The organism is Halobacillus alkaliphilus, assembly GCF_900113125.1.
Classification (GTDB): Bacteria; Bacillota; Bacilli; order Bacillales; family Halobacillaceae; genus Halobacillus; species Halobacillus alkaliphilus.
Genome location: NZ_FOOG01000001.1, coordinates 115,344 through 281,660 on the forward strand (window position 1 = coordinate 115,344; position 166,317 = coordinate 281,660).

At 39.5% G+C, this 166,317-nt stretch carries 167 protein-coding genes, 5 tRNA genes, 4 pseudogenes and 4 riboswitches (1 of these 180 cut by a window edge); of the genes and pseudogenes, 127 read left to right on the forward strand and 49 right to left on the reverse strand.

Annotated elements, in window-relative coordinates; translation table 11 throughout:
* The 4 genes from BMZ06_RS00620 to BMZ06_RS00635 form a co-directional block, all read left to right on the forward strand.
* Nucleotides 1-494: the 3' portion of a hypothetical protein gene (locus BMZ06_RS00620; RefSeq protein ID WP_089749118.1), read on the forward strand. 49 nt of this gene lie to the left of the window's left edge; 494 of the gene's 543 nt are visible here — the last part of the coding sequence; the start codon falls outside the window, past its left edge; its stop codon occupies nt 492-494.
* Nucleotides 495-602: 108 nt separating this feature from the next.
* Nucleotides 603-974: a cytochrome c550 gene (cccA, locus tag BMZ06_RS00625; protein ID WP_089749120.1), complete on the forward strand. Its 372-nt coding sequence runs from the start codon at nt 603-605 to the stop codon at nt 972-974.
* 70 nt (nt 975-1,044) lie between these two features.
* Nucleotides 1,045-1,749: a tRNA (adenine(22)-N(1))-methyltransferase gene (locus tag BMZ06_RS00630; RefSeq protein WP_089749122.1), complete on the forward strand. Its 705-nt coding sequence runs from the start codon at nt 1,045-1,047 to the stop codon at nt 1,747-1,749.
* Nucleotides 1,749-2,864 (forward strand): Nif3-like dinuclear metal center hexameric protein, encoded by a 1,116-nt coding sequence (locus BMZ06_RS00635; protein WP_089749123.1) that lies wholly within the window; start codon nt 1,749-1,751, stop codon nt 2,862-2,864. Before BMZ06_RS00630 ends, BMZ06_RS00635 begins: the two co-directional genes overlap by 1 nt.
* 300 nt (nt 2,865-3,164) lie before the next feature.
* Here the strand turns inward: BMZ06_RS00635 and BMZ06_RS00640 are convergent, their stop codons facing one another.
* A complete protein-coding gene (locus BMZ06_RS00640; RefSeq protein ID WP_089749126.1) occupies nt 3,165-4,127 on the reverse strand; it encodes a 4-hydroxy-3-methylbut-2-enyl diphosphate reductase in 963 nt (320 codons plus the stop codon).
* Between the two features lie 184 nt (nt 4,128-4,311).
* On the opposite strand from BMZ06_RS00640, the gene BMZ06_RS00645 reads away from it, so the two are divergent.
* Both BMZ06_RS00645 and BMZ06_RS00650 read left to right on the forward strand, forming a co-directional pair.
* Entirely contained in the window at nt 4,312-5,631 is a 1,320-nt protein-coding gene (locus tag BMZ06_RS00645) for a DEAD/DEAH box helicase (RefSeq protein WP_089749128.1), read from the forward strand.
* Nucleotides 5,632-5,653: 22 nt separating this feature from the next.
* Entirely contained in the window at nt 5,654-6,544 is an 891-nt protein-coding gene (locus BMZ06_RS00650; RefSeq protein ID WP_281244424.1) for a deoxyribonuclease IV, read from the forward strand.
* Between the two features lie 156 nt (nt 6,545-6,700).
* Here BMZ06_RS00650 and BMZ06_RS00655 read toward each other — a convergent pair whose 3' ends face one another.
* Nucleotides 6,701-6,985, reverse strand: coding sequence for a DUF2624 domain-containing protein (locus tag BMZ06_RS00655; protein ID WP_089749129.1), 285 nt, complete (start codon nt 6,983-6,985; stop codon nt 6,701-6,703).
* A gap of 164 nt (nt 6,986-7,149) precedes the next feature.
* Between BMZ06_RS00655 and BMZ06_RS00660 the strand changes: the two genes are divergently transcribed.
* On the forward strand, nt 7,150-7,593 hold the full coding sequence (locus BMZ06_RS00660) for a hypothetical protein (RefSeq protein ID WP_089749132.1): 444 nt from the start codon (nt 7,150-7,152) through the stop codon (nt 7,591-7,593).
* 38 nt (nt 7,594-7,631) lie between these two features.
* Here BMZ06_RS00660 and ispG read toward each other — a convergent pair whose 3' ends face one another.
* On the reverse strand, nt 7,632-8,741 hold the full coding sequence (ispG, locus tag BMZ06_RS00665; RefSeq protein ID WP_175477757.1) for a flavodoxin-dependent (E)-4-hydroxy-3-methylbut-2-enyl-diphosphate synthase: 1,110 nt from the start codon (nt 8,739-8,741) through the stop codon (nt 7,632-7,634).
* Nucleotides 8,742-9,026: 285 nt separating this feature from the next.
* Between ispG and BMZ06_RS00670 the strand changes: the two genes are divergently transcribed.
* From BMZ06_RS00670 to BMZ06_RS00760, 19 genes are all read left to right on the forward strand, one after another.
* Complete coding sequence (locus BMZ06_RS00670) at nt 9,027-9,647, forward strand: NfeD family protein (RefSeq protein WP_089749135.1); 621 nt, start codon at nt 9,027-9,029, stop codon at nt 9,645-9,647.
* 411 nt (nt 9,648-10,058) lie between these two features.
* Entirely contained in the window at nt 10,059-11,696 is a 1,638-nt protein-coding gene (locus tag BMZ06_RS00675) for a Na/Pi cotransporter family protein (RefSeq protein ID WP_089749137.1), read from the forward strand.
* A gap of 189 nt (nt 11,697-11,885) precedes the next feature.
* A tRNA-Met gene (locus BMZ06_RS00680) sits at nt 11,886-11,962 on the forward strand.
* A 29-nt stretch (nt 11,963-11,991) separates the two neighbouring features.
* Nucleotides 11,992-12,067, forward strand: a tRNA-His gene (locus BMZ06_RS00685).
* A gap of 3 nt (nt 12,068-12,070) precedes the next feature.
* Nucleotides 12,071-12,147 (forward strand) — tRNA-Ile (locus tag BMZ06_RS00690).
* 12 nt (nt 12,148-12,159) lie between these two features.
* Nucleotides 12,160-12,252 (forward strand) — tRNA-Ser (locus tag BMZ06_RS00695).
* Between the two features lie 40 nt (nt 12,253-12,292).
* A tRNA-Phe gene (locus BMZ06_RS00700) sits at nt 12,293-12,365 on the forward strand.
* Between the two features lie 216 nt (nt 12,366-12,581).
* On the forward strand, nt 12,582-13,196 hold the full coding sequence (locus BMZ06_RS00705; protein ID WP_089749139.1) for a superoxide dismutase: 615 nt from the start codon (nt 12,582-12,584) through the stop codon (nt 13,194-13,196).
* Between the two features lie 105 nt (nt 13,197-13,301).
* Complete coding sequence (locus BMZ06_RS00710; RefSeq protein WP_089749141.1) at nt 13,302-14,537, forward strand: MFS transporter; 1,236 nt, start codon at nt 13,302-13,304, stop codon at nt 14,535-14,537.
* A 91-nt stretch (nt 14,538-14,628) separates the two neighbouring features.
* Entirely contained in the window at nt 14,629-16,743 is a 2,115-nt protein-coding gene (locus BMZ06_RS00715) for a peptidoglycan D,D-transpeptidase FtsI family protein (protein WP_089749143.1), read from the forward strand.
* Between the two features lie 204 nt (nt 16,744-16,947).
* On the forward strand, nt 16,948-17,958 hold the full coding sequence (locus BMZ06_RS00720; protein ID WP_089749145.1) for a phosphate ABC transporter substrate-binding protein PstS family protein: 1,011 nt from the start codon (nt 16,948-16,950) through the stop codon (nt 17,956-17,958).
* 78 nt (nt 17,959-18,036) lie between these two features.
* Nucleotides 18,037-18,984 carry a phosphate ABC transporter permease subunit PstC gene (pstC, locus tag BMZ06_RS00725; protein WP_089749146.1) on the forward strand — a complete coding sequence of 316 codons (948 nt, stop codon included), beginning with the start codon at nt 18,037-18,039 and terminating at the stop codon, nt 18,982-18,984.
* Entirely contained in the window at nt 18,984-19,862 is an 879-nt protein-coding gene (gene pstA / locus BMZ06_RS00730; RefSeq protein WP_089749148.1) for a phosphate ABC transporter permease PstA, read from the forward strand. The genes pstC and pstA overlap by 1 nt, the downstream gene beginning before the upstream one ends.
* Nucleotides 19,863-19,993: 131 nt before the next feature.
* On the forward strand, nt 19,994-20,737 hold the full coding sequence (gene pstB, locus BMZ06_RS00735; protein WP_224893081.1) for a phosphate ABC transporter ATP-binding protein PstB: 744 nt from the start codon (nt 19,994-19,996) through the stop codon (nt 20,735-20,737).
* 24 nt (nt 20,738-20,761) lie between these two features.
* Nucleotides 20,762-21,424 (forward strand): phosphate signaling complex protein PhoU, encoded by a 663-nt coding sequence (phoU, locus tag BMZ06_RS00740; protein WP_089749153.1) that lies wholly within the window; start codon nt 20,762-20,764, stop codon nt 21,422-21,424.
* A 212-nt stretch (nt 21,425-21,636) separates the two neighbouring features.
* Nucleotides 21,637-21,786 carry a 50S ribosomal protein L33 gene (rpmG, locus tag BMZ06_RS00745; RefSeq protein ID WP_089749155.1) on the forward strand — a complete coding sequence of 50 codons (150 nt, stop codon included), beginning with the start codon at nt 21,637-21,639 and terminating at the stop codon, nt 21,784-21,786.
* A gap of 175 nt (nt 21,787-21,961) precedes the next feature.
* A complete protein-coding gene (locus BMZ06_RS00750) occupies nt 21,962-22,531 on the forward strand; it encodes a 5-formyltetrahydrofolate cyclo-ligase (protein WP_089749156.1) in 570 nt (189 codons plus the stop codon).
* A gap of 93 nt (nt 22,532-22,624) precedes the next feature.
* Nucleotides 22,625-23,587, forward strand: coding sequence for an L-lactate dehydrogenase (locus BMZ06_RS00755; protein ID WP_089749158.1), 963 nt, complete (start codon nt 22,625-22,627; stop codon nt 23,585-23,587).
* A gap of 341 nt (nt 23,588-23,928) precedes the next feature.
* Nucleotides 23,929-25,461 carry a rhomboid family protein gene (locus BMZ06_RS00760; RefSeq protein ID WP_089749160.1) on the forward strand — a complete coding sequence of 511 codons (1,533 nt, stop codon included), beginning with the start codon at nt 23,929-23,931 and terminating at the stop codon, nt 25,459-25,461.
* Here the strand turns inward: BMZ06_RS00760 and BMZ06_RS00765 are convergent.
* Complete coding sequence (locus BMZ06_RS00765; protein ID WP_089749162.1) at nt 25,455-26,315, reverse strand: hypothetical protein; 861 nt, start codon at nt 26,313-26,315, stop codon at nt 25,455-25,457. The two genes, BMZ06_RS00760 and BMZ06_RS00765, sit on opposite strands and share 7 nt — an antisense overlap.
* A gap of 177 nt (nt 26,316-26,492) precedes the next feature.
* Here BMZ06_RS00765 and BMZ06_RS00770 point away from each other — a divergent pair, with 177 nt between their 5' ends.
* From BMZ06_RS00770 to BMZ06_RS00795, 6 genes are all read left to right on the forward strand, one after another.
* A complete protein-coding gene (locus tag BMZ06_RS00770) occupies nt 26,493-27,947 on the forward strand; it encodes a spore germination protein (RefSeq protein WP_089749164.1) in 1,455 nt (484 codons plus the stop codon).
* A 65-nt stretch (nt 27,948-28,012) separates the two neighbouring features.
* A complete protein-coding gene (locus BMZ06_RS00775) occupies nt 28,013-28,228 on the forward strand; it encodes a YqgQ family protein (protein WP_089749166.1) in 216 nt (71 codons plus the stop codon).
* A complete protein-coding gene (locus tag BMZ06_RS00780) occupies nt 28,229-29,185 on the forward strand; it encodes an ROK family glucokinase (protein ID WP_089749168.1) in 957 nt (318 codons plus the stop codon).
* Between the two features lie 277 nt (nt 29,186-29,462).
* Entirely contained in the window at nt 29,463-31,346 is a 1,884-nt protein-coding gene (locus tag BMZ06_RS00785; RefSeq protein WP_089749170.1) for an LTA synthase family protein, read from the forward strand.
* A 119-nt stretch (nt 31,347-31,465) separates the two neighbouring features.
* A complete protein-coding gene (locus tag BMZ06_RS00790; RefSeq protein ID WP_089749173.1) occupies nt 31,466-32,152 on the forward strand; it encodes an ABC transporter ATP-binding protein in 687 nt (228 codons plus the stop codon).
* A gap of 14 nt (nt 32,153-32,166) precedes the next feature.
* Nucleotides 32,167-32,934: an ABC transporter permease gene (locus BMZ06_RS00795; RefSeq protein ID WP_089749175.1), complete on the forward strand. Its 768-nt coding sequence runs from the start codon at nt 32,167-32,169 to the stop codon at nt 32,932-32,934.
* 88 nt (nt 32,935-33,022) lie between these two features.
* Here BMZ06_RS00795 and BMZ06_RS00800 read toward each other — a convergent pair whose 3' ends face one another.
* Complete coding sequence (locus BMZ06_RS00800; RefSeq protein ID WP_089749177.1) at nt 33,023-33,187, reverse strand: DUF2759 domain-containing protein; 165 nt, start codon at nt 33,185-33,187, stop codon at nt 33,023-33,025.
* A gap of 162 nt (nt 33,188-33,349) precedes the next feature.
* Between BMZ06_RS00800 and BMZ06_RS00805 the strand changes: the two genes are divergently transcribed.
* Nucleotides 33,350-33,973 (forward strand): MBL fold metallo-hydrolase, encoded by a 624-nt coding sequence (locus BMZ06_RS00805; RefSeq protein WP_089749179.1) that lies wholly within the window; start codon nt 33,350-33,352, stop codon nt 33,971-33,973.
* Between the two features lie 45 nt (nt 33,974-34,018).
* Here the strand turns inward: BMZ06_RS00805 and BMZ06_RS00810 are convergent, their stop codons facing one another.
* The gene (locus tag BMZ06_RS00810) at nt 34,019-34,264 is read right to left on the reverse strand and encodes a DUF2626 domain-containing protein (RefSeq protein WP_014643748.1); all 246 of its coding nucleotides are present in this window, start codon (nt 34,262-34,264) and stop codon (nt 34,019-34,021) included.
* 252 nt (nt 34,265-34,516) lie between these two features.
* Here BMZ06_RS00810 and BMZ06_RS00815 point away from each other — a divergent pair, with 252 nt between their 5' ends.
* Nucleotides 34,517-34,900 carry a Spx/MgsR family RNA polymerase-binding regulatory protein gene (locus BMZ06_RS00815; RefSeq protein WP_089749181.1) on the forward strand — a complete coding sequence of 128 codons (384 nt, stop codon included), beginning with the start codon at nt 34,517-34,519 and terminating at the stop codon, nt 34,898-34,900.
* Nucleotides 34,901-34,989: 89 nt separating this feature from the next.
* Here the strand turns inward: BMZ06_RS00815 and BMZ06_RS00820 are convergent, their stop codons facing one another.
* From BMZ06_RS00820 to comGA, 7 genes are read right to left on the reverse strand one after another with little or no spacing between them, the layout of a single operon-like run.
* Nucleotides 34,990-35,382 (reverse strand): hypothetical protein, encoded by a 393-nt coding sequence (locus BMZ06_RS00820; RefSeq protein ID WP_089749183.1) that lies wholly within the window; start codon nt 35,380-35,382, stop codon nt 34,990-34,992.
* On the reverse strand, nt 35,345-35,761 hold the full coding sequence (comGF, locus tag BMZ06_RS00825) for a competence type IV pilus minor pilin ComGF (RefSeq protein ID WP_089749185.1): 417 nt from the start codon (nt 35,759-35,761) through the stop codon (nt 35,345-35,347). Before comGF ends, BMZ06_RS00820 begins: the two co-directional genes overlap by 38 nt.
* Nucleotides 35,745-36,077 carry a prepilin-type N-terminal cleavage/methylation domain-containing protein gene (locus BMZ06_RS00830; RefSeq protein WP_089749187.1) on the reverse strand — a complete coding sequence of 111 codons (333 nt, stop codon included), beginning with the start codon at nt 36,075-36,077 and terminating at the stop codon, nt 35,745-35,747. Before BMZ06_RS00830 ends, comGF begins: the two co-directional genes overlap by 17 nt.
* Nucleotides 36,064-36,540 (reverse strand): competence type IV pilus minor pilin ComGD, encoded by a 477-nt coding sequence (gene comGD / locus BMZ06_RS00835; protein ID WP_245755917.1) that lies wholly within the window; start codon nt 36,538-36,540, stop codon nt 36,064-36,066. The genes BMZ06_RS00830 and comGD overlap by 14 nt, the downstream gene beginning before the upstream one ends.
* On the reverse strand, nt 36,506-36,805 hold the full coding sequence (gene comGC / locus BMZ06_RS00840; RefSeq protein ID WP_089749189.1) for a competence type IV pilus major pilin ComGC: 300 nt from the start codon (nt 36,803-36,805) through the stop codon (nt 36,506-36,508). Before comGC ends, comGD begins: the two co-directional genes overlap by 35 nt.
* Nucleotides 36,806-36,822: 17 nt before the next feature.
* Nucleotides 36,823-37,860, reverse strand: coding sequence for a type II secretion system F family protein (locus BMZ06_RS00845; protein WP_089749192.1), 1,038 nt, complete (start codon nt 37,858-37,860; stop codon nt 36,823-36,825).
* Nucleotides 37,842-38,837 (reverse strand): competence type IV pilus ATPase ComGA, encoded by a 996-nt coding sequence (gene comGA / locus BMZ06_RS00850; protein ID WP_089749193.1) that lies wholly within the window; start codon nt 38,835-38,837, stop codon nt 37,842-37,844. The genes BMZ06_RS00845 and comGA overlap by 19 nt, the downstream gene beginning before the upstream one ends.
* A 352-nt stretch (nt 38,838-39,189) precedes the next feature.
* On the opposite strand from comGA, the gene BMZ06_RS00855 reads away from it, so the two are divergent.
* A complete protein-coding gene (locus BMZ06_RS00855; protein ID WP_089749194.1) occupies nt 39,190-39,675 on the forward strand; it encodes a shikimate kinase in 486 nt (161 codons plus the stop codon).
* 46 nt (nt 39,676-39,721) lie between these two features.
* The gene (locus BMZ06_RS00860) at nt 39,722-39,907 is read left to right on the forward strand and encodes a YqzE family protein (protein WP_089749196.1); all 186 of its coding nucleotides are present in this window, start codon (nt 39,722-39,724) and stop codon (nt 39,905-39,907) included.
* 33 nt (nt 39,908-39,940) lie between these two features.
* Here the strand turns inward: BMZ06_RS00860 and BMZ06_RS00865 are convergent, their stop codons facing one another.
* Both BMZ06_RS00865 and BMZ06_RS00870 read right to left on the reverse strand, forming a co-directional pair.
* The gene (locus tag BMZ06_RS00865; protein WP_089749198.1) at nt 39,941-40,753 is read right to left on the reverse strand and encodes a YqhG family protein; all 813 of its coding nucleotides are present in this window, start codon (nt 40,751-40,753) and stop codon (nt 39,941-39,943) included.
* Nucleotides 40,750-42,393: a DEAD/DEAH box helicase gene (locus tag BMZ06_RS00870; protein WP_089749200.1), complete on the reverse strand. Its 1,644-nt coding sequence runs from the start codon at nt 42,391-42,393 to the stop codon at nt 40,750-40,752. The genes BMZ06_RS00865 and BMZ06_RS00870 overlap by 4 nt, the downstream gene beginning before the upstream one ends.
* Nucleotides 42,394-42,567: 174 nt before the next feature.
* Nucleotides 42,568-42,654: riboswitch (glycine riboswitch) on the forward strand.
* Nucleotides 42,655-42,657: 3 nt separating this feature from the next.
* A riboswitch (glycine riboswitch) is annotated at nt 42,658-42,755 on the forward strand.
* Between the two features lie 67 nt (nt 42,756-42,822).
* Here BMZ06_RS00870 and gcvT point away from each other — a divergent pair.
* Genes gcvT through gcvPB form a run of 3 tightly spaced genes read left to right on the forward strand, consistent with a single transcriptional unit; the run spans nt 42,823 to nt 46,754 of the window.
* On the forward strand, nt 42,823-43,923 hold the full coding sequence (gene gcvT / locus BMZ06_RS00875) for a glycine cleavage system aminomethyltransferase GcvT (protein ID WP_089749202.1): 1,101 nt from the start codon (nt 42,823-42,825) through the stop codon (nt 43,921-43,923).
* Nucleotides 43,924-43,945: 22 nt separating this feature from the next.
* Complete coding sequence (gene gcvPA, locus BMZ06_RS00880) at nt 43,946-45,295, forward strand: aminomethyl-transferring glycine dehydrogenase subunit GcvPA (protein WP_089749204.1); 1,350 nt, start codon at nt 43,946-43,948, stop codon at nt 45,293-45,295.
* Nucleotides 45,288-46,754 carry an aminomethyl-transferring glycine dehydrogenase subunit GcvPB gene (gene gcvPB, locus BMZ06_RS00885; protein WP_089749207.1) on the forward strand — a complete coding sequence of 489 codons (1,467 nt, stop codon included), beginning with the start codon at nt 45,288-45,290 and terminating at the stop codon, nt 46,752-46,754. The genes gcvPA and gcvPB overlap by 8 nt, the downstream gene beginning before the upstream one ends.
* Before the next feature lie 231 nt (nt 46,755-46,985).
* Here gcvPB and BMZ06_RS00890 read toward each other — a convergent pair whose 3' ends face one another.
* Entirely contained in the window at nt 46,986-47,372 is a 387-nt protein-coding gene (locus BMZ06_RS00890) for a rhodanese-like domain-containing protein (RefSeq protein ID WP_014643733.1), read from the reverse strand.
* A 368-nt stretch (nt 47,373-47,740) separates the two neighbouring features.
* Here BMZ06_RS00890 and BMZ06_RS00895 point away from each other — a divergent pair.
* From BMZ06_RS00895 to BMZ06_RS00910, 4 genes and pseudogenes are all read left to right on the forward strand, one after another.
* Nucleotides 47,741-49,186 (forward strand): annotated as a pseudogene (locus tag BMZ06_RS00895) (vitamin B12-dependent ribonucleotide reductase); the annotation flags it as partial.
* A gap of 248 nt (nt 49,187-49,434) precedes the next feature.
* Nucleotides 49,435-50,562: pseudogene (locus BMZ06_RS00900) on the forward strand (vitamin B12-dependent ribonucleotide reductase); the annotation flags it as partial.
* A gap of 152 nt (nt 50,563-50,714) precedes the next feature.
* Nucleotides 50,715-51,146 (forward strand): transcriptional regulator MntR, encoded by a 432-nt coding sequence (gene mntR / locus BMZ06_RS00905; RefSeq protein WP_014643730.1) that lies wholly within the window; start codon nt 50,715-50,717, stop codon nt 51,144-51,146.
* Between the two features lie 93 nt (nt 51,147-51,239).
* Entirely contained in the window at nt 51,240-52,127 is an 888-nt protein-coding gene (locus BMZ06_RS00910; RefSeq protein ID WP_089749213.1) for a patatin-like phospholipase family protein, read from the forward strand.
* Nucleotides 52,128-52,138: 11 nt separating this feature from the next.
* On the opposite strand, the gene BMZ06_RS00915 is transcribed toward BMZ06_RS00910, so the two are convergent.
* Nucleotides 52,139-52,537, reverse strand: a complete 399-nt coding sequence (locus BMZ06_RS00915) for an SA1362 family protein (RefSeq protein ID WP_089749215.1) — start codon at nt 52,535-52,537, stop codon at nt 52,139-52,141.
* Between the two features lie 425 nt (nt 52,538-52,962).
* On the opposite strand from BMZ06_RS00915, the gene BMZ06_RS00920 reads away from it, so the two are divergent.
* From BMZ06_RS00920 to spo0A, 27 genes are all read left to right on the forward strand, one after another.
* Nucleotides 52,963-53,454: a YqhR family membrane protein gene (locus tag BMZ06_RS00920; protein WP_089749217.1), complete on the forward strand. Its 492-nt coding sequence runs from the start codon at nt 52,963-52,965 to the stop codon at nt 53,452-53,454.
* 66 nt (nt 53,455-53,520) lie between these two features.
* Nucleotides 53,521-53,985: a type II 3-dehydroquinate dehydratase gene (gene aroQ, locus BMZ06_RS00925; RefSeq protein ID WP_089749219.1), complete on the forward strand. Its 465-nt coding sequence runs from the start codon at nt 53,521-53,523 to the stop codon at nt 53,983-53,985.
* A complete protein-coding gene (locus BMZ06_RS00930) occupies nt 53,982-55,043 on the forward strand; it encodes a M24 family metallopeptidase (protein WP_089749220.1) in 1,062 nt (353 codons plus the stop codon). Before aroQ ends, BMZ06_RS00930 begins: the two co-directional genes overlap by 4 nt.
* Nucleotides 55,044-55,066: 23 nt before the next feature.
* Nucleotides 55,067-55,624: an elongation factor P gene (efp, locus tag BMZ06_RS00935; RefSeq protein WP_089749222.1), complete on the forward strand. Its 558-nt coding sequence runs from the start codon at nt 55,067-55,069 to the stop codon at nt 55,622-55,624.
* Between the two features lie 146 nt (nt 55,625-55,770).
* Entirely contained in the window at nt 55,771-56,748 is a 978-nt protein-coding gene (spoIIIAA, locus tag BMZ06_RS00940; RefSeq protein ID WP_089749224.1) for a stage III sporulation protein AA, read from the forward strand.
* On the forward strand, nt 56,693-57,202 hold the full coding sequence (gene spoIIIAB, locus BMZ06_RS00945; RefSeq protein ID WP_089749226.1) for a stage III sporulation protein SpoIIIAB: 510 nt from the start codon (nt 56,693-56,695) through the stop codon (nt 57,200-57,202). Before spoIIIAA ends, spoIIIAB begins: the two co-directional genes overlap by 56 nt.
* Nucleotides 57,203-57,218: 16 nt before the next feature.
* Nucleotides 57,219-57,425, forward strand: coding sequence for a stage III sporulation protein AC (gene spoIIIAC, locus BMZ06_RS00950; RefSeq protein ID WP_089651759.1), 207 nt, complete (start codon nt 57,219-57,221; stop codon nt 57,423-57,425).
* 6 nt (nt 57,426-57,431) lie between these two features.
* Nucleotides 57,432-57,830 carry a stage III sporulation protein AD gene (spoIIIAD, locus tag BMZ06_RS00955; RefSeq protein WP_014643719.1) on the forward strand — a complete coding sequence of 133 codons (399 nt, stop codon included), beginning with the start codon at nt 57,432-57,434 and terminating at the stop codon, nt 57,828-57,830.
* Nucleotides 57,831-57,846: 16 nt separating this feature from the next.
* On the forward strand, nt 57,847-59,010 hold the full coding sequence (gene spoIIIAE, locus BMZ06_RS00960) for a stage III sporulation protein AE (RefSeq protein ID WP_089749228.1): 1,164 nt from the start codon (nt 57,847-57,849) through the stop codon (nt 59,008-59,010).
* 11 nt (nt 59,011-59,021) lie between these two features.
* Nucleotides 59,022-59,621, forward strand: a complete 600-nt coding sequence (gene spoIIIAF, locus BMZ06_RS00965) for a stage III sporulation protein AF (protein ID WP_089749230.1) — start codon at nt 59,022-59,024, stop codon at nt 59,619-59,621.
* Nucleotides 59,614-60,237 carry a stage III sporulation protein AG gene (gene spoIIIAG, locus BMZ06_RS00970; protein ID WP_089749232.1) on the forward strand — a complete coding sequence of 208 codons (624 nt, stop codon included), beginning with the start codon at nt 59,614-59,616 and terminating at the stop codon, nt 60,235-60,237. Before spoIIIAF ends, spoIIIAG begins: the two co-directional genes overlap by 8 nt.
* Nucleotides 60,238-60,249: 12 nt before the next feature.
* Nucleotides 60,250-60,810, forward strand: a complete 561-nt coding sequence (locus tag BMZ06_RS00975; RefSeq protein WP_089749235.1) for a SpoIIIAH-like family protein — start codon at nt 60,250-60,252, stop codon at nt 60,808-60,810.
* Between the two features lie 212 nt (nt 60,811-61,022).
* Nucleotides 61,023-61,526 carry an acetyl-CoA carboxylase biotin carboxyl carrier protein gene (gene accB, locus BMZ06_RS00980; protein WP_089749237.1) on the forward strand — a complete coding sequence of 168 codons (504 nt, stop codon included), beginning with the start codon at nt 61,023-61,025 and terminating at the stop codon, nt 61,524-61,526.
* A gap of 14 nt (nt 61,527-61,540) precedes the next feature.
* Entirely contained in the window at nt 61,541-62,899 is a 1,359-nt protein-coding gene (gene accC, locus BMZ06_RS00985; RefSeq protein WP_089749239.1) for an acetyl-CoA carboxylase biotin carboxylase subunit, read from the forward strand.
* Nucleotides 62,900-62,913: 14 nt separating this feature from the next.
* Nucleotides 62,914-63,315: an Asp23/Gls24 family envelope stress response protein gene (locus tag BMZ06_RS00990; RefSeq protein WP_014643712.1), complete on the forward strand. Its 402-nt coding sequence runs from the start codon at nt 62,914-62,916 to the stop codon at nt 63,313-63,315.
* A gap of 143 nt (nt 63,316-63,458) precedes the next feature.
* Nucleotides 63,459-63,836 carry a transcription antitermination factor NusB gene (gene nusB / locus BMZ06_RS00995; protein WP_089749240.1) on the forward strand — a complete coding sequence of 126 codons (378 nt, stop codon included), beginning with the start codon at nt 63,459-63,461 and terminating at the stop codon, nt 63,834-63,836.
* Between the two features lie 22 nt (nt 63,837-63,858).
* Nucleotides 63,859-64,713 carry a bifunctional methylenetetrahydrofolate dehydrogenase/methenyltetrahydrofolate cyclohydrolase FolD gene (gene folD, locus BMZ06_RS01000; protein WP_089749242.1) on the forward strand — a complete coding sequence of 285 codons (855 nt, stop codon included), beginning with the start codon at nt 63,859-63,861 and terminating at the stop codon, nt 64,711-64,713.
* A gap of 12 nt (nt 64,714-64,725) precedes the next feature.
* Nucleotides 64,726-66,072, forward strand: a complete 1,347-nt coding sequence (gene xseA, locus BMZ06_RS01005; protein ID WP_089749244.1) for an exodeoxyribonuclease VII large subunit — start codon at nt 64,726-64,728, stop codon at nt 66,070-66,072.
* Complete coding sequence (locus BMZ06_RS01010) at nt 66,069-66,305, forward strand: exodeoxyribonuclease VII small subunit (protein ID WP_089749246.1); 237 nt, start codon at nt 66,069-66,071, stop codon at nt 66,303-66,305. Before xseA ends, BMZ06_RS01010 begins: the two co-directional genes overlap by 4 nt.
* Nucleotides 66,302-67,186, forward strand: a complete 885-nt coding sequence (locus BMZ06_RS01015) for a polyprenyl synthetase family protein (RefSeq protein ID WP_089749248.1) — start codon at nt 66,302-66,304, stop codon at nt 67,184-67,186. The genes BMZ06_RS01010 and BMZ06_RS01015 overlap by 4 nt, the downstream gene beginning before the upstream one ends.
* A 699-nt stretch (nt 67,187-67,885) precedes the next feature.
* Nucleotides 67,886-68,485: a hypothetical protein gene (locus BMZ06_RS01020; RefSeq protein ID WP_089749250.1), complete on the forward strand. Its 600-nt coding sequence runs from the start codon at nt 67,886-67,888 to the stop codon at nt 68,483-68,485.
* A gap of 18 nt (nt 68,486-68,503) precedes the next feature.
* The gene (dxs, locus tag BMZ06_RS01025) at nt 68,504-70,396 is read left to right on the forward strand and encodes a 1-deoxy-D-xylulose-5-phosphate synthase (RefSeq protein WP_089749251.1); all 1,893 of its coding nucleotides are present in this window, start codon (nt 68,504-68,506) and stop codon (nt 70,394-70,396) included.
* 3 nt (nt 70,397-70,399) lie between these two features.
* Complete coding sequence (locus tag BMZ06_RS01030) at nt 70,400-71,212, forward strand: TlyA family RNA methyltransferase (RefSeq protein WP_089749253.1); 813 nt, start codon at nt 70,400-70,402, stop codon at nt 71,210-71,212.
* A 63-nt stretch (nt 71,213-71,275) separates the two neighbouring features.
* Nucleotides 71,276-71,725: a transcriptional regulator AhrC/ArgR gene (ahrC, locus tag BMZ06_RS01035; RefSeq protein ID WP_014643702.1), complete on the forward strand. Its 450-nt coding sequence runs from the start codon at nt 71,276-71,278 to the stop codon at nt 71,723-71,725.
* Between the two features lie 17 nt (nt 71,726-71,742).
* Nucleotides 71,743-73,470 carry a DNA repair protein RecN gene (recN, locus tag BMZ06_RS01040; RefSeq protein ID WP_089749255.1) on the forward strand — a complete coding sequence of 576 codons (1,728 nt, stop codon included), beginning with the start codon at nt 71,743-71,745 and terminating at the stop codon, nt 73,468-73,470.
* Between the two features lie 233 nt (nt 73,471-73,703).
* Nucleotides 73,704-74,948, forward strand: a complete 1,245-nt coding sequence (spoIVB, locus tag BMZ06_RS01045) for a SpoIVB peptidase (RefSeq protein ID WP_089749256.1) — start codon at nt 73,704-73,706, stop codon at nt 74,946-74,948.
* A 219-nt stretch (nt 74,949-75,167) separates the two neighbouring features.
* Nucleotides 75,168-75,947: a sporulation transcription factor Spo0A gene (gene spo0A / locus BMZ06_RS01050; protein WP_089749258.1), complete on the forward strand. Its 780-nt coding sequence runs from the start codon at nt 75,168-75,170 to the stop codon at nt 75,945-75,947.
* Between the two features lie 154 nt (nt 75,948-76,101).
* Here spo0A and BMZ06_RS01055 read toward each other — a convergent pair whose 3' ends face one another.
* Nucleotides 76,102-76,377 carry a hypothetical protein gene (locus tag BMZ06_RS01055; protein WP_139205782.1) on the reverse strand — a complete coding sequence of 92 codons (276 nt, stop codon included), beginning with the start codon at nt 76,375-76,377 and terminating at the stop codon, nt 76,102-76,104.
* A gap of 196 nt (nt 76,378-76,573) precedes the next feature.
* Here BMZ06_RS01055 and BMZ06_RS01060 point away from each other — a divergent pair, with 196 nt between their 5' ends.
* Complete coding sequence (locus BMZ06_RS01060) at nt 76,574-77,923, forward strand: aspartate kinase (protein ID WP_089749262.1); 1,350 nt, start codon at nt 76,574-76,576, stop codon at nt 77,921-77,923.
* Between the two features lie 39 nt (nt 77,924-77,962).
* Here the strand turns inward: BMZ06_RS01060 and BMZ06_RS01065 are convergent, their stop codons facing one another.
* Genes BMZ06_RS01065 through BMZ06_RS01075 form a run of 3 tightly spaced genes read right to left on the reverse strand, consistent with a single transcriptional unit; the run spans nt 77,963 to nt 80,855 of the window.
* Nucleotides 77,963-78,688 (reverse strand): 3'-5' exonuclease, encoded by a 726-nt coding sequence (locus BMZ06_RS01065; protein ID WP_089749264.1) that lies wholly within the window; start codon nt 78,686-78,688, stop codon nt 77,963-77,965.
* Complete coding sequence (locus BMZ06_RS01070; protein ID WP_089749266.1) at nt 78,688-80,595, reverse strand: DUF294 nucleotidyltransferase-like domain-containing protein; 1,908 nt, start codon at nt 80,593-80,595, stop codon at nt 78,688-78,690. The genes BMZ06_RS01065 and BMZ06_RS01070 overlap by 1 nt, the downstream gene beginning before the upstream one ends.
* 14 nt (nt 80,596-80,609) lie before the next feature.
* The gene (locus BMZ06_RS01075) at nt 80,610-80,855 is read right to left on the reverse strand and encodes a DUF2627 domain-containing protein (RefSeq protein WP_089749268.1); all 246 of its coding nucleotides are present in this window, start codon (nt 80,853-80,855) and stop codon (nt 80,610-80,612) included.
* Between the two features lie 136 nt (nt 80,856-80,991).
* Between BMZ06_RS01075 and BMZ06_RS01080 the strand changes: the two genes are divergently transcribed.
* The 11 genes from BMZ06_RS01080 (at nt 80,992) to BMZ06_RS01140 (ending at nt 94,058) form a co-directional block, all read left to right on the forward strand.
* On the forward strand, nt 80,992-83,064 hold the full coding sequence (locus BMZ06_RS01080) for a sigma 54-interacting transcriptional regulator (RefSeq protein ID WP_089749436.1): 2,073 nt from the start codon (nt 80,992-80,994) through the stop codon (nt 83,062-83,064).
* Between the two features lie 105 nt (nt 83,065-83,169).
* Nucleotides 83,170-84,072: a phosphate butyryltransferase gene (yqiS, locus tag BMZ06_RS01085; protein WP_089749270.1), complete on the forward strand. Its 903-nt coding sequence runs from the start codon at nt 83,170-83,172 to the stop codon at nt 84,070-84,072.
* A 12-nt stretch (nt 84,073-84,084) separates the two neighbouring features.
* Nucleotides 84,085-85,179 (forward strand): branched-chain amino acid dehydrogenase, encoded by a 1,095-nt coding sequence (bcd, locus tag BMZ06_RS01090; protein WP_089749272.1) that lies wholly within the window; start codon nt 84,085-84,087, stop codon nt 85,177-85,179.
* Between the two features lie 24 nt (nt 85,180-85,203).
* Nucleotides 85,204-86,289, forward strand: coding sequence for a butyrate kinase (gene buk / locus BMZ06_RS01095; RefSeq protein WP_089749274.1), 1,086 nt, complete (start codon nt 85,204-85,206; stop codon nt 86,287-86,289).
* A gap of 14 nt (nt 86,290-86,303) precedes the next feature.
* Entirely contained in the window at nt 86,304-87,725 is a 1,422-nt protein-coding gene (gene lpdA / locus BMZ06_RS01100; protein ID WP_089749276.1) for a dihydrolipoyl dehydrogenase, read from the forward strand.
* Between the two features lie 19 nt (nt 87,726-87,744).
* Nucleotides 87,745-88,737 (forward strand): thiamine pyrophosphate-dependent dehydrogenase E1 component subunit alpha, encoded by a 993-nt coding sequence (locus BMZ06_RS01105; protein ID WP_089749278.1) that lies wholly within the window; start codon nt 87,745-87,747, stop codon nt 88,735-88,737.
* Between the two features lie 16 nt (nt 88,738-88,753).
* Entirely contained in the window at nt 88,754-89,737 is a 984-nt protein-coding gene (locus BMZ06_RS01110) for an alpha-ketoacid dehydrogenase subunit beta (RefSeq protein WP_089749279.1), read from the forward strand.
* Between the two features lie 16 nt (nt 89,738-89,753).
* Nucleotides 89,754-91,073 carry a dihydrolipoamide acetyltransferase family protein gene (locus BMZ06_RS01115; RefSeq protein WP_089749280.1) on the forward strand — a complete coding sequence of 440 codons (1,320 nt, stop codon included), beginning with the start codon at nt 89,754-89,756 and terminating at the stop codon, nt 91,071-91,073.
* Between the two features lie 148 nt (nt 91,074-91,221).
* Complete coding sequence (locus BMZ06_RS01120) at nt 91,222-91,653, forward strand: BrxA/BrxB family bacilliredoxin (protein WP_089749282.1); 432 nt, start codon at nt 91,222-91,224, stop codon at nt 91,651-91,653.
* Nucleotides 91,654-92,541: 888 nt separating this feature from the next.
* On the forward strand, nt 92,542-93,480 hold the full coding sequence (locus BMZ06_RS01135; RefSeq protein ID WP_089749288.1) for an aromatic acid exporter family protein: 939 nt from the start codon (nt 92,542-92,544) through the stop codon (nt 93,478-93,480).
* 56 nt (nt 93,481-93,536) lie between these two features.
* Nucleotides 93,537-94,058, forward strand: a complete 522-nt coding sequence (locus BMZ06_RS01140) for a L,D-transpeptidase (protein ID WP_089749290.1) — start codon at nt 93,537-93,539, stop codon at nt 94,056-94,058.
* 59 nt (nt 94,059-94,117) lie between these two features.
* Here the strand turns inward: BMZ06_RS01140 and prli42 are convergent, their stop codons facing one another.
* Nucleotides 94,118-94,258, reverse strand: a complete 141-nt coding sequence (gene prli42 / locus BMZ06_RS01145) for a stressosome-associated protein Prli42 (protein WP_014643681.1) — start codon at nt 94,256-94,258, stop codon at nt 94,118-94,120.
* Nucleotides 94,259-94,436: 178 nt separating this feature from the next.
* On the opposite strand from prli42, the gene BMZ06_RS01150 reads away from it, so the two are divergent.
* From BMZ06_RS01150 to BMZ06_RS01185, 8 genes are all read left to right on the forward strand, one after another.
* Nucleotides 94,437-96,092, forward strand: a complete 1,656-nt coding sequence (locus tag BMZ06_RS01150; RefSeq protein WP_089749292.1) for an acyl-CoA mutase large subunit family protein — start codon at nt 94,437-94,439, stop codon at nt 96,090-96,092.
* Nucleotides 96,093-96,107: 15 nt separating this feature from the next.
* Entirely contained in the window at nt 96,108-96,920 is an 813-nt protein-coding gene (gene mce / locus BMZ06_RS01155; protein WP_089749438.1) for a methylmalonyl-CoA epimerase, read from the forward strand.
* A gap of 60 nt (nt 96,921-96,980) precedes the next feature.
* Entirely contained in the window at nt 96,981-98,474 is a 1,494-nt protein-coding gene (locus BMZ06_RS01160) for an acyl-CoA carboxylase subunit beta (RefSeq protein WP_245755922.1), read from the forward strand.
* A gap of 69 nt (nt 98,475-98,543) precedes the next feature.
* Nucleotides 98,544-99,671, forward strand: coding sequence for a M20/M25/M40 family metallo-hydrolase (locus BMZ06_RS01165; protein WP_089749296.1), 1,128 nt, complete (start codon nt 98,544-98,546; stop codon nt 99,669-99,671).
* Between the two features lie 123 nt (nt 99,672-99,794).
* Nucleotides 99,795-101,039, forward strand: coding sequence for a DNA polymerase IV (locus BMZ06_RS01170; RefSeq protein ID WP_089749298.1), 1,245 nt, complete (start codon nt 99,795-99,797; stop codon nt 101,037-101,039).
* 81 nt (nt 101,040-101,120) lie between these two features.
* A complete protein-coding gene (locus tag BMZ06_RS01175) occupies nt 101,121-101,249 on the forward strand; it encodes a YpzI family protein (protein WP_089749300.1) in 129 nt (42 codons plus the stop codon).
* Nucleotides 101,250-101,276: 27 nt separating this feature from the next.
* Nucleotides 101,277-101,429: a small acid-soluble spore protein P gene (locus BMZ06_RS01180; protein ID WP_089749302.1), complete on the forward strand. Its 153-nt coding sequence runs from the start codon at nt 101,277-101,279 to the stop codon at nt 101,427-101,429.
* A 584-nt stretch (nt 101,430-102,013) separates the two neighbouring features.
* A complete protein-coding gene (locus BMZ06_RS01185; RefSeq protein ID WP_089749305.1) occupies nt 102,014-103,345 on the forward strand; it encodes an amino acid permease in 1,332 nt (443 codons plus the stop codon).
* Here BMZ06_RS01185 and BMZ06_RS01190 read toward each other — a convergent pair.
* Entirely contained in the window at nt 103,328-103,957 is a 630-nt protein-coding gene (locus tag BMZ06_RS01190; RefSeq protein ID WP_089749307.1) for a LysE family transporter, read from the reverse strand. The two genes, BMZ06_RS01185 and BMZ06_RS01190, sit on opposite strands and share 18 nt — an antisense overlap.
* Before the next feature lie 122 nt (nt 103,958-104,079).
* Entirely contained in the window at nt 104,080-104,322 is a 243-nt protein-coding gene (locus BMZ06_RS01195; RefSeq protein WP_089749309.1) for a hypothetical protein, read from the reverse strand.
* Nucleotides 104,323-104,444: 122 nt separating this feature from the next.
* Here BMZ06_RS01195 and BMZ06_RS01200 point away from each other — a divergent pair, with 122 nt between their 5' ends.
* Complete coding sequence (locus BMZ06_RS01200) at nt 104,445-104,669, forward strand: DUF3892 domain-containing protein (protein WP_089749311.1); 225 nt, start codon at nt 104,445-104,447, stop codon at nt 104,667-104,669.
* Between the two features lie 71 nt (nt 104,670-104,740).
* On the opposite strand, the gene BMZ06_RS01205 is transcribed toward BMZ06_RS01200, so the two are convergent.
* The 5 genes from BMZ06_RS01205 to BMZ06_RS01225 form a co-directional block, all read right to left on the reverse strand.
* Nucleotides 104,741-106,102, reverse strand: a complete 1,362-nt coding sequence (locus BMZ06_RS01205) for an aldehyde dehydrogenase (protein WP_089749313.1) — start codon at nt 106,100-106,102, stop codon at nt 104,741-104,743.
* Nucleotides 106,103-106,116: 14 nt separating this feature from the next.
* Nucleotides 106,117-107,043 (reverse strand): ribonuclease Z, encoded by a 927-nt coding sequence (gene rnz / locus BMZ06_RS01210; RefSeq protein WP_089749315.1) that lies wholly within the window; start codon nt 107,041-107,043, stop codon nt 106,117-106,119.
* Nucleotides 107,044-107,293: 250 nt separating this feature from the next.
* The gene (namA, locus tag BMZ06_RS01215; RefSeq protein WP_089749317.1) at nt 107,294-108,310 is read right to left on the reverse strand and encodes an NADPH dehydrogenase NamA; all 1,017 of its coding nucleotides are present in this window, start codon (nt 108,308-108,310) and stop codon (nt 107,294-107,296) included.
* 2 nt (nt 108,311-108,312) lie between these two features.
* Nucleotides 108,313-109,467: a glycosyltransferase family 2 protein gene (locus tag BMZ06_RS01220; RefSeq protein WP_089749319.1), complete on the reverse strand. Its 1,155-nt coding sequence runs from the start codon at nt 109,465-109,467 to the stop codon at nt 108,313-108,315.
* Nucleotides 109,467-110,222 carry a glycerophosphodiester phosphodiesterase gene (locus BMZ06_RS01225; protein WP_089749320.1) on the reverse strand — a complete coding sequence of 252 codons (756 nt, stop codon included), beginning with the start codon at nt 110,220-110,222 and terminating at the stop codon, nt 109,467-109,469. Before BMZ06_RS01225 ends, BMZ06_RS01220 begins: the two co-directional genes overlap by 1 nt.
* An 81-nt stretch (nt 110,223-110,303) precedes the next feature.
* Here BMZ06_RS01225 and BMZ06_RS01230 point away from each other — a divergent pair, with 81 nt between their 5' ends.
* Entirely contained in the window at nt 110,304-111,920 is a 1,617-nt protein-coding gene (locus tag BMZ06_RS01230) for a M20/M25/M40 family metallo-hydrolase (RefSeq protein ID WP_089749322.1), read from the forward strand.
* A gap of 39 nt (nt 111,921-111,959) precedes the next feature.
* Here BMZ06_RS01230 and BMZ06_RS01235 read toward each other — a convergent pair whose 3' ends face one another.
* Entirely contained in the window at nt 111,960-113,489 is a 1,530-nt protein-coding gene (locus tag BMZ06_RS01235; RefSeq protein ID WP_089749323.1) for an AbgT family transporter, read from the reverse strand.
* 222 nt (nt 113,490-113,711) lie between these two features.
* On the opposite strand from BMZ06_RS01235, the gene BMZ06_RS01240 reads away from it, so the two are divergent.
* The 4 genes from BMZ06_RS01240 to BMZ06_RS01255 all read left to right on the forward strand — a co-directional run bounded on the left by BMZ06_RS01240 (nt 113,712) and on the right by BMZ06_RS01255 (nt 116,281).
* Nucleotides 113,712-114,677 carry an MBL fold metallo-hydrolase gene (locus BMZ06_RS01240; protein ID WP_089749325.1) on the forward strand — a complete coding sequence of 322 codons (966 nt, stop codon included), beginning with the start codon at nt 113,712-113,714 and terminating at the stop codon, nt 114,675-114,677.
* 7 nt (nt 114,678-114,684) lie between these two features.
* A complete protein-coding gene (locus tag BMZ06_RS01245; RefSeq protein ID WP_089749327.1) occupies nt 114,685-115,479 on the forward strand; it encodes an SDR family NAD(P)-dependent oxidoreductase in 795 nt (264 codons plus the stop codon).
* 248 nt (nt 115,480-115,727) lie between these two features.
* The gene (locus BMZ06_RS01250; RefSeq protein ID WP_089749329.1) at nt 115,728-116,060 is read left to right on the forward strand and encodes an iron-sulfur cluster biosynthesis family protein; all 333 of its coding nucleotides are present in this window, start codon (nt 115,728-115,730) and stop codon (nt 116,058-116,060) included.
* Nucleotides 116,057-116,281, forward strand: a complete 225-nt coding sequence (locus BMZ06_RS01255) for a YqkE family protein (protein ID WP_089749332.1) — start codon at nt 116,057-116,059, stop codon at nt 116,279-116,281. The genes BMZ06_RS01250 and BMZ06_RS01255 overlap by 4 nt, the downstream gene beginning before the upstream one ends.
* Nucleotides 116,282-116,348: 67 nt before the next feature.
* Here the strand turns inward: BMZ06_RS01255 and BMZ06_RS01260 are convergent, their stop codons facing one another.
* Nucleotides 116,349-117,311: a sodium:calcium antiporter gene (locus BMZ06_RS01260; protein ID WP_089749333.1), complete on the reverse strand. Its 963-nt coding sequence runs from the start codon at nt 117,309-117,311 to the stop codon at nt 116,349-116,351.
* A gap of 356 nt (nt 117,312-117,667) precedes the next feature.
* Nucleotides 117,668-117,765, forward strand: a riboswitch (TPP riboswitch).
* On the opposite strand from BMZ06_RS01260, the gene BMZ06_RS01265 reads away from it, so the two are divergent.
* The 7 genes from BMZ06_RS01265 to BMZ06_RS01295 all read left to right on the forward strand — a co-directional run bounded on the left by BMZ06_RS01265 (nt 117,766) and on the right by BMZ06_RS01295 (nt 122,748).
* Nucleotides 117,766-118,461, forward strand: coding sequence for a thiamine phosphate synthase (locus BMZ06_RS01265; RefSeq protein ID WP_089749335.1), 696 nt, complete (start codon nt 117,766-117,768; stop codon nt 118,459-118,461). It begins immediately after the preceding riboswitch.
* Nucleotides 118,454-119,587 carry a glycine oxidase ThiO gene (thiO, locus tag BMZ06_RS01270; RefSeq protein WP_089749337.1) on the forward strand — a complete coding sequence of 378 codons (1,134 nt, stop codon included), beginning with the start codon at nt 118,454-118,456 and terminating at the stop codon, nt 119,585-119,587. Before BMZ06_RS01265 ends, thiO begins: the two co-directional genes overlap by 8 nt.
* Nucleotides 119,584-119,787, forward strand: coding sequence for a sulfur carrier protein ThiS (thiS, locus tag BMZ06_RS01275; RefSeq protein WP_089749338.1), 204 nt, complete (start codon nt 119,584-119,586; stop codon nt 119,785-119,787). The genes thiO and thiS overlap by 4 nt, the downstream gene beginning before the upstream one ends.
* Nucleotides 119,788-119,790: 3 nt before the next feature.
* On the forward strand, nt 119,791-120,558 hold the full coding sequence (locus BMZ06_RS01280) for a thiazole synthase (protein ID WP_089749341.1): 768 nt from the start codon (nt 119,791-119,793) through the stop codon (nt 120,556-120,558).
* Nucleotides 120,555-121,580 carry a thiazole biosynthesis adenylyltransferase ThiF gene (locus tag BMZ06_RS01285; RefSeq protein WP_089749342.1) on the forward strand — a complete coding sequence of 342 codons (1,026 nt, stop codon included), beginning with the start codon at nt 120,555-120,557 and terminating at the stop codon, nt 121,578-121,580. Before BMZ06_RS01280 ends, BMZ06_RS01285 begins: the two co-directional genes overlap by 4 nt.
* A gap of 347 nt (nt 121,581-121,927) precedes the next feature.
* Nucleotides 121,928-122,233 carry a hypothetical protein gene (locus BMZ06_RS01290; protein WP_089749344.1) on the forward strand — a complete coding sequence of 102 codons (306 nt, stop codon included), beginning with the start codon at nt 121,928-121,930 and terminating at the stop codon, nt 122,231-122,233.
* A gap of 98 nt (nt 122,234-122,331) precedes the next feature.
* The gene (locus BMZ06_RS01295) at nt 122,332-122,748 is read left to right on the forward strand and encodes a VOC family protein (RefSeq protein ID WP_089749347.1); all 417 of its coding nucleotides are present in this window, start codon (nt 122,332-122,334) and stop codon (nt 122,746-122,748) included.
* A 170-nt stretch (nt 122,749-122,918) separates the two neighbouring features.
* Here BMZ06_RS01295 and BMZ06_RS01300 read toward each other — a convergent pair whose 3' ends face one another.
* Nucleotides 122,919-124,058: a DUF2515 domain-containing protein gene (locus BMZ06_RS01300; protein WP_089749348.1), complete on the reverse strand. Its 1,140-nt coding sequence runs from the start codon at nt 124,056-124,058 to the stop codon at nt 122,919-122,921.
* Between the two features lie 70 nt (nt 124,059-124,128).
* On the opposite strand from BMZ06_RS01300, the gene BMZ06_RS20305 reads away from it, so the two are divergent.
* The 5 genes from BMZ06_RS20305 (at nt 124,129) to BMZ06_RS01320 (ending at nt 127,449) form a co-directional block, all read left to right on the forward strand.
* Nucleotides 124,129-124,308, forward strand: coding sequence for a hypothetical protein (locus BMZ06_RS20305; RefSeq protein WP_139205783.1), 180 nt, complete (start codon nt 124,129-124,131; stop codon nt 124,306-124,308).
* Between the two features lie 240 nt (nt 124,309-124,548).
* On the forward strand, nt 124,549-124,944 hold the full coding sequence (locus BMZ06_RS01305; RefSeq protein WP_175477755.1) for a hypothetical protein: 396 nt from the start codon (nt 124,549-124,551) through the stop codon (nt 124,942-124,944).
* 96 nt (nt 124,945-125,040) lie between these two features.
* The gene (locus BMZ06_RS01310) at nt 125,041-125,544 is read left to right on the forward strand and encodes a DUF2243 domain-containing protein (protein WP_089749352.1); all 504 of its coding nucleotides are present in this window, start codon (nt 125,041-125,043) and stop codon (nt 125,542-125,544) included.
* A gap of 2 nt (nt 125,545-125,546) precedes the next feature.
* On the forward strand, nt 125,547-126,332 hold the full coding sequence (locus BMZ06_RS01315; RefSeq protein ID WP_089749354.1) for a cytochrome c oxidase assembly protein: 786 nt from the start codon (nt 125,547-125,549) through the stop codon (nt 126,330-126,332).
* A 214-nt stretch (nt 126,333-126,546) separates the two neighbouring features.
* Nucleotides 126,547-127,449 (forward strand): GNAT family N-acetyltransferase, encoded by a 903-nt coding sequence (locus BMZ06_RS01320; protein WP_089749355.1) that lies wholly within the window; start codon nt 126,547-126,549, stop codon nt 127,447-127,449.
* A gap of 52 nt (nt 127,450-127,501) precedes the next feature.
* Here the strand turns inward: BMZ06_RS01320 and BMZ06_RS01325 are convergent, their stop codons facing one another.
* On the reverse strand, nt 127,502-129,058 hold the full coding sequence (locus BMZ06_RS01325) for an ABC-F family ATP-binding cassette domain-containing protein (RefSeq protein ID WP_089749358.1): 1,557 nt from the start codon (nt 129,056-129,058) through the stop codon (nt 127,502-127,504).
* A gap of 666 nt (nt 129,059-129,724) precedes the next feature.
* Entirely contained in the window at nt 129,725-130,618 is an 894-nt protein-coding gene (locus BMZ06_RS01335; protein ID WP_089749361.1) for a proline 4-hydroxylase, read from the reverse strand.
* Nucleotides 130,619-130,940: 322 nt separating this feature from the next.
* Here BMZ06_RS01335 and BMZ06_RS01340 point away from each other — a divergent pair, with 322 nt between their 5' ends.
* Together BMZ06_RS01340 and BMZ06_RS01345 are read left to right on the forward strand one after the other, a co-directional pair.
* Entirely contained in the window at nt 130,941-131,966 is a 1,026-nt protein-coding gene (locus BMZ06_RS01340) for an LLM class flavin-dependent oxidoreductase (RefSeq protein ID WP_089749363.1), read from the forward strand.
* An 837-nt stretch (nt 131,967-132,803) separates the two neighbouring features.
* The gene (locus BMZ06_RS01345; RefSeq protein ID WP_089749364.1) at nt 132,804-133,460 is read left to right on the forward strand and encodes a reverse transcriptase-like protein; all 657 of its coding nucleotides are present in this window, start codon (nt 132,804-132,806) and stop codon (nt 133,458-133,460) included.
* Between the two features lie 93 nt (nt 133,461-133,553).
* On the opposite strand, the gene BMZ06_RS01350 is transcribed toward BMZ06_RS01345, so the two are convergent.
* A complete protein-coding gene (locus BMZ06_RS01350) occupies nt 133,554-134,048 on the reverse strand; it encodes a L,D-transpeptidase family protein (RefSeq protein WP_089749366.1) in 495 nt (164 codons plus the stop codon).
* Nucleotides 134,049-134,146: 98 nt separating this feature from the next.
* Between BMZ06_RS01350 and BMZ06_RS01355 the strand changes: the two genes are divergently transcribed.
* On the forward strand, nt 134,147-134,515 hold the full coding sequence (locus tag BMZ06_RS01355; RefSeq protein ID WP_089749367.1) for a hypothetical protein: 369 nt from the start codon (nt 134,147-134,149) through the stop codon (nt 134,513-134,515).
* Between the two features lie 766 nt (nt 134,516-135,281).
* A complete protein-coding gene (locus BMZ06_RS01360) occupies nt 135,282-136,175 on the forward strand; it encodes an NAD(P)/FAD-dependent oxidoreductase (RefSeq protein WP_089749440.1) in 894 nt (297 codons plus the stop codon).
* 153 nt (nt 136,176-136,328) lie between these two features.
* Here the strand turns inward: BMZ06_RS01360 and BMZ06_RS01365 are convergent.
* From BMZ06_RS01365 to BMZ06_RS01385, 5 genes and pseudogenes are all read right to left on the reverse strand, one after another.
* Nucleotides 136,329-136,418: pseudogene (locus tag BMZ06_RS01365) on the reverse strand (transposase); the annotation flags it as partial.
* A 187-nt stretch (nt 136,419-136,605) separates the two neighbouring features.
* On the reverse strand, nt 136,606-137,244 hold the full coding sequence (locus tag BMZ06_RS01370; RefSeq protein ID WP_089749369.1) for a FusB/FusC family EF-G-binding protein: 639 nt from the start codon (nt 137,242-137,244) through the stop codon (nt 136,606-136,608).
* A gap of 340 nt (nt 137,245-137,584) precedes the next feature.
* A complete protein-coding gene (locus BMZ06_RS01375) occupies nt 137,585-137,917 on the reverse strand; it encodes a DUF4257 domain-containing protein (RefSeq protein ID WP_089749371.1) in 333 nt (110 codons plus the stop codon).
* A 216-nt stretch (nt 137,918-138,133) separates the two neighbouring features.
* Nucleotides 138,134-138,424 (reverse strand): hypothetical protein, encoded by a 291-nt coding sequence (locus BMZ06_RS01380; RefSeq protein ID WP_089749373.1) that lies wholly within the window; start codon nt 138,422-138,424, stop codon nt 138,134-138,136.
* A 611-nt stretch (nt 138,425-139,035) separates the two neighbouring features.
* The gene (locus tag BMZ06_RS01385) at nt 139,036-139,683 is read right to left on the reverse strand and encodes an LPXTG cell wall anchor domain-containing protein (RefSeq protein WP_245755919.1); all 648 of its coding nucleotides are present in this window, start codon (nt 139,681-139,683) and stop codon (nt 139,036-139,038) included.
* 176 nt (nt 139,684-139,859) lie between these two features.
* Here BMZ06_RS01385 and BMZ06_RS01390 point away from each other — a divergent pair, with 176 nt between their 5' ends.
* Nucleotides 139,860-140,939, forward strand: a complete 1,080-nt coding sequence (locus BMZ06_RS01390; protein ID WP_089749376.1) for an NAD(P)H-dependent flavin oxidoreductase — start codon at nt 139,860-139,862, stop codon at nt 140,937-140,939.
* 147 nt (nt 140,940-141,086) lie between these two features.
* On the opposite strand, the gene BMZ06_RS01395 is transcribed toward BMZ06_RS01390, so the two are convergent.
* Nucleotides 141,087-142,001, reverse strand: coding sequence for a DMT family transporter (locus BMZ06_RS01395; RefSeq protein ID WP_089749378.1), 915 nt, complete (start codon nt 141,999-142,001; stop codon nt 141,087-141,089).
* A gap of 315 nt (nt 142,002-142,316) precedes the next feature.
* Nucleotides 142,317-142,419, forward strand: a riboswitch (SAM riboswitch).
* A 171-nt stretch (nt 142,420-142,590) separates the two neighbouring features.
* Here BMZ06_RS01395 and BMZ06_RS01400 point away from each other — a divergent pair.
* Genes BMZ06_RS01400 through BMZ06_RS01410 form a run of 3 tightly spaced genes read left to right on the forward strand, consistent with a single transcriptional unit; the run spans nt 142,591 to nt 145,112 of the window.
* The gene (locus tag BMZ06_RS01400; RefSeq protein WP_089749380.1) at nt 142,591-143,634 is read left to right on the forward strand and encodes a methionine ABC transporter ATP-binding protein; all 1,044 of its coding nucleotides are present in this window, start codon (nt 142,591-142,593) and stop codon (nt 143,632-143,634) included.
* Nucleotides 143,594-144,256, forward strand: a complete 663-nt coding sequence (locus BMZ06_RS01405) for a methionine ABC transporter permease (protein WP_089749382.1) — start codon at nt 143,594-143,596, stop codon at nt 144,254-144,256. Before BMZ06_RS01400 ends, BMZ06_RS01405 begins: the two co-directional genes overlap by 41 nt.
* Before the next feature lie 25 nt (nt 144,257-144,281).
* Nucleotides 144,282-145,112, forward strand: a complete 831-nt coding sequence (locus BMZ06_RS01410; RefSeq protein WP_089749383.1) for a MetQ/NlpA family ABC transporter substrate-binding protein — start codon at nt 144,282-144,284, stop codon at nt 145,110-145,112.
* 113 nt (nt 145,113-145,225) lie between these two features.
* Here BMZ06_RS01410 and BMZ06_RS01415 read toward each other — a convergent pair whose 3' ends face one another.
* The gene (locus BMZ06_RS01415) at nt 145,226-145,948 is read right to left on the reverse strand and encodes a 3-ketoacyl-ACP reductase (RefSeq protein WP_089749385.1); all 723 of its coding nucleotides are present in this window, start codon (nt 145,946-145,948) and stop codon (nt 145,226-145,228) included.
* Nucleotides 145,949-146,346: 398 nt separating this feature from the next.
* Here BMZ06_RS01415 and BMZ06_RS01420 point away from each other — a divergent pair, with 398 nt between their 5' ends.
* Nucleotides 146,347-146,631: a four-helix bundle copper-binding protein gene (locus BMZ06_RS01420; protein ID WP_089749387.1), complete on the forward strand. Its 285-nt coding sequence runs from the start codon at nt 146,347-146,349 to the stop codon at nt 146,629-146,631.
* A gap of 79 nt (nt 146,632-146,710) precedes the next feature.
* Here BMZ06_RS01420 and BMZ06_RS01425 read toward each other — a convergent pair whose 3' ends face one another.
* Entirely contained in the window at nt 146,711-146,899 is a 189-nt protein-coding gene (locus BMZ06_RS01425) for a YjzC family protein (protein WP_014643615.1), read from the reverse strand.
* A 292-nt stretch (nt 146,900-147,191) separates the two neighbouring features.
* On the opposite strand from BMZ06_RS01425, the gene BMZ06_RS01430 reads away from it, so the two are divergent.
* The 7 genes from BMZ06_RS01430 (at nt 147,192) to BMZ06_RS21090 (ending at nt 154,278) form a co-directional block, all read left to right on the forward strand.
* Nucleotides 147,192-147,890 carry a Na-translocating system protein MpsC family protein gene (locus BMZ06_RS01430; RefSeq protein WP_245755920.1) on the forward strand — a complete coding sequence of 233 codons (699 nt, stop codon included), beginning with the start codon at nt 147,192-147,194 and terminating at the stop codon, nt 147,888-147,890.
* Between the two features lie 588 nt (nt 147,891-148,478).
* Nucleotides 148,479-149,186 (forward strand): FadR/GntR family transcriptional regulator, encoded by a 708-nt coding sequence (locus BMZ06_RS01435; protein WP_089749391.1) that lies wholly within the window; start codon nt 148,479-148,481, stop codon nt 149,184-149,186.
* A gap of 1,026 nt (nt 149,187-150,212) precedes the next feature.
* Nucleotides 150,213-150,776, forward strand: a complete 564-nt coding sequence (locus BMZ06_RS01440; protein ID WP_089749394.1) for a GNAT family N-acetyltransferase — start codon at nt 150,213-150,215, stop codon at nt 150,774-150,776.
* Between the two features lie 44 nt (nt 150,777-150,820).
* A complete protein-coding gene (locus tag BMZ06_RS01445) occupies nt 150,821-152,176 on the forward strand; it encodes a Rossmann-fold NAD(P)-binding domain-containing protein (protein ID WP_089749396.1) in 1,356 nt (451 codons plus the stop codon).
* Between the two features lie 236 nt (nt 152,177-152,412).
* Nucleotides 152,413-153,342, forward strand: a complete 930-nt coding sequence (locus BMZ06_RS01450) for an LPXTG cell wall anchor domain-containing protein (RefSeq protein WP_089749398.1) — start codon at nt 152,413-152,415, stop codon at nt 153,340-153,342.
* Between the two features lie 84 nt (nt 153,343-153,426).
* Nucleotides 153,427-154,104 carry a class D sortase gene (locus tag BMZ06_RS01455; protein ID WP_089749400.1) on the forward strand — a complete coding sequence of 226 codons (678 nt, stop codon included), beginning with the start codon at nt 153,427-153,429 and terminating at the stop codon, nt 154,102-154,104.
* A 51-nt stretch (nt 154,105-154,155) separates the two neighbouring features.
* A complete protein-coding gene (locus tag BMZ06_RS21090; protein ID WP_281244426.1) occupies nt 154,156-154,278 on the forward strand; it encodes a hypothetical protein in 123 nt (40 codons plus the stop codon).
* Between the two features lie 401 nt (nt 154,279-154,679).
* On the opposite strand, the gene BMZ06_RS01460 is transcribed toward BMZ06_RS21090, so the two are convergent.
* The 3 genes from BMZ06_RS01460 to sppA form a co-directional block, all read right to left on the reverse strand.
* Nucleotides 154,680-155,882, reverse strand: a complete 1,203-nt coding sequence (locus tag BMZ06_RS01460) for a cytochrome P450 family protein (protein WP_089749403.1) — start codon at nt 155,880-155,882, stop codon at nt 154,680-154,682.
* Nucleotides 155,883-156,187: 305 nt separating this feature from the next.
* A complete protein-coding gene (locus BMZ06_RS01465; RefSeq protein ID WP_089749405.1) occupies nt 156,188-156,730 on the reverse strand; it encodes an RDD family protein in 543 nt (180 codons plus the stop codon).
* Between the two features lie 12 nt (nt 156,731-156,742).
* Complete coding sequence (gene sppA / locus BMZ06_RS01470; RefSeq protein WP_089749406.1) at nt 156,743-157,738, reverse strand: signal peptide peptidase SppA; 996 nt, start codon at nt 157,736-157,738, stop codon at nt 156,743-156,745.
* 554 nt (nt 157,739-158,292) lie between these two features.
* On the opposite strand from sppA, the gene BMZ06_RS01475 reads away from it, so the two are divergent.
* Both BMZ06_RS01475 and BMZ06_RS01480 read left to right on the forward strand, forming a co-directional pair.
* The gene (locus BMZ06_RS01475; RefSeq protein ID WP_089749408.1) at nt 158,293-159,969 is read left to right on the forward strand and encodes a peptide ABC transporter substrate-binding protein; all 1,677 of its coding nucleotides are present in this window, start codon (nt 158,293-158,295) and stop codon (nt 159,967-159,969) included.
* 188 nt (nt 159,970-160,157) lie between these two features.
* Nucleotides 160,158-161,267 (forward strand): NAD(P)/FAD-dependent oxidoreductase, encoded by a 1,110-nt coding sequence (locus BMZ06_RS01480; RefSeq protein ID WP_089749410.1) that lies wholly within the window; start codon nt 160,158-160,160, stop codon nt 161,265-161,267.
* A gap of 42 nt (nt 161,268-161,309) precedes the next feature.
* Here the strand turns inward: BMZ06_RS01480 and BMZ06_RS01485 are convergent, their stop codons facing one another.
* Both BMZ06_RS01485 and BMZ06_RS01490 read right to left on the reverse strand, forming a co-directional pair.
* Nucleotides 161,310-162,761: a DHA2 family efflux MFS transporter permease subunit gene (locus BMZ06_RS01485; protein WP_089749414.1), complete on the reverse strand. Its 1,452-nt coding sequence runs from the start codon at nt 162,759-162,761 to the stop codon at nt 161,310-161,312.
* A 202-nt stretch (nt 162,762-162,963) separates the two neighbouring features.
* Nucleotides 162,964-164,118, reverse strand: a complete 1,155-nt coding sequence (locus BMZ06_RS01490) for a glycosyltransferase family 4 protein (RefSeq protein WP_089749416.1) — start codon at nt 164,116-164,118, stop codon at nt 162,964-162,966.
* 668 nt (nt 164,119-164,786) lie between these two features.
* On the opposite strand from BMZ06_RS01490, the gene BMZ06_RS01495 reads away from it, so the two are divergent.
* Nucleotides 164,787-165,833 (forward strand): dipeptidase, encoded by a 1,047-nt coding sequence (locus BMZ06_RS01495; protein WP_089749418.1) that lies wholly within the window; start codon nt 164,787-164,789, stop codon nt 165,831-165,833.
* A gap of 299 nt (nt 165,834-166,132) precedes the next feature.
* Here BMZ06_RS01495 and BMZ06_RS20540 read toward each other — a convergent pair.
* Nucleotides 166,133-166,317 (reverse strand): annotated as a pseudogene (locus tag BMZ06_RS20540) (IS110 family transposase); the annotation flags it as partial.

Genomic DNA, 166,317 nt, shown 5'->3' on the forward strand with positions numbered 1-166,317 from the left:
AAGAACATCGACTACTTCCAGTAGAATATTGCGATTTTCTGTTAGCTCTTTACACGCAGGGGCAAAAAGACAGCAGCGACAGAGATGTAGAGTTCAATAACTCTAAAAGAAATTCACTCACGCTGATGTTTTCAACTTTAACCCTTATTTTGTTACCCCTTTCATTTCTTGTCATTTATTTTACTGAAATGAACCTCATATTGCAAACAGGGCTTTTGTCGACTTTTGTTCTCACTGCTTTTCTAGCTCTCCGGCAGGTAATAGGCGCCAACCCTGGACTTTATCATTTTCCGTTGATTACAGGTTTGCTTGTAGGCTTACTGCTTTTCTTAAATCTGGTTTCCAGCCTCTCAATCAACTCTCAATGGATATATGGAATGGCGAGCATTCATTGTCTCCTATGGATGGGGATCGGTGTACGGTGGAGAATTCATTATCTAATGATATCGAGTGTTATAGGGATTCTTTTCCTTTTTCTAGCTGCTGTTTTATAACTTTTCACAAGTTATCTCTTTAATAAGTGGAACTTTTCAAGTAAAATAAATATAGCCGAATAGATTTGCCCATACTAACTTTAGGAATACATAAGGAGGATGCAACTAATGAGAAGAAACCCTGTGATTCCATTTGCTATTATCGCTGTCTTAGGTATAGTAGCTATGATCATCGTTTCTGCTGCAGGGATTAACCAGCGCGAAGCGATTCAAAGTGAGAAAGAAAATGGTGGAGAGCAACAACAGGAAGAAGCAGCCAATGCCAATCCGGAAGAAATGTTCCAATCTAAATGTGCCAGTTGTCATGGTGGTAATCTAGAAGGTGGAGCAGGTCCTAACCTAACGGAAGTGGGAAGCCGTTATTCTGCTGAAGAAATTAAAGATATCATAGTGAATGGTAAAGGATCTCAAATGCCTGCTGGTTTATACACAGGCGAACAGGCCACAGCATTAGCGGAATGGTTAGCAGAAAAGAAATAGTTACTTATACTTGAAAAGCTTTCTGTGACAATCAGAAAGCTTTTCTTTATTATGAGAGGGAAGAGAGAATATGAATGTCAATCAATTATCCAAACGACTTACCAATATAGCCCAAAATTTACCCAGGGGCGCTTATTTTGCCGATATCGGCTCGGATCATGCTTATCTTCCCTGTTATGTTTGCTTGAACGATCCTTCCGCTCAGGCAATAGCGGGAGAAGTCAATCACGGGCCATACACCAGTGCATGGAAAGAAGTGAAAAATCATGGTTTGGAAGGTCGGATAGATGTTCGTCTGGGGAATGGTTTACAGGTTTTAAATGACAATGAAGTACGTCAGGTCGTTATCGCAGGAATGGGAGGTCCCTTAATAAGGGATATTTTAGAAAGTGGCAAGGAGAAGCTTTCCGAAACCGAGCGAATTATAGCTCAGCCTAATATAGATGCTCGCTCGATAAGGCAATGGTTTTTTCAAAACGGTTATGACTTAGTAGATGAATTAATTCTGGAAGAAAACGGCCACATATATGAAATTCTAGTAGGTGACAGAGGGGAGCCTGCTGCCTCTTATGACTCTTCACATTTGGAGAAACAATTGTGGCTTGGTCCCCATCTTCTGAAAAAATCCGAAAGGGTATTTCACACAAAGTGTAAATCGGAACTTGAGAAAAAAGAGTATGTTCTCTCTCAAGTTAAGCAGGCTACTGTTGTAAATGAAGATAAAATTATCCAGTTAAAACAAGAGATTAGTTGGTTAAGGGAGGTACTTGAATAATGGCGAATCGCACGCTCTCAGCAAGTGAAATTATCCAGTCGTTTGAAAAATGGTCTCCAAAGCACCTGGCTTTTGATTGGGATAACGTCGGACTTCAAGTCGGGACACTGAATAAACCAGTAAAGAAAGTGATGGTCACACTTGATGTGCTTGAGAATGTAGTAGATGAGGCAATTGGGAAGCAAGTTGATTTGATTATTGCTCATCACCCTTTGTTATTTGTAAAATTGCATCAAATCAATCTTGACACTCCGAAGGGTAGAGTCATTCAAAAACTTATCAAACACGACATTACGGTTTACTCTGCGCATACTAATCTTGATGTAGCAGCAGGCGGGGTAAATGATGTAATGGCAGAAGCCATTGGTCTTGAGGATACTTCTCCTTTAGTTAAAACTGGTCAGGATGAACTGGTAAAACTGACAGTGTTTGTACCGGAAGACCATGCGGAGGAATTAAGAAATTCTATCAGTGAGGCTGGAGCTGGTCATATAGGACAGTACAGTCATTGTACGTATCAATTATCCGGTCAGGGTACCTTTAAGCCTCAAGAAGGAACAACTCCCTACATCGGAAAGGTGGACGACCTTGAGATTGTGGAGGAGAAACGAATAGAAACCATTGTACCTAAATCAAAATTAAATGGTGTGCTGACTGCTATGGAGAAAGCTCACCCTTATGAGGAAGTCGCTTATGATCTTTATCCTCTTTTAAACAAAGGAGAAGATATAGGTGTGGGACGTATTGGCCGCTTGAAAGAACCGATGGAGTTGAAGAAGCTGTGTGAAAAAGTAAAAGAAAAATACAATGTTCCTGCTGTACGGATGACGGGTGAAGGTTCAAAAATGATCAAAAAAGCCGCCCTTCTTGGCGGCAGTGGAGAAAAGTATATCCATGCAGCAAAAGCGAACGGAGCAGATGTTTATATTACTGGAGATATGACTTTTCATGCAGCTCAGGACGCCATGGAAATGGGACTTTCATTGATCGATCCGGGCCATCATGTAGAAAAGGTAGTCTGTGCTGAGATCAAGAAATACTTAGAAGAAAAATGGCAGCAGCGTCTATCTGTTATACTTTCTGAATCCAATACCGAACCTTTTACTTTTGTATAGGCTGGTTGTGGATGCATTCTATGAATAGTTAAAGAAAGCGGCTCAATGTTGATTTATAAAAAAGCATCCGATACTGGGTCCGTTAATGCTATGCGGACCAGGGGTGGTTGTGAACTGCGTGGGGACTGGCAAGCCTCCTCAGTCGTTATCATTCCCAGTCGGGTACAGTATTTCGAAACTGAAGTTTTCCAGTAGGCCCGGTTGTTGAATAAACTTCATATGAACAAGCAACCATAAAGTTGAACAAAGCCAAATAAAAAATGTGCGGACATTCTATGTCCGCACAGCTTGTTAGATCGTTTATTCTTTTACTTGGCTTTTCTTTTTAGTTTTCACACGCGGAAGAATCTTTTTCTGTTCTACTTTGGATTCGCGAATCCAGGTGTCCACGTCATTTAAGTCATATTGTTCAATGAATTTTATAACTTCTTTAGTTATTGGGGTTGGGGTGGAAGCGCCTGCTGTAACGGCTACCTTGTGAACGCCTTCCAGCCAGTCCAGGTCGATTTCGGTCACATCACTAATGCGATATGCCTGAGTACCTGCTTTTTCCATGGAGACTTGGGCTAAGCGGTTTGAGTTATTACTTTTAGGATCTCCAACAACTAAAGTAAGATCAGCTTCTCTAGCCTGTTCAGAAACAGCCTCCTGGCGAACCTGAGTAGCCATACAAATTTCCTGATGTTTTTCCAGCTGAGGATACTTTTCTTTCGCTTTTTCCATCACATCATAAACATCCCACTGACTCATGGTTGTCTGGTTAGTAACCATTAATTTATCGTGGTCGATGTTAAGGTTGTCTACATCTTCTTCCGTTTGGACAAGATGGACTTTACCTGGAGCTACTCCCATGGCCCCTTCAGGTTCAGGGTGGCCTTTTTTACCGACATAAATAATTTCATAGCCTTCAGCTACCTTGTCTCGGATTAAATTATGCGTGTTTGTGACATCGGGACAAGTTGCATCAAGAGCGGTAAGACCTTTCTCTTTAGCACGTTCTTTAACTTCGGGTGATACTCCATGAGCTGTAAAAATAACTGTACCCTCGTTAATTCCGTCCAGAAGATCCATTCGGTTTTTACCGTCAACGGTAATAATACCTTCGTCTTCAAATGCTTGGGTAACATGTGAGTTGTGTACAATCATTCCTAAGATATATATAGGGCGGGGCAGGTTCGGGTCTTTTGCTGCATTCTGTGCAATGACCATGGCATCAACCACACCGTAACAATAACCGCGAGGGGCGATTTTAATGACTTCCATTATTTAAAGTCCTCCTCTTTATCCAATCCAATTGAATACTTTTACTTTACCATCCTTTATTATAAAGGCTAAGTGGAAAGAAGACAAAGAATCTTGTCGCAGGTTGTCCTGTTATCGTGCATTTCTTCCCTGGCTCTATTATAATGGGATGAGAACATTTTACACTAAAGGAGTACAAAACATAATGAGTACACATAAATTTGAAGAATTTGCTATTACCCCTGTGATCAGTCAGATTATTGGGGAACTTGGTTTTCACGAACCTACACCCATACAGCGCGAAGTCATGCCTGCTGCTTTACGCGGTGAGAGCCTGATTGGACAATCACACACTGGCTCTGGAAAAACGCACGCTTATCTATTATCACTACTCAACAAAATTGATGAGAATTCCTCCAACGTTCAATTTGTTATTACTGCTCCCACAAGGGAACTGGCTATTCAAATCCATGAAGAAGTAAAGAAAGCTATTCAATTCGGTGGAAAAGAGAAGGTCTGGCGCTCTAAGCTGCTCATTGGAGGAACGGACAAGCAAAAGATGGTGGATAAACTATCTTCTCTTCCTCCTCATATTATTGTGGGAACGCCGGGAAGAATTCTGGATATGGTGAAAGAAGAAGCTATAGATTTGCATCAAGCTAAAGGGTTTGTGCTGGATGAGGCTGACTTGATGCTTGATTTAGGTTTTATTGAAGACGTAGATCAGATTTTGATTCGTATGGACCCTGATGTTCAAATGTTAGTCTTCTCGGCAACAATCCCTGAGCGCTTGCAGCCGTTCCTCAAAAAATATCTAACTAACCCCTCCCTTATTCAGATCGAAGATGAAAAACCATCGCCTGAGTCTATGGAGCATCGCTTAGTTCCTTTACGTCACAAGAATCCGGCCGATATCATTATGGATATATCCAAAGCTATTCAGCCTTATCTTGCTATTATCTTTACAAATGGCAAAGACCATGCCGATGAATTAGCGGATGCTTTGCTCAGCCGCGGCCTGGAAGTGGGGATTCTTCATGGAGGGTTATCACCAAGAGAGCGGAAAAGGATGCTTAAGGAACTTCAAAATTTACGATACCAATATATCGTAGCGACTGATTTAGCTTCTCGTGGAATCGATATTCAGGGAGTCAGTCATGTCATCAATGCTCAGATGCCTAAAGAAGAAGAATTTTATATTCACCGTGTAGGTAGAACTGCGCGGGCCGGCTTGAAGGGAACTGCCATTAATCTATATAAGGAAGGAGACCTTCCCTTAATCCAGAAGCTTGAAAGTAGAGGCCTCACTTTTAATTTCTATGAGGTGAAGAATGGAGAATGGAAAGAGGTTAATTCCTATAATGAACGTCAGACAAGAGAGAGAAAAGAAACTGATCTTGAAAAGAAAGCAAGGCAAATGGTTCGCAAACCGAAAAAAGTGAAACCAGGATACAAGAAGAAAATGAAGAAAAAGGCTGATAAAAATTTGAAAGGCCTTAAAAGAAATCAATATCGCAAAAAATAGGTGTTAGGAAAGGGGTTTTAATTTGAAACTGGGGTCGCATGTTTCAATGAAAGGGAAAAAAATGCTTCTCGGAGCAAGTGAAGAGGCTGCATCTTATGGTTCAGGTACATTTATGATTTATACGGGAGCGCCTCAAAACACAAGGAGACGTCCTATAGAAGAATTAAATATTGAAGCTGGACAGGAGCATATGAAATCGCATAATATCTCAGATATTGTTGTGCATGCTCCGTATATCATTAATATCGGTAATACTACTAAGCCTGAAACTTTTCAATTAGGTGTAGATTTCCTTCGAAATGAAATCGAACGTACAGAGGCTATAGGAGCAAAGCAGATTGTACTGCACCCTGGCTCTCACGTAGGACAGGGACTGGAGAAAGGACTTCCTAAGATTATTGAGGGTTTGAATGAAGTGCTTCATAAAAATCAAGATGCCCAAATAGCGCTCGAGACGATGGCTGGTAAAGGATCTGAAATCGGTCGGAATTTTGACGAGATAGCCAAAATTATAGATGGTGTCACATTAAATGAGAAGTTATCCGTTTGTATGGATACATGTCACATACATGACGCTGGTTATAACGTTGTCGAAGACTTCGATGGAGTACTAAATGAGTTCGATAAAGTTGTAGGTCTGGACCGATTAAAAGTCGTGCATGTGAATGATAGTAAAAATGTAAAGGGTGCTCAAAAAGACCGCCATGAAAACATTGGTTTTGGACATATTGGTTTTAAAGCTTTACACCAGGTAGTCCATCATCCTTCCTTAAAGGATTTGCCTAAGATCCTTGAAACACCTTATGTAGGGGAAGATAAAAAAAATAAAAAACCTCCATATGGATTTGAAATTGAAATGTTTAAAGAAGGAAAATTTGATGAAGAATTAAAGCAGAAAATAATGGAGCAATAAAAAAAGGTGCACATGCACCTTTTTTATTTTAGATATAATTTTATACGGCCATCTATTCTGCAGCGGTAAACCACATGACTACTATTTAAACAAAGAAATAATCATGCGGGTAATTAGGGGGGCAGGATTTAATTCTATAATTAAGTTATCTGGCCATTACTTTAACCAATGAGCGACACCGTGCTCTTTAGCCAGTTCCATTAGAAGGTGATTCACAGAACGGGCTGTGTCTTTGGAAGTAATGGCAGCAAGTTTATTTAACATTCGTTTGCGTCCATTGGGGTCGAAAGGGTTTTCTTTATTTTTTCTAAGAGCTTTAACGATTAATTCAGCTTCTGATTTTGAGATAGGAATTTTATATTGCTTACCGTAAGCCATTAAATCATGAACCGTCAGCTGTTTTAACTTTTGCATAACAAATTGTTGAGCTACTTGTTTCATTATTTATACTCCCTTTCGCACCAATGATTTAATACACTATATGAATTAGAAGGGGAGAACGTGTTAAGTAAGGATAATGGATATGTCAGAAAATCCCTCGTTAACAAAAGCGATTATGGAACATACTAAACGTGATTCTCCAAACAGAAAGTGAGGGTATCCGTATGTATGATCCGAAAAATCCTGTTGAGAATCAGGAAACAGAGAAAGCTCCAGAGCATGGTGATGAACTGGAGCAAGTGCATGAGAATGACCATCCACCAGTCAATGATCATGGACGTGGTCCTTATCAGCCAGTTTATGGGGAAAGTTATGAAGAAGAATTTGCACAGGAAGCGGCAGTGGCACCTATAGATGAACCTTTTCAGACTGAAGAAAAAGGAACAACCATGGAAAGTGATGTAAAAGTAGGTATGGGGTGGCTGGGGCTGAGTGCAGCGATTCTTTCCTTTTTCTTTGCTCCTCTCATATTAGGTGCCGCTGGCATCATATTAGGAATTGTAGGCAAACGGCGTGGAGCTGATACGCTTGGAAACATGGCGATTATTATTAGTATTGTATCCATTGCGTTTTCCATATTCTTTGCTCCGATCTATAATCTGATCTAATTTTATAAAAAAAGGTGGACCGGTATGGTCCACCTTTTTTAGGCTTTTTGCTCTAATTTTTCTTTTTCGATACGCTGCTTCTCATAATGTTCTTCTGCGAGTTTATCGACTTCTTTTTTGAGTTCTTCCACCATAATATCTTCCGGAACTTTTCGGATGATTTCTCCATGACGGAATAGAAGACCTTCTCCACGTGCACCTGCGATACCTATATCTGCTTCTCTTGCTTCGCCAGGGCCATTCACAGCACAGCCTAATACCGCAACTTTAATAGGGGCTTGAATGGTTTGTATATATTCTTCAACTTCGTTTGCAATAGAGATTAAATCGATTTCGATACGTCCACAAGTTGGACAGGAAATTAAAGTAGCGGCATTTGCAGCAAGCCCGAATGATTTTAGCAGCTCTTTAGCAGCTTTTACCTCTTCAACCGGGTCAGCACTTAGACTTATGCGTAGCGTGTTTCCTATTCCTTTGCTCAAAATAGCGCCTAGACCTGCTGCGCTCTTTATGGTACCTGCATATAGAGTGCCTGATTCAGTAATCCCTAAGTGAATAGGGTACGAAAATGCTTGCGCAGCTTTTTCATAAGCTTCAATGGCTAAGTGTACATCTGAAGCTTTTAATGAAACGATGATGTCATGAAAATCTAGATCCTCTAGAATTTTAATGTGATGCAGGGCACTTTCAACCATACCGTCTGCAGTTGGGTATCCATACTTTTCAAGGATGTGTCTTTCTAAAGAACCAGCATTAACGCCAATGCGAATAGGGATTCCTTTCTCTTTAGCAGCATTTACCACCGCTTCAACTTTTTCTCGTTTACCAATGTTTCCAGGGTTAATACGGATTTTATCTGCACCGCCCTCAATTGCTTTCAGGGCTTTTCTATAATCAAAGTGAATATCGACAACCAGCGGTATGTTAATACGCTTTTTAATTTCAGGGATTGCGTCTGCTGCACGGTCATCAGGACATGCAACACGGACGACTTGGCAGCCCGCTTCTTCTAAACGTTTAATTTCGGCTACTGTAGCTTCAACATCGTGCGTTTTAGTAGTAGTCATCGATTGAATAACGACTTTATCAGCTCCGCCGATGGTCACGTCACCTACTTTTACAGGGCGTGTATCTTTTCTGTGGGTAATTGCCATTTTCAAATCGCTCCTTTATATACTTACAAAAAAGGTGTGCTTCTTAACGTTCCAACCTTTATTATAAGGGCTTTTAACTTAAATGAGAAGTCAAGTCACTTAAATACAGCCACTCCACATGTAAAACTATTGTAAATGCTTCTATTTTACATATCCAAGTTTAACAAATTATATTATGGAGGAAGCAAATAGTAAACTCAAGTAATATTTAATGAAACGAAAGTAGAGACTTAATCGTACATATAGTATTCAGAAGATATACGGGAGGATGTGTTCATCGTGTTTGCATTTGATTGGATTGCTTTGTTTATTACATTTTTAGGCACCATGTTTTTAATCGGTGAACTGCTGGTTAATATGAAAGGAATCTTTGCGATTATTGGTTTTGGGTTTATCACCGTTTATTTTTCAAGTTACTTAGCAACAGATATGTTTATCGTTATGATGCTTGTCTACTTTCTCGGCATCATTCTTATGGTTATTGATGGGAAGCTCATAAACGATGGCACACTTGCTACCATCGGAGCGGCTGTTATGGTTATAGCCGTAGGATTTAGTGCCCCGAACTGGGTAGCAGGCTTGTATAGTGTTATAGGAGTCATTCTCGGCGGTGCAGCTTCCTTGTTATTCCTGAAAGTATTTAAACATAGAAAGATGTGGACAAAAATTACGCTCAGGGATCAATTATCATCAGAAATGGGATACAATTCCATGAAAGAAAGTTATCAATTTCTTGTAAATAAAAAAGGTAAGGCTCTGACTGACATGAGACCGGTAGGGACAATAAAGATCGAAGAAGAAGACTACAGTGCTGTTTCAAATGGCCAATGGATTTCAAAAGATGATGAAATCAAAGTGGTTTCCGTAGATGGAACTAGAATATTAGTGAAAAAGTTGTGAATAGATGAATATAAACCAAAAATAAGAGCTCGTTAACACTCTCTATCCCCTTAGGGGATAGAGAGTTTATTATTTGGAGAACTCATCAGCGTGTTATATAGACGTGCCTGAAGTATATAATTATCCAGAAACTGTCCCTGAACCAGTCTCATGAAAATAGAATCTTTGAAGGAAGACATCCAAATAGAGGAGTTTAAATAAAACTTTCTACATCAGGGATTTTTTACTATGCGTACTTAGTTAGAAGCCGCTTCTAACAAATGATTATTACCCCTATATAATCTTAATGTAAATTTAATGTTAAGATTCTCGGATATCCTTTACAAATAAAATATCTTTCGTTAATAATGAGAAAGGTGTTTTAAAAAGAGATTAAATGTAGAAACTTGGATGAAGAAAGGGTGGGGACTAATGGAGATAGACGTTCAAAAGATGATTTTTGAATTTATTGGCGGTCTTGGTATCTTCCTGTTTGGGATAAAATACATGGGGGACGGACTGCAGAAGGTAGCCGGCGATCGATTACGTGAGATGCTGGATCGCTTTACAAGCAACCCTCTTATGGGTGTAATTGCAGGTGCAGTAGTAACCATCTTGGTTCAAAGCAGTTCAACGACTACGGTTTTAACGGTAGGACTAGTCAACGCTGGATTTATGACGTTCCGGCAAGCTATTGGAGTTATTATGGGGGCTAATATCGGGACTACCTTTACCGCATTCATTATAGGTATTGACGTAAAAGCATATGGTCTTCCAATATTAGCGGCCGGTTCTTTAATGATCTTCTTCTTTAAAAATAAAAAAGTAACCAACATTGGACAAACAGTCTTTGGGTTGGGAGCCCTGTTTTTCGGGCTGGAAACTATGAGTGGCGGTATGAAACCACTTAGATCCTTAGAAGCGTTTAGAGAGCTTACATTAAGTATGAGTGAAAATCCAGTATTAGGAGTAGTAATTGGAACAATGTTCACAGTTATTGTCCAAAGTTCAAGTGCTACCATAGGAATACTGCAAGGATTGTTTGGGGAAGGACTGGTAGATATCCAGGCAGCTCTCCCTGTCCTTTTTGGTGATAATATTGGAACAACCATTACCGCTGTTATAGCGGCTATCGGCGCAAGTGTCGGTGCTAAAAGAGCGGCATTTGTCCACGTTATCTTTAACGTTCTAGGGGCCACTGTGTTTCTCCTGTTGCTCAAACCATTTACAGCCTATGTAGAATGGTTACAAGGATATTTAAACTTAGGGCCGGAAATGACCATTGCCTTTGCGCATGGATCTTTTAACATTGCGAATACAATAGTACAATTTCCTTTCGTAGCTGTACTAGCCTGGATAGTTATTAAATTAGTTCCTGGTGAAGATTCCCTAATTGAGTTTAAGCCGCAGCATCTAGACCCGATTTTTATTGAGCAATCTCCTTCACTTGCTCTTGACCAGGCAAAAGAAGAGGTAGTTCGAATGGGGCAGTATGCTTATAAGGGACTAGAAGAGACAAGTTTATATTTAAATAATAAACAGCAAAAGCATTCGGAAATTGCGATGCAGATTGAGGACGCTTTAAATAATCTGGATCGAAAGATCACCGATTATTTAATTGACTTATCTCAAGCTTCCTTAACAGATGAAGAAAGTCTCAAGCATTCAGCTTTAATGGATTCGGTTAGAGACCTTGAACGGATTGGCGATCACTTTGAAAACATCATTGAACTTATCGATTATAAAAATTCTAATAAAGTTTACTTGACCCCTCAAGCTATTGATGACTTAAATACAATGTTTGATCTTACTCTAGTGACTGTAAAACAAGCAACAAAAGCACTTGAAACTATGAATAGAGAAGAAGCTTTAGCTGTAGTTCAAAAGGAAAATGAACTTGATCGAATGGAACGCAGTTACCGCAAAAAACACATCATTCGTTTAAATGAAGGTGTATGCACGGGACAAGCAGGTATCGTATTCGTTGATATGGTCAGCAATTTAGAGCGTATTGGTGACCACGCTGTAAACATTGCAGAAGAAGTCCTTGGAGAAAAAGAAAGTTTGTAATTTATTTTAAAGGCAGCTGAGTGCAGGTTTCAGCTGCCTTTTATAAAAAAGTCTTGAAAGCTTAAAGAGACCGTGCTATATTATTCCTGTCGCTAATTTAAGAACGAAAAAAGTTATTGACAAATATTTAAATAGATGATAAATTATTAAATGTCGCTTCAAACAAGATTCACCTCTTAATACATTCATGGCGGTGTAGCTCAGCTGGCTAGAGCGTACGGTTCATACCCGTGAGGTCGTGGGTTCGATTCCCTCCACCGCCACCATTTCATTACATAATTAAACTTTCATTACGGCGGTTGTGGCGAAGTGGTTAACGCACCGGATTGTGGTTCCGGCATTCGTGGGTTCGATTCCCATCAGCCGCCCCAAGTGGACCCTTAGCTCAGCTGGTTAGAGCTATCGGCTCATAACCGATCGGTCGCAGGTTCGAGTCCTGCAGGGTCCACCATTAATATCATACGGAGGAGTACCCAAGTTTGGCTGAAGGGAGCGGTCTTGAAAACCGCCAGGAGCTTTACGGCTCGCGGGGGTTCGAATCCCTCCTCCTCCGCCATGATACATATCAGCAAGTTCTTAAATTTATAGTTTATCATGGCTCGGTAGCTCAGTCGGTAGAGCAACGGACTGAAAATCCGTGTGTCGGCGGTTCGATTCCGTCCCGAGCCACTTTTAACAGTAATGAAAAAACAAGCCACATCGGCTTGTTTTTTTATGTTTTAATTTATTCAATACGGGAAACCTTAATAGCGGAAGTCAAAAGTATTCCAAACGGAAAGCTGCATATTGTTTGCAAGTGCATTTCCGGTTTGATAATGTAAAAACAGAAGTTATGCAAAGAGCATACTTTTGGTTTTACATATTAATTAAAGGAGGAGTTATACTATGGCCAAATTTGAACTACCAGAACTACCTTATGCTTACGATGCACTAGAACCTACCATCGATAAGGAAACGATGAACATCCACCATACGAAGCACCATAACACTTACGTGACTAAGCTTAACAATGCATTGGAAGGTCATGCAGATCTTCAGGACAAATCACTGGAAGAATTGTTAGCTAACAATCTTGCAGCTGTACCAGAGGATATTCGTACGCCTGTACGCCGTAATGGAGGCGGACATGCAAACCACAGTCTTTTCTGGACGATTATGTCTCCGAATGGCGGCGGCGAACCAACAGGTGATTTAGCGACTGCGATCAATGATACCTTTGGAAGCTTAGACCAATTTAAAGAAAAATTCGAAACAACGGCTAAGGGTCGTTTCGGTTCAGGCTGGGCCTGGTTAGTCGTAAACAACGGCAGCCTTGAAGTAATCGATACGTTGAATCAAGATTCACCGATTATGGAAGGTAAGACTCCAATCCTGGGACTCGACGTTTGGGAACATGCTTACTACCTGAACTACCAAAACCGTCGCCCTGACTACGTTGCAGCATTTTGGAATGTAGTAAATTGGGATGAAGTAGCAAAACGCTACGACGCAGCTAAATAATAAGTTTTTTCTTGAAGAGACCTGGATTTCCATCCAGGTCTCTTCTTTTTGCATATCTCTTTTTGTTCTGCCAACACTAATGGAGAACACAAAGGAGACATGGATATGGTGAGTAGGCTGCGAGCGTGGTTGAGCCACGAAAACGTTTCAAAAGATTTATTATTGTTGCTTTTAATTGGAGGTTTATACTCCCTAGGGATTTTTTTATCCAGTACATTTGTGAATATTTATTTGTGGAAACAATCAAATAGTTATACGGACATTGCTCTATACAATTTGAGTATATATGTATTACAGCCCTTAACCTTTATATTTGCTGGGAAGTGTGCGAAACATATCGACAGAGTGATCGTTCTTCGTACAGGGGTAATCGTTCTTTCTTTATTTTTCTTAACAGTTCTTATTGTAGGAGAAAACGCAGCAAAGTTTAATATCATGCTCGGAGCATTACTTGGAGTAGGATATGGATTTTACTGGCTGGCCTACAATGTTTTAACTTTTGAGATAACCGAACCTGATACGCGAGATTTTTTTAATGGGTTTTTAGGAGTACTGCAATCTTTAGGCGGGATGACCGGGCCGCTGCTAGCAGGTTTTATTATATCTCGTCTGAACAATTTTACAGGATACACGGTTATTTTCGCTGTCTCGTTTGGGCTTTTTATTGTTGCGGTTCTCGTCAGCTTTGGATTATCTAGAAGAAAAGCAAAAGGGAATTTCTCTTTTCGGCGAATCATTAACGAAAGGAAAAATAATCTCAATTGGAAACGTATATTAAATGCACATGTATCCCAGGGGTTTCGAGAAGGGACTTTTTTATTTGCGGTATCCATATGGATCTTCTTAATGACACAAAACGAATTGTCCTTAGGTTTTTTTAATCTTGTTTATTCTGGATTCTCCTTCCTGTTTTATTTTCTAGTTACCCGTCTTGTTAAACCCAGACGCAGAAAAAAGGCTATTTTTATAGCGGGTCTTTCCCTTTACCTTAGCGTTTTAATTTTGCTGGTAAGTAAAAACATGGCTTTGTTATTGCTCTACGGGGCAATTGCAGGAATTTTCTTTCCATTATTGTACGTGCCCTATATATCTTTAACTTATGACGTCATAGGCAAGTCGTGGAACGCAGGAGAAATGAGAATTGAATACATTGTAGTCAGGGAGCTATTTTTAAACTTAGGACGAGTTCTCTCCATTGTTGTATTCCTTCTCGCAATTGTATTCATTACTCCAGAGACGGGAATTCCCTATATATTACTACTGGTAGGTGGAGGCCACTTTTTAATTTATTTCTTTATAAAAGATATAGACACAAAAGTAGTTCAGTCTTCTCACAATTGAAACTATCTTCCCACATCGAACGGCTATTATGTAGTAGTAGAATGATGCTATAATATAGGAAGAATTTTGTGGAAATTGGGGGAGAACATAGATGGCTGGCGATATGAAAAGAGGAAAGAAAAAAACCCATCTTCCTTTTCGTTTAAATATGGTTTTTTTTATTGTATTTCTATTATTTGGAGCAATCATCCTTCAGCTTGGGGTAGTTCAAATTCTTAATGGAGAAGAAGCCCAGGATGAAATTGATCGAACAGAAAACACAACTACAAATATACCCGTGCCCAGAGGAGAAATGTACGACCGCTATGGAAGGGTAGTAGTAAATAATGAGCCTCTATATTCGATAACTTATACTCCTCCTAAGGGAGTAAAACAACTAGATCGTCTTGAATTGGCAGAAAAGTTGGCACAGTATATCAACATGGAGTTTGAAGGCAAGCTTAGCACCCGTGACTTAAAAGAATATTTCTTCTTAAAGAATAGAGAAGAAGTGGTTGATCGTATAAAAGATAAAGATACAAAAGAGATGGATAATGGCGAGGTTTACCAGCTCCAAATCGATAGCATTAAGGAAAATGAAGTGACTTCTTATGACAATCAGACTAAGGAAGTTATCGCCATAAAAAAAGAATTGGACAAAGCATACGCTCTTTCCCCTCACATTATAAAAAATTCAAACATTTCTGATGAGGAATACTCTTCCGTGGCGGAGCACTTGGGGAATCTCCCTGGAATAAACGTTACGTCTGATTGGGAAAGAGAATATCCTTATGGTAATACGTTCAGAAATTATGTAGGGAATATAACTTCAAGAGAACAAGGGATACCACGGGATAACTTGGACTACTTTATGTCATTGGACTACAGTAGAAACGACCGGGTAGGAACCAGCGGTCTTGAACAGCAGTATGAACAGGTGTTAAAGGGAACTAAAGAAAAAGTTCAGTATGAAATTGATAAAAATAATGATGTAGTTAATTCGAAAGTGATACGTGAAGGGGAGAGAGGAAAAGATTTAGTTCTCACCCTCGACGTAGAACTTCAAGAAAAAGTTGACCAAATCTTGCGTGAAGAACTAGAGAGTGCTATTCAGCAGGCACCTAATGAGAATAAGCATCTCGAGAATTCAGTAGCCGTTGTCTCTAATCCCCAAACAGGTGAGATTCTAGCCATTTCTGGACAAAAGTATAATCGAAACTTGGAAGAAGGAGAAGAGCGCTTCTCGGACACCTCTCATCAGGCTGTCTATAACGCGTATATGTCCGGTTCTACGGTCAAAGGAGCAACGATTTTAACAGGTTTACACGAAGGAGCTATTGATCCTGGGCAGACGGTAAATGACCGTGCCATAAAAATCTCTTCGGACCGTGAGAAGTCCTCCTACACTCCAAATATAGGGGTGGTAGATGATATATCTGCGATTCAACAGTCATCTAACGTTTATATGTATTTTCTTGCCATGTACTTGGGCGAAGAGTTTGGTTATCAATATGGGAGTACCATCAATTTACAGGATGATACATTTGAAACCTTTCTGTACAACTTTAATCAATTTGGTTTAGGTGTAGAAACAGGTCTTGATTTTCCATATGAAGAAACTGGGTTTGAGGGGGAAAATCCGGGCGATGGTAACATTTTAGACTTTGCTATCGGTCAATACAGCACTTACACGGCCATGCAGTTAAATCAGTATGTTTCTACCATAGCTAATGGTGGAAGCAGGCTTAAAATGAAGCTGGTAAAGGAAATCCACGATCCTTCGACTTCTTCTGAAGGATTAGGACCGATCTATAAAGATTATTCACCCGAAATCATTAATCAGCTCGAAATGGATACTGACTATATTGAGCGTGTGCAAGAAGGGTTCAGGCAGGTATTCCAGACTAATGAAGGTACGGCAAGCAGCGTGTTTTCCGCCCCCTCTTATGCCAAATACAATATGGCGGGCAAAACAGGAACAGCACAAGCTTCTAAATCAAATTTGTTAAACAAAACGTTAATTGGGTATGCTCCGCACGATGATCCTGAAGTCGCTTTTTCAGTCGTTACTCCTTATTTAGGGAATGATACGCCTACAACTGGTATTAGTAACAAAATTGGTGCCCGAATAGGAAAAGCTTATTTTGATCTAAAGGAAAAAAGAGAAAAAGAAGGTGTTGGGGCATCTTCACCTCAAGAAAGCGATGTAGAAAATAAGGAAGAATGAATATTTACACATTAAAAGACTGCCGATACTGACTCGGCAGTCTTTTTTATTACCCAAAAATACTAAATACGATAAAAATCGACCAATTTACAAAACCTTTACGTTTGATTTATATGTCCTTAAAACTATTTCTTTAATATATAAAATGTGAGTTGGTTAGGCCGGCATCACATAATACATGTTTAGAAATAGGGGGAGAAAGAAGTGAAAAACTTGAAAAGTTTTGCATTATTGTTTGCATTCATCTTAGTTCTTGGAGTACTTGCTGCATGCGGCGGTTCTGGCGACGATGCCAGCGGTGACGAAGGAAATTCTGAAAGCTCAGGTAGTGAGGGAAGTTCTACTGAAGAATCAGGAGAAGAAGTTGCTGGTCCAATTGCAATCGATGGTTCTTCTACAGTCTACCCAATCATGGAAAACCTTACGTTCAGCTACCGTGAAGAGGCTCCAGAAGTTGAGACATCTCTAAACAGCTCAGGTTCCGGCGGTGGTTTCAAGAAATCTACAAAAGGTGAAATTGACCTAAGTAATGCTTCTCGTGAAATTAAAGAAGAAGAGAAGAAACAAGCTGAAGAAAATGGCGTACAGCTTGAGCCCCTAGAACTAGCTTACGATGGTCTTTCTGTAACAGTAAGTGCTAAAAACGATTTCGTTGAAAATCTAACCATCGAACAGCTTAGACAAATTTTCCTTGAATCTTCTGATGCTGAAATGTGGTCCGACATAAACCCGGACTGGCCTGAAGAGCAAATTGAAATTTTTGCTCCAGGACATGACTCAGGTACTTTCGATTACTTCAACGAAGTAGTTCTTGAAGAGAATCCAATGAAAGAAGGAGAAAATACTACACTTTCTGAAGATGACAACACTCTAGTACGTGGTATTGAAAATAATCCTAACGCTATTGGATTCTTCGGCTATGCCTACTACGCCGCGAATAAAGATTCTCTTAAAGTCCTAGGGATTTCTGAAGGGGATGCTGAGCCTGTAAAACCTACTGGTGAAACAATCCAGGATGGTTCTTATACACCACTATCTCGTCCACTCTTCACTTATGTGAATGTAGAGGCTTATAAGAACAAGCCACAAGTTCGTGATTTCGTTGAGTACACATTAAATAATGCAGGAAAAGCTGCTGAAGAAGTTGGATACGTTGCTCTTCCTGAAGAAAAATATCAAGAACAGCTTGACAAAGCAAAAAGCTGGGCTGAGTAATTGAATTTTAAAATCTAAAAGGGTAGGTGGGACCAGGTACTGGTCTCACCTTGCCTTATGGATGAGAGGAGTTTGAAAATGGACAAAGGTTTACAATCAGAGGGAAATAAATTGAATGTCCAGGATTTAATTGAAAGAAATAAACAAAAGACCACGTTCGGACAGCGAATAGAGAAGGTTATTCCGTGGTTTTTATTGTTGTGCGCTATTATCAGTGTATTAACAACAGTCGGTATATTATTTACTTTATTGCGTGAGTCGATCGGGTTCTTTTCTAATGTATCAATAATTGATTTCTATACAGGCACAAGCTGGTCACCATGGTCAGGAGAGTATGGGGTTGCACCATTAATAGGAGGAACCTTACTCATTACGCTGATAGCCACAGTTGTCGCTGTACCATTAGGTCTTATGTCTGCCATATTTTTGAGTGAGTACGCCAATGACAAGGTGAGACGTGTGATTAAACCAATTCTAGAGGTTTTAGCAGGAATCCCTACTGTCGTTTATGGTTACTTTGCTTTAACGTTCGTCACACCAATGTTCCAGAGTATTATTCCAGATCTTGGCATTTTCAACGCTTTGAGTGGTGGGTTTGTTGTTGGAATTATGATTATTCCAATGGTAGCATCTTTATCGGAAGATGCGATGAACTCTGTACCTAACGCACTTCGTGAAGGAGCTTATGGCCTTGGAGCGACAAAGCTCGAGGTTGTATATAAGGTAGTACTTCCGGCAGCGCTCTCGGGAATTGTGGCCTCGATTGTACTGGCAATTTCTCGAGCAATCGGGGAAACAATGATTGTAACGATTGCGGCTGGAGCTACGCCGAACTTAACGTTTGACCCAACGGAATCTATTCAGACGATGACAGCTTTTATTGTACAGGCTGCTACGGGGGATACAACGTTTGGCTCTACGATCTATTACAGTTTATATGCAGTTGGAATGACGTTATTCGTCTTCACTCTGGGTATGAATTTGTTAGCACAGTATATTTCACGTAAGTTCAGGGAGGAATATTAATGCTTGGGCAAAATGAAGAAGGTATCAAGAAACGGATGGAAGGCAGAGTATTAAAAAATAAGATTATGGCGGGGTTATTTTTCTTGGCTACCTCAGTTGGTCTTATCTTTCTAGTACTGCTTTTTTACCGCGTATTGACTCAAGGAATTGGTTATTTAAACTGGAATTATCTAACAAGTGGCCCCGCTCCTTACCCAGAAGAAGCAGGAATTTGGGTAGGAATGATAGGTTCAATTATGTTAATGGCTATAGTTGCGATCTTCTCTGTTATCATCGGGGTAGCGTCAGCTATTTATTTAGAAGAATACGCCTCACAAAACAAATTTACTGAATTTATTAGAGTGAATATCTCAAACTTGGCCGGGGTTCCTTCCATTGTCTTTGGTTTACTAGGTCTTACATTCTTTGTTTACATTTTTAACTTTGGATATACGTTAATTGCCGGAGGTTTAACGATGGCGTTGCTGATTCTTCCGGTTATCGTGGTGGCTTCTCAGGAAGCCTTGAGGTCTGTACCTATTGATCTCCATCAAGCTTCTTTAGGAATGGGGGCAACTAAATGGCAGACAATTGCTCGTGTGATTCTGCCCGCAGCGCTACCAGGTATTTTGACAGGTACGATTATTGCCCTTTCAAGAGCTATTGGCGAAACGGCACCATTAATAATTGTAGGAGCTGCTACAGCCATTTATACGCTTCCGGATTCTTTGCTTGCAAAATATACGGCTATGCCTATCCAGATTTATAATTGGACAGCAAGACCGCAAGAGGAATGGCAGTTTGTTGCCGGAGCTGGGATTATCATACTCCTAGCAGTTCTGCTACTAATGAACTCGATTGCCGTATTGATTCGTAACAAATTTCAACAGCGTCTTTAATTAAGGATGAGGAGGGTTTCACAGTGACTAAAATCAGTGAAGAAACACAGGAAACAAGGACAGGTGGCTTAACTTCAAAGCCTGTCGTTGATAGAAAAGATAAACAACAAAAGAGAGAAAGTAAAAATGTTATGCAAGTAGAAGACTTGAATTTATGGTATGGAAGCAATCAAGCGCTCTATGAAATCAATATGGATGTTCCAGAAAAACGTGTAACAGCTATTATTGGTCCTTCAGGATGTGGTAAGTCTACTTTTATTAAAACGTTAAATCGTATGGTAGAAATGGTACCCATTGTTAAAACTTCCGGTTCCATTAAATATCGTGATCAAGATATTTTTAATGGAAACTTTAAACAGGAATATTTACGCACTAAAGTAGGAATGGTATTCCAGTCACCTAATCCATTTCCTAAATCTGTATATGACAACGTAGCATATGGACCAAGAGTACACGGAATTAAGAAAAAAGAAGTTCTAGATGAAATCGTTGAGAAAAGTCTAAAAGATGCTGCTATTTGGGATGAATTGAAAGATCGTTTGGACGCAAATGCGTATGGCCTTTCTGGCGGTCAGCAGCAGCGTGTATGTATTGCTCGTGCATTGGCCGTTGAGCCTGACGTCATTCTGATGGATGAGCCAACTTCTTCACTGGACCCAATCTCTACATCAAAAGTAGAAGAACTTGTCCAGGAGCTTAAGAAAAAATATAGTATTATTATTGTGACGCACAACATGCAGCAGGCTGCCCGTATTTCTGATAAAACAGCTTTCTTCCTGAACGGAGAATTGGTTGAGTTCGCTGAAACAGACGATTTATTCCAAAACCCTCAAGATAAGCGGACGGAAGATTATATTACAGGACGGTTCGGTTAAGTAATAGTTTGAGGGGGGAAACTAATGGTCTCTATACGTCAACATTTTGAAGAAGAATTAAATGATTTGAAAGAAAAGATAAAAGAATTGGCCCTTGATTCTAAGTATTCACTTGATACTGCGATTCATGTTTTTTATCAGGGAGATGTTAGTAAAGCTGCAAAAATTATTGAAGATGATGCAGTTATTGATGCTAAGGAAGATAAGATAAACGAAGATGCGATTTTGCTAATTGCTAAACAGCAGCCAGTTGCTCGTGATTTGAGACGTTTAATAACAGCTATTAAAATATCATCTGATTTGGAACGAATGGCTGACCACGGTACAAATATTGCCAAGGCAACTATTCACCTGGGTGAGGATCATGGAATTGAAATTAATCCTGAACTAAGACAAATGGCTGTACTAGCCATGGATATGGTGGACTTAGCAGTTAAAGCTTTTGAATATGAGGATATATCTTTAGCAAGTAAATTAGCAGAAATGGACGATGTGGTCGATAGAAAATATGGGGAAATTGTAAGGGAAACATTAGAATTAACTGCTATAAATCCCCAGCAAATCCAACACATTATGCAAATTTCCTATGTAGCCAGATATATTGAACGCTTTGCTGATCACATTACGAATATAGGGGAGAATATATTTTATCTTGTAAAAGGTAAATCTTATGATTTAAATAAATAAGAAGCAGAAAGCTGTTCATTTGGAACAGCTTTCTGCTTCTTAACAGAGAAAATGCAACTAGTTTCGAAGAGCATCCAATGTATCCTTATTTTTAAATGTATGTATGACCACTGAAAAATCATACTTGAAAGGAATAAGGTAATTTGTTAATATTAATAGAGTCTGATGAAATAGATGATATAGTGAAAAGATTGAATTTGGAGGGATAGACAATGCGTGTAAACATTACACTTGCTTGTACTGAAACAGGTGACCGTAATTATATTACTACAAAAAACAAACGTAAAAACCCTGAGCGTTTGGAACTAAGTAAATTTAGTCCTCGTCTAGGTAAACACACCTTGCACCGTGAGACTAAATAAAACAGTAGGATTATTTCCTACTGTTTTTTTTATATTATTTAATTTCAGTAAAGCTCCCGATTGTTGAATTATTATTGAACGCCAAAGGCTAACAGATCCTTATACTTAAGACTCTTCAAAGTCAGCTGTTCATTTTATTTTTGAAGATAGCCAATTCTAAAAGGAGATTGGGGTTATGGATAAAAAAGAATGGAGAAGTAGAGGTAAACACATATTAAATAACCTTTCAAGAGATAATAAAGATTCGATTCAAACAGCTCTATATCAGCATTTATTCAAAAGTGAGCTATGGAAAAATGCGAAAATGATAGGTATGACTATATCTCAGGAACATGAATGGTCTACATATCCTATTATTGATCAGGGGTGGAAGGAGCATAAGCAGGTAGTGGTGCCAAAATGTATTCCTAAGACTAAAGAAATGAATTTTTATAAACTGGAAGATTATAGCCAGTTAGAAACAGTTTATTTTGGGTTGAAAGAACCAGATCCTTCAGCTGCTGAGAAGGTAAAAAAGGAAGAGATTCATTTGCTTTTAGTTCCGGGACTCCTTTTTGATAATTATGGCTACAGAATAGGTTACGGCGGTGGGTATTATGATAGGTTTCTAGAGGAATTTTATGGAGAGACGATCATGATCGCTTCCGAGGCACAAAAGGTCTCTTCTCTGCCAATAGAGAAGTTTGACCAGAGGGTGGATCACATTTTAACGGAAAAAGGGTTATCTAAAACCAGTCATCCTTAACAAAACGTTCATAAAGAATGAGAGTGTGCATTCCATAATTTCTATTGTATGATTTACAATGAGTATAACAAAATATTCAAGGGAGTTGATGGCATGGAACGAGTAAACCGAGTGGCCTTGATAGGTACGGGGGCCGTAGGGTCTAGTTATGCATTCGCCTTATTGAATCAAGGCGTTGCAGATGAATTAGTACTTATTGATTTAAATAAGGAGAAGTCTGAAGGAGATGCCATGGATTTAAATCATGGATTAGCTTTTGCGCCTTCCAATAAGAAAATCTGGTTTGGTAGTTATGATGATTGCAGTTCTGCTGATATCGTAGTCATTACGGCCGGAGCTAATCAGAAGCCCGGTGAAACTCGTTTAGATCTTGTCGAAAAAAACACATCCATCTTCAAATCCATTGTTGAATCCGTCATGTCCAGCGGATTTGATGGTATTTTCTTAGTTGCTACAAATCCAGTGGATATTCTAACTTATATGACTTGGCAGTTTTCAGGGCTTCCAGTACATCGAGTGATTGGTTCGGGAACAATATTGGATACCGCTAGATTGAGATTTCAGTTAAGCGAGTACTTCGAAGTGGACTCGAAAAATATCCATGCTTACATTATGGGTGAGCACGGAGATTCTGAATTACCCGTTTGGAGCCATGCTAATGTAGCGGGTCGTTCTATATTTGATCGGATACATGATCATCCTGAAAAATATCATGTAGAGGATCTCGACTCCATCTTTGAACAAGTGAGAGATGCTGCCTATCATATTATTGAGCGTAAAGGGGCTACCCACTACGGGATTGCTATGGGGCTCGTTCGTCTCACCCGCGCCATACTGCACAATGAGAATGCTGTATTGACTATTTCAGGTTATCTTCAAGGAGAGTATGGAGAAGATGATTTGTATATAGGTGTACCGGCCATTATTAATCGTAAAGGGATAAAAGAAATAATTCAGTTAAACCTTGATTCTGAAGAGAAACAAAAATTCAGCCGTTCCGCATCTATCCTGAAAGAATCAATGGAACCTGTCTTAAATAAATATAAGGATGCATAACGAGTGTGGATCTGGTGAAAATAGACTCATCAACTAATGTTTAAAATGAGGTGGATGAGTTGCACCCAATTCTGAAATGGACTTTGTTTGTGAGCTCCATTCTTTATGGAGCTTTTAAGTTTCGTTACCGTTTACTAGATATTGTTACGAAAATACCTCTACTTAGAAGAGGTATGGTTAAAACCTCCATGAGTGTGCCATGGGTAAGAAGGAAGTTGCTTGCCCAGATGTTTCAAAGACCTGACTCTAAGCTGCCATAAAGGCAGCTTTTTTTGTCAATCGTACTTATGGCAATGGTTGAATTCCTCGTGATATGATAAAGAGATCAAGGAGGTGAGTCTATGTTTATCGAACAGGATTTTTATTTCTGGAAGGTAACTCATGACCTTGTACTGAATCAAGGGTGTGAAGTTCTTCATATTAATACAGAACATAAAGAAGCTTGGCTTGAGTACTCAGGTAAGTGGAAGAACCACGTGATCCGAATCAAATATAAGCAAATTAATTGGAGAAATGAACTAAAAAGAGATCTTCAAGTTACATATCAACAGTTAAAGCAAAATCGGCAAATTTATCGCGGTGGAAATGTTGTTCTCCATACGATTTATGTATCTGAATTTCCTCCTGTTGAGGAATGGGAAAATGTAGTTTCAGAAATGAACAAAGATAAAAGATTAAACGTTCAATTATATTATTTTTCAGACGAGAATAAAGGTAATGAACGGAAGCGGTTTTATGAAGCTTTAAGACTCGAGGAACCTATGCTGGAACAAAGAATATCCCATAATGAAATGGAAGCCATGATTCCATATTTAAAGCAGCAAATTGTTTCAAATCATCGGAAAAAGCAGCAGGAAATACAGTCTTTATTTCAATTCGGCAAACCTCAAATGACTTACATTTTACTGGCTGTAAATATTCTTCTATTTATGTTTGTGGAATCTCAGGGGAGTACGACATCCGTTTCTACATTGATTGAATTTGGCGCAAAGTATAATCCGGCTATCATGGAAGGTGAATGGTGGCGCATAGGATCCTCTATGTTTCTTCACATAGGTTTGCTTCACCTTTTAATGAATATGCTCGCTTTATATTATATCGGCATCGCGGTTGAACGTATTTATGGAACCTGGCGCTTTTCCGTGATCTATCTTTTGGCCGGTATTTTTGGAGGAGTGGCAAGTTTCATGTTAAATCCTCATGTAGCGGCCGGTGCTTCCGGAGCTATTTTTGGATTATTTGGTGCTTTGCTTTATTTTGGAGTTCGTCATAGACAATTGTTTTTTAAAACGATGGGTTGGAATTTAATCTTCGTTATTGCATTAAATATTGCTTTTGGAATTATGGTTCCTCAAGTCGATAACGGCGCTCATATGGGAGGTTTAATAGGAGGTTTTATCGCTTCCGCTGCGTTTAATCTACCTAAGCGAAACGACAAGTGGATCCAGGGCATTGCTCTTACTGGCTATATCGTTATTATGGGTACGATGGCCTTTATAGGAAGTGAAGGGCTGTTTAACGATGGCGAGAGAATGGGGCAAGTACAGCAAACACAAGATTTGAACGAAAGTGGAGAGTACTCCCAGGTCGTTTCAATAACCACTGACGCTTTAGCTGATCCTGGTAAATATGAAGCAGAATTGAGGTTTAATCGATCCTACGCTTATAATCAATTAAGTAAACCTGAAAAAGCGATAAAGGATTTAAAAAAAGTCGTTGAGCTCTCCCCTGATATGGGGGAGGCTCATTATAACTTAGCTTTGCTTTATCAGCAAAAGGGAGAGAAAAATAAGGCTATCGAGCATGCCCGAACAGCAGCAGATTTAAGGCCTGAGAATCAGGATTTCCAGGAGTTAACCGAGGAACTTCAATAGTACTGAATTAATTGATGTTTTTTTCCTGTATCATCTTCAAACAGAACCATTAAATGTTTGCCATTGTTATCAAAAAGAATTAAAGGAATATAACTTTGAATAGGATGAGACGATTCTGCATCGGAAATCCCCAAAATATAATTTTTGTACAGTCCTTCCCATAGCTGACCTTTTATACGTTCGTAGTTTTCTTCTGTGGTCCCCGGGAAGGGTTTTCCTTTAAAATCGCCAAGTTGTGTTAAAGGTACAAGAGTATATTGATCTTTAGGAACTTGATAATACCGGAGCAGTTCGTTCCACTGGGCTTCGATTTGCTGTGTGATGCTATGGTCCAGTGTTTCTTTCCACTCTTTTTCTTCAGGAGTGGAAGGTACATGAAATGAAGAACGTTTGGTTAACGGTGAATCAATTACATAAAGAGTGGCGTTTGAAGTAGCCTGAATACTTTGAATCGGTTTTTCTCCTTCATGAATTTCCCCATGGTGAAAACTAATCGCCTCATACCTCTTACTATCCTCTCCATGAAGGCTGGTCTTTTTTTCTATTACAGAAGCATTTTCCTTCCACTTATTCATGATTCCCTTTAACCTTCCGTTAACATATAATAACGATACGTCTTGTCGTAAATACATAGATTGATTGCTCTCCGAAAACATCTCCCATTTTATTTCGTACTCATCTTCATCCTGTGGAGATTCAAATTCCAATTTAGTGTCATAAGAACTGAAGGTACTTTCTTGAGCAAGTGGGAAGTATTTGATAACAGCATCATCTTTGAAATAACTTGAATATAGAGTTAATACAATTACGAATACTAATGGACCCAATACCCAGTACAGCCACACTTTTTTCATAAGGTCACCTCCTGACGTCATCTATTCGGTATTTAAGCAGTATATAGATAGTTATGAAGAAAAAGATGAGGACATGCCTTAAAAGTTAAGTATGCTTGCACCCAATTTGTTTATATAAGTATGTTTTCTTGAATTTAACAAAAGCTAACTTCTATGAGGAATGGAAGAAGGTGCGACATGCAAGAGAAGCAACTTTTGTTTGATAATTATGAAAAGAATGTGGCCTACCTCCGAGATCGTCTAGGGGTAGAAGAAAGCTTTGATATGATTCATCTAGACCTTGTTTATGCAGGCAGAGGTATGTCTCTATTTATGGTCGATGGCTTTGTTAAAGACGATATTCTTCACTATTTGATGAAGCTTCTTTCAAGACTGGATCCTGACCAATTAGATCCTGACCCTTTAACTAAGCTCCTGGAGACTCACCTTCCTTATATTGAATTAGATAAGGAAAAAGATCTTAATAAAGCAGCGGACACAGTTTTAGCGGGACCTACGGCGTTAGTGGTAGAAGGTATGGAAGAAATCGTAATGATAGATGCCCGGACCTACCCTGTACGCAGTCCTCAAGAACCTGACTTAGAAAGAGTAGTCAGGGGTTCAAGAGATGGGTTTGTAGAAACCATTGTTTTTAATACAGCTCTTACGAGAAGGCGGATCAGAGATCGGTCACTGCGTATGGAATATACTCAAATCGGTCGTAGATCACAAACAGACGTCTGTTTGTGTTACCTAAAGGATATTGCAGATCCAGAACGGATTGAGCATTTGCAGAGAGTCCTTCAAGAAATAGATACTGATGCCCTGCCAATGGCTGAAAAAACAATTGAAGAGTTTATAAGCGGACAGCATTGGAATCCTTATCCAGTAATTCGCTATACGGAGAGGCCTGATACAGCAGCAGCACATCTCTATGAAGGACATATTCTTATCATTATAGATGGTTCTCCTAGTGTTATGATAACTCCGGCAACTTTTTGGCACCATCTGCAGCACGCAGAAGAATACCGTCAGAAACCACTTGTGGGAGCCTACCTGCGATGGATCAGGTTTATTGCGTTTATTTCTTCAATTTTTATTCTGCCTCTTTACTTTTTGTTTTCCATGCAGCCTGACCTTCTGCCGGAAAATTTATCGTTCGTTGGACCGACCGACTCTGGGGTTGTGCCTCTACTTCTACAATTTTTAATTGCTGAAGTAGGAATTGACATGTTAAGGATGGCTGCTATTCATACACCCTCTTCACTGGCGACAGCACTCGGACTTGTGGCAGCTATTTTAATTGGGCAGGTGGCTGTTGATGTAGGGCTTTTCTCGAGTGAAGTAGTATTGTATTTATCATTGGCAGCAATAGGTACTTTTGCGACCCCAAGTTATGAAATTGGACTCGCTGATCGATTATCGAGACTAGCATTATTACTTTTTACAGGGTTATTTGGAGTAAAAGGATATGTCATAGGGGTAACACTATGGTTAATTTACCTGTCACGTATGCAGACATTTAAAACACCTTATTTATGGCCTTTTCTTCCTTTTTCCTGGAAACCTTTTCGAGATGTACTCTTCCGTTCTCCGATTCCCTTGAAGAATAGACGACCGGCTTTCTTGCATCCCAAAGACCCTGACCGATGAATAGGTCAGGGTTTTACATTTTCATTCCACGCTGCTATTGATATAATGAATTAGGTGATAAAATTATGAAAACGATTTATGATATTCAACAGCACTTAAAAAAGTTCGGTACTTACATTTATGTAGGCGATCGTCTGGCTGATTTAGAATTGATGGAAGATGAAGTAAAGGAACTTTATCGCTCCCAATGTATGGAGAAAGAAGATTTTCAAATGGCTCTTTTATTATTAAGAGGAGAAATAGCAAGGGAAAAAGATCGTCAGCAAGGGGAGGAATGTTAAATGGAAAAAGATATATTTCTTGCCGCTGATATCGGCGGTACTACGGTGAAACTCGCCATTATCAAAGCCAATGGCGAGATTGTTAAAAAATGGGAGATTCGTACAGATAGAGAAAATGGTGGAGAAAGGATCCCTGAAGATATTCATCATGCCTTAGAGGCATCTTTAGAAGAGTTACATATTGATAAGAAGCAAGTCGCCGGAATTGGCGCCGGAGCACCTGGGTTTGTGGATCCAAATAGCGGTTTTATCCATGAAGCCGTGAATATTGGTTGGAAAAATTATAATTTTGGGGCCATATTGAGCGAATTAACCGGCTTTCCTGTATGGGTAGATAACGATGCCAACCTTGCAGCTCTAGGAGAAAAATGGCTAGGGGCTGGTGAAGGAGCCCGTGAACTAATTGCTATAACTCTAGGCACTGGTGTTGGGGGAGGTATTATAGCTAATGGCGAGATTTTAAACGGAGTTAATGGTACTGCAGGTGAAATTGGACATATTACAGTAGTACCTGAAGGCGGAGCTCCTTGTAATTGCGGTAAAACTGGCTGCCTGGAAACGTTAGCTTCAGCCACAGGAATTGTTAGATTAGCCAAGAAGAGTATTGAAAACACTCATGGCAGCATCTTAAGAAACATCCCTTCTGATCAGCTGACAGCAAAAGATGTATTTGAAGCGGCACAGCAGGGAGATGAAGCGGCAGGGACGGTGATTGAAAAAGTTACGGACCTGCTGGGAATGACAATCGCCAATCTTGCTATTGCGATTAATCCTGAAAAAATTGTAATAGGCGGAGGAGTTTCACAGGCTGGAAGCCAATTGTTGGACCCTTTGAAAGCAGCTTATAAAAAATATGCTTTACGGAGAACGTATGAAGCAACAAGCTTTGGTTTGGCAAAGTTAGGTAATGATGCCGGAGTAATCGGAGCGGCATTTCTAGTTAAAGCGAATCAATAAAAGGTGGAGCTGGCTAAGCTCCACCTTTCTTTTCATATGATAACAGTCCCCATACATATACTGGATAATGTCGTGAGCATTACTTACACTTAACAATCATCTAACAAATTTCTTAAAACCTACTTTTTTTGAAACTTTTGTGATAGAATTTTCGTCATATACAATGAAACTGTTTAATAAAACATTATAAGTGGAAAATGTAAAGGAAGTTAGAAGATCTGGTTAAACATAAGTAAAAGAATTAACCAGAGGGGTTTACTTTTGAGGAGGAACCAACATGCAAATGAATAAGTTTCGCATGCCTTTATTTATAATAGCTACGATTTTATTTGGAATAAAGACATATCTAGTGTACCGGCTTATGTTCGACTTATCCATTGAAAATCCATTACAGGAATTTATTCTGCTGATAAATCCAATTGCGAGTGCCTACCTCATTTTTGCTATAAGTGTTTGGCTTAATCCTGCACGACAGATGAAATACTTGAGATGGACATCTCTTATTGGATCACTCATCCTGTTCATTAATTTAATATTCTACCGGAATTTTACAGATTTTATTACCATTCCAGTTCTTTTTCAAGGAAATAATGCAGCAGACCTTACCGGAAGCTTTTTAACACTTCTGCATATGGAGGACGTCCTTCTATTTCTAGATGTTGCAATTATTTGGTATTTAAGTAAAAGGAAGTTTGGTTTATCCATTAGTTTACCTCAATCTGGTAAAATTGCTGCTACAGCTGTTACTTTCCTGCTGTTGGCTGGTAATGTAGTACTCGCTGAAATGGAGCGGCCAATGCTTTTTGTGCGCGCTTTTGACAGAGAATATCTTGTGAAGAATATTGGCGTTTACAACTACCATTTATACGATGCTTCAATGCAAACTAAAACAAAAGCCCAGCGTGTACTTGCAGACGGAAGTGAAATCAGCGAAATTGAGTCGTATTTAGACAGTAACTCCCCGGATGGTAATAACGAGGATGTACCTTTACACGGAATTGCAGAAGATAAAAATGTAATTTTTGTTAGTGTTGAATCTTTCCAGAACTTCTTATTTGACTCGGAAATTAATGGGACAGAAGCAACCCCATTCCTGAACGATTTAAAAGAAAGCAAAGACACTATATGGTTTAAGAACTTTTATCACCAGACAGCACAGGGGAAAACATCTGATTCAGAGTTTATCATTGAGAATTCTTTGTATCCACTCGGAAGGGGAGCCGTCTATTTTACACATGCACAGAATGAATACCATTCCCTTCCTGAAATCTTAAATAATGAAGACTATGAAACTTCTGTATTCCACTCAAATAACAAAAGCTTTTGGAATAGAGATGTCATGTACGACAATCTTGGTTACGATCAATTCTATGGTGAACAATCCTTTGACGTCACGCCGGAGAATTCGTTTGGCTGGGGACTTGAAGATAAAGCTTTCTTTGACCAATCCATTAAGTACTTGAAAGAACAGGATCAGCCTTTCTACAGCAAGTTTATAACGTTAACGCACCACTTTCCTTTTGAACTACCGGAAGAAAAAGCGAATATTGATAAGTATGATTCTGGCTCTAAGACTCTGAATCATTATTTTCAAACAGCACGCTACACGGATGAAGCATTGCAGTCATTCTTCCAGGAGCTAAAGGCTTCAGGTATTTATGAAGATTCAATCATTGTTTTAATGGGGGATCACTACGGAATTAGTGAATTTCATAATAAAGCAATAGGAGAATTTCTAGGAAAAGAAATAAACGCCTATGAGCACACTCAGCTTCAGCGAGTACCCTTCATGATTCATATTCCAGGATATGAAAACGGAGAAGTACGTGAAGAGGTAGTGGGGCAAATTGATGTTAAGCCTACCCTGTTACATCTATTAGGAATTAACAATGAAGAGGATCTAACCTTTGGAGACAACATGTTTGCAGAAAAAGGCAAGGACTTCATTGCTATGAGAGATGGAAGCTTTGTGAGTGAAAAATATATCTTCGCAGATGGAACTTGCTTTGACCGTGAGAGCGGAGCTCCTTTAGAGGGAGAGAAAGCAAATCAATGTACTCCTATTAAAGAGAAAGTCGATCAGGAACTGCAGTATTCAGACAATATTATTTACGGTGATTTGTTCCGGTTTTACGATTTCGGACAGAGTGGAGATCAATAATAGTAAACCTAAAGGCCGTCATGAATCTCTCATGACGGCTCTTTACATTTGGTTACATATTTTTTGTGCTCCAAGGGTAAGGATACAAAGATACTCATTAATTAAAGAGAGGTAATTTTATGTTTCGTTTCGAGAAAGTCAGTCAAGATCCATTAGTTAACCTTACATTCACGATCGAGAAAAATGAAAAAGTAATCCTTTTTGGCCCCTCAGGCGCGGGTAAGAGCACGTTATTATATTTATTTAATCGTTTAAGTGAACCCGATAGTGGGACCATTTATTTTAACGGAAAACCAATAATAGAATATCCAGTAACTAAACTAAGGAAAAAAATAGGTCTGGTACTTCAGGCACCCCATCTTTTTCCGGGGACAGTGTTAGATAATATTAAATATGGTCCTTCATTATTCGGGGAGTGGGAAGATAAGAATGCTGAGACCTTACTTGAATATGTACAGCTTCCATCCTCCTATCTTCATAAAGATGTAAGCCATTTGTCTGGTGGCGAAGAGCAGCGTGTATCATTAGCCCGTACACTTGCAAATTCACCCGAGGTTCTGTTACTTGATGAGCCAACGAGCGCACTTGATTATCAAACCGCTGAAGAAATTGAAGAAGTGCTCGAAGGATTAATTAAGGAACATGAAATGACTATGGTGATGGTCACTCATAATTTGAGTCAGGCTCGAAGACTGGGTGACAGAGGTCTCTTTATTATGGATGGAACTCTTCAGGAAGATGGAACGATTCCTGATATACTTGACCACCCAAAAAACGAAAAACTGCTTAAATTTATTGAAGGATAGAGGATGTGAACGCTTTGACGCCAGAAGTCTCAAATCAGTCTTTGTTTTTTCTTATCATTTTTGTAATTATTCCTTTAACACTCTCCTATTTTTACCAATTAGGATTGGGTAAAAATGTGTTATGGTCTGCTTTCAGGGGCACAGTTCAGTTATTTGCAATTGGATACATATTGACTTATTTATTTGATCTGCCTGCCAGTGTGGGGATCCCCTTAATGGTTGGAATAATGATTATTATTGCTACCTTTCATGCAAGACAAAAAGGAAAAGAGCTTCCCTATGTATTACCTGTCATTTTTGTAAGTCTTTTATTTGTCGAGGGAAGTGTCCTCACAATGTGGCTGGTCTTTGACATGGTACAATTCCGTCCTTCAGAAGTTATTCCTATGAGCGGGATGGTGATTGGTAACAGTATGGTAGCCATGGGACTGGCATTAGAAAGAATGAAAAGTGAATTTAGAGATAACAATGGACGGCTGCTCGCTGCGCTTTCTCTGGGAGCTGAGCCAAAACAAGCCTCTCATTTGATTGTACAAAGAACGCTGCATGCCGCTCTTATTCCAAACGTGGACCGTTTAAAAACCATTGGACTGGTTCAGCTGCCGGGAATGATGACTGGCTTAATACTGGGAGGGGTTGAACCAGTAATGGCTATTAAATATCAGCTGGTTATATCCTTAAGTATTTTTTCCTCAGTATCCATCAGCGCTATGTTTGTAACGCTCGCTATGTACAGATATTTCTTTAATAAGAATAAACAGCTTATTGAACCTGGAGATTAATCATTTGAAGATGCTTATACAGAGTGTACAAGTAATGAATATAAAAAAAGTGTGATACTTAAAGTAAGTATCACACTTTTTTATTTCATTAACTGAAAAGATTGGAATAAATTGTCATTACTGAGAACCAACCAAACATCAATGCTGATGCACCAGCAAATAAAACGGCGAAGAAGTTTTTAGTTTTCAATTCACGGAAAACCGCAATTACACATAGAATTGTAACGAGTAAAAGAAGAATAGCTGTGACCAAGATCAGCACCCCCTAAATCCCTTTTCTTTATTATCATCCTCATAACAAGGATGTTATAATGTATGTAGCTTAGTTCAATCCTTATTCATTTTATAATATAAAAATGAAATTGTCGAGTTATCTATCCGTATTTTATTAAATTAAATGAGAGGTGTCTACCCATTGTTAAATATTTCTCGATTGCCATTGGGACCAATGGCTACAAACGCTTACATTGTCTATCAAAATAAGGAAGCGCTAGTTGTGGATCCCGGGGGCGATTTTCCAAAATTAGAAGCTTTTTTAAAAGAAAAAGACTTAAAGGTTATAGGCGTGTTATTAACCCATGCTCACTTTGATCACATAGGTGCTGTGGATGCAGTAAGAGAAGCTTACAATGTTCCTGTTTACTTGAATGATGCAGAAAGTGATTGGCTGAGTGATCCAGCAAAAAACGGTTCTGGTTTTTTCCAAATGGGACAAATAACGGCTCGTCCAGCAGATTATACGCTAGAAAGCGGTCAGATGGAAATAGGACCTTTTTCATTTGAAGTGCGTCATACTCCTGGGCATTCTCCAGGAAGTGTCTCTCTTGTATTTAGAAATCAGCGTTTTACAATAGCTGGAGACACTTTATTCCAAAGAGGTATGGGAAGAACGGATTTACCAGGAGGAGATCGAGAACAATTACTGGATAGTATTCAAAGTCAATTATTCAGTCTAAGAAATGATATGCGGATCTATCCAGGGCATGGAATGCCTACGACGATCGAGGAAGAGCGTAAAGAAAATCCGTTTTTTACTTGAAACGTAATAAAAAAATCCTGTTATCCATTGGATAACAGGATTTTTTTAGTGTCCTCCAAAGCTCGGCACTAAAATAAATGAAGAATAATAAGTAAAACCGATCATGAAAACTGTCAAGTATGAGAAAAATATGTAAACATACATACGTTCAGACAGTTTAAGGTAACCCACAGTAAGGAAAAAAGCCGTTTGGGCAAGGGATAATAAGGAAGCCTCCATCATATCGCCTGTATAAAACATGACAGCAAAAATACCTGTCCAAAAGGCTAGCACTCTAAACATACGATCCATGCTTTTCCCCCTCCTTTTCCTTCGATAAACTATCATTAATATTATAAACGACCAAATCTTAATTGTAAATAAATCGCTCAGCATTCTTTTTACATTATACACACAATCAGACACCTTATACATTACCCTAACACGAAGTAAGGAAAAACTTTCAATTGAAAATTATGAAAAAGATGTTTAAAATATTGTACAAAGGTTATACAATAACTGTACAACTTAATACATTAAATATTCTTAAGAGGAGCGGTGTTAATGGAAGAATTAAGATTTTACACTTACCCCAGCTGCACGTCTTGTCGTCGTACAAAGTCTTGGTTGAAAAGTGAGGGAATTGATTTTAATGAACAGCATTTGTTCAGGGAGACTCCAACAGTGGAAGACCTTAGAAAAATATTATCTCTGACCACTTATGGAATCGACGAAATTCTTGCTAAGCGCAGCAAAGAGTTTAAATCCCTGGATATAGATGTAGAAGATCTTTCCCTGAATGAGTTTATTGATTTAGTAATTGAGAAACCGAAACTCTTAAGACGTCCTATTCTAACTGATGGAGAAAAATTAGTGGTTGGATATGATTTGGAAGGGTTAAGAGGAATTACAAATCAGAAACTTGAATACGCGGCAAGTATTTCTTAAATTATGTTATGAAAGAGGAACCCGATATGGCCAACTTCGTTTAAATAATCATCGCAAACCATGATCTGTGGGAATGCGATGATTTTTTATTAGTTTTTGGTTTGCTGTAGTTTATAGTAAGTGTCTAACGATTTCATATTTCCGGAGTAGTCTGTTATCTCCCATTTACAATGAATGCTTTCATTACTTTCTCTATTACAGGTGGACTGAGCTTTTCCATTAGGCGTCGTTAAGGTGTAATAAGGGTCTTCTTCAGGAGAGATATCATTCCATCGTATAAGTAAATGTTGCTGAGCGGTTTCTAATAAATTCTGTCTGACGATAGATAAAGTGTAGGTATCGTTAAACAATACGTGGTTCTGATAGCGCTGTACAGAACTTATAGTAAGAAAAATGAGGAGTAATCCTATACCAGCTACCCAGGGAAAGATAACTCCCTTCTGATTAAGGACCGGCTCTATGAATGTTTTTCTGATAAACACCACCACCTTCCATTTGTAACTTAATCATTATATAGCGAGTGTGATTGGTTAAGTGAATTGCTTCTACATTCTGTAGTAAGACTTCATGTCCAGTAAGGTTTACTCTTCTCCTAATAAGATTCTCATATTGTTCAATGGTAATCTTTCGGTTTACAGCATCTGTAATAGAGATGGTGTTAGAAATTACCGCTACCTCTTGACCTCTGTTTACTTCCTCCTGTAAGAACGTAAACATTTGCCGGACAGATAATTCCTCATAGTAATCAACGTCATGAATTATATGAAATAAAGGGAAAGAGAGAATGAGGATTAATGAAATAATAATCAGGCTTATTAGAGTTTCGAGTAAAGTAAACCCCTGGCTATGAATCTTTGGCATATAGACACACTTCCTTTATTTTCTTCAAGTGCGTTTTCCACGTAATACAGCCTTCTACAAGGTTACTCTTCTCTACAAATTGAATCAGGAAGGGTATTTCTTGATCGCCTAAATATACATTCGACAATTTTGGTGTCGTATATGAAAGTGTATGCAGTTCATCATGAAGATAGGAAATGGCTATTCTTTCGTTGGCCAAATCCTTTTGCATCAATCGAATGTGGGTGAGGGAGGGAAGTAGAAAGATAATAAGGCAAAGGAGTAGACTGATTGCTGTAATCGTCTCAACTAAGGTAAATCCACTAGAGTTCTTCAATGGCTAACCTGCTCGCTCCAAAAGGAAAAACGATTTTAAAGATGGTATAAGGCGTATGAATTTTCATAGTTCCCGGTTTTGTCACAACTCCATTTTCGTTAAACCGGACAGTGGCTTCGAGAGTAAGAAGTTGCATTCTCCAATTGTCCGGGAATGACCTTTGGAAAATTGTAGTTTTATTTTTTTGATCATATAAGATGTATTCATTCGTATTGGGTCGAAACAACAACATATAGTAAATATGGTCTTGCATAGTCAGTTGCTGGGTCAATAATACATCATCTTTCAGCTGTGACATGAAGTGCGAAGATTGGATGTGTTGAAATGTGCGATGATGAAGAGGAACAATACTCACAAGGAGAATGGACCAGAAGATAAGAACAATAAGGACTTCACTAATTGTATAGCCATTAGACGATTCTGAACCATCAAGGAGCAGAGACTTCACCGGACGTTGAATCATATCCAAGTTCGCCTCCATCAGGGCAGGTGGTTTGCTTTAAATATTGACCGTCAACTAGATCAGATAAACTGGCAGGATAAGCTCCGGTCTCTATAGAATAAGCTTCTGCTTGGGCCTGAGCTGTAATCACCAGTGCCTCGCAGCCTTTATCTCTTATCGTTCCGTTGTTTTTAGTTAAATTCGGTATAGTAATAATCATTAGTACAGAGATAACGAGCAGGACAATCAACATTTCAATTAATGTAAAACCTTTTTCATTTTTCATAATTATCACTCCTGAGTTTATATTTGATCCATCCACTGGTAGAGGGGAAGCATAATGGAAGCATAGATACAGATCACTATTACTGCAATAATAATAAAGAACATCGGTTGGATCATTTGCATCCATTTAAGCATTCTTTCTTGTACATATTCTATGAAAAATTCAGATAGCATCTCCAGTTCATGACTAAGAGCTTCTATATCATTTGTTTGATGGAACAAATTAGTTAGTTCGCTTTTTAGCAGAGAACAGCTGTGTACGGATTGCCCGAGAGTTTTCCCTTCAGCTAGATGAGATATAATTTTTTCGCTGTAGAAGGACAATAATTCATATCGATTGTGGCTGCTCATAATCTCAAGTGACTGTTTTAAAGGGAGTCCGGCTTTAAAGAGGGAATTTAGGTGAGTAGTAAAAAGAAACGAAGTCATAAAGGAATGATAAATCTTTAGAAGGGGAACTTTTTCGTACAAATTAAGACGTCTGCCTAGTGAAAGTCTTGGTAAAGTTAACTTCATAACTATCAGCCCAATGAACAAAATAATCGATAAAACACCAAGTCCATTGATGAAATAATCTAATGCCATCATAAACCAGAGAGAAGAAGAATCCTCTCCTTGAAAAAGGATTAGGAAATTGGGGAGAATAGTATGTTTTAGTATACTAAAGGCAGCAATTAAGAACATTAAAAGAAACAGCGGGTATCGTAAAACTTGAAATAATTTATGTGAGTAATCTTTTTTCATTTTTAATAGCTCTTCACATTGTTTAAACATAGCTGGAAGGTCTTGGTGCACTCTGCCAAAATAGAGAAAGTTCGTTACCAGTGGAGAAAAATGAACATGAAGGAAAGCGTTATCGATGGTTTCTCCTTTAGATAAGTGGATGTTAAGTTCATCTGACAACGGCCTCAGGGAAGGATCCCATCCTGTCATCTTTAATGCTTCCAGTAATGGATACCCTTTATGAAGAATGTGGCTTAATCGATGGAAAAAAAGTATTTGAATAGAAACGGGGAGTTTAGTTCTCCGGGTTAAGTTTACGAGTAATTTACGAATCCGAGGGCATAAGCTTTCCTCCTTAAGTGAGCGAAAGACTGAAAATTATTCTGGGTGGTGGGGGGTATATCCTGAATAGATGAGCTTAGAAGGCTGCCATCCAGCAATTCTAAGATAGCGGCACGTCTAGGCAGCAGTCCTTCTCCTTGAATAGGTACAAGTTGTTGTGCAGCTATTGCGATTAAGGTTTGTTCCATGTCTGCCTGAGGAATATTCATTTCTCTTAATCGTCGAAGAGTTCCGTAGGCATCCTTAGCATGAATAGTACTTATAACTAAGTGCCCGCTCAAGGCGGCTCGAAATGCGAAGTGAGCAGTGTCACGGTCCCGGATTTCCCCTACCATAAGTAGATCAGGATCATGACGAAGAGCTGCTTTTAAACCAGTATCATAAGTAATGCCGGCCTTTTCGTTTACTTGCACTTGTATGATGTTGTTTAAATTCTTTTCGATTGGATCTTCAAGTGTAATGGCTTGAAAGGAGCTGCGGTTCATTAAAGCCTGTAAAAGAGCATAAAGGGTGGTAGTTTTACCACTTCCTGTGGGTCCTGTAAACAGAATCATACCACTGGAATGGTTTAACCATTGTTCAATTCTTTTAAGCTGAGAGGGAAAAAGAAAAAGTTGTTCTAAGGGAGTATGGTCCATAGGTTTTAGAATGCGGATGGCGAGACTTTCTGTTCCTGTGATAGGAAGAGTGGAGAGGCGAAGGTCGAAGATTGACTGGTCACTTCGGTGTTGAAGGGTGCCATTCTGAGGACGTTTAATTTCTCCAATATCCATTCCTGAGGTGAATTTAAAATAAGCGAGAAGTTTTTGGTAAAGCGGCAGAGGAAGGGAAGAGTGGGAAATTCTTTTACCATGAATACGGAAATAAATGCTGGCATTTTCTGCAAAAGGAGTGAAATGAATATCTGAAGCCGTTTGCTGTATTGCTGAGATTAGTAAATCACGAGCGTAATTTGCTATAGACTGCAAAGGAGCTATCACCTCTTTTCAATAATTTTTTCACAAAGGATTATATTCGACATAATTCGGCTGATTCCTTCTTTTATTTTTAAACTTTTTATATTCCCCTATGAGATGTATAATCAAGAAAACGTCTTTTTGGATTCTCTTATCAAATTCGCCGATCCGTTAGGTAAGAAGAGTGTTCACATATAATAGACGTCCTGAATAACCGGGTTTTTTAGCTCGTTTCCTCTTCGGCAATTAAAGGGGAAATTCGTATAGTCAGAGGTTTTGTCTGCTGAAGAAGTTAGCAGCTATTTTAGTAAGATTTAACTATAACCATATCTTTTAAAACTATAATTAATAATGGGAGGTTAGTATGATTTACTTAATTGGTTTTATGGGCAGTGGAAAGTCAACTATAGCTGGACAACTAAGCGATGAACTTAACTTGCCTTACATAGAAATGGATAAAGCAATAGAAGAGAAAGAGAAAATGCATATCTCAGATATGTTTGCTCAATTCGGTGAAGCTCACTTCCGTGAATGCGAAACTCATCTTCTCAAAAGTATTAACGAGGAAAGTGTTGTATCCACTGGTGGAGGAGTGGTTTTAAAAGAAGAAAATCAGCACTATTTATCCACTGGAACGGTAGTGTTCTTGAGGGCCTCTTGGAACACGATTGTTTCCAGATTGCAAAATGATCAGGAGCGTCCTTTATGGAAAGGAGACTTAACTGAAAAACAGGCCTTATTCGCTATGCGACAGCCTATATACGAATCATTGGCTCATCAGATCATTGATGTAGATAATAAGAGCCCTGAAGAAATCGTTAATGAAATAATGGATCGTCTAAAAAACTAGAGATTCGGCCATACTATTCCTAAATACCAAGTAAAGAGGGGAAATTATGGACCGGAATGATTATGTGAAGTATCTCACGGAAGAGATGGTTAAATATATGCAAATGAGTAAACAGGAGAAGAAGCAGAGAAAGGCAGCAAAGCCATCAAAGAAAAGCGCTTTTTATTGGTTTGGTATCATCCCTTTTGCTCTTAGGATGATTAAAAAAAAGCATAAAACGACGGAATCTTGAATATGTCATTCCCGATAATTTAGCCGCTGACTTTTAGTCAGCGGCTAAATTATTGATCACATAGGAGTTGGACTTTTGAGAAATATAAAATAAGCCTCCATTCACTGCCTCCATTAGAATTCTCGGGCTGTACCTAGTAGCAATTTGTTCCTGTTCTTTGGTGAATTGTTCTAGACCAATATCTTCGGATGAATAAAAGGATTCTAAAAGCACTTTTTCTTCTTGCAGGTGCTTTAATGATAATGTAGCCCACTCGTCGCTGATCGAAGACACATACCCTTCCACATATCGTTCAATACGTTTATAAGCGTTTTCCAAATTAATTAGGGGAGTCATCGGGAAGGTATAGTCTGATACAGTTGGTTCAAATTCCATCTTCCACAGTCTGTCCATCATATTGGGGAGAAGAGTTCCGTGAACTAAATTAAGTCCCAGAGACAAAGTTTCATCTTTACTTTGCTTGCCTCTGTAGTGGAGGTGGATATTTACTACAAGCCAGGGACAAAGGGCGCGATTTTCAAGCGGCTGCACTACAGCTTCATAAAGGCGTGCGGTTTTTCCTTTTTTGATGGCTGCTCGATAAATCGTGTGAAGTTTGGGAGTACCTGCATGCAGGTAAATTCCGCCTTCTTTGGAGTGGCTTGTGTTTGTGAAGAGTAACTGCATAGGGTCTCCGGGTCGATTCATTTTTTTCATGTAATGCCAATAGAAAGGACGATTCATTATCTCTTCATCCATACTGCTCGTTAATTGGACTTTCAAATGAGACTCACTTTTTTCTAGGATAGCGCAGCCGTAAGAGGTGAAAAACTGATGGACGAAATCAAAATAAGGATTCAAAGTCAACTCGTTTCTCTCCTCTCGCTAATGGAATGTTCAACATAACTGACTAAATTGTTCAGTTTAATATCAATCTCGCCTTTGCTGTCTGATTGATCAATTATTGTCTGAATTTGTTTATCGAATGAACCGCCCGGGATTTGTTCTAAGATATGGTCAAGGTCACCTACCGCATTTTTAAACATCTCGATCTTTTCATAAAGCATCTTCATAATGTGGTCTTCAATGGTATTCTCAATTGCGAAATTATAAATTTTAACATCATGTTCCTGACCAAAACGGTGTATCCTGCCTATTCGCTGCTCCAGCCTCATAGGATTCCAGGGGAGATCATAATTAATCATGTGGTGACAGAATTGTAGGTTAATTCCTTCTCCGCCGGCTTCCGTCGCAATCAGTACTTGCGCTTGATTCTTAAACAATTGCTTCATCCAATCACGTTTACTTTTATTAAATTTTCCGCTGAAAGGGACTGAAGAAATTCCATGTTGTTGGAGATACCACTGCAAATAAAATTGAGTGGCCCTATATTCGGTAAATACAATAAATTTTTCATTTGTCTCACTGATCAGTTCTATCATCCTCTTCGCCTTAACATGGTGAGGAAGTTGCTGAAGCTGCTCAATAAATTTTGAATAAACAGCCATTGTCTGCTCATTTGACTGCTGTCTCATTTGGTTTAGCGACATATAACACGCTTCTCGTGAAGAGCACAATTCTTTAGCTAACGTCAGCCAAGTAAATGAAGGATGATCTGATTTCAAAAGTTCCAATTCCTGGTACATTTTTTGTTCTTCCTCGGTAAATTTCAGGCGCTCATTTACTACTATACGTTTAGAGTCATCAAGTCCTGTATCTTTTCGGCGGTTTCTGATCATCATTTTTCCAACAAGTGAATGAATGTGTTCAATATTTCCTTGTTTATTTGCTTCATATCTATACTTTTTCTTAAAATCTGTTAAATTTCCAAGATATCCAGGCTTTAGAATCGAGACAAGATTAAATAAATCACTGAGTTTGTTTTGTATAGGTGTTGCTGTAAGCAAAAGACAGTACGTTTTTTTAAGTTCTTGTACAAACTGATAGTTTTTGGTTTGATGGTTTTTTAATTTATGTGCTTCATCGATGATAATGAAATCATAAGGAATAGACAATATCTCCTGACGGTGAGCTTCTCTTTTAGCCATATCAATCGAGGTAACTGTCACGTCCCAGTCTGACCAGGCTGCTTGCTTTTTTCTAGGGGAAGCTGCTTGAATGTAGAATTTATCGTTAAGTTCTTGCACCCACTGATTCACCAAAGAAGCGGGTGTAAGGATTAAGATTTTACGAGCAATGCCTCGAATCATGTATTCTTTTAAAATCAATCCAGCTTCCAGGGTTTTTCCCAGTCCTACTTCATCAGCCAGAATGGCTCTCCCATTCATTTGGTGAATGACTCTTTCAGCTGCCTCAATCTGGTGATCCAGAAATTGCACATGTGGTAAGTGTTCTAAAGCAAGTAGTCCATCGAAATTAGGAACTGTATTAATCTTTGCTGCCTGGTAAGCAAGTTTGAATCCTTCCCAGTTGGAGAGATGATTTGGGTTGTTCAAGTTATCTCGTAAGGTAGGAATAAATGTATGATCAGGATGAATTTCAACCATAGCTGTGAGCCTCCATCTATTCTAAAAAGATTATTAAAAATTAAGAATGATTCTACAAATTCAATGTCAAATTGTGATTACGCTGTGATATAATAATGTCGAATGAATAAGTGAAGCCATACGTTTTTGAATAGTATGTCCAATAGAATCTAAGAAAATACGAATATGAAGCGAATGACTGCAGGGGGAGAGTCTACGTACGTAGCGCCGAAGGAGCAAGCATGTTGTGAATCTCTCAGGCAAACAGACCTCTGTAGGACGCAGCTCTGGAGAGCGTTTACTAATAGTAAACCACCCAAGAAGCAAATAATTCTTCTTTAAGTAGAAGGAGAATTATCAAACTTTCTGGTGAATGGACAGAGACTCCTAATCGAAAAACGGTGGAGTCTCTTTTTTATGGATGAAATTAGAGGATAAAGGAGCGGTTGTATGGCTGAGTTAAAACGAACACCTTTGTATGCCGAGTATAAGAAACTGGGAGCGAAAACTGTTGATTTTGGGGGATGGGATCTGCCTGTACAGTTTTCAAGTATAAAAGAGGAGCATGAAGCAACGAGAACCAAAGCAGGGTTATTCGATGTTTCCCATATGGGTGAAGTGCTGGTAGAAGGGGATGGAAGTCTCTCTTTTTTACAAAAAATGCTCACAAATGATGTTTCTAAACTTGAACCTGGGAAGGCTCAGTACACAATAATGTGCTATGAAAATGGCGGTACTGTAGACGATCTTATTGTTTACCAGTTAGAAACGGATAAATACCTGCTAGTTATTAATGCTGCAAACCGTGAGAAAGATGTAGAGTGGCTGAAAAAACACCAGGAAGATGGTGTTTCCATTAAGGATCTATCTGATGATTACGTTCAATTAGCACTTCAGGGGCCAAAAGCTGTAGAAATCTTACAATCCATAACAAAAACCAATGTGTCAGAAATAAAGTTTTTCCGCTTTATAGGAGATGTTTCTATCGATAATGTGAAAGATGGTGCTATTGTCTCCCGAACGGGTTATACAGGAGAAGATGGGTTTGAGATCTACCTGCCTGCTGCTTCAGGCCCAGATCTATGGCAGGTTCTGCTTGAAGCAGGTGATAAGCATGGCATTCTCCCTGTAGGACTCGGAGCAAGAGATACACTCAGATTTGAAGCTAATTTAGCCCTTTACGGCCAGGAGCTTAGTGCAGAGATCAGCCCAATTGAAGCGGGGCTGGGATTTGCTGTCAAAACAAAGAAGGAAGATGAGTTTATTGGTAAACAGGTTCTGAAGAAGCAAAAGGAAGAGGGACCTTCCCGCAAGCTCGTTGGTATAGAGATGATCGATAAAGGAATTCCTCGTACCCATTATGAAGTTTTTGATGAAGAGAAGCCGATTGGATTTGTTACAACAGGAACGCAATCTCCCACCCTTGGTAAAAATGTAGGACTTGCGTTACTAGATTGTGATTACACAGAGATGGGCACAGAAGTAACCGTTCAGGTAAGAAAAAAACGTCTTCAGGCAAAAGTGGTTCCTACACCATTTTACAAAAGATAAAGTTTTTGAGGGGGAAGTACGTATGGAATTTCGATATCTGCCAATGACTGAACAAGATAAGAAGGATATGCTCAGCCGTATTGGTGTGCAGAAATCTGAAGAACTATTCTCAGATATTCCTGAAAATATTAGATTTAAAGGAAACTTGGATTTAAAGGAACCAAAAAACGAATTTCAATTAATGAACGAACTTACGAAGATGGCCCAGGAAAATGTAACTTTGAAATCGCACACTTCATTTCTGGGAGCAGGAGTTTACGATCATTATATCCCTTCGATCGTTGATCATGTAATATCTCGCTCTGAATTTTACACGGCATATACACCGTACCAGCCGGAAATTTCCCAGGGCGAATTACAGGCAATTTTTGAGTTTCAGACTATGATCTGTGAATTGACAGGAATGGATGTGGCTAACTCCTCTATGTATGATGGAGGCACTGCGCTGGCGGAAGCCGTAAATCTTTCAGCTGGTCAGACAAAACGAAAGAAAGTCCTCGTTTCTAAGGCCATCCATCCTGAGTCACTTGCTGTTATTCATTCTTATGTAAAGGGTCCAGGGGTTGAAGTTGTAGAGATCGACCATAAGCACGGAAAGACAGACTTGGTTCAATTAGAATCTGAATTAGACGACAATACGGCAAGTGTAGTCCTTCAATATCCAAATTTCTTTGGTCAGATCGAACCTCTTGATGAAGTTAGAAAAATCGTAGATACTCAGAAAAAAGCGATGATGATTACTTCAAGTAATCCACTGGCTTTAGGATATTTAACACCACCTGGTGAATTTGGAGCGGATATTGTCACAGGCGATGCTCAAGTATTTGGAATTCCTGCCCAGTACGGCGGTCCACATTGTGGATATTTTGCTACCACCAAGAAATTAATGAGGAAAGTTCCAGGTCGGCTAGTGGGGCAAACAGTAGACGAGGAAGGGCGTCGTGGGTTTGTACTTACACTTCAGGCCCGTGAGCAGCATATACGCCGTGATAAAGCGACTTCCAATATTTGTTCCAATCAAGCTCTTAATGCGTTAGCTTCTTCCGTAGCTATGTCCTCTCTAGGGAAACAAGGTCTTAGGAAGATGTCATGGATGAATATCCAAAAAGCCGCTTATATGAAAAAACAATTACAATTAAACAACATCGAGGTAGTATTTGATGGAGCTTTCTTTAATGAACTTGTAGTTAAACTGAATCATGATATTAGGGAAGTAAACCGCATTTTGCTTCAAAAAGGAATAATCGGCGGTTATGATCTTTCCCAGATGGATAACAGTTTACAAAATCATATGCTGGTAGCCGTGACTGAGATAAGAACGAAAGAAGAGATTGATCAATTTGTAAAAGAAGTGGGGGATATCCATGGCTGAGCAGGACTTTCCGTTAATTTTTGAATTGAGCCAAGAGAGCAGGACAGGTTTTAGTCTTCCGGACCTTGATGTGCCTGAAATGGATGCAGAAGACATGATTGGCTCCTCTTTTGTAAGAAATAAGGCAGCTGACCTTCCAGAAGTAAGTGAGCTTCAAATCATGCGCCACTACACGGCCCTTTCCAAGAGAAATCATGGGGTGGACTCCGGTTTTTATCCACTTGGATCTTGCACAATGAAATATAATCCTAAAATGAACGAAGATGTAGCTCGTTTAACTGGATTTAGTCACATCCATCCGTATCAGGCACCAGAAACTGTACAGGGCGCCCTTCATTTGTTGTACGACTTGCAGCAATCACTTGTATCCATCACTGGTATGGATACGGTTACGCTTCAGCCTGCTGCAGGAGCGCATGGTGAATGGACGGGGTTAATGATGATTCGCGCTTACCATGAAGCAAATGGAGATTATGGTCGAACGAAAGTTATCGTGCCAGACTCTGCTCATGGTACAAATCCTGCTTCGGCGACAGTGGCCGGTTTTGAAGCTGTCACTGTTAAGTCCGACGAGCGAGGATTGGTAGACCTCGAAGATCTGCGAAGAGTCGTAGATGAACAAACAGCAGCGCTCATGCTGACGAATCCAAATACATTAGGGCTATTTGAAGAAGATATTGAAGAAATGGCAGCTGTGGTACATGAGGCTGGTGGAAAGCTATATTATGATGGAGCAAACCTAAATGCAATCTTAGGTTATGCACGTCCAGGGGATATGGGATTTGATGTGGTTCACCTGAATCTTCATAAAACATTTACCGGTCCTCATGGAGGAGGCGGGCCTGGCTCTGGTCCAGTTGGAGTTACAGCAGAACTGGAACCATATCTTCCAAAGCCTATATTGACCAAAGTAGATAATCAGTATCAATTCGATTATGATCGTCCGAAATCGATTGGTCGAGTGAAGCCTTATTATGGTAATTTCGGTATTAACGTACGTGCTTACACGTATATACGTACGATGGGGCCTGAAGGTCTGAAAAAAGTAAGTGAATATGCTGTAATCAATGCAAATTATATGATGAGACGATTGCAAGAGCAGTATGAGCTTCCATTTGATCGACATTGCAAGCATGAGTTTATCTTATCAGGAAAACGCCAGAAAAAACTGGGCGTACGTACACTTGATATAGCTAAGCGTCTGCTGGACTTTGGCTACCATCCGCCAACTATTTATTTCCCAATAAATGTAGAAGAAGCATTAATGATAGAACCAACAGAAACAGAGTCGAAAGAAACGTTGGATGCTTTCGTAGAGGCGATGATTCAAATATCAAATGAAGCGAAAGACAATCCTGAAATTGTACAGGAAGCGCCTCATAGTACTATAGTCAGTCGAATGGATGAAACACAGGCGGCTCGTAAACCAGTCTTAAGTTATAAGAAGGGCGAAAATTGAGTAATTAAACTCTAAAAGACTGCTTCCATTTAGAACCTTGTAGCGTGAGATGTGATTTCAAAAATCCAGGCTTAAAAAGTGGATTGAGTAGCCAGCTCTCTTTCTAGAACTCTTTATCGTACAGGCCTTCCGGATCAGGGAGTTTCATTCGAATTTAATAAGGTGATTTAATAGTGCTAAAAAAATAAAACCTGAAAGGCGGGTTATAACCCTGGCCTTCAGGTTTTATTTTTATTTTGACTTTTTAGTTTTAATTTTTCCTCCCCATTTTTTGAAACCGCCTTGGAGAACGTTAAGATCTTTATAATCTTTTTTGTTAAGCAGCATGGCTGCCCGTGTTGATCTAGCTCCGCTCTGGCAATACAAATAGACAGGTTTGTCTTTCCGAATTTCTATAAGGCGGTTTTTCATTTGCGATAATGGGATATTTCGTGCCCCCAGTATATGACCGCCTTCAAATTCTTTTGGTTCACGAACATCAATAAGCTGAGCTTTACGGTAGCCTTGTCTGAACTCTTCTTCTGTTAACGTACTCATAATTTTTTTGGATTTGAAGTATCTATATAAGCCAAATGCTATAAGAGCAATGACAGCTCCAATCAAGATCCAAAGTTCCATAGTATGTCCCCCCATTTCTCTTTTCCTCTATCTATTATAGGAGGGAATCGTTAGCTTTTCAAAAAAAGTTTATTGTATGTTAGAATTTCAAAGTTGGTATAATCGTTTTTTTAGACTGAACCTATGCAACTAATGAATTAAGTGAAAAAACCGTAAAAAATAGCTTCTTACTTTTGAAATCTAGCTTAAACTGCTTTCTACGCACGATTAGTAGATTGACAAAATTCAACACATTCGTTCAATGACACTATATATTGAAAAAATTCAATTCATGAACACAATATATTGATTAAGTTTTTGTGAATGTGGTATGTTACATATACATACTAAATGAATACTTATTTTATCATTCAAGGGAGAGATTCATAATGCAAACAACCACCTCCAATGATACCTATGCCAAGGTTAATGTAGACCGGTTAAATGCAGATATTCGACAGTTTTCTCAGGTACATGAAATAACAGCAGATATGAAGATTACTCATAAAGGCGTTTCTAGACTAGTTATGCTTGACAGGTATGCATTTAAAGATACCGAAAAACTTACGTTGGCAGAGAACGATTTTGTGGTACTTACGGTGAAAGATGATCCGAAATTTCCTGCTCGAGGCTTTGGTTTCATTCAATCAATTGATTGGGAAAAACATGAGGCAGTAGTGAAAGTAGAGGATGAATTTGTAAACGTACTTGATCATGAAAATGAAAGAGAGACAGGCTTAATAACCCGAAACCTGGATACCATCGATAAACCTTTGGAAGTGTATTATGAACAAATCGCTCTTCGCAATGCTTCGGGGTTGTCGGAGGTAGAAACGGACCCCGTTCAAAAGCAAAAGAGTTTTGATGATTTTTATAAAGAACTCTCAAATCTGAACTTCATTCCTGCAGGCCGCGTGTTATATGGAGCGGGTTCTAATACGGATGTAACCTATTTCAATTGTTATGTGATGCCTTATATACAAGACTCCAGAGAAGGTATTTCCGATCATCGTAAACAAGTCATGGAAATTATGTCACGCGGTGGTGGAGTAGGAACCAATGGTTCTACTTTAAGGCCAAGAAATACACTTGCTCGTGGAGTTAATGGAAAATCCTCTGGATCTGTGTCATGGCTTGATGATATTGCTAAGTTGACTCACCTTGTGGAGCAGGGTGGATCCAGACGGGGAGCACAGATGATCATGCTTGCTGACTGGCATCCGGACATCATTGAGTTCATTATTTCTAAAATGCAAAATCCGAGAATATTACGTTTCCTTATTCAAAATACTGAAGATGAACAAATTAAACAGCTGGCTAAAGACAAGCTCAAGTTCACACCTTTAACGGAAACAGAGAAAGACCTTTTTCAAAGTGTTGTAAATTACAAGCATATGCCTGGTTCAGGTGGATTTACGGAAAAGGCCATTCAGGAAGCCGAAGAGAAACTTTACGTTGGCGGTACGTACACAGTGCACAACCCAGAATTCCTCACCGGAGCCAATATTTCAGTATGTATAACTAAGGAGTTTATGGATGCTGTAGAAGAAAATGCTGAATACCATTTACGTTTTCCTGATGTAGAAAACTACACAAAAGAGGAAATGAAAATCTATAACGAAGAATGGCAGAGCAGCGGAGATGTAAGAGAGTGGGAAGAGAGAGGTTTTGGTATAAGGAATTACCGCACCGTTAAAGCTTCAGAGCTCTGGAATTTAATTAATATATGCGCAACTTATTCAGCAGAACCTGGAATTTTCTTCATTGATAACGCCAATGAAAAAACAAATGCTTCTGCTTATGGACAAAAGGTTGTAGCTACAAACCCATGTGGTGAATAGTTTGCCTCATGTAAAACATTGCGGGATAAAGCGGGAAGGCTGAAATGCTGATCCGAACCGAAGGCTGAAGTTAAATCCTCCAGTCAGGGGCAACGCATAGGTGGTGAACCTCATTGTGAGAATATAATCCACCCACGAGACCGCAACATTACACCAGTGGTGTGATGAAAATGTATGCTGAACTTGCAGGAAAAAAAACTGTAAGAACTTCTGGATAAAAAGCCAGAAGGATAACAACATTGGAACAGCCTCTAGCTCCATTCTCTGTATGTAACCTGGCAGCTGTTAATTTGGCCTCTGTTGCTGATAAAACAGAGAAGAAAGTAAACTATGAGCAACTGAAACAAACCGTTCAAACCGGCGTTCGGATGCAGGACAATGTTATTGATGCCACTCCTTATTTCTTGGAAGAAAATAAAGTACAAGCCCTTGGAGAGCGTCGGGTAGGACTTGGAGTCATGGGGCTCCACGATTTACTAATTTATTGTGAAACCGAATATGGTTCCGAAGAAGGAAACAAATTAGTAGATGAAATTTTTGGAGTAATTGCGACCACTGCCTATCGCACCTCAATTGAACTGGCCAAAGAAAAAGGCAGCTTTCCTTTCCTTCAAGGAACAAGCGAAGAGGAAACCACTAAATTGCGTGAAGCGTTTATTAACACGGGTTACATGAAAGATATGCCTGAAGATATTCGCGAAGGAGTCATGAAGTACGGAATTCGAAATTCTCACTTATTGACAGTAGCACCTACTGGAAGTACAGGTACAATGGTGGGCGTTAGTACGGGACTTGAACCTTACTTCTCTTTCTCTTATTATCGCAGCGGACGTTTAGGTAAATTTATTGAAGTAAAAGCGGATATTGTGAATGAGTATTTAGATCAGCACCCTGATCAGGATCCTAATGATCTGCCTGAATGGTTTGTTACGGCTATGACAATGTCTCCTGAAGCGCATGCAGATACCCAATGTATTATCCAGCGCTGGGTTGACAGTTCTATTTCTAAGACCGTTAATGCTCCGAGAGGCTATTCGGTTGATCAGGTGGAAAAGGTTTATCAACGATTATACCGTGGCGGCGCTAAAGGCGGTACCGTATATGTTGATGGGAGCCGTGACAGTCAAGTCCTTACCTTAAAAGCTGAGGAAAACGAATTTGACGGGGAACAGACCGAGTTTGAATTTGAAGAAGAAAGAAAACCTCGTGTTGTTCTAATGGATACGGTACATGAGTTAGATAAGACGAATGTGACCATAGGATCTGAAGTAGGCGATACTTGTCCCGTCTGTCGAAAAGGAACTGTTGAAGACATTGGCGGCTGTAATACTTGTACGAATTGCAACGCACAATTGAAGTGTGGTTTGTAGAAACGAATTAGCCAAAAGATTTATATACCGGACTCCCATTGAGAGTCCGGTATTACTCTTTTAGGAATTATGCTTGCTTGTCACGACAGGCAAACTAGTGTATCATTTTCATGAAACACCTACATAAAGACAGCCTGTATTGGGGGTTCATCATGCCAACACCAAGCATGGAAGATTATATTGAACAAATTTATATGCTTATAGAAGATAAAGGGTATGCACGAGTATCTGATATTGCTGAAAATCTCCAGGTGCATCCATCTTCTGTGACCAAAATGGTTCAAAAGTTGGACCGGGACCAATATTTGAATTACGAAAAATATCGTGGTCTCATTTTAACTCCTAAAGGAAAAAAAGTTGGGAAGCGACTTGTTTACCGTCATGAGTTGTTGGAACAGTTTTTGGAAATAATTGGAGTAGATAAAGAAAACATTTATGAAGATGTAGAGGGAATTGAACATCATTTAAGTTGGAATTCTATTGACCGAATAGGAGATCTTGTCCAGTACTTTGATGAGAAACCCGCACGAGTAGACTCTCTTAGAGAAGTGCAGCAGAAGAACGAAGAACAAAATCAAGAATAACCTTACCAAGGCGCAGTTTTCTGCGTCTTTTTGTTATTCATCTTCTAAACAGCTCATAAGATTTTATAAGGGGTTAAAGCGGGAGGAAATTGTATGAAGGTTGATGGAGTATTCTCGGGCGGAGGTATGAAAGCATTGGCTTTTATTGGTGCTCTTGAGGAACTTGAAGAACAAGGTTATCATTTCAGCCGGCTTGCAGGCACTTCAGCAGGTTCGATTCTTGCAAGTATGACAGCAGCTGGTTATACCTCTGGGGAATTGAAAGAAAAATTAAAGAGTCTTTCCTTTGAATCTCTTGTAGATCTCCCCACTGCTGAGCGTTTATTCCCTTATTCGAAATGGTTTTTACTATACTTTCGCATGGGATTATATAAGGGAAATCGCCTTGAGTATACGATTGAAAAATGGCTCGAAGAAAAAGGGGTGCGAACTTTTGCTGATCTTCCCTCAGGATCATTAAAAATTGTATGCTCAGATCTAAGTATAGGTCGTATTATTGTGATACCTGATGACTTGAAAAGAGTATATGGAATTGATCCCGCAACCTTTTCAGTAGCTAAGGCTGTGCGGATGAGTTCCGGACTCCCTTATTTTTTTGTACCCATTAAGATCCATGGAAAAAATGGTAAATCTTTAATTGTAGACGGAGGAGTTCTAAGTAATTTTCCTATATGGATTTGGGAGGGGAAAGAAGGACGGCGGAAACGGCCAATAATAGGCTTAAAACTAAGCGACCCTCCTAGCCAGCTCCCAGCACAGAAAATCCGCAATGCCATTCAAATGTTTCACGCGCTTTTTAAAACTATGCAACAGGCTCATGATGCACGTTACATCTCACATTCTAAGAGCAAGGATATTATTTTTATATCAGTCAAGGGATACGATACAACGAATTTTTATCTGAGTAATCAGGAAAAAGAAGATTTGATGAAGATTGGAAGGGTCCATGCTGCAGAGTTTTTAAAGAGGTGGACAAAATAAAATCGAGCCTATTAAAAGGAGGCTCGATTTTTATCTTTGTTTTTATTACCTTCAATTACTCTAAGCTGCGGGCCGCTTCCTCGCCGTTTGCTTTTTTTATGAATAGTTGTAGGTTTAGCTGATCTAACGGCCTGGCTCTTTTTCACTACAGGAGCGGGTTGTTTATATTTTTGTTTAGATTGTTTAACAGCTTGCTTATATTTCTTCATTTCATTGCTGCTTTTCCCCGCGCCGATTCCACGGTTGCGCAGGAAGAAAAAGTAAATAGTCCCATAGACGATTGCTGCAATACCGATCATCATGGCAATTGAGCTAAGAAAGCTGCCAGTGTCAGTCAATAATTGATAGCCTACAAAGAAAACTGCTAAAGCCACCAATGTGTATATGATAGGAGTCATCCAGTTGCGCATGATCGTTATTCCTCCCTTCTCAAAATGATCGACTAAAGATCCTTTAATATTATATATACCACTTATAAAAATATTTATATCCCAAAATCATATATTGGACCAACATAATAGGTTTCCAACAATGACGGGGCCTTAAAGTGAAAATAGTTCTATTAATGATTGTTTCCTGTTCAGCTGGAATTATTCAAAGACTATGGTTCGTTTGTGTAGAAGTTATTTTAGTAGAAACTTGAAGTTAAGATTCAATAGTGAGGTTTTTTACATTACTTGAATGTTCCCTGAGTAAACGGCTGAATAAACGCCTGATTTATATTCTTTCTTACTTATATTTTACCTTATTTTTCTTCTCATCTCTAGCCTTTATTATGTCGAAAGAGCATGAAAAATTCGCAGATGGTTAAAGATAATGGATAGAGGTGATTTGAATGGCAGATAAACCAAAAGAACAAAATCAACAGGAACCCCAGCAAAGTGTTCTAACCAAAACTTTAATCATTGGTTTCGCTTCAGGGGTATTATGGAGTGGTTTAGCGGCGCTTGCTTATTATTTTCACTTTAGTGAAGTTTCTGCTGCCTCCTTCCTATTTCGCTCTTTTTGGCAGACGGAATGGACAGGAACTTGGCTTGCTGAAGTACTAGCTGTTATTATTGTGGGAGTATTGTCTCTTATAAGCGCTCTGCTCTATTATATGTTTTTGAAAAAGAAAAATGGCATTTGGCCGGGCCTGATTTTTGGTTTGACTTTGTGGGCCATTATTTTTGTTATCCTTACCCCCTTGTTTCCAGCCATACCAGCGTTTATGGAATTATCCAGTGATACATGGGTTACGACAGCCTGTTTATTTCTTCTTTATGGATTATTCATAGGTTTCTCTATTTCCTTTGAATATAAGGAGTTTAACGAGTCAGCAAATTAATACTCAAAATAAGGAGTAGTATGATAAACTAAAAAAGTATGACAATTTCGTAAATGGTGGGATGGAATGATGGCAGCAAAACGCCTATTCTTAATTAATGGGCCTAATTTAAATATGCTTGGAAAAAGAGAGCCGGGCACTTATGGTAACGCTTCTTTGGCTGATGTTGTAAAACTCGTTAAAGATACTGCCTGGGAGTATGGATATGAAGTAGAGGAATTCCAATCGAACCATGAAGGGGATCTTGTAGACCAACTGCATAAAGCTGACATGCAGGCAGCGGGTGTTATTATGAATCCAGCTGCTTATACTCATACAAGTATTGCATTAAGAGATGCGGTTAGCGCTATCTCCCTGCCAGTTGTAGAAGTACACATTTCTAATATTCATGCGCGAGAACCCTTCCGTCATCAATCCATGCTTGCTCCTGTGTCCCAGGGTCAGATTGTAGGCTTTGGTATAGATGGTTACCGCCTTGCTGCATTAGCTATAATTAAAAAGATAGAATCAGAAGGGAGACATGAAAAATGAGTAAATTAGAAAATCTGCGAAAATCCGTTATGAGTGATGAACTGGATGGTATACTGATTATGAGTCCAAAAAACAGGCGATATGTATCAGGGTTTACAGGTTCCTCAGGTGCGCTGCTTGTAACAAGTGGGGAAGCCTTACTTATTACTGATTTTCGATATACCGAACAGGCTAACGAACAAGCATCAGATTTTGAGGTTATAGAACATAAAAATCCTATGGTGAAAGAAGTCGCCAATCAAGTGGAGCGTTTAGGGCTTGAGCGGATTGGCTTTGAGAAAGACCATGTTACATATAGTGTCTATGAACAATACCGCAAAGAAATAAAAGCAAACCTTGTTCCTACCTCAGGTATCGTCGAAAAGTTACGCTTGATAAAGACAGATGATGAGATTAGTATTTTACAAGCTGCTGCTAAAATTGCGGATGATGCCTTTGAACATATACAAAGCTATATTAAACCAGGTGTCAGGGAAATTGATGTTTCAAATGAATTGGAATTCTTTATGAGAAAGCAGGGAGCTACCTCTTCCAGTTTTGATATTATTGTTGCTTCCGGCTACCGTTCTGCTTTACCGCATGGTGTAGCATCTGAAAAAGAAATTCAGGCCGGAGAGCTGGTTACTTTGGATTTTGGAGCCTTATATAAAGGATATTGTTCTGATATTACCCGTACCGTAGCTGTTGGTGAAATTAGTGAGGAACTGCGTGAAATCTATGATGTTGTTCTGCAGGCACAGTTGAAAGGTATGGAAGGGCTTAAGTCCGGTATAACAGGTAAGGAAGCAGATGCCCTAACGCGTGATTATATTAAAGAAAAAGGTTACGGAGAATACTTTGGCCATTCAACTGGACATGGAATTGGTTTAGATGTCCATGAAGGACCTGGTCTTTCATTCCGTTCCGACATGGTGCTTGAAGAGGGAATGGTAGTAACCGTTGAGCCTGGAATATACGTACCAAATGTCGGGGGCTGCCGGATCGAAGATGATACGGTCATTACAAACGCCGGAAACAATCGTTTGAGCACATCTACTAAAGAACTTATTTCATTGTAAAGGATATAGAAGGAGGAAAAAATATGATTTCAGTTAATGATTTTAGAACAGGTCTCACCATTGAAGTGGACGGAGATATCTGGTCAGTAATGGATTTCCAGCATGTGAAACCAGGAAAAGGAGCTGCATTTGTGCGGTCCAAGTTACGTAACCTGAGAAACGGAAATATTCAGGAAAAAACGTTCCGTGGCGGGGAAAAGGTAGAACGTGCTCATATTGAAAACCGTAAAATGCAATATTTATACGCCAATGGTGATATGCATGCATTTATGGATATGGAAACTTTTGAACAAGTAGAAATTCCATCATCCGTGCTTGAAAACCAGTTGAACTATCTGAAAGAAAATATGGAAGTACAGATCCAGTCTTATCAGGCAGAGACCATTGGTGTAGAGCTTCCTAAAAACGTTGAATTAAAAGTAGTGGAAACAGAACCAGGAATTAAAGGGGATACCGCAAGCGGCGGTACCAAATCTGCAACCCTGGAGACAGGCTTGACCGTGCAGGTACCTTTCTTTATTAATGAAGGCGAGAATCTGTTGATCAGTACTACAGATGGAAAATATGTTTCACGTGCATAATAAATAGAGAGGCTCTTTTAAAGCTCATCCCAATGAAGGGATGAGCTTTTTTTAATAGAGAAAATCTATTTTATATCTCTTAAATTGTCATAAGAGATGAGATAGAACATACATATGAAGTAAACCAATTAAAGGAGCAGAACAGGATGGAGGAGATTATCAGGTTGTTTCCCGATCACTTCCAAATCCTCTTAAAAAGGAAAGTGAATTGGAAGACAATTCAAGAAATTCGCTTGCGAATCAATCAGAAAATTGAGGTTCTTGATGCCAGGAAAAATGGAGTGGTAGAAGGGCCGCTTGTTACGTCGATTGATTTATCCTATGTATTGAATCAGATCAGTCAGTTTTCTCTCTACCGATTTAAAGATGAATTAAAAGAGGGCTTCATAACTATTGAAGGAGGTCACCGTGTAGGGTTAGCTGGAAAGGCTAATACGGTAAACCATCAGGTTGAGACACTAAAACATATTGCTTTTATGAATATTCGTGTGGCCAAGAACGCTACAGGACAGATTAATCAACTAATCCCTTATTTATATCAAGATGGTAAATGGACAAGTACTTTGATTATAGGCCCCCCACATTCAGGTAAGACCACTTTATTAAGGGAGTTGGCCCAAAGGATTGGTTCAGGTCATCAGGATCAACGAGCAAGTAAAGTTGCCATTGTGGACGAGCGGTCTGAAATAGCCGCAAGTCTTCGAGGGGTCCCCCAACTAGATGTAGGAGAACGTACAGATGTTATGGATGCCTGCCCTAAAGCAGAAGGCATGATGATGATGATACGTTCGATGTCTCCAGAAGTGATGATCGTAGATGAAATTGGCGGGGCAGCTGATGCGAATGCGATTAGGGAAGCGACCTTTACTGGAGTCGAAGTTATATGCAGCATTCATGGAACGAGTATAACAAACGTTCAGAAACGTCCCTCTGCTAAAGAATTGATAGAAGAAGGGGTGTTTGAACGATATCTTGTTCTGGAACGGTTAAGCCCGAATAATGCAGGGTCTGTCACCGTTTTAGACGAGTGTGGACTGCCCATAGCTCATTGGAAGGGAAGGGAATTGCATGGAGTGGATTGGGGCCGTACTCATCCTGACTGTAACAACACTAGCCGGTTTTGATATCGCAGCCCGGTTTAAGCAAAGACCGGGACATATCCGGCAGTGGAAAAATGCTTTGCAAATGATTGAAGCAGAAATGGTCTACGGACAGTCCTCCTTGTGGGAAGTCTGTGAGAATTTAGCCAGGCACTTACCTCCACCAACTTCTCAGTTTTTTGAAGAAATTAACCAGGTTCAAGAACCTTGTTCGGATTTTGCTTCTTTATGGGAAGCCCGATTGAAAAAGCATTGGTCTTCGAATGCGATGGGGAAAAGTGAATGGGAGATTTTACTTCAGTTTGGGCGTACCTTAGGCCAGCATGATCTGGAACAGCAGCAGAAACAAATTCAATTGGCACTCCATCACTTAGACCGAGAACTCCAGGAATCTTTAGATGGAGTCGATCAGTACCAGAGGATGGCTCGTGGAATGGGGGTTTTAAGCGGCCTGCTTGTCATCATATTAATTATTTAAAGGGGGAAGAGCCATTGTGCTTCAAGATGCCACGATACTTTTTCAAATTGCTGGTGTAGGGATTATTGTCGCAATGATACACAGTATTCTAAAGCAAATGGGAAAAGAGGAGATTGCGCAGGCGGTCACGCTCACAGGATTCATTATAGTCCTGTTTATCGTTTTGCACCGGCTCGCTGATTTATTTCAAGAAATTAAATCAGTTTTTCTCTACCAAGGGTAGGAAACTATGGATATTATACAAATTGTGTCTTTAGGACTAGTAGCGGCCTTACTAATTATCTTATTAAAAGAGCATAAATCCTCGGCCGCTTTTCTGCTCCTTTTGTTTACCGTCATCATTATCTTTTTATCCATTCTGGATCAGGTGAAACATATATTTGCGCTTCTTTCCTATATGGCTGAACAAGCTCAGGTGGAACCCTTTTACTTCAAGACCATTTTGAAAATTATAGGGATCGCTTATATTGCCGAATTTGGAGCTCAATTAATCAGAGATGCTGGGTTGAATTCATTAGCTTCTAAAGTTGAACTGGCCGGAAAATTATTCATATTAATGCTTGCGATTCCTATCGTTACTGCAGTAATAGAGACCATCCTAAATTTTATTCCTGGATACTTAGGATAAGATAGCGAGGTAGGAAATGAAACCTTTATCTTTCATAGTCTGTTTTCTCCTAGGAATCATTTGTTTTCCCTTGATCTCATCGGCTTCCCAAACTCCCGATGAATCTCCTGCCATGTTAGATTATATTTCTACGGAAGAGCTTGAAAAAAGCTGGGAAGAGCTCGATCAGGATTATGGAGATTACATGCCCTCCTTCAATATGAAAAACTTTCGAGAATACATTCAAAACGAGGGATCACTGAAGACATCGGACTGGTTCACAGGAATACTTCAATTCTTCTTTCAGGAGTTGATGCTGAACGGTAAATTGCTGGCTTCTTTATTGTTTTTAACACTATTCAGTACACTACTCCAATCGGTTCAGAATTCATTCGAAAATCCAGTAATTAGTAAAATCGCTTATCTAGTTGTTTATCTCGTGTTGCTTACACTGGCTCTGGAAAGTTTTAGGCAGGTGATTGATTACACGATAGAGGCAATAGATAGAATGAGTAGCTTTATGATCGGACTGCTTCCACTTTTGCTGGGAATTATGGCATCATTCAGTCATTTAATGTCTATTTCTTTTTTTCACCCCATAATAGTGGCTCTCGTTCAGTCCAGTGGTCTTCTAGTTAAATTCCTTTTAATTCCTTTGTTTACATCTTCTGCTTTGCTTTTGATTGTAGGGTCGCTCAATGAGACTTACAAAGTAGATCAGCTTGCAGAGCTGCTAAGGAAAACCGGTTTAGCTGTTATGGGGATTTTTTTAACTATTTTTCTAGGAGTTATATCGGTTCAAGGGACGGTAACAGCTGTTCAAGATGGCGTGACGATGAAAACGGCAAGATTTGTAACAGGAAATTTTGTGCCGGTGGTGGGCCGCTTGTTTACCGATGCTACGGACACCATATTAGGTGCCTCTCTCGTTTTGAAAAATACTCTGGGGATTGCAGGAGTAGTTATTCTACTCGGGATTGCCGTGTTTCCCGCTCTTAAAGTTTTCGCTATTGCAATCATTTATAAAATTGCAGCTGCTTTATTGCAGCCGTTAGGAGATGGCCCTATCATACGAGCCATGGATGTAGTGAGCAGACATATTATGTATGTATTTGCTGCATTGTTAATGGTTTCCATGATGTTTTTTCTAGTTATAGTCATTATGGTGGCAGCCAGCAACATAACCATGATGGTCAGATGAGGGTGTGAAGGATGAGCCTTTTTATAGAGTGGATTACAAGAATTGTTTTATTTCTGCTGTTAGCGATTGTTGCCGATGCACTTCTTCCATCAGGATTGATGAAGAAATACGCTCGTCTTGTTCTATCAGTGCTTCTCTTATTAATATTTCTAGGGCCTTTATTACAACTATTGAAGATAAATCCCGAGCAGTTATTGAAAAAAGCGGAGTACACGATGAATGAAGAGATGGAAGTTGATTCTCTGGACGATAGTATTGAAGAAAAGAAAAAAGAAATACTTGAAGGACAAGATGCATATAAATTAGAACAAGTTACCCAATCATTGTCAGCTGAGCTTAAAGATCCTCTCAAAGAACAGAATTTGGAGCTTGTGGATCTGGAAATGAGCTTTCTTCAAGAACCGTATCAAATGGATACACTGGACAAGCTGGTCCTAACACTTACTGCTCTTGAAGAAAGTAAGACGGTCGAGAATGTTTCTATATCCATCATGGAGAAACAGGCCCCCAAGGAGGCCGAACAGCTTGACAGTATTCAAGACTGGGTATCCAAATACTTGGAATTAGACAAAGCACAAATAGAAATCCGCTGGGAGGAAGAGGATGAATAAATGGTGGAGTAAATTATTAGAACCTTTGTCTTCTAAAGAAGGAAAAAAGATTAATAAGCCTAAATATTTTATAGGCCTTGGATTAATTGGAGTACTTATCATTCTCTCTAGCAACTGGTTCCAGAGTAACGAACCCGTCCCGCCTTCACAAGGCGAAACGGCAGAAAAATCCTCAATATCCTCTGAAGCAAACGATGCACCTGAATTAACCGATTCCATAAACCAATTGGAAAAGGGATATGAGAAACAATTAAAACCACTACTGGAGAACATTGAAGGGGTAAGTTCAGTAGATATTATGATTAATTTATCAGCCACTCATGAAAAAGTGTATGACAAAAATTTAATTATAGGAAAGCAGACCACTAAGGAAACAGATAAGAATGGAGGGGAAAGAGAGATTGAAGATTATTCAAAGGAACAGCAGTTAGTCCTCGTCCGCCAAGGTGATCGTGAAGTTCCTTTACTAACAAAAACGACCAAACCAGAGGTCAGTGGTGTCTTCGTCACCGCTAAGGGGGTCGATCAAATTCAAGTTAAAGGGTGGGTGGTCGAAGCTGTATCCAGAGTCTTAGACGTACCTAGTCATCGGATTTCTGTCTTGCCTAAACAATAAGGAGGGGTTATCTTGGTTAAAAAACAAACCGTTTGGTTACTTACGATGTTAAGTCTGTTAATTGTATTGAGTGTCTATTACATGACGTCCCCTGATAATGGAGAGATGGCCTTTATTCAAGAAGATGGTTGGACTGAAGTGAAGGAAGATGGAACAAACCCAGAAAATGCGGAAGGGGTGGAAACTTCTGCTGACGGATCTGTTATTTCACAGGTTTCAACAGAGGAGCTATTTGCCGCTATCCGCTTAGAAAAACAAAACGAGAGAGATCAGCTTCAGGAACAGCTTTCAGAAATCGTAGCTTCGAGTAATTTTACTACACAGGAAAAAAATGAAGCCTTAGAAAGAATGGAAACAATTAAGGAGAATCAATCTAAAGAGTCTATATTAGAAAACACTATTCAAGCAAGTGCTCCATATGAAGATGTTTTAGTTCGAGCAGAAGAAGAGGTCGTACATGTCACATTAAAAGCTGATGAATTATCAAAGTCTGAAACCAATCAAATTATCCAGATGGTTTCAGATGAGTTTGGAGAAAAGCGAGTGCAAGTTCAATTCCAACCGACTAAATAATTGTAAGCCCCTAACCTAATTGGTAAGGGGTTTTTTTATGATTTATTAAATTGGACAGGGGTCTAATGCCCTGTTTTTACCTTCATGCACAGGTGTAGAATAAACCGCTTCCAAACAGGAAGTTGCAGTCAAGTGGTATTCTGTCGTAAAATGTTAAGAGGAATTATTAATTTCAGTTATAAAAAAGTTATGTACATAAAGGAGTGCCAACTATGTTAAAGGTGCAGGAAATACGTGAATTAATTAAACTCATTGATCAATCAAACATTGATGAATTCTGCTATGAATCCAATGGAACCAAAGTATCTATGAAAAAGGAACAAGGGCAGGCAGCTGCAGAACCTGTAAGAGTACAGGAGTCCGCTCAAGCACCAGTCCCTTCGCAAGAACAGAAGAGTGAGCCTGTTAAGCAGGAAGTACAGGAAAAAGCGGAACCAGAAGAAGCAAGTAAGGACGAGCAGCAGGGAACTAATTACGATGCCGAAGTTACTTCTCCTATGGTCGGAACCTTTTATTCATCCCCTTCTCCAGATCAGGAAGCTTACGTTCAGGTTGGAGATCAAGTGAAAGAAGACAGCGTGGTTTGTATTGTAGAGGCAATGAAGTTATTCAACGAAATAGAAGCGGAAGTCAGCGGGGAAATCGTCGAGATTCTTGCAAAAGACGGTGAACTCGTAGAATACGGACAACCATTATTCCGCGTAAAGTCTAAGTAACGGGGGATGAGATTTTGATTAAAAAAGTTTTAATAGCCAATAGAGGAGAAATAGCTGTTCGAATTATCCGCGCCTGCAAAGAGATGGGAATTGAAACGGTAGCGGTTTATTCTGAGGCAGATAAAGAGGCTCTTCATGTTCAATTGTCTGATGAAGCTTACTGTGTAGGGCCAAAGTTAAGTAAGGATAGCTATTTGAATTATACAAATATCATGAGTGTAGCCACTCTTTCAGAAACAGATGCGATCCACCCTGGGTACGGTTTTCTCTCAGAGAATGCTGAGTTCGCGGAAATGTGTGAAGAATGTAATATCACGTTCATAGGTCCCTCTTCCTACGCTATTCAGAAAATGGGAACAAAGGATGTCGCACGTGAAACGATGAGAGAAGCGGGTGTACCCATTGTGCCCGGTTCAGAAGGTATTATTAAAGATGAAGCGGAAGGCTTAAAAATTGCTGAAGAAATTGGTTATCCTGTCATTATTAAAGCCACAGCAGGTGGAGGCGGTAAGGGAATACGAGTGGCCCGTGACGAAGATGATCTTAAAACGGGTATTCGTATGACTCAACAGGAGGCTGAAACTGCCTTCGGTAACCCAGGGGTATATATTGAAAAATATATTGAGAATTTCCGCCACGTAGAAATCCAGATATTAGCTGATAACCATGGAAATGCAGTCCATTTGGGAGAACGTGACTGTACCATCCAAAGAAGACTGCAGAAACTCATTGAAGAAACACCTTCTCCGGCAGTTACACCAGACATTCGTGAAAAAATGGGAGATGCTGCAGTGAAAGCAGCGCTAGCCGTCAATTATTCAGGAGCTGGAACTGTCGAGTTCATTTTTGATAAAGAAGAACAAGAATTCTATTTTATGGAAATGAACACTCGGATACAAGTCGAGCATCCTGTAACAGAGATGGTAACAGGAGTGGACTTAATCAAAGAGATGCTTCAAATCGCCAACAACGAAAAACTCTCCTTTACCCAGGAAGAAATCACGTTTGAGGGATGGGCGATTGAATGCCGCATTAATGCTGAAGATCCATTCAAGAATTTCATGCCTTCGGCAGGGCGTATTGATATGTATCTTCCTCCAGGAGGATTTGGTGTACGTGTTGATTCTGCAGCTTACCCAGGGTATATGATCCCTCCTTATTATGATTCAATGGTAGCTAAGCTCATTGCTTACGGACGAGATCGCGACGAGGCGATCCAAAGGATGAAACGTGCGCTCGATGAATTTATTATAGAAGGAGTACACACAACAATTCCGTTCCATCAGCGTATGATGGAGCATGAAATTTTTGTGGGCGGAGACTTTAACACAATGTTTCTTGAGAAATATACTATAATGAAGGATGAAGAATAAAAGGGGTGGTCATTATGAGTGAGAAGCAATTGTTGAATGTGACGGACGGATCCACACTTGGTAACATTGAGATTGCTCCTGAAGTCATAGAAGTAATTGCAGGTATAGCTGTTTCTGAAGTGGCCGGCGTAGCTTCCATGCGTGGTAATTTCGCTTCTGGTGTAGTTGAGCGTTTAGGGAAAAAAGACCATGGTAAAGGTGTTAAGGTTGAACTTACAGAAGATGGAATTCTTATAGATGCCTTTGTTGTGATGGACTATGGAATTTCAATTCCTGATACGGCTCAAAAAATACAGGACAATACTCGTCAAGCACTCAAAAATATGACAGCACTTGAGATTAATGAAATAAATGTCCATATTGTAGGAGTACAAATTGAAGCAAAAGAAGACGAACTCGTCAGTGAAGAATTTTAGCAGGAGGCCGGTAAAGGGGAACTGTTTCCCTTTCCGGCCTTTTCATCTTCTATATTGAGCTTGTTTAATCCTCACATTGGAATAGCTTTTATCTTACTAAAATGTTATTATGCAAACGGATATTACCTAAAAGGAGAATGAACATGAAACGACGCGCAGCACGAGAAAAGGCTTTTCAGGCGCTTTTTCAAATCAACAATAGTGAGATCGATATTGAGGAAGCTATTCAGCATGTTATCGAAGAGCCTGTGGTCGATGCTTTTATGCATGATTTGGTACACGGTGTGGCAAATCATCAGTCGGAGATTGACCAATGGATCTCGGATAACCTTGTAAATTGGACCTTTTCTCGCCTTCCGAAGGTAGAAAAGACGGTCTTAAGAATGGCAGCTTACGAAATAAGGTACAATGAAGATGTTCCATCACAAGTAGCGATCAATGAAGCCGTTGAATTAGCAAAGATTTTCGGGGAAGAAGAGTCCGGAAAGTTTGTGAACGGTGTACTTTCTAAAATGATATAAATGCAGATAAGGGGGAAGCGAGATGTCAGCTGAAGTAATTTATGGAAAACAGTTAGCAGAAGAACTCCGTGAAGAAATGAAAGAAGAAGTTAAAGGATTAAAGGAAACTGGAATTTATCCGAAATTAGTAGTAGTTATAATTGGAGAGGACCCGGCATCTATGTCTTATGTAAGAGGAAAACAGAGGGCCTCTGAAAAAGTGGGACTGGATTCTGAACTAATTGAACTGCCTGAAACGACATCTGAACAAGAATTGTTAGAACTAATCGAACGGCTTAACCAGGATCAAACGGTTCATGGAATACTAGTTCAACTGCCTCTTCCTGACCAAATTGCCGACCATAAAGTTATTGAAGCCATTGACCCTTCTAAAGATGTAGATGGCTTCCACCCTAGTAATGTTGGGAAGATGATGACAGGACAAGAGACCTTTTATCCTTGTACTCCCTACGGTATTTTAGTAATGCTTAAGCGTGCGGAGATTAGCTTGGAAGGTAAGCACGTCGTAATTATTGGCAGAAGTAATTTAGTTGGCAAGCCGGTAGGACAACTTCTGCTGAACGAGAATGCTACAGTAACTCATTGCCATTCCCGCACAAAAAATTTACAGGAGCATACAAGAAAAGCAGACATATTAATTGTGGCTGCCGGAAAACCAGGTTTAATTTCAGCTGAAGATATTAGCGAAGGTGCAGTCGTGATTGATGTGGGGGTAAACCGTGTAGAGGGGAAATTGACTGGGGATGTTCAGTTTGAGTCTGCTCGCCAGAAAGCTTCTTACATTACTCCCGTCCCTAAAGGTGTAGGACCTATGACCATTACTATGCTCCTGCTCAACACGATTAAAGCTGCAAAACGAATTCACAATAATCAGTAAGGGGACTTTTGTGTGAACGACCAATATCTTACGGTTACGGCACTTACTAAATACATTAAGCGTAAACTTTCGGGAGATCCACATTTAAAGACCGTCTGGCTCAGGGGAGAAATCTCAAATTTCAAACACCATAGCCGGGGACATATGTACTTATCATTAAAAGACAACGCTGCAAGAATTCAAGCTGTTATGTTTGCAGGGAACAATCGTGAACTTAAGTTTACCCCTGAGAATGGAATGAACGTTCTCGTAAAGGGTGAAATTAACGTTTACGAACCTATGGGACAGTATCAACTTTATATCAAAGAAATGCAGCCTGATGGAATTGGAGCGCTGTACTTAGCGTTTGAGCAATTAAAGGAGAAGCTTGAGCAGGAAGGTCTCTTTGCAGTTGAACGTAAAAAAAATATTCCTGCCTACCCAAACCACATTGGGGTTATTACCTCGCCTACAGGCGCAGCTATTAGAGATATATTATCGACCATTAAGCGCAGATATCCTGTGGTCCCCGTTTCAATCCTACCAGTCCTCGTTCAAGGGGAGAGAGCCGCCTCATCTGTAGCTAATGCCATTCAATATGCCAATCATAACCTTGATTGCGATGTTTTAATTGTTGGACGTGGAGGGGGATCGATTGAAGATTTATGGGGTTTCAATGAGGAAATTGTCGCTAGAGCTATTGCTGATTCTTCTATTCCTGTTATCTCAGCTGTAGGACATGAAACGGATACCACGATTAGTGATTTTGCAGCGGACCTTAGAGCGGCTACACCTACTGGGGCAGCAGAGCTTGCGGTCCCTTCCGTAGTAGAATTGCAGGAACATATCCGTTCATTGAAGCACCGCCTCATGCGTTTCATGGAATCCAGATCAGTGGAAGAAAGAAATAAACTGAATCGTTTACAAAAGTCTTATGCTTTTAAATATCCGGAACAGCTGCTTCGTCAAAAAGAACAGGATCTGGATCGTATGTTGGAAAGACATGCCATGCAGATGAAGCTCATCCATTCACAGCAGACTGAAAAATGGAAAAATATTCGAAATCGGTTAAAACAGCAGGGACCAGGTACACAAATTAACGAAACTAAGGACCGGTTGAATAAAGAGACCAGGCAATTACAGCTTCGCTTTCAAGAAACCTTAAATTCAAAAAAAGATCAGTTTCATAATCATCTTGATAAATTAACTTTGCTTAACCCGCTTGAGATCATGAAAAGAGGATACGCTATCCCTTTTAAAGAAGATGGAAATGTAGTTAAAGAAATCGGTCATGTAAAAGAAGGATCAAAGTTAGCTTTGAAAGTTCATGATGGAACCATTAATTGTGAAGTGTTGGACGTAGAGGAGGATGAAGAATGACCCAAAAAGAAGATCAGTTGAGTTTTGAGGAAGCAATGAAGCAGCTTGAAGATCTGGTGGAAAAATTGGAAACGGGAGAAGTGCCGCTAGAAAAAGCCATCCAGTATTACCAAGAAGGAATGAAGCTTTCTAAGATCTGCAGTGAAAAATTAGGAAGTGTAGAAAAACAGATGCAACAGATTCTGAACGAACACGGCGAATTTGAATCATTCTCTATTCAGGAAGAAGAATGACTGTGATTTTATCCGATTATCTGTTAGAGAAACGTCAGCTGATCAATGAGCAATTAAAACACTATGTAAGGGATTATACCGCACCTGGCCGTCTTCAGGACGCTATGCTTTACTCCATTGAAGCGGGGGGTAAAAGATTACGGCCTATACTATTAATAGCTACAGCGGAAGCGTTTGGTGCAAAAGTCGATAAGACTATGGCGGTAGCCTGTGGACTCGAAATGATCCACACCTATTCTCTAATTCACGATGATCTACCTGCGATGGACAATGATGATTTCCGGAGAGGTCTGCCAACAAGCCACCGCCGTTTTGATGAGGCAACAGCAATTCTTGCTGGAGATGCGCTCCTCACCTTAAGCTCTGAAATTATTGTGAATGATCAGGAGCTTAATGATCGGGAAAGGGTTTTTTTAATACAGGAATTATCAAGAGCGAGCGGTGCATCAGGCATGGTTGAAGGACAAATGCAGGACATGCTGAGCGAAGATAAGCAAATCCCACTCGAAGAGCTTGAAAACATACACAAGAAGAAAACTGGTAAGTTGTTAAATTTCTCCATTATTGCTGGTGCCTTTCTTGGAAATGCTTCAAATGAGAAATTCGATGAAATGAAGAAAATGGGAGAAGCCCTGGGGCTGATTTTCCAAATTCAGGACGATATTTTAGACGTGACTGGAGATGCTGAGAAAATTGGTAAACCTGTAGGAAGTGATGAGGGTAATAGGAAGAGTACTTACCCTCAATTGCTAGGTCTTGAGGGAGCTCAAGAACAAATGGAATCTTATGTGGAAACCGCTCAAGCTGCACTTAAAAACGCAGGTGTAAACCAGACGATTTTATCAGAGCTCATCCACTATTTAAGCAGTCGTGACCATTAAAAACGTTTTAGATTGAGCGCGGATTTAGAATATGATATATTATGGTTAGTGAGGAATGGTGCAGTATTCTAGTCGGCCCTCCGTTCCTGAAGGCGGGCCTAAAAATCCGCCAAAGGGCATATCGATGAAGTTCCTTGTGTTGGCTTGAGGCGCCCAGCCTTGGGTCGATGCTGGGAGTTAAGGTTGCAGGGCGATCCACAAAGGCATGTGGGCGTTGACCCTGCTTCCGCGGAGGCCCATCTCTGTAAGGATCCCTGAGCCAGGGATCTTTATGGAATGGGGTATGAACCTGCAGTATATGGAGTAATATCTATATGCGCAGCGTAGCCTGCCTTGAGTGGTTCTGAGGGGATTAAAGTTAATGAATGTCATTTTCTTCGGATGGCCACTGAAGATATGATGTGTAAGCTGTATGAAATCAGAACTGCAAAAGAGGCTAAGGAACGGTTAAAGGCTGTCGGGGAAATCCCCTAGGCTGTTCTATTTAGTACATGTAACAGGAATTATAGTGCGGACTAAGTGGCAATCTAGTCCAGCTTTCGGAAACGGAGCTGAGTTGAGCTTAAAGGGGAACCGCCAGAGTGGTGACACTCGGTGCTTGATTGGGAAAACCTACTAGACCTAAGCCGCAATTTTTACCTGTTACGTGACCATTCCTTTCGTACATATGAAGTCAATTAAAGGATATAGAGGTTGAGAATGGACAATAAATTAAAAAAATCCTTAAAATTTAGTTTAAGTATTGCCGTTATCACATTCGTGTTAGCGGCTATTTTTTCAGTTATATCATCCTCCGTGTTAAGCGGAGTTATGTGGATTATTGGACTTGTTATCGTTTTCATTATTGTGTTCACAGGTGTTATATTTGATATGTTAGGAATCGCAGCAACAGCTGCTCATGAGAAGCCCTTCCATGCGATGGCTTCAGAGAAAGTATCTGGAGCTAAAGAAGCCATTATTATTGTTAGGAACGCTGACAGGTTTGCTAGTTTTTGTAACGATGTTATTGGAGATATTTCTGGTATAGTTAGTGGGACGGCATCAGCAATTGTAGTATTGCAAGTGGCAAACGTATTAGGGTACAGCGATGGTTCGACGGTGCAGATTACAATTTCTGTGATTTTAACGAGTGTAGTAGCAGCGCTTACCGTTGGCGGAAAAGCATTAGGTAAATTCTTTGCCATTAATTCCTCAACTAAAATCATCTTCTTTGCCGCAAGAGTTATTGCTTGGCTGGAGTCCACTACAAAGATCAGGATTTTATCGAATGCATCGTCAACCAATAAAAAAACAAGATAATTACAAGGGGGTCCATTAATGGATCTGAGTAAAATTGATAATCCTTCACTCCTGAAAGAAATGAATACAAAACAACTAGAAGAACTGGCAGAGGAAATGAGACAGTTTTTAATTGGCAATCTTGCTGCTACCGGCGGTCATTTAGGTGCTAATTTAGGCGTGGTAGAGCTCACTCTTGCTCTGCATAAAGTTTATACCAGTCCGCAGGATCGTTTGCTGTGGGATGTAGGCCATCAGTCTTATATTCATAAAATCCTTACAGGACGTGGAAACCAATTCAGTACATTAAGAAAGTACAGAGGTTTATGTGGTTTTCCAAAAAGAATTGAAAGTGAACATGACATTTGGGAAACAGGGCATAGTTCTACCTCTTTATCCGCTGCTATGGGTATGGCGATCGCACGTGATTTAAAGAATGAGAGCCATTCCATTCTTCCGGTGATCGGAGATGGCGCATTAACAGGAGGTATGGCACTCGAAGCTCTGAACCATATTGGTCATGAGAAAAAGAGTGTAACCGTTATCCTAAATGACAATGAAATGTCCATAGCTAAAAATGTTGGAGCTCTTCATGGAGCATTAGGACGAATGAGAAGTGCCGGAAAGTACAACCGTGCTAAAGATGATCTAGAATGGCTTCTTAAGAAGATTCCTGCTGTAGGTGGAAGGATTGCTCAAGCCGCAGAGCGTTTAAAAGACAGTATGAAATATTTCGTGGTCCCGGGGATGTTCTTTGAGGAACTTGGCTTTACTTACTACGGGCCAGTAGATGGACATGATTTCGAAGATTTATTGGAAAACTTAAACTATGCGAAAAAAACCGAGGGTCCAGTTATTGTTCACGTTATGACTCAAAAAGGGAAGGGATATCACCCTGCTGAAAGTGATGTTAAAGATAAATGGCACGGAGTAGGACCTTATAAGATTGAGTCTGGAGAAAAGATTAAACCATCTTCCGCTCCTCCGGCATGGAGTTCTGTAATCAGCGAAACATTGCGCAGGGAAGCGCGTACCGATGACCGCATTGTTGCTGTGACTCCTGCTATGATTCTGGGATCTAAACTTGAAAAATTCGGTGAAGAATTTCCGGATCGCTTGTATGATGTAGGTATTGCAGAACAGCATGCTACTACGTTATCGGCAGGTTTGGCCACTCAGGGTATGAAACCCTTCCTGGCTATTTATTCAACCTTCCTGCAAAGAGGATATGATCAAGTTATTCATGATGTTGCCAGACAAAACCTTAATGTGATTTTTGGTATTGATCGCGCCGGACTTGTTGGAGCCGATGGTGAAACTCATCAGGGTGTGTTTGATATATCTTTCCTTCGCTCTGTACCCAATATGGTTATTTCCATGCCTAAAGACGAAAATGAAGCTCAGCACCTTGTGCATACGGCTGTAAAATATGATGATGGTCCTATTGCTATACGTTATCCTCGAGGCAATGCGGAAGGGGTGGATACCGATGAAGAACTCCATACCATTCCGATTGGAAGCTGGGAAATTCTTAAAGATGGAAAAGATGGAGTTATTCTTACGTTTGGAACCACCATTAAAATGGCTTTAGAAGCAAGTAAAAAGCTTGAAGAAGAAGGAATATCTATTTGTGTCGTGAATGCAAGGTTTATGAAACCATTGGATGATTCCATGCTTCATGATCTTATGAAAAAAGACATCCCTGTACTAACTGTTGAAGAAGCGGTTCTTCAAGGAGGCTTTGGATCCAGTGTCCTGGAATTTGCAGCTGAAGAAGGATACAGGTCTCAATGGATAAAACGCATGGGTGTACCGGACCGCTTTATAGAACATGGAAGTGTACCGGAGTTGTGGGAAGAGATTGGCTTAACAGAAGAAAAAATTATTGAAAATTTAAAAGAAATGATTCCAACTAAACAGCAGAGGGCTTAATTAATGGGAAGAAAAATTCGTTTAGATGTTTTGTTAGTGGAAAAAGGATATATTGAAACCAGAGAAAAAGCTAAGCGCACAATAATGGCTGGGCTGGTTTTCTCTGAACAAGAACGGTTGGATAAACCCGGAGTAAAAGTAGACGAGAATCTACCTATCACGGTTAAAGGAAAAGCTATTCCTTATGTGAGCAGAGGCGGACTTAAACTTGAAAAAGCTCTAAAAGAATTTGATATTCAGGTAAAGGATAAAATAATGATCGACATTGGGTCATCTACGGGTGGTTTCACTGACTGTGGTCTAAAAAACGGGGTCAATATGAGTTATGCCGTAGATGTTGGGTATAACCAGCTGGACTGGGGGTTGAGAAATCACCCTCAAGTCGTAGTGATGGAACGGACAAATTTTCGCTATGTAACGCTGGAAGATTTAGCTTATGGACCGCCTGAATTTGCGTCTATCGATGTATCGTTTATTTCTCTGCGTATTATCCTTCCTGTGCTTGCCAAGCTTTTAACCCGTGGTGGAGATGTAGCCGCACTCATTAAACCCCAATTTGAAGCAGGGCGGGAACAGGTAGGTAAAAAAGGGATTGTAAGAGATGCGAAGATTCATACGGATGTTATTCATAACATTCTTGGATTCGCTAAACAGCATGGGTTTTCTTCAAAAGGATTAACCTTTTCTCCTATAACAGGAGGAGATGGAAATATAGAATTCTTAGTACACCTTTGTCTGGATGGGGCCAAAATGGAACTAAACCAGGCTGAGGTGGATGATGTGGTTAAAAGAGCACATGAAGCGCACAATGGATAAACAGGTTGGAAGGGCTTTTAACAGCCCTTTTACTTTGGATGGTTTTTGAAACGGAGGATTACCATGAACAAGGGACAGCGTCACATAAAGATACGAGAGTTGATTACCAATGATGATATTGAGACACAAGATGAACTGGTGGATCGTTTAAAGGGTATGGGATATAACGTAACACAGGCAACAGTTTCTCGAGATATTAAGGAACTCCACCTTGTGAAAGTACCTATGATGGATGGCCGTTATAAATATAGCCTCCCGGCGGATCAACGTTTTAATCCGTTTGAAAAGCTTAAGCGATTAATGATGGATGCTTTTGTGAGTATCGATCGAGCTGGCCACTTTATCATTTTAAAAACCCTTCCTGGTAATGCCAATGCTGTAGGAGCACTTGTAGATAATTTAGAGTGGGAAGAAATAATGGGTACAATTTGCGGGGATGATACATGTTTGATCATCTGCCGAAGTGAGCACCAAACTGAAACTATAAGTGAACAATTGCTAAATATGCTATAACTGAGGTGGAGCGTTTCATGCTAACTGAATTATCAATTCGTGACTTTGCAATCATCGATCATATTTCAATCACTTTTAAGGAAGGTTTGACAGTATTAACAGGTGAAACAGGAGCGGGTAAGTCGATTATCATTGATGCCATACAATTGTTATCCGGTGGAAGAGGCTCTGTGGAGTTTGTACGTCATGGAGCAAAAAAAGCCGAAATTGAAGGTTTATTTACCGTGGAACCGGATCATCCTATTCATAGCAAGACGGAACAATTCGGTGTAGATATTAGTGAAGATGGAATGATCGTGCTTAATCGGGCAATTACCCATCAAGGAAAAAGTATTTGCCGGGTTAACGGTAAATTAGTAACTCTTGGTATACTAAAAGAGTTTGGCCGGACTCTGATTGATATCCATAGTCAACATGAGACGCAATCGCTAATGGATCCGGAGAGACACATTGAACTTCTGGATTTATTCGCATCCTCAGAATTGAAGTCTTCTATGCAGGAGTACCGCCGTGTTTATGAGAAATATCGTACGTTGGTGAATCGATATAAAGAACTAAGTGAAAATGAACAAGAAATGGCTCAGCGACTTGATCTTTTAGAGTTTCAGCTTCGTGAACTTCAAGAAGCGGAACTTCAACCGAAAGAAGATGAGGAATTGAGCGAAGAACGAACTAAATTAAATAATTATGAAAAGATTTATCAAGGTATCCATGATGCTTACTACTCCTTGTATGGAGAGCAAAAAGGTCTAGATTGGTTAAGTCATGCAATGACTTCTTTGGAAAGCACAGGTGATTTTGATGACAGTCTGGCTAAAATGTCAGAAGAGCTTTCCAATTCGTATTACTTAATCGAGGAATTGACCTTTCAATTAAGTTCACAAATGGAGAACCTCGAGTTTGACCCTGAACGGTTAAATCAAATTGAATCCAGATTGAACGAATTGAATCGATTAAAGAAGAAGTATGGTGCAGACGTCGAGGAGATGCTGGAATATGCATCCAGAATAGAGGAAGAAATAGACGAGATTAAAAATAAAGATTCACGACTTGCCAATATGGAAAGTCAAATTGATGAACTTGGGCAGGACGCTGTATTAGAAGCAAAAGATCTGCATGATATTCGGAAGCATGTTTCAGAATTGTTAGCTGGTTATATTCATGAAGAGCTAAAGGACTTATATTTAGAAAAAGCTGCTTTCGATGTTGATATTTCTATAAAAGAAGGAAAACCATCTGATCCTGTCCTGGATGGTAAACCTGTCCGTTTGCAATCTAATGGTTTTGATCAAGTTAAATTTTTAATTACAACCAATCCAGGTGAACCTCTAAGAGAAATACATAAAGTAGCTTCCGGAGGGGAAATGTCTAGAATTATGCTTGCTCTCAAACGTATATTCTCAAGACATCAAGGAGTAACAAGCGTCATTTTTGATGAAGTAGATACAGGAGTAAGCGGCCGCGTGGCTCAAGCTATAGCTGAAAAAATCTATGGAATATCAGAAGGCTCTCAGGTTCTTTGTATTTCTCATTTACCTCAAGTGGCTGCGATGGCAGATACTCACGTAAGAATTGAAAAACGAGTAGATAATGACCGTACTTATACAGGGGTCTCGGAATTGTCTCATCAGGAAAAAGCTGATGAGTTATCTCGCATGATTACAGGAGCTGAATTGACGGAGACAACTCTCGAGCATGCAAGAGAATTGTTAGAGATGGCACATAAACATAAATTAAATAAATGATATGAACGTATATTGGGGAAATTAAAACGTATGGATCGATCCATACGTTTTTTTTAATTATCACAAGAATAGGATTAGCTTGATGTTTTAATTTATACCATGGTGAATGTTTCATGACAAGGGAATCGGTACTATATTTACTCAGTTTATACTGGTTTAAAAAGTGGGCTCGAAGACCACATTATAAGTAAGCCAAGAAAGTTGGTACTGGAGTAATAAGGAGTGTTGAACCCTTGAATCATAAGTTGACAAGTAAACATATATGTGGTTCTGTTCTCCTGCTGTTGATGCTAATATTACCTTTATTCAACCCCCTTCAGAAATATCTAGCTATTCCAACAGAAGTAAAAGTGAGTACTTCTGCTGAAATAGAGGCAGCACCGGTTTCAAGTCATCCTAATGAAGCCTGGACAGCATTTTCATCTACAAATGATAACCAGGTTTTTCATGAATTTGCCGGCGTGCCCTTGAAGAAAACGGACATTAAAAAAATGAAGGATATCCGATTAATCCCTGGCGGACAATCGGTAGGCGTAGAATTACACACAAAAGGAGTCCTGGTTGTAGGACACCATCTTGTAACGGGAGAAGCGGATGAGAAAACATCTCCAGGGGAAGACGCCCGTGTTCAAGTCGGGGATATTTTGTTAAAAGGAAATGGTGAGGAACTCAATAGTATGGAGGATCTATCCTCCCTGGTAAAAGATGCTGGGAAAGATGGAAAAGCCATAAAATTTACGTTAAAAAGAAATAAAGAGATCATGACAACTACATTAAATCCTTCGTTTAACAAACAGGAAAAAGAATATCAGATTGGGCTATATATCCGTGATTCTGCAGCTGGAATTGGAACTATGACGTTTTACCATCCAGATAGTAAAAAGTATGGAGCTTTAGGCCATGTCATTTCGGATATGGATACGAAAAAGCCTATCGAAATTCATGAAGGAACCATCGTACGCTCACACGTTACTTCTATTGAAAAAGGAAGTCAGGGCGTTCCTGGTGAAAAGCGAGCTGAATTTTCCTTAAAGGATGACCGTTTAGGTACGATCACAAAGAATACTCCTTTCGGCATCTTTGGAGAATTAGATGGCTCAATGGATAATAAATCCTATCCAAATGGTCTTCCTGTTGGATATGCTGAGCAGGTAGAAGAAGGACCTGCAAAGATTCTTACGGTGTTGAATGGAGACAAAATGCAGACGTTTGATGTAGAAATTGTCAGCAATATGCCAAAGAAAAACCCTGTAACCAAAGGTATGATTGTAAAAATTACCGACCCTAAACTGTTGGATAAAACGGGTGGAATTGTACAGGGGATGAGTGGAAGTCCTATTATTCAAAATGGAAAAATTATTGGTGCAGTTACTCATGTGTTCGTTAATGACCCTACTAGTGGATATGGAGTTCATATTGAGTGGATGCTTCAAGAAGCCGGTATTGAAATATATGAAAAACAACAAAAAGCAAGTTAAAAAAGGTGCTCCTCGTGAGCCCCTTTTTTAATCGACAAAATACGACATTAAAGACTCGGATATGTCGAATAACTGCGATTTTATGAGTATTTTTAAGCATTTTGAAGATATCATCCAATTTTGAATATTATTTGTTATAATGAAAAGGGATAGATTTCCTCTATGTCGAATATATGTATTCAAGCAAAAAGAGGGATAATTTTGTAAGGAGGAAGGTAAATGGATAAAATTAAAGTATGTTTAGCGGATGATAATAGGGAGTTAGTCAAACTTCTTCAGGAATATTTTGAAGATACAAATGATATTAATGTAATCGATGCCAGCTATAATGGTAAAGATTGTCTGCAAATGGTAGAAGAAAAGAAGCCTGACGTATTAATCCTGGATATTATTATGCCTCACTTAGATGGACTGGCTGTACTTGGAAAGCTGAAAGAATTAGATAAACAGCCAGAAGTCATTATGCTAACGGCTTTTGGTCAGGAAGAAGTTACTAAAAAAGCTGTAGAACTGGGTGCTGCTTATTTTATGATGAAACCTTTTGACCTGGATCATCTTGCGGAACAGGTTAGACAAATCAAGCATGCGGGCGATCCAATTAACCGTGCTCTTGGCAGCAGTTATACCTCAACCAAGTCTAAAAAGCCGGATCTTGATACAAGTATTACTCACATTATTCATGAAGTTGGCGTCCCAGCTCATATCAAAGGCTATCAATATTTAAGGGAAGCTATTACGATGGTTTATCGTGACCTTGAACTCCTTGGATCCATTACAAAAGTCCTCTATCCCGACATTGCTACTAAATACAATACTACAGCTTCAAGAGTTGAGCGTGCCATTCGTCATGCGATTGAAGTTGCGTGGAATCGTGGAAATATCGATGCTATATCTTCTTTATTCGGCTACACCATCTCGAATACAAAGGCCAAGCCGACAAACAGTGAATTCATTGCGATGGTTGCTGATCGTCTACGTTTAGAGCATAAGGCTTCGTAACGATTAACATATATAAAGTCTTAAACTAAATTATGACTTCTTGAACCTTCTATTATCGGGTGAATATCGCCCATCCGATAATAGAAGGTTTTTTATTTATTTTTAATCCGTTACATCTAGGTAGGTTTTAGAAATAGATCGATATTTATTTTATTCAGGACATAAGCTTATGTATATCATGAGCAAGGATAGGATTATCGTAAACCCCTTGATCTATGGCATTTAGATAGGGGATCAAGGAGAGATGAGCTTTATCGTCCAGCAAATGAACCCCATGTCTTTTTATTAGTCGATAACTGAAGGGCAGCTCTAAATATTGAAGGATTACATAGCGGTGCCCCGTTTCAACAAATGTACATAATATTTCAATTTCACCGTCTTCAGGATAAAATCTTGATCCACCAAAACCATCCCTTCTATATACCATCAAATTCTGACCTCCTTCTCCAAAAAGTAACAAATATAAACCTGCACTTATTATACATCATTTTCTATGGGATTTGCTTCCATTTTAAAATATAAAATGGTAACTTATGTTTTTAAACCATTTCGGTTCATTTTCTTGACGGATTTGTGATACAATTCTTAATTATTAGTAACTTTGTGGATTGATGGGGTGTTTACATATGAAAGTAGTAAAATTTGGTGGAAGTTCTGTATCTAATGCGGAACAAATAAAAAAAATTACAGACATTATAGAAGCAGATCATGAAAGAAGTGTCATTGTGGTCTCTGCTCCAGGTAAAAGATTTTCTGGAGACGAGAAAGTAACTGATCTTCTCATTAAACTTGGAGATTCTATACATGGCTCTTCTTTCGACAGAAGCGTTTATGATCAAGTGCTAAATCGGTTTCGAAGTAATGTTAACGAACTCGGACTGCGTGAAGAAGTTTTTACGGCGGTCCAATCTAAGATTGATGAAGCCATGGATTTAATCAAAGAAGGTGTGCCCTATGGGATGGACGCTTTAAAATCTTGTGGAGAAGATGGCTCCGCGTTAGTAATAAGTGCCTATTTAACGTCCAGACACCAAAAAGCATCTTATGTCAATCCCAGGGATGCAGGGATAATCGTTCGAAATCAATTAGGAGGCGCTTTAGTCCATGAAGAAAGTTTTGAGAGGCTTTATCAATTAAGAGAACGTGATGGAATCTTGGTCATTCCAGGGTTTTTTGGTTTTACTCCCAATGGTCAGCTTGTTACCTTTTCCCGCGGGGGCTCAGATATAACAGGGGCCATTGTAGCTGCCGGAGTAAAAGCTGATCTTTATGAGAATTTTACAGATGTAGACTCTGTTTATTGTGTGAATCCAAACATTGTAGACCAGCCAAAACAGTTGACCTCCCTTACTTATAGGGAAATGCGTGAATTGTCTTATGCTGGGTTCTCGGTATTTCATGACGAAGCACTCATTCCTGCATTCAGAGAAAAGATACCAGTTTGCATAAAGAATACGAACAATCCTGAAGCTCCAGGAACTATGATTGTAGCTGAACAGCCGGATCGGGAAGGTCATGTAGTTGGGATAGCAAGTGATCATGGCTTCCTGAATATATATGTAAGTAAATTTCTTATGAATAGAGAGATTGGATTCGGACGCCGCTTGCTCCAGATATTAGAAGATGAAGAAGTTTCATTTGAGCATGCCCCTTCCGGCATAGACGATATGTCTGTGATCCTCAGGGATTACCAGCTTCCTCAAGAGAAGGAAGAAGTGGTGGTTAAGCGGATCAAAGACGAATTGGATGTTGATATGGTTCTTATTGAGAGAGATATGGCCATGATTATGATAGTTGGGGAAGGTATGAATCAGGCTGTAGGATTAGCCAGTCAGGCTGCCACGGCATTTAAGGATGCCGGGGTTAATATAGAGATGATTAACCAGGGTTCCTCCGAAGTTTCCATGATGTTTGGTGTTAAATCTGAGTCGCTGACAGCCGCTGTGCAAGCTCTCTATAAGAATTTTTTTGAATAAATAATAAAACGAAGCTGCTTTTGAAGCAGCTTCGTTTTATTATTTATTGTACAATTGGTTCTGTAATTCTTCGGCTGTATTTATTCCCTCATTCATTGTTAAACGCATAAGGTGACTGAATAATTCAGAGGTCATAATGGCATCGTTTAAGGCATGATGACGCTCACGCTTTTCGATTCCGAGGTGTTTGAGCAGCGGATCGAGCTGATGTTTGATGTCAGGGAATAACCATTGCGCCATTAAATGGGAATCAAGAACCTGTGGATGATAAGCTGGCAGCTTCCATCTTTTTAACATTGCCTGCAGGAACCTCATATCAAATTTCGCAGGGTGTGCAACCAAAATGGACCCTTCACTAAAATCCAGGAAATTTTGGAAGCCCTCTATAAAAGGACTTGAATTTTTAAGGCGTTCTTTCGTGAGTCCAGTTAACCTCAAAGTATGCTTATTTACAGGTCTGATAGGACGGATCACCTGGTGAAGCTTCGTGCGGTAACACGAATCAAGGCCATGAATCCTTACAGCACCAATAGAAATGATTTCGTGACCGATCTCAGGAAGAAAACCAGTGGTCTCGAGATCGAATATAGTATAATCTACTTCATTAAGATTTTTTTTCGCAATTTCGAAATCGGGTTCGTACGTTTGCAGCTGATGTTGAAGATTTTCATAACTCTTCCACTTTAAATAAGGTTTAATTTTATAATAGTAAATCGGTTTTTCAAAAAGAATATATTTTAATATCTGTAGGTCCACGGGCAGCATTACATCACCCTATTCCGGTTGTAACTCAATTCAAGTACCTGCTGAAGTCGCTTCGCAATAATCAATGCTTCCCGCAGAGAGCGACGCTCCTCTTTGTTCATTTGCGTAAGTTTTAGATCATTGGACAAAACTTCTTTATTTTCAAGCTGCTTCAGATTTTCTTTTAGACGAAACAGCATTAAACGGTGCAGAGCTGTTTTAGCATTTTCGACATCTCTAGGGTGGAAGCGCTCATGTTCAGCTAATGCGTTCAGACGGCTTACGGTATTAATATTTTCAATGCCGTATTTCATGCTATAGATTCTTACTGCATTAACAATCTGCATAATAGCTGACTTCTTTAAATTAAGAGTCCTCTTTTTCCCTACACCTGAGATACGTCCAAACGGCTGGACAGGGACCCGGAATCTAAGCGTGTCTTTCATTAAAAGCTGATGAAGGCTTAGTGATTTCTGAACTCTTCTAGTAACATACTTCTTTAATTCGTAAGCCAGCGAATAATCCCCAAATATAGGCCGGAAATCCATGAAAATTGTAAAGTCACGAATTTCTTCTGCATCCATTTTTTCTATCCAAGTGTCTACACTTGTATGCCATTCTGTCATTTGTTTACGCCATTTTTCTTCTTTTGCCATAATTCCACCATTACAATAAGGGAATCCGCATTCATTTAACATATAATTAATTTTGGTAGTAAAACGCTCAAAGTAAGCTTTGATTCTTGTTTTATGCTTAGAATGATTATAATCAGCTAAAATCATTCCATTGTCCTGATCAGTGGAAAATGCCTGCTCTTTCCGTCCTTCACTTCCCATGACCAAAAAGCAGTAGTTGATGGGAGGGGCGCCATGACCTTCCGCAATCATTTCATCTTCAGCAATTTGTACAACCTGTTTATGAATACGATCATTATAGTTGGTCATAAGCTCAGCGATATCATAGGCGAACATATTATCCTCAATAAGGCTGGCGATGAATTTTTGGAATCTTTGGTTATAAGTTGGAGAAAGTTCAATGATTTCCTGAATCGTTAATGCATTCGAAATTCGATAAGTAAGATCAAAATACACCGAGTTCTTGATAGTAAAGAAAGATGATTGACGAAGGATTCCTACGATCTTATCTTTATGAAGAACTGGAATAATTTCAGTTGGGTGATGTTTCAGGTAACTAAGCGCATCATAAATGAACTCTTGTTCATTGATTTCGTATGCTTCCTGAGTCATATAGGCCTTCACAGGATTATTGTGGTCGTTTTCGAAATAGGCGCGAAGAATTTCTCCATACCCTATCATACCTAGCATCGTTTTTTGATCATCACTTACAATTAAAGCTTCTATTTTTTGTTGTTGTAACATTCGCGCGGCCTTTTCAATGGAAGATTCAGGGTGTATAAATGTTGGTGGCTCCATATAGGCGTCTGCACGCTTTTTATAGAGATCGCGGTCATCCTGATCATCCGTTGTGGAACTCTTGTATTTAACTTCATCATAGAGACTCTTCATTAAATTACTGATTCCATCCATGACGACTTTTGAAAATTGTGTATTATTAGACATCACTTTCAAAAAGGATTCTCGCTCAAAACAGAGGGTTTTCACAGGTTCCAGTGCCTGTACAGAAAATCTCATTTCACCGCTGGTTAAGAGAATCATGACCCCTATTAAATCTCCGGGATAATAAAAGCGGACAGATAATTGCTTTCCATTTGAACGATGCATAATATTATTCGCGAGACCGGAGGTGAGGAAATGGATGTCAATCGTATTATCTGATTGGTCTTCATGAATAATAAATTCATTCGTGCTGTACTCTTTCACTACCGCACTTCCGAACACCTCTTCGAATTCCTCTTCTGCTAGCAAATCAAAAGGGTATTGATTCTTAAATAACTCAAACTCTGTCACAGAGCAAAACTCCTTCATTTCGAACTACGATTTTGGTCAAAGCGTCCTCTAGTCAGGTTTCTTTTCCTGTCACGGTGAAGAATGAATCCACCAATAAAAGCAAGTCCTCCCAAGAAAAAAAGCAAGCCGGCAGCTCCTTGTAAAGCTATGTGAAAAAATATAGGGTGAAATTCACCGAATAATGCATCACGCATTAATTTTATGCCATAAACCGCAATGATTCCGGGAGTAGCTAATAACAATAAAGCAATTATGCGCATAATTAGTATCTCCTTTTCTAACAATCATTATCTAGTATATCAAATGCAGAATGATGTGGGAATACAATCCCACTTGCTAAAAAGTGCATAATAAGGTAGGATGAAGATGCGCAAATTATTGCAGGGTGTGATGATGATGAAACGTGTATTGATTGTCGGAGCAGGCAAAGGTGGAACAGCCCTGTTAAAACTGCTAAATGAAACAGATAGAATGAGAATTGTAGCGGTTACAGATATTAACAAGAATGCTTCAGGGCTTGAGTTAGCAGAGGCCCTTAACATACCAACAGGTGCTCACTGGCAGGAGTTTATACATAAAGATATAGATATAGTAATTGAAGCTACAGGAGACGACGGGGTTTTTGAAGAGATTAGAGCCCGTAGAAATAAGAAAACGGTCGTTATTCCAGGATCCGTAGCTTATATTACTTCGGAGCTTCTCGAAGAAAAAGAAGCACTTGTCCAGGAATTGAAACGCCAGACTGAGAATCAGCATCTTATATTAAACAGCATTCACGATGGTATGATCGTAATTACGCCTGATGCCAAAGTCTCTTTTGTAAACCGAAGTGCGGAACAGATCTTAGGAATGGGTAAAAAATCGATTATTGGCAGGTCCGTCCAGGGAGTAATTCCGGATTCAAGGCTTCCCCAGCTATTGAAATCCAGGGAAAAAGAAGTGAACCAGAAACTGAGCCTTGAAAATGGGAAAAAAGTTATTACGACAAGGATTCCAATGATAGGCACTGACGGTAAAGTTATAGGTGCGTATGCCGTTTTTCAGGACATTACAGAAGTAGTAGATCTGGCAGAAGAAATTACCGATTTAAAAGAAGTAAAAACTATGCTTGAAGCTATCATTCAATCTTCTGATGAAGCTATATCGGTCGTGGATGAAAATGGAAGCGGTTTAATGGTTAATCCTGCTTATTCTAGAATTACAGGGTTATCAGAAGATGAAATTGTAGGTAAGCCTGCCACAGTGGACATATATGAAGGGGAAAGTATGCATATGAAGGTCCTGAAAACCCGGCGTCCAGTTCGGGGAGTGAGGATGAAAGTGGGTCCTCACAAAAAGGATGTATTAGTAAACGTAGCCCCAGTCATCGTAGATGGAAAATTAAAAGGCAGTGTCGGAGTTCTACATGATGTGACAGAAATCAAGTCTTTAACCAGCGAACTTAGAAGAGCGCGTCAGATTATTCGGAGTCTTGAAGCAAAGTACACTTTTGATGACATTATTGGTAATTCTTCAGAGATGACGCTTGCTTTGGAACAAGCAAAAGTAGGAGCCAGGACTCCGGCCACCGTTTTGCTTAGAGGGGAATCTGGGACTGGTAAAGAACTTTTTGCCCATGCCATTCATAATGAGAGTGAGCGGCGCCATAATAAGTTTATCCGTGTAAATTGCGCTTCTATAGCTGAAAGCTTATTAGAGAGTGAACTGTTTGGTTATGAAGATGGAGCTTTTTCCGGTGCTAAGCGCGGCGGGAAGAGAGGGCTGTTTGAAGAAGCCAACTCTGGCAGCATTTTTTTAGATGAAATCGGTGAATTAACCCTTCCAATGCAGGCAAAGCTGCTTCGGGTTCTACAAGAGAAAGAAATTCTAAGAGTAGGGGGCACTAAGCCTGTACACATAGATGTACGCGTGATTGCTGCTACGAATATGAATTTGGAAAAAGCGATTATGAATAAATCTTTTCGTGAAGATCTTTATTACCGCTTAAACCGTCTTCCGATTTATATACCTCCTTTAAGAGAAAGGATAGAAGATTTAAAACTACTGGCTGAGCACCTAATTCAAAAACTGAATGAAGATTATGGCCGGCATGTTACTTCTATAGATGAGCAAGCTTTCCAGAAATTAACGGCCTACCATTGGCCTGGGAATGTAAGGGAGCTTGAAAATATCATTGGGCGTGCCATGATTTATATGGATCATTTAGAAGAGGTCATACTTCCTAAGCATATACCGAACCTTACGAAAGAAATTTCAACAACTCCGGGTGCGAATATACCAGGAAATCAATGGCTTGGAGAGACATTGCAGCAAGCTGTTGATGAATATGAAAAAAGACTCTTAGCCGACGCTTTCCGGGCCCATGATTTCAATAAGACGCAGACCGCTAAAGCCCTTGGCATATCCATTCGAAACTTTTATTATAAATTGGATAAATATAATTTAGATAAACATAGCATGCAAAAATGATCATGAATTGCAACAATTTGCACGGTAGTGAGTTTCGCAACAGGCGGATGCCGTGTGCATTGAGTTGGCACGAATCTTGCATTATTTATAAGAAGAGGTGACAGAATGAAAACCTTAGATCAAATGGTGAGCCAGGTTAATCGTGCGGAATTGAAAACCGTTGCAGTAGCGCAGGCCGAAGATGAAGAAGTCTTGAGAGCGGTTAAGAAAACACGAGAACTGGGAATTGGCAGGTTTCTTCTTACTGGTGATAAACTAGCTATTACGGAACTTGCAGAAAAGATGAATATAGATTTGAAAGATGAAGGGATAACCCTTCTGGATTGCACACGTGAAAAGGCTGCACATGAAGCCGTAAAGGCCGTTCATAATCAAGAAGCTCACGTTGTAATGAAAGGAAATGTTGACACTAAAACACTGCTTAAAGCGGTATTAGATAAAGAATACGGCCTTAGAGCTGGCGGGGTCTTATCCCATGTTGCCCTCTTTGAAGTACCAGGGCAAGACAAATTAATATTCTTAACTGATGCGGCTATGAACATTGCCCCAACTCTGGAAGAGAAGGTTCAGATCATAAATAATGCCGTAGAAGTAGCGAGTTTAGCAGGTTGGAACTTACCGAAGGTTGCTGTACTTGCTGCTGTAGAAGTAGTTAATCCGGCTATGCCAGCTACTGAGGACGCTGCAATATTAACTCAAATGAACCGGCGGGGACAGATTAGTGATTGTCTCGTGGATGGACCGCTTGCTTTTGATAATGCAGTTGATAAGCGAGCGGCTGAACATAAAGGGGTACAGTCAGAAGTGGCGGGACAAGCGGATATTCTAATGGTGCCAACTATAGAAGTGGCCAATGCCTTATACAAGTCGTTTATGTATTTCGCTGGTGCCAAAGTCGCTGCTGTAATAAGTGGAGCAAAAGCACCCATTGTATTAACTTCACGAGCTGATTCAGCAGAAAGTAAGGTTTATTCACTAGCACTCGCATTACAGGCTAGCAAACAATAGGAGGAATTGAAAATGCAAATTTTTAAATACATGAAAGAATACGATTACGAACAACTATTATTTTGTCAGGATGAACAATCTGGTTTGAAAGCTATTATTGCCATCCATGATACTACTTTAGGGCCGGCACTTGGCGGAACGCGCATGTGGACCTATGCCTCTGAAGAAGATGCAATTGAGGATGCTCTCCGTTTAGCTAAAGGGATGACTTATAAAAATGCAGCTGCTGGATTGAATCTTGGTGGAGGAAAAACGGTAATCATAGGAGACCCCAAGACAGAGAAAAACGAAGAAATGTTCCGGGCCTTCGGCCGCTTTATTCAAGGTTTAAATGGGCGGTACATTACGGCTGAAGACGTAGGGACAACCGTTCAGGATATGGATTTAATTCATGAAGAAACTGATTACGTAACAGGAATATCTCCAGCATTTGGCTCCTCAGGAAACCCATCTCCAGTGACAGCTTATGGTGTTTATAGAGGGATGAAAGCAGCTGCAAAAGAAGGCTTTGGCAGCGATTCTCTAGAAGGGAAAACGGTAGCTGTACAAGGGGTAGGGAACGTCGCTTTCACCCTTTGCCGCCACTTGCATGAAGAAGGAGCGCATTTGATTGTCACCGATATTAACAAAGAAGCTGTTCAACGTGCTGTAGATGAATTCGGGGCTGAAGCAGTAGAGACTGAAGATATATATAGCGTAGACTGTGATATATATGCTCCTTGTGCTTTAGGCGCAACCATTAATGACGAAACCATCCCTCAGTTAAAAGCGAAAGTCATTGCGGGAGCAGCTAATAATCAGTTAAAAGATACTACCCATGGTGACCTTCTCCACGAGAAAGGTGTAGTGTATACCCCGGATTACGTTATCAATGCAGGCGGAGTGATTAACGTAGCTGATGAACTCCACGGTTACAATAAAGAGCGAGCTATGAAGAGGGTAGAAACTATTTATGACAATGTCTCACGTGTATTTGAAATCTCCCGTCGTGATAATATACCTACTTATAAAGCAGCCGACCGCATGGCAGAGGAACGCATTGAACGTCTTCGTCGCTCTCGGAGCCAGTTTCTTCAAAACGGCCACCACATTTTAAGCAGGAAATAAGTACGGGTACGGAGGTCGAAGACATTGCAAAATCATCGCATATTAGTAATTAATCCTGGCTCTACATCAACAAAGATCGGAGTCTTTGACGATGAAGATGCTATTTTTGAAAAGACAATCAGGCATCAGCCGGAAGAAATCAATCAATTTAATAAAATTATTGACCAGTACGAATTCAGGAAACAGGTCATTCTCAATGAACTGGATCAAGAAGGAATTAATATCAGCAAGTTGAGTGCTGTGTGTGGAAGAGGCGGTCTGCTTCGTCCTATTGAAGGAGGAACGTACGAAGTCAATGATGCTATGCTTGAAGACTTGAAAAACGGCTACAATGGTGAACACGCCTCTAATCTGGGCGGAATTATAGCTAATGAAATAGCGAAAGGATTAAATATTGGTGCATACATTGTTGATCCTGTTGTAGTGGATGAGCTTCAGGATATAGCCCGTGTTTCCGGGGTCCCTGAAATTCCTCGTAAAAGCATTTTTCACGCTTTGAACCAGAAAGCAGTGGCCAGGCGTGCTGCAAGAGATTTGGAAACTCCCTATAAAGATGTCCGCTTAATCGTCACTCATATGGGAGGCGGCATTACTGTTGGCGCCCATGCCAACGGCCGTGTTATTGACGTTAACAATGGTTTGCATGGAGATGGGCCTTTTTCGCCGGAGAGGGCTGGAACCGTTCCTGCAGGGGATCTTGTATCTCTCTGTTTTTCAGGGCAATACTACAGAGATGAAGTCATGAAAAAATTGGTGGGACAAGGTGGGTTAATGGCCTACTTAGATACAAACGATGCTAGAGAAGTAGAAAAGATGGTCCAGCACGGTGATCGCAAAGCGAAACTGGTTTATGAAGCCATGGCTTACCAGATCGCCAAAGAAATAGGCAGTATGAGTGCGGCACTTGAAGGGAAAGTAGATGCGATCGCGCTCACCGGAGGGCTTGCCTATGGCAAAACTTTTGTGGAAGAAATATCAAAACGAATCCACTGGATTGCTGATGTACTTGTCTATCCAGGTGAGAATGAATTAGAGGCTTTAAACGAAGGTACTTTACGAATACTGAATCATGAAGAAGTTCCAAAGCAGTATCCTAATTTTATAGAATAGGAAGGAGAGTCCACATGGCTGAAGAATATGATTTAGTCGTTCTTGGAGGCGGAACAGGCGGATACGTCGCAGCTATCCGTGCTTCGAAACTTGGGCTTAAAGTAGCAATTGTTGAAAAACGTGAGCTTGGAGGGACTTGCCTTCACCGGGGGTGCATTCCATCCAAAGCCTTACTTAGAAGTGCAGAGGTTTTCCGTCAGACAAAGGAAGCTGGAGATTTTGGCGTGACAGTTCAAGAGCCGACACTTAATTTCACTAAGGTTCAAGAGCGTAAACAATCAATTGTAGACACCCTACATAATGGTGTGCAAGGTTTAATGAAGAAAGGGAAAATTGATATTTTTGAAGGATTTGGAAGAATTCTTGGCCCTTCCATTTTCTCTCCGACAGCTGGCACAATATCTGTGGAAATGAATAATGGGGAAGAAAACGAAATGTTAATACCTAAAAATGTATTAATAGCAACTGGTTCAAGTCCTAAGTCTCTACCAGGGTTGGAAGTGGACGGAAAGCAGGTAATGACTTCAGATGAAGCACTTTATATGGAAGAATTGCCATCTTCTATTGTAATTGTTGGCGGAGGAGTCATAGGAATCGAGTGGGCCTCCATGCTTTCAGATTTTGGAGTCAAAGTCACTGTACTTGAATATATGCCTCAGATCTTACCCACAGAGGATCAGGATGTCGTCAAAGAAATGCAAAAACAAATGAAGAATAAAGGAATTAATATTGTAACAAGTGCCAAAGTAATGCCGGATACTCTTAATAAAGAGGAAGGTATTTCCATCCAGGCAGAAGTAGACGGCGAAGCAATTACTTATGAAGCTGAAAGAATGCTTGTTTCGGTAGGACGCTCGGCCAACGTTAAAAATATTGGTCTGGAAAATACAGATATTGTTGTTGAAGAGGGCGTGATTCAGACCAATTCTTATTACCAGACGAAAGAAAGTCATATTTATGCGATTGGAGATGTAATCGGCGGTATGCAGCTGGCTCATGTTGCTTCTCATGAAGGGATTACAGCAGTTGAACATATGGCTAACCAAAACCCTCACTCAATGAACTATAATCAAGTGCCTACTTGCATTTATTCAAATCCTGAAGTAGCGAGTGTAGGTTTGACGGAACAGCAGGCTAAAGATGAGAATTATAATATAAAAACTGGCAAATTTCCATTTCAGGCTATTGGAAAAGCTCTTGTTTTCGGAGAGACCGACGGTTTCGTGAAAATTATCGCTGATAAAGATACGGACGATCTTTTAGGAGTTCATATGGTAGGACCGCACGTAACGGATATGATTTCTGAAGCAGGTCTTGCGAAAGTACTGGATGCCACTCCATGGGAAATTGCTGAGAGTATTCACCCGCACCCGACGCTCGCAGAAGCAATTGGAGAAGCAGCTATGGCAGTAGATGGTAATCAAATCCACGGATAGAAAAAAAGGAGGGGTAAATATGGCTGAAAACCGCCATAAATCATTAGGACTTAGTGACGAAGAAGTTTTAGATTTGTTCCGAACCATGCTAATGGCAAGAAAGATTGACGAAAGAATGTGGCTATTGAACCGTGCAGGTAAAATTCCATTTGTTATTTCATGTCAGGGCCAGGAAGCTGCTCAAGTAGGAGCTTCCTACGCTCTTGATCGAACCAAAGACTACGCTTTGCCTTACTACCGGGATATGGGAGTTGTCCTTTCCTTTGGAATGACGCCTCAGGATTTGATGCTTTCTGGTTTTGCTAAAGCTGAGGACCCTAACTCAGGTGGACGTCAAATGCCAGGTCACTTCGGACAGAAGAAAAACAGAATTGTAACAGGTTCATCTCCAGTAACGACTCAAGTACCCCATGCAGTAGGTATAGCTCTAGCTGGAAAGATGGAAAAGAAAGATTTTGTATCACTTGTCACTTTCGGAGAAGGTTCCTCGAATCAGGGTGATTTTCATGAAGGAGCAAATTTTGCAGGCGTTCATAAACTTCCAGTTATATTTATGGTAGAAAATAATAAATATGCCATCTCTGTACCTGTCTCAAAACAGCTTGCCTGTGAAAAGGTTTCTGACCGTGCCATTGGATATGGCATGCCTGGTTTTACTGTGGATGGAAACGATCCACTAGCCGTTTATGAAGCGGTTAAAGCCGCGGCAGACCGTTGCAGAAACGGCGAAGGCCCTACTTTGATTGAAACAGTATCCTATCGTCTGACCCCTCACTCAAGTGATGACGATGATCGCACATACAGGGAGCGGGAAGAAGTAGATGAAGCTAAAAAGAAAGATTCTATAGTTACTTTTGCGAATTACTTACGTGAACAAAACATACTGACGGAAGAGATAGAAACCGAAATGAATGAAGAGATTAATCAAATCGTCAATGACGCAACTGATTATGCTGAAAATGCCTCATATGCTGAAGCGGAATCGGCAATGAAGTATGTCTATGAAGAGTAAGGAGGGGGAATAAAAAATGGCAGTTATATCTTATATTCAGGCAGTAACGCAGGCTTTAAGAGAAGAAATGAAGCGAGATGATAAGGTTTTTGTGCTTGGAGAGGACGTCGGTAAGCGAGGCGGGGTCTTCCGTGCTACAGACGGGCTCTATGATGAGTTTGGAGAAGATCGCGTTCTTGATACACCGCTTGCTGAATCTGCAATCGCGGGAGTTGGAATTGGTGCGGCTATGTATGGCATGAGACCGGTAGCAGAAATGCAGTTCGCAGACTTCATAATGCCTGCAGTGAACCAGATTATTTCCGAAGCTGCTAAAACGCGCTATCGTTCTAATAACGATTGGAGTGTGCCGATGACTATTCGTGCTCCTTACGGAGGCGGTGTTCATGGGGCTCTCTATCATTCTCAATCTGTGGAAGCTGTCTTTGCAAATCAGCCAGGGTTAAAAATTGTAATGCCATCAACTCCATATGATGTGAAAGGGCTGTTGAAAGCTTCCATCCGTGATAATGACCCTGTTTTATTCTTTGAACACAAACGAGCTTACCGTCTGATTAAAGGAGAAGTTCCTGAAGAGGATTATACGCTACCTATTGGAAAAGCTGATGTTAAAAGAGAAGGATCAGATATTACCGTAATTACTTACGGTTTGTGCGTGCACTTTGCGCTGCAGGCGGCTGAAAAGTTAGCTGAAGAAGGAATTGACGCTCATATCCTTGATTTAAGAACCGTCTATCCATTGGATCAGCAAGGTATTATTGAAGCCGCATCCAAAACAGGAAAGGTTCTTTTAGTTACAGAGGATAACAAAGAAGGCGGAATTATATCCGAAGTATCAGCGATCATCAGTGAAAATTGCTTGTTTGATCTCGATGCCCCTGTCCAGCGTCTTGCTGGTCCAGACGTTCCGTCCATGCCTTATGCACCGACAATGGAAAAGTTTTTCATGATGAATCCAGATAAAGTAGAAAAAGCAATGCGAGATCTCGCTGAATTTTAATTAAGGAGGAGTTCGTGTGGGCGTAGAAAAAATCAATATGCCTCAGCTTGGGGAAAGTGTCACAGAAGGTACGATCAGTACATGGCTGGTTGAGCCTGGTGATCAAGTAAATAAATATGACCCAATAGCTGAAGTTATGACTGATAAAGTGAACGCAGAAGTACCATCTTCCTTCACAGGCGTAATAAAAGAACTTGTAGCGGAAGAAGGGGAGACCCTGGCCGTTGGTGATTTAATGTGTCATATAGAGGTAGAAGGCTCAACTTCTGAAGACAAGCCGGAGAAATCTAAAGTAGAAGAAACGCCGGTCCAGCAAGAAAAGAAACCTGAAGAGAAGAAAACGACTACTTCTCAAAAATCCGCGCAGACTAAACAGGATAAAGGAAATAAAAAGCGCTACTCTCCTGCAGTAATGACCCTTGCTCAAGACCATGAAATTGATTTAAATCAAATTGAAGGGTCAGGCCGCGGAGGGCGGATTACGCGTAAAGACATTGAGAAAATTATTGAAAGTGGAGAGATTCCACAAGCCGAGAAAGATTCGGAGGAAAATGCACAGCCTTCCGCTCAACCCGCCGCTGCTTCTTCTGAAAAACAAGCATCAGCTGCTGCCGCTTCCAATGTTCAAGCAGGTGAAGGGGATATTGAAATCCCTGTGAACGGTGTTCGTAAAGCGATTGCTGCCAACATGGTGAAATCTAAAACTGAAATTCCACATGCGTGGATGATGGTAGAAGTAGATGTTACTAATCTGGTGGAATTTAGGAATGCAAAGAAAAAACAATTTAAAGAAAAAGAAGGATTTAGCTTAACCTATTTTGCTTTCTTTGTAAAAGCTGTAGCACAAGCTTTAAAAGAATACCCGCAGTTAAACAGCACCTGGGGCGGAGACAAGATCATCCAGCGAAAAGCCATTAACTTAAATATTGCTGTGGCTAAAGAAGATCAACTATTTGTACCCGTTATCCGTGATGCTGATGAAAAGAGCATTAAAGGAATTGCCAAAGATATTACTGATCTAGCTGGTAAAGCAAGAGATGGTAAGTTAACTTCTAAAGATATGGAAGGTGGCACATTTACCGTCAATAACACTGGGTCCTTTGGTTCTGTACAATCTATGGGGGTTATTAACCATCCGCAGTCAGCTATTCTTCAGGTGGAATCCATCGTGAAAAGACCTGTATATCAGAATGGCATGTTCGGGGCTCGTGATATGGTAAATCTCTGTCTCTCCTTAGACCACAGGGTATTGGACGGGCTGGTTGCAGGTAATTTCCTGGCACGTGTTAAGGAGATTCTAGAAAAAATGTCTGAAGATAATACTTCGGTCTATTAATAATAAGAAAGCTGTTCCTAAGTGTTTATCTGGGAGCAGCTTTCATCGTATATCCGCACAACCTTTGGTCGGGTTAGCTCAATTGGATTGAAAGACGATGAATATCTTGGTAAAATGACTCTAGTACTTAATAAAGGAGCCATGCTACATGGATTTTAATATTTTCATGAACGACGTTGTAACTCAAGCGCGCGATGAGATCAAACAAGCGGGTTACAGCGAATTAACAACCCCTGAAGAAGTTGATGAGGCTTTAAATAAAGAAGGCACAACACTAGTTATGATTAATTCTGTTTGTGGTTGTGCTGGAGGTATTGCTCGTCCGGCAGCAGCTCATGCCATTCACTATGATAAACGACCGGACCAGCTGGTTACTGTATTTGCAGGTCAGGACCGGGAAGCTACCAACCGTGCAAGAGAATATTTTGAAGGTTATCCTCCATCCTCACCTTCGTTTGCACTATTAAAAGATGGAAAAATCCAGACAATGGTCGAACGTCATGATATCGAAGGTTTTGAGCCAATGGAAGTCATCGGTAAGCTTCAGCGCAGCTTTGATGAGTATTGTGAAGAAGTATAATCATACGTTTAAGGGATCTTTGTACTTACAAAGGTCCTTTTTTTGATATAAGGATTTTAAACCTCCGTGTTGAAGCTTCCTCGAGATGAGGTCTCCAGAGGTCTCATTATCATGTTTATCCCGCTCTTACGCTTCTATAAGTACTAAGCATAAATCAGGGAATACAGGGAGAGCATTCCGGCTCAAGCACCTAACGTCTAGTGAGACTTCCCTCACTTCTGTGCGATAAGGCATAGAATCTCTCCGCTCTTCGTGGTTCCTTTGTCTCGGCCAGCATCAGGTTGGTTTCAGTTGCTAGCTCTCGAGCTCTTAAGTCTAACCACGATAGGGAGAAGGGTACTTCCTTTTATGGGTGTTCTTAAGCTTGTCGAGGCCGAGCAAGGCACCTTCACATTTGAACGTCCAGTCCATACATCGCTGACCAAGGTGCTTCTGCTTTTAAGCTATGAGTCTACATCGTTCCCCTCGGGACCTTGCGATATGTGGATGTGTGATACGCCCTGGTTTATGGTGGAGGGGAACCTTTAATAACGGTGAATTTCTAGCGTGTCCACGTGGGTAAATTCCGCTATAGAAGCTTTTAATGCAGATTAAGAAGTCCCCCGCCGCCTATAGAATGGTCCGTTTATCAGGTATCGCTGAGGTGGCAAAGGAAACGACGAGAGCCCCGTGGGAGAAGGAACTAGGAGACTTCGCAGCGAGTTATAGCGACCAAGGAGAATCGCCGTTCCCCACAGGAAAGCGAGTTGTTTCCAAATCAGGCCTTATCTATTTTTATCAATCGAACCGAGTTATCTCGGAACTGAGTCTTACCGATAACGGATCTATAACGTAATAAGCTTTTTATAAAAAAATCAAAAATTATGAGTAACGAGGTGAAAAGAAGATTTGAAGGTCGGCTATCGTACGATAAAAACAGCTCTTGGCACGCCAATCGCCATTTGGATTGCACAGCTGCTACAGCTCGAGAACTTTGTTTCAGCGGGAATATTAACCATTCTTTGTATTCAAATCACCCGAAAGCGATCTTTTCTAACTTCCTGGTATCGCTTTTCTGCCTGCTTGATAGCCATGGGATTTTCCTATATTTTCTTTGAGCTTCTCGTTGGTTTTAACCCAATTGCTATTGGTTTGATGCTTTTTGCATTTATTCCCGTGACTGTACGGTTAAAGTTAACACAGGGAATCGTCACCAGTTCGGTTATCATTCTCCACTTGTATATCTCCGGTGATATCGGATGGAGTATTATTTGGAACGAAATCGTTTTAATTACTGTAGGTATTGGTACAGCTCTACTATTAAATTTATATATGCCAAGTTTAGAGAATAAACTAGAGGATTACCAAAAGAGAGTGGAAGAAAATTTCCGGGTTATCCTTAAAGAAATTGCTACTTACTTAAGAGAAGGCAGGGATTCCTGGACAGGAAAAGAAATGGCTGAAACGGAGGAGATCCTGGAAAAAGCTACTTCACTCGCTTTTCGAGATGTAGAAAATCATCTTTTGCGGATTCATAATCGGCATTATCATTATTTTCACATGAGGACAAAGCAATTCGATTTATTACAGCGAATGCTGCCCCTGGTTAGTCGTATTACGCCTCCGTCCAAACACGGTGGTAGAATTGCCGATTTCTTTGATGAACTATCCGAGGCTGTCCATCCTGGAAATACAGCTGTACTATTTCTGCATCAGTTAAACGATATGAAAGAAGAATTCCGAGAGGACGAGCTTCCCGAAACGAGAGAAGAATTTGAAGCTCGTGCTAGTCTCTTTCACCTATTACATGAAATTGAACAATATTTAATTTTTAAGAGCTCTTTTTAGTATATGTATAACGCTCATTAGCAGGGGAAAACTTGAACTAAAAGAGGATGAGACTTATGCATTTGACGATAGTAGTCATGATGATGTTCCTCCCATTGCTCCCGCCGCAAGTCAATGAAGAACCGGTGATCATAGTTAATAAAGCAACACATGAACTTTCTGTCTTTGAGGAAGGGAATGAGGTGTTTAATGCCTCGGCCGCCATAGGCAAAACTTCCGAATTAACCCCGGAAGGTCAATTTCATGTCAAAGTTAAAGCTAAAGAACCTTACTACCGGAAAAAGAATATTCCCGGTGGAACTCTCGAAAACCCTCTGGGGACCCGTTGGATTGGATTTGATGCTCGTGGTACCGATGGAAGAATATATGGAATACATGGTACCAACCGGCCTGAATCAATAGGTAAGTCAGTATCGGCTGGCTGCATCCGACTTCAAAATAAAGATGTAGAAAAACTGTTTGACATAATCTCCTTAGAATCCGAAGTGGTCATTGTTAAAAGCAATAACGAAATGAAAAGCATTTATGACTCTTGGATAAGAGATGGATTGAACAGGCTGCTTAACCCTGCCACATAAAAAAACTGCCGGAAGCCTGACTAGGCTTCCGGCAGTTTTTTTATAGTTTTCTGTAAACGTTATAAGAAAAATGAAGCACCAGCTAAGAGAGTCGACAGAACCATAGAAAGGATCATCAAATAGATTACGGCTTTCGTACGCTTTTCTCGCTTGGATTTCTTCTTTTTCGTTGGTTGATGCTGCTTGTTGTTTGCTGCCAAGGTTTTTAACCTCCTTCTTGCTCCATCCTATCAAACATTCTATCGAAAAACATTCATTTGGACAAGGGCAGGAAATCAATTACAATATAAATGAGAATTTTACTAATTTTTAGGTAGGTAAGCGCTTCATTTCTGGTATGCTAGAGAGGGACTTACTGATAAGAGGAGGCATTTTAATATGACCCGTTCATCCAACTATGACCATTCTAAACAAGCCTGGGAAAAAGATGTCGAAAAAACAACGGCACGATTCCCGGAACGTAAATCGTCATTTATAACAAGTTCTGAATTACCGATCAACCGTTTATATGAACCGGCTCAAAGTGAGGAGCAATACATAGAGGAAATTGGCTTTCCCGGTCAGTACCCTTATACAAGGGGAATTCAGCCTACGATGTACCGAAGCCGTTACTGGACCATGCGTCAATATGCAGGGTTTGGTTCAGCCGAAGAAACAAATGAGCGTTTCCGATACTTACTGAAGCAGGGACAGACGGGTTTGTCAGTTGCTTTTGATCTTCCTACACAAATAGGGTATGACTCTGATGATCCAATGGCAGAGGGAGAAGTAGGCAAAGTAGGTGTAGCCATTGATTCTCTTCATGATATGGAACAACTCTTCCATGAGATTCCACTGGATCAAGTCAGCACATCGATGACGATTAATGCACCAGCTTCTATTTTGCTTGCCATGTACATTGCCGTAGGGGAAAAACAGGGGGTAAAACCGGAGAAGCTTACTGGTACTATTCAAAATGACATTCTAAAAGAATATATCGCAAGAGGAACGTATATTTATCCGCCAAAACCTTCGATGAGATTAATCACTGACATTTTTGCTTATTGTGAAACCCATTTGCCTAAGTTTAATACCATAAGTATTTCAGGGTATCACATACGGGAAGCGGGTTCTACAGCAGTCCAGGAGGTGGCCTTTACACTTGCTAATGGAATGGCTTATGTAGATGCGGCTATTGAAGCAGGCCTGGAAGTGGATCAGTTTGCACCGAGGCTGGCGTTCTTCTTCAACGCTCATAATCAATTTTTTGAAGAAGCAGCTAAATTCAGGGCAGCGCGAAGAATGTGGGCCAAGATTATGAAAGAGCATTACGGGGCGGAGAACCCTAAAAGCTGGAAGCTTCGGTTCCATACGCAGACAGGCGGAAGTACTCTGACTGCCCAACAGCCGGATAATAATATTGTTCGTGTTACTTTGCAAGCGCTTGCTGCTGTTATGGGAGGAACCCAGAGTTTGCATACTAACTCAAGAGATGAAGCTCTTGCGCTTCCCACAGAAGATTCAGCAAGGATTGCATTAAGAACCCAGCAGATTATAGCAAATGAGAGCGGGGTTGCTGATACGATCGACCCTCTTGGAGGCTCTTATTACGTCGAAGCACTTACAGATCAAATTGAAAATGAAGCTAACGAATACATTGAACGTATAAAGAAATTGGGTGGAGCTGTTCAGGCTGTCGAGGAAGGTTATATGCAGCGTGAAATTCATAAAGCTGCTTATGATGCTCAAAAAAGACTGGAGGCCAATGAAGATATTGTAGTAGGGCTCAATGAATATCAATTAGATGAAGAAATTCATCAGGATTTATTGAGGGTAGATGAAGCTCTTGAAAAAGCGCAAATTGATAAAACCCAGCACGTTAGAAATACGAGGGATGATTCTCATGTGGAAACCTGCTTGGAAGAGCTGCGCAACGCAGCCCGCTCAAATGAAAATGTTATGCCTTTTATTGTCGAAGCGGTTAAAGCTTATGCGACAGTTGGGGAAATCGCAAACGTAATGCGTGATGAATTTGGTGAATACACAGGGATGTAGGAAAGGATGATGGTGATGAAGCCAATACGAGTTTTGATAGCAAAACCTGGTCTCGATGGCCATGACCGGGGTGCATTAATTATTGCCCAGGCGTTAAGAGATCACGGAATGGAAGTTATTTATACAGGTCTACGGCAGTCTGCAGTACAAATTGCAAGAGCTGCTATACAAGAAGATGTGGATGTTATTGGTCTATCTTCCCTGTCAGGAGCTCATAAGTCTTTATTTCCTAAGGTAGTTGAGGCATTAAAAGAGCAGGAAGCAGCTGACATCCCTGTCATAGGAGGCGGGGTTATTCCTGCTGAGGATATTCCGTATCTCGAATCTAAAGGGGTGGCCAAGATATTTACCAGTGGCTCTCCTACCGATGCTATTGCCGTGTATATTAAGCAATTGATTCATAAAGAAACAGTACAGACACCAAATAAGATTGCTCATATCGGAATAGCCGTAGAAAGTATTGACATGACGCTTCCATTTTATCAGCATACTCTCGGTCTTGAGCTTGAATCTGTTGAAGAAGTAGATTCCGAGCAAGTAAGAGTCGCCTTTTTAAACATCGGTGAAACCAGAATTGAATTACTTGAGCCTCTTAGTGACCAGTCAGCTATACAATCGTTTTTGACCAAAAGAGGTGAAGGAATACATCACATTGCTTTGGAAGTCAATGATATTCATACTCGTCTGGAACAATATAAGCAGCAGGGTATCCCTTTGATTCATGAAGAACCAAAATTAGGAGCTCATGAAAGCCAAATTGCTTTTCTACATCCAAAAGCCGCCAGCGGCGTTCTTTATGAGCTATGTCAACCAAAGTTGGAGGAGTGATCAGCTGTGGATATTTTTGATAAAATCAATGAACTATACGATAAACGCCGTCAGGTCCAAATGGGGGGCGGGGATGACAGAATAGATAAGCAACATGACAAAGGAAAGTGGACAGCCAGAGAGCGGATCGATTACCTTGTAGATGAAGATTCATTTATTGAATTGAATCCATTTATCGAACACCGTCACGATGCTTTCGGCATGGATGGAAAAACAGCTCCTGGCGAAGGGGTAGTTACGGGTTTTGGAAAAATCGACGGACGGGATATTTATTTATTTGCCCAGGATTTTACTGTATATGGCGGCGCGCTTGGTGAGATGCACGCAAAGAAAATAGCAGCCGTAATGGATCTAGCCGTTAAAAACGGAACTCCTTTCATTGGTTTAAATGATTCAGGAGGGGCAAGAATTCAAGAAGGAGTATCCTCTCTGGATGGGTATGGTCAGGTTTTTTACCGCAACTCTATTTATTCAGGAGTTATTCCCCAAATTTCTGTTATTATGGGTCCTTGTGCTGGAGGAGCTGTTTACTCACCTGCGATTACCGACTTTGTTATTATGGTGGAAAAAACCTCACAAATGTTCATAACCGGCCCAAAAGTAATCGAAACGGTTACAGGTGAACAAATATCCTCGGAGGATCTTGGCGGGGCTAAGGTTCATAATACATTGAGTGGCAACGCTCATTTAAAAACGGAAGATGAAGCTGCTGCGCTTGATGCAGTTAAAGATTTAGTCAGCTATCTGCCTCAGAATAATAGGGAAAGACCTCCAGAATCAGAAGTCATGGAAGATGATAATTATCTTCCTGATCTAACGGATAAGATTCCTTTTGATCCGCTGCGTCCTTATGACGTAAGGATCATAATCGATGAAGTAGTGGATAAAGGGTCTTTCTTTGAAATCCATAAAGATTTTGCGAAAAATATAGTGGTAGGCTTCGCTCGGTTAAATGGAAAAACAGTAGGACTCGTATGTAACCAGCCTAAATACATGGCGGGCGGTCTTGATATTGATTCCAGCGATAAAGCTTCCCGTTTTATTCGTTTTTGTGATGCTTTTAATATTCCCTTGATTACTTTTGAAGATGTGACGGGCTTTTTCCCGGGAATTAAACAAGAACACGGCGGCATTATAAGGCACGGAGCGAAGATTTTGTATGCATATTCCGAAGCAACCGTTCCAAAGCTGACGGTAATTACACGAAAAGCCTATGGTGGTGCATATGTTGCATTAAACAGTAAGTCCATTGGTGCAGATCTTGTTTATGCATGGCCGAATGCCGAGATAGCGGTCATGGGACCTGAAGGCGCAGCGAATATTATTTTTGCAAAGGATATTAAGGAAAGTGAAAACCCTGAAGAGACACGAAAGAGCAAGATCGATGAATATCGGGAGAGGTTTGCTAATCCTTATGTAGCAGCAGGACTCGGCATGGTTGATGATGTGATTGATCCGAGGGAAACGAGGATTACATTAATTAAGGCGCTGGATATGTTAAAAAATAAGCATGAAGACCGTCCTTATAAAAAACATGGAAACATCCCTCTTTAATTGACACCACCTCTTAGTTCAGCTAACGTACTAAGAGGATATGGTTTACATACGAAGGAGGACAATGAAATGGTTACAATTAATAAAGAACGTGTGCTTGAAGAATTCTTAGAATTAGTCCAGGTGGACTCTGAAACGGGAGCTGAAGCTGAGATTTCTGAAGTTCTCAAAAAAAAATTTAAGGACCTTGGACTTGAGGTTTTGGAAGATGATGCAAAATCTATTACCGGTCACGGAGCAAACAATTTAATCTGCAACTTAAAAGGTTCTAAAAAAGAGGCAGCCCCTATATATTTCACTTCTCACATGGATACTGTGGTTCCAGGCAATGGAGTGAATCCTTCCGTGAAAGACGGCTACGTTGTAAGTGATGGAACAACGATCCTCGGAGCAGATGATAAAGCCGGGGTAGCAGCGATACTTGAAGCAATTCGTTCCCTTCAAGAGCAAAAGGTAGACCATGGAGACTTACAGTTTATTATCACCGTTGGAGAGGAAAGCGGACTTGTAGGAGCGAAAGCACTGGACAGTTCACTTTTAAAAGCTAAATATGGTTATGCCATCGATAGTGATGGGGCAGTAGGAAATATCATCGTTGCCGCTCCTACACAGGCAAAAATAAACGCAGTAGTTAAAGGGAAGACGGCCCATGCAGGCGTTGCTCCTGAAAAAGGAATTTCTGCTATTACTCTCGCCTCAAAAGCAATTGCCAGGATGCCTCTTGGTCGTATTGATGAGGAGACTACAGCCAATATTGGTCGCTTTGAAGGCGGGCAGAAGACGAACATTGTGTGCGACCACGTAGAAATATTAGCGGAAGCCCGCTCTTTAGTGCCTGAAAAGATGCAGGAACAAGTGGAGAAAATGAAGCAAGCCTTTCATGAAACAGCAGAAGAAATGGGAGGAGAAGTCGATTTGGATATTGAAATCATGTATCCAGGCTTCAAGCAGAAGGAAGGCGATCAGGTAGTAGAAATTGCCCGCGCAGCTGCTTCAAAAATTGGTCGGGAAAGCCAGCTTCTGACAAGTGGAGGCGGCAGTGACGCCAATATTATAGCTGGCTACGGCGTACCAACTGTTAATTTATCAGTAGGCTATGAAGAGATCCATACCAAGAATGAACGCATACCGGTTGCTGAACTGGAAAAAATAGCTGAATTTGTAACAGCAATCATTCAAGAGGCCGCAGAACAATAATAGGATATTAAAAATCCCGGAGATAAATTCCGGGATTTTTTGTGTTCACTTGATTGTATTCAGACCTTCTTTTCAAATATGTTACAATAGAAGAACAAGAGTTCGAAAAAAGGAAGGATTAATGTGTCTAAATGGTATCCTAAGAATGGACGAGTTATATTTCATGTGGATATGAACAGCTTTTATGCTTCGGTCGAAATGGCATTCGATCCCAAATTGAAAGGAAAGCCGCTTGCGATTGCTGGAAACCCTGAAGAACGGCGAGGAATTGTGGTTACAAGCAGCTATGAGGCAAGAAAATTTGGGGTGAAAACAACAATGCCAGTTGGAGAGGCTAGACGTTTGTGCCCTGAATTAATGGTTATGAGACCTAACTTCGAAAGATATCGTACCGCTTCTAAAGAAATGTTTAAGATATTGGCAGATGTAACCTCACTCGTTCAGCCTGTTTCCATTGACGAAGGATACATGGACATTACGAATTGTGCTTCGCAAGGTTCCCCACCTGAAATTGCTGAGCGGATTCAGCAGCGAATTGCAGATGAACTCGATCTTCCATGCAGTATAGGAATAGCACCGAATAAGTTCTTGGCAAAAATGGCTTCTGATATGAAAAAACCGATGGGAATTACGATACTAAGAAAAAGAGATCTTCAGAATAAGCTATGGCCATTACCTATCGAAGAAATGTATGGAGTGGGCGACAAAACTGCAGAAAAGCTGCGAAGAATTAAAGTAGAAACAATTGGAGATCTAGCCGTACATCCTGTCCTTGAATTAAAGCGCCTGCTCGGTATTAATGGGGAGCGTCTGCAAAATCGTGCAAATGGCGATGATCAACGCCCTGTTGATCCTGATGCAGTTCATGAATTTAAAAGTATCGGTACTTCTACTACTTTACCCGAAGATACTACAGATGATCAGGAAGTGCGCAGTGTGCTGCGAAAGTTAACACATAAAGTGGAAGCACGCATGAAAAATAAAAAAGTGCTCGCACAGAATGTACAACTTATGATTCGTTATCATGACAGAAAAACCGTTACAAGAAGCCGGCAATTAAAGGAGTTCATACAATCAGCCGAAGATTTGTTCCAAGTTTCTTTACAGCTCTTTGATGAACATTGGAATCAGGAACCAATACGCCTGCTTGGAATAACAGCTCAAGATCTAGCTGAAAAATCTGAAATTACCCAGCAGCTCGATTTATTTAATTATGAACAATATGCAAGCAAAGAGAAGTTATATAAGGCCATAGATGATCTAACTGAAAAGTATGGAAGCAACCCATTTCAGCCGTTGTCAGCTCCTCAGAACAACACGGTTACCACCAGCTTTCAAAAGGACTTCCTGGATGATTTTAAAAAATAAACCTCACAATAATTACAAAGAGACAGGAGAGTATGACTCCTGTCTCTTTTCTCATACTAAGAGTGAAGGGAGGATATTTATATGGGTAAAGATCGACAAGAGAAGAAATTAAAAAATTCAAGAAGAGTAGAATCTGACCGAGATCAGCAATTAAGCTATCCTGGGGCTACTTCTATGGAAGGGCCAGAAGAAGCAAGAAAACGAAAATAACTTTAATTTGATTAGGAGGGTAAAGCGATGTCACCAAGAAAAAAAGGACCTAAACAGCAAGACAGACCTAATTTGCCCACAGGACCCGATCAGCCTTATGGCACTCCTATAGAGGGATCTCATAAAGTTAAAAACCAAAACCATTCCCGTCAAAATCAGAAAACCTCCCATGATATGTAATATATAGTATTAAAGGCAGCTCAGCTGCCTTTTATATTGGGTTCATTAAACATTCATGCAAGTATTTCATAATAACATTATTATGTTAATACGGTTAGTTGAAGACTCGATTTCGAGATAACTCTGGCCCGTTGCCAAAAAATGAGGAGAGCGGCTACGGAAAAAACTCACTTTCCTGCGGCCTTACATGACGTAGGGTCGATCGAAGTGCCACAGGACATGGCGACTTTAGTCGATCCTCCTTTTACCATGAGCCTTGGTCTCTGTCACTCCCTATGGGGTCTCAGATCCCGCAGGGCTGTTAAGCCCGAGGAAGCTCACCTCAGAAGAGGTTCGACTAAGAACGCCACATCGTATGGCAACGTCGAACGACCCTGCGTCGTGCAGGGCCGGAAGGCGAAATGTCTCGAAACTGAGTCTTAAAAAACGGGAGCTTATCTTTAATAAGTTATAAATAGCCTTAATAGGGTTGCTTCGTCAAGTAATTTCTCGTATGAGAACAGTAGTATGACATATACTATTTTCAAATTGCAAAGTAAATGTGATTTCGCAATTTGACTTTACTTAGAAGGGATCGCCCTTGTATGGACAAACAGGAAACAACTGATAACAAAAAGATTCAGTGGTGGCAGCTCTCCTTAATTGGAGTAGGGTGCACAATTGGTACAGGTTTTTTCCTTGGTTCTGCTTTGGCATTGAAAAGAGGGGGGCCAGCCGTACTTCTCATCTTTTTGCTTGCTGCTATCGGAACATATGTAGTGTTCGATGCCTTATCAGCTATGACGGCCGAGGATCCACAGAAAGGTTCCTTTCGTGCTTATGCTAAAAAAGCTTATGGGAGATGGGCAGGCTTTAGCAACGGATGGGTGTATTGGTCTTCTGAATTGCTTATAATGGGGAGTCAGTTGACAGCTTTAGCCATATTTGCTCAATTTTGGTTTCCTAATGTCCCGCTTTGGGTTTCTTCAAGTGTATTTGGGGTTTTGGGGATCGGGGTTATTATTACCGGTGTTTCGGGGTTTGAAAGATTTGAGAATATATTTGGCGTTATGAAAATAGCGGCAATTTTAATGTTTATTATTATTGCATTCCTAGCTGTAGGAGGAGTTTTGAAAGGCGGCCAGCCTGACCCATCATTCACATGGGATAATAAAGGATTACTTCCACTTGGTTTAACTGGACTATGGGCTGCGTCTATTTACGTATTTTACAGTTTTGGTGGAATTGAAGTTATGGGTATTATGGCAAATGAACTAAAAAATCCGAAAGATGCTCCTAAGTCGGGAACATTTATGCTTTCATTACTTACAACTATTTATGTAGTATCCATAGGCCTCGCACTATGGCTTGTCCCTTATACGAAATTTAACGGTGATGAAAGTCCATTTATTACCGCTTTAAGTAAGTATGATCTATCTTTTGTACCCCATGCATTTAATGGAGCTTTAATAATTGGAGGTTTTTCCACTATGGTAGCCTCATTGTACGGGATCACAACCATATTAACCTCTTTGTCAGAAGATGGAGATGCTCCTAAATTCTTCTCTAAGACAGGTCCTAGAAAAGTTCCTTATTATGCCGTATTGCTAACTATCGGGGGGTTAATTGCTTCAATAATAGTTGCTTTACTGCTCCCAGAGAAAATATATGAATATTTAACCACAGCTGCCGGTCTTATGCTCTTATACATCTGGCTGTTTATCCTGTTTTCTTATAATAAAATTATGGAGTTAACTTCATTTAAACGTGTAAAAAGACTGATAGGGTTAGTGTTAATTTTGCTTGCAGTTTCGGGAACTTTATTAAATAAAACAAGTCGAATAGGTTTCTTTGTAAGCTTAGGGTTTTTACTGGTTATAGGTATTGTAACTATGATTATGAAAAAGAAATGGAAGCATTTAGAAGCCGAAGAGTAATTGGAATGCTTGAAAACCAAAATAAACAGCAAATCCTAATAAACTTAAACCTGATAGAGTTGAGATTACTCTGAGCAGGCTGGGTGTTAAAACTTTTCTAAAGCCACTTGACACAGAAGCCATAAATACATCCCAGATCATTAAACCTAGAAGGACAGCACCTCCATAAAGAAGAACCTGAGCCATGTTATAACGATGAATGGTGTCAGCGAGAATGCTCCCATAAATACCCAGCCAGAAAAGAATGGATAATGGATTTGTAATTGCAAGCAGGAAGCCATTTGTGAACGTTTTCTTTAAAGATTCTCTACTTCTCAACTCCCTAATCCCAATTTCTTTTGTACCTTTAAAACTCTCGAAAGCCGTATAAAATAATACAAATGCTCCGAATAACCACAGAAATGATTTCATAAAAGGAATTTCTAAAAAATGAACCACTCCAAAAAACACACAAAGGATAAAAAATAAATCAGCAACAATAGATCCTAACCCAATAGCCCAGGAATGGAGGAAACCATTTTTGATTCCCTGGTCGATTTGTGCAGCGTTTATAGGACCGATTGGCGCGGCAAGCGATAACCCTAGCAAAATGTAACTAAAAAAAACCCCCATCACGACACTCCTTCTTGAATGGCTTGTCCTATATATATTCAGTGTCGGAAAAGATTATGTAACATAGAGAAGGAAAGAGGTGTAAATAAACCACTGTTCTCAAGGAACAGTGGTTTATACGTTCAGTTGGAAGCTTGATACGTTTCTACAATTAGACGCAGCAAATCGCTAGCCCGCTGAATTTCTTTCTGGTCAGTTTTAGAATTTAGGTCAGGGTCATGTATTAATTCATTGAGAGCCTCTTCAGCTATCTTCACATGCTGCTGTGCTTCTGCAACCCCGGTTTGATTCTCCTGCATCCGCTCAACTGCTTGTTTAGCCTGGGTCAACTGTTCTGTTACGTATTCAAAATGATCGAGGGGCATAACTTTTCCTCCTGTCTTTATCGTTAATTTAACTATAATTTCATTATTTATACCCCCTTAAATCGTTTAATCATTATAATTAATTTTGAATGTTTACATACTAAGAAAAAGGAGGTAATGACATGGCGGAACAAATCATCGCTGTCAGGAAAAATGAAGAGGGAAGTATTGTGGAAATGAAGTTATCATCAGGAAGAATAGTGGATTATCACGAGGCTCATCAATTGGCCAGAAATGGAGAACTGGAGCATGTGAATCTAATTCGAGGGAAAGATGGAGAAGATCATTTGCGAAGTCAGCCAGATGGGAAAATCGACAATAATTTAGATAATCTTCCATCGTTCTAATTTAATGTATAATTAATAATAAAAGATCAAGAGCGTGATCTTTAATAATCACGCTCTTGATCTTTCTATGCTTAACCGAGAACCTTCTTGATGATAGTTAATCCAAAAGAGGAGCCTGGATACCTGAATTTCTGGTCGAACTTTGTCGTTTGTTTCGTAATACTCTTCAAATGGGTGAAGGTGTCAAAACTTGCTTGTCCGTGATAACTTCCCATTCCACTCTCTCCAACTCCTCCAAAAGGAAGGTGGGGGTTTAAAATATGGTATAGGGTGTCATTAATACAGCCGCCTCCAAATGGAATGGAGGTCATAATTTCTTCCTGCTCTGCTTCGCTTTCTCCGAAGTAATAGAGAGCTAGTGGTTTTGGACGGCTATTCACTTGGCTGATCACCTCTGATAAATGATCAAACGCCAATATCGGAAGAATGGGACCGAATATTTCCTCCTGCATGACAGGGTCAGACCAATTCACCTGGTCCAGAATAGTAGGTTCAATCATTTGACGCTTTTCATCTAAAGAGCCACCGGAAACCACCGTTCCTGCATCTAGATAGGAAGAAATTCGGTCAAAGTGCTGGTCGTTCACAATTTTTACATAATCTGGATTCTCCAAAGGCCGCTCCCCATAAAATTCATGGATATATTTTTTCATGGCCTTAATCAGTGGTGCTTTAACTTCATGGTGGACGAGCAAGTAATCAGGAGCAATGCATGTTTGGCCAGCATTCGTAAATTTACCCCATACAATTCGTTTGGCAGCAAGGTCGATCGCTGCGTCTTTATTAACAATTGCGGGACTCTTACCACCCAGTTCTAAAGTCACGGGGATTAATTGTTTACTGGCCTTCTCCATAATCTTTCTTCCTACAGGAACGCTCCCCGTAAAAAAGACATAATCAAGTGGCTGTTCCATTAGTTCTTGCGTTACTTCTTTACCCCCTTCGACTACAGCAATGTAGTTAGGCGAAAAGTACTGTTCTACCATTTTTTTAATGACCCACGAAACTGTTGGAGTAAGTTCAGATGGTTTAATGATAACGGTATTACCTGCCGCAATAGCCCCGAGCACTGGAGCCAGGGCCAGTTGAAACGGGTAGTTCCAGGGAGCGATGATAAGAACCGTTCCGTAAGCTTCCTTATAAATCAAATTTTTAGAACCTTTATGGGTTAAAGGTGCTTTGACCTTTTGAGGAGCCATCCATTGTTTAAGGTGTTTTAGATGGTGATCAATTTCGCTTTTCAAAAGCGCGATTTCTGAAACGTACGCTTCAAATTCAGATTTATTTAAATCAAATTTCAATGCCTCAATGATCGGTTTTTCAAACGTGCGAATCATTTTTTTCATGCGCAAAAGCTGATCCCTTCGGAACTGATAACTTCTTGTGTGACCTTCTTCATACCACCGTTTTTGCTGTTGAACAACGGTTTGCATCACAATTTCCTCCTTCACGTAATACGTGTAATTGGGTACTGAAAAAAATCATACGCGATTTTTGTATGAGCAAATATATCTCTTGCTTCTGTTTCAAGCTGCTTCAGTGCGCTCCCCTGATAGCGTGAGGAGATATGATTGAGAATAAGCTCTCTTACATTTGCTTCTTTGGCAAGAGTAGCGGCCTGATGTACCGTGGAGTGAAAGTAATCATAGGCCATTTGATTTTCATCACTGGCGAAAGTAGCTTCATGAACAAGTACATCTGAATCTTTAACTTTATATTTTAAATCAGGGATGTAACGAGTATCTCCGAGAATTGATACTTTTCTACCTTTTTTAGGAGGTCCTAAAACATCTTTTCTATAAATGACCTGTCCATTATCCAAGCGCGTTTGAGATTGACTTTTAATTAATTGGTAAATGGGTCCAGGGTCAAGACCCAGCTCTTTAAGTTTAGATGGTTTTAGTTCCCCGATTTTGTCTTTTTCCGTTAGAACATAACCATAGCTTTCCAGTCCGTGCTGCAGGGAAATGGCTTCGACTACAAACTGGTCGTCTTCAAATAGAATGCCTTCTTCGACTTCCTCAACATAAAGAGGATAGCGCAAATGTGTGCCGCTAATCTGCAGACTGATATCGATGTACTCTTTTAATCCCCTCGGGCCGTAAACGGTTACAGGAGTTTCGCCCCCCTGGAAAGAACGGCTGCTCAGCAGGCCGGGAAGCCCGTAAATATGATCACCGTGAAGGTGAGTAATAAATATAACCTCGATTCTTCTTGGTCTTAGATTTGTATGTAAGATCTGTTGCTGCGTTCCTTCTCCGCAATCAAATATCCAAGTGGTTCCACGTTCTTCCAACATGCGGAGGGCAAGGGAAGAAACATTTCTTTCCTTTGACGGAACCCCGGATCCTGTACCTAAAAAAAATAGTTCCATTTAGAACTCCCTCCTACTAATCACATCATACCACCTCAAGCCTTTTAACACACTTCCTATAAGAGAAATGTTACCTATGAATGTTCAATCAATATAGGGAGAGGCTATTTTAAACATGGTTATTAATTTTTTGTAGTTTTCCTATTATAGACTTGTCTTTTGGAAGATACGAATTGAAGTTATTAATTAAAATAGCTTTTTTAAGTCCTGCATGAGTCAGGGTCACAGGAGTTTGCTGATATAAAATGATTTACCACGCTCTGGTATATTGTCTTGGTCCTTCAAGTTTGTACCCAAGTTCATCTGCTGCTTGTTTTGGCCAGTAAGGGTTTTTTAACAGTGCCCGTGCTAAGAAGATAAGATCCGCGCGTTCATTTCGTAAGATTTCTTCTGCCTGGTTACCGCTTGTAATCAGTCCAACCGCTCCGGTGTCAATTCCTGCTTCAACTTTAATCTTCTCGGCATATTTAACTTGATAACCCGGATATGGATCGATAGGTGCGGGCACTACTCCGCCAGAGCTCACATCAATCAAATCAACACCTTGAGCTTTCATTTTTTCAGCAAAGTAAATAAAATCCTCCATTTTATTTCCATTTTCATGATATTCTGCGCCTGAAATTCTAACGAACAATGGTCCTGTCCATGTTTCTCGCACAGCATCAATGATTTCGGATAAGAATCTATAACGTTTCTCACGTGAACCACCATATTTATCACTCCGGAAATTGGTGAGAGGAGACAAAAACTGGTTAATTAAATATCCATGCGCCCCGTGGAGCTCAATAACATCAAACCCTGCCTCTTTTGCACGTTTCGCCCCTTCTTTAAAAGATTGAACCGTCGAACTTACTTGCTGTTCATCCATTTCCACAGGTGTTTTTAGGGACTCACTAAAGGGTGCAGCGCTTGGAGCATATATCTCACTATCCAAATTAGCTTTCCGGCCTGCATGAGCAAGCTGGATTCCGGCTTTTGCTCCATGCCGGTGAATGGCTTCAGTCAAAGTAGATAGACCTTCATTATGATTATCAGACCAGATTCCAAGGTCTTCATGTGATATTCGTCCTTCAGGAGTCACCGATGTGGCTTCAGTCATAACAAGACCAACTTGGCCGGCAGCTCGGCTTTCATAATGGGCTAAGTGAAAAGGTTGAGTATGACCATCCTGATTATGTGAAGAATACATACACATAGGTGACATAACTATCCTGTTTTTAAGAGTCACATTTTTGATTGTATAGGGTGAAAATAATAAGTTTTTCAAAACTATTCCTCCTCAGAGTTGCGATAATATTTCTTAAGCTCCTTTAATGAATAGTGACTGCCACGCCATACAATACCGCCTCTAAGAAAGGTTAGAAGCAGTGCTCTAGAGAGCATATAAATAAATAACACAGCGAAAATGGGCAGTCCGAAAACAATCCAGTTGGAATATGTAGTAAGATGCCGCATGGTTAACGCATATAAATAAAATAACAAAACGATGGTAAAAGCACTAATCATTTGAAGTGGAAGACGGCTGCTCCAAATGGTGATAAACGGAAGAAGTTGAGAAGTAAATACACCTGCGATGGCTAGTAGAGCAAACAAAACAGAATAATTTAAGCCGGCAAACGCGTTTTTTTCGAAACCTTTGAAAGCAGATGGAAGATCAGGATACCACTCCACAGACAAGCTTCGTAGTGCGGTCACAAGGCTCTGTCTGTAGCCTGAATTCTTGATGCGCTGACCCATAGCAAGATCATCATCCGGACGTAAACGAATCGCATGGTGGCCTCCGATGCCCTGGTAGCAGGCGTTAGTCAGGAGTTGAAAAGCACCTACACCCATGCCCCCTTTTTTAGAGGGATGATTAGCTGTCCAGGGTCGTTTTAAATATCCAAATCCAAAAAGAAAGAAGGAAATTAACCCTTTTAGAAAAAAAGAACCGGCCCTGAGATTGGGGGCAGCGGTTAAATGATCCAGGTTTTCATTTTTTAAGAAGGTGATGGCTTGGGAGACGACATTTCCATGGAAGGAGATGTCCGCATCTGTAAACAATAAGTAAGTGCCCTTAGCCTGTTGCGCTCCTATGTGCAGGGCGTGGTTCTTACCCAGCCATCCAGATGGTAATGTCTCAATCGTGATAGAGTGTACATTTGCATGATGAACAGCGAGATTTTCGATAATGGAGCCAGTCGAGTCAGTTGAGCGATCATTAACGGCGAGGATTTCAAGATTTACGTATTTTTGACCCAGAAGGGTTTCGATAGTCTGTTTAATGGATTTTTCTTCATCTTTAGCAGCAATAATAACGGAAATCATTGAGTTTTCATCCCTGAAGGGTAGATGGTCAATTGCAGGCAGGGTTTTAAATCCTTTATGAAAATCAACAAGGACGATGACCCAAAATAAGAAGATAATCGTTAATAGCCAGAACATTAGAAGAACCCTTTCCTGTTGTTATGAATAAGCTTTCGATATTCCAGTGCCTGGTTAGGAAAATCAGTAAAAATACCGTCAATTCCTAATTGATAGCATTTCTTCATATGAGAAGGGCGATTGACCGTATAGACGCGCAGATTTAACTTTTCTTTATGGCAGCTTTTGACTAACTTTTTATCTAATAAACGATGCTTAACATGAAGAGCATCTGCTCCTAAAGACTTTGCATAGTCTGGGAGGTTAATCATCTTAGTAGAGGTTAGAAAAGCCGTTTTAATTGAAGGGTTAATCTGCTTCATACGGAGAATGGTGTCAGAATTAAAACTGGAAATAACGGTCCGTTCGACCACCTCATATTTTTTTAGCGCTTCATATACAATTCTTTCAATGTCTTTATATTCAATTACATTAGTTTTTAATTCTGCATTAAGAAACATAGGCTGCTCCTTGAACCAGCGAAGGAATTCGTCTAATGTTACAATATAACAATCAGAAAATTCTGGGGAAAACCAGCTTCCAGCATCAAGCAGGCGCAGTTCTGTGTATGTATAATCCTGTACAAATCCCGTGCCATTTGTTGTCCTGCGTAAGTTTTCATCATGAATAAGCACTGGAATTTGATCTTTTGTTAACTGAATGTCTGTTTCAATCCCTTCGGCTTGAGCGGAGCGCGCTAATTCGAAAGCGGGCATAGTATTTTCCGGTGCAAGGGAGCTTGCTCCCCGGTGAGCGTAAATAAGCGTTGTATTCATAAAGTTCACCTCTCATTCAGGTTGGACCTTGAGTTTGATTGTGTTCGAAAAACCAGAAAAAGTCAATAAGGAGTGTAAAACATGGGACAGTGGCAGACAAAAAAGCAGTTAACCGATCTACTATGTTCACTAGTGGAATATCCAAGTATTACAGGGAGTAATGCTGAGATCGCAGTTATTGAATACTTATATTATATTTTAGAAGATCGTAAATATTATCAGGCTCATCCTGAACACTTAAATCTTCATCCTTTGGATGACGGGCGACAGCTGTTAACTGCCCTTGTAAAACAAGGAGAAGCAAAAGATACAATCGTTCTTATTGCCCACGCAGATGTGGTAGGCGTCGAAGATTATGGATCCTGGCAGAATCTGGCTTTTCATCCAAAAGAACTAACACAGGAGCTTCATAAAAACCCTGGAGTACTACCTAAGGATGCAGCCAAAGATTTATTGACAGGAGAGTGGTTGTTCGGCCGTGGAATTATGGATATGAAAGCAGGATTAACCTTGCACCTTTCACTACTGGAAAAAGCAATGGAAGGCGAGTTTGATGGAAATTTACTACTTGTAGCCGTACCTGATGAGGAAGTAAATTCAGAAGGAATGCTAGCTGCTTTGCCGGCTCTTGCAGAGATGAAAGATAAAGAAAATCTGAATTATAAAACAGCCATCAATGGAGAGCCAATGTTTAGCAAATACCCTGGTGATCCAGCTAATTACCTCTATACGGGATCGATTGGAAAAACGCTTCCTGGTTTCTTTTGTTACGGGAAAGAAACACATGCCGGTGAACCTTTCGCTGGTCTAAATGCTAACTTGATGATTAGCTATATTGCTCAGGAGATGGAGTTGAACGAAACTTTTATTGAGCAGGTAGATGGAGAGAGAACACCCCCTCCTATTAGTCTGATGCAGCGTGACTTAAAGCATCATTATTCCGTTCAAACGCCTCAGTCTGCTGTAGCTATGTATAATGTTTTATATATGAAGCAGACGATTGAACAGTTGAACGAAAAATTGTTACTGGCTGCTCAGCGTGCGCGCGCTAAAATTATCAACCATTACCACCATCAGGCCTCTTTTTATTTAGAAGGCACGCAAACGTCGAATTTTTCACCGGAAATTCAGATTCTGACTTACGAACAATTGTACAAAGAAGCAGTAGACCGGTATGGAACGAGGGAAGTGGAGCGTCGTCAAAATCGTTTAATTAATCAACGAGATGAAGGGGACCGTGATTTTTCTACCAGTCTTGTGCAAAATCTTGCTTCATTATGTAAAGATATCAGTCCAATGATTGTTTTATTCTACAGCCCTCCTTTCTATCCATCTGTGTCTTCTCACCATGACCCGCTTATTCAAAGCGGCGCGAAAAAGGCTATTGATACAGCTCGCAACAAATTTGGGGTAAACTTGACTGAAGTGGAATATTTCACAGGGCTTTCCGATTTGAGCTTTATTGGACCAGTATCGATGAAATCTTCCATTGATCATTTACTTAATCAGATGCCTATACAAGGAAAAGGATATGAATTGCCTGCTAAAATTATGGAAACCATTACGATGCCTATCATTAATATTGGGCCACGTGGCAGAGACGCCCACCAGTGGACGGAGCGACTTGAATTAACTTACAGTTTTGATAAGCTTCCAAAGATCTTAACGGAAACAATCCATCATTTTTTTAATTCATAAAAATGTCCGGATGCTGCCAGCATCCGGACGTTTGTCGTGTTAATTGTTCGGTTCATAAAAGAATCCTGCATCTGGACCAATCGGATATCCAGTCAGCATCCATATGAACAGCATAACGACCCAAATAATAAAGAAACCAATAGAATAAGGGAGCATGGTCGAAATCAGGGTTCCGATTCCTACATTTTTATCGTACTTTTGAGCAAAAGCAATTACAATGGCGAAGTATGGCATCAATGGTGAAATAATGTTTGTAGTTGAATCGGCAATTCTATACGCTAAAGTAGTCAGCTCAGGTGAGTAGCCAAGCTGCATCATTAACGGAACAAAAACCGGTGCCATAATCGCCCATTTTGCGGATGAGCTTCCTATAAACAAGTTAATGAAAGCCGCCACAAATATGAACGCGATAATCAAACCAATTCCATTCAAACCAATAGCATCCAAGAATTCCGCTCCACTTACAGCGATTACTTTCCCCATGTTGGTATGCGTGAAATAAGCAACAAATTGCCCTGCCGTGAAAGCTAGAACAATATACATTCCCATGGTCGCCATAGTTTCTGACATTTGATTGGCGACATCTTTATCATTCTTAATTTCCTTTGTTATCTTTCCATACACCAAACCGGGAATAAAGAAAATGAGCAGGATAATGGGCACAAGACTATGGAAGAAAGGGGAGGCAAGAAAGTCATCAGGATTTCTCATAGGACCCCAAGAAGGGACGACGAGAAGAGACAACAGTCCGATTGTGATGATCAGCGCCAGAAGTGCTCCAAGCATTCCTTTCTTTTCAAGTTTTGTTACATAGTTGACCTCTTCTTCAACTCCACCCTGGTAATTTCCAAGTCTTGGTTCAACAAGTTTATCTGTTATGAGTGTCCCAACAAGAGTAAGCACAAAAACAGACACTATCATAAAATAATAGTTCATGGTGTAAAGAATGTTTTCTGCGTATGCAGGGTCAATGGTTTTGGCGGCCTCTTTTGTTAACTCACCGAGTAAGGGATCCAGCGAAGTAAGGAGTAAGTTAGCGCTGAACCCTGCGGATACACCGGCAAATGCTGCGGCTAATCCTGCTAAAGGATGACGGCCTAAACCAGCAAATAGGACAGCACCGAGAGGCGTGAGCACCACGTAACCTGCGTCTGCAGCCATGCTTGACATGATACCTCCAAATACCAGAGCAGCCGTCATTAAGGAACGTGGCACAGATGTAACCAGCCCTCTTAGCATTGCGCTGATAAGACCGGACCTTTCAGCCACTCCAATTCCGAGCATCGTAACTAGAACGGTTCCGAGTGGAGCGAAACCTACAAAGTTCTCTACCATACTTTCAAAAATGTATTTGATTCCTTCGCTAGATAATAAATTGGTAACTTCAAGAGTATCTCCCGTTGCAGGATCTTCTACTTGAATACCAAGGGTTGAAAAAATCCAGGATGCTAGTATGACAAGAAAAGCAAATATAGCAAATAACGTTACTGGGTGGGGGAGTTTGTTACCCACATGTTCAATCCAGTCCAGTATCCGAACGGTACGACTTCTATTTTCTTGGTGTTCCATGAGTTTCCTCCTTAATATGACAAGACTGAAAATTTTACAATAACGCGTTAAAGTATAATAGCTTAAGACATAGATTTGAAGACTTCTTGAAAATGTTTCACTAGAAAGAATATTATAAATTAAAAAAATAGTAGTGATATTTTTGAAATCAACAGGAATATATCAACAAAGCGTGCTACAATGATTATAAAATGAATGTTCATTCAGTTTGGAGGATTCCGAATGAAAACCTTAAGAGATGCTATTTACCAAATAACACTTCCAACCCCTTATGCAGTGGGAGACGTACACCTCTACTTACTAAAAGGCGAGCGACTCACCCTGGTAGATGCAGGTGTGAAAACCGATGCTGCTTGGAATGAATTAATAATTCAATTAAAAGAACTTGGATACAGCCCCGGTGATATAGATCAAATTGTACTAACGCATCACCATCCAGATCATATGGGATTGATCGAACATTTTCCTAATCTGACGACAGTTGCTGCTCACCCGAAGTTAAGACCATGGCTTGAAAGGGAAGAATCTTTCTTTTTGAGATACGAGGAATTTTTTTACCGTATGTATAAAGAATCTGGGGTGCCGGAGCAGTATTTAGGGTTGCTCAAATCCCTTCGTAAACCTTTGAAATGGAGCGCAGAAGGCAAATTGACAATTGAACTGGTGGAAGGAGACAGGATTCCAGGGCACGAGGAGTGGGTAACAATAGAGACCCCCGGACATGCTCAGAGTCATATTTCGTTTTATCGACAAGCTGATGGATCTTTTATTGGCGGTGATCATCTGCTTGCTCATATCTCTTCCAACCCCCTGTTAGAACCACCATATGGCATGGAAAAAGACCGTCCCCGCCCCCTTCTGCAATACCGGGCTTCTCTGGGAAAATTATTGGATAAAAATATTCAAATGGTTTATCCGGGGCACGGAAAGACGTTTCAGAACACAGATGAACTAGTCATTCAGCGTCTTAAAAAGCAAGAGGAGCGTGCACTTAAAGTCCTGAATATGTTTGAAGAAAAGAGATTATGTGCATATGATGTATGCAGGCATTTGTTTCCTAAACATATAGAAAGTCAGTTTGGTCTGACGATGTCTGAAACGATTGGCCAGTTGGATTACTTAGAAAACAAAAAAGCAGTGGTCGCCGAATTTTCGGGTGAACAAAAATATTATTATGTAAACAGGTGATGGTTATATGAATGAATTGGTCAAAGATAAAAAAGTTTTAATAACGGGAGCTTCAAGTGGAATTGGTAAGTATTTAGCTATTCATGTGGCGCGCGAAGGAGGCATACCTATTTTAGTTGCCAGGTCTGCCGATCGCCTTGCCATTATCAAAGAAAAAATAGAAGCTGTATTTTCCGTACCTTGTTACTGGTACAAAGCTGATTTATCTAACGATGCCGAATGGAAAGATGTTATTGATCAAATATGTTACGATCATGGATCGATTGATGGATTGATCAACAATGCAGGGATGGCTGTTTTCGATCTGGTCTCAGAAGCAAAGTGGCAGGATATCGATCGAATGCTTTCCATTAACGTAAAATCCTTATTCCGAACTACTCATCAACTGCTCCCTCATTTCCTGCAGCAAGGGAGAGGACACATAGTTAATATCGCTTCTCAAGCTGGCAAAATAGCGACTCCAAAGTCCTCTGTTTATGCCGCTACCAAACATGCTGTCATAGGTTTTACCAATGGGCTTAGGATGGAAGTGGAAAGTCAGGGAGTCTATGTGACTTCTGTGAACCTGGGGCCAGTACGTACAAATTTCTTTAATCAGGCAGACCCTACAGGAGCCTATGAAAAAGCAGTAGATCGATTTATGCTGGATCCAAATAAAGTAGCGGCTGAAGTAGTTGGTCATTTATTTACTCAGCAGAGAGAGATTAATATGCCTGGCTGGATGAATTCGGGCAGTAAAATGTATTCTCTCGCCCCTGCTTTTTTGGAAAAAGCAATGGAACGCCAATTTAATAAAAAATAATGGTTCTGCGTTTCCGGTGGGTGTCCGTATTTAACGGAACCCTGAATTTGTTCCCGTCATAATATTTCTAAAAATACCACAGCCTGTTAATATTGGAGAATGATAAATGCTTAGGTTATACTGTTAGCATTAGTAATAGAAATTACTCTGCCGTCAGCGAAACACTGGTGGATAACATCCTGCCGAATGAGCAAGAGAATTGCCATAGGGTAATCATTTTTTTATGATAGTGTTAGGAGGGATCGATAATGAAGTTACGTATCACAGATGAGGCCAAAAATAAGCTTGAAGATATTAAAGATCCTAGTCGCCCGATTATTCGACTGTATTATGATACAGAAGGGTGTGGATGTGGAGTAAACGGACTCCCCACCATCCGGTTTACCGATCAAATTCTGAATACAGATAACTTGGTAGTAAATGCAGAATACAAAGTGATCATTGATCATCAACAAGCCACTTTCTTTAAGCCGGATATGAAACTGGATTTCATTAAAAACAGCTTCCGCCTTTCAAGTCCTGATGGGATTCTTAATCCTATTATCTCTCCAAAAGATGTGAAAGAAGTCCAGGCCGTATGAGTAAGAAAGAACAAAGAGAAGGATCACTAAGTGACCATTTAAATGAAGATGTATTAACTCAGCTTCGTTTAAAAAAATCTGAACTAAAACAAAGCGAAGCCGAACGTCAGGAGCAGGAAAAGCAGAAGCGCCTTGAAGAAAGAAAGAAAAAAGAAGCAAATAAAAGCTTTGAAGAACTTCTGAATGAAAGTGAACTTGATTGGAAAACATTTAAAAAGTAGGCCTCCATTTATTGAATGGAAGCCTACTTTTTTAAACCTTAGATTGGATCTTATAATTGACTTTATACTAAAACAATACATAAGAAGCGACAAAGTAAATTAAAGTCATGAGAAGAGATGGTGCCGCATAACGCCAGTGACTTCTCATACTATCTGGGCGTATAAGCAGAAAGATCATAATTAATGTCATAACGACTCCAAGACATGCAATAAATATATGAGAAGCCTGGACAGAAGCGAGGATAGCTCCCTCTCTATATAACAAGTCGGTCAAAGCTAACAGTTGAATATTAAACAAATTACTTCCAAGTATGGAACCAATGGCCATATTATAATTGGCCAGCCTGAAGGCAGCGTACACAGCCACAAGTTCAGGCAGGGAAGTTGAGGCTGCAATTAGAAAGCTGCCAACAAAACTCGCATCAAGTCCTGATGCTTCAGCCATCCTGTCACCTGAAACAGATAAAGCACTTCCAGAAATAAAAACAATGACAGAAGCAATAATAAAACCAATAACAGCTGCTTTCAGCGAGTAATCTTTAGTTTGCCCTTCTTCTTCTTTTTCGGATTCTCCTCCAGATAGAAACTTCATACTGAATATATAAAGAAGGACAATGACGATCATCTCAATACCCACCCCGAAAATTGCGATCGAACCAGGCATCCAGAGAGAGAGAATAATAATGAGAAGGAAAAATAAGCCAAAAGAGGCCGAAGGAATATTTTCCTTATTATTTACTTTTTGAAATAACCGTTGCCTTCTATAAATAATATCCATGCTGGCAAGGATGAGCAGATTAAATACATTACTTCCCAGCATATTACCAACCGCTATATCTGGATTGTCAATATAAACAGCGGTTAAGCTTGTTGTTAATTCCGGGAGTGAAGTAGCTCCGGCGATTAAAAAAGTTCCGACTGCAGCTCCGCTCAAGGAAGATTTCTTGCTAATAACGTCCCCGAACTGGTTGAGGTAGACAGCACTAACTACCACAACAGCTGCAGCAAGGATGAATACAAAATAAATCATATCGTTTCTCCTTTCTGCCAGAACATAAAAAACCCTGGCACAAAAATATTGTACCAAGGTCTTGCGTACTAAGCAGAACTTAGTCCAATGAACCAGGTATAAAGAATACCGTATTGACGGTTCATTAGCCGATATCCGGTCGCTACTCCCCTTGTTACTACTAATATAGCTTGAGCAGATAAAAGAGTCAAAGATTAAGTTCTTTTAAAAATGAGAAAAGATAAGAATTCATCATCATCACCAAGCTTCTGTTTGCTCGTAGCCTCTTTAGAAAAGATTTTCTTCTAGATGTAAATTGTATTATATTGGAATTTGAAGGATCCAATGTTATACTGAACTTAATTAAATATTGAAACAAGCTCTACTAGGGGTGCCTTCGGGCTGAGACAAATACGTTTGAACCCTAGAACCTGATCTGGACGATACCAGCGTAGGAAAGTAGAGGATGTAGCACATGTATTTACAAATACTTGCTATACAACCGCTTCCCTATGGGGAGCGGTTTTTTTATGGAAAAGGAAGTGGATTAGGTTTGAAGCGGGAACTTCATGTACTCTCAGATGGAAAAAAAGAATTGGATGAATTCTGCCAGATGGCCCTATCAATACAATCCGCAGCCACGGCTATACACCTTCGTGAAAAGCATCGGCCGGAAGAAGAAATACAGAAATGGGTCCATACACTTATAAAAGAAGGAATTTCAAGCACAAAAATCATTGTAAACTCTCATTACTCGGTAGCTGGAAGATGGGGAGCAGCAGGAGTTCAACTTCCAGAAGACGGGCCTTCCCCGGAGACTGTGAAAAGACTCTATCCTGAACTGAGAGTAGGCTGTTCCATTCATGGATTGGAAGCAGGATACCAAAAAGAAAGGGAAGGTGCTGATTACCTCCTTTTTGGAAATGTTTATCAGACCGAAAGTAAGTCGGGTCTTAAGGGTAAAGGCGTAAAGTCATTAGAATCATTAACCGAAGCGGTTTCCATACCAGTGATAGCTATTGGAGGTATTCACATATCAAATTTGGAAAGAGTTCTTCAAACTAAGGTATCCGGAATAGCTGTGATGTCTTCCATTGCTGAAGCACACAACCCTGGGGAGAAAGCCTGGAGGTTTCAAACAAGGATGCAAAGGAGTTGTTATCATGCCTAAGAAGTACGACACGATCATACTTGGTGGGGGAGTCATAGGCTGTTCTACAGCTTTTTATCTATCGAAGAAAGGACAGCATGTTTTAGTTCTGGAGAAAGGGTCCCTTGGGCAAGAAGCTTCCAGTGCAGCTGCAGGAATGCTCGGGGTCCAAACGGAGTTGGAAGAGGAAAGCCCTATATATGAACTAGCGCGTAAGAGCCGGGAGATGTTTCCAAACTTAGCAGTAGAGTTAAAGGACCGGACTGGAATAGACATTGGGCTTTCACAAAAGGGAATAATCAGACCAGCTTTTACGGAAGAACAGAGAGTTCGTTACCGGGAAATTGCTGCAAATCAAAAGCTGAAAGGTGAAGAATCATCCTGGAAAGATAGAGAAGAATTAGTTGAAATGGAACCATGTCTGACAGATTCATTAGTTGGAGGTTTATGGTTTCCAAAAGAAGGGCATGTGTCAGCTCCAGACCTTACCCGGGCTTTTACGAGGGCTGCAGCTGTAAACGGAGTGACTTTTCGTGAATCTACTGATGTCTATCAGTTGATAAGTAAACAAAATCAAGTAGTAGGAGCAGCTACAGACGCCGGGGATTTTTATGGAAGTTCCGTTCTAGTGGCTGCCGGAGCATGGAGTCGTCGTTTTTTACCTGGTAAAGAACAGGCTTTATACCCTGTAAAGGGAGAGGCTCTTGCGGTTAAAACAGAAAAATCTATACTCCATACAACCATCTTTACAGATGATTGCTATCTTGTTCCGAAAAAAGGCGGAGAAATTATTGTTGGAGCAACTTCCACACCTTATACATTTGACAAGCGCGTAACCGTAGAGGGAACAGAAGGACTGATTCATAAAGCCAAGAGGCTTCTACCTTTATTGGGGAGAGCAGAAATTGATCGAATTTGGGCTGGAACGAGACCTATGACAGGAGACGGACTGCCGATTATGGGAGAACACCCTGAGTTGAGCAGCTTGTATTTTAGCACGGGACATTATCGTAACGGAATATTATTAAGTCCAGTTACCGGGAAGTTAATGGCAGATTATATAGCAGGGGAAGCGAATCTCATAACAGATTTATCAGCTTTTACGCCTGCTCGCTTTCAATACCAAGCGGAGGAGAGCCCACTATGAAACTCTTTATTAATGGTGAGGAAATGATAGTACCGGATGATGTGACGAACGTGGAGGAGCTTTTGGACTATTTTAAATTAAATAATAAGGCTGGTATTGTCGAGAGAAATCAAGTAATTGTGGATAGATCTTTACATGCCGAAGAGGCTGTAACGAATGAGGATCGGATAGAAATCGTTCACTTTGTAGGAGGAGGATGAAAAATGTTAACCATAGCTAATCGTAATTTTCATTCAAGATTATTGCTGGGCACCGGAAAATATCCTGACTATTCTATCCAAAAGCAAGCTGTGGATGTTTCCGAAGCAGAAATTTTAACGTTTTCTGTTCGTCGAATGAATATCTTTGAAGCAGATCAGCCTAATTTCTTGGAAACGATTGATACGGATCAATACACACTGCTTCCAAACACGGCAGGTGCTAAAACGGCAGAGGAAGCAGTCAGAACGGCTAGGCTGGCTAAAGCTTCTGGATTATGCGATATGATAAAAGTAGAAGTAATCGGTGACCAGCGTACCTTGCTTCCTGATCCCATTGAAACATTAAAAGCTTCTGAGATACTATTGGAAAAAGGCTTTATAGTGCTGCCTTACACTTCGGATGATGTTATGCTAGCAAAAAGGCTGCAGGACTTAGGTGTGCATGCCATTATGCCTGGGGCTTCACCGATTGGTTCTGGGCAGGGAATTATCAACCCACTAAATTTACAATTTATTATAGAGCAGTCAACAGTTCCTGTTATTGTAGATGCGGGTATAGGTTCCCCGACCGATGCAGCTCAGGCGATGGAGATTGGGGCTGACGGTGTCTTACTAAATACGGCTGTTTCTCAAGCGGAAGACCCTGTAAAAATGGCCCGGGCGATGAAGCTCTCAATCGAGGGCGGCAGATTAGGTTATGAAGCAGGTCGAATTCCTAAGAAAACTTACGCGACAGCAAGCAGTCCTACGGAAGGAATGAGCATTGGTTGAAGGAAAGATATTCTAGACAAATCTTGTTTTCACCTATAGGTGAAAATGGCCAGCGAAAATTAAGTGAAAAGCATGTGCTCTTAATAGGAGCAGGAGCTTTAGGAACAAGTAACGCGGAAATGCTGGCTCGTGCGGGTGTTGGGAAAATAACCGTAGTCGATCGAGATTATGTAGAGTGGAGCAACCTGCAGCGCCAGCAACTGTTCACTGAGAGGGATGCAGTGGAACGTATTCCAAAAGCAGTAGCTGCAGCTGATCAATTGAGAGAAATAAATTCAGAAATCAATATTTCAGGTAAAATCATGGATGTTTCAATTCACGAAATTGAGGAACTGGTCGAAGGTGTAGACATTATGATTGATGCTACTGATAACTTTGAAACCAGGCTGCTTCTTAATGATGCTTCACAGAAATATCAAGTACCCTGGGTTTACGGCGCCTGCACAGGAAGTTATGGACTTTCTTATACGGTAGTTCCAGGGCAGACTCCCTGTTTCTCATGTTTGTTAGGATCTGTTCCTATGGGAGGGGAAACATGCGATACCGTGGGTATTATTAGCCCTGCCGTTCAAATTGTTGCTGCTTATCAAACCACCGAGGCATTGAAGCTTTTAGTAGAAGATTACAAATCTCTAAGAAGAAACCTGTTTTATTTCGATATTTGGAAAAACCAGCAGTCAACTATTAAGGTAGAAAAACTAAAAAAAGACGATTGTCCTTCTTGTGGTCAGGCATGCACCTATCCTCATCTCGACCCTGTAAATTTATCTAGAACAGCGGTACTATGCGGACGGGACACGGTGCAAATCCGTCCAGCAAACAAGGGAAAAAGAAATCTGGATGAACTCTTTGATAGGCTTCAAGCTATCGAGGGCGGAAAAGTAGAAGGAAATTCTTTTCTTGTAAATCTTACAATAGAAGGGCGCCGGCTGGTAGCTTTTCAAGATGGTCGGGTACTCATTCATGATACGAAAGATATAAGCGAAGCCAAAACGCTTTATAACCGTTATATTGGAGGCTGATCCCCAAGATTAAAAACACGCTCTCTTACCATGAGAGCGTGTTTTTAATAATCCAAAGGAAGGATTATTAAGCCTTGGAGTAGAAATTAAGATTAAGGTAAAGCCGACTTAATAATGGTGGATATTATATAGAATCAGCTGACGTAAGACCGTTGTTTCAGCCACTATCGCTTACCTAATAATCGTTCGAAACGGACTCTCACAATTTTGATTACACAGAGAATACAATAAAGGCTAAAGTTTGAGGATCTCTCTAATCTCTTTTAACTGAGATTAAGTAAAATATAATAGAGGTCGTTCAAATAAATAGTTAACTACAGCCTGAAGGGTTGGACAGGTGGTCAAACATGCCCAATTGGAAACAAATTAGGGATATAATTTTAAAGGAGGAATTTTATTCAGCAGAGAAAAAAGGACTGGCGATCCTTGGTATTGTAATTATTGCGCTTTTACAGTCGTTTACAGAATCTACATTGGATGAGAGCTTAGCAATCATTATGGCTGCAGCATTAATGAGCGGCTATTCTATTATGAAGATGAAGCGTAAAGAAAGAATATACGAGTTTTTTATAGTATCCATATTAAGTCTTCTGCTGCTTGCTTGGGGACTTTACAGGGTCTTAGAAATAATAGTTAATGGTGTCACTTATTGATGGAAATCAAATAAACGGATTCTGAATAAAATTAACTGCACTGTTCCCATTTTATTTTTATTTACAATACTCACTGAAAGTAAGGGGAGATCCCAAGTATGACAAAAAATCTACTAAGGGTAGGAACGGTTTATCTGCCTGTTCAACGTGTGGATAAAGCAGCAGACTGGTATGTAGATAAATTAGGAGCTTATGTTACGTATAAAGATGACAATAAAGCCATCGTTAATATGGCGAACCTAAGTTTCTTTCTTGTAAAAGCAAAGGAAAAAGAAACTGCCAATTTTATTGATGAGAGAGGTGAAGAGTGCTTTTCGTTAACCTTTGAAGTAAATGGTAAAGACGAGCTTGAAATACTTTATAACGAATTGGCTAGTCAAGGAGTCCAGGTCGGCCCATTTGAAAACAGAGGCCATGGGGGCAAGAACTTTATTTTTTACGATATAGATGGAAACATGTTTGATGTATGGAGTGAATTGAGCTCGGTATTTAAAGAAAAGTTTGATATTGGTTGAAGAGAAAACGAAAAGGTCCCTTTTTATAAGTTAAAGGGACCTTTTCATATATTAAGGAATGCTCTTCATATTGCTCGTTTGGATATCGAAACCTTCAATGATGGGTTGTTCTGGGATATTTAACTCTGCCAGACCCACCGTCATTTTGCATGAAAAGAAAGTTTCATTATCTAATAACGGGAATGACGAGTAAATAATTTCTTAGCAAATACTGCTATCTCCAGCTTTTCAATCGTATTCCAGTAATGATTTAATACATTTTCCTCTTTGTCGTTAATTTTCTTTTTAACTAATGGAAACATCGCCATGTCCTTGAACCAATCCTCATCTTCAGCAGCAGAGTGTGTCCAATCTTCCCACACATCTTTCAGGTTTGGACTGTATATACGTGGACCGTTCTTATTCAGATCAGTCGGCGTATGAGGTAGCAATTGGTTAGAACTAGGGGAAATTTTCTTCGTGTCAGTAAAAAGATGAGGCCAAAAATCGTGACGTGACCCTGTATGAGGATGTTGCTCTGTCCAAATTATGATGTAATTCAGACGGCTTTTAATGGAATAAAGATCATGATAAAGTTTTTTACCTAATAGAATTCGATCTTTTAATGAAGAAAAATGATGAACGGTTCCTCCTACAAAATTTGTTTGTTTAATACTTTGCGTTTCGTAAGGGATTAGTATGTGATTCAATTCAAATACATCTTGTAGTCTAAATAAGATTGTATGAAGTACATTTTTTTGATACTGATCATTCAAGATAACTCGGCTCTCGATATAATTCTGTTCGTTTATAATTAAAGCTGTCGTGAGCAGTGGACTGGATTGATTATTCCAAAAGTGCGTCCAAAAAGGCTCCATAAATCGTGATACATTCAAATGGGTCAGTAAGTGAAATAAGGAGGTCTTCTGTTTCTTGCTCGCTTCGTAAAGTAATAACTGCGGATAGGCATCCTGAAATATGAGCCAGTTTCCTCTTTCAAGAAAAAGGTAAAAATCATTTTGTTCCTTTGGGGTAAGCAGCCTGGCTAAAAATTCTCCTTTTAAATCGGTCATATTCCAGCCGGCATTTCTAGAAACCAAATGAGCTAGCAAAGACCAATGGACTTCTGGATGGAGTTTGAAATAATCCAGGTAAGCCATGGTTCTAGTAACGTTGTTCCTGTTTTTTTGCTTTGTTTTATCACGAATGCTCAGGACAAGCTTTCTTTCATCTTTCGAGAGGGCAGAAATGGGTTTTTCTTTTATCTTATTTTTCAATTCTGCTTTTAACATGGTGTACTGGTTATGATTGGTAATCCACTTTCTTAACAATAGCTTCAGCCTCCTTTCGCAGCGTGGGTGTAGCACCTGATGAATACATTTAAACTATTGATAGAACAGAATGAGGAATGAGGTTGAAGGAGATTGTTTATTAGAAATTATGCAGCATATTAACCTCTTTAAAGAACAGCAGACCATGGATGGATCCTGGAATTATCCTTTTGAAACTGGAATTATGACGGATGCTTATATGATTATTTTATTACGTCCCCTTAATCTTCATGAAGATGAATTGATTTAGCAACTTACCGGTCGTATTATAAGCAGACAGGAAAGAACCGGGGCCTGGAAGTTGTTTTATGATGAAGAAAGCGACAACTTATCATCAACGAAAGAAGCCTATATGCTTTGCTGTTTTCTGGGTTATACAAGAAAGAGGATATTGATCTTCAGAAAGCAAGAAACTTTATATAAAAGCATGGCGGCTTAGAAAAAGCATCTATGTTTACAAAAATATTGTTGGGTTTGACTGCACAATATCTTGGCAGAGAAATTTATTATTCCTGTTGAAGTGATTTTCCTGCCTCCTGCATTTCTTATACAACTTTACGATCTATCTGTGTTTGGAAGAGCAAACCTTGTTCCTATTCTTCTCCTTGCTTACAAAAAATATCAGGTCGTTAGCAGTCAGACGCATGATTTGTCAGAGTTGAGCATCAACCATAAGAATTGGAGCAGCAAAGAATCTTTCTTTGAAGATGAGAATCGTTCCAACGAATGGAAACAGTATTTTAGCGAGTTACTGAATGTAATGAACCATAATGAGACAACTCCCGCACAGGGAATAAAACGACCGCAGGCAATATCGAACACGGAGGTTATCACAGCTAAATATATAAAAAAGACAGCGATCCAATCTAAATTAAGAAATAGATGAACTTTATCAGGTTTACTTCTTTACAATATAAGGTATGGGTAAAAATGGAATTTATTAAAGGGAACTATAAAAACTATAATAAGGAGTCTATTGAAGGTGGCAGAAATAAAAAATAGAAATAACATCTCAAATAATGAAGAAAAGCTTAGGTATTCGTTTAGAAATACAGGGGCAGGGATACTGTTTGGTATAGGAGTAGCTGCTTTTATTGATGAAACCGTTTTTCATCAATTGTTACACTGGCATCATTTTTACGATAAATCAACTACCAATGCCGGGTTAGTATCCGATGGATTCTTTCATGCTTTCAGTTGGTTTGCAACAGTGGCTGCTTTATTTTTAGTGGCTGATCTGCGCCGCCGACATGCCTTCTGGCCCGTCAAATGGTGGGGAGCCGTGTTAATTGGAGCGGGAGGGTTTCAACTTTATGATGGGACCATTCAACATAAACTGATGCGAATTCACCAGATAAGGTATGTGGAGGATCTATTACCATACGATCTTGTATGGAATGGATCAGCTGTACTGATGATTATTGCAGGAAGCATAATTTTATATAAGAACCGAAATAGAAACAGCATTTCAGGCGGGAGAAGATAATAGTGAATCACGCTCAGATCGCAAATGTTACAACTGGTCTGCCCGCCCTATTTTTAAGTATTGGAGCTCTCCTTATCGTTATCTTGTATATATGGGCAGGACTGCGTTCAAGTCGTCATAATCGATTAAAAGTATGGCCCTGGTATCGGTATGTTAGTTTCACATTTGGTATAATTTGTGCTGCTATATCTGTTACAGGACCAATCGCAGCTCTGGCAATAAGCAATTTTACTATGCATATGGTAAGCCATCTCCTGCTTGGTATGCTTGCTCCTGTTTTACTAGTTCTGGCAGCTCCCGTTACCCTGTTTTTACGGTCACTTCCTGTAAGAAAAGCGAAATTTGTAGCCAGTCTGCTTCGTAGTTACCCTGTGCGTTTTATTACTCATCCTATAATAGCCTCTTTACTGAATATTGGCGGTCTTTGGATTCTTTATACGACCAGTTTGTATAGTTGGATGCATACCAACCTTATGGTTCATATCTTAGTACATGTCCATATTTTCGCAGCAGGCTACGTTTTTACAGTATCATTAATTTACATAGATCCTGTTCCTCACCGGCTCAGTTATATATACAGATCCATCGTTTTAATTGGCGCCTTGGCAGCCCACGGCATTCTCTCAAAATATATTTATGGTCATCCCCCTAAGGGAGTTGGTGTACAAGAAGCACAGACAGGTGGAAAGCTTATGTACTATGGTGGAGATTTAATTGACCTCGTGATTATAGTGTTATTATGCTATCACTGGTATAAAAATACGCGTCCGCGTGAGGCGTTAGCTTAAATCTTTTATCCCAACCTGATTAGTATTAATTCTTTCTTTGTGAGATCAAATGTTTCTGAGATGGGGTGGACTGATTTCCTTATTAGAAGAATAAATATCACCAGATAATTTACGACATTATATAATGAACTAACTGACTTCTAATCGGGCAATGCCTTCGGGTTTTCTTGACTATATTTCTATAGTTAAAAGATCTTAAAGGAGATGAGAATTTATGGTTCCATTTAAAAACCCCTGTATAGTCATTAAAGAATTCCCGAATTATGACGATTATAAAAGAATCAAAGAGCTAATGGAAGTTTGCATAGCCCATGATAACCTATCGCTCAAACTGGAACTTGATTATAAATTAAGCCATTCGTCTCGTGAAATAAAAGATATAAATAAGTCCAATGAATTTATGTTTTATGAGGGAGAAACACTTATAGGATATACGGGTATATGTCAATTCGGGGCCGAAGTGATGGAAGTGAATGGAATGGTTCACCCGAATTACAGAAGAAGGGGAATTTTCAGCAGGCTATATGGATTAGTCGAAGATGAGTGGCGCAAAAGGCCAACTGAAGATATGTTATTACTATCTGATCACCATTCGCACTCAGGGCAAGCATTTATTAAATTTACTGGGGCTCACTATGATAACTCTGAATACGAAATGTTCCTGGTGAATAAGCCAAAAGATAAGGCTGCTTCAAGGCAAATTTCCCTTAGAAAAGCAATGAATAAGGACACAAAAGAAATTGCGAGACAAAATAACATCTATTTTCAAACCGATCCCAGCACTGGACTCACTCTTCCAGAAGAAGAGGCTAAGCACGGGGTTGATATTTATTTGGCTGAACTTGAGCAATCATGTATAGGGAAAGTGCACTTGAATAGGGAAGGCAGCACCGGTACAATTTATGGTTTAGGAGTATTGCCAGAGTATCGCGGCAGGGGGTATGGAAGAGAAATTTTGTTAAGATGTATAGAGAAGCTGAATGAAATAAAAATCCATGATATTAGGCTTCAAGTAGCAATGAAAAATAGGAAAGCTTTAAGTCTTTATCAGAATTGCGGTTTTGAAGAAGCCTCTATAATGGATTATTTTAAGCTCTCAAAGAGAAATCTCAATTGAGAATAACAAACGTCCAGAACATGGATCATGTTCTGGACGTTTAAATGTACATTTAGAAAACTTTCGTAGTCCAATCTTCACAATTCCATACGTCTGTAACAACATCCATATAGAAATCTGGTTCGTGAGAAATAAGCAGGACACTTCCTTTATAATCCCGTAAGGCTCGCTTCAATTCTGCTTTCGCATCAACATCTAAGTGGTTGGTAGGTTCGTCGAGTACAAGAAGATTTGTTTCTTTGTTAATTAACTTACAAAGACGCACTTTTGCTTTTTCCCCGCCACTTAGTACTTGCACTTTACTTTCAATATGCTTTTTTGTTAAGCCGCACTTTGCAAGGGAAGCACGCACTTCATATTGAGTAAAATGTCTGAATTCCTCCCAAATCTCTTCAATGCACGTGTTTTTGCTTGTTTCTTTTAATTCTTGTTCAAAATAGCCGATATGAAGATGATCTCCTAATTGAACGGAGCCCTCAACCGGCTGTATTTCCCCAAGAATGCTTTTTAATAAAGTAGTTTTACCAATCCCGTTCGCCCCAGATAACGCAATTTTCTCACCGCGTTCCATAGATAAGTTGAGAGGTCTGGAAAGAGGCTCGTCATACCCGATGACAAGATCATTAGTCTCAAACAAATATTTTCCCGGGGTTCGAGCTTGTTTAAAGTTAAATTGAGGTTTTGGTTTTTCGGAATCAAGTTCGATGACGTCCATTTTATCAAGTTTCTTTTGGCGGGACATTGCCATTTTACTCGTCGCAGCATTGGCTTTATTACGAGCTACAAAGTCTTTTAGATTAGCAATTTCTTTTTGCTGCTTTTTATAAGCGGCTTCAAGCTGTTGCTTTTTCATGTCGTACACTTTTAAAAATTCATTGTAGTCGCCCGGGTACCGGGTTAATTCCTGGTTTTCCACGTGATAAATGATATTTACGACACTATTCAGAAATGGGATATCATGGGAAATGAGGATAAAGGCGTTCTCATATTCCAGGAGGTATTTCTTCAGCCACTCTATATGTTCAACATCGAGATAGTTTGTAGGCTCGTCTAATAATAATATATCAGGTTTTTCCAAAAGCAGCTTGGCCAGTAACACTTTTGTACGCTGGCCACCGCTTAGGTCAGTAACATCGCGCTCTAGTCCGATTTCATCTAGCCCAAGTCCATTAGCAACTTCGTCAACTTTTGCATCGATCGTATAAAAATCATTGTTCGTCAACGTGTCTTGCAGCCGCCCGGTTTCTTCAAGAAGGTTTTCCAGTTCTTCGGGATTCGCTTCACCCATCTTTCCAAACAAGTGATTCATTTCATTTTCCATATCAAATAGATATTGGAATGCAGTTCTCAAGACATCTCTTATTGTCATACCTTGCTGTAGATCAGCATGTTGATCCAAATAACCTATTCGAATGTTTTTAGACCAAATGATTTTACCGGCATCAGGCTCTACCTTACCTGTAATTATGTTCATAAAGGTTGATTTACCTTCACCATTAGCACCAATTAAACCTATATGTTCGCCTCTTAATAGACGAAAAGAAACATTTTCAAAGATAGCACGGTCTCCGAAACCGTGACTTAATTCTTTTACTGTAAGTAAACTCATGTGAAACACCTATTTCCTTCTATATAATTTATACCCCTATCATTATAAAGGGGATGAGAAGAAAGTGATAGTGGAGATTCTTCTTGGTGAACAATGGAGCAGCCTTTTTTAGGTTTTTATACTGCCGTAGGGTTTAATATCCAACATCAAGTGGAACTTATTATACAATAAGATAGGTGGTTTTTTGAAAAATTACCCAATTGTGGCAGAGCACAAATTTTTTTGAAGGGGGCGAGGAATGTGAGCTTGTTTCGGAAAATAACTCTCCTATTAGCGATAATTTCTATATTTTTATTTAGCTACCGATTAATGAATGAAAACTTTAATCCACTTCCGAACTTCATTTTTTATTTTTTACCTGTGGTTTTCTTACTGTTCGGATTTGAGAATGTTAAAGCTAAACATCGTAGTGAAGGTTTTATTTATCTGCTTACTTTTGTCATTGGCTTCTCCATAGTAATAAGAGACTTATTTAATTTAATTTAACGCTCAGCGGTATGTTTAAATAATCGTTTCTATAGCTGATCGTTAAAATGCTCTGTCCCTTCTGTTCTGTGCACGGGAAGGAGCATAGATAAATAGTAAGTAGCAACTGTTTTTTTCAACATGTAAACCTTTCTTAGAATAAAATAAAGCGCCAGGCCTTTAAAGGCCTGGCGCTTTATTTTATTTGTTTACTTTAAGTTTAGGGTTGCGTTCGGCGATAAAATCAGGACGTGCCTTATTCCCAGAGAAGGGTTCAACCAGCTGATTTTCTACACTGTTATAAACCATGAACATGTTATTTCTAGGATAAGGTGTTATATTTCCGTTTGAACCATGCATAGTATTGGATTCAAAGAGAGTTATAGCTCCGGCTTTACCTGTCGGAACAGAAATTCCACCTTGATCGGCGAGCCATCTCATGCTTTCCTGATCAGGTACTCCTAACTTCTGTCTTTTTAGTGATTCCTTGTAATTTTCTTCAGGAGTCTCACCGACACATTTCACATAGTAATTTTGAGAACCTGGTACAAGCATAAGCGGACCATTAAATGTGTAGTTATCTGATAATGCAATAGATAAACTTACAGCTCTCATTCTTGGCATGCCGTCTTCTACATGCCACGTTTCAAAGTCAGAGTGCCAATCAAATTCTTTGCCGGTAAACCCAGGCTTATAATTAATTCGTGACTGATGAATATAAACATCACTTCCGAGTAAATGGTTCACAATGTCTAATATTCTCTGATCATTAGCTACTTTTTTAAAATACTCATCACTGTCGTGAACTTTAAAAATAGAGCGAATTTCATTTCCTTCCGGCTCGCGGATAATCATATCGGATTCACTGTCCTGATTTGAATTCTGAAGCTCAAATATGGCTTTTTGCATTTCAGAAACTTCCTGTTCAGAAAAGAAATTCTCTATTTGAAGAAATCCGTTTTGTTCATAAGAATCAAGTTGTTCGGTCGATAAAGGGGACTCATGATCTTTTGAGCGGTCCGTATGAATAACAGGATCCTTTCTTTTTACAATTTCGGGTTCACTACTGTACCTGGATGGATAAAGATCTTCCACAATCAAACACTCCTTTAAAAAAATTTGATTCATGGTGTGCTTCATCGAGGTTATTCATTAGCAAAGAATAATATTTCAATAAATAAATCTCCTTGTGCTCCAACTGATACCCTTTCATATTCAGAATAAACGTGAAATTCAAAAAAATTCAATTGAACTTATAATTATATTCTAATAGTAGTAGCTGAGTAATCAGAGTGAAACTAGAATTATCATCTACTAATAAAGATTGAATCGTTTTATTTTAAAAAAATAAGAGTCACTGATACGATTCTAGTGTTGGGATTACTGTTAATAATTTAAAAGAAAGAAGATGAAGTTTATGGCTGATATACAAAAGAAGATTCAATCTATTCCTTTTTCTGTGTTAGATTTATCTCCTATTACAGAAGGGGGATCTGCGGCTGTATCTTTTCAAAATACAATTGATCTGGCACAGCACGTGGAAGCATGGGGATATAATCGTTACTGGATGGCTGAACATCATAATATGCCTTTTATTGCGAGCTCGGCAACCTCTGTTTTAATAGGCCACGTTGCAGGCAATACGAATACAATTAGAGTGGGTTCCGGTGGAATTATGCTTCCTAACCATGCTCCTCTAGTCGTAGCTGAACAATTTGGAACTCTTGAAACATTATATCCCGGAAGGATTGATTTAGGTCTGGGACGGGCACCGGGTACTGATGGAGTAACGGCTCAGGCGTTGAGAAGAGAACTTCAAAGTGACGGACAGGATTTTCCGAGGTTGTTGAATGAACTTCGTACGTATTTTAATCCTTCCTTAAGTTCCGGGAAACAAAATGTTCGTGCCATTCCAGGCACGGGTCTGAATATACCTATATGGCTGCTTGGCTCTAGTGGATTTAGTGCTCAATTATCAGCACAGCTAGGTTTACCATTTGCTTACGCTAGTCACTTTTCACCAAACAATACATTGGCTGCCCTTGAGCTGTACCGCAGCCAATTCCAACCTTCAGACTCTATGCAGAATCCACATGCGATGCTGGGAGTTAACATAATAGCTGCAGATACAGATGAAGAAGCAGAGCGTTTAGCTACCTCTTTATATCAACAGTTTTTAAATCTGATTCGGAGTACGGAATTACCACTTCAGCCACCAGTGGAAAGTATTAATGAAGTGGCATCTGAAAGAGAAATAATGGCTTTGCGACAGCAATTAGGTTCTTCAATCATTGGAAGTAAGGAATCCGTTCGAGAACAGCTTCAAAGTTTTATTGACAAAACTCAGGCTGATGAATTGATGGTCATTTCTCAAATCTATGACCACAAAGCACGAATTCGATCCTATGAAATTGTAGCTGAACTATTTAAAGAAGTATCCTAGTGCTAGAAGCACCTGCTCATTGAGCAGGTGCTTCTTTTAAATGATTGTGTTTTTAAAATTGGGTTCATAGATTTTAATAGGATGTGGTTAGAGTAGATGCTTATCGTTTATTTATTGAGAAAAAAAGGAAATATTAAAGCAAATAGTGCAAAACGATTAGGGGAGATAGATGAAGAGGCTGTGGTATTGGTTGAAAAACAAGTGGAAAATCACTAATCGCGTTATGGTATTGCTGGCAGCCTTTATGCCAGTCAACGATGGTAATAATTGCTGAACGTTTTGGTCCGCTCTTTGAGGAATCTAGATGTGATCCTTTTATTATTCCAGCAGGTTCAGCCTTCATTATTATGGTTGGTCACTGATTAGCTTTTTAGGGTTGTCGTGGCAGTTACTTATTCTGTTTTCAGCTGTCATAAGTGCTTATTATTTCTTAATGGAAATGGATTCACCCTGCCCTGTTTCTTAACATTAACCTGGGATTTATTGCAATTATCATAGAAACAATGTAAAGTGGAGCCGCTACATTACCTTTAACAATTTGTGCTATCGCAGTTACCTTTGTAATGCTTTATAAAGAAATAGTAAACTACATTAGGGTTAGGAGTTTTAGTTAGGCCAAAGAAACGGATAGACTAAGTCTGTGCGTTTCTTAGTCATCTTACTATATAAGTTAGCATCCAAGAAAAAACAAGTGAAATACTGGTTTAATAAGTAACAAAATCTATTTCCCCTAAAAAAATGGCTAAGCTATTGGAGAGGGAATTCTTACCGCTTTTATGGTGTAAAGAAAAGTTTTGGAATATAATAAACAGATATCTAAAGCTAGGGGGTCATCTTATGGATGTAAGAATGGAAATTGTATACCACGTTCCAAAAGGTCCACAGGCAAACTTTACTTCGGATGGATTACATGCTTCACAAGCCATCCTGATTGCGGAGGATTTGCTAAACACAAAGCGAGCGCAGTCGATTAATTTTCTAGATAGCTACAACACCGAATGGACACTAAAAGAATTAAAGGAGTATATGAAAGGAATTCAGACGGAACCCCATAATGTAAAAGTATATTTTGACGGGGGTTTTGATTTGGGAACCAAGAATTCAGGACTCGGATGCGCCATCTACTATGATCAGAATGGCAAATCTTTTCGCCTTAGAAAAAATGTTTTAGTACATGAGCTTGACACAAATAATGAAGCAGAGTATGCTGCGCTTCATAACGCATTGCTTGAACTGGATTTATTAGGGGTGCATCATTTGCCCGTGAAATTTATTGGTGATTCTCAAGTCGTTATCAATCAATTAACTGGAGAGTGGCCGTGTTTAGAAGAATCGCTGGCTAAATGGGCGGATCGAATTGACGAAAAGCTTATTCAATTAGGAATTCAACCTCAGTATCATTTAATATCAAGGAAAGACAACCGAGAAGCGGATCGTTTAGCTTCTCAAGCTTTAAATAACATAGAGATTTTTAGTGCCAGTGAGGTCCATTAGTATGTTTATATTGTATAGAACCAGGTAATTAGAGAGATTCCATGTTAGAGAGGAGTCTCTCTTTCATCGGGATTTTTCAGGAAAGTAAATGGTTTAACGGTGGATAAGAACTGGCGTCCCTATAGGGATGATACTGGCCAATTCTTCTACATCCCGATTGTACATACGAATACAGCCCTTCGAAACGGCTTTGCCGATCGAGCTGGGATTATTTGTACCATGAATGCCATAATGTTCTTTTGATAAACTCATCCAGAAAGTTCCGAATGGACCGCCTGGATTAGGTGCTTTGTTAATAATTATAAAGCTGCCTGTCGGTGTGCCTTGGAGCATTCGGCCAACAGCAATGGGATACTCCTTTTGCTTGACCCCATTTTTTATAAGAGTCAGTTTACGGTTGTTAAGTGAAATATCGATGCTGTAGGGGATGCTTGCTGTACTGGGAAAACCCGGGATGATGATAGGCTGGCCGGGTACAATTATATTTGGATTGATGGTCGGGTTAGCTTTGATAATTTCCATTAAAGGTTTTCGGTAATCTCTGGATATCTGAGTTAGTGTTTCGCCTTTTTTTACATAATGAATCAATAGAAAAGCCTCCCCGTGTGTTAGGTATCCATATAAGATATATGATGAAAGGGGTGGACATTATTCTCCAATCTAAAATAGGAAGAAGAGGAATCGAAATGAAAGTTAGAATTATACTTGCTATCCTTATGATCAGTGTACTATCGGGATGCGTAAGAGAAGAAGTAACCTTTGAAAACGTAGAAGAACTTCCTGGGCTATTGGCACAACAGAAGCTGATGGTAGGTGGAAAAGGGGTGTTTCAAGAAGGGGGTAAACATTACGCGTTTATTGTGGTGCATAACGGAGAAACAGTAGAATTTGATCAAGTATATTACTTACCTGATAAAGACCAGGCCCTCAACTTTAAATACAAAATAAAAGGAGCACCTGAAGACGATAAAAAAAATCAGATGAATGTGGAAGTAATTGAGTATCATCCTGACCAGGAAATTAAGTCATACTGGTTTAATGAAACTCGTATATAAAATTTACATTAAGATGAACAAGTGCCTTAGTCTGACAAAGGGTTCTTGTTCATTTTTTATAGCCCGATAAAATTATTGTGGAGTTCTTGCAAGAGGCTTATTACTCAATAGGGCCGGTTACTGTAAGACTCAGTTTAAAGGTATTGGTTTGTAGTTAAGGTCCTCCGGGGGGATAATTCGACCAGCTGCATCGCCCAGACACTCGCGTCATAAACAGGAAATTCAGGCGGGACGGAAGAATGCATCCCTTTTGATTTTCCTGCTTATGCGTGTCGTGTTTATTGGAGCGATTCCGCATTTGAACACTTTCCGCGCCCCTGCGTCGTGTAGGGCCATAGGAAAACGAGTTATTTCTTCACCAACCCTCATCCCTATTTTAGTAACGGACCCAACTATTTCCAAACGGAGTCTTCAAGTAATGGGAACTATAAATCAAAACGGAAGTTTAACAAAGCATTTTTTATAATAATTGATAAGTCTTAGGGGCACACTGTGAAAAAAGAAGTGATGATTTACAATTACCAATATATTGCTTGGCTTCATTCTTCCTTTTAGTATCAATATTATCGTTTTTTAGGAAAACTGGGAATAACTATACTTTAGGTGTTTCAATTTTTACCGTAGTAAATGATTGGAGATTCAATATATTTTGGAAAGTAAATCCTGACCATGGAGTAGGGATGCATTTGCATAAAACGGCAGATAATCACATAAATTATTTCAATAAGATAGGATTAACAATATGGATTGGAAGGGAGACCTTCTTATGAAATACGATTGCATCATTATCGGTGGGGGGATTGCAGGCCTTCAAGCCTCCATCCAGTTAGGACGTTATAAAAGGTCTGTATTACTGATAGATGCTGAGGATGGAAGGTCTTCTTTGTGTAGAAAGTACAGTAATATTCTGGGGTTTCCTAATGGAGTAAGTGGACAAGAACTTCGTAAAGCTGGTCGACGGCACGCTGAAAACCTTGGGGTATCGATACGTAAAGACAGGGTAAAGGCTGTGCACAAGAATGGTAGAGAATTTACGGTATACACGGTAGGAGGAGGAATGTTCAGCGGAAGGAACCTTCTTCTCGCTACCGGTTTAAAAGACCATATCCCTTCCATTCCAGGAATTAAACCCTGTCTTGGACTTTCGGTTTACGTCTGTCCGGATTGTGATGGTTATGAAATTATGAACCAAAGGACGGCAGTAATTGGCTCAGGAAACGTAGGGGCTTCTATGGCTATAAGTCTTTTGTATTGGAGTCGGGATATAATATTTATTAACCATGAGCTTGAGGACATTTCACCGGAATGGACTCAGCGTTTAGAAGCGGAGAATATTGAAGTTAAAATGGCTAAAGTAAAGGAATTACATGAGAAAGAGGGGAATTTGAACCGTATAGAAATGAAAGATGGTAAGAGTCTCCAAGTGAAGAAAGCGTTCTTGGCTTTTGGAGGCAATCAAGTACGTACAGAACTGGCCGTGAAGCTTGGAGCTGAAGTCAATGAAAAGCAACATCTTATTATTGATCCCAGGACAAAAATGACAAGTGTGCCCAATTTGTGGGCGTCAGGCGATGTGGCTGCTCATTCAGAATTAGTTACGGCTGCTATGGGAGAAGGTTCCCTCGCTGCTATATGGATCCATAAGGAGTTACTGAAGTAAAAATATGAGATGGACGTAGAATGTACTCTTTTTTCATTGCTAAAAATGTCTAATAAGTCTTAATCCGTCATAATCTGTCTGACGTCACCGTGAAGATACGCAATAAGGAAACGAGTAGCTGAGCATCTTCTTTCCCAAATTATTTATAATGATGTCATCAATGACTTTCCTTCTATATTTCACAACCAATACCAAATGGTAATACATCAAGAACACTGAATGATTATTGCTATCTAAATCCATTTTTATATCAGCCCTTATTCGTTATAAGACTGATTATACCACGGGCTACTCTTCACACGCTTGAAGAGGGAGACTTTTTTCGGAAGTTCGTTAAAAAGTAAACTCGTATCGAAGTTAACATCTTAAGAAGCAAATAATAAAGAAACAAAGGCCTGCAAAACTAAATGTTTTGCAGGCCTTTGTTTCTTTATTCTGTCATTAATTCAATAAAATTTTTAAGTGGTTGCAGGGATTTCAAATTCTCGTTACAACGATGGCTATCCTTACATATATAATTACCACGGCTGATTGGGTTTTCAGATGTCTTCTGCTTAATGGATGTGGTAAACATTCCAACTTCTTCGTGCTCCTTACAAATTGCGCAGATGCCACTCTGCTTAGAAGGCTTGAAGTTCCCTTGAATCCCCAGTAAATCACCATTCTTATAGGTCGCAATATATTTCTGGTTAGACCCTGAGTCATTCCAGCCCAAGTAGGATAAAGTACTCCATTCAATATTCTCTAACGAAGGAACTTTAAGTTTTTTTACTTTAGGAAATAACTGTTTAAGGGTTTGCTCATTAAGCGGGGGAAACGTAAAGGTGTACTGTTTTAAGCGAGAGAGGAAAAAAATCGCGTCTGTTTCGTCTTTTACATCCTGAACTTGTTCAATAATTTCTTTTTGATCATTTGACAAATTTGAAAATAAATCAACGATTTTTTCTCTCGTGATAGATTTTAAGGCTTGAGTTACAGCCTGATCGTTCGTGGATGTATGCGTACTTAGCAGAGTTGTTATCAGGTCCTTGATGAAATTATACTGATCCGCTCTGATGAATGATTCCATATTTATACCTCCATGATGGTTGATATAAGAAACCTTATATTAATTTTTGAGGGCGTATTGTGATATCCTTAGCTTTTATTTTACAAAAAATTTGAAAAGCTATACAAGTTTAAAGACTTTTGAAGTGAAACATTTAGTCCAGGAAACAGCTTTCAGATATAGAGAGGCATGATTAGGGGAATTAGAATAAATCCTGAAAGCTGGTCTAATACAGATAGGTGGAGATTAGATCATCCATATAAAAATGAAATGAATTTATAGTCTAAAGAAGGATAGAAGTTTGAGGTTATGTAAGAGGAAGGCGAAGGATTAAAAAAATTAGGACTGGAATCGAGGTAGCTTATTTTAATCTTTGATTGATGCGATCCAATCCTTCAATTTTTGCTTTCTCAGTACACAGTTCTTTTCTCAATAAAACATTCTCGGCTGTCATGCCTGCCAAAATCGAAATGCCAACCAGTGTGCGTAACACTTCGGGATCAGGAACTAAGTAGGTAACAGCAAATATAGAAGCAGCTGCTCCAATCAGGAAATCGGCTAGAAAGCCTAAATATAGTCCCTGCGGTCTTATTCTTTTTTTTGGAAAGATCAATACTTTGCCATTTCTCATCAAATGAGCGATTACACCAGTCAGACCTCCAATTAAACCGGCGATCATTAGTGTATTAGTCACATTCACTCCCCCTGAATTTAGAATCAAAAAAAAGCGGCTTTGCGAAGATACTTAGAAACATAAGCTAATATGCACTAATCATCGACCAAAGATTCCGCCTTATAAACAAGTCTTATTATCCTAAAATATCCATTAATATTATAATGAACACTATGGAAACAGTATACAACTAATTTGTCAGAAAATAAAGACTTTTTTGGATATTTTTTACTTTACTTAGTAATTTATGGGACTAATTTTATTAATAAGGTCATGTATTTCCTTTTCATAATAAAGCACCTCTTTTTTTGTCGACGCTTCCATCATTTTTTTGAGCATATATTCATACTTTTTCAGATCTTTTGGTTCCATCTGATCTAATTGCGGTTTTTCATCCGTATGCAACTTATCTAGAAACTGCTGAATCTCTGTGAAATAATAACGTACTTCTTCAGGAGAAGAGGCATTGTTTAATAAAGATAGCATATGATCGAATTGTCTTTTCTGGCCTTCACTCATTTGAATCAATAGCCTGGGCCTCCTTTGCTATTCTACAGACTTATTCACTTATACCACTAACCTGATCCTTTCACACGATTACTATTAAATTTATGTAGAGAATTCTTCTTATTATAAGGCGTAGTATAATATTATGCCAGGCCAGGATAAAATTTCACTTTAAACCTGTTCAAGCCATTGGAGAAATTAAGCTTTACCTTAACGGATTTCTCGAGCGATTAAATCTTCAGATATAACAGCTTTCATATAGTCAGAATGTAACTGCTACCAATTGTGAAGATATTCATTCAAAAACGAATAGAAATCAGTTTCATCTTCTGTATCTAAAGAAAAATCACTCTCCCTTTTAATAGCTACCATTATTTAAACATTGGATGTATTTTTAAACAATCAAGTAAACGAATAATCTAAAGGAAATTGGAATTTGCTCTTTTTTATTAATCTTCTATTGACTGATCTCCAACTATAGAATCACTAACTTATAGACTCAACTTCAAAATATTGTATGGAGAAAGGGTTCCCAGAACATAGTGGTTAAACGTATCTTTAATAAAAAAAAGAGCAGGCTTAATGCCTGCTCAAAATCCAACTTTCATTGGGATGAATGACTTATGTTAGTTTTAAGTAAGTTGTTTTTTTAGAATAAGGAAAAGACCAGCGCCGGCAGATACGATCATACCGATCACCATCATTAGCGGATTATTAGAGGACGTGTCAGGTAATTCGCCACCCTCTTCTCCTTGCTCTGCTGAAGCTTCTTCATCAGATTCAGAAGAAGTGTCTTCGTCTGCACTATTTGATTCTGAACCATCTTCTTTATCAGCTACGAAGGAATCCCACTCACTCTGAGAGACTTCACAAGGTAAGTTATCATTGTCTCTGTCCAGGTCATGAGGGTCATTATTTTCGTCATAACCATTTTCATACCAGAAAGACATGACTTCTTCATGATTTTCGAAACTGTCACAGTCTTTGTCATTGCTTACTGCTGACTCGGAAGATTCGCTCGTTTCTTCTGAGTTTGATTCTTGCTCATCAGAAGCTTCCCAGTCTTTTGTCAGGTTTTCACAAGGTTGTCCATCTGAATCATTGTCTAAACGGTCAGGATCGTTTTCGGCAGAAAAGTTATTTTCATTCCAATACTGCATTACCTCATCACCGCTCGAAAAATCTCCACAGTCTTTATCTTCATCAGCACTGACAGCTGACGCTCCGCCTGCTATCATCCCAAGGGAGAGCAGACCTACAGCAAACATTTTCTTTAGCATCAAATTCCTCCTAGAATTAGTAATCCATCCCAATGTCATAAACCTAGTAAAACATGGGAATGATCCTTTTTACAAGTGAAAAATGTAATTTTTGATAAATATTTTGAATATTTAGTCATTTTTCGTTAAGATAATTGTATTAGTTAAATTCCATTTGAAAGGAGAATTGACGTTTGATGTGGTACAAAAATGAGGTAATTGAAACTCTGAATTGTGACTATCCGATCATTCAGGCAGGCATGGCAGGTGGAGTAACTACTCCTGAGTTAGTTGCTGCTGTGTCAAATGCGGGAGGAATGGGAACGCTTGGAGCAGGTTACTTGGACCCAGATGAATTAACGGAAAAGATTAAGGCTGTCCAGAATAGGACACATCATACATTTGGAGTAAATATGTTCATCCCAAAAACCCCTCGATATTCTTCAAATCAAGTAGATCAATCCCGACAGCTTCTGCAATCCTATGAACAAGAGTTAAATGTTAAACCCAGAGAAATAACAGAAATGAATGAATCTACTTTTGAGGACCAAGTAAATACAATATTAAAATTACAAGTTCCTGTCTGCAGTTTTACATTTGGGGTACCTGACAAAGAATTGGTAAATGAATTACATAAGAATGGAGTGAAGGTAATAGGAACAGCAACTACAGTAGAAGAAGCTGTGATTAATGATCAAGCTGGAGTTGACATTGTCACTGCCCAGGGAAGTGAAGCTGGCGGCCACCGAGGTACTTTCCACGGTTCATATGAGCAAGGTATGATAGGAACGATCTCTTTAGTCCCACAAATTATTGACGAAGTAGGTATTCCAGTTCTAGCAGCTGGAGGAATTATGGATGGAAGGGGGATAGCCGCGTCTTTTATGCTGGGGGCTCAAGGTGTGCAAATGGGTACAGCATTTGTTACAAGTTTGGAAAGCGGGGCAAAAGAGCAGCATAAGCAAGCAATTTTACAGGCAAAAGAATGCGATACTACTATAACTTCAGTATTTAGTGGTAAACCTGCGAGAGGTATAGAAAATGAATTTATTAAACAAATGACACCTTTTCAAAATGAATTGCCAGAGTATCCTATACAAAATGAACTGACTAAGAACCTAAGAAAGGAAGCAGCTAAAAGGAATAAGCCGGAATGGATGTCCCTTTGGTCAGGGCAAAGTCCACGCCTTAGCAGAAATAAGCATGTATCTGAGATCATAAAGGAATTAGTAGATGGAGTTGAGGTGCTCTATAGCAGTAGAAACCGTAAAACATAGTTCGCGCTGATGAAAAAAATAAAGTTCATTCATATATTCGCATTCAATTAACAGCTCATCTTCCTCTTTCACTGGCCTAAACAACATTTTGAAGACCCTGCCTGTAAACGAAAGGATATGCAGGAGGAAGAGGAGGATGTTGTATTATTACATGTTAGAAGCTTTTGACATCTGGCTGTCGCGCTGTAATGACTTCGAAGAATCCTGAACGATAATGACGGAAGCAATGACAAGAACAATTCCAAAGTATTGCCAACTATCAAGTTTTTCATTAAAAATTAAATATCCTGTCAGAGAAGCTACTACAGGTTCTACAGTAGCAATTATGGAAGCACGGCTGGACTCGACATTTTCCAAACCCTTGGTATAAAGAAGGAAGGGAAGCATCGTTGAGAGAAAGCCGAGTCCTATAACGATAAGTAAAGTCACATTGCTAAGTAGATGGGTTATCTTCCATATCTGACTAAATGGTACGGCTGCAAGAGAAGCAAATAAAAAAGTGTACACGGTAACTGTTAACGAGTTATATTTTGCGAGAGCGTACTTACCTAAAATACTGTAGAGTGCATAGAATAGTCCTGCTCCTAAACCGAGGAGAAGTCCATATAAAGATATGGAACCTTCCATCTTTGGAAATAATCCGATTACAAGCGTACAACCTGTGAAAGTCATACATAAGGCTGCTAACTTTCGAAGTGTGAATGATTCATTCAAGAAAAATTTTGAAAATATAGTAACAAAAATAGGTGCTGTGTAAAGCAGAACAAAAGCGATTGAGATCGAGGTCTCTTCCATAGCACTAAATAGACACCAATTGAATAATACAATACTAATAATACCTGTACCCATAAAATAACGGCTGTCTAATGGTTTTATCTTTAGATAACGCAAGTCTTTTGCCAGTGTATATATAAGCAGAAATAAGAAAGCAGTGGATACCCTTATTGCTACAACTTGAAAAGGGGTGAAACCCATTTTATAGAGGTAGGTTACAAAGATACCGATCACACCCCACAAAGTCGCAGCGATGAAAATTAAGATTAAAGATAATTGACGGTTCATGATATCCCTCACTCTTCTTAAGTTTTCTGTTTATTATACAAAAAAAGGAAGGTGGAGAGAAGGATGATTTAAGATTAATTTAACGACCGAGCTCCTCAACCCTGTGAATGGCCCGTTTGACCTTGTTTTTATCAGAAATTCCCATGGGATAAATAGTCTTATCCGAAGTAGAAGAATTTAAATGAATTTTTCTACTATTTGATATGCTACCAAGTTTAATTACACAAGTTAGGATCTTAATTACTTGTAAAATATTCACTTTGACAAATTAAATCATTAAACATATAATTGTCGTTAAATTTTAAAAACATAGTTATCTTATCGTGAGTGATTGAGGGACAGGCCCGTCGATATCACAGCAACCTTCCTAAGAGGAGTGGTGCTAATTCCTGCAGAATGAATTTCTGGAAGATAAGAGTTTTCATTTACTAATATTTATGGGGAACTCTCTTCCAAAGCTGAAGAGTTTTTTTTATGTTGTGTTAATCAGAAAGGGTGTTCCTTTATAAGATAATTCACGTTTAGTGTGTGTACATAGAATTAAAACTTGAATATAGAGTAAACTCTTAAAAAAAATGGGGTGATATCGTTGATTACAATTGAGCGTTTAAACAAAGTATTTGAAACCAATTCACAAAGTGTGGTGGGGGTTGATAATGTCTCCTTAACTATTAACCAAGGAGAAATATTTGGTGTAGTTGGATACAGTGGAGCGGGAAAAAGTACATTGCTTCGCTGTATGAATATTCTTGAACGTCCCACCTCAGGAAAAGTTTATGTAGATGGAACAGACTTACTGGCTTTGCCACCGAAGGAATTGCGCACTGCAAGGCAGTCTATAGGTATGATTTTTCAAGGATTCCATTTGGCGATGTCTAAAACAGTTGAAGACAATGTTGCTTTTGCATTAAAAGCGGCAGGAGTATCAAGACGAAAAAGAAAAGAAAGAACTTTGGAACTGTTAGATTTAGTAGGTTTATCTGATAAATCCGATCAATACCCTGCTCAATTAAGTGGCGGGCAAAAGCAGCGTGTAAGTATAGCAAGATCACTCGCTAACAACCCCAAGGTATTGTTGTGTGACGAAGCAACTTCAGCTTTAGATCCGAATACGACAAAGTCCATACTGAAATTATTGAAAAGGATTAACAATGAACTTGGCTTAACCATTGTTTTGATTACACATGAAATGGAAGTAGTAAAGGAAATCTGTGATCGTTGTGCTGTGATGGAAGAAGGAAGAATAATAGAACAGGACAAAACCTATAATTTATTTGCTTCCCCGGAAAATGCGCTTACGAAGAAATTTATTAAATCAGTAATGGATTTTGAAATTCCGAACGAATTGTACGAGCAGTGCAGCGGCACAATCGTACAAATGAAATTTGCAGGGAAAAAAGCAGAAGAATCCATAGTTTCCGATTTATTGAAAGAATTTAAGATTAGAGGAAATATACTTCATGGAAAAATAGATTATATTCAAAAAAAAGCACTGGGCATATTTGTAATGGAATTAGAAGGAGAATCGGAAGAAATAAGAAAAGCACTTGAGAGCTTAGAACAAAATCTTGAGGAAGTGGAGGTGCTTCAAAATGGTCGACCAGTTCATCGAGTTGATGCCAGAACTCAATAAATCGTTTGTAGAAACTTTAATTATGGTAGGAATAGGACTTTTAGTAGCGTTGATTGTTGGTCTTCCATTGGGAATTCTTCTATTTGTTACCGATAGAAACCTTTTCTTAGAGAATAGATGGCTTAAGAGTATCTTGGGTGTTGTAGTTAACTTGGTAAGATCAGTTCCATTTATCATTTTACTTGTCTTTTTACTTCCATTTACAAACTTCTTACTTGGAACAACTACTGGCCCTGTCTCTGCTTCGGTGTCTCTATCAGTTGCTGCCATTCCATTTTATGCTCGTATAGTGGAGTCAGCAGCCCGAGATATAGATCGAGGGGTCATTGAAGCGGCTATAGCTTGCGGAGCATCTCCATGGTTGATCATAAAAGATATTATCTTCCCGGAAATCAAACCGGGTTTGATAAGTGGTTTAACGATTACGGCTATTAGTTTAATAGGTTATTCAGCAATGGCAGGTGCAATAGGTGGTGGTGGAATAGGAGATTTAGCTATCCGTTACGGTTACTACCGCTATGATAATTTTGTAATGTTCACGACTGTGATTTTATTAGTGGTAATGGTTCAAGTGATTCAATATGCAGGAGATTTCATTTCGAAATCTGTAAAGAAAAGCTAGAATAAATTATTGGAGGTATAAAATTATGAAAAAAGTAATGATGGGGATAAGTTTTATTTTAATAGGCTTCCTGCTTTCAGCTTGCGGCAGTAATGAAGAGGAAAATGCGGATGCATCTGGAAAGGATACCATACGATTTGGGGCTACCTCAGGGCCATATAGTGATATGGTTACCAAAGCAATAGCTCCTTTGCTCGAAGAGAAGGGTTATAAAGTGACAAATAAAGAATTTACTGATTATGTACAACCGAACAAAGCTTTAGCCAACGGAGATATAGACGCTAATCTATTTCAACACAAAATATTCCTGGACTCATTTAAAGAAGAACATGAGCTTGAACTCTCCGAAGTTATTATTGTACCAACAGCACCAATGGGTCTTTATTCCAATAAATTTGAAGATGTTCAAAGCATAGAAGAAGGAAGTACAGTAGGAGTGCCTAATGATCCCACTAACCTTGCCAGAACATTAATAGTGTTAGAAGATGAAAAACTGGTTACAATCAGTGATGATGTGGACCCGCTTCGCGCTTCTCTTAAGGATATTGAAGAAAACCCTAAGAATTTGGAATTCGTTGAAGTGGAGGCTGGTCAGCTCCCACGTCTGATAGATAGTGAGGATTTAGCAGCGGTTCCAGGAAACTATGCTCTGGCTGCAGGAATGGATTTGACAAATGCGTTGGCTTTAGAGGAGATGCCGGACGATTACCGGAACAGAGTAGCTGTTAAAACAGAAGATTTAGAAAAACCTTTTGTAAAAGACATAAAAGAAGTTATTCAATCTGAAGAGTTTGAGAAAATTATTAATGAGGAATTTAAAGGGTTTGGGAAGCCTGCATGGATGAAAGAAAAATAAATGTTTCCTCTTCCAAACTATAAATAATGCAGATCTCATTGAAGCCTTCCACTTAAATAAGCGGAAGGCTTTCTCTTTATTGAAATTCCGATAGGCTCTCTGAAAAAATAGAGTTAGAAAGGGTTAGTAGCCCACTGAAGGGATGTTTTAATAAACATACGAGGATGTAGTTTGAGTTGAGCAACCATGTATTCTGCAAGATCTTCCGGCTGCATATATTTCTCTTTATCTTGCTCACTCAATTCGTCCCCAAATGAAAGCTCAGTAGCTACCAGGCTTGGATTTAGTGTAAATACACGAATGTTATTTCTCCTGACTTCCTGCATAAGAGCTTCCGTCATTCCTTGTAAAGCGAATTTAGAAGCACTGTAAGCTGTGGATCCTGCTGTTCCTTTAATTCCACTGCTTGAGGAAATATTAATGATATCCCCTTGGTCTTTCTCAATCATCTGAGGTAAGACTGCCCGGGTTACGTGATAGGTTCCAAATAGGTTGACCTCGAGGGTGTGCTTCCATTCTTCTGGTTCGATTTCTAGAAACGACCCATACGTTCCAATACCTGCATTATTGATAAGAATATCCGCATTCCCAAGGGAGGATTGTAAGATCGACACAGCTTGTTCTACTTGCTTTATATCCGCAATATCAACGGTAGCTATACTTGCCTTTACTCCGTAATCTTCAGCCTCCTTAGCTACTTCTAATAACTTACTTTCCGTACGCGCCATAAGTCCAACGTTTACTCCTTCACGAGCAAGCTGAATAGCAGTAGCGCGACCGATTCCTTGGCCGGCACCAGTAATGTAAGCTACTTTTCCTTCAATAGATTGTCCCATATTATTCATCCTTTCTAATTACCTTTCAATTTAAGTTTACGTCTATAAAAAAAAAGAATCAAAGATATGTAATCATACGAAAAGTTATATTTCATTAAAAAAATACAGTAATATTATTATGTAAATTAAATCGTAGAAAGGTAAATTATGATTGCCATCCTTTTTTAACCAGTTAAATCCTTTACAAACGACCCAATACATGATAATTTAAATTATGGTTAAAAGGGATAGCACTTTTATCCGTATATGCATATACTTAAATTTATAATGATATAACACAACTATTAATTTATTGGTGGGAATAAGCTAGACTAATAGAGCTAGACATAAGCCAAAAAAGAACTTTGACATAAGTTCTTTTTTGGCTTTTTTTAATGGAAAAAAATGGAGGTTTTTAAATGAAGCACTTGAATAGTTCTCTGCAGCAACAATCATTTCATGTTTTATCGTGCATTCATTTAGTTAAAAAAAGTAAGGAAGCTTACGAGCATGCAAAAGAGATAGTGGAATCCGGGTCTCCAATCTCGGAGGATATATGTAAAGCCTGTGCTGCAATTTGTAGAGATTCTGCTAAGAAGCTTAATGCTGCTAAGGACGGTTCAATGGATAAAATGATTGAATTATGTCTGGTGAATGCCACTTTATGTGAAGAAATGATTAATATGGTTAAGAGTGATAAGTAGAAAACGATCTCAACTGCGTTTTAGCAGGAAAAGAGCCCCCGTAAATTCCTTATTGGATTGGGGGCTCTCCTGATTTTAACTATTTAACTTTCTTCCAGTAAGCTCCTTCTTTACTGGAGCGAAGAGGAGGAAATGTTTCTCCGCTTTCAAGTTTCACTTGTTTTTCATCTTCTGTAGGATTGCTTTGTTTACGGCCGTCCGTAAGTCCATCAAATTCGTATGTTCCATTTTCTGGTACGTTTTCGCCTGTCTTGTAACGATCTGCCATGTAAAACATCTCCTTTAAAAGTGATTTAATTTGTGGTTCACCTATCTATTTCCAAATATTCCATTTAATAAACATTTTATTTTTGGGGTTTTATATTCTTATATAATATTAGCTATTTAAAAATGGGGGCTGGATGTCTTCTAAATCACTGTTATTTCAGAGCTTTGTAATTTTCTTAAAACAATACTTGGAAGAAAGTTTATTATACAAAAAAAGTGGGGTAATATCATATTGTGGAATTAAGTAGAATGATTATGATTATCTAGCTATAAATAATTACTAGAAATAAGGAATGAGATTATTGGAAAAAAAGTCTTTAAATTCAGAAATAGCAGGTTATATAGGAAAGCTGCTTCGAGATAACTTTGGCAAAGGACCCACGTCTGTATATGTATCAATTAAAAAGCCATTCGTTTCGATTTACCTCAAAGATTTTTTAGCTCCTATCGAAAGATTATTGGTAGGGCAGAAGAATTATCATAAAGTCGAAGAAACCCGCGATTTAATGTTTGAAGAGCTCATCCCGGAAATAAAGGCGACTTTGAGAGTGTCAGCGGATCTACATATAAATAACTTTTATTATGATTGGTCTTTAGAAAATAAAACTGGCGTCTTGCTTGGAGTTATGGACATTAGTGAAAGTAGCGATGATCATTTTTATCCTGAATTTCCTAACAAGGAATTGTTGGAAGAAGAAATGATTAAGGTGAGCGAAATAGCTCAAAAAGCTCCGGATCACCTTAACTCCATGTACTTAAATAATCGAACTCTGGTTATGGAACGTATAGGAATTTTGACAGAGCTTGAAAAAGAACTAATTCGCGAAGGTAATAAAGAACAATTATTGTTAAGTAAAAGGCAACTTGAAAAAAGATTGCTGGATATTAAAGTGTTTGAGGCCATATTAGATGTGAACATTAATGACGTCTTTGTAGATTGGGATTTTTATTTGGATATTAGTTATCTGATATTTATTGTAAAACCAAAATGATAATAGTGAACAAATCACTTTGATATGGTACAGACTAATCGTCCACAACTGTGTGGGCGTTTTTAAGTTGAATAAAAATTAAATGGAAGTAAATGTAAGATATGTTGTATTGCCATTTAGTGATGATAGAGTGTATAAACAGATCATCTGATGAGCTTATTTATAATATACGCATGTGAACGGTAACAAAAAGAAAGAGAGGATACCTACACTGCCAGTGAATTGGTTAATACGACTCAATATATTGCTCAAACCCATTTTGGGAGGGTTTGGGCTCAATGGGGGTACTTGTTGACCCATTATTAGGTTAACTGAGCGCGTTTACCACCGGAAGTGCCACTGTATCTACTCCTGCTTTTTCACCTTTACATTACAGCATCTCCGAACAAACGGTTCTATCCAAAGATACTATTCTTTTTTTATAAATAATTGGAGCCGCAGCAGACAATATAATTTGTGATCATTTCGAGGTGCCGCGGTAGGACTATTCGGATCGATTTTGTGAAGACGTTTACCGCTCTACTTTCCCTGTCCCTCAAATTACAGTAAAATGGAATAGAATCGTGATAGGAAGCTGGAGGAACTAATGTGGATTATAAACCTATAAGATCAAAGAAAATATACGAGCAAGTAGCGGATTCATTGTTGGAATCATTGAAGAATGGAGAACTGAATCCTGGAGATAAGCTGGATAGTGTAGAACACTTGGCTAAAAGTTTTAGTGTCGGTCGCTCAGCGGTAAGGGAAGCTTTAAGTGCACTTCGGGCCATGGGGATCTTAGAAATGCGCCAGGGAGAGGGCACATTCATTAAATCTTTTGAAGCTTCACGCTTTTCCTTGCCAACTTCAGCCGCTTTTCTAATGAGAACAGAGGATATGAAGGAACTGTTAGAGGTACGACAAATTCTTGAAGTCGGAGCTGCCGGATCAGCTGCACTATACCATAAAATTGAAGACTTAAAGCCCATGGAGGAAGCTCTGTCTGCTATGGCGGAAGCTAATGGAAATGGAGAACTTGGAGAACAAGCGGATCTTGATTTTCATATGGCCCTGGTAAAGGCTACCCATAATGAAATGTTGATTCAGTTAATGCAGAGCGTTTCCGAAATCATGGTGCAGGCTATGCGAGAAACCCGCAAACTTCTGCATTCGAAAGAAAGAACTGAAAAGCTATTGCAAGAGCACCGTCGCATCTTCCTAGCCATTAAAGAGCGTTCAGAACTTCAAGCACGTGAAGAAATGATGATACATTTAAGAAATGTAGAGAAATCAGTTTCGCATATATTAAGGAAATAAAAGAAAGTATTTGTTCAACGTATGGCAACCGTCAGATAACCTTATGTATTGAGCCTCAGGAACTACCTTATGTTCACGGAAGCTTGCCTAGTTAAGATTCCAATCCATGCACACGTAACCAGACACAGGGAAATCATAGTGGAGAAAGTAAAATAAACGATTAATTAGAAGCTCGCATGATGAATTTTGGAAAGGAGGCTTCTACACCGGCCGTTTGTAAACTTATTACAAAAATGACATATACAGCCCTAAAACCTTGGTCGTAGCATGAATTTATTATGAGTGGACCTGGTTCCTTATAGAGCTGGAGGAACAATCGTGAATTTCCAGCTCCTCATTGGTTTAAATCAATATTATAGACAATTAAACACGGAAAGATAACTTTTACATTTGGAATGCACACTAGGCCAAAACAACCTTACAGCAAAGTTCATTCAGAAGAATATAAAGACCAACCAGTTTCTTCTTGTGTTAGTTTCAGCAATGGCACATGTAACAGCGCAGGTATTAAAATGAACTTAATCGTAGATGTTTAAAAGTTAACATATGGTATAGTTGTAGGTCTCTAGAGCAGTGTGGTGTAGCAGGTATATCCGCACCGCTTTTTTTTGCTTAGTGTTGCAAAAAATGGAAAAATCATATTACATAGGAATAAGAATTTTTTTACATTTGGGTTCGGTTAAGTTACGGGTTGATGTTAAAGATAAGCTCCCGGTCTTGTAAGAATAAGTTCAACTCAAGATAATTATTTAAGATGAAGATCCTCAGGCACGGTTTAAGTTCCCCGGTTCCGCATCCTTCAGGGAAACAGGAAGACGAGTTATTTCACCACAAACCTTACTTATTCTATCCGAGCGGATCCAGAATATTTCGAAACTGAGTCTTCCAAAATCCGGTCCGGTAGTGAATCAATCTATTTAAGAAGACTCAACTACAATAATTAACAAATAGACTATATAATAATAAAACTGATAAGTATTGAGAACTATGTGATGCTATGAATTAAATGGTTAGGGGAGATAAGGAATGAATCCAATTCTAAAAGATGTTCGTACAGAAATTGAAACAGAAAGATTAGTTTTAAAAATGCCAGTCCCTGGCGACGGTGCTGTAGTCAATAAGGCAATACAAGATTCACGAGAACAACTACGGCCGTGGCTTGGATTTGTCCAGGAAGTTCCAACTCCCGAAGATACAGAAGTAAACACTCGAGAAGCTCATGCTAAGTTTCTTACACGGGAGAATCTTAGATATCTTATTTTCTTACGAGAAAATGGAGAGTTTGTAGGATCTACAGGTTTTCATAATATTAATTGGGAAATTCCTAAGCTTGAAATAGGTTATTGGATCAATACTTCAAAAAGTGGAAAGGGTTACATGAGAGAAGCAGTCGCATCATTGACTGAATATGCATTTAAGGAATTAAAATGTGTGAGAGTAGAAATCCGTTGTGAATCAGAAAATCTTAAAAGCCGTTCGATTCCAGAAAGACTGGGCTATGATTTAGAAGGAATTCTACGAAATGAGGAGTTATCGGTAGACGGGCAAAGACTGACTGATACATATATTTATGCAAAGGTAGCACAGTAAGGTTCACCGCTGTACATTAATGGGATGGGGGAGAGTTCGTATAAATGGAAGATATTATCATTATAGGGGCTGGGGTAAGCAGTATATTTTTTGCTCACAAACTGGTTCAGAAAAATAATAACTTATCGATACGAATTATAGATAAAGGAAAACCGCTTAAGGAGAGAAATTGTGGATTGGATGAAGGTTTATCCTGCACTTGTGGTGAGGATTGCAGTAAATACATAGGGTATGCAGGTCTTGGGAAATCAGAAGGGAAATTCAATTATACAAATGATTTTGGAGGAGATTTAGGACGTAAGATAGGGGGAGAAAAGACCCTTAAGTTAATGAAAGAAGTAGACCACATACTTCAAAAGTTTGGTGCAGAGAGTGTTGGACTTTACAGCACAAAAAATAACTTACTTGCAGCTAAAGCTGAAAAACATGGATTAGAAGTATTATCTGCAAAAGTGAGACATTTAGGAACAAAAGTAGCTGTGGACGTTTTTCAAGAACTCTACGAGACCCTGAAAAAACATATTCACTTTTCATTTGAAACAAATATTATATCGGTTCAACCCAAAGCTCATAGTTTTTTCATAGAAACAGACAAAGGGAATTTTCATAGTAAACAACTAATTGTAGGAACAGGAAAAAGCGGAGGTAAGTGGCTGGAGAAGCAAATGCATGACCTTGGTCTCAAAACTGGTGAAACCAGACTGGATCTGGGTTTAAGGATAGAGATGAGAGAAGACCAGCTGGACTCCATTTTAACGGAAACATTTGAAACGAAACTAAGATGTCGAGGAGAAGGATATGAAGCTACAACGTACTGTATGAATCCCCGCGGCCGTATTATTCGTAAGTACCAGAACGGACTAGTAATGCCTGATGGGCAAAATAAAAATGAAAAAAAGACCGAAAGCGGTAATTTAAATTTCACTCTATTTGTTCCTCGCTATTTCCCATCTTATGACCAGGCTATACAGACAGCCCAACGTATAATAGGAGGGATTAATCAAAATATTGGACGAATTATTAACCAACGTCTAGGTGATGTTCATGCCAATCGTCCTTCTTCCGAGCTTTCATCTAACTTAATTAGACCCAGCCTTGAAGCAGAGGCGGGAAATTTAGTAGACGAAATACCTGATTTATATATCCGTGCAGTTCTGGAATTTATGTGGAAACTGGAAAATCTTATTGAAACACCAATTCATCCGGACACTTTGATTTATGGAATGGATGCTAAATTTTATGAACCACAAATTAATACTACAAAAGATTTCGAAACTGAAATTCAAGGTTTGTTTTTAATTGGCGATTGTTCAGGTGTCACACACTCTTTATCCCAAGCGGCTGCCAGTGGGCTTTACGTAGCAGATAGGATACTAGAAATGAATAAAGGTTTTAATTAATCATCTACTATAATGAGGTTGAGCTGGTGGTTTTATAAGTAATATATACTGATTAATCATTTTACGATTTAAGAATTATAATGGAAAAATGTTTTATTTTGGAAATGGTGGGTAAAGTGTAGTGGGTACGAAATGATAGGGAAAAGGTCTGGACTGCATCATCTTTGATTTAGTACATAAGTAAGTCAGGAAATACCCTGTGATGGATTACCTAAATACAATTTAGGAGTGTTTGGATGTTTAAGAAGTTAGCCAGTTTTACCGCAGTTTTATTAGTAGTGATGTTACCGTTTCAGGTTGCAGCCGAGGATATGAGTGCAGAGGAACTATTAAAGAAATCTAATGAGGCCATGATGGAACTGGATAGCTACACGGTGCGTTCCATAACGGAGCAAAAAATGCCAATGCAGGGTACGGAACAGGTTATATCGACAGAATCTAAGGCTGACCTAACATTAGATCCATTTGCTATGCATCAGATGGTTACAACCTCATTACCTGAAAGTGAAAAAGAACTGGAACTTGAATCATACTGGACAGAAGAAGGTTTCTATCAGCAGAACCCTGAAGGCGAGTGGGTTAAATTTGAAGATGATTTTCCAATGAGTCAATCAGACATTCAAGAAATGATGACGGCTCAATCCCAGGTTTCACAAGCTTCAGAATTTGCAAAGGAAATGAACATTGAGGAGACAGAAGGATCCTACGTAGTAAGTTATGAAGGTGACGGAGAAAAACTTCTTAAAGCTTCTCAACAACTTTTTCAAAACAGCATGGATGACAAAGAAATGGCGAAGATGATGGAAGAAATGATGAAACAAATGACTATCAACGATATTTCTTATCAGATAACGATTGATAAAGAAACTCATTATATGACAGGAATGATGATGAAGCTTGACATGGATATGGAAATGGAAGATATGTCAACTAATATGGTACAAACTTTTGATATGTCTATCGATAATTTCAATGGAGTTGAAACCATTACCATTCCAAGTGAAGTGGTAGACAACGCTAAATCCTTTGAAGAAACCATACCTGAAGGTGGTGAACTGCCAGATACTTCAAGTAATGACCCTGGGTTGGCTTTAGCTGGGGCGTCCCTTGCAATGATGGCTGGTGGAATTTTTGTTTACAGAAGACATAGAGCAAATCGTGCTTAGTGTATGAGAGAGAGAAGCCGCATGTGTACATGCGGCTTTTCTTCCTTTATTATGGTATGAAAAGGAAATAATAGAGGTGAAATCGTGAATAAAGTTTTAGTAGTAATTATGTTTTTCGGAGTCTTAATAGCTGGATTTTATGGATACCAATGGTGGGACGGAACAAAGGCAGCTGAAAAAGTTCCTATGGAAGAAACCGAGGATTGGAGCAATCCCGGTAATGAATCAGTAAGTAAAGAAGCTGGTAAACTCTCCTCTCAAATAAATGAGGAGGAAACACAAAAAAATCAAAAAAGTAAGTCTCCTGATCCTGTCACGATGAGTGAAGAAATTAGCAAATACGAAAAGGGAGAAAATGTGGGAAGAGTAGTTATTCCTAGTATCGAAATGGGATATACTACGTTTTGGGGAGCTGATCCAGAAGTCTTAAAACAAGGAGTAGGTATGTACGTAAGTGAATGGACAACGACTCCAGCAGAAAAAAGACATACTGTACTTAGTGGCCATCGAGAGACCGTATTTACTGAATTAGGAGATGTAAAGAAAGACGACTCTATATTTGTAGAATATGATGGAAAAAGGTACGAGTATAAGGTTGAAAAAATGTGGGTGACTGATGCTGATGACCGAAGCGTCATTGTGGAAAAAGACGAAGCTACTTTGACTCTATCCACTTGTTATCCGCTGGACTTTATAGGAGATGCACCTGACAGATATATCATTCAGTCAAAATTGATAAATGTAAATGATATGGACGAGTAACTTGTTCAAAGCTGGAAACTTAATTTCCTATTAACATTAAGGAGGGGTTTTTTGACTGAAAGAAAAAGTATGCCTATATATATGGCTGCATTACCCCTGGTCATCATGATTGTAGCAATGGGCTTTACAATTATAAAATATGAAGGAGCTCTCCTCATATTCCCTTATTATTAGGAGCTTTTTCAGCATCCATTGTAGCTTTAATTTATGGATATTCCTGGAATGAAATAGAAAAGTAGTTTCTACTCTGGTACACATAAGGCTTTGCCTGCGGTAATTATATTGATATTAGTTGGTTTAATTATCGGATCGTGATCATCCCCCGCAGGATCTTCACTCTAACCCAATTATGTTGAAATCGAGCCTTCCACAATTTTGGCCTATTGCGTAATAAGCCTCTTATGAAAAGTCAACAATAAACTTTAGCAGAGCCATCCATAAAGTGATCTTCCCATTAGGATATATGGTCTGCATTCTCAAGAAAAGTTGCATGCCCTTGGATTGCATGCTATAACGCTTATAATAATTAACAAAACCACTGCTTATTAGTAGAGCAGTGGTTTCTTAATTATTCCCTAGTTTAAAGCAACTGGAAGCTGGGAAAGACCTCGCAGCAGAAATACCGGCTTCCATTCAGGTCTGTTCATTGTTCGGTTTAAATCGATATTTGGGAAGGCGTTTAGCAGCTCTTCAATAGCGACTTTTCCTTCCAGACGCGCCAGAGGAGCTCCAAGACAAAAATGGATTCCAAACCCAAATGCTACATGGGCATTTTTGTTTCTCGTCACATCAAATTGATCGGCATGGTTGAATTTTTCTTCATCGCGATTTGCGGAGCTTATAGATGCAATAACTAAATCTCCATGCTGAATCCTTTGACCATGGAATTCAATGTCCGCTTCTGCCCAGCGCGCTGTTGAAAAGTCAACTGGACTATAAAATCGAAGTCCTTCTTCAATCGCAGACGGTATAAGTGTTTGGTCCGATTGAATTTTAGACAGTTGATCAGGATGTTCAAAAAGCGCGAACATGGTGTTTGAGATGAGATTGACTGTTGTTTCATGACCGGCAATTATTAATAAGACAACCATAGAATATAATTCAGTTGTGGTTAACTGTTCTTCTTCATCCACGGTTTGTAGTAAATAAGAAATTAAGTCTTCCTCAGGTTCTTTTTTCCTTCTCTCAAAAAGTCTGGTTAAGTATGCGGTGAATGCTTCTACATCCTTCTGAAAATCAACAGCCGCGTTATCAGAGGCAGCTACTATGGTATTAGACCATTTTCTAAACTTATTTCGATCTTCAACCGGTACCCCAAGAAGTTCACTAATCACAATTATAGGAAGAGGAAAAGCATAATCTTCAATTAAATCTATAGTCCCTTTTTTATGCTTCATTTCTGTAAGTAAATCTTGTGCTATCTCAACAATTCGGGGTTCCATTTTTTTAATCGTTTTAGGATTAAAATAAGGCTGGACCAGCTTGCGGAGTCTAGTGTGATCAGGGGGGTCAACGTCCAGCATCATGTTTTGAAATATATTTAATTCATCTTCATTCATATCTTCTCGAGAAGATTGAGAAAATAATTTTTTCTGATCTTTAATAAAACTGGGAGACTTTAATAGTTCCTTTACATGATCATATTTGGTTATCATCCAAGAACGATTTGAATCTTCATTGGACATAGGAAAAACAGGGTGGTTTAAGCGCAGGTGTTGATAAAACGGGTAGACTCCTACCTTGAAATTGGATCTATAAATAGTTTCTGTATTTTCCATTAAATCTTCCTCCTCTATGTAAATATGGAACATATCTTAATAGTAAAGGATGGATTAATATTGAACAACCAATATTTGGCAAGGTGAGATGGGCTATTGGTTTGCTATTATTACATGAAATTAATAAATGCTGCCAAAACTAATAAGGAAAGGAGGGGGTTAAATGGGTAAAAAGAAGAAAAACAAAAGTAAAGAGGACTTAAATGCATTGAAGAGAGAAAAAGGCGAAAAAAATGGCACAGGAAAGCAGGATCCTTCTCGTTAGAACAAGAAATCCGGTACCCTTCAGGGACCGGATTTCTTGTTTATTCAGAGTCTGATTTATCTTCGATCAAGTGATTCAGTTGCCTGAATTTATTTTTAATCACAGATGTATCTGCAAATAGGTCATGAATTCCCTGATGCCTTTTAGTAAAAGCGACTACTAAATAAGGAATTCCAAAAATAGCCATGCTAATGTATCTACCGATGCATTCGCGGAAAAATATCTGTCCATTAGTTAAAGGTTTATCAGTCAGTGATTCAACAGATAAACCAAATATCATCTTTCCAAGAGTTGCTCTAAAAAACTTGGTCATTAGAATGAAGTAAAGGAAAAATAGAAGGGAGGTAAGCAAATTAGAAGCACTGAACATCTCTATCCATAATTCTGCCTCCTCTAAATTTAATAAACCAATTAATGGTTTAGTTACAACTGTGTTTACGCTCCAAAGAACGAGTAAATCAATAATATATGCGAAAAAACGTGTCCAAAATCCAGCGTAAAGTAATCTTTGGATATCCTCTTTCTGACCTCTCATTAGAGAAAGAGGTGGTTTAACACCTGGATGTTCCTCTGTAGTTTCCATATAACTCCCCCCTTACTCGCTATATAAGTACATTAATTTAGGTCCCTGGCGTTCACTGATGAGTTCCTCAATATAACGGATTTCATTATTTGGCAAGAAACTTTTAGCTAGTGGTAAATTAAAGAATGAACCTACACTGTTCTTATACTCAATGACCTGCGGGTTTCCACCTATCTGTTCTTTAAGCGCATTTAAGGCATCTTCCTGAAAGCCAATTTGATCCACTAAGCCATTCTCTGCTGCTTGCTTTCCTGAATAGATTCGTCCATCGGCAAGCTCTCGGACACGATCCTCTGGAATATCACGACCGGTTGAAATCACATCGACAAATTCTTGGTAAGAATCATCGACAAGCGTTTGGATGATTTCACGTTCCTCTTCCGTCATTTCTCTTGTTGGACTCATAATATCCTTATATTTACCGCTTTTAAATGTGTTGAATTTGACGCCATACTCATTTGCTAGTTCTTGGTAATTAACGTTTTCCATGATAACCCCTAGAGACCCAGTAAACGTTTCGTTTGAAGCGAAAATTTGGTCAGCAGGAGTAGAGATATAGTAACCGCCGGAAGCAGCCATGCTTCCCATGGAAACATAGAATTCTTTATCAGCTTCTTTTAATTCTAACAGTTTGTCGTGAATTTCTGCACTTTCGTAAACTCCTCCGCCGGGTGAGTTTACATGAAGAAGTACACCTTTAATGGAAGGGTCTTCTTTAATGGTTTCCAATTTCTTCAAGAATTGTTCGTGCTGATAGCCGCTACCACTAAATGGGTTCGGGTTAGAACCTGGGTTGTTCATAATTGTACCTTCTAGATTAATTTGTACAATGCGCTTGGAAGCAGAACCCTGCTCAATGATTTTCTCCTGAGGCTTCTCACTTCCTGAGAACATTGAAGCCATATTCTCCGAATCTTCATCCGTGGTGAAGACATTAATTACTTGGAACACAATAGCTATTAATAGAATTCCGCATGCAATAATACTTGCACCTACACGTTTATTCATATGTAAATCCTCCTTCTTGAATGATGTAACTTTATCAGGACTATTAGAAAAGATGCAAGTAAATTTTTAGCGTTCCTAAAAATTTTACTATAATCGTACTTACTGGAGTTCCTGACACTTAATTTATACGTATGAAATCAGGTAAGGTTTCGGCTAATTTTAAATTATATTAAGTCCTGTTCAATTCGTCATGACCAGGGCCAATACAAAAGAAGTGTGCCTAATCCACTCAACTATTTGAAACAAGTTATGCCTTTAAGAATATATAACTATTCATAGCCGTTATATAAAAGAGGCTTTTTGGTACAAAGACCTAAAAGTGCCGCTAACTTCCCGACGTCGCCTCTCAGTATATAGGATCCTTAAGTCTTAGTGAGTGTTTTTCTGATTAAGAAAATAGTTCTTAAGACGTATAACCTCTCATGTAAACCTACGATAGTAGTCAAATTTATACATACTTACTTAATTTTTGTAATTTGCAGACTATTACCACAAAATGTATAATTTGAGCCGTATGTAAAAATACATAAAATTAAGAAAATGGGGGTCTTTAAATGAAAAAGGCTAAATGGCTATGGGCAGGACTGTTTTTGCTTGCCAGTCTATTCCTTTCTGCTTGTTCCAGTGGGGATGACTCAGAAACAAGCAGCAACGATAATAGTAAAGAAAACGGGGATAGTACCTCAAAGTCCAGTGAGCAGGTTCTGCACCTTTCCGAGGGAGCAGAAATACCAACCATGGATTCATCTTTAACCATTGATGCTTTGGCTTCTCAATGGCTGGGGTCTACGAAAGATGGGCTTTATCGCTTGGGCGAAAATGGCAAGCCGGAACCAGGGATAGCAAAAAATCATGAAATGAGCGAAGATGGTTTGACCTGGACATTCAATTTAAGAGAAGATGCTAAATGGTCAAATGGAGACGCAGTCACAGCCGACGATTTTGTCTATGCCTGGAGACGAGCGGTTGATCCCGAAATCGGATCGGAATATGGCCCTTATATGATGAGTGGCGTAATTAAGAATGCAGAGGCCGTTTCCAAAGGCGAGATGTCTCTAGAAGAGCTTGGTGTTAAAGCAGTAGACGATTACACCTTCGAAGTAACTTTAGAAAAGCCAACACCTTACTTCGAGTCTATGACTACATTTGGCACATTCTTGCCACTAAATCAAAAGTTTGTTGAAGAAAAAGGCGATCAATATGCAATGGAAGCTGACGGACTTCTTTCGAATGGTCCATTTGTAATGACTGAGTGGAATCACGGGGAAGGATGGAAACTTGAAAAGAATCCTGACTACTGGGATGCAGATGCTGTTCAGTTAGAAGAAATTAATGTGAGTGTAGTAAAAGAAACTGCTGCAGCGGTCAACCTTTATCAAACAGATGAAATAGATCGAGTCAATCTGTCTTCAGAATTCGTTGATGAGTATCGTTCGTCTAAAGAATTGAAAGTCGAAGAAGAGCCGACAATTTTCTTCCTTAAAATGAATCAGGAAAATGAAATTCTTTCTAATTTGAATGCACGTAAAGCCATTCAGATGGTGGTCGATCGCCAAAGTATGGTGGAGGTCATTTTAAATAATGGTTCAATTACGACTGGAGGTAATGTACCTGCTAACTTTACGAAACATCCTGAATCCGGAGAGGATTTCCGTGAAATTAATGGTGCATTAGTGGAGCATGATTTAAAGAAAGCACAGGAGTATTGGTCAAAAGCAAAAGAAGAGTTAAACATAGAGAAGGCAGAACTTCGTTATTTGGGCGGAGACACAGAGGTTGCTAAAAACCTGGACGCTTACATTAAAGACCAGCTTGAAAAATTGGATGGCTTGTCAATTAAGGTAGAAAGTGTTCCTTTTAAAGTACGTTTAGATCGTGATAAGAACATGGATTATGACATCGAAAATTATGGCTGGGGTCCAGATTATATTGATCCGAACACATTTTTGAACCTATGGGTAACAGATGGAGGAAACAATAAGACTGGTTATTCAAGTGAAGCATATGATTCTCTAATTCAGAAAGCAGGAAATGAACTAGCTCAAAAACCTGTTGAACGTTTTGAAGCCTTTTTGGAAGCTGAGAAGCTGCTTATTCAAGAGGATGCAGTTATTGCTCCTCTTTATCAGCGAGCAAGAGCGCAGCTGTGGAAGCCGGATGTTAAAGGGGTAACCACGAATCCTATGGGACCTGATTACACATATAAGTATGCATATATTGAAGGTGAATAAATGATAGGAAGAGATCCGTCCCTGTGGGGACGGACTCTTTTTTTTCGGGAGCTATGCTGAATTTATTCGCCTATATAAAGGTAAGCCTATATTTAGGGCTGCTTAAAAGGAATAGATAATTTACTTCAGAGTCATCATTCTATACAATAAATAAGGATAACAAGTCAGACCAACAAAAGGTGTTATATATGAAACATGTCGTCATTGGAGCAGGTATAGTTGGAGCCTCCACTGCTTATCATTTGTCCAGGAGAGGGGAAGAAGTTCTTATCGTAGACCGGAAAGACAAGGGACAGGCTACGAGAGCTGCTGCAGGAATCATATGCCCCTGGTTAACGAACCGCTCGAATAAGTCCTGGTATCATTTAGTAATAGAAGGGGCGAGGTATTATCCTTTTCTCATTAAAGAGTTGGAGAACCTTGGATTAGCAGATACAGGTTATAAGCAAGTGGGAGCTATCAATATCTTTGATACGGAAGAGAAATTAGACCGAAAAATGAAGGTTGCTCTGGAACGCCAACAGCAGTCACCAGAAATGGGAGACGTCACAAAACTAACTCCTGCGCAGACTAAAGCGATGTTTCCTCCTGTAGCTGAGCATTATGGAGCGCTTCATATTAGCGGAGCAGCAAAAGTGGATGGAGAGGCGATTTCGCAGGCTCTTCTTTCCGCAGCAGAGATGAATGGCGCTGTTTTTAATGAAGGAGAGGTTCAACTCGTTAATAATGGAGATGCTTCTGCTAGTGTTCTGGTAGATGATGAACATATTGAGGCAGATCAGGTAATCGTTACAAATGGGGCCTGGGCAAAACAATTATTTGCTTCTTACGGTTTAAATACAAATGTGACATACGAAAAGGCTCAAATCGTTCATTTACAAGTACCTGAAAAGGATACAGACTCATGGCCAGTTATGCTTCCGCCATTTAATCACTACATGCTGACTTTTGACAACGGAAAATTGGTTATTGGGGCTACCAAAGAAAATCGTGAGGATTTTGAAACGGAGGTAACGATGGGAGCGGTTCATCAACTGTTAAATAAAGCTTTAAAAGTAGCTCCAGGTCTTGCTGAAGCTGCTTATATTCAAACAAAGGTTGGTTTTCGTCCATTCACGCCAGGCTCTTTACCTGTTATTGGCCGTGTGCCGGGGCTCACGAACGTATGGATGGCAAATGGTCTTGGTGCTTCAGGATTGACCAGCGGTCCATATGTAGGATCTATTCTTGCTAGTTTAGCGGCAGAAGAACAAGTAGAAATCAATTTAGATGATTATGATCCTTCTAACGTATTTTAATAAAACCCACAAACTCTTTTGAGTTTGTGGGTTTTTAAGGAATTAGGCTTGTTTTTTTACTTTGTCACCTGGATGTAGCTCGTGAGCTATAGGGTCTTTTAACTCATCTTCTTTGCGAGGCTTAGTAACAAATAGAGCTAGTACTATTCCTGCAAGGGAAAGCAGCGTTATTACGATAAAAGCTATGCGGACACCATATATGCCGGGGAATTCTATCTCTGGATTTCCCTGAACCTTTTGAGTGGAAGTGGTCATCACGGTCACCAGGATGGCCGTACCAACAGAAGCAGCTACCTGCCTCATGGTGTTATTCATAGCAGCACCATGCGCGATCAATTTTTGAGGCAATTGATTTAACCCGGCAGTTGTAACTGGCATCATGACCATAGATAAACCAAACATACGTATGGAATACAGGATAGTGATGGAAGTAAAAGTTGTTTCAATGTCTAGAAAAACAAAAGCAGCTGAAGCCGCGGTTAATATGGTTAATCCGGTTAGAGCAAGCAGTTTTGCGCCGATTTTATCAAAGATTCTGCCAGTCAGAGGTGACATAAAGCCACTAATGATCGCTCCGGGCAGAAGAGCAAGTCCAGACTCAAAGGCGGTAAATTCCCTCATATTCTGCATATAAAGCGGTAGGAGAGTTTCTACTCCTATTAAACCCATGAAAGCAATCATTCCTATAATGGTAGTAATGGTAAAGACAGAATATTTAAATACCCTGAATTCAAGCATGGGGTGTTCCATCCGTAACTGTCTAGTTATAAATAGAAACAGACCTATGCAGCCAATTAATAGCACGTAAATGGCAGTGGGACTTGTCCATCCCTCATTACCAGCTACCGTAAATCCATAAAGGAGACTTCCAAAACCAACAGAAGATAACCCAATAGATAAGGGATCTACTTTTGGAAAAGTAAGTTCAGTCACATTTCGTAGAAAGAAATAAGCTAATACAGTAATCACAAGTGCAAGCGGAAGTGTTACTAGAAATAACCATCTCCAAGAGAAAGCGGCTGTAACCCAGCCTGAAAGGGCTGGACCTATGGCAGGGGCGAAAGAAATCACAAGGCCAATATAGCCCATAGCCGCTCCGCGCTTATTGATAGGAAAAATCATTAAGAAAACGGTCTGCATAAGTGGAAGCATGACCCCTGCGCCACTTGACTGAATGATCCTGGCTACTAGAAGAGTTCCAAAGTTTGGGGCTAAGCCTCCTAAAACGGTTCCGACTGTAAATATGGTCATGGCTCCCAAAAATAATTGTCTGGTAGTAAAACGTTCAATTAAAAATGCGCTAATAGGAATCATTATCCCATTAACTAGCATAAACACGGTAGTGAGCCACTGGGCGCTATTGGCCGATATATTCATCTCATCCATTATAGGGGGGATAGCTGTAATCATTAACGTTTGATTTAATATAGTAATAAAAGATCCTGCTAATAATATAGCAGCGATCAGTACTTTATTATAAGGAGTAGTGGTCATAAGTATCATCCTAATTCTTTGGATTTTTCTAGATCAATTCCGTTATTATACGCCTGAACAATTAAAACAGACAACCACTTAGAGAGCAAATAATAAATTTTATATTTTCAGAAAAATTAAATTAGAACATATTACCTATAATTATATTATGTAAACTAAAATAAAATAAGCTCCCGCATTGAGGCTAAGGAGCTTTTTCTAGTCAAGATTGCATATTTAGTTTGTTCTGTGAAGAAAAGGGCTGATCGATTACTTCTTTATATTCGTTCAAGAGTTTGTTGAAGATGATTTCCCAGGATTGATCCAGAGCATATTTTCTTGCTTCATTTGCCATTGCTGTAATCCTCAATGGGTTCGCTAAAAGCGAACATATAGCATCAATCATCTGGGAAGAGTTTCTAGGTTCGCACAGGATTCCCGTTTTCCCGTTCTGGATAATTTCCTGAACGCCGCCAGATTTTGTCGCCACGACAGGAGTTCCGCAGGCAAGCGCTTCAAGAACTACATTTCCAAAAGTTTCTGTTGTCGATGGAAAAATGAATAAAGTGGAATCGGCATAAATGTTTGCTAATTCACTACCGTGTACATAGCCGGTGAAGGTTACATTAGATAGTTTCTCCTCTTGTAGTTCTTTTAGGAGCGGACCTTCTCCAACTATTAGCCAGTGAACCTTGTCTTTATAGGGGGCGGGGAGTTTCCTGGCAGTATCCATAAGTATGTCCAGATCTTTTTCAGGGGCCACTCGACCAACATAAGTTAATAGAAATGCTGGTTTACTATCATAATAATCTTTGAGGACCATTTCATTTGTAGAAGGGTGGAATTTTGTACAGTCTACTCCCCTGCTCCAAATTGAGATGTTATGAAAACCTTGAAAATTTAATTCGGTTTTCGTTTGATAAGAAGGAACAAAAGTCCTTTGAAAACCCTTGTAAAACCACTTCAAATATTTCCACATCCATTTTGATAAATATGGAAGGTTATAATACTCCAAATAGCGATCGAAATTCGTATGGTAGGATCCAACGATAGGAATGCTTAATTTTTTTGCACAATATAGACCAGTCAGTCCCATATTGAACGGGGTGGCAATGTGGACAATATCGGGGTTGAAAGATTCCAGATCTTTTCTTATACGAGCTGCCCAGGGGAATGAAAGACGGCATTCAGGATACAGGAAGAATGGAAAGCTAAGAACAGGGCGGATACAGTCAGAGGGGAGCGAACCTTTCATGTAGGGAATAAACAAACGGTATTCAATTTTTTCCTTTTCTAAATGAGTGATTAATCTTTCCAGAGTTCGAGATACTCCATTGACTTGAGGCGCGTAAGTGTCAGTGAATATGGCAATCTTCATATTAACTTCCCTCCTTAGACCATTCCTATGATTGATTAACGGTTGTTAGACGGGCATCCTGTCTACCGATATTATGTATTCAATCTTTTAAAGAATATGACAGAATAGGAAGATAGCTTAAAAAAATCCAAACAAAAAACCTACTTCAATATAGTAGGTTTTTTGAAGAGCATTATATTGTTGAGGTGATTAGTTGGTATAAGGGTGAGTTGAAAAGGCTTAGCTCAATGACATCATTAGGCTGCTTTTTTACCAAGAGATTGTTGACTGATGGTTTTCAACAAGATCATTTTGTCTTTAAACGTTAGTTTGCACCAGATACCTGCATTGATTTTCATTCTCTTCTCCTCCTAGGAAAAATTTAAGTATGAGTCATGGCTAATGGATCATTTCAACTTGTACTTAGCATATACCGTCTTTTCATCCAATATAAACAACAAAAATTTCTACAATCTTCGATGTTTGAGGATTTTTTAGTAAGTGATTTAGAAATTTACTGTCATATGAAAGGCAAAAGGCCTGTAAAAAATAGTGAATCTTGTAATATAGATATAGGATTTGTCATACGGTTTATTTACCTATACATAATTTATTTTTTGCATACTAAGAAGGATAGAAGGGAATTTGAAGGCAGACGTGGAAATTATCGTTAAAGGGGTGAAAGGTTAATGAAGTATAAAATGATTGATGGTCATAACGATACGTTGTTAAATTATATGGATGAAACTAGTGATTTTGATTTCTTAAAAGAATCTGATAAGGGCCATTTAGATTTGATAAGAGCCAAAAAAAGTGGATTCTCCGGAGGTTTTTTTGCAATATTTACTCCAAATCCGGTAAGCCCTCCACCTATCAGCAAATTTATAACGGAGAAAGGCTACCACATGCCTTTACCGGATCCAATAAATTCTTCCTATGCTCAATTACATACCAACAAGGTGTTGGCAAACATGCTTAAACTTGAGAAAGATTCACAGCAGCAGTTCATAATTGTACGCAGTGAAAAAGAGATGCGCAATTGTCTGAACAAAGATGCGGTCGGTGGAATTATACATATGGAAGGGGCAGAGGCGATTGATTTGGACTTTAATTCTCTTTATGTTTATCACCAAGCTGGCTTGCGGTCTCTGGGACCGGTCTGGAGCCGAGCAAATGACTTTGGAGAAGGCGTGCCTTATCATTTCCCAGCTAGCCCTGATACAGGCCCTGGGCTTACCGAAAAAGGAAAGCAGCTTATAAGACTCTGCAATGAGCTGGGAGTGATGATTGACTTATCCCATATGAATGAGAAAGGATTCTGGGATACGGCACGTTTATCCACACATCCACTGGTATCCACACACTCTAATGCTCATAAACTCTGCCCCATTACAAGGAACTTAACAGACAAACAGCTGGATGCCATTAAAGAATCCAATGGAGTGGTTGGAGTAACTTTTTGCGCGAATATGTTAAGGGTTGATGGAAGAATGGACCTAAGCGCCCCATTAGAAGCCATTACAGAGCATATCCATTATATTGCAGATCGTATTGGCGTTGACCATATAGCACTCGGGTCTGATTTTGACGGCTGTACGATTCCGGACGTAATCAAAGACGTGACGGGAGTGCCAAAGCTATTGGAGCAGCTTCTCCGTGAAGGCTGGACGGAAGCAGATATTGCTAAATTAACCCACTTAAATTGGCTCAGGGTTCTTAAAGAAACAGGAATTTAATTATATAGAGTGGTCAGACATGTGAAACGCTTAGAGCTGTAAGCTCTAAGCGTTTCTTGTATTTTCTCAAAATATTGGAAGCAAGTTACTGTTCATCTATTCACAGAAAAAGCTCTAACTTATATTAATAATAGCAGACCAGCCTAAGAGTCTCTGTCAGGCTGTTGCTTATTTTCAATACTTTTATAGTTGGCTACCCTGAAAATAATTACAGCTTTAAGACCGCACTAAATAAGGGGATCTTATTACTTTTTTAAAAATCCCTGAAGTCACTTTGATATTTATTTCATTATTCTTCTCTAAGCCGACTGTGGCGATAAGTCGACTACAAAACCTAAACGTTGAAGACTCTTAATTGCCTTTTGTTTTTTTGCTTCTAATGCTTGTTGGTTATAATGGTTTGCCCCTTGTTCTTTGTACATTTCTCTTTTGGTTAATAGGTGGTACACGATCACAAGTAATGTCCGGGCGATGGCAACTCTCG

Coding starts and splice junctions, on each gene's coding strand:
- BMZ06_RS00810 (WP_014643748.1), bottom strand. CDS start 34,264: ATGGATCGTATGTTTAGAGTGCTAGCCTTTTGGACAGGTATTTTTGCT.
- BMZ06_RS01370 (WP_089749369.1), bottom strand. CDS start 137,244: ATGGAATCATTCATCAGAGCGGATCAGTATAATTTCATCAAGGACCTG.
- pstA (WP_089749148.1), top strand. CDS start 18,984: ATGCTTGGGCAAAATGAAGAAGGTATCAAGAAACGGATGGAAGGCAGA.
- comGC (WP_089749189.1), bottom strand. CDS start 36,805: ATGAAAAATGAAAAAGGTTTTACATTAATTGAAATGTTGATTGTCCTG.
- BMZ06_RS01220 (WP_089749319.1), bottom strand. CDS start 109,467: ATGTTCTGGCTATTAACGATTATCTTCTTATTTTGGGTCATCGTCCTT.
- BMZ06_RS00990 (WP_014643712.1), top strand. CDS start 62,914: ATGAGTGAGAAGCAATTGTTGAATGTGACGGACGGATCCACACTTGGT.
- BMZ06_RS00785 (WP_089749170.1), top strand. CDS start 29,463: ATGCAAATGAATAAGTTTCGCATGCCTTTATTTATAATAGCTACGATT.
- BMZ06_RS00655 (WP_089749129.1), bottom strand. CDS start 6,985: ATGAAACAAGTAGCTCAACAATTTGTTATGCAAAAGTTAAAACAGCTG.
- gcvPB (WP_089749207.1), top strand. CDS start 45,288: ATGGCTGAGCAGGACTTTCCGTTAATTTTTGAATTGAGCCAAGAGAGC.
- BMZ06_RS00930 (WP_089749220.1), top strand. CDS start 53,982: ATGAGTAAATTAGAAAATCTGCGAAAATCCGTTATGAGTGATGAACTG.
- BMZ06_RS01265 (WP_089749335.1), top strand. CDS start 117,766: ATGTATTTACAAATACTTGCTATACAACCGCTTCCCTATGGGGAGCGG.
- BMZ06_RS01180 (WP_089749302.1), top strand. CDS start 101,277: ATGTCACCAAGAAAAAAAGGACCTAAACAGCAAGACAGACCTAATTTG.
- rnz (WP_089749315.1), bottom strand. CDS start 107,043: ATGGAACTATTTTTTTTAGGTACAGGATCCGGGGTTCCGTCAAAGGAA.
- BMZ06_RS01175 (WP_089749300.1), top strand. CDS start 101,121: ATGGGTAAAGATCGACAAGAGAAGAAATTAAAAAATTCAAGAAGAGTA.
- BMZ06_RS01485 (WP_089749414.1), bottom strand. CDS start 162,761: ATGACCACTACTCCTTATAATAAAGTACTGATCGCTGCTATATTATTA.
- BMZ06_RS00815 (WP_089749181.1), top strand. CDS start 34,517: ATGGAAGAATTAAGATTTTACACTTACCCCAGCTGCACGTCTTGTCGT.
- rpmG (WP_089749155.1), top strand. CDS start 21,637: ATGCGTGTAAACATTACACTTGCTTGTACTGAAACAGGTGACCGTAAT.
- BMZ06_RS01105 (WP_089749278.1), top strand. CDS start 87,745: ATGGCTGAAAACCGCCATAAATCATTAGGACTTAGTGACGAAGAAGTT.
- BMZ06_RS01430 (WP_245755920.1), top strand. CDS start 147,192: ATGAGATTATTGGAAAAAAAGTCTTTAAATTCAGAAATAGCAGGTTAT.
- BMZ06_RS01160 (WP_245755922.1), top strand. CDS start 96,981: ATGGGGGGCGGGGATGACAGAATAGATAAGCAACATGACAAAGGAAAG.
- BMZ06_RS00775 (WP_089749166.1), top strand. CDS start 28,013: ATGAAAACGATTTATGATATTCAACAGCACTTAAAAAAGTTCGGTACT.
- BMZ06_RS01240 (WP_089749325.1), top strand. CDS start 113,712: ATGAAAACCTTAAGAGATGCTATTTACCAAATAACACTTCCAACCCCT.
- BMZ06_RS01495 (WP_089749418.1), top strand. CDS start 164,787: ATGAAGTATAAAATGATTGATGGTCATAACGATACGTTGTTAAATTAT.
- BMZ06_RS01110 (WP_089749279.1), top strand. CDS start 88,754: ATGGCAGTTATATCTTATATTCAGGCAGTAACGCAGGCTTTAAGAGAA.
- BMZ06_RS01425 (WP_014643615.1), bottom strand. CDS start 146,899: ATGGCAGATCGTTACAAGACAGGCGAAAACGTACCAGAAAATGGAACA.
- BMZ06_RS01250 (WP_089749329.1), top strand. CDS start 115,728: ATGAAGTTACGTATCACAGATGAGGCCAAAAATAAGCTTGAAGATATT.
- BMZ06_RS00855 (WP_089749194.1), top strand. CDS start 39,190: ATGATTTACTTAATTGGTTTTATGGGCAGTGGAAAGTCAACTATAGCT.
- accB (WP_089749237.1), top strand. CDS start 61,023: ATGTTAAAGGTGCAGGAAATACGTGAATTAATTAAACTCATTGATCAA.
- BMZ06_RS01355 (WP_089749367.1), top strand. CDS start 134,147: ATGAAAGTTAGAATTATACTTGCTATCCTTATGATCAGTGTACTATCG.
- BMZ06_RS01490 (WP_089749416.1), bottom strand. CDS start 164,118: ATGAAGATTGCCATATTCACTGACACTTACGCGCCTCAAGTCAATGGA.
- BMZ06_RS01205 (WP_089749313.1), bottom strand. CDS start 106,102: ATGCAAACCGTTGTTCAACAGCAAAAACGGTGGTATGAAGAAGGTCAC.
- BMZ06_RS01340 (WP_089749363.1), top strand. CDS start 130,941: ATGGCTGATATACAAAAGAAGATTCAATCTATTCCTTTTTCTGTGTTA.
- BMZ06_RS01185 (WP_089749305.1), top strand. CDS start 102,014: ATGGACAAACAGGAAACAACTGATAACAAAAAGATTCAGTGGTGGCAG.
- BMZ06_RS00770 (WP_089749164.1), top strand. CDS start 26,493: ATGCAAGAGAAGCAACTTTTGTTTGATAATTATGAAAAGAATGTGGCC.
- BMZ06_RS00645 (WP_089749128.1), top strand. CDS start 4,312: ATGAGTACACATAAATTTGAAGAATTTGCTATTACCCCTGTGATCAGT.
- BMZ06_RS00910 (WP_089749213.1), top strand. CDS start 51,240: ATGAAGGTTGATGGAGTATTCTCGGGCGGAGGTATGAAAGCATTGGCT.
- spoIIIAD (WP_014643719.1), top strand. CDS start 57,432: ATGGATATTATACAAATTGTGTCTTTAGGACTAGTAGCGGCCTTACTA.
- BMZ06_RS01395 (WP_089749378.1), bottom strand. CDS start 142,001: ATGAACCGTCAATTATCTTTAATCTTAATTTTCATCGCTGCGACTTTG.
- BMZ06_RS00755 (WP_089749158.1), top strand. CDS start 22,625: ATGGAACGAGTAAACCGAGTGGCCTTGATAGGTACGGGGGCCGTAGGG.
- BMZ06_RS01235 (WP_089749323.1), bottom strand. CDS start 113,489: ATGGAACACCAAGAAAATAGAAGTCGTACCGTTCGGATACTGGACTGG.
- aroQ (WP_089749219.1), top strand. CDS start 53,521: ATGATGGCAGCAAAACGCCTATTCTTAATTAATGGGCCTAATTTAAAT.
- BMZ06_RS00790 (WP_089749173.1), top strand. CDS start 31,466: ATGTTTCGTTTCGAGAAAGTCAGTCAAGATCCATTAGTTAACCTTACA.
- BMZ06_RS00705 (WP_089749139.1), top strand. CDS start 12,582: ATGGCCAAATTTGAACTACCAGAACTACCTTATGCTTACGATGCACTA.
- gcvT (WP_089749202.1), top strand. CDS start 42,823: ATGGCTGAGTTAAAACGAACACCTTTGTATGCCGAGTATAAGAAACTG.
- BMZ06_RS01320 (WP_089749355.1), top strand. CDS start 126,547: ATGGTTCCATTTAAAAACCCCTGTATAGTCATTAAAGAATTCCCGAAT.
- BMZ06_RS01140 (WP_089749290.1), top strand. CDS start 93,537: ATGCATTTGACGATAGTAGTCATGATGATGTTCCTCCCATTGCTCCCG.
- mce (WP_089749438.1), top strand. CDS start 96,108: ATGAAGCCAATACGAGTTTTGATAGCAAAACCTGGTCTCGATGGCCAT.
- spoIIIAA (WP_089749224.1), top strand. CDS start 55,771: ATGGAGGAGATTATCAGGTTGTTTCCCGATCACTTCCAAATCCTCTTA.
- BMZ06_RS01480 (WP_089749410.1), top strand. CDS start 160,158: ATGAAACATGTCGTCATTGGAGCAGGTATAGTTGGAGCCTCCACTGCT.
- BMZ06_RS01060 (WP_089749262.1), top strand. CDS start 76,574: ATGAAAGTAGTAAAATTTGGTGGAAGTTCTGTATCTAATGCGGAACAA.
- BMZ06_RS01150 (WP_089749292.1), top strand. CDS start 94,437: ATGACCCGTTCATCCAACTATGACCATTCTAAACAAGCCTGGGAAAAA.
- BMZ06_RS01015 (WP_089749248.1), top strand. CDS start 66,302: ATGACTGTGATTTTATCCGATTATCTGTTAGAGAAACGTCAGCTGATC.
- BMZ06_RS01325 (WP_089749358.1), bottom strand. CDS start 129,058: ATGAGTTTACTTACAGTAAAAGAATTAAGTCACGGTTTCGGAGACCGT.
- BMZ06_RS00640 (WP_089749126.1), bottom strand. CDS start 4,127: ATGGAAGTCATTAAAATCGCCCCTCGCGGTTATTGTTACGGTGTGGTT.
- BMZ06_RS01465 (WP_089749405.1), bottom strand. CDS start 156,730: ATGGAAACTACAGAGGAACATCCAGGTGTTAAACCACCTCTTTCTCTA.
- BMZ06_RS01290 (WP_089749344.1), top strand. CDS start 121,928: ATGCCCAATTGGAAACAAATTAGGGATATAATTTTAAAGGAGGAATTT.
- BMZ06_RS01200 (WP_089749311.1), top strand. CDS start 104,445: ATGGCGGAACAAATCATCGCTGTCAGGAAAAATGAAGAGGGAAGTATT.
- BMZ06_RS01230 (WP_089749322.1), top strand. CDS start 110,304: ATGGGACAGTGGCAGACAAAAAAGCAGTTAACCGATCTACTATGTTCA.
- BMZ06_RS01450 (WP_089749398.1), top strand. CDS start 152,413: ATGTTTAAGAAGTTAGCCAGTTTTACCGCAGTTTTATTAGTAGTGATG.
- spoIIIAE (WP_089749228.1), top strand. CDS start 57,847: ATGAAACCTTTATCTTTCATAGTCTGTTTTCTCCTAGGAATCATTTGT.
- BMZ06_RS01460 (WP_089749403.1), bottom strand. CDS start 155,882: ATGGAAAATACAGAAACTATTTATAGATCCAATTTCAAGGTAGGAGTC.
- BMZ06_RS00765 (WP_089749162.1), bottom strand. CDS start 26,315: ATGAAAAAAGTGTGGCTGTACTGGGTATTGGGTCCATTAGTATTCGTA.
- gcvPA (WP_089749204.1), top strand. CDS start 43,946: ATGGAATTTCGATATCTGCCAATGACTGAACAAGATAAGAAGGATATG.
- BMZ06_RS01255 (WP_089749332.1), top strand. CDS start 116,057: ATGAGTAAGAAAGAACAAAGAGAAGGATCACTAAGTGACCATTTAAAT.
- BMZ06_RS00750 (WP_089749156.1), top strand. CDS start 21,962: ATGGATAAAAAAGAATGGAGAAGTAGAGGTAAACACATATTAAATAAC.
- efp (WP_089749222.1), top strand. CDS start 55,067: ATGATTTCAGTTAATGATTTTAGAACAGGTCTCACCATTGAAGTGGAC.
- BMZ06_RS01195 (WP_089749309.1), bottom strand. CDS start 104,322: ATGCCCCTCGATCATTTTGAATACGTAACAGAACAGTTGACCCAGGCT.
- BMZ06_RS01390 (WP_089749376.1), top strand. CDS start 139,860: ATGTGGTACAAAAATGAGGTAATTGAAACTCTGAATTGTGACTATCCG.
- thiO (WP_089749337.1), top strand. CDS start 118,454: ATGCCTAAGAAGTACGACACGATCATACTTGGTGGGGGAGTCATAGGC.
- comGF (WP_089749185.1), bottom strand. CDS start 35,761: ATGCCAAAGATTCATAGCCAGGGGTTTACTTTACTCGAAACTCTAATA.
- spoIIIAB (WP_089749226.1), top strand. CDS start 56,693: ATGGAGTGGATTGGGGCCGTACTCATCCTGACTGTAACAACACTAGCC.
- pstC (WP_089749146.1), top strand. CDS start 18,037: ATGGACAAAGGTTTACAATCAGAGGGAAATAAATTGAATGTCCAGGAT.
- sppA (WP_089749406.1), bottom strand. CDS start 157,738: ATGAATAAACGTGTAGGTGCAAGTATTATTGCATGCGGAATTCTATTA.
- spoIIIAF (WP_089749230.1), top strand. CDS start 59,022: ATGAGCCTTTTTATAGAGTGGATTACAAGAATTGTTTTATTTCTGCTG.
- BMZ06_RS01475 (WP_089749408.1), top strand. CDS start 158,293: ATGAAAAAGGCTAAATGGCTATGGGCAGGACTGTTTTTGCTTGCCAGT.
- BMZ06_RS00715 (WP_089749143.1), top strand. CDS start 14,629: ATGGCTGGCGATATGAAAAGAGGAAAGAAAAAAACCCATCTTCCTTTT.
- pstB (WP_224893081.1), top strand. CDS start 19,994: ATGCAAGTAGAAGACTTGAATTTATGGTATGGAAGCAATCAAGCGCTC.
- BMZ06_RS01440 (WP_089749394.1), top strand. CDS start 150,213: ATGAATCCAATTCTAAAAGATGTTCGTACAGAAATTGAAACAGAAAGA.
- BMZ06_RS01120 (WP_089749282.1), top strand. CDS start 91,222: ATGGATTTTAATATTTTCATGAACGACGTTGTAACTCAAGCGCGCGAT.
- BMZ06_RS01065 (WP_089749264.1), bottom strand. CDS start 78,688: ATGCTGCCCGTGGACCTACAGATATTAAAATATATTCTTTTTGAAAAA.
- BMZ06_RS01410 (WP_089749383.1), top strand. CDS start 144,282: ATGAAAAAAGTAATGATGGGGATAAGTTTTATTTTAATAGGCTTCCTG.
- recN (WP_089749255.1), top strand. CDS start 71,743: ATGCTAACTGAATTATCAATTCGTGACTTTGCAATCATCGATCATATT.
- phoU (WP_089749153.1), top strand. CDS start 20,762: ATGGTCTCTATACGTCAACATTTTGAAGAAGAATTAAATGATTTGAAA.
- mntR (WP_014643730.1), top strand. CDS start 50,715: ATGCCAACACCAAGCATGGAAGATTATATTGAACAAATTTATATGCTT.
- BMZ06_RS01165 (WP_089749296.1), top strand. CDS start 98,544: ATGGTTACAATTAATAAAGAACGTGTGCTTGAAGAATTCTTAGAATTA.
- BMZ06_RS01190 (WP_089749307.1), bottom strand. CDS start 103,957: ATGGGGGTTTTTTTTAGTTACATTTTGCTAGGGTTATCGCTTGCCGCG.
- BMZ06_RS01010 (WP_089749246.1), top strand. CDS start 66,069: ATGACCCAAAAAGAAGATCAGTTGAGTTTTGAGGAAGCAATGAAGCAG.
- BMZ06_RS00920 (WP_089749217.1), top strand. CDS start 52,963: ATGGCAGATAAACCAAAAGAACAAAATCAACAGGAACCCCAGCAAAGT.
- BMZ06_RS01075 (WP_089749268.1), bottom strand. CDS start 80,855: ATGCGCATAATTGCTTTATTGTTATTAGCTACTCCCGGAATCATTGCG.
- BMZ06_RS01295 (WP_089749347.1), top strand. CDS start 122,332: ATGACAAAAAATCTACTAAGGGTAGGAACGGTTTATCTGCCTGTTCAA.
- BMZ06_RS01225 (WP_089749320.1), bottom strand. CDS start 110,222: ATGAATACAACGCTTATTTACGCTCACCGGGGAGCAAGCTCCCTTGCA.
- bcd (WP_089749272.1), top strand. CDS start 84,085: ATGCAAATTTTTAAATACATGAAAGAATACGATTACGAACAACTATTA.
- BMZ06_RS01280 (WP_089749341.1), top strand. CDS start 119,791: ATGTTAACCATAGCTAATCGTAATTTTCATTCAAGATTATTGCTGGGC.
- BMZ06_RS00860 (WP_089749196.1), top strand. CDS start 39,722: ATGGACCGGAATGATTATGTGAAGTATCTCACGGAAGAGATGGTTAAA.
- BMZ06_RS00710 (WP_089749141.1), top strand. CDS start 13,302: ATGGTGAGTAGGCTGCGAGCGTGGTTGAGCCACGAAAACGTTTCAAAA.
- BMZ06_RS01385 (WP_245755919.1), bottom strand. CDS start 139,683: ATGCTAAAGAAAATGTTTGCTGTAGGTCTGCTCTCCCTTGGGATGATA.
- BMZ06_RS01030 (WP_089749253.1), top strand. CDS start 70,400: ATGGGAAGAAAAATTCGTTTAGATGTTTTGTTAGTGGAAAAAGGATAT.
- BMZ06_RS00870 (WP_089749200.1), bottom strand. CDS start 42,393: ATGGTTGAAATTCATCCTGATCATACATTTATTCCTACCTTACGAGAT.
- BMZ06_RS01360 (WP_089749440.1), top strand. CDS start 135,282: ATGAAATACGATTGCATCATTATCGGTGGGGGGATTGCAGGCCTTCAA.
- ahrC (WP_014643702.1), top strand. CDS start 71,276: ATGAACAAGGGACAGCGTCACATAAAGATACGAGAGTTGATTACCAAT.
- BMZ06_RS00890 (WP_014643733.1), bottom strand. CDS start 47,372: ATGGAACTTTGGATCTTGATTGGAGCTGTCATTGCTCTTATAGCATTT.
- BMZ06_RS00630 (WP_089749122.1), top strand. CDS start 1,045: ATGAATGTCAATCAATTATCCAAACGACTTACCAATATAGCCCAAAAT.
- BMZ06_RS00915 (WP_089749215.1), bottom strand. CDS start 52,537: ATGCGCAACTGGATGACTCCTATCATATACACATTGGTGGCTTTAGCA.
- yqiS (WP_089749270.1), top strand. CDS start 83,170: ATGAAAACCTTAGATCAAATGGTGAGCCAGGTTAATCGTGCGGAATTG.
- BMZ06_RS00635 (WP_089749123.1), top strand. CDS start 1,749: ATGGCGAATCGCACGCTCTCAGCAAGTGAAATTATCCAGTCGTTTGAA.
- cccA (WP_089749120.1), top strand. CDS start 603: ATGAGAAGAAACCCTGTGATTCCATTTGCTATTATCGCTGTCTTAGGT.
- BMZ06_RS01405 (WP_089749382.1), top strand. CDS start 143,594: ATGGTCGACCAGTTCATCGAGTTGATGCCAGAACTCAATAAATCGTTT.
- thiS (WP_089749338.1), top strand. CDS start 119,584: ATGAAACTCTTTATTAATGGTGAGGAAATGATAGTACCGGATGATGTG.
- BMZ06_RS01260 (WP_089749333.1), bottom strand. CDS start 117,311: ATGATTTATTTTGTATTCATCCTTGCTGCAGCTGTTGTGGTAGTTAGT.
- BMZ06_RS01415 (WP_089749385.1), bottom strand. CDS start 145,948: ATGGGACAATCTATTGAAGGAAAAGTAGCTTACATTACTGGTGCCGGC.
- BMZ06_RS01245 (WP_089749327.1), top strand. CDS start 114,685: ATGAATGAATTGGTCAAAGATAAAAAAGTTTTAATAACGGGAGCTTCA.
- spo0A (WP_089749258.1), top strand. CDS start 75,168: ATGGATAAAATTAAAGTATGTTTAGCGGATGATAATAGGGAGTTAGTC.
- comGD (WP_245755917.1), bottom strand. CDS start 36,540: ATGATTCAACGTCCGGTGAAGTCTCTGCTCCTTGATGGTTCAGAATCG.
- BMZ06_RS00675 (WP_089749137.1), top strand. CDS start 10,059: ATGGAGATAGACGTTCAAAAGATGATTTTTGAATTTATTGGCGGTCTT.
- folD (WP_089749242.1), top strand. CDS start 63,859: ATGTCAGCTGAAGTAATTTATGGAAAACAGTTAGCAGAAGAACTCCGT.
- dxs (WP_089749251.1), top strand. CDS start 68,504: ATGGATCTGAGTAAAATTGATAATCCTTCACTCCTGAAAGAAATGAAT.
- BMZ06_RS00760 (WP_089749160.1), top strand. CDS start 23,929: ATGTTTATCGAACAGGATTTTTATTTCTGGAAGGTAACTCATGACCTT.
- nusB (WP_089749240.1), top strand. CDS start 63,459: ATGAAACGACGCGCAGCACGAGAAAAGGCTTTTCAGGCGCTTTTTCAA.
- BMZ06_RS01345 (WP_089749364.1), top strand. CDS start 132,804: ATGGATGTAAGAATGGAAATTGTATACCACGTTCCAAAAGGTCCACAG.
- spoIIIAG (WP_089749232.1), top strand. CDS start 59,614: ATGAATAAATGGTGGAGTAAATTATTAGAACCTTTGTCTTCTAAAGAA.
- BMZ06_RS00780 (WP_089749168.1), top strand. CDS start 28,229: ATGGAAAAAGATATATTTCTTGCCGCTGATATCGGCGGTACTACGGTG.
- lpdA (WP_089749276.1), top strand. CDS start 86,304: ATGGCTGAAGAATATGATTTAGTCGTTCTTGGAGGCGGAACAGGCGGA.
- BMZ06_RS01020 (WP_089749250.1), top strand. CDS start 67,886: ATGGACAATAAATTAAAAAAATCCTTAAAATTTAGTTTAAGTATTGCC.
- BMZ06_RS01420 (WP_089749387.1), top strand. CDS start 146,347: ATGAAGCACTTGAATAGTTCTCTGCAGCAACAATCATTTCATGTTTTA.
- BMZ06_RS01445 (WP_089749396.1), top strand. CDS start 150,821: ATGGAAGATATTATCATTATAGGGGCTGGGGTAAGCAGTATATTTTTT.
- BMZ06_RS01080 (WP_089749436.1), top strand. CDS start 80,992: ATGAAACGTGTATTGATTGTCGGAGCAGGCAAAGGTGGAACAGCCCTG.
- BMZ06_RS20305 (WP_139205783.1), top strand. CDS start 124,129: ATGAGGAATGAGGTTGAAGGAGATTGTTTATTAGAAATTATGCAGCAT.
- BMZ06_RS00660 (WP_089749132.1), top strand. CDS start 7,150: ATGTATGATCCGAAAAATCCTGTTGAGAATCAGGAAACAGAGAAAGCT.